Here is a 230686-nt window from a genome sequence, read left to right on the forward strand (position 1 = left end):
TTAAAAACGCCCTACCTAGGGATTTAGTCAAAGATGCTAAAATCTATTAAGACACGATAAGCACAAGCAGCAAAAATTGCGTAATCACAATTCCAAACTATACTTAACTGTAATAACGCAGCGTTGGTTGGCCTCTATAGCCTGCGTTTGTTAGCGCAAGGCTCAGCAATGAGCATTCCCCTGGGCTTCACTTATGGACTAGAGTGAAGCCTTTTTTTGTGCCTTCTTTAAACTATACTTGCTTCATTAAAATAGCGCTGAATAAATTCACGTGGCTCTATTAGTTCACGACTACGCTCTTCTTTGTCTAAACGCTGCCATCCCCGATGCAAACAGTGTGTCAAAAACAGTTTTCCAAGCAGTGAGTTTTAAATTAGGTGCTTTGCCCTTAGCAATACGATGAATCTGAGTTTCATACCACGTTAGACCCAGCATAACCATACGATCAATCTTAGGCTTTCCCGTTGTTGGCTCGGTTAGTTTTAATCGATAATTGGGGTCATTAAGTACTTTGTTGGCCATGTCTGTAACGACTGCTAAGGGCCGAGCTAGTCCAACCATATCTGTTGCGCCACTGCTAATAGCGTCTCGCATTGCTGCGCTACTACGAAAGCCTCCGGTAACCACCAATGGTGTGTTCACACGCTCGCGCAGGCTTTGCGCATAACTTAGAAAATACGCCTCTCGTTTAGCGGTTCTGTCTGCAACTTTATGCCCCATCATCGAAGGACTCTCATAAGTGCCGCCCGACACTTCGATTAAATCAATACCTAGATGCTCCAGCTCTTTAACCACCAAAGACGATTCATCTTCACTAAAACCATCCTTCATAAAGTCTGCTGAATTAAGCTTGATGCCAATCGGGTAATCGTCACCAACCACAATTCGGATTTGAGTATAAATTTCTCGCAGAAAGTTCATTCGACGATCACTGTTACCTCCCCAAAAGTCTTCACGCTGATTATGACGAGGCGACAAAAATTGGCTGACTAAATACCCATGTGCACCGTGGATCTGAACGCCATCAAAGCCGCACTGTTTGGCAAGTAAAGCTGCATTAGCAAACCGTCGTACAATGGCATGAATCTCGCCATCTTCAAGTGCACGTGGTCGATTGAATCCTTTAGCAAGCCCTGCGCCCAATGATATTGCCGAAGGTGCAACTGGCGTTTTTGCCAAAAAGCTTGGTATTTGTTTACCGGGATGATTAAGCTGTGCCCAAATCGCGCCGCCACCGGCCTTACCAGCACTACTCCATTGTTTAAAAGCGGCTAAATCACTTTTCTCATCAAGAACAACGTTTGCCGGCTCACCAAGCGCCGTTCGATCAATCATAATATTTCCAGTAACCGAAATACCTAATCCTCCTTCCCCCCATGTGCGATAAAGTGTTTCAAGGCTTGGTTTTGGATTGTGATTTTTATCACCTAATTGTTCGCTCATGGCTGACTTCATAAGTCGGTTGCGAATAAGGGCTCCGCAAGGTAAGCGCAGTGACTGCTCAATTTCAGAATGAGTTTTCATGGGTGAACCTTTTTGGTATGGAAGGCGATTATCGTTATTGCTAAGGCAAAGAACAAGCGTGCAATATTTTTGGATGGCAGTAGGCATCTTAATGGTAACCAGTAGCGCCGGTTCTGTAGTTTGCGAAATTGGCACCAAGAGCTCGTGCAATTTACTTCGACTATTTTGCGTATGTGTAGTATTCGGATAGCTCACTATTTTTAAGATTTTCATCAAAGAACACAAGGCTAGCCGAATTATTCTACAATACGAGGTCTGGATGCGTTAAAAGCCAAAGTTCTCTTGGTCGCCACAACAATCTTTAATTAGTGGTGTTATAGCAACGACGTTTGCTCGGCAATTTTACTTTTCAGGTCCCTTTTCAAACTGCTTATGTTCATCGTTTATGTCAAACCATGGTGCTTTTGACGCGACAAAAATGTGAAAATTAGGCTGATGCGAAGGCGTACTGTCTAAAATTCCTAGTCGGATATTATGTTTGCCACCTGCAAGTTTTCTAGAAAACAAGCTTGAGCCACAGCATTTGCAAAACGCTAGTTCTGTTTCAGGGCTTTTGGCATAGATAGACACATACTGCTCTCCTGACTTAAATCTAAATTTGTCACTACTTAAACCACCCACTGACGAGTAATCGGAACCGGTAAATTTTCGGCATTGCGAGCAATGACAGTTTCCCATGTAGTCGAAGTCATCTGGAACTTCAATCTCAATTTTTCCACACAAACAAGATCCAGTTAACATGTTCATATTGGTTCCAAATGCTAGTGATTTATTAATGCTGTAATCACGATTAGAGTAAGCCGAAAGCCTAAGAACGAAGAATTAAACAAAGCGATGTCATAACTCACCGCTCTACGTTAGCTATAGGCTTACCTTTAATTTGAACGGGTAACAATCACTTTTAAGCCCAATGCAATCATTGCTCCGCCTAAGACACGATCAATCATATAGCCCATTTTTTTAAACTTATTGTTTATCTTCGGATAGGACAACAGCGAAACAACTAACGAAAACCACGCAAATTGAATGAGCATCATCCATAGTCCGTAAAGTGCGATATGGTGCATCGGTATATCGGGAGACAGAACCAGGGTAAATAGTGATACAAAGTATATAGGAGCTTTAGGATTGAGCGCATTACATAAAAAACCGACACCAATACTCTTCTTGGCAGAATACTTTATAGCACTTTTAGTTTGAGAATCTTGGTCTAACGACGGTTTGGAACGAAGTCCTTTTACACCTAAATAGATAAGATAAGCGCCGCCTAACAATTTAATTGCCCAAAGCGTATTAGAGGAGTTCGCAATAATAGTCGCTAGGCCTAAGGCTGAATAGATAATATGTATAGAAAGACCAAGAGCAATTCCAATGCTACACATTAAACCTGACTTTTTGCCATTAGATATTGTTTGTTGTGATACCAGAACGAAATCAGGCCCCGGTGAAGCAGCTGCCAATATATGGATAGATGTAATTAGCAACAATCCTTGTAAAAATTCCATTTAAACTCCAGGTTTGTTTTTCATCAGCATTCCGCGCTGAATCAATAGCATATACGAATGGAACCAGAATGCTAGGCTTCAGCATTCCGATTACCTAGTTATTCTTCCAATAACATTTTGTATATAGGCGATAGAAACACTGAACTCTAAAAGCTACATAGGCCTAAGAACCTAGGTTAAACTCAGTGTTCTAAGCCTACACAGTTTCAAGAATTTGATTAAGGAAAGATAGCTCTGGGTTTATGTTTATAAACTAGAGATGCTATCTATAATTTATATCATTCGGGATTTGTATATACATCAACACTACTAATTAATTAATACCTGCCTGTTGCTTATCCAAGCTTAATACAACTATCCCTAGACGCTGTTCACTTTCAACGCGTTGATGGGCTTCAACAATTTGTTCCATGCCATAGATGTTGTCTAGCGCTGGCATTATCGTTCCAGCTTCAATCATGTCCTTAAGTTCCACTAGCTCTTGCTCACGTTCACCAGCGAAAGCAAATATGACCAATTTATCGCCAAACCAGGAGCTAAACACTGACCTGAACATGTCGCTTATCCTTGGATTTCCTAACAAATAGCGACCACAGGGCTTAAGCACGCCAATACAACTTGTATAAGAGCTTTGGGCAACCATATCCAAAATGACGTCATAGCGTTCTTTATCCTTAGTAAAGTCCTTGTCATTGTAATCGATGAAATGATCGGCACCGATGTTGCGAAGCATTGCTTCTTTAATACAACTATCAACGGCTGTCACATCAGCACCCATTGATTTGGCAATCTGCACCGCGAAGGTCCCAATACTGCCACCGGCTCCATTAATTAGCACCGTATCGCCAGTTTTAATCTTAGCTTTCCGCATAAAATGAAGAGCATTTAAACCACCTAAGGGAACAGCGGCAGATTGAATAAAATCAATATTGTGAGGTTTTTTTACAATTGTATAATCCGATGGCAAACAGATATATTCGCCATAGGCACCCATTTTCAATTGGGTAGACCCGAAAACTTGATCGCCTACTTTAAATCGAGTGACTTTGTCACCCATAGACTCAATTTCACCAGCAAAATAGCCGCCTAAAACTTGTCGCTTAGGCTTGAATAAACCTAGTCCTAATCTAAGTGGCACCCAAAACCACTTCACTGGGAATTTAAAACTACGCAACTCGCAATCAGCCTTAGTAACTTCAGCCGCAAATACTTTGATACAAACTTCGTCCGCTTTTGGCTGTGGTTTTTCTATGTTTTTAAGCTTCAACTCTGATGCAGAACCATAGTTGGTATATACAACCGCTCTCATGGGTATCCTCTCAAACAAACTTACTCATTATTCTATTTGTTTATCTTCTACTATCACTTATCCCAGCCTCAAAAAAAGTGTCATGAGCTTAGTGAGTAACTGGGATTTTCCCTGAACTAAGAAATTCTATAAACCGATAATGACGAGCAGCTAATCAATAGTCAGGTACTAGCAGCAAATTAAAACAATTAAGTTCATATCTGCTGATTAGCAAAGCTACTATTCGTCGGCTAAAACATGATTTGACACTTTTTTAATATTAGCAGACTAATGCCAATTACTTGGGCATTTAGAGCAATATCTTAGACCTGCTAACAAACAAAGCTTAGCGTTGCGCAAACTTGAACAGCTCGAAAAAGTTATCACTTGTTTGCTGACAAAGCTGGGTGTAACTCAGCCCTTTTAAACGCGCCATAAAGTCAGCAACATCCGCTGTATAAGCTGGCTGGTTCTCCTGTCCACGGTGCGGGATCGGAGCCAAATAAGGGGAATCAGTTTCTACTAAAATTCGTTCTACTGGAATGTGGGTAAACACTTCTTGCAATGCTTTAGCATTTTTGAAGGTAACAATGCCTGAAGCTGAAATATAAAAACCCATCTCCATAGCTTGCTCGGCTAATTCAAGATCACCAGTGAAACAATGTAGCACCCCACCAACGCGTTCAGCTCCTGCGTGTTTGAGTAAACGCAAGGTGTCTTCTTTAGCATCACGAGTATGAATAATCAGCGGTTTTTTTGTCGCAACGGCAACGTCGATATGCTGCTCAAACATTGCAAGTTGCTGGTCTTTGTTATCCGGGCTATAGAAGTAATCTAGACCAGTCTCACCAACAGCAACAACTTTAGGATTGCTGCAAAAGTGGTACAAGCTATCAAGGTCAGCCTCTGAATCTTTTAGATACAAAGGATGAACACCACAACTTGCAAAAATTTCTTTAAATGGCGCAATCAACTCAAGCATCGACTCAAAGCTTTCTAGATTTATACATACACTTAAAAAGTGTTCCACTTTGCGAAGCTTAGCTTTGTTTACAACGTCGGCTAAGTCAATATGAATGTCGTTGTAACTTAAACGGTCTAAATGGCAATGAGAGTCGACTAACACGTTAATTCCTGCATGTCTTGTAATAGGTTTAGAACTTGAATTTCGGTATTAAGACCTAGGCTAATTCGAAACTCACGTTTGAACTCAATAAGCCGTTGGTAGCGACGCATCAATATCTGTGATTTGTCTTGAGCTGCCTTATTATTGTTACCAAGGGTCGATTTAAGTGAGGATTGTTCATGCAAAATAAGCGCATCAATAGCCCAAGGCATAGACTTATCATTGAGCATTTTGATAATGTCATTAGTTGCGTTGGCTTGCCAAAACTCAATAAGCGATTGTAATTGTTTTTGTTGCCCACTACGCACGAACTCTAAAAGCTCGTACGGAGCGCCTCTACACAAACGATAGCAAAGATCAAAACCAGGCAATTGACTTGACCGCCCTTGCTTGTTGTCGCTCAGCCATTGCATACACTGCTGCTGGTTTGGCCCTTCAACAACCCAAAACTGAAAGCGACTTTGTATGGTTGCGATAAGCTGTTGAGTACGAGGATCATAGGCCAAAAAGTAACTATTGGTGTTAGGCTCTTCAATTGATTTTAGTAGTGCATTTGCAACCGCAATACTAAAGGTACTCAGGTCACCAAGGTAAACAACTTTGGCAACTGAAATACTTGGTTTGCTCGATAACCATTGTTGTAAGTCTCTAACATCATCAATACTCGCCGCCTTATCACTCTGCCCTAGCCTACGAAATTCAGGATGGCTACCCGCAATATATAGCTCACAGCTATGGCAGTGACCACAAGGCAAACCGTTTTTAGACGACAAACACAACAATGATTGTGCTAGTGATAGCAGTAGCTTTTGTTTACCCAAGCCCTTATCACCACGCAATGCCAACGCATTCGGCATTCGCCCTTGCTTAATGTTGCTATGTGCGATGCTTTGCAAATTTTCAAGCCAAGGTTCTATCATCAGTTTTGGTCGATAAAAGTTTGAACTTCAGTAATGATTTGCTCCTGAACCGCGCGCATGTCTAAACTTGCATCAACTTTAACAACTTTAGGGTTGCTAGCCACTGCGTCTAAGTAGACGACACGAGCACGTTCAAAAAAATCGAGTTGTTGCTGTTCAATGCGATCCAAACTACCGCGACTTCGGGCTCGGCTTAAGCCTAAACTGGGATCAATATCTAGATAAACAGTTAAGTCTGGCTCAAAGTTTCCAATAGCGAACTGGCGAATAGTATCGAGTTCTTGTAATGCGATTCCACGACCTCCACCTTGATAGGCCCTAGAACTTAGATCATGCCTATCACCAATAACCCAATCACCTTGTTTTAGACTAGGTCGAATAACTTGTTCTACGAGTTGGCAGCGTGCAGCGTACATCATTAAGACTTCACTCGCAGTGCTTGGCATTTCACCTTCAAAACCATGCTTGATCATGTCTCGCAGTTGTTCGGCCATAGCAGTTCCACCAGGCTCGCGGGTGTTTACAAATCCAATACCGTTACGGCGTAGGCATTCGCCAATGCTTTCAATTGCACTGCTTTTACCCGCTCCTTCCAGACCTTCAATTACTATAAACTTACCAGCTAATGTCATATTACTTCTTCAATATATATTTACGAACCGCACGATTATGTTCGGCAAGATTCTTAGAAAAATAGTGCTCACCAGCTCCCTTTGCAACAAAATAGTAGAACTTGCTTTCGTCAGGGTTAAGCGCCGCTTCGATTGCTTCACTGCTCGCCATTGCGATGGGTGTTGGTGGTAGGCCAGAAATCACGTAGGTATTATAGGGTGTTGCTTCACGCAGGTCTTTTTTGCGGATCCGACCATCATAACGATCACCCATGCCATATATAACTGTAGGGTCTGTTTGCAAGCGCATGTTGGCATGCATTCGATTGATAAATACTGAAGCAATTAAGGGACGTTCAGCTGCTTGACCACTTTCTTTCTCAATAATCGAGGCTAGTATCAAAGCATCGTAAGCGTTCTTAAGCGGTGTATCTGGACGTTCGCTATTGTCCCACTCCTGCGCTAGCTTTTGCTTTAAAGCAATATGTGCTCTTTGCACAATATCGAAGGCGTTAGTACCCGATGTAAAAAAATAGGTTTCTGGTAACAATAGTCCTTCCATAGAAGCATGCTCAACAGACAATTGCTCTATAATCTGGCTTTCATTGAATTCACTAGCGAGTAGACCTTCGCTTTGGTTAAGCTGTTGCCAAACGTTTTTGAAGGTTTCACCAGCAATAATGGTAACGCGATACTGATACTCAGCGGCGGTTTGCAAAGTTTCTGATATATCCGCAAAGCTCATCCCATCATTTAGTTCAAAATGACCTTTGCGCACACTGGCAGTGCTCGGATCAAGCTTAAACCATAGTCGTAAACGAAATCGATCAATTTCATCAAGTATAAACATGTCATTAAGCACGCGATTCAAGTTTGAACCACTTTGAACATTGTAAACCTGCGACTCAAAAGATTGGCTCTTGTGCCAGAGGTCGTTACTACTTTGAACAAACAAATAGCCACCCGCTACCAACGCAATAGATGCAACAACAAATAGCGAGACTAAAATTTTAATTAAACGAATCATTGGGTTTGTAACCACCGACAAAATCTAAATTGAGAATAAAAATGTGACCCAAGTTGGGCTACAGGCACGATACCAAATACACTATTCGTAAACCAAAGCTCATCCGCATCTTGAACTTCGTCTTGGCTAAACTCTCCGACAATTGTTTCAACTCCCGCTTGCGCTAATACTTTCAAGAGCCAAGCCCGTTTAACACCGTGTATTCCTGCCCACTTAAGACCTGGTGTATAAACTTTTTGGTTTTTCATCCAAAAAATATTTGCACTAACGCCTTCAACCACATTACCAAAAACGTCCTGACAAATAAGTTCATCTACACGCTTGGCTTCGGCCTGTTGCTTTAGTTGTACCTGCTCTATTCGGTTAAGTGTTTTAAGGTTGCTGCAACTCCCTCCACTAGCAAGCGCTACGGTAGCAAAATCAGCAACAACTCCTTTATCGCGCCAAAGGGGTTGGTGCGCTGGTACGCCATGACTAGAAATGACCCAATGCGCTCCAGCACAGTGAGTTGGGCTATAGCCCCGGCCACCACTCCCGCGACTAATCACTACTTTTAACACACTATGAACTAAGTTTTGGGCTTCAAATAAAATTTCATTCCACAGTTTAGGGGACAATGGCGGAAAACCTAACTGAGTTTGGCAATCAAGCAAGCGCTGTTGGTGAAGTTCTAAGTGTTCGATGCGACCCTGCTTAACTAACATTGTTGTGAAGAAACCGTCACCATAATTGAAAGCTCTATCGCTTGAATCAATCTGAGCCGGCTTATACATGGTTTAACATCCTTGAATAACACTGCTGATACTGGACAAAAAAAAGCCTGAATGAATCAGGCTTTTAACAACGCGATAGTTGGTATTTTAGTCGTCCATACGTTTAAAGATCAAGGTGCCATTCGTGCCGCCAAAACCAAATGAGTTACTTAACACATAGTCTAGCTTGGCATCGCGTGATTTTCCTACCACATAGTCCAAGTCGCAACCTTCACTTGGGTTTTCCAAATTGATGGTTGGCGGAACTTTTTGATTGACCAAAGCCAACACTGAAATAATAGCTTCAACTGAACCAGCAGCACCCAATAGATGACCGGTCATCGATTTTGTGGAGCTAACCATTATGTCTTTTGCTGAATCGCCCCATACGCGCTTAACTGCCATAGTTTCGGCAATATCTCCAGCTGGCGTCGATGTACCATGAGCATTCACATAGCCAATTTGGTTTGCGCTAATGCCTGCATCTTTTATAGCGTTTTCCATAGAACGAGCTGCACCTTCACCATCTGCTGGTGGTGAGGTCATATGATAGGCGTCTCCACTCATACCAAAGCCGACAAGCTCAGCATAAATTTTCGCACCGCGAGCTTTTGCAATTTCATACTCTTCAAGGACGATAACCCCTGCTCCATCACCAAGAACAAAGCCATCACGGTCTTTGTCCCATGGTCGACTTGCAGTTGTAGGATCATCATTACGGGTAGATAGAGCTCTCGCGGCTGCAAATCCTCCCATACCAAGCTCTGTCGATGCTTTTTCAGAGCCACCAGCAAGCATTTGGTCTGCATCACCATAGGCTATCATTCGTGCAGCCAGTCCAATAGCGTGAGCGCCTGTTGTACAGGCTGTAGTCACCGCTATATTAGGACCTTTAAGGCCTTTCATAATTGATAGATTACCAGCAACCATGTTGATGATAGTTGACGGTACAAAGAAAGGACTAATTTTACGCGGGCCAGATTTTTCTAGGTTAGCATGATTACTTTCAATCAATCCCAGACCACCAATACCTGAACCGATTGCAACACCAAATCGTTCTGCGTTTTGATCGGTAACTTCAATGCCCGAATCTTCGAGAGCCATAATACCAGCTACAACACCGTATTGAATGAAGTCATCCATTTTACGTTGTTCTTTTTTCGAAATATAAGGGCTTGCATCAAAGTCTTTAATGAGACCAGCAAAGCGGGTGCTATAAGCACTACAGTCAAAGTGTTCGATGGGTCCGACTCCACTTTCACCATTCAAAAGCGCTTGCCAAGACTGCTCTAAGGTATTGCCGACAGGTGTCAACATACCCATACCAGTTACGACTACTCTACGTTTAGCCACAGAAATGTCTCCAGGGGGATAATAAGGTACATACTAGTCATTATAAATAATGTTGCTCTATTTTAATTGAAGCTATTGAGTAGCACTAAGATTTGATGTGATTTGCTCGGGCTTGCGGCGACATTGTTTAACTTAGTTACGAACTCAGACTTAATTAATCAAAGCACTTATTTATGAGGGCTAGGTTAATATTTAGCATAAAAAAAGAGCGGACTAATGCCGCTCTTGTTCCAATACTGTCTTATTGGTTAGCTGTAACGTAATCAATAGCAGCTTGGACAGTAGTGATTTTTTCAGCTTCTTCATCAGGAATCTCAGTATCAAATTCCTCTTCCAAAGCCATAACCAACTCAACTGTATCAAGCGAATCAGCGCCTAAGTCGTCAACAAATGAAGCTTCAATTTTTACTTCGTCTTCACTAACACCAAGTTGTTCAACAATGATTTTTTTTACGCGTTCTTCAATTGTACTCATGACAATAATTTTCCTATGTAATTACGCTTTATGCGTTGTCCGATAGTCTATTCATTCGAGCTGGCTTTGCAAGCCCGATATTGGTGGTCTAACCACGTTTACTCAAAATTTAACCAGTAAAAACCGGAGCTTAGTCAAATTTTTAACAAAAATGTTAAAAATTACACCATATACATCCCGCCATTAACATGAATTGTCTCGCCGGTAATGTATGCCGCGTCGTCGCTGGCTAAGAATGCAACAGTTTTAGCAATCTCTTCAACTGAACCTAAGCGCCCCATTGGTACTTGGTCCATAATAGCTTGTTTTTGCTTATCATCTAGCTCTTCAGTCATATCTGTTGCGATAAAACCAGGTGCAATTGCATTAACGGTTATATTACGAGATGCAATCTCACGCGCTAAAGAACGTGTAAATCCTAGCACTCCAGCCTTCGCTGCTGAATAATTTGCTTGCCCCGCATTGCCCATTGTACCAACAACAGAACCAATACTTATAATTCGACCTGAGCGTTTTTTCATCATGGCGCGAAGTACAGCTTTACTTAAACGAAAAACTGAACTTAAGTTCGTTTGAATAATATCATCCCATTCGTCATCTTTCATGCGCATTAAGATGTTATCGCGTGTAATTCCGGCGTTATTAACCAAGATATCTACATCGCCATAGCGTAGCTTTATTTCAGCAAATAGAGCTGCGATAGAATCACTTGAAGTGACATCTAATACTAGACCACATCCATTGTCAGCAAAAGCATCGTCAATAGCTTTTGCTCCAGACTCACTAGTTGCAGTGCCAATTACTTTAGCACCACGAGCGATTAGTTCATTAGAAATAGCGCGACCAATGCCACGGCTTGCGCCAGTAACCAGCGCAACCTTACCTGTTAAAGACATTATAGATCCTTATAATTCAAGAGCCGTTTGCAATGACGCACTGTCATTGAGGGCGATAGATGTAAGTTGTTTATCAATGCGTTTACCTAGACCGGAAAGAACTTTACCTGGCCCACATTCAATGAGGGTTGAATTACCGGCACTCGCTATCTTGGTAATCGTTTCAGTCCAACGAACTGGGCTGTAAAGCTGAGCGATCAATGCAAGTTTAATTTGCTCAGCTGAAGTCGACACTTCTACATTCACATTATGTATGACTGGTAAATTGGCGTCATTAAAACGAATATTATCTAGGTAAGCTGATAGTTTTTCAGCCGCTGGTTTCATCAGAGCGCAGTGCGAAGGAACACTAACAGGCAAAGGAAGGGCCCGTTTGGCACCCGCTTCTTTACACATTATGTTTGCGCGCTCAACTGCATTTTTATTTCCGGCTATTACAACCTGTCCAGGCGAGTTATAATTTACTGGTGCAACAATTTCACCCTGGGCAGCTTCTAGGCAGCATTGCGCAATATCACTATCCCCAAGTCCGATAATTGCCGACATCGCGCCGACGCCTGCTGGGACAGCTTCTTGCATCACATGTCCGCGGTATTCCACTAGTTTTAAAGCCGTAGAAAAATCTAAGACACCTGCACAGGTCAAGGCTGAGTATTCCCCCAAACTATGACCAGCCAATACCTTTGGAAGTTCGCCGCCTAATTCAAGCCATAAACGCCATAGGGCGACTGATGTTGCAAGCAATGCTGGCTGAGTACGATGAGTTTCGTTGAGCTTTTCAACTGGCCCATTGAAAATAAGATCACTAAGGTCGTAACCTAATGTTTGAGATGCTTCTGTTAGCGTCTCAAGTACTGAACCATGCTTTTGAGCTAATTCGGACAACATTCCCACTGTTTGTGAGCCTTGTCCGGGAAAAAGAAATGCTAAATTACTCATCTAAAATCCTGATAATAAAAGTAAACTAAAAACGTACTAAAGCGCTACCCCAAGCAAAACCACCGCCAAACGCTTCCAATAGAACCAAGTGTCCAGACTGGATTCGGCCATCTCGAACGGCTTCATCAAGGGCAATTGGAACTGATGCTGCAGATGTATTGCCATGACGTTCTAATGTCAACACTACCTTATCTAACGGCATTTTCAATTTTTTTGCTGTTGCTTTTATGATTCTAAAATTTGCTTGGTGTGGAACCAACCAATCGAGCTGCGATGCATCGACGTTATTTGCCGCAAGCGTTGTCGTCACCAACTCACTTAAACGAGTAACAGCAACTTTAAACACTTCATTGCCACTCATCGACATATAAGTTTCCATTTCGTTGCCCGATAGACCACGTTTTGGCTGAGGTAGTTTAAGCAAATCACCGTAACGACCATCAGCGTGAATATGTGTCGACATAATACCACTGGTTTCACTTGCACTTAGGATTGCGGCTCCGGCACCATCACCAAATAGAATGATTGTTCCCCGATCAGCAGGATCACACATCTGAGAGAGTCTATCGACCCCAATCACTAATGCATGTTTGACCGCACCACTCTTGACATACTGATCGGCAATACTTAAGGCATAGCAAAACCCGGCACAAGCGGCTGCAACATCGAATGCTGGAACACCAGCAATACCTAACTTAGCTTGGACTTCACAGGCCGCTGCTGGAAAGGCATTCTCGGCGGAGGTAGTCGCCAACACAATAATTCCGATATCACCTGCAGAGATACCCGAAGCTTCAATGGCTTTGAGAGCTGCAATATATGCCATATCCGATATGGTTTCGTCAGCGTTCGCTATTCGACGCTCTTTTATTCCCGTACGCTCGGTTATCCATTGGTCACTTGTTTCAACCATCAGCTCTAGATCAGCGTTTGTGCGTACTTCACGAGGAAGATAACTACCGGTGCCACTTATTCTTGAATACATGAAATAAAGATATCTCTATTGATAATTCAACTATGTATGGTCAGGCTCACCAAAATAATCAGAAAACTGATGAGCAATTTTGACCGCTACTTGTTCTTGGCTTTGTGTAATACAAAGCTCTAATGCCTGTAAAAAGCTAACTTGATCCGCATGCCCATGGCTTTTTACAACAATGGCGCGCAATCCTAACAAACTTGCGCCGTTATACTGGTCGGGGTTCAGCTTTTTTAAATTGTGTTCAACTTTAGGACGAATCCAGGAGCTGAGCAAGCGTTGCACCGGATTAAGTGATTGAACACCCACCACTTGTGCACGCATATAACGCGCTAATCCTTCAGCTGTCTTCAATGCAACGTTGCCAACAAAGCCATCACAAACAACTACATCTGCGTCCCCATCGAATAAGCGGTTGCCTTCGATATAACCAATATAGTTGAGTTGGGGCGCAAGCCTTAATTTTTGCGCACATTGACGAACAACATCATTACCCTTGATGGATTCTTTTCCAATGTTGAGTAAGGCTACTCTAGGATTGTCGATACCGAGTACACTTTTTGAAAAAACTGAGCCCATATGCGCAAACTGAATTAGTAGTTCCGCATCGCAATTGGTGTTGGCACCTAAATCTAAAAGTACCGTCGGCGAAGGTTTACCATTTGGAATTTGACTGATGAGAGCCGGACGCTCGATCCCTGATATAAGTTTGAGTTTACGTCTTGCAATTGCCATTAGCGCCCCCGTGTTACCGGCACTAAGACAAGCATCTGCTTGTTTTACTTCAACAGCATTGATTGCTAGATGCATTGACGAACCATCGCGCTGTCTCAAAACTTCAAACGGACTATCATCGTTAGTAATTTGTATTGGACTATGAATAATCTCAAGACGAGAATTGTCAAAAGACTTTGGAAGAAAGGTTTTAATCTGAGAGTCGTCGCCAAATAACTTGATGTTTAGCGAGGGATGTAACGACAGTGCCTGCATAGAAGCAGGCACTGTAATGGAGGGCCCAAAATCGCCCCCCATAGCATCAACGGCAATTGTGAGTTTAGACAAACTCGTCAATTTATTTGTTGATTACTTTATTTCCGCGGTAATAACCGTCAGCTGATACATGGTGACGACGAGTCGTTTCACCAGAAGTTGCATCAACAGAAAGAGATACGTTGTTAGTTAGCGCATCGTGTGAACGACGTTGACCACGACGAGCACGACTTACTTTACTTTTTTGAACTGCCATTTGACCGGTCTCCTAGTCTTTTTTCTTTAGTGATTCTAAAACTGCAAACGGATTTGGTTTCGCCTGCTCCTCATAAGCCGGGATCTCTCCGAACGTTTGAATGTCTGATTTAACAGCACATTCTGCCATGGGATGTTTTGCAATTAACGGCATTGCTACTATTAATTCATCTTCAAGCAACTTATGAACATTGATTTCCCCGTTTTCATTGAGCTCAAGGGGTTCATACGATTCCGGTAACGCTTCCGCTTGCTCATCATTGAAGACAGGCGAATAAGTAAACTGCACTTGTAATGGTAATTCTAGATCACCGTTACAGCGCTGGCACTCAACTCGCACATCAGTTTGCGCTTCCCCACGAATGGTCGCCAATCCTTGCGGATCGATAGCACAGTGCAACTTGACGTCAACAACTGGATTCACACTTAAACAAGCACCTTGCAAACGCTTAAGATTCTTTGACTCAACGATACCGTCATAGTCTAGGTTTCTTTTCGCAGCTCGCACTGGGTCGAGTTCTATTGGTAGCTTAACCTTTATCATAAGCCGCGCATCATATAGTTAGCACTCTGAATAGTCAAAAGAAAAAAACGAAAATAGGCCTGTTTTTGACGTAAATAATCAGGTTCAATAAACCAAGTTAATTTGAAGCCGAGAAAAGTATGACTTTGCCCATAATATTAGCGTCTACTTCTGTTTTTCGTAAACAGATATTAGACAAGTTGTCGCTAGAGTTTAAGTGTGTGGATCCCGCTTGCGACGAAAGCCCTTTAGCAGGTGAGAGTGCCGATCACCTAGTCGAACGTTTAGCTATTGCAAAAGCCAAAGCTGTTGCACAACAATTTGATGAACACCTAATCATTGGCAGCGATCAAGTCTGTGAAATTGATGGCCAAATCTTAGGCAAACCACATACCCATGAGAATGCTGTTAAACAACTACAAATGGCAAGTGGCAAGACGGTTCGGTTTTCAACTGGTTTATGTTTATTCAATAGCAAAAGCCAAAGCATACACAGCAGCGTTGAATATTTTGATGTTTGCTTCCGGAACTTAAGCAAGCAGATTATCGAAGGCTACTTACATTTAGAAAAACCCTATAAATGCGCAGGCAGCTTTAAAAGTGAAGCAGCTGGTATTGCATTATTTGAACGACTAGTAGGCGATGATCCCAATACCCTGATGGGACTACCCTTGATCAGGCTGATCAGCTTTTTTGAAGCCGAGAATGTCCGTTTATTTTCCAACAAATAGTAAAGACTCGTTTAAGACTCTATAAATGCAGTAAGGGTTTGGCGAAGCTCTTCTACAGAATCAACAATAGGATAAGCAAAGCCTTCTAAGCTTTGTTTATCCTGTGCACCGTAAGATACACCAATAGCGTGCATACCTTTATTTCGAGCCATTTCTAAATCAAAGCTGGCATCACCAACCATTATCGCTTGCTCAACATCGCATTCAAGTTGATCAAGAATTTGCGTTAACATTAGTGGATCGGGTTTAGAACGTGCTTGATCGGCTCCGCGATGGGCGTTAAACAAATGCAGCGTTTGGCTTTGGCGCATAACTCTATCTAAACCGTTATGACCTTTACCGGTTGCAACGGCTAGTAAACAACCCCGCTCTACTAGCATTTCTAACAAGTCACGTATGCCAGGGTACAATTGACTCGGGTTTGAGGTCTCAATTGATAAGTAATGGCGTTTATAGCTTTCAATTAAAGCCTCATCTGCAGCTTTTGATAAAGCACCAAATAAAACTGTATTGGCTTTGCTTAAGCTTAAACCAATGATGGACTTTACTTGCTCGTCGCTAGGCTCACGTAGATTGAGCTCCCGTGCACACGCCTGCATCGCTTTGACGATGCTATGCAGCGAATCCATTAAGGTGCCGTCCCAATCAAACACCACTAATTTACGTTGCATCCCCTACCCTTATTAACAAAACTTATTTAGCCAAGGTATCAATAACTGATTTGAGTTCTGCATCCAATGGGGCTTCTAAGAACATCATTTCACCGGTTGCTGGATTTTCAAAGCGCAATTTCCATGCATGTAGAAACAAACGCTTTAATCCAAATTGCTTACTCAATTCTAAGTCTTCACGTTGACAATATTTGTCATCGCCTGCAATAACGTGTCCTTGGCAAAGAGTATGAACACGGATTTGATGGGTCCGTCCAGTCACAGGACTTGCCTTGACCAAGGTCATATCACCAAACTGACGTTCGATTTTGAAACGTGTTAACGACGGTTTACCTTCGGTATAGTCAACTTTTACCATACGCTCACCCGAAGCCAGCACGTTTTTAGCCAGCGGCTCTTCGACTTGTCTGGTAGTTTTGGGCCATATCCCGTGGACTAGCGCCAAGTAATCTTTTTGAACAGTTTTCTCACGTAATTGTGCATGTAATGCACGTAATACGCTGCGTTTTTTGGCCACCATAATTAGGCCAGATGTATCCCGATCCAAACGATGGACCAATTCAAAATAATGTTGTTCAGGTCGAAGACTTCTGAGCGCTTCAATCATGCCAAATTTTAGGCCGCTGCCTCCGTGAACAGCTAAGCCTGATGGTTTGTTTAAAACTAATACACCGTCATCTTCGTAGACGACACAATGCTCTAAGTTCTTTACTTGAGCCAAATTTGCGGAGGGGCCTTCAGTTGCCTCTGCGACGCGGACAGGTGGGACCCGAAGTATATCTCCGGGAGCGAGTTTGGTTTCGGGTTTAACCCGTTTTTTATTAATTCGTACTTCACCTTTTCGAATGATGCGATACACCTTACTTTTAGGTACTCCTTTAAGAGTACGAAAAAGGAAGTTATCTACCCGTTGACCGGATTCATCTTCACTAATAGTGAGGTTTTGAACTTTGCTTGTATCAATTTTCATACGCTTAGTTTAACACGAGGCTTAAATAATTTGCTGTAAAAATGCTGCTTTGCTATATTTACAGCGCTGTAACAGCCAAATTAAGCAATTTAGGCTTAGCTGTTCAGAATTAGACCGCAAGTGCGGAGGCTCCTAAACATGCCTTCCTCGGTCATTTAACTATAAAAATATAATGATACGGCAGCGAATATCTGCCTTGAAAGCGAAACGAATCCATTAAGCAACATAGCCCATAAGGTTATGTTTTTAGTACGACGTGCCACGAGCGCCTTAGACAGAGCGAACCAAACCGAGAGGTTTTATTCTTTTATATCTCTGCATAAAACACTAGGCCAGGCCTTTTGAGACAGTTAATAGCTGCTTTGTTTCATTAAAAACAAGGCAATAAAATGAAACGTATGTTAATCAATGCGATGCAACTCGAAGAGATGCGCGTCGCACTAGTCGATGGACAACGACTATATGACCTGGACATAGAAAGCCCAGGGCATGAACAAAAAAAGGCAAACATCTATAAAGGTAAAATTACTCGAGTAGAACCTAGCCTCGAAGCAGCATTTGTAGATTACGGCGCTGAACGTCACGGTTTCCTTCCAATGAAAGAAATCGCACGTGAGTACTTCCCCGACGGTTACGTTTATCAAGGCCGTCCAAATATCAAAGAAGTAATCCGTGAAGGCCAAGAAGTTATTGTTCAAATTGATAAAGAAGAGCGTGGCAACAAAGGTGCAGCGTTAACAACTTTTATCAGTCTTGCTGGCAGCTATCTTGTATTGATGCCTAACAACCCTCGTGCTGGCGGTATCTCTCGTCGAATCGAAGGTGACGAACGCACTGAATTAAAAACTGCAATGAATGGATTAGAAGTGCCTAAGGGCATGGGACTAATTGTTCGTACTGCTGGTGTTGGCAAATCCGCTGAAGAACTAGAATGGGACTTAAACGTTCTACTAAACCATTGGGGTGCAATTAAAGAAGCCTCTGAAACACGCCCTGCTCCCTTCTTGATCCACCAAGAAAGCAATGTAATTGTGCGCGCAATACGCGATTACTTACGTCGCGATGTTGGTGAAATTCTTATTGATAATGCTGATATTTTTGAGCAAGCGAAAACTCATATAAGCCTAGTTCGCCCTGATTTCGTCAATCGTGTAAAACGCTACGACGGCGAAGTTCCGATGTTCAATCATTATCAGATTGAGTCTCAAATTGAATCAGCTTTCCAACGTGAAGTCCGTCTTCCATCTGGTGGCTCGATCGTTATCGACCCAACTGAAGCCCTAACCTCTATTGATATTAACTCTGCACGAGCAACCCGCGGTGGTGATATCGAAGAAACTGCACTTCAAACCAACCTTGAGGCGGCAGACGAAATAGCTCGTCAATTAAGACTACGTGACCTTGGTGGCTTGATTGTTATCGATTATATCGATATGACCCCGGTTCGTAATCAACGAGAAGTTGAAAACCGCTTTAGAGATGCAGTCCGTCAAGATCGCGCACGCATTCAAATTGGCCGTATCTCACGTTTTGGTCTACTAGAGCTCAGCCGTCAGCGCTTGCGCCCGTCTTTAGGTGAATCAAGTACTCACATATGCCCGCGTTGTAGCGGCCAAGGCACCATTCGTGATAACGAATCCCTAGCTCTGTCTATATTACGCCTACTTGAAGAAGAAGCGTTAAAAGAAAACACCAGCGAAGTCCAAGCTCAAGTTCCGGTACCTGTCGCTGCATATTTGCTAAATGAAAAACGCGAAGTCATTACCGGCTTAGAGCGCCGTCAAGATGTTCGTTTAATTATCATTCCTAATCAACATATGGAAACCCCACACTACGACGTACAGCGAGTACGCAGTGGTGAAGAAAACGAACTTGCTAGCTTCCAGCTAACAAGTGGTTCACCAAGTCCGGTATACCAACCGAGCTCAACTGAGCCTACAACTCCTGCTGAGAAGCCTGTATTACAAGGCTTTAGTGCTCCAGCGGCACCTGTAGTTAAAGAAACTCCAGTTGCGCCGGCTAAACCTGCAGCTGCTGCTAAGCCTGCTCCAAGCGCTACTCAAACTCCCGTGGTGCATAGTGAGTCAGGATTAAGCAAACTGCTTAAGTTTGTTAGTGGGTTGTTCTCAAAACCTGAATCAGAAGAAAAGCAAGTCGAAGAAGAGAAGCGCGAAAAACAAGAAAAACCAGCTCCTCGTCAGAATCGTAATAACCGCAATAATCGCAAACGTAAGCCACGTAGTCGTGTTGAGCAAGACGATAAACGCGAGCAAAACGATGAACAAAGTGGTGAAGCAACTAACTCAACGCCAAAACCAACTCGTCAGCGTAATCCGCGTAATGCACGTAATAAAACCAACGCCAAATCTGAAACTAGTAAAGTTGAAGATACAGCGACTGAAGTAAAAGCTGCTCCAACAGAGAAGTCTGAACAGAAAAAGACTCAAGTACAGGCTAGACGTGCTCGACGTAATTTACGTAAGAAAGTTCGCGTAAATGAAAAACCTTTATCTGTAGCTGCTCAAAAAGAAATCGACGATAAAGTCGTTAGTGATCAAGCTGAAGTAGCTGAGGCAGCAAACAAAGCTGTTGAATCAGTTACTCCAAGCTCAAATGACGAGTCAGTACAACAAAGCCCGGTACCGGTTTCTGAAACTCAAACGAGTTCAACGGTAAATGATGCAAGCAGCGAAGATGGCGAAGCAAAACCGGCACGTAGTCGTCGTCGACGCACTCGTAGTGGAGCTCCAGGGTCTCGTAAGCGTTTTGCTGATATGCCTAAGTCAGAGCTTAATGAGGACCAAAGTTCCGTCGATGCAAACCAAGAAGTTGAAGCACGCTACCCAGATGAAGTTGCAAGTCCTAAGACAGATGTAGCTTCTCAGGAGCAAGTACAAGCTACTGAATCTGCCTCGACTCAAGCCATTGTTGAACCAGCTAAGCCGGTTGAAAAAGTAGCCACAACCGAAGCTAAACAAGTTTCTGTAGCTAGCTCATCTAAACCAGCTAAGGCAAAACAACGTATTAGTGCAGTTGCAACTAAGCCTGCAATGCCTAAGCGCGCCGAGACCAGTGATGCGCCGAAACAAGAAAGAGTTGAAGTGAAGTTGGAGTCGACGCCAGTGGTAAGTAAAGCGCGTACTGCTCACGCACCTTATTCTCCTTCTAAAGCGACAAAATCTGAACCAGTAGTTGAAACGCCTGTCGAAGCAGCTAAAGCAGCGCCAGTTGTTGAAGCCCCTGTCGAAGCAGCTCAACCAGCGCCAGTTGTTGAAGCCACTGTCGAATCAGCTAAACCAGCGCCAGTTGTTGAAACCCCTGTCGAAGCAGCTAAAGCAGCGCCAGTAGTTGAAGCCCCTGTCGAAGCAGCTAAAGCAGCCCCAGTAGTTGAAGCCCCTGTCGAAGCAGCTAAACCAGCGCCAGTAGTTGAAACCCCTGTCGAAGCAGCTATAGCAGAGCCCGTTGCTGAAGCCTCTGTCGAAGCAATTAAAGCTGAGCCAGTTGTTGAAGCCCCTGTCGAAGCAATTAAAGCTGAGCCAGTTGTTGAAGCCCCTGTCGAAGCAACTAAAGCTGAGCCAGTTGCAGAAGCGATAGTATCCGATAGCCAACAGCCTAAAGCTAAGGTCAAGACCAACGCTCCTAAAAAAGCTAAATCGCTCAAGTTTCAAGGTAGCTCGAGCGCTGAAATGACTAAGCCGGCAACCGTGGAAGTAAAAGAAAGACCTCCGGTTGAAGTAAAAGAGTATGTACGTAGTGTTGAAACTATGGATGCTCGCTCTGCCGGCAAACAAGGCGCAAAAGAAAACGCCTCTGTAGGTATGACTAAACCAAAGTTTTAGTACTTAGGCGCTACTAATAAAGAGCCCGCATTAGCGGGCTTTTTTGTAGTTATTCGTTGTGTCATAAGCCTATGCGAGCTGCTGGTATACTTTAGAAACGAATACTGAGCTTTGATATCTTCAGTTTTGGTGGATTCAAACTGGGTTATCAAATAGCCCTCTTTAATGCACTTCATCCAATAATACCAATCCCTTTATATTTTTGGTCTTTTACTTGTTGTACTAAAACGCTTAGCTTTAGGAAGAACTCACAGTTATTAGCGGTCTAATGACAAGAGTTATGACGACAAGATTGGTGTTTTAGTCAAACAATAGTGAGCAATAAATTACTGTGATTGGTATAAATATTTACTCCATTGGCTAAGTGCTAAACATAGCTTTATTCTTTCTTATCGTTGTAAGGCCAATTTTGATCTCAGATCAGTTCAGATGTATACCGATCTTGTATGCGCGACCAAAATTATTGCTGTTCCTGCCAAGCTTTGGCTTTATTAATCAACGGTACGATACTCGATCCTTGTACCAAAATAGAAAAGAACACAACGGCGTAGGTCATGACTAACAAAATTTCTCTAACATCAATTTGTTTCTCTGGAAAGACCATCACACCAGCAGGTATTGACATAGCCATGGCTAAGGCGAGTCCTCCCCTAAGGCCTCCCCAACTCAAAATAGAAATCGAATATGGATTGTAACGTCGGAAAGGTTTAAAGCTGAAATAACAAAGCTTAACACTGAGATAACGAGCAATTAAGACTAGTGGCACGGCTATCACCATGAGGATCCAATCTTCGGAATGAAAGGTAAATTGAAGCATACTTAAGCCAATCAACAAGAATAGTATTCCGTTTAAGAACTCATCTATTAGCTCCCAAAAATGGTCTAATAGTTGTTTGCTCTCCTCCGAGAAACCTTTGATTCGAGTCACATTACCTATAATGATGCCCGAAACCACCATGGCTAAAGGTCCAGAAACTTCAATAACGCTAGCAAAAACATAACCTGCGCTCGGGATCCCTATGGTTAAAAGTAGTTCCATAGAGTGGTCATTGGTTGAACTTATAAGATAATGAAAAACTAAACCTAAGAGTGCTCCATAAACAATGCCACCAATCGCTTCATGAACAAACAATTCGGTAATACTAGCCACAGTTGGCTCTGTTCCCAGAAAAGCTATGCTATACAGTGTTACGAAAATGACTAAGCCAAAGCCGTCGTTAAATAGCGATTCTCCCTCGATTTGCGTTGAAATACGCTTAGGAGCTTCTAAGTTTTTGACAATTGCTAATACGGCGATGGGATCTGTTGGAGATATTAGCGCACCAAAGAGTAAACAATAAATGAGCCCAAATTCGACATTCCAGAGTTGGCAAATGTAGTACAGACCAAAGCCAACAACGCAGGTTGAAATCAAAGTTGCTACGATAGCAAGTATGCAAATCTCCCACCTTTGGTCTTTAAGGTTGTCCAGCTTAATGCCTAAACCACCGGCAAAAAGTAGAAAACCAAGAACACCATCTAAAAGAAAACTCTTAAAGTCTACATTGTCTAGTAGGTGAGAAGCTGCTTGCTTTAATGGTGAAAAACCAAATTGGCCTAATATAATAATCAACAAGGATATAATTAATGCACCAGCTGTGATTGCAATCGTGCTTTGCATTTTTCCTATTTTACTATTGAGATAAGCGATAGAAATAGCCATCGCCCCTAAAAAGCATAGTGTTGTATATACGGTCATCGTTTGTTCTTAGCTATTACCTATGTATTAGTAGTAGCATACTTTAGCGGGCGTAATGTACAAAATACGGTTAAAACAAAAACTTAATTGATAGGCAAAAGGACAACAAAACGTCGCTTTGTTGTTTCTAACGAGAACTGTGGAGGGGAGCGAAGATGTGACTAATTCAAAAACGAATCCCGTAGGATTCGCTCTGCGGTAGATCATAATGTTTTAACGAAGCCTTCACAGGCGTCTTCTAGTAAGTCCAAAACAAGTTCAAAGCCTCGTTTACCACCATAGTATGGATCGGGAACTTCATCGAAACTAGATTCAGTAAAACTCATTATCCGCTTAATTTTTTGTTCAGCCGATGCTGGAGCCTGTTCAAGCAAATCGCGGAAGTTTCGTTCATCCGACGCCAAAATGACATCAAAGCGTTGAAAGTCCTTTGCTATGACTGGTCTTGATTTAAATCCTTTCATAGAATAACCACGCTGCTGCGCGCAACTGAGTCCTCTTGGATCAGGCTTTTGACCCTTTAAGGCATGAGTACCCGCCGAATCGACTTCAGCGAGGATACCATATTGGGCTAGCTTTGCCTCAAGCACGGCTTGTGCACTTGGAGAACGACAAATATTCCCCATGCACACAACCAGGATCTTTAGTTTTTGATTATCCGCCAAGTAAACCACCTAAACCTTTAAGCAGTTGCTTCTTAGGATCACTATCGTCTGCGGCGTCAAGACCGAGTTCTTTCTCCAGTCGATTTTGTATTTCTTTCTTAGCACTACCTTCAAGAAGTTTTTTCATATCAACTTCATAACTGGGTTGACTCCAACTACCCTTGATATGCAAGGGAATACTAATGCCTTCCAAATCGTTCTTACCACCTTGTCCCTCGAGACTGGCGACAACTTTAGTGGTCAAATTAAAATTAATAGATTCGTTAACTAAATGGGTATTCCCTTTGCCATCAATACGAAGTAAAGGAGAGCTCATCTGCATTTTACTGACATTAGCACGTTGCTTAGCAAAGTTTCCTTGCAATAACAGCTCACTAAAGTCTGTCTTTTGCTCTTGTTCCGCTGCAGTTGACTTAGATCCCGAGAAGGCCGCTTTAGCGTTGCGAATCATTTGAGCAACATTAACGCCATGATACGCGCCATCAGCAAATGTAAATGCGAATGGTCCACTTAGACTGCTACGCACATTAGGAGTACTTAAGCCTTTGACCTTAACATCCATTGCTATCGCTAGGTTTCCAGATAGTTTATCGAAGTCAGCAAAAGCTTTTAACATTGGTCGTGCAGCGACCTTTTTAACATCCAGAGTAAGCGCGGCAGTATGCGGCTTTGGATTTGAATCTAGGTTGGCTACGGCTGACAAACTGCCATTAAACATCTTAGCTTTTAGTGTATTAACCTTAAGCACACCCGATTCTACAACGACTTTTGCTAGAACAACGCTTAAAGTTGTTTGCTCTATCATAAGACTATCCACTTCAAGGCTGCCATTGAGATCAAAACTTTGCAAAACACTAAGGTCAGGTTCTTGATTAGTCGCTGCTGATTGGCTATCGCCTTCTTTTGGTTCTTTCTCGCTCTGATCAGTCGATGATGTCGAACTATCAGTGGGTGACTGACTATCGCTAGCGGCCATATACGGGCGCAAATCGAGCTTCTTGCTGGCAAGGGCAAACACAATACTTGGTTTTGCGGCGTAATTTATTTGAACATTACCATCAAGTTTATTGTTGGCGTCGACTCGTAAATTTAATCCCTCTAAATTTAGCAGGCTAGCATTTGTGTCCAGATAACCTTTGGCATCAACCGCAGTATCAAGTTTGCCACCGACAAACATATCGCCTTTACCTTTAAGACTTAATTCAAATTGGCTAAGGTCTATACGGCTTAGATCTTCAGCCGGAACAAGTTCTGTCATGAGGCTTAGGTCTATACTTGCACCTGGTACTTGTACAGGGCTTGTGAGGCTTAATCGATTAGATTTACCTAAGCCCTCGCCATTAATGGTAAGTTGTAGAGGTCCAAGACGAGTTTGTTCGCCTTGATTATCAATGAGCACCTGCCCATCATTGATAAGTAATTTGCTAAGAACTAACTCCCATGGTTCTGAAGGGGCATTGGATTCGCTTGGTGCTTCACTTGTCGCTGTTGCTTCTTCTGCATTTGGTTTAGCTTTCAAATCATCAAAGTTGGTAATGCCTTGTCCGTTTGTCACATAACGAATGCTCGGATTTTGTAGTGCTATTTGATCGATTAACAGCTGATTGGACAAAAGCGGCATCAGTTGAACAGCTACGATTAGGCTATCAACACTAAGCGTGTCTTCCTTACTGAAGTTCGGGTTATCTTTAAGTGCAACTTTCTCTATTTTAAGGCCTAAACTTGGATAAATACTTAAGGACAAATCACCTTCAATGATTAGTTCACGGCCGATATGTTGTTGTACTTGGTCGATAGCTAATTGTTTAATCTTTCCCGAGTTTAGATAAGCGTTAATGCCTACAACACACAATCCTAGTGCAACTACGATTGCAACTAGGACGTAAATAAGTTTTTTCATGTTAAATCCTTTTAAGCAAAAATGAGTAGGAATTAGTCTTGGTTAATTCGGCTAGCAACAGCACCTGACTGACCTTTGTATTTAGCATCACTCCGCTTGTTGTAAGGCCTAGTTGCTGGAGCTGAAAGCGTTTCAAAGTTTAAAGCTCCAATACACATGTTGGGCCGCAGCGCTAATGGAAGTTTTCCAGAATTATAAAACTCAAGCACAATACGTCCTGACCAGCCTGGATCGATACGATGTGCCGTGACATGTACCATTAAACCAAGACGAGCTAGTGATGAGCGCCCATCTAACCATCCAACTATATCTGCAGGCAAGGTGACATGCTCTAAGGTAACCGCTAAAGCGAGTTCACCTGGGTGTAAAAAGAAAGCACCGCCCTCTTCAATCACAATTTCGTCGCTCATTACTTTTTCGAGTTGTTCACTCACTTGTTCACGAGGCCCACTGAGATCGATAAACGGAGCGGTGTGGTCGTTGAAAACACGAAACTCTTTACCCAAACGTACGTCAACACTCACACCGGTTATGGAGGAGTCTTCTGGGCGAGGCTCAATAATGATTGCACCTTTATCTAAATAATCGATGATATGTTGATCTGATAAACGCATAGTTACTTCTCTGCTAATAGGTGGCGAATTCGTGTATTAATGATATCAATAGCAATACGGTTTTTACCCCCGCGAGGAATGATGACGTCGGCGTGTTGCTTTGACGGTTCGATAAAACGTAAGAACATTGGGCGTACAGTCATGTGGTACTGCGCGAGTACACCGTCTAATGAACGGCCCCGTTCTTTCATATCCCTTTGAATGCGTCGCGCTAAACAAATATCTAAGGGCGTATCCATAAAGATAGTAGTATCGAGTTTTTCGCGAATTGAACTTGAACTTAGTAGTAAAATCCCTTCAACAATGATGACTTGGGTTGGTTTTACAGTTTTGGTAGTTTTAAGACGAGTATGGGTTTGATAACAGTACTGTGGCAGTTCAATGCTTTCCCCATTTTTCAATTGCTCTACTTGTTTAACAAGTAATTCATGATCCAATGACGACGGATGGTCATAGTTGGTTTTAACGCGGTCTTCCATTGACAGATGATCTTGCGGCTTATAGTAATTGTCTTCATTAATGACACAGATCCCGCCTTTTCCGTACTCAGCCCGGATTTCATCTACAATGGTTCTAGCAAATAAACTCTTACCTGAGGCAGACGCCCCTGCAATGCCAATAGCGACACATCTACTTTGTGAAAGACTCATAACAACTCATTTTAGGAATTTGTGCTAAGTATAGGTGTAATCTCGATTCAGGTCACGGACTTAGTATCTATCTGGAGGCTTTAAAAGCCTAGGAAAGCACTAGAATATCCGCTATTATTTGTCGCTTGATTTTGTTCCCATTTCCTCGACATTTTGGCCTGTTTATGACTCTTGAAAATCGTCAAATCTTAGTAACTTCTGCTCTACCTTATGCCAACGGTTCAATTCACTTGGGCCATATGCTAGAGCATATCCAAACTGATATTTGGGTTCGTTTCCAAAAATTACGCGGCAACCAGTGCATTTATGTTTGTGCCGATGACGCACATGGCACGCCTATCATGCTTAAAGCACAAGAATTGGGTATAAGCCCAGAGCAAATGATTGACGATACTCGTATCGAACATATGGCCGATTTTTCAGACTTTTTGATTGAGTACGATAACTACCATTCAACACATAGCGACGAAAACCGTGAACTGTCAGAGTTAATCTACAATCGACTTAATGACGCCGGGCACATAAAGACCCGAACAATTTCTCAATTGTATGACCCAGAAAAGCAAATGTTTTTGCCTGACCGCTTTGTTAAAGGTAGCTGTCCAAAGTGTGGTAGCGAAGACCAAAATGGTGATAACTGTGACAATTGTGGTGAAACATATAGCCCTACGGATCTTGTTAACCCACGCTCTGTTGTTTCTGGCGCAACACCTATTTTGAAAGATTCAGAGCACTACTTTTTCGACTTACCAGCTTTCTCTGACATGCTAAGTGAATGGACAAAATCTGACTCACTACAATCCGAGATGTCAAACAAACTAGCTGAATGGTTTGAGCAAGGACTACAGCAATGGGATATTAGCCGCGATGCTCCCTACTTTGGATTCCAAATACCAGGCACTGAAAACAAGTTTTTCTATGTTTGGCTAGATGCACCAATCGGCTACATGGGGAGTTTAAAAAACCTATGTGATAAATCAGAAGGCCTTAATTTTGACGACTTTTGGGCCAAAGACTCAAAAGCCGAGGTTTACCACTTCATTGGCAAAGATATTATTTACTTTCATAGCCTATTCTGGCCTGCAATGCTTGAAGGTGCGGGTTTTAGAAAACCCACTAGCGTATACGCCCATGGGTATGTAACCGTCAATGGCGCAAAAATGTCTAAGTCTCGTGGTACCTTCATTAAAGCGCGTACTTACCTAGACCATTTGCAGCCAGAATATCTGCGTTATTATTATGCAGCTAAACTTAACAGTCGGATTGATGATCTCGACTTAAACCTCGAAGATTTCACCCAGCGGGTAAACTCTGACTTGGTTGGTAAGGTTGTAAATATAGCGTCACGTACAGCTGGCTTTATTACCAAGCGCTTTGATGGACAGCTTTCAAGTGAGCTTTCTAATCCACAACTTCTGGCTGAGTTTGTTAGCGCACAAGCCACGGTTGCCAAATACTATGAAGAGCGTGAGTTTAGCAAAGCTATACGCGAAATAATGGCGCTTGCTGACAAAGCTAACCAATACATAGCGGAGCTAGCTCCATGGCAATTAGTTAAAGATCCAGAACAGCAACAACTAGCGCACCAAGTATGTAGTCTTTCACTGAATCTATTTAAAGTACTCATGACTTACTTAAAACCGATTCTTCCTCAACTGGCAAAGCAAGTTGAAGAATTTATGTTAGTTGAACTTCGCTGGGATAACTTAGAGCAAACTCTGCTTTCGCACCAAATTAATCCATTCAAAGCCTTGATACAGCGCATCGATCCAAAGTTGGTTGCGGCTATGGTTGAAGACTCCAAACAAGAGGTTGAAGCCGGTCAAGCCAAAGCTGAGCCAAAGGCTGCTAAACCAAAGAAAGCAAGCGCTAACAAGGTGAGCGACGACACGATAGCTGCAGAAATTAATTTTGATGATTTCGCTAAAGTTGATATGCGCGTAGCCCGTATCGTTAAAGCAGAACATGTTGCCGAAGCTGACAAGCTATTGAAACTTCAGCTAGACATTGGCGGTGAAACTCGACAAGTGTTTGCCGGCATCAAATCAGCGTATTCTCCAGAACAGCTTGAAGGTAAGCTAACCGTTATGGTTGCCAATCTAGCGCCACGAAAAATGCGTTTTGGCATGTCTGAAGGCATGGTATTAGCCGCTGGCCCAGGTGGTGAAGAACTTTGGATACTGAGCCCCGATGAAGGCGCTCAGCCAGGAATGCGCATTATGTAGTTTTTAAAACCGCCATTAATGGCGGTTTTTTTTATTCACAAGAAAATCCCTTAACTGAGCCCTCATAGTCTTGATACGTCAAAGCTAAAGCCGTAACTCTAGCGGCTGGAGAGCCGGTTTTGAGCCATAACGCTAATTTGCCTAAAGCGTCTTGCTCGCCTACAGCTAACACTTCGACACTACCGTCGTTTAAGTTTTTAGCATAGCCGCATAAGCCCAAGCGAAGCGCTTGATCAGCTGTAAAGTAGCGAAACCCAACGCCTTGAACATGTCCTTTTACAATAGCTCTAAAACTGTGCATACGCTTCAAGCTCCGTCTAAACGTAGTTATCACCTACAGAATAGGCAATTGTTTGACTTATTTCTGTAAGCGAGCGTCCACTTTGAATTCTAAGTTGGTTAAAGTAAGCTTGCACAGCGCGCATATCTCGCTGGGAACTCGGCGTTTTTTCAACGACGCCTTGGGCAATTAGCTGGCTGGTAACATCGTTGGATAACACAAAAGCATCTTTCCCCATTCGGCGCATGCTATATGCTGCAGTATTGCCACCTAAACGTGCCCCTTGTTTCTTTAGCATTAAACATAAGCCTACAAAGTCGTCATCAGGCCATTGGGCAATAAATTTTGCGAAACTACCATGTTCGATTGCCAGGCGATGTATCAACTGGGCATTGTGACTCACGGTACTAATTTTTTGCAGGTTTCTGACAATGCTAGCATCGCTGGCTAAGCGCTCAATATGCTGCTCATTGAGTAGTAGCATTTTCTCAATTTCAAAGCCAAAAAATGCACGTTCAAAATTGGGCCATTTGTTGTCGATAACACGCCAAACAAAACCTGACTTAAATATGCTACTGGTGAATGTAGACAACCATCGGTCATCTGGGATCATCGAAAGTTGTTCTTTAGACAAAGGCTGTTGTAGCAAGGATTCTAAATTTGCTTGCGATCCTTTGCGTTGAACCGCTCGTTTCCATATAGAATCGAAGTTTTCAGACTGGACTGTTGTCACACTGCACTGCCTTGCATTTGTTAGTTTATCACTGTAGAAATAGTTTACTTTACCATATTTGTACCAGACTAATGACCGAGCTTCGCTATATTGAACACTACCCAGAACACCTTGTAGAATCTATTCGACAACTCGCTGAGCAACAACGCTTAGGCATGTACCTCGCTGATAAATATCCTAATAGTCATGAAGTAAATAGTGACAAAGCACTCAGGGAATTTACTATTAACTACAAGAATACCTTCTTAAGGCAATCCGCTCCCCTTAGTAAAGTAGTATTTGACCCTAAACTCCATGTAGTCAAACATGCTTTGGGTTTACATAGTGTGGTGAGTCGGGTTCAAGGTAGTAAACTAAAATCCAAAAATGAAATTCGTATTAGCAGTCTATTTAAGCAAGGGGCTATCGAGTTTTTAGAAATGATTGTCGTTCATGAACTTGCTCACCTTAAACAGCGCCAACATAACAAGGCATTTTACCAGCTTTGTGAGCATATGCTGCCCAACTATCATCAGTTAGAATTCGACTTCAGGGTTTACCTCTGCCACCAAGAAAGCACTCTAAAATGACGTTCTATAGGCTTAATCTAAAATAACGATGGCTCGCTTCACTGCTTTTGAAGTGTTCTACAGCGACAAAACCCAAACGATTTAAGGTGCTACAAAGGCTTTTGCCGCGACCATTACATACAAGATGTAGCAAGTTTGCACCGCTTCGTTGTGCTTTTAACATCGCGTAGTCGACCATTTGCTGGGAAATACCCGTAGAGGCATAGTCCGAATGTACCGAAAGCTTTTCAATATATAGTGCTTTGTCACCATCATCGAAGTTATAAGGAAGGCTTGGATTTTGCTCTTTAAGTATCATCGCTGCAACGGCTATTTTTCCCGAGAAGGCCAAAATAAGTTCGTCTAATCGATGTCGGGCTAACAAATGATGTGGGGTAATTTGATCACATTCCCACTGCACGTCATCCTTGCCTTCAAAACGATCTGCGGCATTCATTAAAACTTCACAAAATTGATACAATTCCAGGCTGTGTGTTGGTCGTATTTCGAGACTAATTTTGGCGCTCGTCTGCGTATCTGCAGCTATCATGTTAAATCCCTCATCCTTAAGGTAGCGAAGATGTTACAGAAATGATGCAAGAAATAAAAGTTAAAAGTGAGATATTGCTCTAAATAAAATTTTGCTAAACTAGGCACCTATTTATCAACAAGGATTTTTCATGGGATGTTGTGATCAACCAGGTTTATTGCCCTTAGCTCAGGCATTGGAGCAAATGCAACTGATATTGTCAGACGTACTGGAAATTGAAACAATTCCGCTAGCTATGGCTTATGATCGGGTCTTAGCACAAGACATTACATCTCCCATAAATGTTCCGAGTTTTAACAATTCAGCGATGGATGGTTACGCACTTCGTCATCAAGATTTAACTACCCCAGGGCAACAACTACCCTTGAGTGGTCGCATATATGCCGGTGATAGCGACATCGAAGCCTTAATACCGGGCACATGTATGCGGATTATGACCGGTGCTCCAATGCCTAATGGTGCGGACACTGTGGTTATGCAAGAAGAAACCAACGCAGACAATGATGCGATTACTTTTAACCAGCTCGCAAGGCTAGGTCAAAACGTGCGTTACAAAGGTAGTGAACTAAAGGTTTCTGATTTCGCCCTCGGAAAAGGAGTACGTCTAAAGCCAGCACAAATCGCTTTACTAGCAAACCTTGGTATTGCTGAAGTGCAAGTAAAACGCTTGCTAAAAGTTGCATTTTTCTCAACTGGTGACGAACTTCAAGCGCTGGGAAAACCCCTCGCTTCAGGTCAGATATACGACAGTAATCGCTATGCGGTTGCCGCGTTGCTAACTTCGTTGCCATGCGAGCTAATTGACATGGGCGTTATCCCCGATGATTTAGAGCTATTACGCAGTGCATTTCGTTTGGCGGACCAACAAGCTGACTTGGTGATCAGTAGCGGTGGCGTATCCGTTGGTGAGGCTGACTTCACGAAACAAGTACTTGATGAACAAGGCGAAATTAACTTTTGGAAACTAGCCATAAAGCCTGGTAAACCGCTCGCGTTTGGTCAATTAGACAATAGTGTTTTTCTTGGATTACCAGGTAATCCTGTCAGCGCTTTAGTCACCTTATATAAAGTTGGCGTCCCTTGTATCGCAGCCCTGTGTGGTTGGAATTATCAGTCAGCGCTCACCAGTCCAGCAATCTGCGACGATAGCTTAAGTAAACGTCCAGGACGACAGGATTTTCAACGAGGTGTCGCTTACCTCGATGACACCGGTCAACTACGAGTGCGAACAACTGGTGCGCAAGGTAGCGCTCTGCCAACGAGTTTAAGTTCAGGAAACTGTTTTGTTGTGTTAGAGAACGAGCGTGCTAGCGTAAGCCCTGGAGAGACGGTTCAGGTTGAGTTATTTAAAGGCATTTTAGAAGACTAGTTAAGCCAGTTAAAACTAAAACAGGCGCTGCAAGCGCCTATTTTTTTGCCCAACGCTCCACCGCTTGGCTATCGCTATCGCGATGAGATACCCAAGCGGTATTGTCACTACCCTGCTCTTTTTTCCAAAATGGTGCTCTGGTTTTTAGCGCATCCATCACAAACTCGCAGGCTTGAAATGCATCGCCACGATGCGCACTACTTACGCCAACAAATACAATCGCTTCGTTAACGTCAAGCACACCAACTCGGTGTACAACGTCCAGTCCATTGATATCAAATCGCTCGATGGCTTCAAGGTTAATTTGTTCGAGCACCTTTTCTGTCATACCTGGATAATGCTCAAGTTCTAAGCTTTGAATGGTTTGACCAAGGTTCATGTCCCGCACATGACCAACAAAAGTCACTACAGCACCAGCGCTTGAATTACTGGCAAGCGATGCATAACGCTCGGCAACATCAAACACTTGGGTTTGCACACTTACGCGACTAAAGGTCATTTATCCACCCGTTACTGGTGGGAAAATTGCAACTTCACAATTCTGAGAGATGAGGTCTGTAACTTGTGCCTGCTCTTGGTCAATAGCAAAACAAAGGTCAGGGCTGCTTAGAGCGTCACGCCAACTCGGGTTTTGATGCTGAAGGTAATCCAACACGGTCTGGATACTTGTAGGTGTCTCAAGCGCGTCCGAAGAGAGCTGAACCTTTGACTGTCCAAGTTGCTCACGTAAACGAGCAAAAAAAAGTATTTGAATCATAGGTGTGACTCCTGCGCAGAATTAGCGCGATACGTCCCAGATTTACCGCCGTCTTTCTCTAACAAATGCAAACCGTCAATGGTAATGTCTTTTTGAACAGCTTTACACATGTCATAAACCGTTAACGCAGCAACGCTAGCACCGGTTAGAGCTTCCATCTCAACACCCGTCTGTCCACTAAGTTTGCACAAGCAGCTGATAATCAGACTATTGTCCTGATGGTTAGCTTCGATATCAATGGCAACTTTACTTAGCATCAGTGGATGGCACAGCGGTATCAAGTCACTGGTTTTTTTAGCGGCTTGAATACCTGCAATTCGAGCGGTAGTTAGCACATCACCTTTTGGGTGCTGCCCATCAATGATCATGGCAAGTGTATCCTTGCGCATCAACACTGTGACTTGTGCTATAGCTTGGCGTTGTGTGATGTTCTTATCCGCAACATCAACCATATTGACACGACCAGCGGCATCAACATGGCTTAATTCATTTGAGTCAGTCAAGGCTTATTCCTAAGCTTTAAGATGGGGGGCAAAATTACAAGGTTTTTGACGGGAGTCTAATTGCTCTAGCAATATTTTTTGCCACGCCGTTTTACATGCATTGGTCGAACCAGGAACACAAAAAACACCAGTACGATTGATAAATCCTGCTAATGCACGACTCTGAACCGTCGAAGTACCGATTTCAGTGTATGAAATTTGTCTAAATAGCTCTCCAAAGCCTTCGATATCTTTATCAAACAAAATACTCACTGCTTCTGGAGTATTGTCACGAACCGTAAAACCAGTGCCGCCAGTGGTTAAAATTACCTGAATTTCTGGATTGATTACCCATTGACTAATTTGAGCGCGGATTTGATAGATGTCGTCGATAACGATATTTTTGTCGATTAAACGGTGTCCGGCTTCACCAAGTGCATCAGCTAAATATTGACCAGAAGTGTCGTTGCTTTCGATGCGGGTATCTGAAATGGTTAAAACTGCGATTCCTAGGCTTTTAAACTCAGCCTGCGCTAAATGCGCCATAGTGACTCCTAAGGGTAACTCACCCTAGTAAGGGGACTCACTAGGGCGATGAAACGGATTTTATTCCGCTTCAGTGTTTGCTGCTGACTCTTTGATTAAAGGCAACAATTCACCACTGCGGAACATTTCCATGATGATATCACATCCACCCACTAATTCACCGTCTACCCACAATTGTGGAAAGGTTGGCCACTGTGCATAAATAGGTAGCTCAGCACGAATGTCAGGGTTTTGAAGAATATCAACATAAGCAAAAGCTTCGCCACAGTTTTTAAGCGCGTCTACGGCTTGAGCAGAGAAGCCACAACTAGGAAATTGAGGCGAGCCTTTCATGTACAACAGAATAGAGTTATCTGCGATTTGTTGTTTAATTTTGTCGATCGTTTCCATCATTAAAACCTTATCTATAAAATCGCTGGCTAGGTAAAAACTTCAGTCTAAACCAGTCTTGGCCACGCAAAAAGAAACCGAACTTTATCAAATATTAGGCTTGGGTTCTATATTGATACAGATCAAATTTATTTTTCAATATAGCTTTGCGCCTCACTTGGCAAATGTTAGATTAAGCGTCTGTTTACGTTATTTAGTAGGTAGTAACAACCGTTGCTACCTGTCGTGTGATCGAACTTGGTGAGTTAGCAGTATAAGTTAACACTCAAGTTTATTAACAATGGAGAGTACACATGTCCTTTACCCTTCCAGCACTGCCATATGCTCAAGATGCTTTGGAACCTCATATTTCTGCTGAAACGCTTTCGTTTCACCACGGCAAACACCACAACACATACGTGGTTAAGCTAAACGGTTTAATCGACGGTACTGAGTTTGCTGGTAAAAGCTTAGAAGAGATTGTAAAAACTTCTGAAGCTGGCGTATTTAACAATGCAGCCCAAATCTGGAATCACACCTTCTATTGGAACTCTTTGTCTCCAAATGGCGGCGGTCAAGCCAGCGGTGCTTTAGCAGCGGCTATTGATGCAAGTTTCGGTTCGTTTGAAGCCTTCGTTGAGAAATTTAACGATAGTGCGGTAAACAACTTCGGGTCAAGCTGGACTTGGCTTGTAAAAAATGCAGATGGTAGTCTTGCGATCGTAAATACTAGTAATGCTGCTACCCCGCTCACAGACGAAGGCGTTACACCTCTTCTTACTTGTGACCTTTGGGAACATGCATATTACATTGATTACAGAAACGTGCGTCCAGATTACCTAAAAGGTTTCTGGGCACTAGCTAACTGGGAATTCGCAGCGGCAAACTTTGCTGGCTAATCCTCATTTTTAGCACGAAATTGGAGCCAGTCATTTTGACTGGCTTTTTTGTTTACGCTATTTCTTGTTACTATGGCGTTTCAGTAGAAGTAGGTGCTTCTTTTTCAGCAATTTGAACAACGGCTCTTCGCAAAAGGCTTTGCTTAAGCGCGTCATCTGGATCCTAAAATGCTAAAAAACTTTAAGAAACTGCTCGAGTCAGCTTTTGAACAGCCTACCGCAGTGGTCGACAACAGCAATAAACAACAACTTTCAGCAACCAGCCTACTGTTGCAAATTGCCCTTAGCGACAATCAGCTAGCTGATGATGAAAAACGTAAAACACTCGAACGTATAGTGCACTTGTTTGAGCTAAATGCTGAAGAATCACATGAACTTTTTGAGCAAGCCTTGCGTAAGGCAGAGGCGTCGACCTCAGTTTATGAATTTACTAAAGATCTCAAAGAGCTCGATTATCAGTTTCGCTACCAATTAGTCGAAGATTTATGGCTGGTTGCTAACGCAGATGCAGTTATCGATCCTCACGAAGAAGCGTTGATACGCCAAATCGCAGATCTACTATATGTGACTCAAAGTGACTATATTCGAGCCAAACAATGCGCACTACAACAATAACAAGTTCTATTCGTTTGACGCTTTAAACTGCTCGTAAGCGGCCATTATTTTGGCGTCATATTCCATGACTGTGCCGCTTACTTGCTCGACCTTTAACGATTTCCTACTACCATCACTATATTCGATACTCCATTCAGGAGTTCTGTCAAAATTGTAGCGCGCCGTAGCAACGTTTCTATACCCGATAGGAAGCGCTAATTTCATGTCCCTTTCATCTACTTCAATAACAAGTATGTTGGGTTTACTATGAAATGGCCTAGCGTTTTTCTTAAACGTATCCGCATTCCCATACTTCACAACAATTTGATAAGTTCCTGGCGATAATTCCGCTGACTTCCGAGAAGAGTTTGCAAGCTCATTGGCAGCGACACCATTGATAAAGCTTAGGTGTACGAACTGATCTAAACTTAGTTTTGCAGCCTGAACTTGCGTGGCTGAAAAAAGAATCAAGCCAAAGTAGATAGATTTCCTAATATTCATGTTCATTCTCCCGACTATAACTGTACAAAATACGTGTAGAACTAGGTTAACGATCAGAATGACCTAGGTCTTTAGTAGGCGCGATAACATCGCGCACCCGTTGCTTAAGCACTTTAGCCTCTGGAAATCCATCATCTTGGACCCGACACCAAATGAGGGTTTGATTCACGTAAATACGAAATTCACCTTTGTCACCAGGAACCAGTGCCACCTCTCCAAGTTCATCACTGAAACTTGAAAGTAACTCCTGGCTAAGCCATGACGCGCGTAGTAACCAACGACATAAACAACAATAGTGAATCGATACTCTTGGTTTGGTCTGCATAACTTAACCCACCAATGCCTTGTCCAGCTCAGAAATCTGTTTCGAAACACGCTTGGCTGAGACGGGGTATTGAGTGCCTAGTTGTTGGGCAAACAGCGAGACTCGTAATTCTTGTATGGCCCAAAATACCGCTTGAATTTGCTTAGCGTATTTGGGTTCTGGAAATTTGTTTTTCAAGGCCAAATAGTCGTTCTCGCAGCTTTGAATCTGTTGTTGCGCAAGTCGGTCACGTTGCGGATCGACAGGAAGCTTTTCAAGACGTTTTTCAATCGCTAGTAGATAGCGTTGGATATGCTTAAGCGATGACAAACCGCTTTGGGAAACAAACCCTGGATGCACCAAAGCTTCTAGCTGTGCACTAATATCTTTGTGTCCTAAAATCCATTCCAAGGGAACTTTGCCTTTAAGTTTCTTTTTAAGCGCATAGTGTTGACTAAGAAGTGGCTCAATCGCATTTACAACGTCCAAACTTTGCTGTGCGAGCTGTTGATTCACATCGTCTTTTATTTGTGTATATTGAGATTGAGATTGTACAACTTGCTCGCCGACAATTTCCAATATGGCGCAGCGAATACAGTCTTGGATCAGTTGCTCTACTTTTCCGAAAGGATTGTAATACAGTCCTAGTTTTGCTCGATTGGGCAATTTCTGTTGTAAATACTTCAGCGGCGCTGGACAATCAATTTCTAACAATCGTATCAAAGCTTGATGTTGACTCTGGGCAGCGGTTTCTTGGTCATCGAATAACTTGATTGATACGGACTTCTTGTCGTCACTAAGGGCTGGGTAAGCCTTTATGGTATATCCTTGACGCTTTTGTTCAATAAGCTGCGGCAAACTTTCAAAATCCCAAGTGGTAAGGCCTTGACGCTCCAAACCTTTATTCGGGGCTGCTTGTTGTATGCTTTCTTCGACTTTGCCACTGAGCTGTTGTTGCAAGTTTGCGTAATCACGCCCTTGGGTAATTGTTTTATATTTGGCATCAATAATATTAAAGTTAATGCGTAGATGCGCGGGAACTTGCTGCCAATCCCAAAGTTCGGCGTCTATTCTTACCCCTGTCATTCGAAGCAAGTGTTTGCTAAACGTCTCTACAAAGTCACCATCGGATGGCGACATATTGGCCAGCGCCGCTTGTGCAAAATTGGGAGCGGGCACAAAATTACGGCGTAAGTATTTAGGTAGAGATTTGATCAAGGCGATCGCAAGTTCTTCACGCAACGCTGGTATTTGCCACTTAAACTGACTCGCATCAATTTGATTGAGTAAGGGTAACGGAATACTCACGCTAACACCGTCGTCTATTTTACCCGGTTCAAACTGATAACTAAGCTTAAGCTCGATACCATCGCTACTCCAAGTGTTGGGGTACTCTTTATTGGTCACATGCTTTGCATCGTGACGCATTAACTCTTGTCGACTAAAGCTCAAAAAATCCTTGTCGTTTTGTCCTTGTTTTTTCCACCACTTGTCAAAGTGACGAGCAGAAACAATGGATTCAGGTAAACGCTTATCATAAAAATCATAAAGCTGTTGATCGTCAATTCGAATATCTCGGCGGCGACTTTTGTGCTCTAGTGCTTCTACATCGTCTAGTAAGGCTTGGTTTTCTTTGTAAAAACTATGCTTACAATTCCACTCGCCTTCAACCAAAGCACTACGAATAAATATTGTTCGAGCCATGGCTGGATCAATAGTTGCGTAGTTCACTAAACGTTTACTGATGATGGTTAGGCCATACAATGTCACGGTTTCATATGCCATGACTGATAGACGTTTTTTGGACCAATGTGGTTCATCAAATCGCGAGTGAGTCCTATGACTGGCAAGAGCTTCCAACCATTGAGGTTGGATTTTAGCAACTGTTCGAGCAAATAAGCGCGACGTTTCAGTTAACTCTGCAGCCACTAACCATTTAGGAGGCTTTTTTGCTAAACCCGAACCTGGAAACACAACAAAGCGACGGTTTCTAGCACCGAGAAACTCACGCTCTTTGTCTTTAAAACCAATGTGACTTAGCAAGCCCGTGGTTAAAGCCTGATGAATGGCATCAAAGTCAGGCTCGCGTTGGTGCAAGGGATAACCTAGTTCTCGGACTTGCTGTCTAATTTGAGTCGCTAAGTCCTGCCATTCACGTACCCGCATATAGGCTAAAAATTCTTTTTTACAGCGCTTGCGGAACGCGCTTTCACTAATTTCTTTTCTAAGTTTTTGCAGATATCGCCACAAATTCAAATACGCTGCAAAATCTGAATTTTCGTCAAAGAAACGACGATGCATTTCGTCGCTTGCTTGTTGTTTATCAAGTGGTCGCTCGCGCGGATCTTGAATGGTTAAACCTGCAACAATAACGATAACTTCGTCCACACAATCAAAATCCCTTGCAGCTACAACCATGCGCGCCAAGCGCGGGTCCAAGGGCAAACGACTAATAGCGCGTCCAATGTTGGTAAGCTTTTGTTGATCGTTTTCATCGATAGCAGCCAGTTCTTCAAGCAAATCATAGCCATCTTTAATATTGCGTTGATCCGGTGCTTGGACAAATGGAAAGTCTGCAACTTTACCTAAGCGAAGCGAGGTCATTTGCAAAATGACCGAGGCTAAGTTTGTACGTAGAATTTCAGGGTCGGTGAATTCAGGTCTGAGATCAAAATCTTCTTGTTCGTATAAACGAATACAGATGCCATCAGACAGACGCCCACAACGACCCATTCTTTGGTTAGCACTGGCTTGTGAAATCGCTTCTATGGGTAAACGCTGCACTTTAGAACGGTGGCTATAACGGCTTATTCGAGCTGTTCCTGGATCAATCACATAACGAATCCCCGGCACTGTGACTGAGGTTTCCGCAACATTGGTCGCTAAGACTATCCGTCGCTGACTATGAGAATTAAATATCCTATTTTGTTCAGCGTTCGACAGCCTTGAGAACAAGGGCAGGACTTCTGTGTTTCTAAAGTTTTGTTTATTCAGATAATCTGCGCAATCTCTAATTTCTCTCTCGCCATTCATGAAGACTAAGATGTCGCCTTCCAACTCGTTATCGAGTTCATCGACAGCGCTTTTGATACCTTCAAATAAATCGCGGTCTTGTTGGTCCTGTTTTAACGGACGATAGCGTGTTTCAACAGGGAAAGTACGGCCAGAAACTTCTAGGATTGGTGCATTTTCAAAATGCTGGGAAAATCGCTCCGGATCAATAGTCGCAGAGGTCACAATAACTTTTAAGTCTTTTCGGCGGACTAAAAGCTGTTTCAAGTATCCTAAAATAAAGTCAATATTAAGTGAGCGTTCATGAGCTTCGTCAATAATGATGACCGAATATTGATTTAGATAGCGGTCATTTTGTAATTCAGCCAGTAAAATACCATCGGTCATTAGTTTGACTTGACTGTCGGCCTGAATTTTATCATTAAATCTAACTTTATAGCCGACTAAACTGCCTAGATCTGTTTGCAATTCATCTGCAATTCGCTGAGCAACACTTCTTGCGGCAAGACGCCGCGGTTGCGTGTGGCCAATGGTTGCGTAGTTACCTAAGCCTAATTCTAGGCACATTTTTGGTATTTGAGTCGTTTTACCCGAGCCCGTCTCACCAGCAATAATTACAACTTGGTTATCTCGTATAGCCTGAGTTATTGCCAGTCGCTCCTGTGAAACCGGTAAGGCTTCTGGATACGAAATCTCAGGTAAATTTAACTGTCGATTTTTTACCGCTTCAATCGAGGACAATAAACTATTTTCTAAGCTTTGCAGTTGTTGTTGATCCTCACCTTTGAGCTGACGTAACTTACGCTGTAAAGGGTGGCGGTCTTTTATCATTGCTTGTGGGATAAGCTGCAATAGCTCACGACTTGTTAAACTCAAACTATTTCTCCGATTCGTAAGGCGCAAATGCTAGCAGTGCCAAGGTCTTGCGTCTAGGGCTGATGATCAATTCGAGCATTGTTTACGTATTCATAGACAGTTATTAGAAATTGTACGACTTCTGCTTTTAAATAGCGGATGTTTTAGCAGTTAAAGCCAATCAGCAACGATTCCTAAATCTATGATATAGAGTATTGGGATCTTGCAATGACCACTTACTGGAGAATATATGTTGCCACTTTTCCCTTTAGGGATATTAATATTACCTAATGGCAGAACTCGTCTGCGGATTTTCGAACCCCGCTACAAACGTCTAGTCGCAGTCGCTAGTCAGCGTGGAGGCTTTGTCATGTGTTTGCCCCTTGTCAATGGGCAACTGCCTTTAGTTGGAACTCAAGTTAACATTGAGGACTTCAACCAATTGGAAGACGGCTTACTTGAAATCACCATTATTGGACAACAACGGGTACTTTTGAGTGAAGCAACACAAGAAGATGATGGCTTATGGTTCGCTAAAATAGACGCTTTGGAAAACTTACCATCAATCGAAGTTCAAGATGAATATCAGCTACTTGCAGTTAGTTTGCTAGAAATATTAACTGAACTAAATTTGTACTCAGAAGTTGAATTACTAAATGTTAGCGATCAAACTTGGCTAGCCCAACGCTGGGCAGAATTAATCCCTTTTACGCGAGACATACAGTTGCAAATACTGCAGCAACAACAAGCAGCTAGTTTGAACAAATTGGTGCTAGACCTCGTGTTTACCCATATTGGAAAAGCACGAACCAACTATGATGCATGAAGTTAACCATCAAGATTAGCGATAATTTGTTCAACAATCACTTGTGCTTTCTCAAACTCATATTCATCTAAAAGAGTGACGACTTCGCGCATACGATTATTGTCGTTTGCGTCGTCAAAACAGCCGCTAAGTTCTAGAGCTAGCTCACTGGCGTTATAATCAAAATTGGAAACCAACGAGACAAGAGAAACAAGTTTTTGCAGCGCTAGTTGCGTTGGTATAATCGTTAAACTTTCTGGTTGGGATTCTTCTGTTTTGCTGTCTAGTCCGACAGCTTTGTTTATCTCAAGCACAGTGAGTTCAATTGTGTCTTCAAGGCTGGTATAAAAACTTGGTTCTTGCTTATAGATTTTAGCAATCCCTAATTCTTCTATTTCTTGTGCTAAAGCCGCCAAGGCATGGGCACCAATATTTAAAGCGTTTCCTTTAAGGGTGTGGATTAGTCGCTGCGCATCTTGCCATTGCGCTTGGTTTAGATGGTCTTCTAATTCAGTTGGGAAACTTTTCATTTCTTTAGAAAAACCGGTAAGCAGTTTTTTATAAAGCGTAATGTCATTATCACTTACCCGCATTCCTGCGCGTTCGTTGATTAGGTCAGCTTTAAAGTCAAAGTGATTATTCTGCGTTTGTACTGATAATAAAGCTTCGCTCAATGGCAAGACCTTACTCGGTTTTATCCAGTGACTGAGTACTTGAAACATTTGCTCAACGTCGATGGGTTTGGCAATGTAATCACACATACCGGCTGCGATGACACGTTCTTTATCTTCGGAAAATGCCGAGGCAGTGAGTGCAATAATGGCAATATTGCTGTCCATTTCCTTAATCGCTGCCGCAGCCTCAAAACCATCCATCACTGGCATTTGCAGATCCATAAGGATGCCGTCATATTTATTCTGTTTCACCATTTCAATAGCGACTAAGCCGTTAACCGCGATATCAACACGTATAGAACTTCGTTCAAGTAGTTCTCTACTAAGCTCCTGATTGATGTTGTTGTCTTCAACCACTAGTAGGTAAGCCCCAGCTAAGCCTTTACGCCTATCTAACAGTGTTTGTTGCCTTTCATGCAAACGTTGCTCAGCGTTATCATCACGCTTGTCTGTATTAAGCAACTGATTCAACAAAGCCAGATCGACACTGCCTTGGATGACATGGTCAAACCCAAGCGTATTACAATCAACATCTTGTTCAGAACACAGCCAAACACTCTGTACCTGCATGTGTTGAATACAGTGCGTAAGTGCCGATTGCGCTTGTTCAGGCAAACCTGCGCCGGCCACCATCAGTAGTGTAGGTTTGGTCTTATTTGCGGCTAGCAATTCAAGGTCTGAAACCTCAGTAATTTCTTGGTAATTGCAACAAAGGGCTTTGAGTTCGCTGCGTAATTCAAGATGCCTTTCAATGTTATCCAAAGCTAGCCAGAAACAATCGAGTTCTGATAGTTCATTTTTAAAGCTATTGATTAAGAGCTGCCGGTGCGCATCGTCTATGTCAATTGTTGCTGTAAACATAAAGTCACTGCCCTTATTGACTTCGCTTTCTATCCAGATGTCGCCCTGCATGGCATTAACCATGCTCTTACATATACTTAGTCCTAGTCCAGTTCCACCATATTTACGAGTGGTAGAGCTATCAGCTTGCGAGAAAGCCGAGAACAGTTTTTGTTGCTGCTCTTTGTCTAGCCCGATACCCGTGTCACTAACCACAAACCGCAACTTTTCAGTTGTGTCAGTCGCTAGAATAGAAATTGTGATGCCACCATGTTGCGTAAACTTAACTGCATTGCTAATTAGATTAGTTAAAATCTGCCCAAGACGAAGCGGATCTCCTAAGCGATTAAGGATAATCTGCGGTTCAACAGTTGCCTTGAGATACAAGCCTTTCTCTTGAGCACTGACCTGAGCCAGCATTAACGCATTATCAAGCACATCACGGAGGCTAAACGGGATGCACTCTAAGTCAATTTTTCCAGCCTCAATTTTGGAGAAGTCGAGTATATCGTTGATGATCCCAAGCAGATTATTCGCTGATTGATTAACTTTACCCACATAGTTTCTAGCATCTTTATCGAGCTCACCTTCTAAAGCAAGGTAAGAGAGTCCAATGATGGCATTCATCGGAGTTCGGATTTCATGACTCATGTTGGCTAAAAAATCTGACTTCGCTTGGCTAGCTTCTAGCGCTACATTTTTGGCTATGACCAACTCGTCAGTCAGTAATTTTAAAGGGGTGATGTCATAGCACCAAAACAACACGCCGGGTTTGCCTTTAAAATCTATTGAAGCATAGCTCGCTAAGCCCCTAAATTGTGATTGGTCTTGACGAACAAAGTCTATTTCACGGTCAGTTACGTAGCCTTGGTCAAGTAGAATGCGATAGCTCTCAGCACGCTCTTCTGGATCCGCATATATACGATCAGGTGCAAATTGCGACAAGTCGACGTTTTCTAATCTGAACATTTTCAAAATTGTGCTATTGGTAAACACCGCATAGCTATCTTGAATAATTGCCATGCCTACGGGCGCAGTATTTAGAATTTGAAACAAAGCCTGTTCGCGTTCTAGAACTTGGGCCTGAGCATGCTTGCGAGCCCCAACCTCTCGGCTTAACTTTCGATTCCACCAAATAACAACTAAGAACAATATACCCAGAACAGAAGCAATCTGTAACGCCAATGTATAATCAATGGAGCTTACCTTGTCGTTAGGAACCCAAGTTCGGATAATGGCATCTTTTTGCTGCTGACTGACTGAACCTAAAACTTTGCCAATGATGCTGTGTAACAATGGCTCACTTTTCAATGCAAATAGGGTTGAACGAACTTTATTGTCGGTGACACTATCAATGGAAAGGTTGGAATAGCCGCGCGTTTGAATTAAGTAGCGCAAAACAAGGTCGCTATCGACAACGTAATCAAGCTTACCGCTACTTAGTTTATCTAAACCTTCAGCGGTATTTGGTATGAGTTGCCACTCCACACCTGGATATAAATCGACTAAAGAGTCTGAATACGAGGCTCCGTTTACTACACCTACGCGTTTACCAAGTAAATCTTCTTGCTTGTTAATATTTGACTGCTTGTCAGAAAATGCAACCGATAGTTGTTGAGAAGCTAGCTCTTTGCTTGGACGATAATCTAACGACACTAAGGGGTTGTTGAACGCGGCTGATACAACCATGACTTTTCGATGCTGAATTAGGTCTAATGACTGTTCCCAATCATCGACGGGAACAGGAATAAATTGGCTTCCAGTTAGATCGCTCAGTAACTGCAGGTATTCAGAAATTATCCCAATAAACTTGCCATCCTTGTCAATGGCCTCAAAAGGCAAAGCGTCGGGGTCAATAGCAACCTTTATGTCTGGGTTTTGCAGCAACCATTGCTGCTCTTCGGTGGTAAGTTTAAAGCGCTCGCCTTCTACTGAATTACTCGTATAAATCTTTGATACATGTGCAAACACTGTAGGGTCAAGGTCCAAAAATTGTGTCGCAACCGGTAGATGTGGGAAGCTTTTTAAACGGTCCCAGTCTTGTTGTCCATAAAAGCTAACAATAGCGCTATCAGCACCAGTCCAGTTCGGGTCTGCTACTACATATTTATCAATGTGAACCAAACCTTTGGACTCAATAAACGGAACTTGAACAAAATCGCCGTCTTTAACCTGCATTTTAAGAAAACTGCGATTGGGGCCGAGTAGCATCACTTCAATTGCTTGAATACCTGATCCCTGTTGGAACAGTTTCAGAATTTCACGAAGCTTTTTTTGCTGACCTTGCACGGCAAAGGGCAAAATTGACTTGCTTATCACTTCTGCCCGAACTATTTGCTGAGTAAAATCATTTTCCGAAAATACTAATAAAATATCTTGGTATGCCTGATTAGCTTGATAAGCTTTCAGCTGTCGATCGAATAAATCCCGTAATTCACGAGAGCGAAACGCAACATGCGTGTTTAGCATTGAACTTAGAACCTGGCTGTGCTGCTTGCTCGCTGAAAATCCCGAAAAACGTGGGTCAAATTGCAGAAGCCAATTTAGCTGAAGTTTATCAACAAACAACAAATCACTATTACCTGAGACAAACGAATCTAATGCCTGCTGCCCATAAACATAGCTTTCAGCTTCATTAAGATTCGTCGCGATAAAACTAGCATACTTTGTTGGCGCGCCATTCAAACGCTCTACCAACAAGGCCTGTGTAGGCAGATCATCGTAATCTATTTCAAATTCGCCTTTGCTAAAGGCGACGACATCCCTATCCACCAATACTTCAGATACATAAACACCTGAATTCGGTTCAGGATCGATACCAACCCAAAAGTCTAGATCGGGAAATTTTGAGAAAGCCTCTTGAGCACTAAGTTCGGATATATCAATCCGTTCAAATATTTGATAGCCCATGTCAGCCAAGGTATTACCTAACAAAGTGAACTCAAGCCCCAAATTCGCGATATCTGGGAACGCGTACGGAGGACTATTTAAACTAAAACCGCCAAATAGCGGCTCCTGCGTTGACGTATTGTTACGCCACTTCCCTATTATATTATTTCTAATTTGTGGCGGTATTTGCGCAAGTTCAGCGTTGACCAACTCAACCAGATGGGAATTTTGTTTGCTTAAAGCCATGGTGACCGGAATATCGCGCCGTTCATTCACTCTGTAATTTGCTTTGAGCTTGTTTAACCTTAATCGTTGCAGCAATTGGTTGGCAGCACCAAACTCAGCCATGGTGGCAAAGGCTTCACCAGAAGCAACTGCCTGCAATGCAAAGGATAGTTCATCGACCAGTAGTAGTTTAATCTCCGGGTAGTTTTGCTCCAACCAAGGTATAGATTCAAAACCTTTCGCCAGAGCTATAGTTTTACCCTTTAATTCATTTAAGCTGTCAATATCAGGGCTGTTTTCATCTGTAAAAACAACATTGCTGTAGTTGAAGTAACTATCGCTAAATACTAGATAGTCTGATTTTTTTTGATCAAAGGTAAGATACGGCAGCAAATCAAGCTCATTATTTTGCATACCTGTTATCATCGCAGGCCAACCCATACCGATTTTATAGTCAAAGCTTATATTTCCCCGAGCTTCAATCTCATCTAAGAAGTCACGAACCATGCCATCAAACTGCCCTTCATCATTAGTGAATCCATAAGGATAGTAATTGACATCAGCACCGACGCGTAAGCTAGGAATAGCTTCTAATTGTTCACTACTGGCAGCAGGGGATGTGAATATCTGAAAAAGAAGGAACAAGGGCCATAGATACGGGATAAGTCTTCTCAACGAATGTTCCTTTTGTCGCTCTACTTAAAACAAAATTGTTTTGTCTCAAGGTCTTAAGTCGAAAACAGTTACATGTTGAAGTCTAGACGATAAAAACTGCCCCGTTAAGTAACAAGGTAAAATAAATTCCTTGTTACTTACCAGCACGGTGTACATCACATTGAAAGCGGTTGTTATTATAAGTAAAGATATATGTCTAGAGTTTAAACAAAGACGATTGTTGTTTCACCCGCTCAGCCAATACTTGTAGACGAGTAGCAGCTGCGCTTATTTCTTCTCCACCTTTAGCCGTCTCGCGTGCATGCTCATCAATCTCGACAATTTTTTCAGCTATATCACGGCTCACAACTGACTGCTCTTCGGTTGCACTAGCAACTTGATGGGAGCTTGAAACCACTTTGTCGATAGCATTTACGATAGAATCTAGACCAGATCTTACAACGCCAGAGCTTTCTACACTTTGACTAACTTTAGCCTGACTGCTATTCATCATTTCATAAGCTTTTCGCGAGTTAGATTGAAAATCTTCTACTATCTTTTCAATCTCAATGGTTGACTCTTGAGTACGCTGCGCCAAGGTTCTAACTTCATCAGCAACAACTGCAAAGCCACGACCTTGGTCGCCTGCTCTGGCAGCCTCAATCGCTGCATTAAGCGCTAAAAGATTAGTTTGGTCAGCAATATTTTTTATTACTTCAAGTACCGAGCTGATGCTTTGACTACTGTCATGAAGTTTATTAATTGATAAACTAATGTTATCGACATCTTGAGCCACTTCTTGTATCACGTCTTGCGCTTCATCGACGGCGCTTTCACTTGCTTTAGAAGACTGGTTAACTAAATCAACCGCTGCTACGGTTTGGGTTGTACTTTGGGATACTTCTGCGATAGAAATGCTAAGTTCTTCGACTGCTGTAGTTATCATTTCTGTCTGCTGGTGTAATTGATCCAAATAACTCGCATTTTGTGAACTAACCGCAGTGCTTTGAATTGCCGCAGCGCTTAATTCCTGGCTAACGTCACTTAAAGTGGTCATCGTTGCTCGTAGCCCTTCAATCATTGAGTTTAAGTAGCGTGCAATTTGAGAAAGTTCATCGTTCCCAATGATCTCAGCGCTTGATTGCAAATTGTGATCATCTGCAACTTTACGCATAACTTTAACAATGCTATTTACCTGACGATTGAGGTCTTTAAGAATTTTACTCGCCATAAAGATAGTACTAGTTAGAATGACAATAATTAAAATGGACCAAAACCAGAATCCAGTCGATGCTATTTTTGTTTGTGAACTCGAATATTGCGTCAAAGATTGGGCAAAACTATCTTCAAGTGTTTTGAGATCGTTTATACGTAAAGTTGCAGCTTTAAACCATTTGGGTGCATCGGCCTCCAAATTCTGTGCTAAGGCTTGATCTCGATACTCGTTGACAGCGCTAAAATTTTTACCGCGTTCTAGGTCCAAATATTGTTGCTCTATACTAGCTTCTGCAAACGCTTTAAACGTTGCAATATAGCTTTCTTGTTCAGTCATCAGTTTAATAAAGCGTACATAGACACCATCGCCAAATTTACCTGCGGCGAAGCTATTGCTTAGTACTGCTCGTTCGATACCAGCGCGTTCTTTTGACTGAAGTAAATTGTAGAAAGCAATAATCTGCTGAGTTAAATGCGAGTCGCTAGAATTATCACTGATGATCACCGGGGTTGTCAGTAGCAAGGTATTATTGCCTGTATAATAAGACAAAGCATCGCCTAGCTTCATATTAAGACTTTGAGCCTTGGCCCGAATCGCGCTTAATTGCGAAAGCGAACGAAATACTTGTTCCTGCATCCGAACAATGTCTTGGTCAACGATTTCGGCTTTGTTAAGTTGCCAAAAATTTTGAACATTCTCTAAGGCTTGGTCAGTGGCACGGTATTGCTGTGCCAGTTCGCTTGAAAATTGCTTTCCCTGTGCTCCAATGTATCCGGCAGTCGTGCCTCGTTCTTTTTGAATTTCATGAACTAATAGACTGTTTTCTAACATTAATGAAAGTTGAACACTAGCTTGACTCAAATCAATTCTTTTATTATTAAGCTCCAATAAACGAATCGCAGAAATAACAATAAGCATGACTAAAATGGGCAGGATTAAAAGTAACAATTTTTGGCGAAAACTTTTCACAGTAAAACCTTTGACTGGAGTTATTTATAAACATCTATGTTCGAGCAGATGTCGAGTAAAACGCAACTAAACCTCAGCTAAAAGACTTTCTGGTAGCAATGCTAAATACCAACCATAAAATTAACTACTAATAAAAATAGCAGTGATGCACCTAAATGCAACTCCGTTTCTATTTGTTACCTTCCTCCATGATATGGCTGTTTATATTCACATTAGCTAATTTAAATAACTTCTAGCTCAACTTAGAGCATCAACTCTATTTGAAGGCGACATAGTGCAAACAAGGGTATAAAATTGCAACATTACGGGGGTATAAAGTTATCAGAATGGGAATTTAGGCTAACAAATTACTGTAAATTAATATTTACTTGATGTTTAAGGGACGGCACTGTATCTGTCTCAAACCAAGGATTTTCTCTGAACCAGCGATTGTTTCGAGGACTGGGGTGCGGTAAACAAAAGTACTTATGCTTATTAACAAAACTATCTTTAACATTTTGGGTAACGTTAATGTACTTTTCCCTCAAATAATAGCGTTGTGCGTATTGTCCAATAAGTAAAACTAAGCCAGATTGAGCGACATAGGGCTCCAGTTCTGTCCGCCAAATTTGCGCGCATTCGGCTCGTGGTGGGAGATCTCCCGACTTCCCACGACCCGGATAACAAAACCCCATAGGCAATAACGCAAAGTTTGAAGACTCGTAAAACCTTACTTTATCAACGCCTAGCCAAAGTCGTAATTTATCACCACTAGCGTCATTAAATGCAATACCGCTATTATGGGCTTTTACTCCAGGTGCTTGACCGACAATCACAATTTTTGCTAATGAGCTTAACTGAATGATTGGATTTGGTTTAAAACCTAAAGCTGACTCACAATGCCGACAGTTATTGATTCGTGTCTCTAAATCACTTAGTTTTTTATCAACCATAACACTCACTTTTAATACTTTATTAAGCAATTAACCATTATGTAAGTTCGATCAATTTTGATTGTGTATATACCTATGTTAACGTTTTACAAAGACAACTACGGGACTAAGCTATTAATGACTGGAAATAAAAATACAAGAGCCGTTGCAAGCGTACCCTCGCCTTGCGTTCGGGATTGTTGTTTGGACCCAAGCGATATTTGCTTGGGCTGTCATCGTACTATGAACGAAATTCTGAATTGGGCGGCCTCAACTGATAGCCAACGATTGCAAATATTAGACAAGGTTAAAATCCGCAGCCAAAGCCCACCCTATAACACTAAATTCTGATCTCGTTTAAACTTAACTCCCGTATTTTTCACATAAGCGATCAATTAACAGGTCCGAAGCGCTACCTTGGCTTTTACCACATAGTCCACTGTCCAAATAGCTTTGGACTGGTTGCTCCAAGATACGACTAAGTTGCTGTACACAGTCATAGTCGCCAACTACGGATTTAACCTTACTATTATCAAACCTTGCGTTATAGACTTTATCGCCAAGCAGTGGTCCTTCAAACTCTGGGTTAGCTGCAATAAGTTTATCAACGTCAATGTGAACAATGTTTACTTTTGCCTCAAGTAGTTGGCCAATCACCGTGTAGATTTCATCCCAAGTAAAGGCCGTATCTGAAGTAATATGGAAGTCTTCACCATACGTTTTAGGATTTGCAAATAGTCCCACAAACGGAACGGCAAAATCTTCAGAGCGGGTAATGGTCCACACGGTTTTGCCCTGATTTGCCACTATAACTGGCGCTCCGCGTAGCATTCTATCTGCGACGATAAACCCTTCATCCATTTGAGTCGGTAAGCCAGTTCTTAAAGTATGGCTAGGTCTAACAATTGTAAACAGTAACTCCGATTGTTGAAGTAACACTTCAGCAGCAGCTTTATTACGGCTGTATTCCCAATGGGGATTATAAAGCTCTAACGACTCTGTAACAGCTAGCTCTGGAAGCGGTTTATGGTAAGCAGACGCACTAGAAATGAAAATATAGTGGCAATTTTTAGCTTGTTCAAAGACCTTTATGTCACGCTGCATTTGCTCTGGGGTAAACAACATAAACTGGCATACAACATCGAAGCCCATATTTGCGAGGGGTAAATAATCGTGGTCTTGGTTTAAATCTCCGACTATCTGCTCTACGGGCAAGTCACCCCAATCGTAAGAACCACGATTAAATACACTAACCTGGTGCCCGTTTTTTAACGCCTCGTGCACACAAGCAAGTGATATTTGCCCACTTCCACCGATAAACAATACCTTCATATTTCTGATATTCCAATATGCAAATCAGTAGCCTACGCCAATGTTATAGCTATTTGTGTGAGCCCTAACGCATTGCCAGAATCAGAATTTACTTCTTGGTAAAATTAACCTATCGTTTTAGGTCACAAGCTATTTTGTGAACAAAATTATAAAAAAAGGATTTAGGATGCAAAAACATAGCGTATTGCTTAGCTCGCTACTATTAAGCGCCAGTTTATTTAGCCAAGGAATTGCGGCCGAAACTATCAAGATAGGCATTGCTGGCCCTATGAGTGGCAGCGTCGCTCAATATGGTGACATGCAGTTCCAAGGTACCCACGCAGCAATTGCAGCAATTAACAAAGCCGGCGGTATCAACGGACAACTTATCGAAGCACTAGAATATGACGATGCTTGTGACCCTAAACAGGCTGTAGCTGTGGCAAATAAACTGGTCAATGATGGGGTTAAGTTCCTCGTTGGTCATTTATGCTCAAGTTCAACTCAGCCTGCTACCGATGTGTATGAAGATGAAGGTATCCTAGCTGTCACTTGCTCTACTAACCCGGCGATCACCGAACGTGGGTATCAGTATATATTCCGCACCATTGGATTAGATACCGACCAAGGCGCAACCGCGGCCAAATATATCCAAGAGAATATTAAGCCTAAGCGCGTAGCGGTACTGCATGACAAACAACAATATGGTGAAGGTATCGCACAACAGGTACTTGATTCACTTAAAGAATTGGGTATAGAAGTTGCAATTTTTGAAGGTGTAACTGCTGGTGACAAAGACTTTTCTAGTATTATCACTAAGCTGAAACAGCAAGATATCGATTTAGTTTATTATGGCGGTTATCATCCAGAATTAGGCTTAATCTTACGTCAAAGCAAACAGCTAGGTTTTGCACCCCAGTTTATGGGACCTGAAGCAGTTGGTAACAAAGAGCTATCTAGTATCGCTGGGGATGCCTCTGAAGGCCTACTCGTTACGCTGCCTGCTCGCTATGACCTCTTAGAACAAAACCAAGAGATAGTGGCTTATATGATGTCTCAGCAACAAGATCCAACTGGACCTTTTGTATGGACTAGTGTCGCAGCCGTTCAAACTATGGCTTACTTTATTGAGCAACACGGTGTTGATCCAACTAAAGTTGCCGATGCAATGCGTGGCGGTAGTGCTCAAACTGCGATGGGACAACTTGACTGGGATGAAAAAGGCGATTTGATCGGCTTTGAATTCGGTGTCTACAAGTGGCATGCCGACGGCACTGGCACTCAGATCTAAAACAAGCTAATCGCTCGGGCAACTATGGCCCGAGCAATTATTGATTACGCTGTCTATGCACTTTCACGATAACTAGCAACTCGTTTCCCAAGCGCACGTTTAAACGGCAAATACTTGATCAGTTCTTCAAACAAAACAATGCCAAACACAATGTAGATTGGCGCACCTAAATAGACACTTAAGGCACACAGTGGCAGGGCAATAGCCCACTGACTAAATGCATGAATCCGCAGTACTAAATAGCTATCTCCCATTGCTCTAAGTGTGTTTCCGCAAATGGTATTGTAGGTTCTGACGATCGGCAACACGATATAAATGGGTGCAATCAGTGCCAACATAGCCAATGTTTCAGGCTCTAGAAGCGGATAGACCCATTGCACCGATAGGCTAAATACAACAAATACCAGTGACAAGGCTATCGATAAACCAATGATTATTTTCACAGCGTCCGATATAAAGTCTGGGATTTTGTGTTGCTCTTTTTTCCCAATAAACTGACTGACATTAATAGCTGTTGCATGCGCCCATGAGCTTACAAATTGGCTGCCAATTCTGATCCACGGATAAACAAGGGTAATCGCTGCATAAGCATAAACGCTCATTTGGGCAAAAAGCATTTGATACAAGGTCATTCCGCTCATCAAGGTTATAAAGTTTGCAGCTATGGGCCAAACCTCTTTGACATGACTTTTGATGCGAGAGCGACCTAGATACTTAAAGCCATCAACTATATGTAGTTGAGACTGCCTAGATACTTGGACCATCAGATAAGTGACCCGAATTAAAGTCGCCGCTAGCGAGCCAAGTGCAGCCCCTTGCAAACCCAGTTCAGGAGCTCCCCATAGTCCGTGAATCAAAACTAGGCTGATGCTAAAGTTAAATGGAATTTCTAACATGAACCCATATAAAGGAATTCGGGTTTGGCGACTAGCATTAAAGTAAGCAATTAACACTTGAGTTAGCGATGAAAACAACAGACTGATCATACCAATACTGATATACAAACTGGCTTGCTGTGCCACCTCATTCTGCTGGGTAACCAAGGCTAACAATGAGTCTAAACTGAGCCACAGTGCCAGGCATACAATCAACGAGAAGCTAACATTCAATACCCACGCCGCCGCCATGTCTCGCGATATTTTAATAAAGTCATTGGCTCCCGTTGCCCGTGCAATGATCATTTGAGAACCATTAGCAAGAGCCGTTTGAATGCCGGCAAAAAAAGCAACAATTGCACCAGCGATACCTAACGCAGCAATTGACACTTCACCTAGCGGTGCAACTAGCAGTAAATCCACCAGCACCATTGACTGAAACAAGATTGCATTGAGCGCCATTGGCCAGGCAAGGCTAATGTTTTGTGAGAAATTGTGTTTAGAAATGAACATTAAAATACAACCTTAAATGCAAACAAGAAGGTAATGAACTGATAATTAGAAATGTTATTGAGCCATAAGCGATTTGGATTTCTATTGTAGTATTATAGGTTATTAATCATTGAAATAGAATACAGCGTTCACAACGATCTTCAGTCTGTTTACACCATCGTTGTGGTGCCTATAGGCATTTAAGATGCCAAGCCATGCTATAGCTTGGTGCATGGTTGGAGTCGATACAATAAGGCCAACTGGCTTTGGTTTATCCTTTGTTTGTTAAATACAAAATCGCATTGTAAATCAATATTTTTAGGGTCATATCTTAGAAAAAAGGCAACCTTACTCATAAATCTAACCCTAATGGAATTAAACTAACCCTCTAAATAATAAAGGTTTCTTTGTTTCAGTAAGTTACTTTGACTTCTATGCAAGAGATGTGTTGCTGTAATGTTAAATAAATTGGCTATTTAGAAATCTATGCTATGGTCGATAAATAAGGATAATCGGAATAACTCATTCGCTATTGTAACTGGAACTCTATGACTAAGACTGGGAAACAAAAAGTTATTGCTGTTTTGCTGATCATCTTATGCCTTAGCATCGTTCCGATTTTAAGCCTAGTTAACAATTTCTCGTTAGATAACAAAACCAGTTATGGAATCTATAGCAATAACTCTCAAGTAGTTCAGTTTGATTGGTTTGATTACACCTCTAAAGAACACCATTTTCCCGGTGATTCCGACTCGTTAACCTATATGTTTTTAGGATTTTTGTCGTGTTCCGAGGTTTGCTCCGTGCGCGTTCAACAAATGGCTCTTTTAGAAAAAAAAATCGCAAAAGACCCGCAGCTATCAACTCAAAAAATTAAGTTTATGTTTGTAAGCATTGATCCCGAAAACGATACACCGGATCTCAGACGACAGATAATCGATATGCGCTCCCCTCGTTTTACAAGCGCCGTTTTAAATAGCGAGCATCTGTCTCGTTTGAACCGACAATTGGGCGAGAAAATAAACAGGAACCTAGCTGACATAAACCATGTCGGTAAATTATTCCTACTCTCAAAAACTGGCAAGGTTGAACGAATCTATACAGCAAATCAGTTATCTACGCAGGCCATGTTTAATGAATTACAGCATTATCTATTTCCTAACACCTAAGGCAAAGTTATGAATGAAGACTATCAAATAGCATTACGTAAAAAGAATGATTCATACGTATATCGCATTTTAATGCTGCAAGCACCCATACTCGTATTGAGTGGTTTTTTTGGTGCCCAAATGATGACGTTTAGCATAACAGCAGCGATTATGATTTTAGTTGTTGTGCAAACTGCCTACAGTCTTCTAAAAGGCACCGACCTGTTTGCCATTGTTGCAGCAGTCATAATGATGACCGTTTCAGCTCTGCTTATTCAAAGCCAAATGGGCATGATTGAAATGCATTTTCACATCTTTGCGTCTATGGCAGTGTTATTAATTTATCAGCGTTGGCAGCCGTTACTTGCAAGTTTGCTCACCGTAGCTGTCCATCACTTACTGTTCACGTATATACAGTTACAAGGTGTGAACTTATTTGATACGCCGGTGATGATATTTGCCGGAGAATGTAACTGGAGCATAATGCTGGTGCATGCCGTATTTGCGCTTGCTGAAACAGTAATCTTAATCCGTATCGCTGGGTTTATGCGCCAAGATTCATCGGCAAACCAACGCATCGCAGCATCAATTGAACATATATCCAAAGAAAAAGATTTGTCAATTCGCCTAGAGGATGCCAACACTCAAGCCGAAATCGCGTTTAACGTCATGCTTGATGAACTAACACAACTATTTAATGATTACCGCTCCATCGCAACGGACATGGGGAGTACATCTGACAATTTAATGTACCTGAGCAGCGATAGCCAAACGGCAATGCAGATACAAAACGACAGTGCGCAAGGTATCGCTGACACTACACAAGAAGTCATTAGCTATTTCCAACATGTTACTGAAAATAGCCAACAATCTGCTGAGCAAGCAGACAACGCAGCCAGTTCAAGTATCAAAGATCGTCAAAGCGCACTTAACGTAATGACTGACATGCAATCTTTACAAACTAACACCGCTGAGGTTAGTGAGTCTCTCACCTTATTAACAGAGGATGTTGGTGCGATCACCAAACTACTGCAAGATATCAGAAGCATCTCAGAACAAACCAATCTGTTGGCATTGAACGCAGCGATTGAAGCGGCACGAGCTGGAGAGACTGGCCGTGGATTTGCTGTTGTAGCAGATGAGGTTAGAACTCTCGCGCAACGTACCAGTCAATCAACTGATGAAATAGCCAAAGTTTTAACCCGCTTGAATACTAGTATGGTAAAAACTGTGGAATCGATGGACTTAGGTAGTCAGCGTACTAGCGACAATGTCATACACACAAGTAGCATAGCTGAAGAACTCGAACAGCGTTCCTCGCAAATTGAACAAGTTGCAACACTAAGCAAAAATGTAGCCTCTGAGACTCAAGAACAACGAATAAAGCTGGAAAAAATTGGGGTTGATATTCTAGCTAATGCCGAAGCGGCCTCGACGCTCTCTAAACAGATCGAGAAACTGTCAGCAGGTGCAATTGCGATGAAAGCAATCACGGAAAACTACCAAGACAAAGCTGCGACCTACAAAGTTTAATACACGCTGGTTTTGGAAGAGTTGCAGGCATAAAAAAAGACGTCCTAGGACGTCTTTTTAAATATGGCGGGAGTGAGACAGCACGCTTAATATATTAACTAATTGATTTTAAATTAATTTATGACAACCAATGTCATTAGGTATTACTATAGGTATTACTTAATGACAATCATCAATTCTTGGCTGGCGTTCCTAAAGTGCAGTAACAGTATCACCACCGTGCTTAGTAACTCTAGGTCGGCATTGAATCTTCATCGCATCACTAACAAAAGCATTGTCACTCGCCTTGCTAGACCATATATAAGCTTCACCAGGTTTTAAAGCACCTAATTTTTCAGGTGTCAGTGATTTCAAACCAATGCAAGCCTTTTGAATATGCTTCAGCCAATCGGGTGCATTGAACTTATGTAATATAATCTGAGACGAAAGCTGAATAAGCTCTACAGGTACAGAAGGTGGATCTTGGCTAGCAATCATCACACTTGTACCCTTATGTCTCATTTCACGTACAGTTTCAACCAGGCCTTTGACTAAATCTGGACTATCGATGTACTTATGACATTCATCAAAAACTATCAGTTTATTAAAAGTCTGCCCTAGATACTTCGCTTCAGAGAAGATCTGAAGCAGAACAACAAATAGCCCTAAGGCCTCATCTTTCTCTATGAACTCATCTCTAACGTCAACAACGATCATTCTGCCAGGACGAATAAGTGACGCGACGCTAAGTTTGTCATCAACATATTGCTCGGCAAAATCTAGTCGCATATCTGCTAAATCTTTTAATGCATCAGATAAGCTAGAATTCTGGATTCCACTTCTTATCGCTTCAATAGTCAAGTTCTTGCGATTTTTGCGCATTATGTTGCCTAATTGGCGAATATAAGCAGCCTGATTACCAATAGCCCCCATCAAAAACTTCCAGTGCCCTGCTTGTAATTCGGAAGAACAAAACTTGAGCGGATATACATCTGTTCCAGGGTATTCTGCTCTTCGCTCTTCCAACTTATCTTCTGGAGCCAGCAACACAACATCATCTAAGGATGTTGCTTCAGCGCCATAAACAGACTTAAGCTTAGCTAATTGAGACTCATCATCATTCGGGCTAATCATCGATGTGAATTCAGGTTTATAATCCTGAGTTTGGCTGTAGTGGAAGATCACACTAGCTAGCTCTTTATGTAATGTATTAATTGCTGGTATTGATTTAGTTGCCATTTCAACAACTGAACCTAAGGTATAACTTTTACCACCACCTTGAACACCAAATAAACTCATAGTGTGCGTATGGTTTAAGTCTAATGCTACCTTACGACCATGAACTTCTCCTAGCAATCCAAACTGAGCAGAATCTCCATTTACACCTAACACAATATCATGTGGAACAACTTCAACAGCTCCATTTTTGATTGGCTCTTGAGGTTTGATATCTACTTCAGGCTCTGGCTCTGGCTCTGGCTCTGGCTCTGGCTCTGGCTCTGGCTCTGGCTCTGGGGCTCTGGCTCTGGCTCTGGCTCTGGCTCTGGCTCTGGCTCTGGCTCTGGCTCTGGAGTATTATCTTCTTCCTTCGTGTAATATTCAGAAGATTTATTTTCTTTTATTTCACGCTCATCTACTAGCTCAGGTCCTACATCTTCAGGATTGATGGGGCCACCTCCGGTAACTCGGCTACTATCTTCCGTTCCATTTGATTTTTCAGGTAACTGAATCGAGGCCTGGGATACAAGCTCATCCCAAGATACTGTTCTATCTCTCTCTTTATGTAGAAATTCTGCAGTAGTTAATTTAGGCAGAGACAAATCTAAGAATTCTAGTGTGGCTTCAGACAGTTCGTCATCGTTTTCAGGTATTGGTGTAGAAAGTAACTCATCAATATGATTCTTACCAACCCTATGAAATTCAATGCCTACTTCATTTTCGACACCAGAGTTATCCTGGCCAAAATCGAAAATTACAGCACTACGAGTAATAGCTAATTTGTATCCTTGTTCTAATGTTCTAAGTAGAAACTTAGCTTCCTCAACAACTTCAGGGCTCAATAAACCAAAGCGCTCAGAGCGTTTTAAATAGTGTTCTAGTAATACACAGAGCTTTTGCGTTTTAACCAAGCGGTCTGGTCTATCAGGAGAGGTTCTTGTTAAATCGAAATGGCGTTGTATAACACGCTCTGATTCTGAAATTTGACCCGCAATGCTCTTTTTAAGGCTTTCGTATTTAGTTAAGTCTCCAACCTCAGAATAACATTTCACTTCAATTAAATTACATCTGATTGTTCTAGATGAGGCATCTAAATCGAACAGTGCCATGTCTGTTCGCTTAAAGCTGATTTCAGCGCCTAATTCACCATCAGCTTTCTGTAGTTCAGAGTAGAGTTCAAGGTGGGCGTCTAAAGGCACAACAACTTGATCGTTAAACACTCCCTGGTATTCCAAGTACAATTTAGATAAAGCTAAACCTAAAGCTTCTGACTTAGAAGCGCTATTAGAAGCAAGCTTAAGCGCTAACCTGCCTGATAGTGCTCTCAACGAATCTAATACCCTAGTGGCTTTATCTACATCAGGTGCTATTTGGTGTTGCTCCAATGTACCTTTTAATAAGGCTTCTATCTCTGTTGTTGAACGAGATGTGATAACAAAGTTATGTGAGTTTGAAGATGCCATTTCAGGGCTATGATCAATAAGGTAATCAGGTCGTCCATCTTTACCACCGTGATCAAAAAATTCTATCCCTAAGTTTCGATCTACTGTAAAGACCCAGTCACTCACTTCATGCAACTGATTTAGTAAAGCTCTTTCCGTTGTATCAAGAGCCAATCGTACAACCGGAACCTGATCTAAAGAGAAATTCCCCGTCGCAAGAGATGCTGTTATCGCTGACATCATTTTAGGAAGTTTTGCTATAGCCTCTGAAACTTGGCCACCAAACAGTGCTTTCGCTACACCGTGGCGAGTATGCCTATCCCAAGCCACAACTCCATTTTCATCCAAGTAATCAACACAATAATCTTGATATAATCCATGTACTGGAGCTACCTGTTCATCAGCTTGTGGTTTTATAACTGATATTTCTTCCGCTGGGAAAACATCAAATAGCATACTTAAATGAGAGCTGAATTCTTCCGGTGACTTCTCAAATTCAGAGGTAGACCGTAAAGATATACTTAACCTCGGTACTAAGTGGTTGTCTGACGATTGAAAGAGTTCATTATCACTATTCGATTCATCATTATTATTTATCAGTTTAAATAGATCAGCTCCAACTTCTAGAGCATATGGATCTGTAACGAACAAACGAATATCAAAACAAACATGCTTTAATTCTTGTTTCTTTCTAAGCGCCAATAACATTCCGGCTACTGCACTTGCAGAACCAGCATTGAAAACATTAATTGATAAACAGCTTACATAAGGATGTTGAACTAAATACCGCTCCACCTTAGTTGCTAAATAAGTACTGCTTTGTTTACCTACTTGCTGATAATCATTCTTTATCCCAAGCGCAGTTTTTATTTTATCGATAAGAGCTTGCGGTTCCTTTTCCTGCGCTGAAGCTAATACGCTCCAAAAAGGGTGAATACTATCAAGTGCCACCATTAACTGACCTTGCGTATCAGGTAATACATATGGAAAGTTAGTTAATGAAAGTTCTTCCAAAAGGCTATTCTTACTACCTACAGCAATTTCCTTAGCTACTTTTTCACTTTGTCTGGCCCACGATTCAGCAAGCGATGACCAACCACCTAACCACAAACACCTTAAAGGATGAGTAGGGCCAAGAAGCATTGCTTGTTTGTAACTGCCATCATAATTCCATATCACTATTGAAATAGAGTCTAAGCGGAGTAATGCCGATAGCTCAGAAGAATAATCATGTCCATTTTCAGCTTCTTGAAAAACTGCCGCTAAATATTCTAAGTAGGCATTTGAATATGTATAAGCCTCATGTGAAGTTGAAACATGGTCATGGGCAACAGAAACTAAGTCTTTTTCACCTTGTGAAATTAATTCAAAGTAACTTTCTCGAGCCTCTTTAAATTTTTTGAACTGACTCTCTACACCTTTGACAGGCCAATCAACTATGTCACTTCCTGGCTCTTGTGCCTGTTCATTTCGAATTTCAATTCGCCATGTCATCGCCGACATAGGGTTTGCTAGTACTTTTTGTTCGAAATCTTTTAAGTAAGTTGTTACAGGGACTTGAATACTGCCACCCTTTTTAAACTTAATATTAACTATCGATTCAGATTTGCTCTTATTATCTTGCCAGTTCGTTTCAACAACTTCTGTATTTGCAAACTTAGCTGTATCAATCACATTGGCGAATTCAGCTTTAATTTTAGCGTGAGCTAATGAAGGCTCTCTTACCTTTCTTCCTGCAATAGGCTCTACTTCAGCATCAACAGCTGGTAATACATAAAACAGTTCACTCTCATTAATACGAGATCCAGCTTCATCTGCATTTGATGTGCCCCACGGTATCGGGTTTTGCTGTTCATCAACTAAAGGTAATAATTCATCATTTTCATCAAAAGCTTGAACTCTTATGTAGTGCCAACCTTCTTCCCACTCAATTCCAGTGAGTTTGTTAAAAGTAATAGTCACAGTAGATTTTGCAGTTGCTTTACCTACTTTAATCAAGCCAACAAAATCACCCTGCTGGGTAAATACCTGCGCTTTATATTTCGCAAGTCCATTAACTTCACTCGGTTTAGGCTCTACTGAAAAAGACACTGAGAACTTTTTCAATCCTCCTTGTCCTACAGTCAGCACTTGTTGACCTATCAGTTGTTGCAGGTTTGGATCTGCTTCATTGTCAGGGATTACTGGCAAAACAACATCAGTCACAGTTAAGCAAACTGCATCGCTAACTTCTTCTTCGTATTGAAATCGCCATTTATCAAATGTAAGTGACCAATTATTACTATCAACAATAAGCTGTTTACGCCAGTTGTTGTCTAATAAGCTTTCCTGTTCATTAAAAAACAAAGCCAACTTCTTATTAAATTCATCACCTTCGAGTTGTAAATCATAAACTGTGGCAATTGCAGATTTATCTGATCTTTTAATAATCTGAATCGACTCGTGGTTTTTAACTAATCGTCTCAACAGCATCGCATGATCTTGGTGTATCTCTAAATCGGGGATTAGACCCAACTCGTATAACGCCGCTCCTACAATACTAGGATCAAAACTGTTCACTTGAACTGTTAATAAATACCTCAACCACTGATAAGCACTTAAATTTAGGGAGGCTTTTTCATTAAGTATAAAGAAAGCCTCATCAATTAATTGAGCAATGGCATCTGGGCATTGAGTTTTAATTTGGTTGAATGCTAGTGCATAAACATCTGTGACATCAACATGCTCAAATGTCGCTACACCAAATGAATCTTCAGACGAAGTTTTTAATTCATTGGGGATAAATACTAACAGTGGAGCACGTAAGTTTCCGTGTTCATCTGGGTTTCTAAGCTCAACTAACTTTGTACTAGTTACTGAATAATTTGGCCCTGCCTGTTCAGCTAAAACTGCTACCTGACAGTTATCAACTGACTTTGCTAACTCTTCACATAACTTGTACATTAAACCAGTTTCTAAATCAGAAACTTTCATACAGTGACCTGCACCACGAGTTTCTAATAATGTTTTAAATTTAGGTAAAAGTACGCTGATTAAGCTCTTATCGATATCTGAACTTACAACCGTTTGAATTCCCTTAATCATGCTCTACTTCCTTGTGCTTTTTCATTCTGGTTTTTATCTATTTGGTACCTAGGAGTTACTGTTTGAGTAACGTATGCATCAGAAAGGTCGCGGTAAAAACCAATTTCTCTTAAACGACGTTTAAAACCAACTAAGTTATCCCTTAGGGCACTGTTTACATCAATTGATTGCTCACAAAAAGAGTCTGTATCAGGTAATGTGTCAATATGAATTCCATATCGTGTTTTTAGGAAGGTTAATAATTCATCTACCCTAAGTTCTCGAGTATGGAATCCTAAATCGCCGCCCTTAGACAATACTGCCAGTTGTAACATTACCTCTAGCAACCTTCCATCTAGGCAAAAACGTCTACCACCATGACTACCACTGTTTTGTTCTAACAAAGCACCAGGTTTGTTTTTCAGCATAAAGCTATCTAAATTTTTAACTAGCCCTGATCGAATAGCATTACCTTGTACAAACAATAAAATCTCGATATAGGTTTCATATTCAGGAAGACCAAGTTGGGTTATTGCATGTATCTCGGGTGGTATCTCTTCAGACTCATTAGCTGATGAAACAGAGGAGTCTAGTATTCCAGCATTTCGTTGGCCAAAGAACTGCTCTCTATCTTGCTCAAGCGGAGACTCAAGCAGTTTAAAAAGTTCAGTAACAGGCATTTGTTTAATTGACTTAGCTCCTGAAAGCTTTCCTTTCTTAGATAAATACTCTGCAAACTCATCCAACTTTTTAACACCAAAATAAGCTTTAATGAATGCAGGGATGCGCTTGTAATGTAAAGTCGCACTTTGTTCTGCCATTTGATTACTTAGGCTATTAGCCCCATTAGTCATATCAACATAAATTGCTGTTTGTAGTTTTTCGCTTTCTTCTGGATTTCTTCCCTTGCTCTTCGCTAAAGCGGGTAATAACTTGAATAATTTGAGTTGATATAAAGCTAAGTGAAACGCTAATAAATTCTTAATATATTCAACCATTACAGAGCGAGGAATATATTGACGATATGTCATTAATTTAGAAACATCTTCAGCTAATATGTCAGCTGAAGACTGAATAAGAGGTTCGTACCGTTCTTTTAACTCTAAATGGTCTGGAATATCGGATTTAGCCCCAACTTGATCGGATAACCGCAACAACGCTTGAGTTTCAACATCTACTTGAGAGGAGCAATCATATTTATTAGTAGTCGCATCAACTCCAGCAAAAAAGAATTGTTTTAATTTATCAATCGCATGTTTACTATTCTTAGCATAGTGTAGTAGTTCATAAACTTGCTTGGAGGCACCGTAATCTCGACAGTTTTTCGGATTTCTAAATAAGTAAGTATTGCCGTGTAGTGGCCTAGGAGCGGCAACAGCCTCATTCGCTTTACCTCGATTTATAAGATCAACCAAATGAGTCTCTATCCATTTTTCAACGGTAATTGGGGCTTGTGAAAAACCTTTGAAGTGCTTTTCGTTGCGAGAATCTAGAAATTCATCTTTAAATAAATCAACAGTCATGCCTTTAGCGCTTAGTTTACTAGATGCACCATTGTATTTAAGTCTTGCAAATAAGTGAGTTAATACACGATCCATTTCCACTATTTTGTAATCTAAATAGCTCACTTTATTCGTACGAAAAGCTTTATCTTTTTTCCCTAATTTCATAATTGAGCCTCCACTGCTAAATGCTCCATCTGTAAAACACCGCTTTCATCTCTAATTATTTTTTCATACCTTTGACCATTGGTCGTTAGTAACACTTCTTGGTAAGGAGCAGACGCAAGGACATTCTTAAACACAGTTAAACTTAAATAAAAGCTTTGCTCCGCTTGGGCCGATGGAACATAACCTTGATTCAACCGTTGTAACATTTCAAATAGATCTAAATCTAAATCCAGCTCAGCGTTCAAGCCTGTTTCATCTTGATATTTAAGTAATAGGGATTGAGGGCTATGTTCAATAAATAAAGAGTTCATAGCAGAGTCTTTAATTTCAATTGAAAAAACATCTGACGGGAATAAACGATAACTCTTAATTGTTCCCTGATTAACTCTGCGTACCTGCATAGCCAATTGACCGTTAAAATACATAGGGTTATGTAAGCCTTCACCACGGTTAATTGCATTTATCGCAAGTGTTTTAGCATCATCAAGTGGCGTTTTTCCTTCCAAAAATTCAACTAATAACTTGGCTGAACGGTATGGCAATAACCCTTGCCAGTTTTCACCTCTTCGCTCAAAGTAAGTCTTTCTTCTCAACATACCTACAACATTGCGATGAGATAGATACCTTTCTTTACTTTCACTTAAGGCGGTACCATTAGGTAAACCTTGATGTGCATTTTCAAGTAAGTTATTTTCATGATCACTTCGTTGTTCAAATTGAAGCCAATCAACTGCCTTAAGTCCTAAGAAATCTAATCCACGATCCAATCGCACGTCAGAACCCTGTGCAATATCAGTTTCTCGTAATAACTTAAGCAATCTATCTTGGCTACTTTCAGAGCCACACCAAGAATTAAAATAATAACCACTTAGAATTTTTTCAGATTCGCCGTTAGCATAAATATCTTTAATCTCAGCACAGGAATACTCACCTACTAGCAGGTAACTAAGCGCTGAACGTAAATCTCGCATAGTAATGTGTAATTGGTTTCTCAGGCTTGTAAGTTTGTACAAATAACCTAAGCGCTCGATAACTTTTGGACCAGTTTGCTCATCCTGAAAAGTAGCAATATTGTGTTTTACATAACACTTATCTTTTAATGCGCAATAATCACAACCTTGCCACACTTTGACTGAGGTCATTTTTCCAATAATACGTTCGAATATTGACTCAGGTTGTGTCTGTGTTGATGCTAATACATCACGCATATTAAGGTTTACTACAGCTACTTCATTTTGCACTGAACCATCTTTCAAACTTGCTTCGACTAAAGTTTTTAAAGCAGGGAACTCACTGGCATGTTGACTTAGAAAGTCGACTAATCGACCTTCATTAATTGCGATTAACCTCGTTTCATTGTGGGGCCAACTATTAATATCATCGCCTTGATAAGCATTAAAAAACTCATCAAGTACTACCTCATTGTCCTTATCACCTTCATCTTGGCTTCCATCGTAATTAGTTAAGTATTGGTGGCCATTAATTTCGAAAGAGCAGCCATTGCCTTGCGGATTTAAAGTAATCGATGTTCCTTGTGACTCAACAAGTGATTCTAGTTGCTGTAAAAATGCAGTTTTGCCATCACCAGCGTTTCCGGTAATTAAAACCAAGCGAAGTTGGCCTGCCAGTACTGCTGGGGCTAACTCTGTATCTAATGCAGTATCAACATATATCAACTTAGCGTAGTCATCTAAACCACGGGTACCACTGTTGGAATGTCTACTTTGGCTATAAAGCGTTAGCAAGTAATCATGAAATGCTGATTTACTCGGATTCGAGCCATCAGCTAATGGTGGTAAATGAAACTGAGAAGTACTTTCTTCAGCAAGAGCTTGCGCTTTTTTAAGCTGCTGTACTTTATTTAGTGCTTCAAGTAGTTGTTCGGCTGTTTCAAATCGGTCAATTCGTTTAGGTGCAATAAGCTTTAATAGAACCGACGACACGTCGTCAGTTAGATTAAAGCTGTGAGTAAACTCACTCGGGTGACGCGCCGGCTCAAGAAGTGGTGGACATTGGGTGTTAGCCCATGGATATTCCCCCGTCATAGCTCGATACAGAGTGATACCTAACGCATATAAGTCTCTATCCACTAGATCTGAAGCTTGTGGTGTTTCAGTGATATTTAAATCTGGTGGTAAGTATTTTCTAGAACCACCTCCAAGGCTTAAGTCTTCTGCATCAACAGAGACGTTAAAATCGATGATCCGAACTTTTCCATCTTTCCATATCAAGTTTTGCGGCTTGATATCACAATGATAAATACTGTGGTCATGTAGGTGTTTCAGGCCCTCGGCCACTTGCTTAGCCATGGTCCACACTTCATGAGTAGTGAGAGAGCGTTGTTGAATTAACTCGCTAACATCTAAACCTTCTAAGTATTCAAATACAATATAAGGAGGACCATCATTAGGTAGAACGTCGGCATCAAAAACCTTAACTACATGAGGGTGTTCTGGCAACTTGAGCAAAGTTCTATATTCTTGCTTTAAGCGTTCTAATACCGATTCTCGATCATTAAGAATTAGCTTAATTGCACGGGAAACATCACCAAAGGTATCAGCTACTTTATAAACAACACCAAAACCACCACTTCCTAATTGCTGCTGTACAACGTATTTATTGGATAACTGGTAACCGTTATTAAGGCGTTTGTAATTTACATTAGCCTCTGGCTTTTCAATCAAATTAACTTTCTTTTTGGGCTGTTCTTTTGTTTTAGCCTTAACTTCTTTTACAGCAGTTTTAGGTTGCCACAACTCATTAAAACGCTCAAATGCTTGCTCTGCAGTTAAGCGTTCTGATGATTCTTTATGGCAAAGCGCTTGTAACCACGTATCTAATTCATTTGGTAGTTGCTTGTTATTAGCACTCAACTTAGAAGCAAACTCACAAGATTTTTCAATCGCTTGAGTTACTGTATCAAATGCAACATCACCACTGTAAAGTTCATAAATCACTAGACCTAAACTATAGATATCAGAAGCACAGCTAGCAGCTTTATTATCTGCCCATAACTCCGGTGCTTTGTATCTATTAGAAATGCGCTCTTGAACTTCATCAGCAATAGTTGTGGTGTTTTCTGCACCAATACGAGCATAATCAAAATCGATTAATCTTGGCTGACCATCTAAGCCAATTAAAATATGTTCTGGTGTTATATTTCGGTGAACCACACCATTTTTGCACATATGGCTTAGAGCCAATAACATATCTTTTACAACACGTTTTTTCTGATCAAGTGTTAAAAGTGAGCTGCTATCTTTTAACTTAGCGCTAAGGGTATCACCAGGAATATCATCAGTCAGTAATATGTATTTGTCTTGTGCTTCCGTAACAAAAAAATCTTTAACACCAACTATTGCAGAGTGTGATGGCATTTTCGCGATGGCACGGTAAGCATTTTCTAATAAACGTTTTTGTTTGATACGCTCAACTTCAGGAAGGTAAGGATCAGCTTTGTACGCTTTTGCAATAACAGTCCCGCCTTTACGGCCAGCGGTAACATTGAAAGCACGGTACTCTGTGAAGTATTCATTATCAGTTAAAGTATCTGCAACTTCCCAATTGCCATACCGCTCACCATGACTGCGTTTCTTAGCTGATTTACCTAATGCTTCAGCAATAATTTGGATATATTTAGTGACATTGCGATCAAAGCGGTCTGGTATACGAGCGCTATCAGTAAAGAACCGAGTGCTATTTTTAAGAGAAACAACATGGCCACGCTCTCTATCATCAGGGTCTTTAAACATGCAGCCATCAATAGTAAGCACAACTGCTGTATCGACATAGATATTCTTTAACGCCTTATTTGCACGGTTTTGTTTACAAATAAGGCCTGATAAAGATTTCGCATTGCCGCGTAATTTTGGCAATGGAGAGCGGTAACTTGAATGTGAGGTATGCCAAGTAGTGCCATCAACCTCTACTTGGCCATGAACGCCTTTTGCATCCACTAAATAAATGGCATGAGGAGCAACTACACAGATATCTACTTCAAAAAGCTGATCAAATTGTTCTACTTCAAAACTATGAATAACAAAATAATCGTCTGGTAACTTATCCTTTAACCAAGCTATAGCTTTGCGTTCTTCGTCATTGACCGCATCACCTATTGCAAATACCTGTGCCATTTATTAATACTCCATTACTAACTTATCTAAATACTTGTATGCCATATCCTCATTCTCATGTCCTTTATCTATCAAATCGATAGCTTCTTTAACTTTACTTGCAATATCATCACGAATAGCTTTATTAGGCCAATAAACGTTAAGGTTCTTAACTCTCTTTTCTTCAATATGAGGTATACTAGAGCCAGCAGCTTCAGCAGCTATAAGTACTTCGAATTCAGGTAAAGAAAGTAGCGCAAATAAATAATAAGAATCTAAAGGTTCGTTACCTTTTACTCTTATCATGTTATTCGAACAGGAAAAGTTGGATAGATTTTCCCCTACAAACACAGATCGACCAATCAATCCTCCTAACTGTCCAGCTTCTTGAATTAATATCATTCCTTTTTCAAGTTGTAAGCGATTCTTTTCTACAACAGAGGTCATCAGGTATCGTTCAGAAGACGGAGATATTTTAAAAACATCAGCACCGGTTATATATGGAATGCCAAACTGTTTTTCTATCGCGTATTGGCGCTTAAAAATATTTGGAATAAAAACTTCAGCAACATCCTCTAGCTTGCAGAACTCATTAGTATTTGAAGTAATACATTTTCTTAACTTTAAATAACGATCTGAATAATAATGAGAGTCCAATCTATTAATCAAACTCTTAGAAGATGCTACTGTTGTTAATGACTGCGAATCACTGGCACTAATAACATCAAATCCGATAATACCTGAGAGTTTTCTACGGCTTTCTAGCAGTAATTGTTGTGCCTTAGCTCTACTGTCTGAAGCCTTATGCATATATCTGCTAATAGCATTCTCATCTTCTTTATCAAATATTGGAATGGATAGGTCAATTATTTGTTTAGGATCTAAATGCTGAACTATGGAACCATATGTACCTTGAGTGACTTGTGGAAGTCCATACTTAGATGATAAATATGTATACAGATAGCCAGGGGCAATTTTTTCACTGTTAGGAATAACTTTAAGTATATCTCCACACGCAAATATATTTTCCATATCTTTACGTACAAAAGTCATATTACCTATTGTTCCTGCAGCTGATATTAATGTCGTACCTTCCGATATAAAACATTCTTTATCAGTTTGTGCCGTTGATTTTACTAGATTTGGGATTGGCCTTAGATCAAATCTCAACATCCCTGATGTAGTTAAAAATGGCACTCCATCTTTAATTGAATCAACAAAAGTTCTTTTAATCATTTTCCCTTTGTATAAACCTTTATTCTCAATTACAAGTTTACCAAGAGGAATTTTTTTCACTTTTAAATCTTTAATTCTTTGTTTTGATTCTATTGCGCCAGCTACATAAGGTGGACAATCTAATCTATAGCTTTCATCTTTTATCCAATGGCTAAATATAGTTTTTATTTTCATGCCCAAACCCTCGGGTACCAAATTTGTATCTGTTGCATTAACCCGTTAAAGGAATCATCTTCACAGCCTCTAAAAGAAACATCCTTTGCGATGCGTTTGAAAATTTGTGAATGTGTTTTTTTACGCCCCCAGCTTTGACTTCGTACTTTGTCTATCGCAGCTTTTGGGTCGGCGGGTTTCACATGAGTTTCATTCCATAAATTGCGTTCTTGAAGCCAGCTCCTTAAGCCTCCTGTTTCGCCTGGAAAATCAAATATCGGTTCAATTCTTCGAGTGTCGCTTTGCCACATTAATACTTCCAATTCTGGGTTGATAGCCATGACAAAAAAGCGTTCATCAGACCAACCAACTGAACGCATATTAGTTTTTATGTCCTCACAAAAACGTTCGTAGTCCATTACATCCAAATTATCATTGAAATCAAAGTCAACCATAACTACGGCATATTTGTGCGAGCCTAAATAGCTTTTTAGATAGTTATGTCCATCTTGATAAACACCTGGGTCTTTCCTCGGGTGCTTAATTAAATCTTGCTTAGTATCAAATTCAAAACGATTACACTGGAGTCTTTGGTCAAATGCATTATTGCTAAAGAATCCCTCTACTGTTGCTTGCATTTCGCCATCAGCAACTAAAAAAATAATATCTCTCATACTTATTCCAAAACACCTGCCGCAAACAACGAGCCTAAATCAACTTCCCCTTTCCATTCTTTCAAACGAGGATGTTCATTACCTTTTAGAACTTCTGTCGCGCCGTCCTTGTTAAATCTCATGCTAATAATTTGCTCCAACACAGTATTTGCTAATACCACAGGAGAGTGAGTGGAGAGCCAAATTTGGGTATTTGAAGATAGCTTAAGTGCTTCTAATACCGCATCTATTGCTTTCGGATGAATACCATTTTCGGGTTCTTCCAATGTGATTATTTGGGGGGCACTTTGTAAATAAGGTATAATAGTCAGTGCTAAAATATGCAGAGTACCGTGGGATAGTCCACTAGAAGGCACTTTCATTCCGTTACTATAAGTAACCTCTAAATAGCAGTAACTGTCATCGCTGCGCTTTTTACCTTCAATTTTTGAAATTGAAGGTAAAGCCATCTGAACAATCTCTAGCCACTCTTCAAGGCCTTCAGGATCTTTTTCCTGCAAGTCATATACTTGCCATGGTAAGCTGCTACCATCAGATTTAAAGCACTCTTTATCTCTTGGAGAAGCGGCTAATCGCATGGCTGACCACTGTGGTTCGTAGCAATGGGCTCCTTGCAATAAAAACCCTTGTACCCATAATGCAGCTGGGTATAAGTCGTGATCGGCTGGTAGCGCAGCTAATGCTAACTGGTTATCACGAAGGCCAAACTCTAGTATTGTTGATTTTTTAGTTTGAAATTCTTGGCAATATTGAACTTTCTCTCCCCAGCTACGAGAAATCACTTTAAACCAAGGCCATTTACTAGGATATTCATTTACACCAATTAACCCTGAGCCATGATCAACTCGGTATGAATTGTCAGGGAATAAAGTTAAGTGCTCTTCACTAACTTCAAGTGAGCCACCCTTTATACGGATGGATAGCTCATATCTTGCTGTATCTGGACGAAGTTCTTTAATTTCAAATTTCTTTAACCAAGTTGGTGACGGATCCCGCATTAGTTCATCTACAATCGATTCGGGTAACTTAATTTCGACGGCTAACATAAAGTAATCACCACGTAATTGATGAACAATCTCTATTGCATTTTCTGCTCGGGCTCTTTTTCTACCATTTGTAGCCTTAAAAAAAGCATCATTTATATCTGTTACATTTAGTAAATCACTAAAAAGAGCAGGGATATCTAGCAAGGTCGTTTTGCCAGAGCCATTAGAGCCTGCAAAGACATGTTGCTGTTCAAGAGCTAAATCTAAAGTATTAAAACAACGATATTTATATGCTTCTATTCTCGTGATCATACAGAAGGCTCCGGATTTTTGACTCTAAACTCTTTAAACGCTTTAGCTATTTTAGGTAAGTCATCGTCAAGAATTTTACTTCTGCGTTTTAATTTACGGACTACATTTTGACCATTGATACGAATGCGCTCCTCGACCTCTTTTTCCTCTACGATCTCTTCTCCATCAGGGTGTCGCATATAAAGTGTATTACCACGTCTATCAAAACCTACCTTTTCAGCCACTGCCATAAATACTGGATATTCTGGTTCTTCATCTAGGGCAATTGCATCTTTTTCACTTTCGGTTTTCTTCTTAAGGAACAATAAGCTCGTTAAGATGTTAACGTTAGCTTCAACAATAAATGACTCTACAGGTAAATCTACACAGCCTAATACCCAACATTCTTGCATTAACCACCAGCGAATATATTCATCGCCAGGGTTACCTAAAATACCATCAGGTAAAACAATGCCCATTCGGCCACCTTGTTTTAACCATTGAACACAGCGTTCAATAAACAAGATTTCAGGAGAAACAGCATCTTTGCGGCGATCTGTTTTTCTAAAGCCGCCGTCTTCGGTTCGCTCCCAGATGTAAGCTAAATCATATTGCTCGAGAATTTGCTTATCAGTAACAGGAATATCTGAGCCAAATGGCGGGTTAGTTAAAATGACATCGACACTTCCGTCTTTACCGCTAGAGTCCCCTACAGGTATTTTTGATTTAGCAGCTTCAACACCGGTTAGGTGACCATGAGGATATTCTAGCGAATTCATATGGAAGATATTTGCCATGGCGTTACTCGCCATCACTGCATTCATTTGTGAAGCACGACAAAGAAAAGGATCAAAATCACAACCAAACAAATTGTTTTGTGCAAATTCTTTTATTTGCTGTTGGATTGAAACAAACTCTTCAGTAGTTTCTGCTCCTAGTTTTATCTTCTCTTCGGCATGTAATTGACGGTTTATAAAACTCAAAGTCTGCTCTAAGAAACCACCCGTACCACACGAAGGGTCCAATACTTTTTCATGTGGTTGAGGTGCCATCATTTCTACAATTAGTTTTATTGCCCCACGGGGCGTAAAGTATTGTCCTCTGTCGCCGCGTAAGTTATCACCTACAACTTCCTGATAAGCTGCACCTTTTGCATCCATTTCGGTACGAGAAAAATCATATTTAGCTAATTCTGAAACCATGAAAGATAAAGCACGATCCGAAAGCGTGATCTCTTCATTGCCTTTAAATATTTCAGGGTATTGCTTTTTAACCTTTTCAAACAATGGCTCTATACGTTTACGAATTTCTTTACGGCCTTCATCGTCAAACTGCTCAGTTGGTGACGCCCAAAACTCTCGCTGTTGATTCCCAATGCGCTCATCGTACATTTTTGAAAAAATAAGGTATAAGAACTGCCAGAATGCAGCATCCTTTGGCATGCCTTCGTTACCATGAATAAAGTTATGACAGCGGCGAAAGGCTGTTAGTAGCATTTCCCGATCTGCAGTTCTTAGCTGAGCATTTGAGGCTACATCTCGACTACCCATAGTTTCATCAGCTAACGGCCAATCACCTACCGCATTGAACTTAGTATCAAAACGTGACTCTTCTTTTTCAACAAAGAAAAATTCTATGCCATTGGTCCAAAGACCCCAATGACATTTAGCTAATACGTATTCATCGTTTACTTGCTCACGCATCATATCTTCCATAAGCTGAAGATCTTTCTGTGCTTGGTCATGATCTCGCATTTTTACAGCAGATTTTTTACCTTGCTTAGGTGCTTTATCACAAATAACTATACGACGAATGTTTTCAGGTAAGTGCTCTGCACCATGCTCGTAAATTGCAATATCAATTTTTTTACGCTTACCATCAACCTTCATTGGCACATCAAGTGCCATATCTTCAGCACTTAAACCATATTCGTGAAATAGTGCTCTTAAGGTTTTTTGGCGGACCAATTCTTTAGGCGTTTGCTTGATCGGATTATTGGTTAAATAATCGAGCAACATACCATCTTCAATTGCTAACACTTTTTGTTCTTTATCTTTGTTGTCTGTCATTTTATTACTCAATAATCTGTGTTTATAAATCAGCTTCTAGGGCTAACTCATCCAAGTCTTCAACGTTTACACTTTGATGTGCGTTCTTGTCTTGTTCGCGTAATACAAGACGTTTTCTAATTTCTTCTGATAGTTTTTCACAACGCTTGGTTAAGAAGGCGTTGTAGTCATCTTCCCAAATACCCCATTCCTGTAGTTCTATTAAATGGGTGCTCATGTGCGTTTCTAATTCTGGGTTCTGCTCAGCGAACTTACTCATATATACCGATGGAGCCTGAGCGCCGATTTTGCGCTTATTTAAGAAGTCATCAACAATAGTGATATTACCGATATGGTTACTGTGATCATCGCCTAAGCCTTGCTTGCGTAAAAACGCTCTAGGGAAATAATGATGGTAATTTCGACTATTCGCTTGTTTTAACCAATCATTACTAATGTGTACGACCGAACCATCAATAAACGACTTAGGCTCTTGATAAGCCATGATACAAAGTAATGCTTTGACGTAACTTCGACCTGCATTGAACGAACCGTTGTCTTGTATAAATTGTGCTGACGTATCTATAGCCCAATCATAGCTTGGTTGTTCATCACCTAAAATTTGGTCAATACGCTTAATATCTTGCGCTAATTTCCCCTCAACAGAGCTTGAGTATCGTCCGCCTAAGCTCACTCGCCACAAAAAATCCTCTAAGAACAGCTGTTTATTCTCTAATGGTTTATCGTTATGGTGATAAAAGAAATAAGCAAATGGGGCTAATAGTGAATTGTAGGGTAATAGCTTCGATACAGGGATACGGTAATAACCTCTGAAATAATCTACCGCTGATTCAATAGCACTAGCAACTTTTGGCCACTCTTCGATGAAGCGTTTTTTATCTAAAGACAAAATATTTTGACGCTTACATTCTTTACCAATAACAAGCGCTACTGTTTGAAGTACTGTGGCATCAGATATGGTGTCGTAACCAACTTCACGAAGCCTATCAACTAAGGTTTCAAACTTTTCAGACAGATCAAATTCTTCACTCGCATCAAATGTTTTGGCGACCATTATTTCAAACAGGGATAATGGTTTTCCTCCAACGTTAATTCGAGTGAATATCTCAGTGGCAACATCTAAAGCGGCTTCTTTAACTTCAATTAGAGAGAAGTTATAGCCTTGCAGAGTTTGTTTGTGTTCTTCTAATTTAGCGTGATATTTAGTGTCGAAACTAGCTAAAACAGTTAGACCTGCATTAATCAGGTTAGTTAATGAGATATAAGTCCCTTGCTCTAACTCTGTTGGGTCAATAACTACAATCTTGTCATGCTCTGAAGCATTTAAATCAACGAAGATATCTGCAAAATCATCAATTTTCTTACCTCTTTGAATTTGAACACCTTTTAGGGCACAAAACAGACTAGTCATTCGCTGTTGTCCGTCTAATACATATTCAGCGAAATCACCTTCAGGTACAGGAGGTAACTCAACTCCACCTAAGTCTTTGACCACACGTAGTGCTTCTTTAGTTTTCCATGTGATAAAGGTACCAATAGGATAGCCTTTTAAAATGCTATCAATTAGGCCAGCAGCACGCTCTTTACTCCACACGTAATCACGTTGAAATTGTGGGATCTTAATTAGTCCTTTCTCAATGTCAGCTAACAACGTTTTATAAGGTAAATTTTTAGGCTCGGGTAAGTGCATTATCCTTCCTTCTGGTCTTCAATCCATTTTTCAAGATCTTCACGCTTAAAGCGCCATGAACCGCCGACTTTAAAGCCTGGCAGCTTGCCTTCGCTTGCTAACCTATAGGCTGTTTTTTCAGCCAACTTAAGATAAGCGGCTACCTCTCTTAAGGTCAATATTTGGTCCGTCATTTGATTGCGTGAGCCTTATATGAGTTTAAAGGAAGTACATAAATGAGAGGATATGAGAAAATTGAGGAATCCACAATATTTTAGATAGGGTTATGAGATTGGGCGCTTAATATATGCTCAAACTGCCTACTTGTGTTTACCTTGTTCACAACTGTAATAATAGTCAACCAAATAACCTCTAGTTCCTGATCTAAAGTCTGCTTCTTCATTTCCGACGCGCCCCGTAAACTGCTCAATAAAACTTTGTCTGTTTCGTCCGCGACATTCAAACTCCCGCGACAGCTGCTTCTATCCATAACGGGTCAGTAGCTCCTGCTAGCAAAACATCATCCAAAACTCAGCTCTTACTTCAAGCTTCTCTTTCAGGCGACCATTGTTTATCAACCTAACAAAATCATAATCGACAAATATAAACTATTGGTACCCTTCCAGGCACCGATAGCTTATTAATCAAACTGTTTCTATAGCGACATTTAAGTGTTTGTTATTGCTCCTCTGGCCTACCGGTATACAAAACATCATTCGTTCCTCATCATTCCTTTAGAATGTAGATGTACTCGTCAACAATATCGGTAGCTTTCCGTTCTTGCTTAACTCATTCACTTCAACTCATCGCACCAGCAAGCACTCCTCCATCCACTCATCGATTTCAGACTCTACCCAGGCCACGGCCCTATCCCCAAGGCTAATAGACTTAGGGAACTGCTCTTCATTCATTTTGCGGTAAATCGCAGAGCGGCTTAAGGCTGTCTTTTCCATCACTTCTTTTAGTTTTAAAAATCTCATGGGTTGTTCTCCTTGTTATTCGTCATAACAGGAGTCCGCCACTAATTTTTTACTCAGAACGTTCCCTTGAAGCTCACAACGTCCCACCCGGTCTCTACTAACACATCAATCCCTTCATTCAAAAGCCTTTCAGATATATGTCATCAAAGTGAATCGGTACCAGTGTTCACTTTAGGAGGCATGTCATGCGAACTACTCACTACCCACCCCACCAGCCATCGAGCTTAAATGAGCTGCTAGAGACAGCAGCAGAGGTCCTGGCGCAAAAGTACAAACGTGAAGGGACGTTTACCAATCCAAACAACGTAAAGGAGTATTTGAAGCTCAAGCTAGGGTCATACGACCGAGAAGTGTTTGCTCTGATGCTGCTTGATAACCAACATCAGTTAATACGATTTGAGGAGCTGTTCTTTGGCACTATCGACGCTGCGAGTGTTTATCCAAGAGAGGTGGTTAAAGCCGCGCTTAATGCCAATGCTGGTGGAAAAAGTAACAACAAAGTAATGCCTGAATTTATGCTCTAAAGTAATATTAGCACTAGATAGGAATCCTGGGTATTACTTTAGGTATTACAAAAAACAAACGCTTTTATGGAACATAATGGAACGCTACGGGATCGTAACTGATTGATTTTGTTAATCTTCAGATAAGAAAAAAGACGCCCGAAGACGTCTTTTAAAATATGGCGGTGACGGAGAGATTCGAACTCTCGAAAGGTTGCCCTTTACACACTTTCCAGGCGTGCTCCTTCAGCCACTCGGACACGTCACCTTAATTGCTGCAAAGAGTACGGATCGCGGTGCATGGGGTCAACTGTTTTTTCAAACATCGCATGCGTTTGTCCAAAGCCTGTACAACTTAAACACTTTTAACTAGATTTTGTAGCCTTTACTTTGGCGTAAATAGGCACCAGCACCTTGTAAACCCGGTTGTTCTTCGGTGATTACGAATACCGGTATTTTCTTCATAAGTTCAGAAAAACGACCTTTATCTTCAAATCGAGTCCTAAAGTCACTTTCTAGGAAGAATTCCATAAAGCGGCTTACGATGCCTCCAGCAATATAAACACCACCATAGGTAAGTAGATTGAGGGCTAAGTTTCCTCCAAAGCTGCCTAACATCCGGCAAAATATTTCTAAGGTCTCACGACAAACAATACACTCACCCGATAAGCCTCGTTCGGTAATGTCCGCAGGTTGAAAATCTTCAGCTTCAAAATCTTGATATTGGCAAAGACCGCGATAGATATTAACTAAACCAGGCCCAGAGATAAGTCGCTCAGCAGAAACATGGCCTAACTCTTGTTGCAAAAATGCCAAAATATATGCTTCGGTATCATCACTTGCAGCGAATTCAACATGGCCCCCCTCGCCTGGCAAGCAGATGTATTCGCCACCATGATTCATAAGATGCGCCACGCCTAAGCCGGTGCCGGGGCCATAAACGGCAATCGGTTTATTCGACTGAGGCGCTTGAGTTCCGCCGACTTGAACGAGTTGTTCGGCTTTCAAGGTTGGCAGCGACATGGCAATACCGGTAAAGTCGTTAATAACATGGAATTCTTCAAATCCCATCGTTGCCGCAACTTCTTTTTGAGAGAAAGCCCAACTATTATTAGTCATATCTATCCAGTCATTGTCAGTTGGACAGGCGATTGCGATGCAAGCAAATTTAGATTCAACACCTACTTTACTCTGAAACTCCTGCATAACGTCGGTAATACTTGGATAGTCGCCACATAAAAATTTGTGAATGTTATTGATTGTTCCAGAAGCAAGATCAATCGTTGCTAAACGAATATTCGTACCTCCAACATCTGCGATAAGTCCAAAACTAGACATTGCTTTCCCTCTATATAATTTTATCCAAGGTCAAGGCATGCTACTACTGAGCCTAAGACCGTGATTTAAATTTGTAGTTAAACCAGCTAATACACTAAAGCGGGTTCAAGCTGTAAAAAAACAGATTGTAGACCTAAGACAGAATTATTTCGTTATAAAATTACGAGTTTCCACTAAAAATTAGAGCTAAGTCATACTAAAGTTGGTGTAAAAGCACTATTATCAACAAATAGTTGGGTGTTTTTTCATATTCAGTTTACTTAATACAACGACTTAGCAATTTTTTGAAAAAATACTACATTTTTGTTATTCGCTCGATTGAGCTTCTTTATTGATAGTTGGTTTATGAATACTCTGGAAAAAATTACCACCAACCTTGACTCGTTTAGTAAATCGGAACGCAAGGTAGCAGAAGTCATCATTGCCTCTCCGCAAACGGCAATTCATTCAAGCATTGCAGCGCTAGCCAAATTGGCCGATGTCAGCGAGCCAACTGTTAACCGTTTTTGTCGTCGTCTCGACACAAAAGGCTTTCCTGATTTTAAACTACATCTTGCTCAAAGTTTAGCCAATGGTACGCCCTATGTTAATCGCAATGTTGATGAAGACGATGGACCAGAAGCCTATACCAACAAAATTTTTGAAACGGCTATGGCATCTCTCGAAAGCGCCAAAAATAGCCTAGATACTGCAGCGGTCAATCGTGCGGTTGATTTACTCACTCAAGCCAATAAGATTTCCTTCTTCGGCCTAGGCGCTTCAGCGTCCGTTGCTCAAGATGCAATGAATAAGTTTTTCCGTTTTAATTTGCCTGTTAGTTACTTCGACGATGTCGTTATGATGCGAATGAGCTGTATCGTTGCTACCGAAGAAGATGTAATTGTTCTAATCTCGCATACCGGTCGTACTAAATCGATGATAGATATTGCGCACTTAGCCAAACAAAATGACTCAACAGTTATTGGCATAACCGCTAAGGACTCACCTTTAGCCAAAGAATGTAATTTAGTCTTGTCGATGGAAGTTCCTGAAGATACGGATGTGTTTATGCCTATGGCATCGCGAATCGCTCAAATGACATTAATTGATGTATTAGCGACCGGCTTTACCTTACGACGCGGGCTTAAATTCAGAGAAAACCTCAAGCGTGTTAAACAAAGTTTGATAGAATCACGCGTCGACCGTTAATTCACCGCTTGGCAAACAACGATTATGTTTAGTGCCCACACCAGTGGGCATTTTTATGCTACAAATTTATTCGTGAAGGGATCATGAAGCGCATTAGCAAAGGATTTAGCTTAATTGAGCTAGTGATTGTAATTATCATTCTAGGCGTGTTGGCAGTCACAGCTGCCCCGCGTTTCATTAATTTAAGTAGCGATGCAAAGATTGCCGTTCTAAAACAGTTTAAAGCTTCTGCTATCGAAGTGAATCAACAGATGCAGATGAAAGCGCAAATGACTAGCTACAGCGTGCAGCCGGTCGATGGACGCCCCGATCTAACCGATGTTGACCTCAACGGCGATGGAAATTTTGATATCCGTCTCAAATGCGGTTTTTTGGACAACACCGATGTCGCTAAGCGAATTAACTATTCCGATGATCAAATTGGGAATGAGTATGAAGGGGTTAACTATACATATTTTGGCTTTTCTCAAAGTGAAATAAAAACAAGCCAATGTTATTTTCGATACGAGCAATCCTATGGCAGCACTAATCCAAGTGTTTGCGATAGCAACGATGCCCGCTTCCAGCCAGGATATCAGCTAGAAACGAGCGGTTGTTAATTTAAAGAGGGATTGGAGCGGCGTCGTTGGCAATCAGCTGGCCGTCTACAAATTCAAGCTTTGTTTTTAGGTACGGTGCTTCTTCAACCAGATAGCCCATTCCAATCAACAAAGGGATTTGCTGAGCATATGGACCCGCAAAATGGTTCACCAAATTCTGGTCTACTTTTAGCTCTACCACAGCAGCTATACGTGGAATTAATTCCTCGTCACTCACCGTCGCAGGGCCTCCAGCTAGATCAAGTTTACCCGATGCTGAGACTAGACCTTGTGTCTCTTGTCCCTGCATTGTTGCCTTAACGTTGCTTTCAAGTTTGTCGATTCGCGCTTCAAAGCCATGCTCTACGATTAATTTGGTAATTTCGTCTGGGTTAGCAATGTCTTCCACATTTTGTTGTGCAAGTTTAAATGCCTGCCAGCTAAAGTCCTTAAAGGTTAGCATTAGCTGGGTATTTGAAAGCTCGAGTTGGTTGAACACATCGGAAGCGGTGAACGATTCACTCGATAATTGAAGGTCGCCACTAATTTGCTGGTCCAGCATTTTCCCGCGACTGGCCAAGATTAGATTTTTGCTACTGAAGCCCCCAGCCATTTCGCCCGCAAAGTTTTTTCCAGATATATCCAAATTTTCGATTTTCATTGAAAAATCATCGTTTAGATAAACACCATCAACCAAACTACTCACACTGCTCATACTCAAGGCTTTAAGATTGACATCGCCCTGGTCACTTTTAATCGTAAGACCGGGCCAAACAAGATTCCCGGTTATTTGATTGCCATTGAGATCGCCATTCATCACTAATCGCAATTCTTGAGTTTTGTATTCTGAAAAATTAGGGTTAGCACTTAGATCATGTTCGGTAACCACAAAATTTGCATCCCAAGTTTGAGACCAAACGCTGGCTTTCCAATCTAGGTTTAAAGGTAGTTTTTTTAAGCCAATTTCCGCTAGAAATCCGTACAGCTCTTGTGAATCGACAACTTTAAACTCACCAGAACTTAAACCTGGACCAATAATGACATTGTGCTCAAGCTGCGCGATCACGTTTTTGCTTTGGTCTTGGAGCTCGATTAAGTAGCTTCGTTTCCCAAAACTTGAATCACTCAGGGTATTAACAAGAAGAGCCTCTCCTTGCATCGCTTGATTGGCACTGGTTATCAGTTGCGCTGAGTAATTGTCAACTTCGGTACCGGTATAATGGACTGCACCTGCCCAAGTAATCGCCGTAATTGCTACGACTGAAACCCCAATGGCCGCCTTATTCATGCTTTATCCCTAATCCTAAAATGTGCGCATAGACTATCACCCTAGCTGCAAGAAATGAAGCGAGCATTGATAATTTTGGTGCTAATTTAAGTGCGTTAAATCAATAACTTAAGCTTTCAAGCCAACAAGTGCTAGGTATTCGACGGTCAACATTCAGAAAACAAAAATGCAATGCGTCACACAAAAGCTAACATTTATTTCAAAATTGACTATAATTCGCGCCACGAACACTCGAGGCACGCTATGCAAGTATTAACTCCAGACCAAGTCCACAAACAACTTACTCCTATCCACAAGTATCCTAAATATTGGGCACATAGCTTTGGTAGTGCTCCTTTTTTACCAACAAGCCGCAACGAAATGGATGCTTTAGGGTGGGACAGTTGTGATGTAGTCCTTGTCACTGGCGATGCCTATGTAGACCACCCAAGCTTCGGTATGGCCGTTATAGGGCGAATGTTAGAAGCGCAAGGTTTTCGAGTCGGAATCATTGCACAGCCCAACTGGCATACTAAAGACGATTTCATGAGACTTGGCCGCCCAAATCTATTTTTTGGTGTAACCGCGGGTAACATGGACTCAATGATCAATCGTTATACAGCCGATCGTAAGTTACGTCATGAAGATGCCTATACCCCAAACAATGAAGGCGGAAAACGCCCTGACCGCGCAGTTCTGGGCTATACACAACGCTGTAGAGAAGCGTTTAAAGGTGTGCCGGTAGTCTTAGGTGGTATCGAAGCCAGTCTACGCCGCTTAGCACACTATGATTATTGGTCTGATACGGTCAAACGCTCGGTAATTTTCGATGCCAAAGGCGATATACTTTTGTTTGGCAATGCCGAAAGAGCCCTCGTAGAAGTCGCCCACCGTTTAGCCGCGGGCGAAAACATCAAAGAGATGACCGATATTCGCGGTACTGCTGTGATACGCAAAGAAATTCCAACGGAGTATACCGTTGTCGATTCATCGATGATTGATAAGCCTGGCAAGGTTGTACCTATGCCAAACCCTTATCAAACCGAAGAGCAATGTGAAACCTCTAGCGAAGAAGCAAAGCCAGAAGCGCAAGCCATTGTCGTGCGCCCAGCTAAACGAGATTTAAAATTTACGGTAGTTAGGTTACCTAGTTTCGAGAAACTACGTAATGATAAAGTTCTGTATGCTCATTCAGCCCGGGTGATGCACCTTGAGACCAACCCTTATTCAGCAAGAGTACTGGTTCAACAACATGCAGATCGAGTCCTTTGGGTTAATACGCCACCGGTGCCACTATCAACAGAAGAAATGGATTTTGTATTCGGCCTACCCTTTGCAAGGCGTCCACACCCTGTTTATGGCAATGCGAAAATACCCGCGTATGAAATGATTAAAACCTCGGTAAATATTATGAGAGGCTGTTTTGGTGGTTGCTCTTTTTGCAGTATTACAGAGCATGAAGGCCGTATAATCCAAAATCGCTCTAAAGAGTCGATTTTAAATGAGCTCGAAGACATCCGTGACAAAGTTCCAGGATTCACAGGTACTATTTCAGATTTAGGTGGTCCAACGGCCAATATGTATCGCCTAGGCTGTAAAGACCCTAAAGCAGAAGCAAACTGTCGACGTCCCAGCTGCGTTTTTCCAAAAATTTGTGAAAAACTCAACACAGACCATAAACATACGATTGATTTGTACAAAGATGCTCGTAAGGTAAAAGGCATTAAAAAAGTACTGATTGCATCCGGCGTGCGCTATGACTTAGCCGTAGAGTCCCCTGAATATGTTAAAGAGTTGGTCACGCATCACGTCGGTGGGTATTTAAAGATAGCACCCGAACATACCGAAAAAGATACACTCGATTTAATGATGAAACCGGGTATGGGTACCTATGATCGCTTCAAAGAGCTCTTTGAAAAGTACTCAAAAGAAGCCGGTAAAAAACAGTATTTAATCCCCTACTTCATTGCGGCTCATCCCGGGTGTACTGACGATGACATGATTAACCTTGCGCTGTGGCTTAAAAGTAATAACTTTGAATGCGACCAAGTGCAAAACTTTTACCCTTCCCCGATGTGTAACGCCACGGCCATGTATCATTCGCAAACCAACCCGCTGCGTAAAGTTCGATATAAGGGCAAAGAGAAACTCTTCGTTGCTCGCGGCGATCGTCAACGACGTCTGCACAAAGCGTTGCTGCGCTATCACGACGAAGAAAATTGGCCGCTAATCCGTGAAACTTTACGATCTGTTGGCCGTTGCGATTTGATTGGTAGTAAAGACAGCTGTTTGGTTCCGGCAAAAGGCCAAGAGAATGGTGCGAAAGCGAATATGAATCGACGTAGCGGTCGGCATGGAAAAAACCGTTTTGCGACTAAAAATCCAAAACAACCAGATATTCGTAATCCAAATGACTCAAAAGCGAATACGAGTAAAACGAAACCTCACTCAACGAGTAAAGCTAAATATGGCGTCAAGCCAAAGCCTAAATCGTCGAGTCGTAGTAAAAACACTAATCGCTAAGGTTGTTGAGACTGCCGCTATTGCTAATTTGAGCAAGGCGGCTCATTTCTTTCGTCATACCCCGCAATAGTAGCTGGTGCCAAGGCGCAAAAAAGTACCAGTATACCAATCCAGAAAAACCGGCCGGATGCCAAAACAACGACACTTTAAGCTGTTGTTTATTACTACTCTTGGTCGGTTTAATTTCTAGTTGCATGCCACCTCCACCTGGTGCTTTCATTCCAAAGCGCATGACTAACAGTTGCTTTTCTTCAACGCTCAATATCGTCCACGAATCAACCCGCTGGCCGACGACAAGTTTGTTGCTATCATCACGACCATGATGACGTCCATTTCCGCCAACACACCAGTCCATCCATTCACGCATTGCCCAAAGCAAGTCTCCATAAAAATAGCGTTTGGGACCGCCTAGCATATTTATCACTTGCCAAATATCGTCGCGACTAGCGTCAATGGTAATGCTTTCACTCGCGCACTTGGCATAAAAACCATGCAAAGCAGAAAAATTACGAAACGTAGGCACCCCATCACGCCATTTCTGCGGATAGCTTTTAACTTGTTCTTGTATCGCCACATTCTTTAAGGCTTGATCCAAAGGTATTAGGTCTTGAGGTATTAGCGCTCTTAACTCGCTGGGTTCTGCTACTAATCGTTCATTTAAACCTGCCACTAAGGACTGAGCCAAGGCTGAAGGAACTGAAGTAATCACGCCTAAGGATTTTGAGAACAGTGCTGTTGGAAAGCCTTTTACCGCAATGATCTTGCGTTTCTTAGTTAATTGTTTGGCGATTGCTAACATCAGTTCACGATAACTGACCCAGCGCGGACCAACAGCATCAAAGACTTTGTGGCCCTCTATCGTCAAATTGCTAACGCCAATAAGGTAGACCACTAAATTGTCGATGGCTATCGGGCAATTACAGTTATCTAAGCTTTCCGGTCCTAAAATTAATGGCACGTGTCCAACAATGTCGCGCATGACTTCGAACGCTGCACTACCAGGGGCAATCACTATACCCGCCCGTACTTCGATCACGCTTAATTGACTAGCAGCCAGCACTTTTCCGGTAGCAACGCGCGCGCGCATGTGCTCGCTTTTCGCATTAAGCGATACTAAACTGCCAAGATAAATGACTCGTTTTACGCTTGATTTAGGTAAGGCCAAACTTAAGTTTTTAGCCGCGCGAACTTCCCGCTGGGTATGAGCTTCGCCATCGCTCATGCCATGCATAAGGTAGTAAACTAACTCATGCCCTTCTAGCGCATCGGGCAAGCTGTCGGCATCGAGTAAATCGAGAGTAAAACGGCGTAAAGATAGGTCGCGCCAAGGCAAGGATTTTTCAGGGTCACGGCTAGTTATACTGACTTCATGCCCAGCTTGAACCAGTGCCGGCACTAAGTTTCTTCCGACTGTACCTAAGGCACCGATAACCAATATCCGCATTGCTAACGTCCAGCATTGTGTATTAAATATCCACAATAACAGCCCCGAAGTTCATTGCAAACAGGCATTTAGTTCCTAACCCAATATTGGCTAAGACTTAGAACTGGTATATAGATTTTCTTTTAAGCAAGTTTTAAAGCCAAACAACTGTCACAGACGTATAGCAACGACTTAAGTTAATGTCTCACCGCTTGCTAATCACTCGCCACACTTGGGATAACCCCGTCAAGGTCCTAACAGAATTGCTCTAAAGGAGCGTCAATTAGGGCATATATAATGAGTCCGTTTTCAGTTGTAGGCAATAACAACCGCTTCTACAAGGTCACAGGGACTATTAATGGTGGTGATGAGGGCTTATAACTATGAGCTAAGCAAATACGGCTGTAGATAAAGAAATTACTTAACTATTCAGCGGCATACACTGAGGGATGGAGTAAATTAAAAAGCTCATCCAACTCAAGGACGAGCTTTCCTTGAGTTGGCATTTATCGAACAAGCATTGCAGCTGTAATTATCTTAGATAACCTTAAATTTTTGAATTTCTAGGTTTAAAGAACTAGCCGTTTGTTTAACACTACTAGCGATATCACGCGTTTCGTTTGCCATTTCTTGATTCATTCTAGTTTTGTCGTTTAGTTCTATCAAATTCTTGTCTATGTCCTGAGTCACTTGGCTCTGCTGCTCAGTTGAGGTCGCAATTGACATAGAGTCGTCGCTAACTTTTGCTGTAGAACTTAATATATCAGACAAAGAAACTTGTGTTTGCTCGGCCAAGTCGATGGTTCGTTGGGCCACGGTTGCACCGCTTTCAATTGACTCAACCGCATTTGACACGCCCAGTTTAAGCGCTTCAATCATCGCTTCAATGCTTTGCGTTGAGTCTTGGGTTTTACTGGCTAAGTTTCGAACCTCATCAGCCACCACCGCAAAGCCGCGCCCTTGCTCTCCTGCTCTAGCAGCTTCTATAGCTGCATTAAGTGCTAATAAGTTTGTCTGGTCTGCAATGCCACGAATAACACCTAGGACTTGCGCAATATTATCACTGTCTTTAACCACGGCCTGAACCGCTTGCGCTGCATTAGCTACTGATGAGGCTAGCGCATTAATTTGCTCAACTGAATCTTGAGTAATCGCCTGGCCTTGCTGCGTTTTACTATTTACATTTGATATTTCATCAGCTGTATTAGCGGCATTAGCAGCAACTTCTCGGTGAGTTACGGCCATCTGATTAACTGCAGTCACAATTTGTTCGACAGATGCATGTTGCTCGATGCTTATTTCAGTACTTTCATTGGCTTTTGACTCAAGACGAAAAATCTCACTACTCACCTTGTCTGAGTGATCACGCACATTGACAATAATAGACTGTAGATGCGAAATGAATTGGTTAAAAGCAGTTGCCAGCTCACCCAACTCATCCTTATTTTTTACGCTCACGCGCTGAGTAAGATCGCCATCCCCAGAAGAAATATCACGGATTCTTGCACTTATATCAGTAATTGCGTTAGCCAAACTGCGCGGCCAAAAATACGCGATAAGCACGGCAAATAACACAGCTGCAACGCTAATCACTAGCATTAAAGTATTTGATTGTTCTATTTCTTCAGCTGAACGCTGTTCAATTTGACTAACGAAGCGTTCGGCGTTGCCATGAGCAAGTACATAAACTTGTTTAAGTTCTGAAAATGCTTGATAGCCTGGTCCTAGTATTTGTACTAATGCCCCAGCTTGGTCATATTGCTCGAACATCTCAAAAGCAACTTGGGTTTCACTCACCCATAACTCGAAACTTGTATCAAATTGATCAAGTCCGGATAAAGCCTTAGGCTCGTCCTTAAGCAAAGATTTGTAATCCAACATGAGTTGTTTTGCGGCAGCTGCATTGCTATCAAAACGTTGTTTCTTTTGCTCAGCTTCGTCGCTGCCTGGAAAATCGTTGAGTAGTTCTAAACTAGCCATTTGTGCTTCGTACAAAACCTTATCTGCAGAAAGAGCGGCTGTAATAGCTGGGAGTAAAGTATTACTCACGTTTTGCAATTGTGCCTCGGTTCTAGTCGATGCCCCTTGTCCGACAAAAGCAACTACTAGCAACAACAACGCATTCAGAATGAATGCTGCTGAATACTTATGCCTAAGACTAATATTCACATGAATTCCTTTTACCTATAAATGATTAGAGTGATATATATCCCATATTCACGCTGTCGGCTCAAGGTAATTTCAACTTATGCAGCACTGGCAGTACTCTAAACCACATTTCCGCACAAATAATGTGCAAATCGACTATCCACTTAATAGTGCATAGCTCTGATGATGGTTTGGATGAGTTGAGATATAACTGAATTAAAGGTTGTAAGCTTAACCAAAGGCAACCAGATGGCTGCTTTTGATCAAGCAAAATTGAGCAGCTTTTAGTCCAATTCTTTAATAATATGCAGATCACGCTGTGGGAAAGGAATAGAGATCTGTTCCAGATCAAATCTGAGTTTCACCTGCTTGGTTAGATCCCAATAAACATCCCAATAATCTTCAGTACGAACCCAAGGACGTACAATAAAATCGACGGAAGATTCATTTAAGGTATTCACCTTGATCGTAGGTGCTGGGCTTTGCAAAACACACTTGTGACCATTTACAAGCTCTGCTAGCACCCGTTCAGCTTTTTCAATATCGTCGCCGTAACCAATTCCAAAAACCAGATCTACACGGCGTAGCTGCTGCGCAGTAACATTTTTGATGACATCACCCCAGATCTTACTATTAGGAATAACTAAGGTTTGATTATCGAAAGTTAGAATTGTAGTAGACACCAAGTTCATGCTCTTAACCTTGCCAAATACCCCTGCAACTTCAACCACATCACCGACATCATATGGACGATAAATCAAAATCATCATACCAGCAGCAAAGTTGCTAAGTGTATCTTGTAAGGCGAAGCCAACAATAAAACCGGCCACCCCTAAACCAGCAAGTATGGGAGCAAGTGAAATCCCTATCTGGGCTAAAGCAATGAACAAACCAATGACCATTATGAAACGACTTGCACTTGAGATGATCATCTCTTTCATGAGGCTAGACAAACGCAGATTAGAACGGTCTAGGCTCTTGGTAAGGAATCTACGAAATACCCGTGACAGGGTCCGGGAAATATAAAATATCGCTGTTATTATCAACAGCTTAAATACCCACTCCCCCCCATTTTCTGAAAAATAGTCAACTATAACGCTCCACGCACGCAGCGCCATATTTGACAGTACCGCAGGGTCAAGTATTTCCGTGGTGAGCTGGCCACCAAGCTTGAGGATGATGGACTGGTAAAAATCCGCATCAAAGCCAAGATTCGTCAATAGTTCTACGCTCAATTTGAAGCTTTCACCAGCGATTTTTAATTGCTCTGTAACGACAGCTAACTGATCTTTCAGTGATTGATCTGTAGGTGTGATTCTAAGCATGCGATTAAGTTCGTCTTGCTGATTGCCAACCAAGATTACCAGTCCAGCAAATCCTTCACTGCGTTGATACAGCTTATCGATCAAGCCTTCTTTTGCTGTCTCTGGCGCTACACCAAGAGTTTCCAAATCAAGGACTGCATTAGTGCTTGTTGAGTAGACCAAATCTTGCTGACTGAGAAAATGCATATAGGACAACAAAGCGGCGGTTGATTTAGGTTCAAGTTCAGCCTGTTCTTTGATAAAGCTTTGCTGTTGTTCTTTTATCTCTTTATCCAAGACATACATTCGTTTTTGGATTAACTCGACAATGCTTTGTTTAAACTCAGCGACATCGCTTCCTGCTTGCTCAGCCTTTACTATTTCATCGACAATAAGATTAACCGTTCCAAACGCATTCATTTCACGCTCAATCAAGCGTTTGTGAATAGCATTTTGTTCAATCTCCGACAAATCCGTACTTTCACCGATAATGGTATTAATACGCTGGTGTTGGCGCTCATAAGTTTGTAAAAGCCCTTGAGCTATTTCGAGATGATTGTCCGAATTAATCGTTTGCGTAGCGCTGGTGAAGAATGAGACCCAGAAGCATAAAAAAACCAGAATTTTCATTCTGGACCTTAGAATTCCCACCATACTTTCTCCTTGATAATCTGAGCACTAATACTGTATAGCACTGGTAGCGCTATAAGAATACTAATTGAGTCTGTTACTATAGAGTCTAACTTGCCATTGCGCAGCTTTCGATCGCTTATTGAGACTAAAATATAATGCCCTACCCACACATTATTTTCGATCTAGACCATACCCTTTGGGATTTCGAAGCTAACGCTGAGCAAGTACTAAACCAGCTATATAACGAATATTTAAAAGAGTTAAACATTGAACGTTCTGATTTCATGAACATTTATAGAGCTAACAATCATCATCTTTGGCAGCAATATCATGAGCATAAAATCACTAAGCACGAACTAAAAGCGCGGCGTTTTCCTGACACATTAACTCAACTAGGACTAAAACTTGCTGACTTAGACTTTGATATTCATAAACTTGAACATCACTTCATCGAACGTAGTGTTGAAATGGACGCCGTATTTCCGCATTGTCACCGTGTTCTTGATGCCTTAGCAAAAAGCTCTCGATTACACATTATGACAAACGGCTTTGTTGAGGCGCAACATCGCAAAATGAAATCTGCAAAAATTGACCACTATTTCGAACATATATTCATTTCCGAAGAGATCGGCGCTAACAAGCCAAGCTCAAAAATATTTGAGTTCGCCTTAGCAGCGCTCGACTGCACTGCAAACGACTGTTTGATGGTAGGCGACAACTTAGTAGCCGATGTCGGCGGTGCCAAGGATATTGGTATGGATCAAGTATGGTTTAATCCTGACTCTTTAGATAAGCCGGCCACCATTCAACCTAGCTTTGAAATAAAGTGCCTCAGTGAATTGCTAGATATTAATCACTAATAATTGCTTTTTCTTACTATCTCCATAACTATATAAAGATACCTATCAGCAAGGACTGCGTATTGTGATTAGAATACTGATATTTATGCTAAGTTTTCCCATATCCGTTTTCGCTAATTCTATTCACTTAGTGTCAATTGAAGGTTTAATCGAACAACAAATTGGAAGTTTGATTATTACAGAAGTATATCAACAGCTAGATATTGAACTAAGCATTGAAACAAGGCCAGGCAGGCGAGCTCAACAAGATGTCAGTAGTGGCTATAAAGATGGTGAGGTCCTGCGTATTTTTGAGTATGGAGAACAAATTTCAAACGTAATACGCGTACCAACGCCTTACTATCAACTAGAAACAAGGGCATTTTCACTTAGTAAGGCTAATTTAGATATCGTGTCAATTAAGGACATGGAAGAATATCGCGTAGTCAAGGTATTAGGAGTCAAACACACTGACATTGCCACAGCTGGCTTAACCAACGTTCACAGCGTACCGAACTCACAGACCATGATGCGTTTCTTAGCTGCGGGTCGCGCTGACATTGCGCTTACCAATACTGTTGATGGTTTAGCGACGATCAAGGCTTTAAAACTAAAAACAATAAGTGCACAGGCTGAGCCCTTAGCAACCTTAGACCTCTATCATTATTTACACCAGCGTCACGCAAATTTAGTTCCTATAATCGACGCCAAAATTCAAGAGCTCATTGCCAGCGGTGAAATGCTAAGCATAATAGCCAAAGCTGAAGCCGCTATCATACCGCAGGCATTAGATTAGGCTAATAGTCATGTTGAACATGGGCAAACCATTAGGCTCGCCCAAAGAGCTCTAAAGAATCATCGAAAGAAATTGCTGTAAACGCGGATTTTCAGGGTTATCAAAGAAGCGTTCTGGACTCTCATTGACAATCAGTTCGCCATCTTCCATAAATAGAACTCGGTCTGCGACTTCTCGTGCAAAGCCCATTTCGTGAGTAACTACAACCATAGTCATCCCCTCTGCTGCTAGTCCTTTCATAACATCGAGTACTTCACCGACCATTTCAGGATCTAATGCAGACGTTGGCTCGTCAAACAACATAATGTTTGGCCGCATTGCCAAAGCCCTTGCAATTGCAACCCGCTGTTGTTGACCCCCAGATAGATGACTTGGGAAATTGTTCATTTTGTCGCTTAAACCAACTTTAAGCATTAGCTCTTTTGCGTGTTCTTCAACTTCTTTGGCCGCACGTCGAGAAACCTTCAGTGGAGCTAACATCACATTATCTAGTGCACTTTTATGTGGAAACAAATTGAAGCTCTGAAATACCATTCCGACTTCTTGTCGCAGCTTATTAATATCCGTTTTGCTGTCATACATGTCGGTGCCATCAATTTCGATACTGCCACTATTAATGGTCTCAAGTTGATTTAAGGTACGCAAAAAGGTTGATTTACCGGAACCCGAAGGACCTACAATTACAACAACTTCTCCGCGTGAAACCACTGCTGAAACGTCTTTAAGCGCGTGACAAAGGTTCCCGTAAATCTTATTAATGTTTGTTGCAATGATCATTTCATTGCCTTGGTAGTCTCTAGTCACTTGCTGCCAACCTTTTTTCTAATCGTTGTATCGCCCAAGACAAACTACTTGTTAGCAGTAAATACATAAGCGCAACTGTAAACCAAACTTCGAAGGGTGCAAAACTGCCACTGACGACTTCTCGACCAGCCTTCGTTAGATCCGTGATAGAGATAACCGATACCAATGATGAGTCTTTAATTAGATTAATAAATTGCCCAGCTAATGGCGGTAGCACACGCTTAAAGGCTTGTGGCATAACCACATATACCATGGCCTGAAAGTAGTTCATGCCTAGTGAACGAGCTGCTTCCATTTGCCCTTTAGCAATGGACTGGATCCCAGCGCGGACAATTTCAGCTACGTATGCTCCGGTAAATACCGACAACGCCACAACGCCAGCAGTAAAGCGCTCTAAGTCTAATACAGTACCGATAAAGAAATAGACAATAAAAATCTGTACGAGCAAAGGGGTGCCACGGATTAATTCGATATAAGTGATTGCTAGGTTTTTAAGAGCGGGATTATGCGAAATACGCATTAAACCGAAGAGTACACCAAGAACAATTGCAAACAGCAGTGACATTAAGGAAATTTGAATCGTAACAATCAGTCCATGTGTCAACGGACCAATTCTCCACCCATCACTTGATGCGAGGCGATCGCCTTCAAACAACAAGTCGCCGACAAAAACCAATACTTGATCATACTCAGCAAGTTGAATCAGTTCGTCACCCGCATCGTTTACAAATACTAACTCACCTCTTGCGTTCTCAATGACGGTTCCGTCTTGAGGTGCAGACACCTGAGCAGGATCGGTATTTACAATATAAGGGAGCACTCGACTCCAATTCCAATTGTAATCAATCCGGTCAGAGCTGAAGTAAATGGAGCTGATGATAGCACCCATTATTGCAACAAAGACGAGATTCCAAAATAGTGTTCTAGGTTGAGATTGCATAGCCTCTACTTTTATTTGTGTCTAATCAAAAAAGCGGCCGAAGCCGCTTTAGGTTCTTTATTGAACTTGTTGTAACCAGCTATTACTTTCAAACCATTTGTTATAAATGCGTTCGTAAGTGCCGTCGCCTTTAATTTGACGAAGATAACTATTTAGAAAATTTAAGAAGTCAGTATCACCTTGACGAATAGCCCAACCTAGAGGTTCATAGGTAAATGCTTCGCCTAAATGTGTTACTAAGCCTTCGTTTTGAGCTGCGTAAACCGCGTTGTAAGGCATGTCATACACAAACGCATCAGCTTTGCCATTAGTCACTTCTAATACGGCGTCAGTTTGAGTCTCAAACAAATTAACCGTCGCTTTTGGCATAGAGCGTTTAATTGCACCTTCACCTGTAGTACCTAATTTGGTGACTACGGTATATTTGGCATCGTTCAAATCACGGTAGCTTTTAACTTCGCCAGCAACTTTAGGGTTAAGTAAGATTGATTGACCAATTTCAATGTATGGGTCAGCAAAAAGTACTTGCATGTTACGTTGAGCCGTAATTGTCATCCCGCCCATAATCACATGACATTTGCCAGTGAGAAGCGTTGGAATAATGCCGTCCCAAGCTGTATTAACAGGGACATACTTAACGCCCATAGCACGCGCCATTTGCTTGCCTAAATCGATGTCGAATCCGATAAACTCACCATTCTTGGCTTTCATTTCAAAAGGCATATACCCAGCGTCGAAACAAACTTTTAGCTCACCTGAGCTTTGAATGTCTTGGAGCGCTTTGTATTCATCTTGTGCGACAACAGCAGTAGAAGCCGTACTTAGTGCTAAAGCAGCGACTAAGCTTTTAAACATTGTTTTCATAAAAATCCTTGCGTTGTGTTTGAGTCCCTACAATAGGCGTCCCGAGTTCGTAGCTCGCATGTGATTTGGATCACTTATTGTTGCAGTGTTTTATATCAAATGATCCCCTATAGGTATAGCCCAAAACACCAATAATAACGCGATTGCTTAGCAAAACAGTCTAATTATACGTAGTTTTGCTGGCCATTTGCTCGATTGAGCTAATTTAGATAACAAAACACACGGGTATCAAAAAATTTAACCGCACCTTAATTTAGCAAGTCATCAACTTAAAACGAACATTAAGTCCCATTTACTACGATATATTCAACAAATTATCTGCGCTAGCATGTTCGATAATAATGCAGGTTAATCCAATCAAAAATCTCGCTAAATAGTTATGAGAACGATCTATCTTGTAAACGCTCTCGTATAACCTGCATGGTATACAAAACGATATTTTACACAGTCTGTAAACGCACTATTGCTAATCCGACTGGCGATGAAAAACTAAAATCTGGAGTACAACGTGGGTTTACTAATTCAGGGCAAGTGGCACGATCAGTGGTATAACACCGAAGAGAACAAAGGTCACTTTAAACGCAGCGAATCTCAATTTAGAAATTGGGTAACTGAAGATGGCAGTGCAGGCCCTAGTGGCATTGCAGGATTCAAAGCTGAAGTTGGTCGATATCATTTATACGTAAGTCATGCATGTCCATGGGCCAACCGTGCCATGATCTTCAGACAGCTCAAGGGGCTTGAACAAGTTATTGATTACTCAGTCGTTCACTGGCGAATGCAAGACCAAGGCTGGACTTTTGAAGACGGTGACGGCGTGATCCCAGACCCTATCAACAATGCTGAACTGCTTCACCAAGTTTATACCGCGGCGGACTCTCAATATACGGGTCGGGTAACGGTTCCTATTTTGTGGGACAAGCAGCAGCAAACCATTGTTAGTAACGAATCATCTGAAATTATTCGCATGTTTAATAGTGCCTTTAACAAAGCCGGTGCTAATGCATTGGACTTTTACCCACTTGGATTACGCGAGCAAATTGATGCCATAAATGAACGCGTTTATTCAGACATTAATAACGGCGTCTATAAATGTGGCTTTGCAACTAGTCAAGACGCCTATGAGGCGTCTTTAAGTGCGCTGTTTACAAGCCTCGATTGGTTAGAAGAAAAACTAAGTTCACAACGCTACTTGTGTGGCAACCAATTAACCGAGGCGGATTGGCGCTTATTTACGACCTTGGTACGTTTTGATTCGGTGTATGTGGGGCATTTCAAGTGTAATTTGAAACGGATAGCTGACTATCCAAATCTTCAAGCTTACTTGTGCGACTTATACCAACACGCAAACGTTAGCGAAACAGTTAATATGGACCATATTAAAAAGCACTACTACATTAGTCATACCATGATTAATCCAAGTCAAGTTGTACCTCAAGGACCTTTTCTAGACTTCAGTGTTAAACATGGCAGAGATACCATGTGACTATCAATTTAGCCCTGCGATTTCGCAAAAAAAAGCAGCTTTATGCTGCTTTGCTAATCGTCAAACTATTCCGCATCTCTTTATGGGTTACTTTTTAGAAACTTTTGACAAGCTTCAAAATCCGCTTCCACTTTAGCATCTCGGATCGGAAAGTATTTTGAGCCTAGGTAAACTGCCAAACACGCAAAAACTATACCCGGAACAATCTCATAAAGGTCAAACCAATTGCCACTCAGTTGTTTGAATATCACCACACTAGCCCCGCCAACAACAATTCCCGCTATAGCGCCAACTTTGCTCATTGACTTCCAATATAGGGATATCAATATCACCGGCCCAAAGGCGGCGCCAAAACCTGCCCACGCATAAGATACTAGACCCAGCACACTGCTTTCAGGATTCATGGCCAATACCAGCGCGCACAATGCAATAATGATAATGCCAAGCCGCCCTATCCACATCACCTCTTGGGATGTCGCATCGGGTCTAACCCACTGCTTATAGATGTCTTCGGCAAATGCACTAGAACTCACTAATAACTGACTGTCCGCAGTACTCATAATTGCAGCTAAAATTGCCGCTAATAGAATCCCTGAAATCGCTGGACTGAACAATGCGTCAACTAAAATCATAAAGATCCGTTCAGGATCTTCGAGCGCAATACCATGGCTACTAACATAGACTAAGCCCGCCAATCCTACTGCGAGAGCGCCAAGCATCGACAAAGCGGTCCAAATCACTGCAATTCTGCGTGCAATAGATAGATCTGCATTACTACGCGATGCTTTAAATCGAGCTAGTATATGCGGCTGACCAAAATAGCCCAATCCCCAAGCTAGCGATGAAATCAAGCCAATAATAGCAATAGATTCTCCATTAACTTGGGTAAACGGATTAAGAAGTTCAGGATTGATCTCGGTGATCGCATTTAAGCTTGAACCGTCGATCGCTTTTATTGCCATGACTGGCACCAGCAACAACGCTGCTGCCATTAATAAGCCTTGAATAAGATCTGTCCAACTCACCGCTAAAAATCCACCGAACAGAGTATACGAAACAACACACACCGTACCGACACTGACAGCCCAGCGATAATCAATCTGGAAGACCGTTTCGAAAAGTTTACCGCCCGCAACTAGCCCAGCGCTGGTATAGAAAAGGAAAAATACTAAAATGAACATCGCAGAGATCAATTGAATAATACGCTGATTATCATTAAAACGACGCGACAGATACTCGGGTATAGTTAAAGCATCATCCAGGACAATACTATAAGAACGCAGTCGCTTGGCTTGGAAGAACCAATTGGCCCAAGTGCCAAACAGCAAACCGATGGCTAACCAGATCGACTCTATTCCAGCCACATATGCGAAGCCCGGCAATCCCAATAACAACCAACCGCTCATGTCAGACGCACCTGCCGATAATGCCGTAGGCCATGGACCAAGGCTACGCCCACCTAAAAAGTAATCTGACGAGTTTTTAGTGCGTTGGTAAGCCAACCAACCAACACCCAGCATGAGCAATAAATATATACAGAAAGTAGCTATAAGGGTGTTCGAATTAGCGCTCATTAAAAATCCTACTTTAGACACAAAACTGCCTATTTTGACATATTTAGTAAGTAATTGCTCTAAACCACTACCATAACCGTTGATTATGCTGCTGAAAAATAAAATATTTGCGTCTTAGGAGATAATCGACTGTAGCATATTCCTAGTTTAGAAAAACTGTCGCGCAAACTTTACACGCTCTTAATCATAAATTGTCGCTCCGGCATTTTCTAATCCATAGTTGTAACGCAAGTAAAGGACTATTTAGTTTGGAACAACATTTAACCACTACCTGATTGAGGAACAAACATGGACGTGAAGCTCCTTAGTTGTGTTAGCTTAGTCGCGCTTTTTTGCGCGCAAGCTAATTCAAACTTACTATTTACCGAGTACGTCGAAGGCTCTGGAAACAACAAAGCTATCGAAGTCAGCAATTTAAGCGACGATGATATTGATCTAAGTGCTGGATCGTATTCAATACGCCTATATGCAAATGGAAGACCATTAGCAGACGGCCCTACAAATACGCAAAATTTAAGCGGTATTTTAGCGTCGGGGAGCTCCATAGTTTTTGTTAACAGCTCGTCTGTAGAAGAGCTACGTATGTTGGGCGACAGTTCTAACATCACTTTTTTTAACGGCGATGATGCATTAGGCCTATTTATGGGCGAAACCTTGGTCGACCGTATCGGACAAATTGGCTTAGACCCTGGCTCAAAATGGCAAACCGGAGATGTTACGACGCAAAATCAAAGTTTACGCCGCTTTGATACCTCAGTTGATTCAAATAACAACCTAAGCTTTGACCCAAGCCTAAAGTGGCAAGCCTTTGCCATAGATAGTTTCGCAGGGCTTGGCTGCAGTGGAATAGATATCTGTGAAGGCGGTATCGATCCTGATCCGGGCTTAGAAATCGGCGCTTGTTACGAGCCCGCGACCCTCATTCATGATATCCAAGGTTCCGGTAGTGAGAGTCCTTTTACTGGTCAGCAACACATTGTTGAGGCGGTGGTTACCGCAAGTTTACAAGGGGACTCTCAACTGTCTGGTTTCTTTATTCAAGAAGATGACGCGCAACAAGATTCAGACACGATGACCTCTGAAGGTCTGTTTGTTTACGATACACAATACAGCGTCGAGGTTGGCGATCATGTTCGAGTCGTAGGAACAGTAGCCGAATACTATGGCAACACACAGCTCAGTGATGTCAGCGCTTTAAGTATTTGTGGTGAAAACACTAGTTTTACTGCGCAAGCGATCACCTTGCCATTCTCAAGTACAGATCTCAGTTACTTGGACGGTATGTATGTGGTCCTTCCTCAAAGTTTACATCTGACCTTAGATTACAACTTCAATCGTTACGGAACTGCAAGTTTGTCTAATGGTAAGCGTTATACGCCTACTGAAGTGCATACACCCAATAGCGCTGAGGCGATAAATCTTGGTCTAGAGAATAGTCTTAATGTCATTGGTATCGATGATGGTAGTACCGCTCAAAACCCCGAGTTAATCGCGTTCTATCCTGAATTCGAAATGGCTATTCCACTACGCTCAGGTGCAATTATCGCAAATGTCGAAGGCCCGCTTCAACTAAGCTTTGGTGAGTATCGGATCCAAGTGACGCAAGCCTTAAACGTAATTGAAGGCAATCAGCGCCCAGATGCACCAAGTTCTGAATTAGATTCGGCACTGAGTGTCGCAAGTTTCAATGTCCTTAATTACTTTAGCGATATAGATACCGGCGGCACGTCCTTTAGAGGTGCAGACAGTGAGCTTGAGCTTGAACGTCAAAAAGCCAAACTCGTCAGTGCCCTGATTGAGTTAAATGCTGACATTGTGGGTTTAATGGAAATTCAGAATAATGGCTTTGGACCGAACTCAGCTATTTTACGCTTGTTGGATGCGCTAAATTCACAACTAGATGCTCAACAGCATTACACTTTTATAGGTCCAGATGATCTCGGCTTAATTGGTGATGATGCTATTGCAGTTGGAATGATCTACCGCCCTAGTCGGGTTAGCAAGGATGGCAGTGCTCAGTTACTCACAACACCACCATTTGATCCCGATACAGCAAAACACCGAGTCCCTCTCGGGCAGCGCTTTGTCAGTAGCAGTGGCGAAACTATAACAGTGGTTGTGAATCACTTTAAATCTAAAGGTAGCTCATGTGAAAGCATCGGCGACCCAAATAATAATGATGGTCAAGGCAATTGTAATGGGCAGCGCGTATTGGCCGCTCAAACCTTAAGCCAAGCCTATGCCGGACAAGAAAACGTCCTATTTATTGGTGATTTTAATGCGTATAGCAGTGAAGACCCAATTCAGAGTTTTGCTCAAGCAGGCTACCTTTCTTTAGCGAAACAATTGGATGCTCAGTCCTACAGCTACTACTTTGACGAATTGGCCGGTAGTTTGGATCATGCTTTGGCGTCTAGTGACTTACAAGCCCGCGTAGTCAATGCCCATGTATGGAATAGCAATAGCGATGAACCGCGTGCTTTCGACTATAATACCGAGTTCAAAAGTGAACTACAGCAACAAATTTATTACGATACTAGCGCCTATCGAGCCTCAGATCATGACGCCGTTGTGGTTTATCTAAATATGGAGTCTGCCGGCAGTATTGAGTTTTCACCAAGCTTTGACATTCAAGAAGGGGAAACCAATCATATCACGGTGAATCGTTCTCAAGGCAGTTATGGACGTGTTGAGCTCGCCTATAGTATCGAAGGCCAAAGTGCTGATGCACAAGATATACGCTTAGACGTTGGGACTCTAGTTTGGGAAAACGGAGATAACAGCTCACAACAGATAGCGATAAGTACCTTTGCCGATCACATTATAGAAGGTTTAGAGCAAGCCCAGATAGTTTTCCAAGTTGTTGAGGGTAGCCCAGAGCTAACTATCGATTCGATACAAATTAATATTCACGACGTTGTAATGGAGCCTAGCCTCAGCCTTGAGCAAGCGGAGTACCGCGTTGATGAAAGCCAAGGTTTAATCGCAATCCCTGTAAACCTTATTAACGGTAGCGCAAAGTCAGCATCAGTATTTGCTTTAGTATTACCACGCAGCGCAAGTTGGAGAGATTATAAGGCTCGATTCTTCCAACGACTAAAATGGACTGGTGGAGATACGCAAACTAAATACATCAATATTAAGATAAATGATGACCGACGAAGTGAGGGTGATGAGCATTTCAAAGTGATGCTGCTTTGGAGTAAAGGTGCGCAGATAGGCGAGATATCGCATTCTATTGTGCATATCATCGATAACGATTAAATCTATATCGACATATATTTACTAGCGCAAAGGCTGCCAAACGGCGGCCTTTTAATTGGTCCCTATGTACGAATTAGTGCATCAAAATAATCTCAAAAATCCTCTCGAAACTTATCCTGCGAAGTGATAGATTGCCCGCAACTACCGATTGACCTCTTTTGGCAAGGCGCCAGCCCATGAGCACTTTATACCCATTATTAGACAACAAGTTTTTACTGACTATTGCGTTAATTTTCGTGACCTTTTCGGTTCGCTATATAGCCCTAAAGTTAATCGACCGAAAACAACAAGCGCACGGTAAAGACCATCGCGATCTCATCAGTAATTTAAAAAACTTCCTGATATTTATTCTGGCGCTGATGATCTTCAATGTATGGGCTGGTGAACTACAAAAATTTGCGTTTTCAATGGCCGCATTTGCTGTGGCTATCGTTATTGCGACCAAAGAATTCATTCAATGCTTGATAGGATTTTTCTATTTGATGTCTACCCGGCCTTTCAAAGCTGGAGAATGGATACAAGTTGACCAATATGTTGGTGAAGTTTCACAGTTAGATTGGGTAAAAACGACAGTCCTAGAAATTGACATTCATAACTATCAATACACGGGAAAAACACTGTACATTCCGAATAACAAGCTGATTACAAGTACCATTAAAAACCTAAACTTTCTAAAACGCTATGCGGTGCATAATTTTGTGTTAGTTCGCGATACTTGTGTAAATCCATTTGATTTTTCGGAACAACTAAAAACTAATGCCAATGGGTATTGTGAAGAATTCGAAGATGTAGCTGCGCGATACAACCAATCAATTGAACGTAAAATCGGTGGTAGTATCGTTGGCCCCAAACCCCAGTTAGAAGTTGGGACGACAGATATTGGTCTAATTAAACTCGAATTTACAATTTTTTGCCCAACCGAAACAGCATTAGATATTGAACAAAAACTCACCTCCGACTTTATGCGATTATGCATCGAACATGAGCAACGAGAGAAAGCTTCTATTGCTAAATAAAGGGATATTTACGTCTTTGTTATCGTAACGACAAATATTTTTCGTTTTAACTTAAACTGTTTCACGATTATGTTTATCTCGAAACTAATTTTTGAGCTACGTTAATGAGTGAATTTAGAAGCGGAAGTAAACGATTTTATGATGACCGAAAGTTCCCTAAAGGTTTTTCAAAGTCTGGCTGTTTTACTTTGAATGAGGCTGAGCTTCTCAGCCTTTATGGGGATACCATGCTAAGCTTGGAAAATGGCAGCTTGAGCCCTGAAAATGCTGACGAAAAGCATTTTCTAAAGGTCTTAAAAAACCCCTCAAAAGCAAGCTCTGCTATTGAACATCTATGGCTTAAATATACTAAACTTGCTCGCGGACGGCGAAATTTTCATACCCTGAATAGCTATAAAAAGTCGCCTGCTAACGATGCGGTAAACGATGAAGATGACTATATAGTTGATGAAGCAATCTAGCCATCACCAGTCTAAGAGAATCAATCCTGTGCAATATAATACGGTGCAGGATTGCAGCAACAGTTCCAGTCATTGTTCTACTGCTCACTAGCTTGCTGAATTAAGTAACCCGGAGCCGCTTCGGTGCGATTAATTAAACGTTCAACACGTTGTATCTGTTCAACATTTGCCGCATCTTTTCTGTAATTGATGTAAACAGGTCGCGCCCAAGAGTCGCTGTCTGATACCACAAACAATTGCTGCGAAATGAGAAAAGGTTCGACCATGGTTTGCGGTAAATAGGCACATCCCCCTTTCTCTAGTATGAAGTCCAATGCAATTCGACCATTTGAAGTGCGCAAGATAGGAGGTGGGATCCGCTTATGCCGCTCAACATGTTCTGATGCAAAACGGGTACCCCAATCAACATAGACATAATTATCGGTTAAGGCGGTTTCACTAAGCTGAGCTTTAGATGAAACCAATACCAGTATCAAGTCCTCTACCCGATTGGAATACAATTCATCTGATTTTAGTGGGTCTAAGGTAACACCCAGATCAAGTGTACGTTCAATAAGGGCTCTAGTGATGTGCTCGCGCGCCGATGTTTCGGCCAGAAATGAATACCCCGGAAACGCATCAACGACGACGCTGAGCCAATATTGTAAAAATGCATCCCATATATTTGGTGTACCAGCTAGGGTTAGCTGAACGCTTTGCTCGTGCTCGATAGCTAGCTCTGTTTTTGCTTGGGTAAGCGTTCGTACCATTGTTTCTGCATAAGGTACTAAGCGTTCACCGGATGAAGTGAGCTTAATCGCATTGCGGTGGCGCACAAACAATGGACTATCAAAGAAATTCTCGAGTTGTTTTATTCGAGCGCTAACCGCCGCCTGAGTAATGTATAAATTCTCTGCTGCTTTACCAAAGTGCTTAACTTGAGCCACTTCAAGAAATGTCTTAAAAACCTTAACGTCCATTATTTTTCCCTTTAGCGAGCAATGGCAGCCTAACAAACTTTAATTGTTGAAACGATAAAAATTATTCGTTTTATTTATGCCCTTAAAGGAGCTAATTTCGCGCCATCAATAGTCGCTACAGCAAACCTGCGTAGCGCACATTAATCCATCACTAAAAATTAAAGGAATTGCAAATGCGCATCGCCATTTTATCGCGTAACGAAAATCTATACTCTACTCGACGCCTAAAAGAAGCGGGTATCGCGCGTGGACATCAAGTTGATATCATTGACACCTTGCATTGTTATATGGATATCACTAGTAGCAACCCAACCGTACGCTACAACGGTCAAGTATTACCACAATACGACGCTGTCATCCCACGTATTGGTTCATCAGTCACATTTTATGGGACTGCAGTGGTTCGTCAGTTCGAAATGATGGGAACTTTTTGTGTCAACGAATCAGTTGCAATAAGCCGCTCGCGCGACAAACTGCGTTCACTACAGTTACTCTCTCGTAAAGGTATAGGTCTACCGCGCACTGGCTTTGCAAGTAAACCTGACAAAATTCAGGATTTAATTAAGAACGTTGGCGGCGCTCCTTTGGTCATCAAATTGCTCGAGGGTACTCAAGGTATTGGTGTGGTGCTCGCAGAGACCAACAAAGCAGCAGAAAGTGTTATTGAGGCGTTTATGGGGCTCAAGGCAAATATCTTAGTGCAGGAGTTTATCAAAGAGGCTGGTGGCGCAGATATTCGCTGTTTTGTTGTTGGAGATAAAGTTGTAGCAGCAATGAAGCGCCAGGCAGCAGAAGGAGAGTTTCGATCCAATTTACATCGTGGGGGAAATGCACAACTAGTTCGCTTGTCTAAGGAAGAACGCGCAACCGCCGTTAATGCAGCGAAAGCAATGGGACTTAACCTTTGTGGCGTAGATATACTACAGTCAAATAATGGACCAGTTGTCATGGAGGTCAATTCCTCCCCTGGCCTCGAAGGTATTGAAAAGGCCACTAATAAAGATGTAGCGGGATTGGTCTATGAGTTTATCGAAAAAAATGCAAAACCAAATGCCAACCGTACTAAAGGAAAAGGATGAGCGATTTCGTTATTGCCGGGGTAGATATCTATCCCGGACAAGAAAAACAAATTGATTTACCGGTAGCAAAGCTATACACCGATACCCAAATGTCGATTCCGGTGCATGTCATTAGAGCAAAGAAAGTAGGGCCAACAGTATTTGTAAGCGCTGCAGTGCATGGCGATGAGCTCAATGGTGTCGAAATTATACGGCGATTAATGGCCTCAAAGCTGAAAGTTATTTGTGGAACTATTATCTTAGTACCTATGGTTAACGTTTACGGAGTGCTTAATCAAAGTCGTTACATGCCGGATCGCCGTGACTTAAATCGCTGCTTCCCTGGCAGCGCTAAAGGTTCTTTAGCGGGGCGTTTAGCGCATACTTTTATGAACGAAATAGTGAAGCTTTGCGATTATGGGATTGATTTGCACACTGGAGCAATCCATCGCTCAAACTTACCCCAAATTCGCGCTGACCTTGACGACAAACAAACCTTGGATTTAGCAAAATCGTTTAATGTACCAGTACTTCTAAATGCTAATTTAAGAGACGGCTCGCTCCGCGAGTCAGCGGTTAGAAATGGGACCCGGGTGCTACTTTATGAAGCAGGACAAGCGCTTCGATTTGATGAGTTGTCGATACAAACTGGTGTTAAAGGGGTATTAAATGTACTTTCTAGTTTGGGGATCACACGAAAAAGGCGTGCACCCAAACCGCTAAGTCAGTATATAGCTAACCGCAGCGATTGGGTCCGAGCTAATGCCAGCGGATTCGTTTGCGAGTACGCGAAACTAGGTGCTCTGGTTGAAAAAGGCGTTGTTCTTGCTGATATTAATAGCCCAATGGGCGAACTAATAATGCAAGTTAAATCCACTCGTTCTGGAATCATCATTGGCAAACAAAACATTCCATTAGTTCAAGAAGGTGAAGCGATGTATCACATTGCTTACTACGGTGATGATGAAGACCTAGTTGCAGAACAAATAGAACAGATGCAAGACGCACTGCAACGAATAGAACCTATATAGTCGATCCAATGGAGAAAAGTTGGTGGATAAAATAATAATTGGGAACTTGGAATTATGCTCCCTCCCCGAACTTGGCATAAACGAACTAGAAGTAAGGATTGATACAGGTGCAAAAACGTCGTCATTGCATGTTGATAATTTGGAGCGCTTTAAAAAAAATGGGCGGCCTTTTGTTAGCTTCGACCTGCATCCAGACGTCTATAACCTAAAAAACGTTGTTCGATGTACCTCACCATTACACGACTCCAGACGTATAAAGTCGTCCAATGGCGAAGTGGAACAACGGTGCGTCATTAAAACTACCTTCAAATTGGGGCGTCATGATTGGCCGATTGAAATAACCTTAAGTAATCGATTAGACATGAGCTATTCAATGCTATTGGGCCGAGAAGCTATGGCTAATCGAGTATTGGTTGACCCTTCAGCTTCTTTTCTATACTTAGATGAGTAATTACCAGTCAGTTAATTTGGATACGAACAGCACAGATAGCCACAACGAAAACTACTATTTGTGCGGTCCAAACTAGAAAACAATTTAATCACGTAACTACTGCTTTTTACTAATTTGACTCAACTCATAATTTTTAAATTAATCTTAATCGCCTTTTTATATCCATCGTTTTATTGACTAAACTTCGCAGGTATAACTTTCATTTGTACATCATTTCAAGCGCTTGCTTTTGATAAGGAACCTAGCATGAAGACACGATTAGCAGCACTAACCTTTATACTAATTCTTCCCCTACCCGGTCTAGCCAATCAATGTGGCGAAGTTACTATTGCTGATATGAATTGGAACTCAGCAAGCTTTATGGCTCATCTCGATCAATTCGTCCTTAGAAATGTTTTCGATTGCGACGCTCAACTTATCCCCGGCGACACCATGCCAACAGGTACTTCTATGGTCGAAAAGAACGAACCCGATATAGCTCCAGAGTTTTGGAGTAATTCAATGCGAGAAGCTTTGGACAACGGCGTAGCACAGCAACGACTTAGCTATGCTGGGGTTTCTCTGAGTGACGGCGGCGAAGAAGGTTTTTGGGTTCCGGACTACTTAGTTGAGCAATATCCTGAAATGGCAAACATTGAAGGTGTAATAAAACATGCAGCCTTGTTTAAACATCCCGAAGGGGAAGACAGTTTCGCATTCTACGGTTGCCCAGCAGGCTGGACTTGCCAGCTTACAGCAGGCCACTTGTTTGATGCTCTTAACTTAGAACAAGCTGGTTTTACTATAATAGATCCAGGCTCAGGTGCAGGGCTTGCGGGAACCATTGCCAAAGCCTACGAGCGCAAACAACCTTGGTTTGGCTACTATTGGGCTCCGACACCAGTGTTGGGCAAGTACCCTATGGTTAAGGTTGAGTTTGGACAAGGTAGCGACCAAGCTCATTACAATGACTGTATTAGTCAAGTTGAGTGTGATGAGCCGCGACCGATTATGTACCCACCTTCTTTGGTTCAAACCGTTACTACTTATAGCTTTGCCAGCAAAGCGCCCGAAGCTAATGCCTATCTTGGAAAACGCTCATTTACGAATCAACAAATGAACGCACTACTCGCTTGGATGGAAGATAATCAGGCTGATGGCGATTATGCCATGGAGTACTTTCTTAAAGAGTTCCCAGAACTGTGGAAAGTCTGGTTTAACCCCCAACAAATCGAAAAGCTAAATAAGGCTCTAGCTGCACTTTAGCAGGTAGAGAATTATCAAATGGATGATGCTAGCTTAGATTGAACCCAGTCTGGGTTAGCGTTATAAGATCTGAGATGAGTAACTGTTATTGCTTGTCTTCGTATGCGCTTTAGCAGCTTTAAACTTCTGCTAGTTATTCGGACTGTGCTACTTTTTAGCAGGACATGTAGCCGGTACTTTAGCCTACTTTTGAATAACCATTTTGGCTGCCCATCACTTGCGACAAGTCTTGTAAACGATCCGTCATAACTTTGATCATTTGAAACTGTTGCAACTGTTTACGATCATCTAACTTCAATACGGGATCGATCAACATACAACACGCCGTTTGATAACTGGTTTCAATAACGAGAAAACGCCCTACTTGGTCGTCCAAATTTCTCAAAACTACAATATCCCCACACTGAAAATCAGTATTCTGATTCCAACGAATACTGCTGGCAGCTATTTGAAAATGCCAACTTTGAGGCATGATTGGTTTGTGGAAAAACCCGTTAGCTAAGGCTTGTAAAACGATATGTAATTTGGTTTCGAACGGCCAATCAAGGTTGTCCATTTGATCAAGAAGACTGCTGTAATAGGCCAGATGCTCTGGTAAAAAACTTTGCTCACAATCTTGTGGATTAGCGCAGTTTTTGTCATTAATAACGGACACAAACTGAAAACTATCACCAATATTTAAAACTAGTGATTGTTGTTTGTCACAAAAGCTCCAACGCCAAGTGCTATCAGGACTAAAATTAGACAACGCTTATTTCCCTACTCAGTAAACAGGCCCGAACATTCCAATTGCTTACGGGTAAAACTATACATTTATAGCGCCACAATGATCTTATACACTTTGATCATATAAAGGATCATTTTAATAATAAATGATCCTTTATTTTAATTGGAAGTCGCTTTTTATTTATTTGTAATATGAACTAGTTATAGCTTACTAAACAATCAAATTCAAATGTTTTATTATCAAACTGAATAGTAGTTAAACAATTTAGAATACTCTAGCTACTTTTTTAATTAATCCAGGACCTTTGTAAATAAAGCCGCTATATAATTGAACTAGTTTTGCTCCTGCTTCAATTTTTTCTTTTGCTGCTATTGCTGAATCGATCCCACCAACACCAATAATCGGTACCGTATCGCCAAGATGTTTATAAAGCTTGCTGATCACTACCGTTGATTTGTTTTGAAGTGGCCTACCGCTTAGACCACCAGCTTCTTGTCCATGCTTCATGGCTTTGACTAGCTGACGATCTAAAGTCGTGTTGGTCGCTATAACACCATCGAGTTTATAGCGAATTAAGGCATCACTTATTTGTTCAATTTCATTATCTTCTAGATCTGGCGCAATTTTGATCAATAAAGGAACGTGTTTATTATATTGCTCACTTAATTGATCTTTCTTAAGCGTTAGATCTTTTAATAGATCTTCTAATGCCTCACCATACTGTAAATTACGTAAACCAGGTGTATTAGGACTTGAGATATTAACTGCAATATATGAAGCATGTTCAAAGGCTTTTTCCATGCCTATCAGGTAATCATCTTTACCATGCTCAACTGGAGTATCAAAATTCTTGCCGATGTTAATACCAAGAATGCCATTGAAAGAACTTTGCTTCACTTGCTCAATAAGGTAATCAATACCTTTATTGTTGAACCCCATGCGATTAATAAGCCCCTCAGCTTCAACAAGTCTAAAGATTCGAGGTTTGTCATTACCAGATTGAGCTCGAGGAGTAACCGTACCAACCTCGACAAAGCCAAATCCCATCGCTGCAAACGCATCAATACACTCACCATTTTTATCTAGGCCAGCTGCGAGACCAACCGGGTTGGGGAACTCTAGACCCATCAATGAAACAGGCTTTGCTGCTATATTTTGCTTATAGAGTAAATTGAGAGGTGTGTTTCCAGTTCGCTTAAAGCTATCAATGATTAAATCATGAGCTTTCTCTGGATCGAGCTGGAACATTAGGCTTTTTGCTAAGGGATAATACATATTCGGCTCCGATGTGCCCCGAGCGTAGAATGACAGGGGGCTTCGGGGCGTAGATTCTACCTATTTTGAACTACAATTTAAATTTAAAATGTTTAACTCACGCAATAAAACTGAGAATTTGGCAAATTCATGGCTGCCACTGGTCTTAAAGTCGTTAAGCATGTTGCTCCAACGTGTCAACGACTGCGCGTGTTCTTGTTTCCAAGCATCGACTAGCACTTGTTCTTTTAGGCTAGAATCCCAAGCGATCACCGTTTGCGTCAGCTGGCGTTGTTGCCAATCTAGATCTTCTCTGAAACTTGCACGGGCCAAGGCCTGCCAATGATTTTCTACTGACTGTTGGTTTATTTGATGTAGGAACCAATGCAAACCAATGTCAGCGCCAAGTTTAAAGTAAATAACAGCCACTTCACTTAAGGGCTGATTTTGCTCCGCACTAATTTCAGCCAAGTCTAGAACCGAATAAATAGAATTTAATTGCGCCATTTGGCACGCTAGTCCCTGCGGCACTCCCTGCCCTACAAAACAATCCGCTCGTTTATTAACAGCTTCATTATCTTTGTTCACCAATAGTTTTTTCAAGCCACCAGATAAAGCTGCAAAGCTGGGGTGATAACGTTCGATCTGCTGTTCAATGCTTAAGCTTCGATCTCGTAGCGTTAAGAAACGGCGCGTGGCTCGGCGCATTAAACGACGTAAAGAATCCATCATCTCTAATTGTAATTGGGCATCAATTACATTATCTAGAGCTTCAATTTTTTGTAGGGTTAATTCAACCTCAAATACCTCACTTGCCACAACAAAACACTCACAAATTTCAGCCGGCGTACTTCCCGTTTCTTCATTGAGGCGAGTGACAAAATTGAAGCCAACCGTATCCACGATCAAATTAGCTAATCGGGTAGCAATAATTTCACTGCGAAGCGGATGATGTTGCATTTTTTCTGCGTACTTGTCTTGAAGAAGACGTGGAAATGATTGTTCCAAAATCCGAGTATAGAAAGGATTATCACTAACCTGAGGCACATTAAGATGCTGTTTGAGGGACATTTTCGCATAAGCAACTAAAACAGCCATTTCTGGTCGCTCAAGTGATTGCCCCTTCACACTACGTTCACTTAACTCTTCATCGTTAGGCAAAAACTCCAAACTTCGATCCAATTCATCTTGCTGTTCTAGATGGTGCATAAAACGCGATATTTCTTTGGCGTTAGAAGGCTGGTGTAGCTGAGAAATACTAATAGACTGACTTTGACGATAAGCGTTACGCAGCACAATTTTAGCCACATCGTCTGTCATCTCAACCAATACTTGGTTACGATGCTTTTGAGTAAGTTCACCATCAGTAACCAAACTATTGAGTAGAATTTTTATATTTACTTCATTGTCGGAACAATCAACACCACCAACATTGTCGGTAAAATCTGTATTAATTTTGCCACCATGCTGAGCTATTTCGACCCGTCCAAGTTGCGTTATACCTAGATTTCCGCCCTCGCCTACAATTTTTGCACCTAGTTCAGAGCCATTGATGCGCAAGACATCATTCGCTCTATCACCAACCTCTGCATTGTTCTCAGAGCTTGCCTTGATGTAGGTTCCGATCCCGCCATTCCAAAATAAGTCGACCTTGGCCCGAAGTATAAGCCCTATTAGCTGGTTCGGTGTCAGGCTGCTGGCGTCGGTATCCAAAAGCGATTGCATAGCTTTGCTAAGCGGAATTGATTTAGCACTGCGTAAGAAAATACCACCGCCTTCAGATATTAATTCTTGATTGTAATCCGACCAAGATGAGCGAGGTAGTTCAAAAAGACGACGGCGTTCAGCATAAGAACTTGCTGAGTCGGGCTTAGGATCAATGATGATATGTTGGTGGTTAAACGCTGCAACTAAACAGGTATGTTTGGATAACAACATGCCGTTCCCAAATACATCGCCAGCCATATCCCCAATTGCAACACAGCTAAAGTCTGTGGTTTGGCAATCAATGCCAATTTCTCGGAAATGACGTTTTACCGACTCCCATCCTCCTCTCGCCGTAATTCCCATGCCTTTGTGATCGTAGCCATTGCTGCCTCCAGAGGCAAAAGCATCGCCCATCCAGAATTGATATTCATCGCTGAGTTGATTGGCAATATCACTAAATGTTGCAGTGCCTTTATCTGCTGCAACCACCAAGTACGGGTCGTCCTCATCGTGGCGGACTACATCCCGCGGCGGCACAATCTCACCGTGTAAATTATTATCAGTGATATCTAGCAAACCGCGAATAAAGGTACGATAACAAGCTTTGCCCTCTTCTAACCAAGCGTCTCGGTCGGAAATAGCTGGCAATTGTTTGCAAACAAAGCCACCTTTTGCTCCCACAGGAACGATTACCGTATTCTTAACTTGCTGGGCTTTAACTAAACCGAGCACTTCCGTACGGAAGTCTTCTCTTCGGTCCGACCAACGCAGTCCTCCCCGTGCAACTTTACCACCACGCAAATGCACCCCTTCGACCCGTGGCGAGTAAACAAATATTTCGAAGTGAGGCAGTGGCTTCGGCATTTCACTAATTACAGAGGGGTTAAATTTAAAGCTGATATAATCTTTTTCATTCTTTTTTGCGTCACGCTGATAGTAATTGGTTCGAAGCGTCGCTTTGATCATTTCTAAGAAACGCCGAATAATACGGTCGTCATCCAAGTTCTCTACGCTATCTAACCATTTGATAATTTTACTTTCTAAATTGGCTTCAGACTCAGCAGAACGCTTTAAACTCGGTTGGAATCTGCGCTTAAATAAAGCAATTAACAATTGCGATATTTGCGGATAGTTAACTAACGTTTCTTCAATATATGTTTGGCTAAAATTACTGCCGATCTGACGCATATACTTAGCATATGCGCGCAGCAGTGCCACTTCTCGTCCACTTGCAAGCGCTCCTAACACCAACTTGTTAAAGCCATCGTTTTCGAGCGCACCATTCCATACCTTGGCTATCGTAGATTGGAAGTTATCGCGGTTTTTCTCAATATCTAATTTTGAAGTACCCACGTACAACATTGAGAAGTCTAAGATCCAGTAAACGCTGCCGTCGCTCGTGATCATGCGATATGGCCGCTCTCCAATCACTCGAAGCCCAGTATTTTCCAAAATTGGTAGAATATCTGAAAGGTGTAGCGGCTCACTTAGGTGGAATAGTTTGAGGCGAACAACATTCGAATTGTCGTTTTCTTCTTGAGGTCGATAAAACAACATACCGAGCTGGTTTTGACTATTAAGTAGCTCTAGTTGGGTAATATCTGCAACAGCAGAGCCTGGCAATACATCCTCTTTGTAAGAACGCTGAAAAGCATCTTGGTACTTATTGAACAGCTCGTTACCCCGCTCTTCGCCAAAGTTAGACGATAGCGAGTCTGAGAGCTTGTCCTCCCATGAACGCGCAGCTTCAATAAGGTTGGCTTCAAGTTCAGTCAATTCATACTCCTGATGCGGATCACCTACTTTAACTATATAGTGGGTCCTGGCTAAATTCCCTTCAGTGAAAAAGGTGCTGAACTCGACGTCTTCATCGGATCCAAAATGCTGTTTAAGTACTTCCTGAGTCTTAATTCTAAGTGCTGTGTTGTAGCGATCTTTGGTCGTATAAACTACGCAAGAATAGAATCGTCCATAGACATCTTTTCGAACAAACAATCGAACTAAATCGCGCTCCTGAATGTTTTCTACACCTAAGCCGATCTCTAGTAATTCGTTCGCGCGAGCCTGGATGAGTTCATCGCGTGGGTATGTTTCCATGATATTAAGTAAGGCTTTAAACGCATGGCTGCCGGTTTTCAAACCCGAACTATCCATAATTTGCATGAGCTTTTGCTTAATCAGCGGTATCTCTAATGCCGAACGATTGTAGATGGAACTTGCATAGAGACCAATGAAGCGATGTTCACCGATAACTTGTCCTTTGGCGTTATAATCTTTAATGCCGACGTGGTCGATATAGGCGGGTCGATGCACCCGACTCAAGTAATTACTTTTATTTAAGATTAATGGATTGTCATCCAGCGCAAGCTCTCGACCACTTGGTGTGTAAGTCGACAACTTAACTGGCTGTCCAGCAGCTATATTCTTATATAGACCTAGACTAGACTCAGGCGCCCCACTAAGAATGTAGTCTCCCTTTACCGCCTTTAACGCGTAGTATCGATACCCCATCAAGGTGAAGTTGTGTTCCCCAACCCAATTGAGAAAGGCAATACTATGCTGATATTGGTCAGACTTTTGTTTGCCTAAATACTGGCTCAAGGTTTTGGTGTGGGTTCGCAATTCATCAAGCATCGGTTGCCAATCATTAACTACAAGATCAACTTCGCTTAGCATCAGCTCGATCTCGGCTCGAATCTTAAGTAAAGCTTCTTCGTCGCTTTGACGGTCAATCTCAACCATAAATACGGTTTGTAATTTTTCATCACTTTGAGAGGCCTTAGCAACCTTGGTAATATGGCGCTGAGCATTGCGCTCTACTTTAATTGGTTGATGTAGCATCAAATGGCAGTTTATTGCGTTGCGACTTAGCAGCATTCGCATTGAGTCGACTAAGAATGGGGAATCGTTAACTACTATTTCCAAAATTGTATGCGTGGATTGCCATCCGTGACGACTGAGTTCTGGATTGTAAACCCGAATATGGCTTTCAGACTCATGGCTTAAGTTGAGTGCGTTCCACAAACCAATCCCAACGCCATATAGATCACTGTCGTTACGATTTAACAAATCTGAATGGCTCATGTTCCCAAATAGAATTGACATGAATTGTTGAGCAGTTAGAGCTTGATCGGCGGGGAGTTTGTGGTGAACAATTTTATAAACTTTTTCGAGAAGAACTGAAGATGAAAACTGGCTACTGGTCATAAATGCCTCTTAACTCAAGTAAAACCTATAAGTACTGTCAGTGTCTCATTTTGATGATTTCACGGCTCTGCATTAACCAGCCAAGTAAAATGAACAACAACAGCGTTAAGTTATAAACGGAAGTAAAGCGCCACCGGTTGAATGTGATGAACAACATATAATAACGCTAAACTTCTAAATATTAACAAAATGTTATAGATACATTATAAAGCTGAAGTAAGGCTTAGCAATTCAGAAGCTCTTTCAAAATGAGGCTTGACGCGCATTTTTGCTATATTTTTATCAATTCGACAAATTTATTGTTGTCCAATGTTAAACGAAAGCGCCCTTCTATACCGGCAGCTGTAACAAAAGGCAAAAACCTCATGGCCGGAATTTGAACCCTTAAACCGCCTTCTTCGTACACAACAATCGAGCTCACTTGGCCACGATAAACCTTAAGAAACTCTCGATAACTTACAAAAATAGAAAAATAATATTGAGTCATATAATACGGCGCTCAAAAGAGCGCCGCCATCGGTCTATTTAATGAGTTGTTCTAAACCATTGCTCACCTTCTCAAACAAATCTTTGCTTAAATCAGGAAGAGCAGCTAAACGTTGCAGCTGGGATTTGATCAATGCTTTACGGTTATCATCAAAGTGTTTAACTTGAATCATAGGCGTGATCAAGCGGGCAGCAAGTTGTGGATTGCGACTGTTAAGGTCGATTAGCACCTGACAAAGGTAAGCATACCCACTACCATCCTTAGCATGGAAATTACGTTGATTCCCCATAATGAAGGCCCCTATCACTGAACGAACTCGATTTGGATTTTCTAAACTAAATATAGGATGCTCACGCAATTTATCAACCCGCGCAATTGCACCAGTTGTACTAACGCGCGCTTGCATACTTAGCCACTTGTCCATCACCAATGGCTCGTTACACCAGCTATTTTCAAAGTCACTTAGAATCTTCTCAACTCCAGGCGCTTGGGCTGCGACCAGAGATTCCATGGCTGCAATTTTGTCATTCATGCTGCTCGCGTCGTTATAGCATTGTATTACCCAACTTGGGTCAACATGCGCTAAATAAACTTGGCAGCGAGCAACTAAAGCGCGGCACGCGATGTCAGCGTGCGACAAGGTACCTTGGTCTTGGGACTGCATCTGTAGCGCTCGTTGTTTGAGTTGAGGCTGTAATTGCGTCGCTATCGTTGAAAGTAATTGATCGCGAACACTTGCAACGGCTTCAACGTCCACTAATTCGAATAACTCATAGAATTCTTGTTCCGAGGGTACACTTAACACTAAGGCCACAAATTCCGGATTAAGGTCATGGTTTTCTAGCACTTTAAGCAAGCCATTTAGCAAAGAGTCGGGCACCTGCGCCCGCTTGCCTTGTTGAATATCAGCAACCATCGATACGCAAGCCAAGTTGAACATTTGAGCGGCGGCGTCCCAACGCGAAAATTCATTGCTCGCGTTTTCTAGTATTAGTTGTAGAGCATCACTGCTTAGGTTTCGCTTAACCTTTACTGGTGCTGAAAACTCAGTAAACAACACCGCGCAAGGCTTTTCATTAAGACCGGTGAAAGTCCAGGCTTGTTGTGCCTGGGTAAAGTCGAGTACTGGTCTTGATAGTGCTTTACCATCTATTTTAGCCACAATGGTTTTGCCTGCAGAATCGAGTAATTCAAAACCAACCGGAATATACAAAGGCTGCTTTGTATCTTGGTCTGCAGTAACAGGCGTAAGCTGACTCAAGGTTAACTGGTATTGCCCAAGACTAGCGTCGTAGCTTTCTTGAACACTTACCTCCGGTGTCCCACTTTGGCTATACCAACGTTTAAACAAGACTAAATCGACACCGGATGCGTCTTGCATCGCTTGTACGAAGTCATCGCAAGTTACCGCTTGACCATCAAAGCGCTCTACATATAACTTCATCCCTGCCTGAAACGCTTGCTCACCCAGTAAGGTGTGTAGCATGCGTATCACTTCAGAACCTTTTTCATACACTGTTAGTGTATAAAAGTTATTCATCTCAATCACTTTCTCGGGACGAATTGGATGGGCCATTGGACCGGCATCTTCAGCAAATTGATGACCACGAAGCGTACGTACGTTTTTAATCCGATTAACGCTGCGCGAGCCCAAATCTGAACTAAATTCTTGATCTCTAAATACGGTTAAGCCTTCTTTAAGAGAGAGCTGAAACCAATCTCGACAAGTAATTCGATTTCCCGTCCAATTATGAAAATACTCATGCCCAATAACGGCTTCAATGCCTAAGAAATCTTCATCAACGGCAGTGTTTTTATTAGCCAACACATACTTCGAATTAAAGACATTAAGTCCTTTATTTTCCATTGCTCCCATATTGAAAAAATCGACTGCAACAATCATGTAAATATCTAGATCGTACTCAAGTCCGAAGCGTTCTTCATCCCAACGCATAGACTCAATTAAAGACGTCATTGCGTGTTCACTGCGGTCAAAATTACCTTTATCGACGAATATTTGGAGCGCTACTTCACGACCACTTCGCGTAGTGAAGCTGTCTTCTCGTACATCAAAATCACCTGCAACTAATGCAAACAGATAACTTGGCTTCGGGAAAGGGTCGTGCCATTTGGCCCAATGTTGTCCATCACCTAAGTCTCCAGAGGCAACTTTATTACCGTTACTGAGTAGATAAGGGAACTGGGATTTGTCCGCACGAACAGTTGTGGTAAATACAGCTAGTACGTCTGGACGGTCTAGATAGTAAGTAATCCGACGAAATCCTTCGGCCTCGCACTGGGTACAATAAGCGCCATCAGAGACGTATAGGCCTTCCAAAGTCTTGTTGTTAAGCGGATCAATTTGCGTTGAAACTTCGAGTTCAAAATCAGCGGGGATATTAGTTAGCGTTAAACTGGTTTCATCGCAAACATAATCGGTGTGAACTCGGCCATCAATCAAAACTGACAGCAATGTCATCTGCTCACCACTCAAAACTAAACTTTTGGAACTATCATCAAGACGGCTGATTTGAGTAGTTGCGACGACTTTGGTGGCCGTTTCGTTCAGACTGATATCTAACTCGATGGTTTTAATAGTGTGGCTCGGAGCTTGATAGTCCAAACGAAATTTTGCTAAAGCTGACATATAAATCCCTAATAAAGTAACGGCCGACTCGGATTTCAGTTCTACTGTAAAGAATCCGTTGATTAGAGTAGTCGGCTAATCCGGCGTCAACTATAAGCTATAATAACTGTAAAGTTAACGAATTCGCGTCTATCGAGCTATTGAACTTGCTGCAACTCAATTTGAGCTAGCAATTCAAGAAGCTGCTGCTGTTCCCATTGATAATGGGGATGCATTATTTTCCGACTGCGCACGGCTCGACTCTCTTGGGCGCTTAACACCGCCCCATTGCTAAGACTCACAAACGGCACCCACTGGCGTTGTACATGGAGATAACCAGCTAAGTTACGAACACCATTAATATAGCCTGTTTTTGCAACGACCAATCCCTTTAAAGGCTCACTCTTTACGCTGCTTCGGTTGCGTAGCGTGCCACTTTCACCCGATACTGGCATGGTTTGTATTAACCACTGCAAATTCTTGCGGTCGCGAATAGTCTGCAGCAATTGAAATACAAAATTAGCGCTCACGAGGTTCTCTCTAGACAGTCCGGAACCATCACGTAACTGCAGTCGACTCGCATTTAGACCTAAGTCTTCCATAATACCGTTCACTGCACGCGTGCCAGTACTGAAGCTAGCAACGCCTTTTTTGTGCAAGCCAACTTGCACAAACAATGAGTCCGCTATTCGATTATCGGAATTACGCAATACCAATGGCATTAGAGTTTTCAAGCTAGAACTTTGATGTTTAAATCGCCATTGTGCTTTGCCCATCTGGGTTTTGTTTGGCCAATTTAGAATATCAACCTTCTTTGGCCAGCTCATTTGCGAGTGCTTAAATCCGCGAACCAATTTTGACATAAACCAAGACTGAGGGTCATTAGTAGAAAAACTCAGGGGTATTTGTTCAACCGTGTTTTTGAGGCAACCGTCAAGACGAAAGTGGTTTGAACCGACCACGCTCAAATCCAAACTGCATAGCGCCGTACTTTTAACCGTCACTACATTACTATCAAGTTTAAGCAACTCGGGGTCTGACACTGAACTGATTGCCGGCTGCCCTATCGCCCCAGGTTTAATATTACCGCGAATGCAATGTTCGCTTAAATTGAAAGCAGAAATAGGCGAAGCAAAACATTTACCTAGATCGTTCCAAACTTGACCTCCTCCGCGCTGATGCCCATTAAAGCTACTCACATCTAACTCCAACACATCAAAGTCGCTTAAACCTTGATCGCGAGCGCTTTCAAACATCTGTAGTACATCTGACATTTTAAGCGTTGGGTCGCCGTTAAGTGCTAAGCGTGCGTTTAGACCGCCCTTGTCATTTTTGTATACATCTAAGCGAGTGACAAATCTAAAGTTTGGACCCAATACATGTGCAGCAGCAGTGGCGGTAATTAACTTTTGAACACTCGCAGGCATCATCATGATGTCATCATTTATTTGTACAAATGGACTGCGAAAAGCCAATTGCGAGTTGGGTACACCAGCGGCTAGAGAAGAAGAACTTGTAAAAAAGGAAAACAGAAAAATTACTAACAGCAAAGCGCGCATTGGGATCCCAGAAAAGATAATTATCGCACTAGCATAAACCGGAAAGGAAATTAACGATATGAAAAAGGGCCGCAATGCGACCCTTTAAAGTAATAAATATTGAGACAAGGTTTAGCTATCGAATTTAGTCATTCGCATTGGGCGCGAACAAATAAAGCTGCGGTTCAAATGCTTCTGTACACCTTCAGGCATACCCACTGGCAATTCAACAGTTGAATAGTCATCAAACAGTTTTACATGTCCAATATTCTGGCTGGAAATCTTTGCTTCATTAGCAATCGCACCAACAATATGTCGCGCTTGAATACCATGCTCGCGGCCAGCATCAATGCGGTAAACTTCCATTTCCATGTTTGGATCACGACGAGGAGCACGAGCTTCACCGCTATTTTCACGACGAGGACGACGCTCACCACCATCACGACCACCGCTTTCACGGCGCTGACGTCCACCTTCGAAACGACCACCGTCTCGACCACCATCACGGCCTCGACTTTGACGATCACGGCTTGGACGATCGCCTTGGCTAGATGAATTACCTGAACCTAAACGCTCTGGCGGATCATTTGGCATGATTAAAGGACGTTTGCTTTGGCCTTTCATCAACAACAAACTCGCAAGTTGAAACGCGTCCATTTCAAGATCGGCAGCTAGTTTCTCGCTAATAGTGCGGTAAACTGCTAAGTCATCACCTTGCGCCAATGTTTTAAGTTCTTCTTCAAAACGTTGAAGGCGCATGGCTTCAATTTGCTCAGTAGTTGGCAACTCAAGCTTTTCAATTTTTTGTTTAGTTGCTCGCTCAATGGTATACAGCAAGCGCTGCTCACGACCACCAACAAACAATACCGCCTTACCAGAACGACCAGCACGACCAGTACGTCCTATACGGTGAACATAGGCTTCACTATCGTAAGGAATATCAAAGTTTACAACGAGGCCTATACGCTCAACATCTAAGCCTCGAGCAGCTACGTCAGTGGCGATAACGACATCAACACTACCCGACTTCAAACGCTCAATAGTACGTTCACGCATGGTTTGGTTCATATCACCATTCAATGCTGCGACTTTAAATCCACGTGCTTCTAGGCGTTCTGCAACTTCAGTCGTCGCTGTTTTGGTACGCGCGAACACGATAGTAGCGCTACCTTCTTGCATTTCAAGCAAGCGAGCAAGAGCTTCCATTTTTCCAAGGCGTGTCACTTGCCAAAAATGTTGTGAAATATTGCTTACGGTTTGAGTCTTAGACTCAATTTTTACTTCTTTCGGCGAGTTCATGTAACGCTTGGTCAGTTTCTGAATTTGCGCTGGCATAGTTGCCGAGAACAAAGCAGTTTGACGACTCGCAGGCGTGTCTTTCATGATGCGTTCTACATCATCAATAAAGCCCATACGTAACATTTCATCGGCTTCATCTAATACTAAAGATTTTAAGTTCTCAATCTTAAGCGTTCCGCGATCTAGGTGGTCAATAACTCGACCAGGAGTACCAACGATCACGTGGGCGCCACGTTTTAAAGCACGCAGCTGTTGTCCGTAATCTTGTCCGCCATAAATTGGCAAAACTTTTAGTCCAGCAATATTGCGACTAAAAGACTGAAGGGCTTCGGCAACTTGGTTTGCTAACTCGCGTGTTGGCGCTAAAACCAACATCTGCGGATGATTGAGTTTTGGGTCAATACGTGCAATTAATGGCAGGCCGAATGCGGCAGTTTTGCCGGTACCTGTTTGCGCGATTCCAAGTACATCATCGCCGTCCAGTAGCAATGGGATCGTCTTCTCTTGGATTGGAGACGGAGTTTCAAATCCAATATCTTGAATTGCTTTAAGTATCTCCGAAGGGAGAGAGAAATCTTCGAACCGTAGGCTATCTGGTTTGCTCATTAATTGTTCGCTATTTAGTCAAAAAGGGTGCGCACTATACGACTTTTAATATCAAAAGTCTCTTAAAATTTTGTGATCTGGCGCATTTACTTTGAAATCAATTCTGTGACCTAGCTCACGTGTCCACTAAGCCACAAAATTGAACGGTTTTTAACCGGTTTTTTTATCTTTACCCATGCTCAAAATCCACAGTGAAACTACGGTAACACCTAAATATCCGAACACTAAGATTGCTGGCATGGCGGCATATCCAAGCACATGCCAAATTATTGATTCTAAACTGCTCATACATTGCCCTCTGCTATTGCCAGCCTTCGATGCCACTCATATCAGGAAGCTGGTGAGCAATCCCTTTATGACAATCAACACAAGTTTTTTCACCATCTGCCAACGCAGTTGAGTGCTGTGCCTGACTGCGGCTCCGTTGTACCGTGAAGTCCATATACTCAAACTCGTGACAATTTCGACACTCCTGAGAGTTATTGTTTTTGAGTCTGTCCCATTCCCGAGCAGCTAAATGACCACGCCTAGCTTCAAATTTAGCAGGCGTATCAATAGTACCGATTAGATGGGCAAAGACTTCTTTACTTGCTTGTACTTTACGAATTAGCTTATCTGTCCAATCATGGGGCACGTGGCAATCAGAACAGATTGCGCGAACACCAGAACGGTTGCTGTAGTGAATCGTAGACTGAATTTCTTCAACAATAGGGGCATGACAACCGGAACAGAACTCTTCTGTATTGGTCGCCTCCATACCCATGTTGAAAGCACCCCAGAACATAATCCCGCCGACAAAGCCAAGCGCCAAGACAAAACCTACACCGGCTTTACTGGGCGTACTTAGGCGTTGCCAAAAGCGTTTTAGAAAATTAAACATATACCTCTCCTAGCTCGGCGCGATTACTGCAAAGACTCAACTTTCTCGAAGTCATTCTCAACTAAGGGATCAGCATCTACTTGCGGAACATGGCACTGTAGGCAAAAATAACGACGCGGTGATACATCAGCTAAGGCTAAGCCTTCGCGTGATTCGAAGTGTGTCACACTGATTCGTGGCGCGCCGCTATCACGAGCATTTTTGAAGCTATGGCAAGACAAGCACTTATTAACCTTGCTATCGACTTCATAATTGCGCACCTGATGTGGAATCAATGGTGGCTGAAATACAAACTGAGGTTCATAAGGCTTTCGATCTGCTTGGTGATTTTTCATCATTGCAGGGTCGGAAACTTCATAGAGCTCGGTACTTCCGCGAAGGGACTCTACTCCCCCGTTGCTATAGCCAGTCATTTCGTCATCAGCGTAGGTTTGGCTTACCAAAGCAGTCGCCAAAATGAAAATGCAGGACTTTATTATATTTTTCATGGCAATGCTCCTATACCTTAACCATTTTGACAGCACACTTTTTATAATCCGTTTCTTTTGAAAGCGGATCCGTTGCATCAAGTGTTAGACGGTTAACCAGTTGTTTAGCATCAAAGAACGGCATAAAGACCAATCCCTTTGGTGGTCGATTTCGACCGCGAGTCTCAACCCGTGTTTTTATTTCACCACGGCGCGAGCTCAGAAGAACTTCGTCTCCGCGGCGCAGACCACGTGATTTCGCGTCATCGGGGTGAATAAACACAACCGCATCTGGAAATGCGCGATACAGTTCAGGTACACGTCTAGTCATGGTTCCAGTATGCCAATGCTCAAGCACGCGACCAGTGCTTAACCACAAGTCGTACTCTTCATCTGGCTCTTCTGCAGCTGGCTCATAAGGTGACGCAATAATAAAGGCTTTACCATCAGGTTTACCGTAGAAGTCAAAGTCACTGCCTGGTTTAGCATAGGGATCTGAGCCTTCTTTAAAACGCCATTTCGTTTCTTTGCCGTCAACTACCGGCCAACGTAAACCGCGAACTTCGTGATAAACGTCAAAGTCTGCCAAATCGTGCGCTTTGCCACGACCAAACTCGGCGTACTCTTCAAACAAACCTTTTTGAATGTAGAAGCCAAAGTCTTTCGCTTCATCATTGAGGTCATGTTTAATTTGGTCATTGCTGTAGCTGTCGACCTTGCCGTTTGCGAACAAGACATCAAATAACGTTTTTCCGCGATGCTCTGGCATTTTAGCGAGTAAGTCTTCAGGCCACACTTCTTCAATGGCAAAGCGTTTCGAAAACTCAACTAACTGCCAAAGGTCAGATTTTGCTTCGCCAGGGGCTTTAACTTGTTGATGCCAAAACTGTGTACGACGTTCTGCATTACCATAAGCACCCTCTTTCTCAACCCACATTGCTGTTGGCAATATCAAGTCAGCAGCTTGCGCTGTAACTGTTGGATAAGGGTCTGAAACCACGATGAAGTTTTTAGGGTTGCGGTAACCAGGTAAACCTTCTTCGTTCATGTTTGGCGCAGCTTGCATGTTGTTGTTACACATAACCCAATACGCGTTTAGCTCACCGTCTTTTAACTTACGGTTTTGCAATACAGCATGGAAGCCAGGTTTTGGTGGAATGGTCCCTTCAGGAATGTTCCATTTGTCTTCAGCAAAGGCACGGTGTTTTGGATTAGCAACAACCATGTCTGCAGGCAAACGGTGTGAGAACGTCCCCACTTCACGCGCAGTACCGCAAGCTGAAGGTTGTCCTGTAAGCGAGAAAGGACTATTGCCCGGCTCTGAAATTTTACCGGTAAGTAGGTGGATGTTATAAACCGAATTATTAGCCCAAACACCACGAGTATGTTGGTTAAAGCCCATGGTCCAAAACGAGGTTACTTTGATGTTTGGATCGGCATAGGTTTGTGCCAAAGCTTCAAGTTTTTCAGGTTCAACACCTGACAGCTCCGCAACTTTATCCAAAGAATAGTCCGCTAAAAACTCACGATACTCTTCGAAGGTCATATCGGTCATTTTACCGCTATTTGGATTTGCTGCTTTAGCTTGTGTTGGGTGTTCGTCACGCAGACCATAGCCAATATCGGTTGTAGCGCGTTTGAAGTGAGTATGCTTGCTGACAAAGTCTTCATTGACCATGTCGTTTTCGATAATGTAATGGGCAATATAATTAAGAATGGCTAAATCGGTTTGTGGGGTAAATACCATACCGTTATCAGCCAGCTCAAAACTACGATGTTTAAACGTAGAAAGCACATGCACTTTTACATTAGGAGCACTTAGGCGGCGATCAGTGAGGCGAGACCATAGCACAGGGTGCATCTCGGCCATGTTTGAGCCCCAAAGTACAAACGCATCAGCGGCTTCTAAGTCATCATAGCAGCCCATAGGCTCATCAATACCAAAGGTACGCATGAATCCACCAACAGCTGACGCCATACAGTGACGGGCATTTGGATCAAGGTTGTTGCTACGGAATCCAGCTTTTAACAGTTTTGCAGCAGCATAACCTTCCCAAACTGTCCATTGCCCCGAACCAAACATACCTACAGACGTTGGTCCTTTATCCTTTAATGCGTCTTTAAACTTTTCAGCCATGACATCAAAAGCTTGATCCCACGACACTTCGGCGAACTCACCATTTTTATCATATTGACCATCGGTCATACGAAGCAAAGGCATGGTTAGACGGTCTTTACCGTACATAATTTTAGATAGGAAATAACCTTTAATACAGTTTAGGCCTTTGTTAACCGGCGACTCGGGGTCACCTTGGGTGGCAACAACTTTACCTTTTTGAGTCCCTACTAAAATGCTACAACCGGTCCCGCAGAAGCGGCAAGCTGCTTTATCCCAATTTACTTTGTTCTGCTCACTACTTGTGATCAGGTTGGTTGCACTGGCTGGAAGGGTGATTCCTGCCACCGAAGCAGCCGCTGCAACAGCGTTGGCCTTCATAAACTTTCGGCGAGTCCAATTCATGGTCGATCCTCTATATGTGTTCCCGGTCGCATTGCTACCCAGGTTTAACTTTTAACTTAAGTCTCAGCGTTTTCTTGATTTTCTGTTTCGTTGTCGTACTGGTGATATACCAAATTACAGCTTATAACAGTGTCAATCTTGGCAATGTGCTCAAGGGTTTCTACGACCCCTCTTCGGCCATGACCTTCAATTGAAATCACAATTTTTCCTTCGGGGTTAAAGCCATGGACTTCCGCCCCTTCGTATTCTGAGATGGCTGAAATTGTTTGCTTTATTTTGTCCACAGCACAGTAAATTACGGCACTACTTACATGGTAATCTTCAGTCATTCTATAACCTTGATTGAAATGGCTTGAGCGGGGCAAACAGTGATGCATGCGCCACATGATGAGCAAAGTTCTGAATCTACTTCTAAGCTCGCAGTTCCTCCAATTTGAGCTGCAATACTTAAGGCTTCAGGTTCACAGCTATCAGCGCAAGAGCGACAATATACCCCTTGAGTATTTAAGCAACGTGAGCTATCAATGCTCGCCTCTTGTTGCCAAGGTTCATGTGAGTTTGGGTGGAACAGTGATTCGGGGCAAGTTTCTGAACAGGCATAACACAGTTCGCATTCGGCTTTGCGAAAATCCAAAACCGGATAGCCGCCATCACCGTTAACAATTACTTTAGTTGGGCAGGCTTCCACACATTTACCGCACCGGGTGCAATCGCTTTCGAATTTTTCTGTCTTTAGCCAAGGAAGCTGAGATTGAAATGGCGCGCGCTGTTTCAATTTGCGATTAAATAAGCGCCGTTTTGATTGATCCGCTTCCTGCATTAATTCACATACCAAATCTAGGTGTTATATAGAAGCGTATGCAATGTAACCGGATGTTAACATACCTCTGAAGAGATAAAGCGAATGCACTTTGACCTAAATCAATGATTTAAGTCAAAAAAGTGCTCGCAAGTTAACCACCAATTGACGCAAGATTTTGTGTTGCACCGGAATCGTGCTGATGTAGGAAATGACTAACCTTTTTACCTTGAATATGCATGATAAGTTGCTCACTCAATGCGAGCCCCCCATCGTCTAGTTGTAAGTACTGACGAAGGTCAATACCAGCATCACTAAATAAACAAAGGTGTAAGTGACCTCTTGCTGAAATTCTTAGTCGGTTACAGCTTGCGCAAAAGTCTTTGCTATAGGGCATAATTAAACCAATTTTGCCTTTATAGTCACGATGGCCAAAAACTTGGGCAGGGCCTGCATTTTTACTGACTATCTGCTGCTGCCAACCCATTGCTAGCAATTGGTCTTTCAAACTACTACCACTGCTGTGGTGCTTATCAAAGTAGTCTTTGTTTTCAGCCATTTCCATCAATTCGATAAAACGTACTTCAACCGGTCTATCTTTAATCCATTCCAAAAATCGCTTAAGGTTAGCTTGCTGACCTTGACGCATCAAAACACTATTGAGTTTAAGGTTGGTAAAACCTAGATCGACGGCTTTATCGATACCAGCCATCACTTTTTTGAAGGATTGTGTCCCAGTAATTTGATTGAATTGTTCAGAGAAAAGACTATCGACACTAACGTTAATCGCATTTAAGCCCGCATCTAACCAACGTTCAATGTCTTTTTCCATGCGAAAGCCATTGGTCGTCATGGCAACTTTTTTAATACCCGGAGTTTGGGCACAATGGGCAATAATGTCGGGTAGGTCTTTTCGTAGGCTCGGCTCACCACCTGTAATGCGAATTTTATTTGTCCCCAAACGCGCAAACGCACTCGTGACTGTTTTAATTTCGCTGAGGTTTAGAAATGACTCGTCATGTTGAGCATGATAGCCATCCGGTAAGCAATAGTTGCAACTAAAGTTGCATACATCTGTAATCGAAAGGCGCAAATAATAAAATTTGCGCGCATAAGCATCTTCTAGCATAAACCTTTCCAAGTATGGGAGATAAGTACATTTCTATACCTACCCTGTTTAGCCAAATTGACTAAAGGCCTGCGCAACATATTCGAAGATCGAACTTAGTTGGTTTTGAGAATCAAAGCGCAGGCTTCGGTTCTAATTGAAAATTAGAATAGGTGATATTAGATACGAAGTTAAGTCTTATGGGCGTAAAACGCGCCATAACACGCTAAATTCTTCGCTCTATGCCTATTAAGTGATAAGTTTAACTCGCTTATCGCACTTTATTTAGTCCATAGAGGAAAGGTTGTGCAAAGGAATTTGTTGTTTTCGCCATCGTTGGTGCAAACCACCCGACGTATTTTTGTTGCTAGTTTAGGCTTATTTGCTGTTATCGCTCTAAGTTCCATGATCAGTTTAGCAACTAGCTTAAAAGATGCCGAAGCCGTTAACGTTGCTGGCTCTCTGCGGATGCAAAGCTATCGTTTAGCGTATGGCATCTCAAGTGGGCAACCTAATCTTAACGATAAAATTGCGGCCTTTGAGCAATCATTACATGCGCCGAGTTTAAGCCGCTATAGCAACGATTGGATATACAAAGATCAGGCTGGCGATTACTTTGCGTTACAACAACATTGGGCTCGTTTAAAACCATTTCTATTAAGTGATAATCCGCAACTTTTTTTAGACGAAGTTGTCACCTTTGTGAGCGAAATCGATAAGTTTGTTGAAGGCCTGCAATATCTCTCCGAAAATAAAATCTTAACCTTGGTGGGAGTGCAATTATTTGCATTTGTTATCATGGCGTTGCTATTTGCAAGTTTACAAAACTACCTCAAACGTTATTTAGTTGAACCTTTACAAGGCCTGGCTTCTATGGCCAAACGAATAGAGGCGGGTCAATTCAATGTCGAGTCCCCAACAACCTCTTGTTTAGAAATCCATAAGCTTAGCGATACCATGTCAACGATGACGAAACAGCTCGAAAGCATGTATAGCACGTTAGAGCAACAAGTTAGCGACAAAACCAATCAGCTTCAAACTACGAATCGAGAACTTAGTTCTCTATATGCTGTACAAGGAATTTTGCAACAACTTGAGTTAAGTGACCTGCATTTATTGCATTCGTTGGATATCTTAATTGAGCAACTCGATATTAGTGGTGCTTGCTTACAGCTTAATGCCCGAAAACAAACATTGCTGCGGGGTCAAGATCAAACCTGGAACTGGGTTGGTCTTAGTTTTAACCAACTAGAATTTGGACAACTTGGTCTCCCCCAACATGTCGATGGTTATGCCCCTTTAATCCAAGCATATGGCTTGGCAATAAGCCGTGCACTTCATTTTGAAAGGCATATCGTTCAGCAACAAAAGCTACTCATTTTGGATGAGCGCGCAACCATTGCACGGGAGCTTCACGATTCTTTAGCCCAAAGTCTTTCTTATATGAAGATCCAGATATCTCTATTAAAACGAGAACTAGATAATAATCCGGTAAATGATAAAACCCAATCTTATATAGATGAGTTACAAATGGTGATATCTCAGTCTTACTTGCAACTACGGCAGTTGTTAACGACTTTCCGACTGAGTGTAAAAGAAGCCTTGTTAAGCGAGTCATTAAAAGCGATCGTCAAGCAACTCGATGAGCAATCCCAGCATCGGATTCAATTATACAGTCAGTTATCAAATGACAATCTCCCCGCCGACCTACAGATCCACGTAATTCAGTTAGTTAGGGAAGCAACAATCAATGCCATAAAGCATGCACAGTGTGATAATATTCAAATTAATTGTAGTCAAAATAAGCGCGAAATAACTATCCGTGTCGAAGATAACGGCGCCAGCGACGCCAATTTGATTGCAAAGGCAGATCACTTCGGTCTGCAGATAATGCGCGAACGAAGCGAACGCCTAAATGGGCAACTACTATTTACACAAAGTCATCTCGGCGGTTTATGCGTTGAGTTGAAGTTTTCGGTTTAGACCCAGGAAGGAGTCACCAATACCTTATGTCTGACATTATTCGTACTTTGGTCGTTGACGACCACCCATTAATGCGCAAAGGCGTCGTGCAATTTTTACAAGCAGAGGATGACTTTGAAGTCGTCGCTGAAGCTAGTGACGGCGCAGCTGCTATAGACCTAGCCCAAGAACACGATTTTGATCTGATTTTGCTAGACCTAAATATGAAGGGCTTGTCAGGTTTCGACACCCTTAAAATGCTGCGTGAGAAAGACGTTAATTGCCGCATCATCATTCTAACCGTATCGGACTCAAAGAATGATGTCATCCGCTTGATCAACGCAGGAGCTGACGGCTATCTACTAAAAGATATGGATCCAGATGCTTTAGTCAGCACACTTCGTCAAGCCATTGGTGGACAGCAAGCCATCAGTGAACAACTCATTCCGTATTTGGATTGCTTAGACGATATTGATGACTTCCACCATCGTCTCGAAGACTTAACCCGTCGCGAACTACAAACCCTGCAGCATATTGCGCGAGGTCTGAGTAATCGTGAAGTCGCAGATGCATTAAACATAACTGAAGGTACCGTCAAAGTTCATGTTAAATCCCTATTGCGCAAGCTAAAAGCCAAGTCTCGGGTAGAAATGACCGTGATGTATTTGGAACACTTAAACTAATTTGCTGTAGCTTGCTAATTACAGCCAATAGTTTATAGGGCCAAGGATGGGTCTTTAGATGAAAACCTTATTGGTAGATGATACGCGTACCGAACAACTCGTCACTAGCACCTTTCTTAAGGCGCTAGGCCATGAGGTTGTGATCGCCGGCAGCGGAGCTCAAGCCTTACAACTATTTCAGCAGCACCAGCCGGATTTGGTACTACTCGATATCGTGATGCCGGAAATGGACGGCTATGAAGTCGTTCGTCAATTACGCGAGCAATCACAAAATTGGGTACCGGTTATCTTCTTAAGCGGCAAAGCTGAACCTCAAGACATTTTGTATGGGATCGAATGTGGTGCGGACGACTATTTAGTTAAGCCAATTAATAAAATTATTCTAGATGCTAAAATGCAGGCCATGGAACGCATCTCTAGAATGCGGAAGCAACTCATACAAACTCAAGACCAATTATCGCAGGCTAACTTGATTTTGGAAAAACAAGTTAGCTTAGATGGACTCACGGGTATTGCAAATCGTAGAGAATTTGACCTTCACCTTTCACGTGAGCTCAAGCGTTCCCAACGCGATAAACAACCGCTAGTCTTATTGCTTTGCGATATAGATTGGTTTAAAAACTATAACGATTATTACGGCCATATTGCTGGCGATCACTGTTTAGGTAAGGTTGCCCAAGCTTTAGATCGTCTAAGTTTAAGGCCCGGTGATTTAGCCTGTCGTTACGGTGGTGAAGAGTTTGCAATGATTTTGCCCAATACCAACCTAGATGGCGGTATCTCGAAAGCAAAGGCGATTCTCAAATGTATTCAAGAATTGGCAATCGAACACAAAAAATCTAGCTATGACTTGATAACAATTAGTGTTGGTATCAGCTTTTGCGAACAATGCCAGAATATAAGCCCACAACAATTGACTCAGATTTCGGATGAAGCCTTGTATCAAGCAAAAGGCAAAGGGCGAAACACTTTCCATCATATTGAACAGAGCAGCCTATGAGATTTAGAGGTGTAATCGCGGCATTTATTGTCATTCTAATTGGTATCTTTTTTTACATATATTCAGTACATAAAAGCTTGGAAGTAGCCCAAGCCTTGTGTCCTAAACAACAGGCGGTATTGCAGGCAGAGTTTGCGCTAGTCGATATTATTGACCTTGGCCAAGAGCGTCAGTATTTGTATATTTCTAAGCTTGCCAAAAACAGTCCTTTGCGACACCTTGGCTTTGATCAAGGTGATATTTTTCGAGGCGTATCTGACCAAAGCATTTTGTGTGAGTTAAGTTTAGAAACGTCGAAAAATTTATTTTTACGAGTGGCTCCACTTGGCCTTGATGCTTATTCAGAATCAGACTGGAAAGTATTAAAAACACCGGCGCAATTCTTAAAAAAAATCGACAACTAGGAAACATACATGAACCTTGTATACATCAAAAGACTCGTTGTTTGTTATAGCCTAGTGTTGCTTGTAAGCGCTTGTAGTCAGCGCCCAAGCGAGACTAAAATTCAACAATATAAAACGCCCAGTTACTTGTTCGAGTCTGACCCCAACTCCTTAGTTGCTATGCGCGTTGACTCTTTAGCTTTGCAAACAAACAACAGTGCAATCATTCCGATTACTGACGGACTGGACGCCTACGCTGCGCGCATCGCCTTAATAGACCATGCTGAAAAAGGAATTGACGCTCAATACTATATTCTAAAGCGTGACCTCACTGGTGAACTATTCTTAAGCAAACTTTACATGGCTGCTCAGAATGGGAAACGAGTCCGCCTGTTGTTAGACGATCTTGGTAGCGATGACATGGATGATTTGTTAGCCGCACTATCGAGCCATCCTAATATGGAGGTCCGCTTGTTTAATGCTTTTTACAAACGTAGTTCCAAAATAAGTTCAATGCTATTCGACTTTAAACGTCTTAACGGCCGCATGCATAACAAATCGTTAACTGCAGATAATCAGGTCACCATTGTCGGGGGACGTAATATCAGTGATGTCTATTTTAAAGCCAAACGAGACCTGCAATTTTATGATGCAGATGTCGTAGGATTTGGCCCGATAGTCCACGAGGTATCCGCTTCATTTGACCATTATTGGAACTCTGAACGAAGCTACCCCATTGAGCTGTTTGTAGACAGTGAAATTGACGTAAAAGCGCAATTATTAGGCTTAGAGAACAGTCTGGCAAATAGAGACATCGCCCCTTACTTGCAACAGTTTTCTAAGTATCGAGTAGCACTAGCGAATGATCAATTCCTCGCGGCCAGCTATGAATGCGAGGCGAGCCTTTTAGTTGATACGCCGGGGAAATTCGTGAATCAAGAGCACGATGAAAGTCAACTCGCAGCTCAACTTGCGGGCGTGCTTGGTCAAGCTAAGCGACGAATAATTGTCAGTTCACCTTATTTTGTGCCTGGAAAAAGCGGAACTGAAGCGCTAGTAGCAGCGGCGCAATCCGGGATAAAAATTGATATAATAACCAACAGCCTAGCTGCAACTGATGTCGCTGTTGTACACGGTGGCTATGCTCGGTATCGCAAGCGATTGTTAGAAGCAGGCATAAAGATTTGGGAAATTAAACCATTTAGCGACAGCACAAATATCTCGTTTATTGGTAAAGGTGAATCCAAGTCTTCTTTGCATAGTAAATTCTTTGTCGTTGACGATAGCCATCTCTTTGTTGGTAGCTTCAACTGGGATCCCCGTTCAATTGAAATAAATACCGAAATGGGGATTGTGATGCAATGCCCTCAACTCAATCAAAATGCATCTCAGGGCCTAGAGACTAAAGTCCCATACCTAAGTTACTTAGTAAGCTTAGATGGTAAAGGGAATATTCAGTGGGAGGAGCGCGAAGAAAGTGGCGCGGTTAACATATATAGAACCGAGCCAGAAGCCGGTTTCTCGCGCAGATTTCAGGCGTTTGTGTCGCGGATCTTACCTATAGAAGGGCAGCTTTAACCCTACCCCTTTGCATTAACACTTAGTGTTGGTGACCACAACCACCTTCACTATGTACATGGCCGTGCTCAATCTCTTCTGCAGTGGCCTCTCGTACATCAATGATTTCAACATTGAACTTGAGGTCTAAGCCCGATAGCGGATGGTTACCGTCGATGATCACTTCTTCACCTTCGATGGCTAAAATCATTACTGATTGTTCGCCTTGATCGGTCGTAGCTCTAAATTGCATTCCGGGTTCGGGGGTATGTTCACCAAACATGCTCACAGGCACCGCTTGCAGTAAATCTTCTGAACGCTCGCCATAAGCATTTACAGCTTCAATCTCAACTTCAAACTTATCGCTTGTTTGTTTACCCATAAGCTCTGACTCAAGGCCAGGAATTAACTGACCGAGACCTATAATAACTACTAATGGCTCGTTTTCAGGGCTTTGGTCGATAAGCTCGCCAGCAGTCTGAACCTTATAGTTTAATGTAACGACTGAATGTTGTTTTATCAAAGTGTTTGCCTTTTATACATCTTGAGTGTGGCGTGGATTCTACCTTGTTCTTTAACTTGTCTCAAAAAATTGATCCGACTTTAATTGTTTAAATAGCTAAAACCTTATTTCTTCCACTATTTTTAGCCTGATACATTGCTTTATCAGCCGTATTTAGCAATATTTTCTTGTCAGTATCTTTGTCCACTTTAACAGCATGGCAGCCAATGCTAAGCGTTAAAAACTGCCCCGTCGAACTCTTATGTTTAAAGGCCAACATTGCAACGGCAGCTTTTATTCTTTCTCCGACAAGCTTTGCTTCGTCCAAGTTAGTCTCTGGTAGTAAAACAGCAAATTCTTCACCTCCAATGCGAGCAGCCATATCTGAGCTTCGTTTGACTTGATGCCTAAACATCATACCAAGTGAAACCAGAGCTTCATCACCCTTTAAATGACCCTGAGTGTCATTAAGTTGTTTAAAGTGATCAACATCTATCATCAAGAGCGCTAAGCTAGAACCGCTGCGCTGAGCGCGTCGCCATTCCTGATGATATCTTTCATCAAATGCTCTGCGATTACTAAGCCCTGTTAACGAGTCCGTTAACATTTGTTGCTCCAAGCGCGCGTTTAAAATTTGAAGCTGCTCTTCTTTGTGTTGCAATTTAATGTTTTGCTTTAATACTCTTTCGCGCATTTCAAAATATCGCTGATTTTCATTATCAAGCAATACTTCCAATACCAAGGCGAAACCGATAACAATAAAATACCTTAAGAAATCAATGCTCGCGTGTATATCCCCAATCGCAATAAAGTAAAAAGAGCTCAGGCAATAAAGTAGTGAACCAAACCCCAAAATAATACAAAGTCGTCTTAGTGGAACAAAGACCATGCCGCCTAACAAGCCATGGAGGATAACCACCGCCAAGTTAATCCGTCCATATACACTTATAGTAACAGCCGTACCAACAGCGCAAACGGCTGTAATAATTACATACGAAAGATCCACATAAGCAGAATGGGAAATACCAAGCCTATGACCTAAAGCAGCCGGATGTGCCGCTAGAAGCATAATAAACACTGCATTGATAAGCTTGAAACTAAAATGATGCAAAGTTAAATACATCAAACGAGCATCTTGCCCATTCGAAAGTTCTAATTCGCTAGTAATAACCAATAAGTTGAAAAAGAACAATGCGACAGCGACAACTTTAACCGTGCGCGACGCATTGCGTTGATTGATGTCATTTTGAATAAACAGTGACACATCTTGTTCATTTCGCGGCAAGTTTTCGATAATCGCTTCCTTTATGGTTCATCGTTAGCCGAATTAACAGTGTATGTTATTGTTGGTTTGTGACAAAAACAAATGATAGATGAAAGTCGCAAGCATACTCCAAAACAACACTTACCCAACAAAACAACGCACTTGTCATTACAGCTTATAGGGATGACATGGATCGAAATTGCTGTTAGCTTCATTTCTTTAGCTTGTTTAAGCATTTAACTACAATCGTCGAGCATTCATGGACAGTTCTATTCTTTTGATTTTTATCCCAACTTTCTTCTTTGTTTCTATCACACCAGGTATGTGTATGACCTTGGCTTTAAGCCTCGGTATGAGTATTGGTTACAAGCGTACTTTATGGATGATGGCAGGAGAATTAGTTGGTGTTGCTGTAGTTGCAGTGGCTGCCGTTCTGGGGGTTGCAAGTGTCATGTTGCAATACCCGTGGGCATTTACAGCCTTTAAGATTATCGGCGCTAGTTACCTTGGCTACTTGGGTATTCAAATGTGGCGTTCGCGTGGCAAATTAGCCATGAGTGCTGAACAGCAAACTGTAGCAGTCGATAAAGACTGGGATTTAGTTGCTCAAGGATTTGTGACTGCAATCGCGAATCCTAAAGGATGGGCGTTTATGATTTCACTACTACCGCCATTTATCAACGCAGAATTAGCTCTAGCCCCGCAACTTGCTGTATTAGTTGGAATTATTCTGGTATCTGAGTTTGTGTGCATGAGCTTATACGCCAGTGGCGGCAAAGGACTTAAAAAGCTACTAGGTCAGGCAGAAAACGTACGATTGATGAATAGGATAGCTGGCTCACTAATGATGGCTGTCGCCATCTGGTTACTTGTGGCTTAACAACTAACTTTGCGGTGTTTGGCAAGTACTATAAAAGAGATGCTAACTGAATAAACACCTCTACAAAAGAAGCTGGGTTCAGGCTAGCTCTTTGAATTTAAATTAAGCATCACGTATCAATACGCCATCATTCGTCTATTATCTAGACCGTATAATTTATGTAAAAGAGTTCCTCCATGAGACTCTTTTAGTGATAGCACCAAGGTTCTCAACTAACAACGAGTTGTCCATTACCCAGTCCAAAACGAAAAAACCACTGAATGAGCTCAGTGGTTTTGGTACGAGTTATGTCTTACGTGCGAATGAAACTATACCTCTAGCGCCTGCTTAGCTTTCAAACTGGCGTTATTACCTTCCAATACACCGGGTTCGAAGTGATCAACCTGAATGGCTTGGAAACGTAAACGGTCAGCTTCAACCAGCTGAGCGGCTTGGCCATCGTCAATGATTCCAGCATCAAGTGCTAACTGAGCAAGCTCATCCATTGGGATTTTACGCGGTAGTTTTTTCTCACGTTGCGCTTTGGTAATAATTTTTTCTAGCGGCTGAACTTTCGCCATTGCTAAAAATGCTTCTTCTATTACTCCAACAGCATCGCCTTTACCACCAGCAATTTGGCAAAGCGAAGTCAAACGTTCGCGGTCTTCACCTGGTGTCATCATAGTTACACAAATATCATGACAATGTTCATCGTTAGGCATTTCAAAACGATTTCCAAACGGGAATACTACGCGTTTAAGAATATTTGCGACCACGCGATTCGGGAAGTTCTTAAAATAGCCATCAAAAGCCTGACCAATTTCAAACAAGTTACGCTCAATAGCCCATTTTACAAACGGTAAATCTGCGCTACGACTGCCTTCATCTTGGAAATACTTCAGGGTAGCTGACGCTAGGTAGAGATGACTGAGTACATCGCCTAAACGTGCAGATATTCGCTCTTTACGTTTGAGGTCACCGCCCATGATTAACATAGAGAAATCAGCACACAAGGCAAGACCTCTACTCATACGGCTCAATTGACGATAGTAAACAGCTGTTTCGCCGTTGACAGGGCTGGAATTAAAACGGGCGCCACTTAGACCTTGCCATAAGCTGGCAAAGAAGTTTCCGGTACCAAAGGCTATATGTTTAAGCAGCACTTGGTCAAACTGATTCAAACCTGCTTCTTCGTCTGGATTTGACGCCGCTTGTAACTCTTTAAGTACATACGGGTGACAACGAGTCGCGCCTTGACCGAAGATCATCAAGTTACGCGTCAAGATATTTGCGCCTTCAACAGTAATCGCAACCGGAACACCATTATAAGCATGACCTAAATAGTTAAGTTCGCCGAGTTGTATTGCGCGGCCAGCGTGAATATCCATTGCGTCATTTAGTACAGTACGTGCCATTTCAGTCATGTGGTATTTAGAAATAGCTGTCACAATTGCTGGACTTTGGTCCAAATCAATAGCGCCAGCGGTCATACGACGCGTGGCCTCTAACTGATAAGTCATACCACCAATACGACCTAATGCTTCTTCAACACCTTCGAATTTACCAATCGACAAACCAAACTGTTTGCGTACATAAGCATATGCACTGGTAGCACGTGAGCTCATGTGTCCAACTGCGGTGCCCAGTGCAGGTAGCGAAATTCCGCGACCAGCAGACAGGCATTCAACTAGCATGCGCCAACCTTTACCGGCGAACTCAGGACCACCGATAATCCAATCAATTGGAATAAACACATCTTTACCAAAGGTCGGGCCGTTCATAAAGGCTAAACCAAGTGGAAAGTGCCTATCCCCTACCCTGACACCCGGATGGTCACAAGGAATTAGGGCGCAGGTAATACCTATGTCTTTGGTTTCCCCAAGTAAAGAATCTGGATCAAACAATTTAAAAGCAAGACCTAGCACTGTTGATGCTGGTGCTAAGGTGATGTAGCGCTTGTTCCAATTTAAACGAATACCAAGTACTTGTTCGCCTTGATAATCACCCATGCAGACTATGCCTTTGTCTGGAATTGCACCAGCGTCGCTTCCCGCTTCGGGGCCAGTTAAGGCAAAGCAAGGCACATCGGTACCATTGGCTAGATTAGGTAACCAACGTTGTTTTTGCTCATCGGTACCATAGTGCATCAATAGCTCACCAGGACCTAAAGAGTTAGGAACCATTACCGTTACCGCAACTGACAAACTGCGAGTTGCGATTGTAGTTACAATCGTTGAATTGGCAATGGCGGAGAATTCGCGTCCACCAAAGCTCTTTGGAATAATAAGTGCGAAGAAGCCTTGAGTTTTAAGATAATTCCATACCTCTTCAGGTAAATCGCGCTGGTTTTGCACAATGTCGAAGTCATCAATCATCTTAAGTAAGGTCGTAACTTGCTCATCTAAGAAGGCTTGTTCGTCTTCGCGCAAAGTTGGCTTTGGGTAGTTATGAAGGGTTTCCCAGTTAGGCTTGCCAGCGAAGAGTTCGCCGTCCCACCAAACTGAGCCAGCTTCCATCGCTTCTTGTTCGGTCTGTGACAAAGGCGGTAGTATCTTCTTAAAAATCCCAAAAATTGGTTTAGTGAAGAATCGTTTGCGCGTCTCCGGGATTGCCATAAGCACCCCGATTGCAATCAGTAGTAAGAGTAAAATTTCCATAATCTATCCTTGGGTATACATTGTTTTTTGTTATTTTAATCGAGGGTCAAAGGGCCTATCGGTGCGCCAACGCCGGCACATAAATAGGGTAAAACTTTATAAATAAGTGATTCAATATTTACCTTTTCACCATAGTCAGATGCAGCAATATCACGTAAAGCAGCACTTGAAGCCATGGTGAAAATTACGGTGCCTAAGGTAAAGTGTAGACGCCAAAACATGTCAACGGGACTCAGTTCAGGGTAGGCTCTACTAACCACTTGACGGAATTTATCAATGGTCTGCCCAAAATTCTGGGTAATGTAACGACGTAAGTGGCCTTGCTCATCAGTGTAGCCGCGTCCGAGCAACAGTAAAAACATCGCTGTGCCATGTTGTTGTATACGATTCATTTCCAATAAAGGTTTAGCAAAGGATGCAAATACCTGGTTTAGATTTGGCGCCTCGGCACTGTCTAGGTGAACTTGCATCGCCTCGTCAACCAATGGCATAAAAGCATCCAAATAGCGGCGTAACACCGCTTGGATTAGCTCTTTCTTGCTGCCAAAATGATAATTTACCGATGCCAAATTCACATCAGCATGCGAGGTAATCAAACGCAGCGATGTATCCGTAAAGCCTCTTTCGGCAAACAGCCTCTCTGCGGTATTTAGGATCTTGTCCTTCGTCGCTATTCTCAAGTTAGTTTCCTATAAGGTAAACTGAGCTAAGCATCTGCTTGCGCCACAGCATTTAAAACACATGTTTGAAATCTACGTTTAAAAATCTAAGCTGTCAAATATTTGTTAAAATTGCGTTTGTATTTTGTGAGCATAAGCCTGCATACCATTACGACCGCATCTTTGTTAAAATTGCTTTTTTATGCTTCTGGATAACCTGCATGCCTTCTACCGATACCTTGTTTTCTAAACCACTACCTCAGTTAGGTGAGTTTTGCTTTGATGAACAGGTGGCATCCGTGTTTCCAGATATGATTAAACGCTCTGTTCCTGGTTATCAAGATATCGTCAATACAATTGCTAGACTTGCTGCTCGCCATCACATCAAAGGCAGCAACATATATGACCTGGGCTGCTCACTTGGTGCGTGTACCCTAAGCATGCGCCGCGCCGTAACTCAGGAAGGTAAAATAATTGGAGTGGATAACTCGCAGGCCATGCTTGAACGATGCCAGAGCCATCTGGATGCATTTCGTTCGCAAATGCCTGTAGAGCTTCGATGTGAAGATATTTGTAGCACTGACATAAATCACGCTAGCGTCATTGTTCTAAATTTTACTTTGCAGTTTATCCCCTTGGCAGCACGCCAAGCCTTGTTAGACAAAATATACCAATCCTTACTACCTGGCGGTATTGTCATCATCAGTGAAAAGTTTCAATTTGAAGATGAACTGATGCAAGAAAACATCAATGCGCTTCATCTCGACTATAAGCGCGCAAATGGCTATAGCGAGCTTGAAATTAGCCAGAAGCGAAGTTCACTCGAAAACGTGCTCATAGCGGAAACTAAGGAAGCCCATTATTCGCGTCTGCGTAGCGCAGGTTTTTCGCATTATCAGACCTGGTATCAGTGTTTTAACTTTGGCTCGATACTAGCAATCAAGAGCGCCTGAACGAAAATACAAAGAGTTTATAATTCATAGTTTTGCCTGCCCCTGCGGCTTCAGGTACACTGCCTAACATAGACATAAATAGGGACTTGTTTTGGCCGATTCAGATTTGGATTTTTCTACCGTTTTAGTTAGTGCAATTCATGACATGAAAAATTCATTGTTCATGCTCACTCAGAGCACCGAAACCTTAGCTAGTCAGGCTAAACTTGAACAACGTGACGATAGTGAGCAAATTGGCCGTTTGCATTACGAAGTATCTCGACTAAATGGTAGTCTGATGCAGGTTTTGGCGATGTATAGAATGAAACACGCCAACATGCCTATAATGATTGAAGAGGTCTTTGTAGCAGAGTTTCTCGAAGATCTCATCGACAAAAATGTCACCTATACCCAGCAAACAGAAGTTGAACTCACTCTTGAAGCAGACCCTGATCTAGCTTGGTATTTTGATGAGTCTTTAGTGAGCTTCATGCTCAATGATATTATCGTGAACGCAATTCGTTATACCCATTCAAAAATTAAGATTTCTGCACACTTGGTCGATAACAAATTATGTCTACAGGTTGAAGATGATGGTCAAGGCTATCCGCAGAATATTTTAGACTTTAGCAATGGCGCACAACCTGCGACCGCCGATTTCGTAAAATTTAGAAGTGGGCTTGGTATGTATTTGGCTAGAGTCATCGCTAAAGCACATACGAACAAGCTTATTGAAGGTGATATTGAACTCAGCAACGATGGCGCATTAGGTGGCAGTGTATTTCGAGTATATTTGCCTTGATTAAAACAGTTTCGCGACCGAAGGAAAGCACAACACGATGATGATTACTATTGTTCTGGTTTCAGTAGGTGCGCTATTGTTTTTAGTGATCGCTTACAATGTAACTCAACAATATAAGCAACAACGCGAAGCTGAAATGCGACGTATTGTGGCTAAGCAGAAAGCTATCGTTACAGAAAACGAAGAGATATTACTAAATTCTTCACGCTTACCATGCTCCAAAGAATTTATGTTGATGATCCATAATCGCTCTTTAAACGCATTGAAAGCCATCAAAGACGCTAACCCAAATGTCAAAGGCCTGCATAATCGTATGCGAGCGAGTCAGGCGCAAATCAAACAAATTGAGCAGAATTTTACCCCGCCAGGCGATGATGCATTTCGTGCACCAGATAATGATAAAGATGCCTTACAAATGCTGCAAGTAGTTAAAAAGATGCGGCAAGTGCTGCGCGCGGAACACTCTCGCGGTCGACTAAACACTCAAGTGTTTGTCTTGGAAGACCGCCGACTGGAATTAATGCAGCTTAAAATCAACATTGAGAATGCATTCAAACGTGCCATTGAAGCTCAAATATTACGTCAATGGGGAACCGCACGGCAGTTGCTTAATAAGAGTATTGGTGTACTACAAAATTTGACCGACCGCGATGCATACCTAGAGCGTAAACTACAGGAGCTAATGGCTTTAAATAGTGAAATGGATGAAAACTTAAAACGCGAAGGCAGCAAAAAAACAGAGGAAGCGGCGGAGAAAGACGTCGATGAATTGGACGTATTATTCGCACCCAAGAAAAAGTGGTAACCCGGTGATAACAAAAACAAGTCTACAACAGCGCTTTACTCAAGTTGAGCAAGGCGTTTATTTTATTGGTACAACCCCACCTAAACATGATACCCCGCTGGCCCAAGTTCGAGACATTGCTCAACGCCTGTTAGAGCGCCTTAGCGACCTCGAGTTTGACGGAATCATAGTGTATGACATACAAGATGAAAGCTCTCGAACCGCGCAACAGCGCCCATTTCCGTTTAGCGCTACCCATGACGCTCGTTGGTATTCCCAATTATTGATGAATTTGTCTCAACATGCGGTGATCTGCTATCAAAGTGTCAGTCAAGCAAGTCCAGAATTGTTTATTCAAAGTTTAAGTGAAGCCAAACATCAGTATCAGTTAGAAAACTTAGTCTTAGTCGGCAGTCCTTCAAATTTGGACAAAAGCAATCTTCCACTGGCACAAGCATACGAACTATTAGGCGCTCATTCAGAGTCCTTCCATTTGGGAGGGGTAAGCATCGCAGAGCGGCATCGCAGCAAAGGCGATGAGCACCAACGCATATTGCATAAAACCGAGCAAGGCTGTGATTATTTTATTACCCAAGCGGTTTACGATGCCCAAGCTAGCATCGATATGCTAAGCCGCTACGCTCAAAGCTGTCGTCAGCAAAACCTTGCGCCCAAGCGTATCATTCTTACCTTTTCGCCTTGCGGCAGTGCCAAAACTTTGGAATTTATTCAATGGTTAGGCATTAACGTACCCGAAGCGAGTCAGATTGCGATTTTGGATGCCGAGCACCCACTGCAAGCCTCGTTAAAATTGTGCCAACGCAATTTACAGTTAATTCTGGATAGCTGTGGCGACTTAGGCATACCGCTGGGTTTAAATATTGAAAGTCTAACCAATCGCAAAGCCGAAATTGACGCCTCGATTTTGTTATATCGCTTGTTAAAATCGCAGCTTGAAATGAGCATAGCCCAACGCGCGCTACGAGATATGGATTAGACGCAATAGTTTCGTTAAAGCCGAGTTAACACTGCGGACTCGGCGCATCAAACCTTTACGCATCTAATCGAGATAACTGTTACCCCTTCCCTCAGACGAAAAACACAGCTGCTTTTAGCTTAACCAACCTGCTCAGGCACGGCGTTGATCGTTAGCCCTTCGGCATTGTCCGTTTTTTAGCTTATGACATCTAGTTAGACAGCTATACACATCAAGAAGGTCAAGCCATTATCCATACAGCGGGTACAAAAAAACCACTGACGGGATTATCAATCAGTGGTTTAAACTTGGTTTAAGCCCAACAATCGTGGACCTAAGATATAAGCCTTAGCTTAGAAGAAGTAACGAACTTTCAAGCCAACGTGGTTATCAGAGAAGTCACCACGACGTGTATCTTCTTTTGACTCAACGCGGCGGTATTCACCACCAACTTGTACTTTTTCATCAATGTGGTAAACCACACCAGCTAAGTAGGTAGAACGTTTACCATCAATGCCTTGTAGTTCATTCTTATCAAAATCTACAACAGAAAGATAAGCATATGGTTCGAAACCATTGTCAAACTTATAAGCACCGTATAAATCGAATGCTTTAGCATCGCCCATACGCGCGCTATTGTCTGAACCTGGGTTAGAAGTTGAGATACTATTAGCTTGGAAGCCTGTTGCGTGGTAGTTTTTACCATCAACATAAGTTGCAGCTATGTGTACACCGTTTTGCTTATAGATAGCAGATAAAGCTGTTGCTTTGATCTTGTCGCCATCTTTAAGACCGTTCCAAGTATCACCGCCGTTACCTTTCAAACGCGATTCAGTATAAGCCACACCTAGGTCAAGACCCATGTCTAAGCTATAAACTGCCGCGGCACCTGCGTTACGATCGCGGTCTAGAGAAGTTGTACTTGTAGATTCAAGCTCATTTTGCAAACCATATTGAGCACCGATATACACGTTGTTGAAGGTATGAGACCAAGCTAGAGTTTTGTCAGCACGACCCGCACCTGAAGTGCCACCGTCGTCGACTTGATAGATACCACCCGCATCGTGGTCAGAAACAAAAATCACATCAGTTGCGCCAAATACAGGGTATACAGCACCCCATTGTTTACCAGCGCGGAAAGCACCCGCAACATCTGAGTTAAAAGTCATATAACCTAAACGGTTAGTTACTACATCATCCTTGCCGTTAGCAAGGTAGTCTACTTTCCATTCTGCGAATGCATCAATAGATAGGTCATCGTTGATTTGACGCTCAAAACCAAAGTTGATGCGAGAAGAACCACTATGAGCATCTAGGTCACGGTTAGTACCGTCATTAAGAATCATTTCTGCACGACCGCCAATTGTTACTTTGTTTTGGCCATCGTCGTAAATTTCGATTGCTGATGCTTGTGCCATCATCAGGCTTGGAATTGCGAGTGCTAGAATAGTTTTTTTCATTGTTCTGCCTTTTAATTAGAGATCTATTAGTCTCATCCTTGACTGGTGCATCTTGCACCTAGGTGTTTCCAGCAGTGACATCCATTTAGCGAGTGACATACTTCACAATTTCGAACTGTGTATCAAGTGTTTTCGTAGAATAAAATACCGTTCGGTTAAAAGTTAACCAATTAGATATTAGAAAATGTAAATATTGCTTAATAAATGCAGTTGGGCTTGCAGAGTATTTGTACTAAACTGGTCTTATGAGTTTGTAGGTTGTAGAGAAAAGGAAGCAAAATGATAGACATTTCAGTAAGCGAAGGTATCGCTCGGGTGCACGTTACAAAAAACCTAAGTAAAGACGATTTTGCACGCTTACAACACGAAGTTGATAGCCGAGTGGGTAGTGAAGATGAAGTCAATGGGCTATTAATAGAAAGCCAGGAGTTACCGCACTGGGATTCATTGGCCGCGCTTAGCGCTCACCTTAAGTTTATCCACAATCATCACAAGAAATTGAAAGCTGTTGCTATCGTCAGTGACGCTGCAAGCAATAGCTTATTAAAGCTATTGCCGCAGCATTTTGTGAAAGCTCAAATCAAAGTGTTTCCAAGTAACCAACAACAAGCCGCCAGTTTATGGATTATGACTGAAGCCGGTACTGCGATGCTTTAAGCCGCATTGGAAGCCAGATTGGGTTCAATACGGCTTCCGGTTTTACCATCAAAGAAGTGCAAGTCAGACTTACAAACAACCAAGTTTAGCAGCTGTCCTTCGCTAAGCTTGGTTTGTCCAGTTAGCCGCACAACCAAGGGCTTAGTACTTCCGTCAAGATTACAATAAGCCAGAAGATCAGCCCCTAAGGCTTCAATCATTTCAACTTTCACCACAAAGCTTTGCTCTTGGGCTGCGTTTACAACTGTGATCTGCTCGGGCCGGATGCCCAAACGATAATCTTGGCAACTCATTTCATGACAGTTATTCGCTATGACTTGTTCTCCAACTCGCACCTGACCTGCATGGTCAATTGAGGCATCGCATAAGTTCATCGCGGGTGAACCAATAAAAGTGGCCACAAACTCACTCGCAGGTTTGTCGTAAACCTGTATTGGCGTACCTATCTGCTCTACTTTACCCGCGTTTAGCACAACGAGCCTGTCAGCTAGGGTCATCGCTTCCACCTGATCATGAGTTACATAGACCGACGTGGTATCTAAACGGCGTTGTAGTTTTTTTATTTCTAAGCGCATTTGTACCCGAAGCTTTGCATCGAGGTTGGACAAAGGTTCGTCAAACAGGAATACCTTGGGGTGTCTGACTATCGCTCGACCCATTGCGACGCGTTGCCGTTGCCCTCCTGAAAGCTGCCTTGGCGTGCGCTCAAGTAAATGGGTCAGCTCTAACATAGTTGCAGCCTCTCGGACTTTGAGATCAATTTCAGCCTTGGGATACTTTCTATTTTTTAGGCCATAAGCCATATTCTTGTAGACACTCATATGCGGGTATAGTGCGTAGTTTTGAAACACCATCGCAATGTCGCGATCACCAGGTTCCACTTTGTTAACACAGCGTCCGTTAATCTTCAATTTACCACTGCTCACTGTCTCTAAGCCGGCCATCATTCGTAGTAATGTCGATTTCCCGCAACCACTTGGGCCCACCAACACTAACATCTCGCCGTCATTTATATCTAAGCTTAGTGCTTCAATTGCGCAGTAACCATTAGGGTAGGTTTTGCCAACCTGATCAAGTTCTAAAGTCGCCATATTATTTTTCAGTCTCCACTAAACCTTTCACAAAAAACTTTTGCATTCCTACAACTACGACTACCGGTGGCAGCATCGCTAATACTGTTGTCGCCATAATACGATTCCATGCCACTTCCCCATCGGGTACGGACAACATATGCTTGATCCCCATCACAATGGTGTAGTAGTTAGAGTCGGTAGTAATCAACAAGGGCCAAAGATATTGATTCCAACCATAGATAAATGTGATCACAAATAGCGCAGCGATGTTAGTCCGCGACAGCGGTAACAAAATGTCGAAAAAAAACTTAATTGGCCCGGCGCCATCAATACGAGCAGCTTCTAAAAGTTCAGGAGGTACGGTCATGAAAAACTGTCTAAATAAGAAGGTTGCAGTTGCGCTAGCAATTAAGGGAATGGTTAACCCACTAAAACTATTAAGCATGTCTAGGCTAGCGATCACCTGAAACGTTGGCATAATTCTTACTTCAACTGGCAGCATTAAGGTCATAAACACTAACCAAAACGCCAGCATCCGACCCGGGAATCTAAAGAATACCACTGCATATGCCGACAAAATCGAAATGCTGAGTTTTCCTAAAGTGATACCAAAAGCCATGATGGTTGAGTTGAGCATCATACTCGCCACACTAACATCCGACTCTCGAGATGCGGTTTGACAAAGTACATCAGCAAACACAGTAAAACCTAGATCGCCAAACCAAAGCGGCACCCTACCCGATACGAATACATAATTTGGGTGCGTAGTTGCCACTAATGCTACCCAAACCGGCAATGCCACTGCTGCAATCCCAAGCACTAGCATAATGTGGGAAAAAGCAGTCAACCAAGGACGTTGTTCAACCATTAGTAAGCCACCCTTTTTTCTACGTACTTAAATTGAATAACAGTGAGCACACCAACTAAAGCCATCAAAACCACTGATTGAGCCGCTGAAGCACCAAGATTTAGACCGATAAACCCATCAGAATAGACCTTGTAGACCAAGATAGAAGTTGAAGTTCCAGGCCCACCTTGCGTCATGGCATGAATCACCCCGAACGTATCGAAGAATGCGTACACAAGGTTTACCACCAGCAGGAAAAAGCTTGTTGGAGATAGCAAAGGAAATACTATCGTCCAAAACCGTCGCCATGGGCCAGCACCATCAATAGCAGCAGCTTCTATCAGAGATTTGTTAACTGCTTGCATACCAGCGAGAAAGAACAAAAAGTTGTAGGAGATTTGTTTCCAGGTGGCTGCTAAAACAACCATCCACATCGCATCACTTGCATTAAGTAATGGATTCCAATTGATCCCCAACGCTGCAAGCAAATGCGCTAACACACCGATGCTAGGGTTTAGCAGAAATAACCACAATACTCCCGCAATTACTGGCGCAACCGCGTAAGGCCAAATTAAAAAAGTTTTGTAAATACCGCCACCGCGAATTACCCGCTGGGCCAGCACCGCTAAAAACAAAGCACTAGCCATCGCAATAATGGCAACAGAGAAACTAAACACTAGGGTGCTGAACATAGATTCAAAATACAAACGGTCCATAAATAGGCTTACAAAGTTTTCCATACCGACAAACTCTGTACTTAATCCAAAGGCATCTTCCATTTGTAGGGATTGAAAAAGGGCCTGCGCTGCAGGCCATATGAAAAAAACCAGCGTAATCACCAGTTGAGGTGCCAGTAGTCCTATCGGTAACCACTTATGACCAAAGGATGCATTATTCATGTTGATAACTCGTAAGGGGAGATGTCTCCCCTTGTTAGGAAAAGGCTTTAACTAAGATTTCGAATTCACACGCTCAAAGTTTTTAAGTAGTTCGTTACTGCGAGCAGTTACCGCGTCTAATGCTTGTTGTGCGCTTTGTTTACCGGACCAAACTTGCTCCAATTCTTCATCAACGACGTCTCTAATCTGAACAAAGTTACCCAAACGAAGTCCTTTAGAGTTTTTCGTCGGTGTCACTGCCGTCATTTGCTCAATTGCGATTCGAGTACCTGGGTTTTCTTGATAAAAATTTTGCGATTCGGTTAGCTCAAATGCATCCTGCGTGATTGGCAGATAGCCAGTAAATTGATGCCAATCAGCTTGAACTTTGGCGCTTGATAGGTAGCTAAAGAACTCTGCAACACCTTCATAGTCTTGCTTAGGGTGACCTTGAAGAACCCAAAGTGACGCTCCTCCGATAATGGAGTTTTGCGGTTGTTCAATCACTGAAGGCCAATAAGGAAGTTCACTTACCCCAAACTCAGTATTTGGCATATTTTCTTTAATGCCTGCGTAACTAGCAGAGGAATTCATATACATTGCGCATTCGCCGCTATAAAACAGAGACGCAGCATCAGACGCTCGTCCGCCATACTTGAAGGCGCCTGTTTTCGACCATTGTTCCAATTTGGAAATATGGTCAACAAATGCTTTGTTATTGACTAACAACTCGGTGTCTAAACCACCAAAACCATTATCATTGCTTGCAAACGCTACGTTATGGCGAGCAGCAAAGTTCTCCAATTGAACCCACGATTGATAACCGGTGGTAAAACCGCACTGAGCACCAGAGGCCAGCAATTTAGTCGCCACCAACTCCAAGTCATTCCAGGTTTTGGGTGCATCAGCATCACTTAGACCCGCTTTTTCAAACATAGACTTATTGTAGTAGAGCACGGGCGTAGAACTATTAAAGGGCATTGATAACATCTCACCACTATTAGCCGTGTAATACCCGGTAACCGACGGTAAGAATGCAGTGGGGTCAAACTTTTCTTTACTATCATTCATTAACTGATGGACAGGATAAATAGCTTTATCAGCTGACATCATGGTCGCCGTGCCAACTTCATAAACTTGAACGATATGAGGCTGTTGCTTGGCCCTAAATGCAGCGATTGCACCAGTCATTGTTTCTGGATAACTACCTTTAAATACTGGTTTTACTACGAATTGGTCTTGTGTAGCGTTATATCCCTCGGCAATTTCATTTACTTTGTCGCCGAGACTTCCACCCATGGCATGCCACCATTGAATTTCAGTTGCCGCATTTACGGTACAGCTCATCAACACAGCTACTGCGCTTGCAGCTAGCATCACTTGTTTAGACATTAGGTATTCCCTTGTTTAGTCAGATATCGGGCTTAGCGTTTTTAATCGCTGCTCACTCTAAACAAGATGTTTGACTTTCATATGACCGTAAGGTGACAGTTTAATGACTACAGCCATGCAGATTTTTTGTTTCAAATCCAATTAAATCAGTCTCTTGAAGGACTGCCTTCATATTGTGATCACAATATATCTGTAACAATTTCGTCATCAAGCGTGCCTAGCATATCCAAGATAAACGGAAATTTGACAGGATTGTTACCATGTTACTGACAGCGCATCGCGGACTGAGTAGTTTGGCACCAGAGAACACGCTTGCCTCAATCAGCAAAAGTAAACAACTGGGTATTGATTGGGTAGAGATCGATGTTCAACTCAGTTTTGACAACGTGCCTGTCGTTTTCCACGACGCTAACCTACTGCGCTGTTGCGGCGTAAATAAACAAGTTTCGCAGTTAAGTTGGGATCAACTCAAATATATGGATGTAGGTTCTTGGTTTAGGTCAGAATTTGTGCATGAGTCACTCCCAAGCTTAAGTCAATGCTTGGAGCTCTGCGCTTCTTTAGACCTAAGTTTGAATCTCGAGATAAAGCACTATCAAGGCCGCGACCTTATTCTTCTATGCGAGCGGATCGCCCAATGCATAGAGCAGCACGGTTTTCCAGCTTCACAATTATTGTTTTCTAGTTTTTCACAACAAGCCCTGCAAATTATGCTTGAGCGTTTACCTAATGTGCGCCGCGGGTTACTTTGCCGGCGACTGCCTCCTGACTACTTAGAACAACTAAAGCGTTGTCAGGCTTACAGTGTCCACTGTCACTTTCAAGAAATTTCACGATTGCAAGTCAAGCACCTGAAGCAAAACGGCTACATTGTTGCATGTTTTACCCCCAACAACCCGCAACAAGTTACTCATCTTCGTGACTGGCAAGTGGATGTATTAATCACTGATTGTCCACAAGACTTTGTTACCCAATGGCAATTGTAATCGGCATCTAAGCGATGTAAAGATTTTGCTTTAACAATCGAAAAAGCAACTCATCTTGAAGCTTCTAAAATACTGAAGAAGGACTAAACAGACGGTTATTTCTCTGCTAGTCTCTATTGCCTTTTTGCCGACGAGAAAAATGGATGTTACACGCACTAAGCTCTGGGTTTGCCCTTGGGTTTTCACTAATTTTGGCGATCGGGGCTCAAAATGCCTTTGTGTTGAAACAAGGCTTAAAACGCCAACATGTTTTCGCTGTATGTTTATGTTGCGCGTTAAGCGATGCAATACTAATAACAGCCGGAGTGGCCGGTTTTGGCACTATCGTACAACAGTTTCCTAGTTTAGAAATCATCGCTCGCTATTGCGGGGCTACATTTTTAATCATCTATGCGCTATTAAGTTTAAAGACTGCTTTTACCAAAAAACACAGCTTAGAGCTAAACCAAGACACTCAGTACAAACTGCTGCCGATAATTGCAACTTGTCTCGCCTTAACTTGGTTAAACCCACATGTGTACCTAGATACCGTGGTGTTACTAGGATCGATTTCGACTCAATACCCTGGGCTTGAATTTTATTTTGGTCTTGGCGCGGTTATATCATCATTCGTTTTCTTTTTTAGTCTAGGTTATGGTGCAAAGTTTTTGATTCCGGTGTTTAGTACGCCTAAAGCTTGGAAAGTTTTTGAAGTGATAGTCGCAGTATTGATGTTCGCTATTGCTCTGAGTTTGATAAAAGGCTAGATGGCTTGTGCAACAAGTCCTGCCCATAACCAATCAAAGCTATCGCTTAACTCTTGCTCTAGCGGCCGCCCGACAATCCAGCACTCTTGCGGTTCAAACACATCTAAAACATGTTGAGGGGCATTGCAATGTTGCCACTTCATCAATGATAACTGATAGAAACTGTTAATAAACTGCCGCCTTTGCGCCAAACTGTTACTACAAAATGGCGCAATTGATTGTGCCAATGCATCCATAATACTAGCTGCTTTTAGCTTAAAGTTTTTCACCACCGCTGCCGATATATTTTGTTCGAGCACTATTGGAGCAGCAAGTCCTAACAGCATGAATTGCGGGTTGTTGAGATAGAAATTAATCATCAATGTCTTTAACTGCTCAATATCGTCTAGATCTTGAGCGAACACTTGCTCTAAAGGCTCACTGAGCTGTAGCAGTAGACTTAAAAAAATCTCTTCTCGCGTCGAAAAGTAGCGATAGATCACTCCCTTAGTCACACCGGCTTGTTTGGCAATTTGGTTGGCGCTGGGTAATTCATGCGATGTATTGAGCAACGATGATAGCGCATCAATAATGGACTGTTTTCGTAGTGCTTTTTCATCAACACTACGGGCTCGTTTTTTGTTTTCGTTCATACCATCTCGTACATTTAGTCGATCAAGAGCTTTCCAATGCTTCAATTGTATCAACAATCGTTTGCTCTGTGCTTATGGTTTTCCAGTTAAGGTTTTCATAAAGCGCTCTATCGCTGTAACGTTGTTGCTTACCAATATATTCTTCTACAGTGCTGCGTGTCATTAGCCTTTTACTACCTGTAAGCTTAGCACTCAACCAATCAATAACGGGTAGGCATTGGCATAGCCAAATTGGCAGCTCCTTCTCACTAACCTTAATCTTGCGATGCTGTTTGATTTGAGCAATCAACGACTTTGCATCAAAATCAAAACTTGCGGCGACAAATCGCTGTTTGAGATCACTCTCCATAACCAAAATGTGTGCCGCGGCTACATCTCTAACATCCACGTAAGAAAAGTGCATCGGTAAGGCAAAGGGGATCTTGCCTTTTAACAGTTGATCAATCACTTCGATTGAGTCAGTTTTTTCACCATGATAGGGGCCAATAACAGACGCCGGTAATACGGTTGCTAGATTTACATCTAGCTCTTGTGCAAGCTTCCATGCTGCTTGTTCGGCTATCGCTTTAGACCGCGAATACAGTTGTGAACTGTGCGTGTTGTACACCTCATTACTTAAGGGGGCGCTGCCAATATCAGCGCCACCAATCGCAACTATAGAAGAGGTACACACAACCCGCTTAACCGACTTGCGCTTTGCCACTCGCATAACATTTTCAGTCATAGCTAAGTTAGGCTTCACGATGGCATCTATTTCGTTTATCGAGTTATCAAATATCGCTGCAAGATGAATGACATAATCGCAGCCTTGCATGCCTTGGGCCAAGCTTTCAAGGTTTAAACAGTCACCATCACGCAACTGCACGTTTAGCGCTTTAAGGTCCGAATAATCTCGATGTTCGAGATCACGAACTAAAGCTATAACTTGATAGCCTTTCTCTATTAGTTGCTTACAGACTTGATATCCTATGTGTCCATTTGCCCCGGTTACAAAAACTGTTTCTTTCATCACTCTTCCATAATTAACCACCAGTCATTTATATAAATTACCACCAGTCATTTATTTTGCAAGCTTTTTGGATAAAAAAACGAGCAGCTGACTTAGCAGTGCTCGTTCGCAGTTTTTGGGCAGGATTTTAACGGTTTAACTTTTATAGAACGAGTCGGTTTTAACCGCCATGATAAAATCGTTCTTGTGTAAACCGCGGATAGCATGCGTCCACCAACTAATTTTTACTTTCCCCCACTCGAGTAAAATAGCCGGGTGGTGCCCCTCTTCTTCGGCAAGGTGTGCAATCTCATTGGCAAAATCAAGGGCGAGTTTAAAATTCTTAAAACGATATTCGCGTTCAAGCATCATCACACCATCGATTACAGGCGCCGACCAACTTGGCAATTGCGTCATAAATTCTTTGAGCTCTACGTCTGTGACTTGCGGTGCGCCCGCTTGGCACGCTTCACATTTTAATTGGCTTAAGTTTTCCATGTTAGTTCTCTATTGTATTTTTTGTAGGGTATAAGGCGTCAAACAAAGGCTTTTGCATTGCGTCTCTAACTGCTTGCATAATATCCATATTCGCTATTTCGAATAACTGTGCAAAGCTTTCAATCTCAAAGTATAGCGGTTGCATGATATCAATTCGGTAGGGGGTACGAAGAACCCTGTCCAAATCGAAGCTTAAACGCTTCGCTTGCTCGCCCAAGCAGTATAATGTCTCACCCGGCGAACTGAGAATGCCGCCTCCATAAATCTGCGTCTTTTTTGCTGATTTTAGCAAACCAAACTCAACCGTAAACCAATACAAACGCGCGAGATAAACACGCTGTTTAGCACTAGCAGCCAAGCCTAGCTTTCCATATTGCTCAGTAAAATATGCAAAGTCTGGGTGAGTCAATAATGGACAATGGCCGACTATTTCATGAAAAATGTCTGGCTCTTGTAAGTAGTCAAAATCCTCTCGGCGACGAATAAACGTTGCCACTGGAAATTGCTTGCTCGCTAATAATTCGAAAAACCTTTGAAACGGAATCAACGCGGGTACCGCTGCTGTTTTCCATCCGGTTGCTTGGTTTAGTACTTGATCAATGTCGCTTAATTGCGGCACATGATCAGTGGGTAAGTCTAAGCTCGCAAGGCCATGCATGTATTCATCACATGCGCGACCGGCAAACAAATCTCGCTGGCGAGCCATAAGGTCGCGCCAAACTCGATTTTCGTCGTTACTATAGTCGATTCTTCCTTGGCTATTTGGCTGCATGGCCAAATAAGCGCTAGGTGTGCTAGCAGCCATGTTGTCACTCTGTTGTAGATAACAACATCATTACAACCATGACACAAACTAGTTACAAGTGAAACTTACCTAAAGTGCGATGGACTTCACAACTCAAACTTAAGCAGATTAATCAGCCAAGATTCCATTCAATAACAGATTTTTGCTCTAGAACTTGTGTTCTAACAATCAACTTACCAATCGACGACCGTCGATTCCAAACGCTGCATTAGACTTTTGAGTAAGACTTGTTCTTCAGGGGCAAAATCTTGCAATAAACGACTTTCGTAGTGCTTCGCAATCGGTATAATTTTTTGATATATCGCTTGCCCTTCTTGACTAAGGCTTAGACTAAAACGACGTTTGTCGTCGTTGTCAGCTTGACGCTGCAAGTACCCTTGCTGCTCTAGCTTGGCTGTCGCTCGGCTAATCGCAACTTTGTCCATGGCTGTTTTTGAGGTCAATTGAGCAGCTGAAGAATTTGGAAACCGCCCCACTACAGCCATCACACGCCAACTTGCAATGCTAAGTCCGAACTCCCTGCCATAACTTTCAGCAATAGCATTACTCACTGTATTGGAGAGTACCGACAGTCGATATGGCAGGAAATCTTCTAAGATTAAAATGTGATCTTCTTCAAGCATTTTGACGCTACCTTAGGAATTTAGTTTCAATTGCAACCATTTTAGTTTCATATGTAACAATAAATCTACAACTCGCTTACATACTGTAAGTCGATGTTAACGAACTACGATTGTGCGAGCAGTGTAAAAGCACGTCAACTTAAATAACTGGAGACTACAATGGCTAACCTTTTTGATAACCCAATGGGAACAGATGGCTTCGAGTTTGTCGAGTATGCTGCGCCAGAACCTGAACTTTTGCGCGCTTTATTCGAACAACTGGGATTTACCCATATTGCAAATCATCGCAGCAAGGATGTTAGCCTTCATCGTCAGGGCGACATTAACTTTATTATAAATGCTGAAGAAGATAGCTTTGCCCAAGGCTTTGCCCGCGAACATGGTCCTTGCGCATGCGCGATGGCGTTTCGAGTTAAAGACATCGCTAAAACAATAGCTAAGGCCAAGGCTTCCGGTTACACCGTTATCGAACAGCAGGTGGGGCCTATGGAACTTAACATTCCGTGCATAGAAGGCATTGGAGGCTCTCGCTTATATTTAGTTGACCGCTACGGCGACAACAACATTTATGATGTCGACTTTATACCCACCGGCAAGACTGCTAGTAACCATGCTGGCCTAACTTATATTGATCACCTCACTCACAATGTTGCCACAGGTAATATGGACAAGTGGGCAAACTTCTATACCGATTTATTCAACTTCAGAGAGATCCGCTACTTTGATATTGAAGGAAAGTTAACCGGGCTTAGAAGCCGAGCTATGACAAGTCCTTGTGGGAAAATTAGAATTCCGATTAACGAGTCCAGCGATGATAAGTCACAAATTGCCGAGTACATTGAAGAGTACAATGGTGAAGGCATACAACACATAGCTCTTGGTACTAAAGATATATTCGAGAGTGTTGATAAGTTAGCTTCTCGTCAAGTTCAATTCCAAGTCACGCCTGACACCTACTATGAACTGCTCGATACCCGAGTACCTGACCACGGTGAGTCTTTAAACGAACTGCAATCTCGGAATATCCTTTTAGACGGAGCACCAACTGAAGGGCAAGGTTTGCTACTTCAAATTTTCACTCAAACCGTTATTGGCCCGATTTTCTATGAAATTATTCAACGTAAGGGCAACGAAGGGTTTGGCGAAGGTAATTTCCAAGCCTTGTTCGAAAGTATCGAGCTAGACCAAATTAGACGCGGTGTAATTTAAGCATTCTTGCCAACGCAACTTGGAGTCAGCATGAACAACTGGATTAACATACCGCTCAAACAAGGTCAGTGCAGCAAACAAGCGCACGCTGATTTACCACAAGGCAGCTTTGAGCGAGAAATTGGCAGAGAAGGTTTTTTTGGTCCGGCTACGCATATTTACCATGCGCACCGCCCTACTTCTTGGCTAGAGTTTGATGGACCGATCCGACCACGGGCGTTTGATTTATCCAAACATGAGCAACAAACACCTTGCCCAAGCTCTGCCTGTCCAATTCTATGCAACGCCGATTGTAAAATTGGCTACTGGAACTTGGACACAGCTATGCCTGATCTTTATCGCAACGCCGACGGTGATCAGTTGATGTTTGTTCATCAAGGTTGTGGGGAGTTGTTTTGTGATTACGGGCATATGACCTATCGCGACGGAGATTACCTGCTAATACCACGCGGCACACTGTGGCGTATAGAGCCCAAACAAGCCAGTGCGTTTCTACTAATAGAAGCTACGGGTTCAGCTTTTAAACTCCCTGATCGTGGAATATTGGGGCAACACGCGCAGTTTGATCCGGCGATTCTTGAGTACCCTCAACTCAATCAGGCGTTTATCGACCAACAAGGGGAGCAAAGCTGGAAAGTACGGATTAAAGCACGCCAAGCCATAAGTACTATGCGCTTTGGCTTTAATCCCCTGGACGCAATCGGCTGGAAAGGTCAGCTTAGCGTGTTTAAGCTTAACTGGCGCGATATACGCGCGGTAATGAGCGACCGCTATCATTTGGCACCATCGGCGCATACCAGTTTCGTCGCCCCAGGATTTGTCGTTTGCACGTTTACACCTCGGCCGATTGAGAGCGATCCAGGCGCACTAAAAGTCCCCTTTTTCCACTCCAATGACGATTATGACGAGTTTTTATTCTATCACCGTGGTCAGTTTTTTAGTCGCGACAACATACATCCAGGGATGAGTACCTTACACCCTGCCGGTTTTGCGCATGGACCCCATCCGAAAGCCTTTGCGACAGGGCAAACGAACCAACGTAAAGCCACTGATGAAGTCGCAGTGATGGTCGATACTCGTCAAGCACTAAATGTAGAAGAAACGGCTGAATCCTTTGAATGGACTGGCTACGTAAACTCTTGGCAAGAAGCGTAAATTAGGACACAACATGAAATTAGCATCTTTAAAATCAGGCCGAGATGGCCGTTTAATAGTGGTTAGCCGAGATTTAAGCCGGGCGGTTGAAGTCAGCAATATTGCCCACACCATGCAGCAAGCTCTTGATAACTGGCAACAAACAGAACCTCGACTACAAAATATCTACCAGCAATTAAATGAGCAGCAAAGCCTTGGGTTTGAGTTCGACCAACAAGCCTGCCATTCTCCGCTCCCGCGCGCCTATCACTGGGCTGATGGCAGTGCTTACGTCAATCATGTCGAGTTGGTTCGCAAAGCACGCGGAGCGCAAATGCCAGATTCATTTTGGCATGATCCCTTAATCTACCAAGGTGGCTCGGACACCTTTTTAGCACCCACCCAAGATATACAAATACCAGAATTAGACTGGGGTGTTGATTTTGAGGCAGAAATTGCGATCATCGTTGACGACGTGATGCTTGGATGCAGTACTAAAGACGCCGGCCAACATATCAAGCTAATATGTTTGGTTAATGATGTATCGCTGAGAAACCTGATCCCAGGTGAATTAGCCAAAGGGTTTGGTTTTTATCAATCCAAGCCTTCGAGCGCATTTTCTCCTGTGGCTGTCACTCCTGATGAACTCCATACTCATTGGCAAGACAGTAAGGTTCATTTACCCTTGAGCGTGCATTTTAATAATGAGCTTTATGGCCAACCTAATGCTGGTGTCGATATGACCTTTGACTTTAGTCAGTTGCTAAGCCATGCCGCGAAGTCACGCCCGCTTGCAGCAGGTACAATTATTGGTTCAGGCACAGTTTCAAATAAAGATAGAAGCGTTGGTTCATGCTGCATCGCCGAGCAACGAATGTTAGAAACTATCGAACACGGCAAACCAATTAGTTCATTTATGCGCTATGGTGACAATATTCGTATCGAAATGTTCGATCATCAGCAAAACAGTATTTTCGGCCAAATTAATCAAAACTTACACCCGGTCGAGTAAGGATTCAACATGCTTACCCTGTTCAGTTATTTTAGAAGTGGCGCCTCGCATCGAGTTCGGATTGCTTTAAACCTTAAAGCAGTCGACTACCACATTGAAGCGGTGCACTTACTCAATAATAGCGGCGAACACCGTCAACAGAGCTATACCAAGCTCAACCCTCAACAGTTGCTTCCCAGCTTAGTCTTAGACGATGGCACCGTGATCAGTCAGTCACTTGTTATCATCGACTACCTTGAGCACGCTTACCCACAGCTACGCTTATTACCAGCTGACATAAAACTTCGAGCAAGGGCCTTACAAATTGCTCACTGCTTAGCCATGGAAGCACAACCTTTGCAAAATCTACGGGTATTGCAATATTTAGAGCATCATCAGCAATTTGATGCGGCTCAAAAACAAGATTGGATTCAGCATTGGATGCGCCCGGCTCTGCATAGTGTCGAGTCCTGGTTAGAGGAATGGTCTCCAGAGCAATCAAAATTTCGATTTTGTATTGCAGAGCAAGTCAGTATTGCAGATTGCGTGCTAATCCCTCAACTCTTCGCCGCTCAGCGTTTTGGAATTGACTTAAACGACTACCCTAGGCTTGCGCAAATTTTTACACACTGCAGTCGTTTACCCGCGTTCATCGATGCCGCTCCAGAGAACCAGATTGATGCCCCTGTAACAGCGGAGTTTAGTTAAGTATGAAAGGTATACTAGATAAGCAACAGGTGGCTGATTTATTCATTGACCAACATAGTGTCATGGTTGGTGGATTTATGGCCAATGGTGCTCCTGAGTTGTTAATTGATATTTTGCTGGATTCAAAACTGCGAGATTTACATCTTATTTCCACCGACACTGCGATGCCAGATAAAGGTAGCGGACGACTCATTACCGCCAAACGGATAAAACGTCTTACCGCTTCTCATATCGGCCTCAACCCCAATACCGGAAAACAAATGTTTGCCGAAGAGCTCGATGTTGAACTCGTACCTCAAGGATCCTTAGCCGAACGGATCCGCTGCGGTGGCGCAGGTCTTGGCGGGGTTCTTACCCCAACTGGACTAGGCACCTTAGCCGCCGAGAATAAACGCGTTATCGAAGTTGAAGGGCAGCAGTTTTTGCTAGAGCTGCCTCTGCGCGCGGACATTGCACTCATAAAGGCCAGCAAAGCCGATGAACGCGGCAATCTGTTCTATGCTAAAACGACACGAAACTTTAATCCATTAATGGCAACCGCAGCGACGCTAGTAATCGCACAAGTAGATGAAATTGTTGCTAAAGGTCAACTAGAAGCCGAGAGTATTGCTACACCGGGAATATTCGTTGACTACCTCTATTGCCCGGCGCATCAAAACCAAAAGGAATAAGCGTGGATAAACGTCATTGGATAGCCCAGCGAGTTGCTAAAGAACTAAAAAACGGCGACGTTGTGAACCTCGGCATCGGTTTACCCTCTTTAGTTGGAAACTATGTCGCTTCAAATGTTGAACTGATCATTCAGTCTGAAAACGGATTATTGGGTCTCGATGGTATGGCAAACGAAGACCAAGCTGACCCAGACTTAGTCAACGCTGGCGGGCAAGCAATTACAGCCGTTGAAGGCGCATGTTATTTCGATAGTGCTATGAGTTTTACCATCATTCGCGGTGGTCATGTCGACGTGAGTATTCTTGGTGCTTTAGAAGTTGACCAAGATGCAAACCTCGCTAATTGGTTAGTGCCGGGGAAATTGGCTCCAGGCATGGGTGGTGCCATGGATCTCGTTGTAGGTGCTCGCACGGTTATTATTGCAATGGAACACACCAATAAAGGCAAGCCTAAATTACTAAAACGCTGCAGTCTTCCCTTAACTGCAACGGGTCAGGTCAACCTAGTCGTCACTGAATTCGGCGTTTTTAAACCCAATACACGCGGCTTTGAAGTTCTAGAACTGGCACCTAATGTGAGCCTAGAAATGGCGCAAGCAGCCAGCCAAGCTACATTGTATGTTTCAGCTTAGCTGATACTAAACATGGACAAGCGAAATCTTGTTCAGCGCTATACAGCAAAACAAAGGTCGACTGAGCTTAACGCGTATTACAAAGCCTACCTTATAAGCTCGTATTTGCTGCAACAGGCGCTGGCAACGGGTCTTATGTTTTGCAGCGCGTATAACTTGGTGCATACTAACGCTATCAACATTCACGCCTTTAGTACTTTTACCTATGAGCTACACACGAGTGTGCTCCGCTGCTTAATAAATGGATTTTTATGATACTTTCTGACCATACATCTCAAACGACAACATGGATGACAAAAGCGAAACTCGTCGTCTTATCAAGCTTCATTAGTGTTGCTCTTACGGCTTGCGAGAACACAGCGAAAGGTGCAGGTCAAGGAGCTCTGGCAGGGGCTGCAGGCGGTTTGGTATCAAGTTTAATTTGGGGAGGAGATGCACTTGAAGGCGCCGCACGTGGCGCAGCGGTCGGTGCTGCTTCGGGCGCAGTCATTGGCGCTATGCAGGATTCAAATACAAGCTCAACACCAAGCAGTACCAGTGCTCCAGAGCAAGAACAATCATCGCAGATGCCTGAACGAACGCTAAGCGAAGAACAGCTCATCGCCAATATCGGTAAACCCGCTGTGGATGGGATCGTTGCCTTGGCACAGTGCGATTATAATGGCGCCTTAAACAATGCCCAATTAGCAAGAGACTCGGCGAACAGCGAGCATCAAGAAGCAGGAATTTGGGTGCAAGCCCTAACCTTTGCTGAAACTGGCGATGTGGATAAACTAAATGCAAGTTACGCTGACATTATCAAGTTAGATAAGCAGGTTAGTAACATTCTTGAAGTTCAATCTGAACTATCCAAAGGCTTAGACAAGCTTAAAGGTGTTCGCGCAGAACACGATTTACCGACAAGCTGCTCGTAATCAAAAAGCCTAAGAGCGCTTAGCAATTCGCTCTTAGGCATTTGTGAACTTTTAAGCTAAAGCCAATGTGAAACTATTGCAACCCTCATGCAACCACCCACTGTTTATCTAAGCCGAATATCCTATACTATTGAGTCTCTATTCAACTCTTCTTAATATCGAGCGCTCTGTGGAAGTAGAACTACTAGAAATTCGAAATTTCATCTTCCAATATCCCCCCTTTGATCAGTTACCTGAAGAAGCCTTGATCGAAGTTGCTAAAAACGTAGAAATTTCTTATTACCGTGCTGACAGCATGATTATTGAAGCCGGTGATAAAATCCATGACTTGTTTATGATACGAAGTGGCGTCGTTGAAATCTATCGCCGCACAGGGGAACTTTATAATCGTCTCGACCAAGGTGGCCTGTTTGGACAAATGGGCTTGCTGACCAATAACAAGGTTCGCTTCCCAGTTAAATCCGTAAACGATACCTTGCTCTATTGTATTCCTGAAACCGTCTTTGAGGCCTTTTGCGAGCGTTACGAAGCCTTTGCAGACTTCGTGGAAGTCGAAGGTAGTATTCGTCTGCAACAAGCGGTCGAAGACAACAGCGATGATGCTAACTCACTCACAACCTCCAAGGTAAAAACCTTACTCAGTGGCGACCCTGTCATGCTAGCGTGCACCACGAGTATTCAAAATGTCGCCAAGATCATGTCCGAAGAAAATGTCTCAGCGGCACTGATTAGCGACCCAAACCAAGTTGACGAGGGTGGAAACAGTTTCGTCGGCATCATTACCCAGCGAGATTTATGTGCCAAGGTCATTGCACAAGGTTTAGATGTTGAAACCCAAGTTGTCGAAGTCATGTCGACCGAGCTTATATCGCTTGATCACAATGCCTATATATTCGAAGCCATGTTGTTGATGCTTCGTTACAACGTTCACCATTTACCTATCCTTAAAAACAAACAACCGATAGGGCTGATCGAAGTCTCGGATATTATTCGTTACGAGTCGCAAAACAGCCTATTGTTTGTCAGCAGTATTTTCCAACAAAACAGCATCGACGATTTAATCCTACTCTCCAGCCAGCTAAAAGACTGCTTTGTACGCATGGTTAATGAAGACGCCAATTCGCATATGGTTGGCCGAGCAATGTCGGAAATTGGACGCAGTTTTAAGCAGCGACTTCTCGAATTAGCAGAAGAGAAGCTTGGCCCACCACCTATTCCATACTGCTTTTTAGCACTGGGCTCAATGGCACGCGATGAGCAGCTCATTGTCACCGATCAAGACAATGCAATTATTTTAGATAACGAGTATCAAGAGAATTTGCACGGCGACTATTTCAAACAATTGGCAAGCTTCGTTTGCGACGGTTTAGCTGCTTGTGGCTACAAGTATTGTACTGGCGATATCATGGCAACGAATCCAGAATATAGAAAAACCCAGTCACAATGGGAAGCATGTTTTTCAGATTGGATTGATAACCCCAACCCGCAAGCCTTACTAAATTGTTCCATTTTCTTTGACCTAAATGGTGTTTACGGCAGACCTAAGTGGGCCGAACAACTCAACGCGTTTATTCTTAGGAAAGCAAAAAAGAACAATCGATTTTTAGCCTGTCTTGCCAGAAACGCGTTAAACCGCACTCCTCCACTTGGCTTTTTCAAAGATTTTGTCATGGAAAAGGATGGCCAACATAAGAACTCAATTAATTTGAAGCGCCGAGGCACAGCGCCCTTAGCGGATTTAATTAGGGTGCACGCTTTAGCCATTGGTTCGCAGTCACAAAACTCGTTTGACCGTTTAGAAGACATCATTGAAGCCGGTATTTTGCCCAATTCCAAGGGTAAAGATCTACAACATGCGATGGAGCTTATTTCGTTGGTTCGCATTCGCCACCAAGCCCTAGATATCGATGCGCAACAAGAACCTGATAACAATATCGAACCTGAGAATATGTCAGATTTTGAAAGGCGTAATCTAAAAGATGCGTTTTTGGTACTCAGTAGCGCGCAAAACTTTCTGAAGTTTCGCTACACTGCCAATAGTATGCAGGCCAAGTGATGCATAACTTTACCAATAAAGAAATTTTAAACTGGAAAGAGTTTTTGCGGCTCAAAGCCTTACAAAGCAAAGATAAACGGCTTAATAGCTTTTATGAGGCAAGTACCTACCATGCGGAAACAAAATTAAAGGATATTGAGTTTGTGGCATTGGACTTTGAAACAACCGGTTTAGATGCCCAGCAAAATAGTATTATTAGCATCGGCTTAGTCCCTTTCACCCTAAAACGGATTGCATGTAGAAAGGCCAAACATTGGTTCGTCACTCCAGAAGATAAGCTACAAGAAGATTCTATTATCATTCATGGCATTACTCATTCTGATCTTAAAGGAGCCCCCGACTTACGCCGAATCCTGGAGCAACTATTAGATGAGTTGGCCGGCAAAATTGTTGTCGTCCATTATCGACGAATAGAACGCGATTTTTTTGATGCAGCGCTTCGAAGCCTAATCAACGAAGGCATTGTCTTCCCTGTTGTGGATACCATGCAAATTGAAGCCGATATACTGCAAGCCAAGCCTAAAAAACTCATTAGCTGGTTCAAGACTCAAAAACCGCCTTCAATTCGACTCGCTAATACTCGTACTCGCTACAATCTACCAACCTACCCGCCGCACGACGCACTGACCGACGCAATAGCCACCGCGGAGCTGTTGCAGGCGCAAATTAGTCACCATTTCACCGCGAATACGCCAATCAAACAACTGTGGTTGTAAATCAACAGCTATAAAAAAACCGAGTAAAATCACTCGGTTTTTTTCATAACGACAAAGCCTTATCAGCCAAGGCGTTTTTCAGTTCTAAGTCCCATCAGCAAGCTGACGCACATCACTAACAACACAAAGGTAAACGGCAATGCCGTTGAAATAGCCCCTGCCTGCAAAGCTTCAATCGCTTGAGTGCCACCAACCCAGACTAACGCAGCTGCAATTGCACCTTCAACAAATGCCCAGAAAATGCGTTGTGGTACCGGTGCGTCGACCTTACCGCCAGAGGTAATGCTATCAATAACTAGCGAACCCGAGTCTGACGAGGTTACAAAGAAAACCAGAACCAATACAATTGCGAGCAATGACAAAATGCTGCCCATAGGCAAGGCATCAAACATTTGGAACATTGCCAGCGGTACTTCGGTTAGTCCTTTTTCGCCTAAGGTGCCCACTTTATTCACGATCTGATCAATGGCAACGCCACCAAATACTGACATCCACAGTGTGGTGACCACGGTTGGAACAATCAATACCGCAGAGATAAACTCACGAATCGTACGACCACGAGAAATGCGCGCGATAAACATACCAACAAATGGGGACCACGAAATCCACCAAGCCCAATAGAAGACAGTCCAGCCATGCATCCAAGCTTCATCGTCGCGACCATGTGGATTACTTAGTGGAATAATGTTTTCAAGGTATCCCATGACCGTCGTTGGTATAGAACCCATAGAAACCGCAAAACTAACCAGAGCTACAAACACCACTAACGCAAGCGCTAAAAGCATATTGACATTACTGATGACTTTCACACCGCCATCTATGCCACGAACCACCGACACAATTGCTATCAAGGTCACAAAAAATATAATACCGATTTGCAGCAGTAAACCGCTATCCATTCCAAACACATGCGCAAAACCACTCGCCGCTTGTTGTGCTCCAAGTCCAAGCGAGGTTGCAAGACCAAATAAGGTCGCAAGTACTGCCAAGATATCAACAATATGTCCTGGCCATCCCCAAGTGCGGTCGCCTAATATTGGATAGAAGACTGAACGCATAGAAAGCGGTAAGCCTTTATTGAAGGCAAAAAAGGCTAAGGACAACGACACCACGCCGTAGATGGCCCACGGATGAAGTCCCCAGTGGAACATTGTCGCCCCAAGCGCCAACTTGGCAGCTTCTGGAGTATTCGCATCGACGTTGAGCGGAGTTTCATACCAACCAGTAAAATAAGCTACCGGTTCTGCTACGCCCCAAAACATCAAGCCTATACCCATACCAGCGGCAAACAACATGGCTATCCACGACAGAACTGAATAGTCTGCTTTCGCTTCATCGCCACCTAATCTAATTTTGCCATAAGGAGAGACGACGATCGCCAAACAAAAGATGACAAAAATATTGGCGGACCACATAAACAAACCATCAAACGCACCAATGATTTTCCATTTGACGCCGTCTAATGCTGCTTTTGATGTTTCCGGGTCGACCACGAGAATGGCCAGTAAGAAGAGTCCAATTAGGGATGCGCTAATTCCAAAGACAGGGTTGTGTACATCAAATCCCCATTTTTGAATATTATCTTGTCCGACAGTGTAATCGGTATTATCGATACTATATTTATCCGTATTTTTAGACATTTATCCTCGTTAAGAACGAATTCAATTCGAATTAGTATCGTTATTTTACGTTATAAGCTGCAAACTTGCAGTCTATTCCGTCAAAAAAACCTATTTTCAGCACCTTGACGGTTGTTTATGCTCCTATTCTTTCGCTGTTTAGTTACCCGTGTTAGATAATTAAACAGTTCATACATACTGACTGTCTGTAGATGATTGAGCTCAGTTAACAAGGCCAGTTCAAACCCAAATTGGATTAATTATAATGACTAACCTGTATTATCAAATGCTACATTTACGCTGTGCATTAGAATGAACTTAACCAAGCTTGCTAATAGCCATGCGAATTACGTGTTACGCATACACAGTTGTATAAATCTAGGTTTGAGCAGGAAAGATGCAGCCATTGACTTCGTATGGAGGGAAATGGTTTGCGTATAACAGCAAAGGCCGAGGAACAAACTCGGCCTTTGCCACTCCCTATCTAAAACTGTTTATAATCGCGATAACTGACCTTAAAGAAAATCACGTATAAAACCGGAACAATGATTAAGGTAAGTACAGTTGCGACACCTAAGCCGAACATGACTACAGCTGCCATGGATTCAAAGAACACATCTGAAATCAATGGCGCTACACCCAAAATCGTCGTCACTGCTGCCATACATACCGGGCGAACCCGACTAACCGCTGAATCAAACACCGCTTGATAGATCTCTTTTCCTGCTTCGATTTCAGTATTGATTTGATCAAGTAATACGATACCGTTTTTGAGTAGCATTCCTGACAAACTGAGCATTCCTAGTAAGGCCATAAAACCAAAAGGTTTTCCCAGAAACAACAATCCAGATGTTATGCCTATCATAGCCAGCGGAACGCAACACCAAATAACCAAAGGTTTTTTGACCGAGTTAAATAAAAATACGGTAATCAAGAACATAATTAAGTAGCCCATTGGCAACGATGCAAATAGCGCAGCTTGCGCATCACCCGATGATTCGTACTCCCCTCCCCACTGCAATTCATAACCCGATGGCATATCCAAGGCATCTATCTGCGGTTTAAGCACACTAAATAGTTCTGCTGGCAAGATGTCATGTTCAAAATCGGCATCTGCGAATATAGTGAGAGTGCGTTTTTTATCGCGGCGTTGAATAATTGGATCTTCAAATTTCACACTGAAGTCGTTAATTACTTGTTGAATCGGGATAAAGGTTTCAAGGCTCGGACTCCAAATTCGTAGACTTTCTAAGGAATCAATATCAATCCGTTCCGCTTGCGGTAAGCGACCAACAATAGGTAATAATGTGGTGCCCTCGCGGTAAAGACCAATATTAGTACCTGCAAATGCGAACTCTAAAGTTTGATCGACATCTGATTTATTAATACCTAAACGTCGGGCTTGGGTTTCATTAAAATTGGGTTCAATATATTTGACGCGGTCACGCCAATCATGACGCACGTTTACCGTTCCAGGGGTTTGGTTAAATATGTGGGTGACCTCAGCGGCGATTGAGCGCAATACATCTGGATCAGAGCCCGATATTCGCGCCTCTATTTTCGCATCTGTTGACGGTCCAATTTCCAGGTTCTTAAATTTGAACTGGGCCTGAGGAAACTCCATCTCTACTTGTTTACGAAGTGAAGACATCGCAGCGGCGGCAGTCTCTGGGTTCGTTGTTCTGACAGCCATTTGAGCGTAAGAGCCATAGCTTTTTTCTGGCGCATAGGTCAGCATAAAGCGCTGAAATCCTTTACCCACAGAAGACGATACAAACTCAACAGCATCAGTTGCTATCGCCATTTGTTCTATCTTCCCTACTGACTCATTGGTTTCACGAATATCAGTTCCTTCAGGCATCCATACATCAACTAAGAAAATTGGCGTTGATGATGGCGGAAAGAAAGACTGCTTAACAGAGCCAAATCCATAGACTGAAACGACAAACAAACTGACGACGATAATAAGAGTGGGCCATTTAAAGCGCAAACAAAAATCTAGTAGTGTTTTGTAAGCGTTGAAAAAGGCACCTTTATAGGGGTCGTTATCGTCTCCTTCAGTTTGAGCATCCCCTTCTTTGCCAAAAAACAATTGTGCAAAAAACGGAGTGATTGTAATTGCAGTCACCCATGATAAAAATAATGAGAACAAGAGAACCCAAAACAAAGACCCTGCAAACTCACCCGTTGAATCTGGCGAGAGGCCAATAGGAGCGAATGCGGTAATCGCAATTATAGTGGCTGCAAGTAATGGCCACATGGTTTGTCCAACAATTTCTTTGGCGGCCTCTAAGGTACTTAGGCCCTTTTTACGACCCATTAAAATGCCTTCAACAACCACAATCGCATTATCTACCAACATTCCAAGCGCAATAATTAAAGCGCCTAATGAAATGCGTTGTAATTCAATTTCAGCTTGTTTCATTAAAATGAATGTTCCTAAACAGGTTAAGAACAAAATCAAACCAATTAAAATACCGCTTTTTAGCCCCATAAATATCAGCAATACTACAATGACAATAGCTACGGCTAGCACCAAGTTCCAAACAAAAGAACTGACCGATTTATCAACTTCCTGTGGCTGGTTATACATAGACTCAATGGTCATTCCAGCCGGACGCGCATAGTCAATTTCGTTAAGTTTGGTTTCAATCAACTTGCCTACTTCGACAACGTTAACCCCACTGGTAAAGGAAACCCCGATGTTGATCGCTTGATTTTGGTTATAACTAACGAGATTAGTTGGTATTTCTTGGTAGCCTCGCGAAATTGTTGCAACATCTTTAAGATAAATAAGTTTATCTCCGCCAGTTCCAGGAATAATCAATTCACCTAATTGCTCAACTGACCTAAACGCTCCCGTAGGCCTTATGGTTAACTGGTCCCCTGCAATTTGGATATTACCTGCCGAAGTCACCATGTTTTGTGAATTAAGCAAACTGGTTATCAACGCTGGGTCTAAATTAAAGGTCGCTAATTTCTGAAGTGATATTTCTATAAAAACTTGTTCGCTTTGTTCTCCCGCTAAAGTAACTTTGCCGACTCCAGGCACCAGTTCTATTTCGCGTTTAACGTAATCAACATAGTCCTGTAAATTTTTGTACGCATAGTTCTCACCGGAGACCATGTACATAATCCCGTAAACATCGCCAAAGTCATCATTGACTAAAGGAGTTGACACGCCCGGAGGTAACTGCGACTTCATGTCCCCTACTTTACGACGCAATTCGTCCCATATCTGCGGTAGTTGATCGGGCCCGTAGATGTTCTTCATGGTGACAGTGATTTGTGACATCCCAGGGGTACTTAAGGAAGTGATGTAGTCTACATAAGGTAGCGCCTGAATTGCCTTTTCGATCGGATAGGTCACCTCTTCTTCGACTTCAGTAGATGTTGCCCCTTGATACATTGTTACTACGACAGCATCTTTAATCGTAAACGGTGGATCTTCAAGTTGGCCCAAGCCCATAAATGATATGGCTCCGCCAATTAGCAGAATTAGCGTAAACATCCAACTAATAATGGTATTTTTTACGAAATAGCCTGCAATATTCATTGGTTACCCTTCTTTATAGCTACAACTTGCCCGTCAATTAAACGATTTGCACCAAGGGAAACAATGACATCGCCGTCATTGAGGCCTTGTTTGATTTCCACCATATCGCCAGAAAGTGTGCCTAATACGACCTCTTGTTTTTCTACCGTTTGATCGTCTTTATAACGCCAAACCGTCGCAAGTTGCTGACTGATCGGTGAATCATCAGGCATAACGACTGAAGCAACAGGCACCAAAAACTCACGGTTATGAGTATGCGTCAAATCAGATAGGTCAATTGATACGGTAGCTGGCATCCCCTCTAATACCGCATACCGGCTCTCCACAGGGACCAAAAAGGTCGCTATATAGCTTCGACTACTTGGGCTTTTCTCTAAATTCAATTCGTAAGGTTTAGCTGTAAATGACTGACCAGGAAAGGCTTCGTAGTTAACTTCAACGTCTAGCTTTGAAATTCTATCGCGGCCTAATTTGGCGACCGACAAAATGATATCAGGTAACTGGACATCTATTTCTACGAAATCAATTTTGTGCAGGCTTAAGACTTCCAAACCTGGCTTGGTATTAACGAAGGGGTCGGTAAACACATCACCAATTACGCCATCAAACGGCGCTTTTAGTTCGGTATATTCAAGCATAAGTTGGGCTTTTTTAAATTCCGCGAGCGCGACCAAATATTCGGCTTGCATTTTGTCATACTCAGTTTGTGACAAAAGCTCTTTATCCAACAGGGTTTTCGCCCGCTTAACCTGCTGATCGGTGAGAGTTAAGCGCGCTTGTCTATCATCTACGACTATTTGATAGTCGCGCGTGTCTAACACCGCTAACAAATCACCCTTATTAACTTTCTGCCCTTTGTTTACCGCTATGGATTTAATTTCACCATCGACTCGAAACGAAAGATTAACAAGATCATGGGCTCTTACGATACCGTTAAAATCGCGTTCGACGTTATTGATCGTTTCAGGTAATTCATAAACTTCAACAGTTTGGATAGGTAGTTCAATGGTTTCTACGTCGCTACAAGCCGATAGCATGATCGTCAGTAAACTGGCAACTACAGTTTTGTTCAACATATTAAAGCCCCCTCTCTTTTACCCACTGCACTGCAGCTTGGCCATCAATTAGATCTTTAACACCAGCAACAACAATCCAATCACCATCATTAAGACCACTAGAGAATGCACCGTTTTCAATGCTCACTTCAGTTTTGCTTACCGCTTTACTCTCTGGGTTCCAAACGAAAACAAAGCTTTGTCCAGATTCTTCTAATATGCTTCCAACCGGTGCTCGATTATCTTTGCTCGCACTTTGAGTGCTGGTCTCAATTTGAACTAAACTTGTCATGCCTGGAAATACATTGAGTTCATCCGGAATAGGCAGTGTCAATACTAAGGTGTAACTGCCCGTGGATGGATCTGCTACCGTGCTCAATTCCTTCAACGATGCGCTATACCATTGTTCTCGACCTTGAAACTGAACAGCTAAGACTGGGTTTGAGTTACCATCACGTCGCGAAGTTTGAAAAGAACCAATAAGTTGTTCCGGTAACTGGAAATTTACATCAATCGTCGATTCTGTTTGTAAGCTCATTAACTGTTGTTTCTCATAGACGTACTCATACGTCTCGACGTATTGGCTGGCAATAACACCGTCATAAGGTGCAAGCAATTTGGTGTAACCAAGATTGACCTTAGCCTTATCCAACGCAGCTTGACTAATTGAATACTGGCTTTTTGAGCGGTCGAAATCACTTCTAGAAATAACGCCTTTCTCGACCAACAGTTTTGAGCGTTCAAACAAGACCTCTGCAAGATAGAAATTGGCTTGCGCCACCTCAAGCTCCTGGTTATACATAGCGGGGTCCAAAACAGCTAAGGTTTGGCCAGCTTTTACAAACTCTCCTGGTTTTACCAGTATTTCATTTAGTCGACCCGCAACTTGAAAAGATAAAACAGCCGTATCTGATGCAAAGGTTTCACCCGGTAAGGTTCGTACACGAGTACCACCACCGATCTCGATTTGCTGCACAACAACCGGTCGTGGAAATTCGGCCTGAGGTGTTTCAGGCTCTTTCCCACACCCCGTGAGTACAATTGCACTAAACAGCAGCACACAAAGACTACGGCAAACTCGAAATGTCATAAGTATTCCTAAATTAGTTATGTGTATATCACTTAGACTAGGTAGCAATTCGATAAACTGCTACCTCTAATGTGTTTCAAGGTTGTGTATTATAGCCACTCATGTTGCATAGTCAACAAAATAGACGCATTGACATGTGTCCACCCTGAGACACGTGAGGATCCTCAAATGAATTGCCGTGCTTTAAATCGATACCAACAAACGAAACTCGATTGTGTCCTTTATTTTTCATCAAGATAGTCGAAAACACAGGCTAGCCATGTCAGCGATATCCCGCTCAAGTAACGCATCGTTGATATGGTTTGGCACAAGGAATTTATTGGTGTGATTTCGCAAATTAGTTAATGTCGGTGGATGTCCGGTCAATCTTGGTAATATTTTCGCTAATAATCTAAGGCTAGACTCGTAACTTAAGTAAAGTTTGTTTTTCGATCAAACGCACCCAATGGACGCTTACAATCTAAACACGCGTCACATTAATCAATTAGCTATTTTGTCCGTTTCGACTAAACAAACTCCAGATCACTAGTAAGCACTTTGATACACAAGTCTGATGAATCCGATAAAGCGTTTCGCGCGCAATTTTTGATTGTAATTAGACAGATAAACCGACACGACTTGCTAACATGCCACTATTTATTAGATTAGTTATGCTATAGTGACTTGCTTATCGCGTCTCTCCTTTTCTTGATAAGTAGACAATCTTAACTATCGATTTTATGGTTTAAGTCCTCCCGATTTAAATTCATTTCATGATTCATTATTTGAGTCCAATCGATTAGGCATCTCATTCAAAGTTCAGTATCAACCTGCAAGTTGCTGGCATTACTTTTTGCCAGAATTTTCAAGCAAACCTCTGCATTGAACAGCTAGGTAGTCGTGCTTGCTATGCAAAAGCTTTGCTGCCTAGGTCAATTTCAAATTTATTTCTATAACTCATTGAGGCTCAAAACCTTGGCCCATTAGCGATCTCAATTGCGCGCTGTTGGCGTCCCTGTATTTGATGCACACAACAAGGACACAAAGCTATGCAAGTTCTAAAAGTTGGCGTAATTGGCACGTCTAGAAAGGAAGATGAGCGACGTTTTCCAATACACCCCAAACATTTGCACCGCATTCCAGAATCTGTGCGGCAACAACTTGTATTTGAACGTGGTTATGGCGAACCCTTTGGCATTAGTGACGATGAAATTGCCACCTTAAGCGGTGGTATTGCTAGCCGTCACCAGCTACTAGCAGAAATTGGCACTGTCATTATTGCCAAACCTGTTTTAGCTGACTTACAAGAGCTACGCGAAGGCGGCACCTTATGGGGTTATGTCCATTGCGTTCAGCAGCGAGATATTACCCAAGCTGCGATAGAACGAAAACAAACCCTGATTGCTTTCGAGGACATGTTTATCTGGTCTGAAAATGGCATGATGGGCCGACATACTTTTTACAAAAATAATGAAATGGCTGGATACTGCGCTGTATTGCACGCGTTGCAGCTTAAAGGTATTGACGGTCACTATGGTAATCGACGTAAAACCATCATTTTTGGATTTGGCGCGGTCAGTCGTGGCGCAATCTATGCGTTAAAAGCCCATGGTTTTAGAGATATTACCATCTGTATCCAACGGCCTGAAGATCATGTTCGCGAAGAAGTTCTCGACTGCCGCTACGTAAGGGTTAGAGCAGGGGAAGAAGGAGAAGCGCGGATGGTAATGGTTGAACATGACGGTAGTGCACGCCCATTGACGACACTTATTGCTGAAGCAGACATTATCGTTAATGGTACTTTTCAAAACACCGAATGCCCCACTGACTTCGTACTTGAATCGGAAGCTGAGTGTTTAAAACCTAACAGCTTGATTATTGATGTTAGCTGCGACGAAGGGATGGGGTTCTTTTTTGCGAAACCAACCAGCTTTAAACACCCCATGTTTAAGTATAAAAGTGTCGATTACTATGCCGTTGACCACACCCCTAGTTACCTCTGGGAGGCTGCTACTCGTTCTATCTCTGCTGCACTAATTGTCTATTTACCAAATGTTCTAGCAGGACGAGAAAGTTGGCAACAATGTGAAACGATTAGAAAAGCCATTAACATCGATGCTGGTACAATTAAAAGCCAAGCCATCTTGTCTTTTCAACATCGTCACGCGCACTACCCACACCTTGAAATGGAGCACGATAATATCAAGGTTGCGCAGCTGGAGTCTTAGAACTCGAGTCTTCAAGGCTACTAGTATTGCGAGTACTTATACCAATTCCATTATAATTTTGGTCTTTTACTTCTTGTACTAAAACGCTTAGCTTTAGGAAGAAGTCGCGGTTATTAGCGGTCTAATGACAAGAGTTATGACGACAAGATTGGTGTTTTAGTCAAAACAATAATGATCAATAAATTACTGTGATTGGTATTAACACCGCAACGCGATTGCTGCTGGCCAAGATGGTCCATTAGCAAGACAATAAAAAAGCGAGCCTAAGCTCGCTTTTTTTTAATCCAAACACCCTAGAAAGGCATTTTCATGCCCGGTGGTAATTGCATGCCACCTGTAACATCTGCCATACGGGCTTGAGATTGTTCTTCAACTCGGCGCACAGCATCGTTAATTGCAGCGGCTACCAAATCTTCAATCATGTCTTTATCATCTTCCATCAAGCTTTCATCGATATTGATGGCTCTAACATTGTGATTTCCAAGCATGGTAACTTTAACCAAGCCAGCACCTGATTCGCCAATAACTTCCATGGTTGCGATTTCTTCTTGGGCTTTTTGCATGCGCTCTTGCATTTGCTGCGCTTGCTTCATCATATTGCCCATTCCACCTTTAAACATATTTATTTCCTGTGTTTGTCGTTAAGCAGATTATACGGAACTTTAATCTGTACTCAATTAATCTAAGTAACGAAGGCTTTGCTCTTGCATCACCCCGCCTAAGTTGTGAACGATAAAGCTAACATTGGTGTCAACGCTTAAACGTTGAGCGGCTGCATCTAGATTATCGATATGACGCTGCTGCGTAATCAGAGCTGGATTTCTACGTCCATCGATATGCGCATACTGCAGATCTACATTGTGATTAAGACCCAATAAAGCTGTGAGTTCATTTTGAATCTCAATTAAAGAGTTTTGCTTGGCAAGCGCAGCAGCTTCAGGCGCTACCCACAAGTGCCATTGACCATCAAAACTCAGGACAGCAGCACGGCACATTTGGCGCGCGATAGGTCCCAAATTAAGCTGATCTGTTTGCAACTCCCACCACTCGTCCAATCGTTCTGGTGAGTAATCAATTAGCTTAGGATCTACATTGGGAGCTTTATGTGTATTTTCAACTAGCTCTGTATTTAAATCATGACTTGGACGACTAGGCTTAGTTGAAGCGGTTATCGGGGCAGGATCAACCTGCTCAGTCTTTTTTGGGCCCTGTCCTCGTTGCCGCATACGATCACGAAGCGCGACTAAGTCCTGGGTGCTGCTAGATACCGGGTGCTCTGATGCAGAAGCTCTTGCTTCAGGGATCGCTTGCGAAGCAGCGTCTTGCCGGTTTTGCGCTAGTTGCTCCGTCTGAACGGCACTCGCAATCTCAACTGCTGCTACTGGTGATTGTAAAACACTTTCATCATGCTTTGGGACGGGCTCAGAATCGACCGCCGCATGCGCTATATAACTCTGTTCTTGGCTCGAACGGTTGGGATCTGGAGTATGCACCTTGCTCGGCGATGGCTCTGCGCTGTAACCTTGCTGCTGCGCCTGCGCTAGTAATTCATCTTGCTCTTGAATTAAAGCTTGGCTTTGATCCAGTGAAGAAGGGTTATTCTGGCCAGCGATTGCTGGTGCCCGCTCTACTTCAACCTGCCCTTTACTTCTATCGCCATCATTAAGTGCGGAAGGTGCGAACACTGCATTGCTCTCGTTTTCTGGCACAAAAGCGATTAAACGCAGTAGTGTCATTTCGAAAGCAAGCTTAGGACTTGGTGCAAATTGCAGGTCTTGGCTCGCATTTACCACGATTTGGTAATACAGCTGTAATTGCTGAGGATCGAGTTGCGCAGCTAGGCTTAACATGGTTTCGTTTTTCTCACGACCAGGAAGCACTTGTGACATTGCTATTTGGTGTAACAGTTTTGCCAATTGATGATGTAATTGTTGATAGTCAGGTGCAAATTGCGATAACTCTTCAAGTTTTCTAAAAGCTTGGTCAGCATCGCCGCTAACGACATAACACAATAGTTGGGTCAACTGGTGAGGGTCGATATTACCAAGCATAGCCAAAACTTGAGCGTGAGTAATTTGACCGCCCCCTAAAGCTAAGGCTTGGTCACTTAAACTCAATGCATCTCGCATACTTCCATTTGCAGCTTCGCTAATTGCGTCTAACGCGGCTCTATCATAGCTTCGTTGCTCTTGGCTTAGTATTTTAACCAGTTGGTTGGCAATAGTGTTTTGACTAAAAGCTTTCAGCTGAAATTGTAAACAGCGGCTTATCACTGTGATTGGTAATTTTTGAGGATCAGTGGTAGCCAGTAAAAACTTGACGTGTTCAGGCGGCTCTTCAAGGGTCTTTAGTAAGGCATTAAAACTGTGACGAGACAGCATATGCACTTCATCGATTAGATAAATTTTATAGCGACCAATCGAAGGTCGGTATTGAACATTCTCGAGTAATTCCCGAGTATCCTCGACCTTGGTTCTCGATGCGGCGTCAATTTCTAATAAATCAACGTAGTTCCCTTGCTCAACCGCTTTACAACTAGAACATTCGCCACAGGGTGATGATGAAACACCTTGCTCACAGTTTAAGCTTTTTGCAAACAGACGCGCGATACTCGTTTTCCCCACGCCTCGAGTGCCGGTAAACAAGTAAGCGTGATGCACGCTATTTTGTTCAAGCGAGTTAACTAACGCAGTCAAGACATGTTCTTGCCCGACTACATCAGCAAAGGTTTGCGGACGCCAGGTTCGCGCTAAGGCTTTAAACGCCATATTGTTTATTCGCCTTCAAACTCAACCAAGGCATTGATCTCAACACCCATATCAACAATGCGTTGGTATCCCGGAAGGTCCACTAAATTGATGACAAATGCGGCATGATTAACTTCACCACCAAGTTTGCGGATCAATTTTATACTAGCCTCAGCCGTACCGCCAGTTGCGATCAAATCATCAATTAAAAGTACTTTATCGCCGGGTACAATGGCATCGGTATGGATTTCAATAGTATCAACACCATATTCAAGTTCGTAATCTTGACTGATGGTCTCGCGTGGCAACTTACCCGGTTTACGCACGGGTACAAAACCCAAACCTAATTCATAAGCTAAAGGCGTTCCAAAAATAAATCCTCTAGATTCGGTTCCCACGACTTTTGTAAATCCATGATCTTTGAAGGCTTCAATCCAAGTTTGGATCACAGCGTGAAAGGCTTTGGGGTCTTCTAGAAGACTGGTTACATCTCGAAATACAATTCCTGGTTTTGGGTAATCAGCAACTGATTTAATGCTTTGTTTAATATATTCGAGAGTTTTCGGGTCCATAATAAATCCAGTTAAATGGTGGTGTGTGCCAGACTTGTTTAAGTCGGCTGTCAGTGTCGAGAAGTATCGCAAGTTGCAAGGCAGCTTGCAAAGAACGTTTACTAAAACTGTGTGTCAGACAATAGCAAATTAAGCTATTTCTGTTGAGCGCTGCAGTAAATCTTTAATCGCTTGGGTTTGCTTAAGTAGACGTAATTCAGCAAACAGTTCTCTAGCTTGCGGATACTGAACTCTTAAGTATGCAAACCATTGTTTTATTCGGTTAGCAAAGTACTTGGCTTTGTCACCACTAGTTTCCATAGCGGTATATACCATGATCAACTCAATAACTTGAGACCAGGTATAGGGCTGCTGATGCCCTCGAATTACATTGGCTAAATTAGGCAGTTGCAATGCACCACGCCCCAACATTAGGCGTTGGGTTTGCGTCTGTTGCATACAGCGAGTAGCTGCATCTGCGCTAACAATCTCACCATTAGCAATCACCGGAATGCTTAACTGTTGTCTAACTTCGTCGATTTTAGGCCAAGTAATTGTGTTTGCACGATAACCATCTTCTTTGGTACGCGCATGAATCGCTAACTCGTCTGCGCCACCGGCTTCAACTGCTTGCGCTACTTCAAAGCACTGGTTTGGATCATCCCAACCTAAGCGGATTTTGACGCTTAAAGTTTGACCGATTGGAACCGCTTTGCGCATTTGCGAAACAATTTGATAAATCAGTTCTGGCTTTTTAAGCAAGACTGCGCCGCCCTCACTTTTATTAACCTGCTTAGCTGGACAGCCACAATTTAAGTCGACCCCCGGAGAACCTAGTTCTATTGCTCGGGCGGCATTTTCAGCTAACCATTGTGGATGCTGTCCAAGCAGTTGCACACGCACCGGGCATCCCGCTAGAGTCTTTCCGTCATTGTGTAATTCAGGAGCTAAACGGTAGAACGTACGCTGCGGCAATAGCGAGTCGACCACTCGCACAAATTCTGTCACGCACAGATCGTAGTCATTAATCTGGGTGAGTAAGTCGCGCATAAGAGGATCTAATACACCGTCCATCGGGGCTAGGCTAAGCTGCATTAATAAAGCTCAATACTTGAAAAGAGCGCTATTGTACACGCTTTAGTATCAAACCCAAGATATGAGTTAATGCTTTAAACCGAATGCTAATTATCAAGAAATTTCAATAAACACGGTAATTTTTGACACAAATCATGAAGTTGCTCACAGTTCGCTGGCTATACTAAACCATTGTCAAATCTAGTGAGGAAACAGTGTGAGTCACACTGAAGTAAGAAGTCGTTTACTAGGCTTACTCGCAAGCCAAAAAGCCGAGATCATTGTTGAGTTTTCGCATTCAAGCCGACCCAGCTTGCAGCTAAGTGCTGAGCGTTTGCATCAGATGTCGCATTCCGAACTTATTGAATTGGCTGAAAAAATAGATGACCAGCGTTTACATGCTAATCTTAAACAATTACAGCGAATAGATGCAGCACTTTGCCAACTAGATATAGGCATGTATGGTTTATGTAGCGACTGCGAAGAGCCAATCGAAAGCAAAGCGTTGGAGCTTGACCCCTGTGTTCAACGCTGTCGTAGCTGCCAAGACAAACACGCGAATATCCGCCGTAAACATATTCACGCACTCTAGCTGTGAATTCGACGTATTAAAAAGGCCTTCAAATTGAAGGCCTTTTTTGTACACAAAGCTATTTATTTTTTCTTAGATTTGTCTTCTACAACCCAAGCACTGTTTTGATAATACGCACGCCAACCTGTCGGTTTTTTCTCGACTTCTGTAGAGAGGTATTGTTCTTTGGTTTTTCGACTGTATCGTACTAATGCTTTGTTACCCACACTGTCTTTTTGAGGTCCATCGGCAAGGTAATGAAACTTTGGAGACAAACGCTCTCTAAAGCGATGTAGTTCTTCAACCAAAGGCGCGCGAGTTTCCCGAGATTTCGGGAAGTTACTTGCAGCCATGAACAATCCAGAAGCACCATCCCTTAAGACAAAATAGGCATCGCTATTGCTGCATTCCAATTCTGGTAAATGCACCGGATCTTCTCGCGGTGGAGCCACTTCACCATTGCGTAAAATCTTACGAGTATTGGTACATTCTTCGTTAGTACAAGCCATATACTTACCAAAACGACCGGTACGAAGCTGCATATCACTACTACATTTCTCGCACTCAACGATTGGGCCATCATAGCCCTTGATCTTAAACTCACCTTTCTCGATTTCGTATCCATGGCAATCAGGATTGTTACCACAAACATGCAACTTACGCTCACTATCAATCAAGTAGGAGTCCATCGCCGTTGCACAAATTGGGCATCGACGTTTAGCCATTAGAGCTTGGGTTTCTTGATCGTCTTCATTGCTAGCGACGGCTTCTTCACCAGGTGTTAAGTTAATCGTACACTTACAGCGCTCTTTTGGCGGTAAGGCATAACCAGAGCAGCCTAAAAACACACCTGTACTTGCAGTTCTAATTCCCATCGGACGACCGCAATCTGGGCATTGAATATCTGTTAGTACCGGCTCGTTAGCGCGCATACCATCATCAGCATCGGCTTTGCTTAACTGCTTAGTAAAGTTGGCATAGAACTTATCTAAGGTATCTTTCCAACCAAGTTTACCTTCAGCAACGTCATCAAGCTGTTCTTCCATGCCGGCAGTAAAGTCGTAACTCATCAAATCATCAAAGCTTTCGACTAATCGTTCAGCGACAATTTCGCCCATTTTCTCGGCGTAAAAACGACGGTTTTCGGTATGCACATAACCACGGTCTTGAATGGTCGAGATAATTGACGCATACGTTGAAGGACGGCCAATGCCTCGTTTTTCTAGCTCCCGAACCAACGATGCTTCATTGAATCGCGCTGGCGGTTTAGTGAAGTGTTGTTTTGGGTCCAAGGCCAGCAAGTCCATTGACTCACCAGTCGTAACATCGGGCAGAATTTTGTCTTCATCTTTTTTGCCGCGTATAGCGCTGATCACGCGCGTCCAACCATCAAAGCGCAGGGTTTTTCCGCGTGCTTTTAACTCGTAATCTCCGGCTTTAACGCTAATGGTGCTTGAGTCATACAAGGCATCGGTCATTTGACAAGCTAAAAATTGGCTCCAAATTAATTCATAGAGTTTTTTAGCATCAGCTTCGACACTCAGGTCAACCGCTACAACGTTAACATCAGAAGGTCGAATGGCTTCGTGAGCCTCTTGCGCCCCCTCTTTGCTTGAATAACGAAGTGGGTCTTTTGGAAGATATTTAGCCCCAAAATTGTCGCCAATATAATCGCGTGCACCAGCAACTGCATCTTGGCTTAAGTTGGTTGAATCAGTACGCATATAAGTAATGTAACCAGCTTCATATAAGCGCTGAGCCAGCATCATGGTGCGTTTAACACCATAGCCCAAACGGGTACTTGCGGCTTGTTGTAGTGTAGAGGTAATAAAAGGAGCTTTTGGCTTAGAGCGTGTTGGTTTATCTTCGCGAGAACTAACCAGATATTTGGCTTGATTTAAATCAGCTACTGCTTTGTCAGCTTGTTGCTGATTTACCGGTTTAAAACTCTGACCTTGGAATTTGGCAACTTCCATACGTAAATTGGCTTTTTTGGCCGTATTTAAATCCGCATGAATATCCCAAAATTCTTCAGGTACAAACGCTTTGATCTCACGTTCTTTTTCAACCACTAATCGTACTGCAACCGACTGTACTCGCCCAGCAGAGAGGCCCCGAGCAATTTTTTTCCATAGCAACGGAGAAACCATGTAACCAACAACACGGTCCAGAAAACGCCTTGCTTGCTGCGCATTAACACGGTCAATATTTAGTTCGCCAGGTTGGGAGAAAGCCTCTTGAATAGCACTCTTGGTAATTTCGTTAAACACCACGCGTTTGAAGCGGCTGTCATCACCACCAATCACTTCACGTAGATGCCACGCAATTGCCTCTCCTTCCCTATCCATATCCGTTGCGAGATAGATTATGTCAGCGTCTTCGGCAAGTTTTTGAAGTTCCGCAACAACTTTCTCCTTGCCGGGAACCACTTGATAACTAGCTTTCCAATCATGTTCAGGGTCGATACCCATACGCGAGACTAAGGCCTTTTTATCGCGCTTGGCTTTTAACTTGGCTTTTTCTTCAGCACTAAGACCTTTAGTAACCGCCGGAGTCGCCTTTTTACGGGTTGTTGAGCCACTTTTAGGTAAATCACGTATATGACCCACACTCGACTTCACCACGTACTGACGTCCGAGGTACTTATTAATTGTTTTTGCCTTTGCCGGTGATTCGACAATTACGAGAGATCTACCCATTTATATCTAGCTTCCAAAGAGAATTGCTAAGCTCATGCAGACAAAACTAGCACGGCTGAAAGGTTTGGCGAATTATTTTGCTTATATTTATATTGCTTACAAAGCTACTCAGGTCAACAAAAAACTTCTGTTCTGCTGCTATCCGGGTGAAAAAACAGCTGATTTGCTACTTTGATCGAAACTTTCTTACATCTTGTTTGCATTTCTTCACAACTAACTTCAAATAAGGCTATACTGCGCCGATTCCGATTCCAGTCTTTCGAATCATTGGTATATTTTTTCTTTTTCACGCAAGGGAGCGGCATGAAACACTATGAAGTAAATTTTGATGGTTTGGTCGGCCCAAGCCATAACTACGCAGGCCTATCATTCGGAAACGTTGCCTCACTGAATAACGCTCAAGGTGTTTCAAACCCTAAGCAAGCTGCGTTGCAGGGCTTAGCTAAAATGAAAGCTTTACACGATATGGGCTTTTCTCAAGGCGTACTTGCGCCCCAGCAACGTCCAGACTTAAATTTGTTACGCCAAGTAGGCTTTTCAGGCAATGACCAGCAAGTACTTGAAAAAGCGTCTAAGCAAGCACCGGCAATCTTATTAGCTGCCTACTCTGCTTCAAGTATGTGGACAGCAAATGCTGCCACGGTTTCGCCAAGTGCGGACACAACTGATGGTAAAGTTCACTTCACACCAGCCAATCTAACCAGTAAGTTGCACCGTGCAATAGAGCCCAAAACAACAGGTAATATTCTGCAAGCCGTATTCAAAGATGAAAAATTCTTTGCTCATCACCATGCGCTTCCCAGCAACGATTTTTTTGGTGATGAAGGGGCTGCTAACCACACCCGTCTTTGCGCAGATTATGGTAGTGCAGGCGTTGAGTTGTTTGTCTATGGCAAGCAAGCTAGTAATCTAAACACCCCTGCCCCTTTAAAGTTCCCTGCAAGGCAAACCTTAGAGGCGAGTCAAGCTGTAGCACGTTTGCATGGTTTGGACGATAGTACGACGGTATTTGCTCAACAAAATCCGGATGTGATTGACCAAGGGGTTTTTCACAATGATGTTATTGCCGTTGGTAATCGAAACGTGTTGTTTTATCACCAACAAGCATTTTTAGATAGTGACAAACTCAAACAAGATTTACATCAACGTTTAGAAGGGCTAGATCTGCATTTCCTTGAAGTTCCCACCAGCGAAGTATCCATTCAAGACGCTGTTGAGAGCTATCTATTTAATACTCAGATCCTAAGCCGTCCAAACGGCGAAATGATGATCGTTGCGCCTTTAGAATGCCAAAACAACCCACGTGTATATGCTTACTTAGATAGTATTGCCCAACGCGGTACACCGATTACTAAAGTTCAATATTTTGATGTAAAACAAAGCATGCAAAATGGCGGAGGTCCTGCGTGTCTTCGTCTTCGAGTCGCTTTAAGTGAACAAGAACTTCACGCGGTAAATCAGAATTGTTTAATGAGTGACAGTTTGTATGAAAAATTAGTGGCCTGGGTGAACAAAAACTACCGTGATCAACTCGCTTTCGACGACATGAGAGATATAGTGCTCATACAAGAAATTCAACAAGGACTCGATGAACTGAGTCAAATACTTCACATCGGCAGTGTTTACCCTTTCCAGCAAATCTAATCCTGATCCATCTTTTGATTTGGGTACTAAATCCGGGTATATATTGTCCAATGTATACCCTTTCTGATAGGGCTATCCCATGAAAACAGCAGTTTTTGTTGATGTACAAAATATTTATTACACAACGAGGGAAACCTACGGCCGCCCGTTCAACTATCGTCGTTTTTGGGAAAACCTCAGTCAAGAGCATGAAATCGTAGCCGCCTATGCCTATGCCATAGATCGCGGCGATCAAGGGCAGCAAAAATTTCAAAGCGCACTTAAACATATTGGCTTTGAGTTGAAGCTTAAACCCTTCATTCAACGTGCCGATGGCAGCGCAAAAGGCGATTGGGATGTAGGTATAACTATCGATGTTCTAAGCTGGGCAGCTTCGGTAGAACAAATCGTTTTACTCTCAGGCGACGGTGATTTTGAAATCTTAGTTGATCATGTCCAACAAAATTTTGGTAACTATTGCAAAGTTGTATCGGTCGCGCCCTTAAGTGCCCAAGTCCTCATTCGGCGCGCCAACGATCACCATAACATCGGCCCATCAGATCTGCTGTAGGCTAAAAGCTTAGCCTAGCTATACGATGAATATTTGTCGCCAATCATTGGCATTTTCAGCTTTGCTGCTACACTAGCGCCCATTAATTAAAGAGCCGCCGCATTTTTGCGCAGCAAACCCTTGAAGGTTAGTTATGGATTTAAAAGCTGAGTTACAAAAACTGAATGAACAAATAGAGCGCTTCAAACGTAAACGCAGCGCTGCTGTAACTCGTGAAGACCCTAAAGTTATCGCGCAGTTTGACCGCGAAATAGCTGTCGCAACAAAAAAAGTAGCATCGCTTAAACACCAGCTAAGTAAAGAAATTGGTGATAAGAATAAAGCGTTAAAAAGCTATGCCTTTAGTCGTGTCATTACTAAAGCAGAACAAGCTGATATGGGGAAGTTGAAAAAGTCAGTTAAGGGCTTAGTTGTCGTGCACCCCATGACTGCGGCTGGTCGAGAGATGGGGCTTAAAGAAGTCACAGGTTACGCAGCTAAAAAGTTTTAATATACTCAAATACAACTCGTATCAAGGCCTTGCTTGATACGAGTCTTCAAACTTTGTTACTTCGTCCAATCCCAAGAACGCGCCGCTAATACTTTCAGCGCCAGGCTTTCAATCGTCATCGAAGCCGCTTGTGCAATTCGTTCGCTAAGCTTTTTCTTACCATGATATTTGAGTAACACCACTTTGAATTTATCATGCGCTTGCATCACAAAATCGTCACTGGTTTGAATTTTATCGATCAACTGTAGGTCCAATGCTTGACTACCATACCAATGTTCACCGGTTGCTACTTTTACAATATCAAGTTGAGGACGACGCTCACTCACAAATTCTTTGAACAACACGTGTGTCTCTTCGAGCTCTTGTTTGAATTTTTCTCTTGCAGCATCAGTGTTTTCACCAAACATCGTTAATGTGCGTTTGTACTCACCAGCGGTTAGCTGTTCAAACTCAACATCATTCTTTTTCAATATCTTATTAAAGTTAGGGATCTGTGCGATTACACCAATCGACCCAATAATGGCAAACGGGGCAGCGATTAGATCGTTGCCTAAACAGGCCATCATATATCCACCACTGGCAGCAACTTTATCAACCGAAATAGTAATATGAATATTAGCAGCGCGCAGACGCTCAATTTGAGATGAAGCCAAACCATATGCGTGAACCATACCACCGCCACTTTCCAGACGAATAAGCACTTGGTCCTCTTCGTTAGCGGCGATAATCACGGCGCTAACCTCTTCACGCATCTCTTGGACTTCTTTAGCATCGATACTGCCTTTAAAATCCAAAACGAATAGGCGCGGTTTACTCGTTTCAGGTTCTTTTTTAGCTTTTTTCTTTTCTTGTTTATGCTGCTTCTTCAACTCTTTTTTATGCTTTTTGAGCTCTTCTTTACTTAATAAGCTGGCAGTAAGGGTTTCGCCCATTTCTTCATGAAGCTCTGACAAATCTGTGAGTTCCAACTCGCCATTACGGTGTTTCTGCTTCATCCCTAAGCCAATCAAAATTAAGGCAATCGCAGCGATTGAAATTACAATCGTTAGTGACTTCGCCACGAACATCCCGAGTTCAACTAAAAAATCCAATGCTTTCTCCTAGGTCGGTAATGTATATGCTTACCGAGTTGCGCCTCAAACAGAGGCATAATTTATGGGATTTATACCATATTTAGCGCTCGAGCGTGAACAAGTGCCTAAAACTAAACTTTATGCGCTGCACCGGATAAATGACCATGCTATAGTTTTATCAATAGACCGCATAAGCAACTTTTTATAACAAAGTGATGGTGCAGCAACGCAAGGTACCTTTGCTGATAAACCCCCGTTAACTGTGTGAAAAAGTGCTCTGCATTAGATTTTTTAGAAAGGATTTCACTTGACCACAGCTCAGAACTATCAAGCCACCGATAACTGCCTGCAAGGTAAAACGATATTAGTAACTGGAGCGGGTGACGGAATAGGCCGTCAAGCAGCTCTAAGCTACGCTCAGTACGGAGCAACCGTTATTTTATTGGGTCGCACTGTAGCTAAACTCGAATCAGTTTATGATGAAATTGTCGCTTTAGAATATAGCGAACCCGCCATCGTTCCACTAGATTTAAAAGGCGCCAGTGCCCAAAACTATCATGACATGGCAGCTACAATCGAAAATCAGTTTGGAGCACTAGATGGCGCCCTGTTAAATGCAGCAATGCTTGGCGTGTTGAGTCCTTTTGCTCAGATCGAAGAATCTTTATTCGACGAAATGATGCAAGTCAATGTGAAGTCGCAATTTTTACTAGCACAAGCACTATTACCTTTGATGAGTAAGTCTGAACATAGCTCCCTCATATTTACTAGCTCAAGTGTTGGTCGAACAGCTCGAGCCTATTGGGGTGCTTACAGCATTTCAAAATTTGCTGTTGAAGGTATAAGTCAGCTCATTTCAGACGAGTATGAGCAAAGTACATTGCGCTGTAATTGTATTAATCCAGGTGCAACGCGTACCAAAATGCGTGCCGGTGCCTATCCAGCGGAAGACCCCCAGTCATTGAGAACAGCACTAGACATTATGCCGAGTTACTTGTATCTAATGGCCGATGACAGTATCGGTGTAAACGGTCAAAGCTTAGATGCACAACCGCCAAAATCGTAAATACTAAGCAGGATGACTTTTTGAGTATGAATCGTTCTTATCGCGCAAAATCCACTCTAGAACAATGGCGTATTTTTCAAGCCGTTGTTGAGCAAGGCGGTTATGCCCAAGCGGCTTTTTACCTAAATAAAAGTCAATCCTCTTTAAATCACGCTGTAGGTAAGCTGCAAAATATGCTTGGCGTTCAGTTACTCCAAGTTACTGGTAGAAAAGCAGAATTAACCGAAATTGGTCAAGTCATGCTGCGCCGAAGTTTAAGTCTTACGCAAGGAATCGAGGAGCTAGAAGGGCTCGCACTTAATCTACAGCAAGGCTGGGAACCAGAAATCACCTTGGCTAGAGAAATTATTCACCCGACAGCTCCTGTTCATCAAGCTCTAAAAAGTTTTCTGCCCCTAAGTAAAGGAACCCGTGTCAAAATTATCGACACGGTGATGAGTGGCAGTGAAGAAATGCTAACCAATGGTAATTGCCAACTCGCCATCATGCCTGTACTGCCTAAAGGCTATCTTGGTGAACCGCTTATTAACATCGAAATGATTCTTGTCATTGGTGCATCGCACTCATTGGCGAAACGCAGAAACTCTCTAAATGTTAGCGACATTGCTCCACACTTACAGATTGTAATTCGCGATACAGCTAGTCAACCTAAAGAAAACCAAGGTTGGTTACGCGCAGAGCAGCGTTGGACGGTTGGAAGTTTTTATGAGGCTATCGATCTGGTTAAGGAAGGTCTAGCATTCGCTTGGTTACCACGGCATTTGATCAGTGCTGAACTGCGCAGCGAAGAACTAATTCAGTTAAAAGTATTAGGTGGCAGCATAAAACGCATGGAATCATATCTAGTACTACCTGATGCTGAACAGGCTGGTCCAGCCACACGTTTGTTGTTTGATCAGCTGCTAGAAAGCCATGCGACTAGCTCGTCTTGATCTTGATGAAGCAGGCTAGCCGCACTGTTGGTGATCACATCTAAAACGACAACCAATGACGTAAACTTCGAGTTAAGCGCTCACTCAAATCGAGGTCTTTGATACTTTGCTTCACGGCTAATCCTGTTATAGGTTCATCGGTAATAATCCCATCAACACCTAATAGCAATAGTCGTTCCATTTCGCTGGCATTATTTATCGTCCACACATGAACTTCTTGTTCGCGTTGTTGAACTTCTAGAAGTTTCCATGCACTTAACCATTGCTGGCTCACCATTAGTATATCAACATCACGTTCGATACTGGCACTTCCAACACTTGCCGCATAGATAAGCGCAAAGCGCAAATTTGTTGGCCTTTGCTCTTTAAATTCATCCATTACTGCTTGCAATAACACTGTATCTAGGCTGGATATAATAACCGCAGAATCTATGGTCTTCACGATTTCAGCGACAGCACCAGACAACGCAAGACTAGTATTATATCGTTTTAGCTCAATGTTAAATTCTATTGAGTCAGAGTAGAGTTCAAGCATGTCACTCAACAGTGGTGGCGAAGCTAGCCCCTGTTGTTGATACACCGCGGTTATTTCGGAATAAGTGCTCTCTTCCACGATGATGGGGTCAAGTGCAAGCCGACGTAAATCTCTATCATGAAATAGAATAACCTGTGCATCGCTGGTGATTTGCACATCAATTTCCGCGGCCCCTATGCCAAGTTCAATAGATTTTTTCAAACCAGCTTCGCTGTTCTCAACCGCTAAAAAACCACCGGCTCGATGCGCGGTGATTTGACCATGGCTACCTTGTTGTAAATGCTCGACTAAAGCGTTAACTGAATGAAAGGCATTATAGAAGCCAACAACTACAATGGCGCAGATGAAAGCCCATATCAAAGGTCGACGTCTAGTTTGTCTTTCTTGGACTGCGACTAATCGTTGCTCGGTGCTCACAAACCGGTGACGCTTGACCTGCAAACGCAGTAGATAGTATTGGCACGCCGCATAAATAAACCGATCAGCAAAGGTGAGCAGCACACCAATAACGCCGACGATCGATGCTGCTAACACTAACCACCAATACTGTAAATCTTCAGAGTTCAAACTCCATTCAAGCACAGGACGGAAAACAACAAACAAAGTCGCTGCCAGCAACGCAAAAATGGCTGTTCTACTCGTTAGCCAAACAATGTGTCCCCAAAATATATAGGAGTAGATATCGCGACTAATACGCCTAGCCTGCTGAAACAATTGCCATTGACTGCAGTCTTGGAGCAGGCTCATTGGTAGGGCCAACCACCAACTCGCCCAATACCGCAATACAAACACAGTAATGGGGAGTGTTACCAGGATCAGAAGAGCAAAGGCCATCCACACAGTATTGATGTCTTGACTGAGGTAGTAGTTTATATCCCAATCAGCCAGCATAAGGCCATAGACCCAACGCCCAGCCCACACCAAGGATACGAGTAGCACCCCTACGCCTATAGACTGGAATAATACAATTTTAGCCACTCTCCAGCTTCGCGCTAAGATCAACTGCAGTGTTTCAATAACCGATTTTTTGCCAACATCATGTTTGGCCAATAAAATGGTAATCACACTGTGCTCAACAAAAAAGCTAAAACTAATCTGTGTTAACAGCCAGACCGACAACAAAAAGCCTAATGGGGAGAGTATAAAGCCAAATATTTCTTGGTTGGCAAAGGCATCAACCCCTTGCCAGCGCATTAAAGTGGTTGTAAGCCATAAATCGAAAGGTACAAACACCGCAGCTAGACTGATGTTGATGATGAGGAAACAGGCAAACATTTGTAAACCCGAGCTGCGTAAGCGATGCAACATAAAACTAGCAATGTGTCGCGCTCGGCGCAAAAACTTAACAATCACTAATGCAAATATCCCAGTCAAAGAGCGTTGTTTTATCAACATGAACGGTTATCATAACATCGCTTTAGACAAATCACGCAATTACGAAATAAGGGAAGTTAATGTTGCGACTACTTGGCGGTATATTAAGCGCTTTGCTCATCACTCAGTCAGCTTATGCACAAAGTCAATTCTTGTTTATGGGTACTGGTAGCGTCACTGGTATTTACTATCCTACCGGCAATGCACTGTGCCGTATTTTGGAACAAAGCGACTACGGCCGCCAACTAACCTGTAGCGCAGAAAGCTCAGGGGGAAGTATTGACAACATTGATGCACTTGGTCGTAAAGAACTCGATTTAGCAATTGTTCAATCAGATATACAATGGCGGAGTTTCTTCGGTCAGGCTGAATTTACGAATCAAGGACCCAATGTAGAACTGCGCTCCTTATTTTCGCTGTATCCTGAGACATTTAGTCTTTTAGTTCGAAGCGACAGTGGTATTGAAAGCCTTGCCGATCTTTATGGTCGTTCACTGAATATCGGGCCAGAAGGCAGCGGACAACATGCGACCAGTTTACTAATGCTAGATGCACTCAACATTAGTAGCGAACGTTTCGCAAGCCTCAAACAATATAAGCCTGACGAACAAGCACGCGCCCTTTGTAATGAACGGGTGGATGGCATTGTATATGTCGTAGGCCACCCGAATACCTCGTTGCGTGAAGCGACCACAATGTGTGAAACACGCTTGATATCATTATATGACCAGCAAGTTAACACCATTATTGATCGCTTTCCTTTTTTTACTCGAGCCAGTATCCCAGAGCTAATTTATGCAAACAATGCAAATGCAGTAAACACCTTCGGTGTCGCAGCAACGATGGTAACAACCGCACAGTTGCCTGAAGAACAAGCTTATGCATTTGTAGCTGCGATATTCGAGCAATTGGAGTACTTAAAGTCACTGCACCCAGCATTGGGTCAGCTATCAGCAACAAAAATGTTAGAAGATGGATTAAGTGCACCTTTACATCCAGGTGCGCTTCGTTATTATCGCGAACGCGGCTGGATTGATTAAGCCCTCTATTAAACAACCAATTAGGAGTTTGTCCTTGGCCTATCAAATTATCCCGGTCACCCCGTTTGTACAAAATTGCAGTTTGTTTTGGTGCGAAAAAAGCAAAAAGGCAGCAATTATAGATCCCGGTGGTGATGCTGAAGTTATCTATGACGCAGTACAAAGCCGAAGGCTAATCGTTGAGAAAATATTACTGACCCATGGCCACCTTGACCACGTCGGTGCCACCGCCGACGTAGCAGCCCATTATCAAGTCTCCATTATTGGACCTGAACGCGAAGACCATTTTTGGATCGATCAGTTAGCCATGCAATGTCAAATGTTCGGTTTTCCTATGGTCAAAGAGTTTAGTCCAACCCACTGGCTTGAACACGGACAAACAATTAGCGTCGGAGAGCGCCAGCTAGAGGTACGTCATACTCCAGGTCACACTCCTGGGCACGTGGTATTTGTAGACTATGCGGATAAACTAGCCATAGTTGGAGACGTTTTATTCCATGGATCAATCGGGCGTACCGACTTTCCTAAAGGCGACCACGCCACACTTATCAATTCTATACACACTCAGTTGTATACCCTTGATGACGATTTCGAATTCATTCCTGGTCATGGTCCCATATCTACAATTGGGGTTGAAAAAACAAGTAATCCACATACTCGTTTGTAGCGAATAATTTCTTAGCACATAAGACAAGGTTGGTTCCTATGTGCTAATAATCCACGATGTAGAGCTGCTGCTCAGCTGTTGAACCCGCATGTAAATCCTAATTTCATCTAAAGTTGTAAGTTTGACAGTGATCTCATTTCCAATCGTAACGTTACGATTTTCATTTATCTTAGGCTTCAATTCGTCTATCTTTCGCAATTCACATCAATTTCCATGACCACTTCCAGTATTGAGAGACTCAAATATGTCGCAGAAATTCCACTTACCCTACTTTCCTCAGTGGCCAGAAATTCAATCTAGTATCCCCAAAGATCCCGAAATAGAAACCAAAATAACTAACATTTTGGATTGCATGACCCTTGAAGAAAAAGTGGGTCAAATGATTCAGCCCAATCTACGCGCGGTAACTCCAAAACTAGCCCATGAATACAAACTCGGTTCGATACTAAATGGCGGTGGTGCTTGGCCAAACGATGATAAATATGCCACTGCTCAAGATTGGGTTGATGCTGCAACCCAATATTGGAATGCCATAGAAGACGCATTTAGCGACCGCAGCTTTCGAATTCCATTTATGTGGGCGACCGACGCCGTTCATGGTCACAACAATGTCTTTGGGGCGACCGTCTTCCCGCACAATATTGGCCTGGGAGCTGCTAGGGATCCGCAGTTAATATTTGAAATTGGTGAAGCAACGGCGCGTGAAATCGTAGCGACCGGCCTCGACTGGACCTTTGCACCTACCGTTGCAATACCGCGAGACCTGCGTTGGGGCAGAGTTTACGAAGGGTATTCCGAGAACCCTGAGATTACATATGCTTATGCGGAACAAATGGTAAAGGGGTTGCAAGGTGATGCTTCGTCTTTGAAAACTGATCAGAAAGTCATTTCGAATGTTAAACATTGGCTTGGCGATGGCGGCACGCTGCAAGGTGTTGACCGTGGGATCAATAATTATTCAGAGGATATGTTGCGTAACATCCATGCCGCTGGTTATTTTTCTGGTTTAAGTGCTGGAGCACAAGTGGTGATGTCTAGCTTCAATAGTTGGAACAACAATACTAACTATGACCACAGCCCTCAATTAGACGGTGAATACAATTATAAAATTCATGGAAGCCGCTACTTATTAAACGATGTACTCAAACAACAAATGGGCTTTGACGGTCTGGTTGTTACCGACTGGAATGGTCACGCAGAGGTAACTCGCTGTAGCGACCAAGATGCCTGCTATGCGATTAACGCAGGCAATGACATCCTCATGATCCCGGGACAAGAGGATTGGCAAGCCGTTTATCATAAGACCATAGCGGACGTAAAAAATGGTCACATATTAATGAGCCGAATCGACGACGCTGTACTGCGTATTCTGCGCGTCAAAATGCGAGCTGGGCTATGGAAGAAATCAGCGCCCAATCAACGTAGTTGCGCTGCGAATCAATCGCTGCTCGGGGCTACAAAACATCGCGAATTGGCTCGACAGGCGGTGCGTAAGTCGCTAGTTCTGCTCAAAAACAACAATGACATCCTTCCCTTGGATCGCAATACCAATATTTTGCTCACCGGAAGCGCTGCTGACGACTTACAAAAGCAAGCTGGTGGTTGGAATCTAACTTGGCAAGGTGATGAAAACCAATTGTCAGATTTTCCAGGTGCTACAACCCTAAAAATGGCCTTAGAAGCCGAGTTAGGATGTGAGCGAGTCAGCTACGACCCGCTTTTGGAACATGACCATTCTGAAATTGACACAGCTGTGGTTGTATTCGGAGAAGACCCGTATGCAGAGATGATGGGCGATATAAAAGATTGGCAATCACTAGACTTTGGCGCTTTAAAGCGCAGCTACAGGCTTGATTTAGATAAGATCCACCGCTTAAAAGCGCTGGGTAAAAAAGTGATTTGTGTGTTTTTCTCAGGACGCCCACTGTACTTAAATGCAGAAATATCAGCAGCAGATGCTTTTGTTGCTGCTTGGTTACCTGGCAGCGAAGGTGCAGGAATGACAGATGTGTTTCTGCGGGACGGTAGTGGGAACATTCAATTCGACTTCCAAGCCAAACTATCGTTTAGTTGGCCAAATCGAAAAGACTCCACCCATGTTAGTCAGATCTTAAGCCATATCCCTAATTACGAAGTTCCAGAGCACGAGCAAGACCCGAGAGGGGAACACGCACCACTATTTGATTATGGTTATGGCCTCAGCTATAACGAGGGTTCAGGTAAACACCGATTTGATCTGAATAACTTGCCTTTAGATCTTACGAAAGATGAAAATCAGCATCAAATTGCTAGCCATAATCTTTGCATGTTCGGCCGCGAAGCCATTGTTGGTGATTATCATTTACGCATTGCCGATGTTGAAAACTGGGACGGAAGTGAGGTCTCGCGTAACAACCAAATCGCTCTCACACATATCAGTGCAACCCCAGTCAATTATCAGCATCAGCAAGACGGTGTATTGGTGACATTTGGCGATCAATTAGCGAGCCTGTATGTAGAGACACAAGCAGGTATACCCGAGGACTTTAGCCCTTACATAAAAGCCGAAGCAGATCTTGTATTTGATATTTTGGTTGAACAGCTTGCACCACAGTTTTTACAAGTGGGTTGCGTTAAATCGCCCCAGGCCGTTAAGTCTTTAGGTTTGGATATTAGCGCCACACTGCGTCAATTCGAACCCAATACCTGGCAAACGATGCGTTTTAATCTGGGACGCTTAGAGAGTCTAGGTGTAGATGTAGCCAATCTAAGCACGCCTTTAGTTTTCCAAAGCAATGGGCCATGGCAAATTCGAATCGGTAATATTAGATTTGAGATAAAAGCATAGCAGGCTTAGTTTCTTTTATTACAGATCCTAGCGATAGGAATAACGAGGACTACTGTTTTTAGTTTGACGGTAGTCCTCGCTCGCCTCCATGAGCCGCTAATCCCCGAGAAATTAGCATCTGTCGATTCGATTTTTTTGTCCGATATAACTCAGAAACAACTGTATTTCCCACAACATAACAAACGGCCCGCGCTTTGTTTTGGCTAATAAACAACGCTGGTTTCAACACTAATTCTACATCTACTCATTTAATGACCAAATCACAACCCACATCTGGGAACTTTCATGTCTGTGCTCCCCTGCCCCTACCAAATTTGTTGTACGCATCGATTGGCCATTATCCTGCGAGTAGTCACCGACCGCTTGCCCAAACTTGGATGCAGTGATTTGGTCGCCATTTCTAATATTGGTAACACTAAGATCCCAAGCTTGTGTTGTTCTAGGTACGCCGAACAAATCTTACTCACGTTCAAGGTTTTAGAGCAAACCTTGCCACCATCGTATAGTGCATAAAAATATAGCTAGACATTGATGATGCATCTTTCAGACATAATACTTAGGCCTACGCACAGTAACTGCGTTTCGTATCTATAACCGAGTGTCGAAATATATGTGGTTCTTCTAAGTTAAAAATGATTGATAGGAGAAGGAAGAAACGCATCCTTTTGTAGTAAAATTACATACATTTAACAAATTGTTTTTAGTTCCAATTTTAGCCATTTCAATGTCAGAACCCTCACAAGTCATTGTTTTACAACAAGGTATCAGCCATATTTAATTTATTGTAATACTAATACCTCCTTGGAGAAGTTTAACATTTTGTTTGATTTACATCATTTTCCGCGCGCGGATAGTGGCGCAAGATGTCGGCAATTATAGAATCCAAGGAAACACTGATGGAAAAACTGAAACTCGTTGTTGTTGGCAACGGCATGGTTGGACATCGCTATATCGAAGAACTTGTTGATAGCGGTTTGTCTAAAAACTACCAAATTATTGTTTTTTGCGAAGAGCCGCGTGTCGCTTACGACCGAGTTCATTTGTCCTCATATTTTTCTCATCACACTGCAAGCGAGTTGTCTTTAGTCAAAGATGGCTACTACGAAGCAAACGGCATCCAAGTTTATATTGGCGAGCGTATCACCCATATCAACCGTAAAGCCAAGCGACTCTACTCTGACGCTGGCCGTGAGCTAGACTACGAAAAATTAGTACTAGCAACAGGCTCCTACCCGTGGGTACCGCCTATCAAAGGCAACCAGAGCAAAGACAGTTTCGTATACCGAACTATCGAAGATCTTAAGGAAATAGAGAACTGCGCCAAACGCAGTAAAAGCGGCGCTGTAGTCGGTGGTGGTCTTCTCGGACTTGAAGCCGCTGGCGCACTCAAAGCTTTGGGTGTCGAAACCCACGTAATTGAATTTGCCCCAGTGCTTATGGCTGAACAACTTGACCAGCAAGGTGGCTTACAACTACGCCGTAAAATTGAAAAGATAGGCGTTAAGGTTCATACCAGTAAGAATACTCTTGAAGTTCTCACCGAGGGTGACACTGCGCGTAATACCATGGTATTTGCCGATGGAAGCAAGCTAGAAGTTGATTTTGTTGTTTATTCAACCGGAATTAGACCTCAGGACAAAATAGCCAAAGAAGCTGAATTGGACATTGCTTCTCGCGGTGGTATTGCGATCAATGACAATTGCCAAACCAATGACCCAGACATTTACGCAATAGGTGAGTGTGCGTCTTGGAACGAGCGTTTTTATGGTTTAGTTGCACCTGGCTACAAAATGGCGCAAGTGGCTTGCGCGCACCTCCTCGGTAAAAATCAGCGTTTTGAAGGTGCTGATATGAGCGCTAAGTTAAAACTGCTTGGGGTAAATGTCGGTAGTATTGGCGATGCCAATGGAAAAAGTGAAGACTGTAAAAGCTATGTCTATCAAAATGACGACGAGGAAGTTTACAAACGTCTTATCGTTTCAAAAGATGGACGCGAATTACTTGGCGCAGTCCTGGTTGGCGACACTTCGGATTATGGTAACTTGCTACAGCTTTACCTGAACAAAATAGCACTTCCAGAACACCCTGACAGTCTCATTTTACCAAGTCATGCTGGTGGTGAAAAACCACAAATGGGCGCTGATGCGCTACCAGATACAGCAGTTATATGTTCATGCTTTGATGTCACCAAAGGCGATATATCTCAAGCTGTTGCCGACGGATTTACCTCCGTAGCTCAGATCAAGTCTCATACCAAGGCGGGTACCGGATGCGGTGGTTGTTTACCGCTAATTGGGCAAGTGCTTAATGCCGAATTAGAAAAATCAGGAATAACTGTCAATAATCATATTTGCGAACACTTTGATTATTCACGCCAAGAATTGTTCCACCTAGTACGCGTCGGTGAAATCACTACCTTTGAGCAGATGATCAAACGTCATGGCCGAGGCTATGGCTGTGAAGTCTGTAAACCAGCGATCGGTTCTATTCTCGCGTCTTGTTGGGGCGAGCACGTATTGGCTCCACAACACGTAAGCTTGCAAGATACCAATGACAACTTCCTAGGTAATATGCAGAAGGACGGAACCTACTCGGTTATTCCTCGAATGGCCGGCGGAGAAGTCACAGCAAAAGCGCTTGGGGTTCTCGCTCAAGTCGCCGAGGATTATAAGCTTTACACCAAAATAACTGGCGCGCAACGAGTCGGTCTATTTGGCGCACAAAAAGACGATTTGCCTACGATTTGGGGCCGTCTAACCGACGCCGGTTTTGAAACCGGTCACGCCTATGCGAAAGCTTTGCGTATGGCGAAAACCTGTGTTGGTAGTACTTGGTGTCGTTTCGGAGTGCAAGATAGTGTTGGCTTAGGTTCTCGCCTAGAGAATCGCTACAAGGGGATCCGTACACCTCACAAAATGAAATTTGGTGTGTCTGGCTGCACTCGAGAATGTGCCGAAGCGCAAGGCAAAGATATCGGTATTATTGCAACCGACGCAGGCTGGAATTTATTTGTTGGTGGCAACGGTGGAATGAAACCACGCCACGGCGATCTTCTCGCTAGTGATCTTGATGAAGCCACGCTGATCCGCTATATCGATTGCTTCATGATGTTTTATATCCGCACCGCCGACAAATTACAACGCACCTCAGTTTGGTTAGAAAATCTAGATGGCGGCGTTGACTATCTGCGCAAAGTTATTGTTGATGACCAACTCGGCATTAATCAACAGTTGCTTAGCACGATTGAAGAGTTGATCGCGAACTACCACTGCGAATGGACAACCACGATCTCCACCCCTGCTTCATTAGACCGATTCGCACACTTTATCAACAGTGACCAACGCGATGACAATGTTCAATTTGTTAGTGAGCGAGAACAACATCGCCCCGCCCGCTTTGATGAAAAGTTTCCTAGCCCTAAAGGCGATATCCTGCACGTTGAATTGGAGTATGAGGCATGAGTTTCGTAAGTGTTTGTCACATTGATAAAATTTTTCCTGGCACTGGCGTATGCGCTTTGATTAAGGGAAAGCAAGTTGCTTTATTTAGACCCTCAGACAATGCCGAAGTGTTTGCCTTAGACAATATGGACCCTTTTGCAAAATCAAACGTGCTCTCACGCGGATTAATCTGTGAGCATAATAAACAGCTGTGGATCGCAAGCCCACTAAAAAAACAACGTTTTAACTTGGAAACCGGTGACTGTCTTGAAGACCAAAGTGTCAGCATTAAGAGTTACCCAGTTAAGATCACTGACGGCACGGTTGCGGTCAGTTTATAACGCATTATTAATTAGAAACTAAGGATTACCATGTCTTATATTAAACCTGCTGAATTTGTTCAGACCATGATCGATGCCGGCCACAGTAAAGTGTTAATGTCGACACGCGATACCATTATTCGCGGAATAATGGCTGGAGCTATATTGGCGATTGCAGTTGCAGTAGCGATTACAGCTGCGGTACAAACTGGCGTGCCTATCGTAGGTGCACTAGTGTTCCCTGTGGGATTTTGCATTTTGAACCTCATGGGTTTTGATTTGCTTACCGGTGTATTTGCGCTATCACCACTACCACTTCTTGAAAAACGCCCAGGCGTTACCAAGGCGAGTGTACTTCGTAATTGGGGTTTAGTTGGTCTTGGTAACTTAATTGGATCTGTCGCTGTTGCATTTTTGGTAGCAGTTACCTTTACAATGAATTTTACTGTCGAGCCGGGTGCAGTAGGTCAAGCGTTCATCAAAGCTTCAACCGCTAGAACCCTAGGCTTTGCAGAGCACGGTCTAAATGGTTGGATTACCGTTTTTGTAAAAGGTATTTTGTGTAACTGGATGGTTTGCTTAGGCGTCGTTGGTGCCATGACCTCTAAGACTGTTGGCGGAAAAGTGTTGGCAATGTGGTTTCCAATCTTTATTTTCTTCGGGCTTGTGTTTGAGCACGCGGTGGTCAATATGTACCTTTTCCCACTAGGAATGATGCTTGGTGCTGAATTCACTATTGGTGACTGGTTATCTTGGAACCTTATCCCAGTGATACTTGGTAACTTAGTTGGTGGCCTGCTGGTAACGGGCATGAGCCTTTACGTGACCCACGGTAAAACTCAGCCGCAACGCGAACTAGCCTAGCTCCAATTTTTAGTTATAAAAAAGCCCCAAAGCAATTTGCTGGGGCTTTCTAGTTTAGAACCTCGGTAATAGCTAGGGTTCTAACGCTCTATAATCTGAACAACTTGATCTTTGGCAATACTCATTTTCTTGCCTTTTTCATCTTTGTACTGGTACATGCCAGTATCATCATCAAGTTTTGGTTTACCATATGAAGTAATCATCTGACCTTCATTAGTAGACATAATATATTGGCTCGCACTACATGCAGCCAATACCATCGATAAAGCTAAAACCGCTAACAAACGCATAAACACTCCATTTTTCTAGTTAAGGGGACAAGGCATTCTTGCCCGTTCATATTTAATATAACTGAAGTCGCATAAAACAGTTAAATGCTTTTCAAATCTTATAGATATTTGATTCAATAGTATAAAAATAAGCTCTGTTGATATGCGTTGGTATATCAACAACAAAATTCCAAACAATATAAGGTTTTTACTATTATGGATGATATATATTGTGCTTACTTTGATGAAGAAATAGATCAAGATGTTCCTTCGCAACCCACATTAGATGAAGCTTTAAACTTGCTGCATAGTTTTAATTGGAGCAAGGCCAATTCTGAGTCCGCAATGAAAGCGCTGATGTTTCAATTTGGAAGTACCGACAACGTGCTTTTGTCAATATCGAAGCCGCAAACCGAACTCTGGATATGTTCAATGACGGTGGTAAAACGTAGAGCTTTTTGTGGTCCATTTTTTAGACGAAAACACTATAGCGTGCTCATAGATATCACCAGCGCTGAAGTCGAAGAAATAGTCAGGCTAATCTACACCACAAATTTGCAAACGATTACCGAGTTTGTTAATCAAGCTGAACTCGAAATGGCTATTTGAGCTCATTAATCGATAGTTGACTGCGCGGTTTTGCCAAATTGAGGAAAACTAAGCTGCCTAATTCGCAACAAAAAGTCTTGGGTAACAGGGTTGACGTATTTTAAATTTGGGTAATAGGCATAAACACGGCGTCGTTCCGACTCCAAATGCGGAAATACCAACTGCAACTGCTTACGTTGTAGTGCATCGATCACCATGTCTTGCGATACCACTACAATCCCAAAACCTAAAATAGCAGCTTGGATTGATGACTCTGGTGTATCACACACCAAACGAGATGCTTTATTTAGTACGCGCCCGCTATTTAGCTTTATGCCTCCCATTTGCAGCTGTGTCTCAGTTAACAACAGCTCTAAGTTGTCGAGGTTTTGTTTATTGTCACCGAGCCCATGTTTCGCAATATAACTGGGGCTAGCATACAACTTGGTTGCATAATCAAACAATGGTAATGCTTTATAGCTATTGCTATCAAAGCCAATCAGCTCACGACTAATGAACACATCTAAGCTTGGATCGGGTAGTTGGATGCCAACAGTATTGATTAGTCGTACATTTAGCTTAGGGTAAGCATTGAGCATCTCTACCAATAACGGAGTCATCAAATTGCCACCAGCAGGGGCTGGGACGCCGACTCGATAAGTACCTCGAAAACTTAAGGCTGTTTCTGTGGTTTGAGCGCGCATCATTTCAAATTGTTCTAACCAATGCTTACTTTGCTCATAGAATCGTAATCCAACTTCACTCAAATTAAGCTGCCTCGTTGAGCGTATCAATAATTGCGTTCCTAATTGCTCTTCGAGCCAAGTAATACGCTTGCTAACCGCAGAATTACTAATATGTAATGCAATCGCAGCCTTAGCAAAACTGTGCTGTTCAACCACAGTTACAAAGGTTTGAATAGCGCTGTACCATTCCATAAGCTAGTTTCCTATCACCCCTATATTTTCCCAACAGGAAAATATGTTTGTCCAAATGACCACATTATCAATCAAAAGGAATCAATATATCATGGAATAAGATTAAGGAGATCTGGCTTTATGAACAATCGTCTACCCTTGCTATTTTCTATACTTTTAATTTCAAGCTCACAGCTAACCAATGGCTTGTTGTCTCCTGCGCTGCCTCAAATTGCAGAGCAGTTTGCTGTCAGCCAAAGCCTTCCTCAGCAGATAATTGTACAGTTTCTGCTCGGCTTAGGTTTGTCACAATTAATCTACGGGCCACTAGCCGATAGCTTAGGGCGTCGCTATGCTTTTTGGTTAGGCCAGTTCGTATTTTTGCTTGGTACTTCTATAATGATCAGCGGTAGTGGATCAATTCAGATGTTGATTATTGGCGCCTTCGTCCAGGGCTTAGGTGCGGGTAGCAATCAAATTTTGGCGCGCTGTCTTCTTAGCGACAATTATCGGGGTCCGGCCTTAGATAATAGTCTGGCTTGGCTAGGAATGGCAGCATCTTGTATTCCAATAATGGCGCCGCTATTAGGGGGATTTGTAACCGAGCACGGTCATTGGTCATGGTTAATGTTTGCAATGGCGGCTGCCAGCTTAAGCCTCTGTTTGTTTTCAAATCGTTACTGGCGTCAGCTTAGTGAGACCCGTAAACCTCGTAGTCTAAAAGATGTGTTCGTTGACTACCTTGATCTAATTAGAAATCGAGAATTTTTACTCCATTCTTCGATATTCTGGATTGCCGGAGTTGGCATTATTTACATGATGACTAGTGCGCCATTTATACTCCAGCATCACTATCATCTCAGCGCTAGTGATTATGGGCTCACAATGATGCTGCCAGCATTTGGACTTGCTTTTGGCAGCAACTTCAACCGCATAGGTACTCGACTCAGTGACCGTCAACGTAGTTACATTGCCGGTTCTGCGCCTGCCATTGCTGCAATTATGCTGAAAACGAATGATAGTCTCGCAATACTATTACTCGCTCTAAGCTTAACCAGCTTTGCAATTGGAGTCTTGTTCCCGTTAGGTCTAAAAGGTTTGCTAAACCGCTTCAGGCACCAAGCAGGCACAGCTTCGGCGCTTGCAGGGGCAAGCCAAATGTTACTAACAGCAATTATCACCTCTAGTTTGAATCAATGGGTAGATCCTTCGGTAAGCGCCCTTGCTTTAAGCTTCCTATGCATGAGCGCCCTACTTGCTATAGTGATTAGTTTGCAACTAAGACCCTTAAAAATGGCGAGTCAGATAGAAGCTTCGTAAGCTATATTAATGGGCTTAAACTCAAGATTAGAACAATAATCGAGCTTATAGCGAAAACGATTAGACGCCGCTGGGAACTCAAGTAAACACTCGGTTTAGTTTCCCAATCAGGAACTAAAACCTTATATGGGCTGCGCTGAGCAAGTACTATTTTATGCGACCAAACATAATCATTATCCGCTAACTAATAAATTAGCGGATAATGCATTGTTTATCTAAGGGTGTGGGTTGAGTTAATCATTAGTGCGAATGATGGAACTTAGAACTAATCTCCCGTTGAACTCGCCCAAATAATGATTTAAACCAAGGGATCTGACTTAGTATCAATAAAACAATAATACTAAACAAGGCCAAGGAAACAGGTCGTTCGAATATCGGAGCTATACTACCTTGCGATACCATTAAGGCTCGGCGCAGGCTAGTATCAGCCATAGGTCCAAGAATGACACCAATTACTAAAGGTGCTATCGGATATTTCATTTGAATCAAAAAGTAGCTTAATAAACCTATTGGTAACATCAAAAATAGGTTAAATATTTTGAGACCCAATGCATATGAGCCAATTACACAAAGCAAGCCAATAACTGGCATAAATAAAGTTTGAGGTACTTCTAAAATTCGAGTGACGTAGCGCGCTAAAGTTATACCGCAGATCCACATTGAAACGGAAGCCAACAGTAAAATAGCGGCAACCTCAATAATGAAGTTCGGGTTCTCAATTAACAACATAGGGCCTGGCGTAATATTATGTAGCATCAGGGCGCCGAGCAACATCATTGCCGGAGGCGAACCAGGAATACCTAAAGTTAACAGTGGAATCATCGCGCCACCGATACACGCATTGTTGCTAGTTTCAGTTGAAATTACTGCTTCTGGCAGACCCGTTCCAAACTCATCAGGCGTTTTCGAGAACTTTTTAGCAGTTCCATAAGACACCCAACCAGCGATGTCCTCGCCGATCCCAGGTACAGCTCCAATTCCTACCCCAATAAGTGAGGAGCGAATAATTGTAGGCAAATTTCGAAGCATCGTACCAAATTCTGGGAGTACTCGTTTGATACGAACCGGTTTAGCCAATTTAACACGTGCTCGGAGTGCGGTAATAATTTGTGGTATACCGAAAGCTCCGATCAATACTGCAACCACTTCCAAGCCACTATCCAGGTTTGGATTGCCAAAGGTAAATCGTGGGTACATTAGTAACTGATCACGGCCGATAGTAGACATCCATAGGCCTATTAGGCCCGCGATCCAGCCTTTAATAACCAAGTCGGAACTGGTTAAGGTGCCACTAATGATGATTCCAAAAAGAGCGAGTAAAAAATACTCAAATGAAGTGAATTGTAGCGCCATTTTGGTAATCAATGGCGATAACAAAACTACAAACAACATACCTATAATAGTGCCAATAGCTGAGGCGGTGGTCGTTAAGCCAAGTACCCGGCCTGCCCCGTCGCGCTGTGCCATTGGATAGCCATCCATTGCCGTCGCGGCTGAGGCCGCAGTGCCAGGAATATTAAGCAAAATAGCCGTGTAACTGCCTCCGTAGACCGCACCCACATACATCGCTAACAAAGAGACTAAAGCAATTGATTCATTGAAGCTATAGGTTAATGTCGTTAACAGAGCAACACCAAGGGTCGCGGTTAAACCCGGCATTGCGCCAAAAATAATGCCCATAAAGGTTGAACAAAACAAAACTAAAATAATCACAGGTTGTGATAAAAGCTGAGCTATGCTGATGAAGAAGTGAGCTAAGTCTTGCATAATCAGTCCTTAAAATGCATCGTTCAAAGCGGCGGCGTCTTCTTCAGAAACCCCGTCCATAATATTTCCGTGCTTCGAGCTAAACAGGGTATAAAACACTGTATCACTCACCTTATGGACCCAAAGCCCTTCTATTGGCAATGGTACCAACAGCATATACTTGAAAATTGTTCCAACTAATACCGGTACCAAAAACACCACCCAAAGCCCACGTTTTTTTCGTCTACTTTGTGCTGGATCTTCTGCTTTCGGTAGATTTATAAGCCCGGCAATTATAATAACTAGTACTAGAATATCGCTGTAATCATTATGCGGGCTTTGACTTAGCAGGCTTGGGAATATAAGCGCTAATATAGTCAAAGCGACGGCTAAAATAAGGGTACGTTTAAACCAACTCCAATGTTGAACATCGGTGCAATAGTAAAATCCACCGATCAGATACAACAAAAACAACACCGACACTAAAATAAAATCAAAGTTCGGGATGAGTAAAAATACATAACATATAAGTGCAAATACACAGCTCATAAAGCCAAGTTGTTCGCCTATATGCATTCGTTGATACTTAATAAAAGGGTAAATACTTTTCATTGCGCCAAGATCACGCATAGCCCTCGTAATAAGCATGATTGCCAATGGAATCAATAAAACCCCAATGGCTAAAGGGAGCAATGCAGGCGAAACATACCAAACATTCGCAACGCCGGCGTAGCTTTCAGTCATCGGCATTTGGGTAGCGCTATAAATTTCCCAGACACAAAAAGCCAATAACAACACGCCACTGATAGCGTCCATCCAACGCAACTGATAAAGCTCACGATGTCGCGCAACTACTTTTGCTTGCTCGCCCATATCACCTCCAAGATGGCGCATCAATGATGCGCCAATATACAAAATGTCTTAGTTAGGTTTAGCTATGCCTAAACTATCAGGCGACACTTTTGCAGCACCTAAGTCAGCCAATGTCCACGCGAACAACGCTTCAAGTTTACTGAACGTTGCATTCGCTTCTTTACCAAACTGACCACTAGCCACATAGTAGTTTTGGTCCAAGAAGGTTTTCACCTTTTCGGTTTCCATAGCTTCAGTAAAGGCTTTAGCAATAGCAACTTTGGCGTCTTTTGGTGCATCTTTACGAATTGCAAAACCAATTGACTGGCTGATTGGCAGGTACTGATTAAGATCGTCATACTTAGCTAAGGCGGAAGGGATTTCATTGCCCTTAACCGTTACTGGATCTTTAACCAACATCGCTAAAGGTCTAAAGTCGCCAGACTGAATCAATTGTGATTGCTCAGCTAAAGAAGTAATGACCAACTCAACTTCTCCAGTAAGAACCGCATTTTGAGACGGCGCTGAACCATCGTAAGGAATAAAGTTAAATTCAGTTTGTGTGCCCTTCATAAAGGCTAACAAGTTTAGATGGTGAATAGAGCCTGCACCTGCAGCACCTGCTTTTATCGACCCTGGATTTGCTTTAGCTGCGGTTACGAGATCTTCAATGCTCTTATAGTCCGTTTTAGTTGAAACAGAAATAAGATCTGGCGATCCGGCTACAATAAAGTAGTCGAAAACATCCATGCGATTGCTCCAGCCGCCCATAACCCCTGCGGCTACATTGGACTCAGAAAGACCAACCAACGAATAGCCATCAGCTGCTCGACCATAGCCATCAACCAAACCAGCAGATCCGCTAACGCCGCCAGTTACGTTGACAACATTGATATTAACGCCCAGTTTTGGTGCCATCTCTCCCATAATTAAACGGTTCATGGTGTCTGTTCCGCCACCGGCTCCCCACGTAACAACAGTTGTAATGTTACGCTCAGGGAAATCTCCAGCCTGTGCGGCCATACTTATTAACGCTGCGCTAGCGAGTGTAATGAGTTTTTTCATGTGTAGGTCACTCCGTGTAGTGTGTGTCGCCAGTCCAACTGGCTTATGTACAGCTGCTCTTTGTTTAGAGTCTTAATATTTGTTCTTCTATAAATTGCCAAGTATCTAGGTATTCTTCGTTACTTAGTTTGACGCTTAGATTATCCATTCCAATTTCATCGAATCGGTTAGAAATTTTTTCGCTGATCCGAGCATTGGTTTCGAACATTTTCTTAATATCCCAACGCGTAGGCGAGGTATCTGAGGTGAGAAAATCATCGTAGCCATATTTTTTAAGGTAATAGATAAACTCTATGTAATTAACTAAGCTTTGACTGCCGCAAAAATAGTCCCAGTCCCAGCGTCCATCATTGTCATTAATATGAATGTAATACTTAACTTTGGAGTTGTGGATCAGAGCCAACTCTTCAGCAGGATTATTACCACCGTAAAGTGAATGCCCATAGTCCAATGTGACTCCTATGTCTGGATTACCAATTTCTTTAATCATGAGTAGTGTTTTTGAAGCATCTTCCAGAACACAACGACCACGAACTTCATTGGGTTTGTATTCGATGAACAAAGGAATTTCAGGCTTATAGGCTCCCGCCTCGGCAAAGCCTTCTTTCATCCATTCCCAAACTTGAACGTAGTCATGTTGAAAGCAGAATTCATATCCATCACTTAATGGACAGCAGGTTACTTTGTCCGCACCGATTGCCTGTGCAAAATCTTTGGCTTGTTTTATATAGCGCACGGCTTTTGCCCGCACCTCAGGATCAGGGTTAGAGATACCTCCGCTCTTAAATTCTGGTTCACCTTTAATATTGACGTTAATTGCGGCAACTTCTACGTTATGTCGTGACAGTAAAGCCTTCGTATCTTCGACATCGCTTACTTCGTAGGGATAAACCAGCTCAACCCCACTGACGCCTCGCATCGATTCGATCATTTCCATTTTCTCATCTAGCGTCTTTGGCTCGTTATAAGTCGAAAAGCGGTCCTTAGTTGGGCCCAAAAACATTGAGATCAGTGCGTATTTCATGCTGGCGTCCTTTGATTTAGAAAATTACGCTGTACCATCTCCAGCGCATGGGAAAGTTGAAGTTCAATTTGTTCAAGTGGAATTTTTTGTGAAGCCCGAATCGCTTGACCGTTCAAAGCGCGCGACAAACGTAGCGGCAACTCGATACTCATATTCATATTTGGGCGTTGTATTGCCATGGCTTGTAAAAGCGCAGCATAGTCAATACAACCAAGACCCAAGCTGCGAAACTGATAACCTTGCTCGGTTTTGAGTACATCTTTAAGATGAAAATGATCAGCGCAGTTAAAGGAACTAAGTGCATCGGTTAAAGGCTTGTCTTGGGGGCAATGCGAGACAAAATTACCAGGATCATAATTGGTCCCTAAACCATCCTTGCTATACAACTCCTTGAAGGCTTGCATATCTGAACTGTTATCAATGATGTGTTCTTTGCCATCACCTGGATTCTCAATTAAAACTCGCACATTAAGCTGCTTTGCCAATATCAGCGCTTGTTGCAACTGTTGATATAACGCAGGCCAGTGAGCACTTGGGCATGCGTAGGTCACCACATGTGGCGCACCTAACGCAGCTGCAAAACGTATCCTACGGATTAGCTTTTGTGCAGCATCATCACCAACTAACGCTACATGTGCAGCAAAAGAGCTGCACCGAATACCAAAGCTTTCAAAACACGCTCGGATTTCCTTGGCCCACGCTTCTTTAAGTTGCAACTCGGTAAAAGGTTCAACACAACCGTCTATGAGTGCTACTTCTACCGCTTTAACATTTAGCTTCTGTAAGGAGCGAGCTATTTGTTCATAGTCGTATCCATCATAGGCAACTGTGCTTACAGCAATATCAACCACGTACAGCATCTCCCTTAATTAACCGCGGCATAAGTGCCTCTAAACATTAAATCGATCAAGCTTAAGTGACGAAAGCTCAACAAATCATCCAATGAACATATGATAAACATAGATACAAATGTTTTTCCGGAGGTTGATCACGATTTTGTAACAAATTTTAATCGATTTACTATGCGAAAGATCTACAAGAACAAGGCTTCGCTTATAGTAAAGCACCGTTTAATAGAGGTTGTATATTTCGCAAATATAGAATAAATCCTTTATTATCAATACCGTTTCAACAACCATCAGTTTAAGGCAGCGTTTATCCACAAGGGTTTATTATGAAATGTTATTAGTCTCGTTTATGCTATTTAACAACATTTAAACGTTCTAATTGCTTGCTAGACCAATCGCTCATACGCTCAGTGAATGCTCATAAGATCATTGTTTTTTGATATGAAAGTGATCCACGCTCTCATTTATCGAACTAATGCTCAGTTGTTACTTGACCAATGTGAGCGCTGTCGTGACAATTAACGCTAGAAATGGCGGAATTATATTGGCGGACATACTTTGTCAACCAAAGCCCAGCGACAATAAGACGGATTTGATATGGAAACAGAGCAACTCACAGAGATCTCGATCGCCTACTATCAAGATGGTGAAACCCAAGAAGATATAGCTAAGAAATTCGGGATATCAAGGGCAAAAGTTGGCAGATTGCTACGCAAAGCTCGTGATGAAGGTATTGTCGAAATCACGGTAAAGTATCATCCCGTGTTCAGTGCCAAACTAGAGCAACAATTAACTGAGCGCTTCGGCCTAAAAAGAGCTCTGATCGCATTAGATCAAACTGACGAGAATGAACAGCGACGTCTTGTGGCTATGCAAGTTAGCAACTATTTAAATACCAATCTGCGCGATGAAATGGTAGTTGCTGTAGGCCAAGGGCGCAACATTGCGGCGGTCGCTGACCATGTTGGCGTTGAGATGCAACGTAATTGCCGGTTTGTCTGCGCTATTGGCGGTACCCATCGCTCCGGGGATGCAATGAATGCAGACCATATCTGTAGGCAACTCGCCAAAAGGTACAATGGTCGTAATGAGACTCTTTATGCACCGGCCTATGTCGAAAACGAAGAAATTAACCGTCTTTTATGTCAAAACTCAACCGTTAAAGACACCTTGGATCTAGCCCGTAAATCTGAGTTTGCGCTGGTAGGTGTGGGCGACATGAATGAGAACAGTAATATGGTTAAACTAGGTTGGTTCTCCCCAAAAGAAATCGTAGAAGCCCGTCTCCAGCAAGGAATTATTGGCGATATCATGGGCTACGACTTTTTTGATATACATGGCAATAATTCTGAAACGGTTATGAGTGGGCGCGTTATTGGGCTTAATTTGAACGACTTAAAGCGTATTCCAAATGTAATTGCTGTTGCATCCGAGAGTAGTAAAGCACTTGCGGTACTTGGTGCACTAAGAACCGGAGCCATTGACGTACTTGCAACTAGCGTGAGCAACGCACTCACGATTCTAAACCTAGCCGAACAAGATGGTCCACTAAAGCGCTAACCAAAAACACAGCAGCTTGGATGATAGTCTAGGCTGCTGGTTTTCCCCGTGTTTGCAAGGCAATACGTTGCTCCCACTTGCCGGCATGTTCTTCATCACACGCTTGTTGCGAATCGAAGAACACATGAGTTTTTATGTTCTTAAGCTCAATACCAGCAGCTTCTAGCTTAGATTGGATCAATTCAGACAAGCTGATATCTTGACCTTTTGCGATTGCGCTTTCCAGCTCTAGTGAGGTATCGAACACGCAGGTTACCCTCAAAGACTTTGGGAAATGACTATAATTCACACGGTGGGTTAACCAACTAAAACCTTCGAGCTGGCCGAGTGTCATGTCGCATACTTGAGTCAGCGTTTCCCTGAGCGTGTTTTCAATTTTCTTATCAGATTTTTTCATAAGTGTCTTTTTATTAGCGATGACGTGACATTGGTATGTGTTGCCATCAGTCTAGATTTGTCATTACAAGCTTTGACATACGCGGATATCAATACTGATTTTGGTGTTTCTTTCTCTACTCTAAAGTAACCCCCAAGCTTTGATAGTTGCCGCACGTTTAGCTCATTGGCATCAAGCTTATCGAACCAATACGGTGCTAAGGAACATTGCGCAGAACCGGTAGCGATATCCTCCGCTATGCCTATTTTTGGCGCAAAATATCGCAGTACATATTCGTTGTCACCACTTTGAGCGGTAACAATAAGGGCATGATAGTCTTCAATCTGCCCTATAAGCTCAAAATCTGGCTCATAGGCTCTAAGCTTTTCTTCGCTAGGCAATACCAGTATTAGGTCTCTCGTCGTAAAAGCCGCTATAGCAGAACGAGACAACTGCGGGTCTAGTGAATCGACTGGGTATGGTCTTGCTTGCCAGCTAGGTAAGCTCATTTGATAAAAACCATCTTGCTTTAAAACAGCGATGTCTCCATAGTTACTTTTAAGCGCAACTTCATCGACATTGAGACTGTCGATGATTGCAGCTCCCGCAGCTAAGCTCCCATGACCACACAGGTTAATTTCTCCAAGTGATGAAAACCATCGAATAAAATACGTCTTATCGGTCAACACTATAAAGCAGCAAACAGGCTGAGCAAGTTCAAGGCAAATACCTTGTAACGCCGTGTTGCTTAGCCACGTCTCAAGCAACACCACAGCGCAAGGGTTACCTTGAGCTTTTTCGTCACAAAATACATCGTATACTTGCACCCTTAGCATCTACTGTTCACCTCGTTTACGCGTTCGATGAGCTATACTCCTGCGCTGTCGCAAGCACTTTGACTAGGGAATGATACTTCCAACACCAAACACTCTAGCTCGCATATAAAAGGCCCATGGACTTCGCCTGGTGGCCGGCTCGCATAATGCCCTGCTTCCAGCCATTGATCAAAAGCCATATCATAAAGCCGCCCTGAAATAATATAGATCTCTTCCGGATAATCGTGGGACTTTGCACCAAATGCTTTGGTATCAGCTCCAGCTTTGAATCGCGTTAAACGCGTATAATCGCCACTAATGGGATCAATGGCTAGCGTCAGCTGCTCCAACATCCCTTCGCTGCCTTCGATGTTCTCCCATTGCCCATTGCCCATTGTGTTCTGCTGATAATACGTTCCTATAGTTTGTAGTATTTTTAGACATTTGAGCTCCGTCATTCTTGTTTGTAGATAATCAGCAGCTAACTAAATGGCTTCATCCTTACCTGCGAGTATCGTTCGAGCCACACTATTTTCGATTCGGCTCGAATTCACTATAGCTTGGCAAATCTGCCGTTGGTAGCTCCCAGTTGGCTTTTGAAGCCACAAATATGTGAGCGCTTGGCCGTTCAGTAATTTGTGAATCAAGAATGCCTAAGCGTAAACGTAGTCGTTTGGGGTCATTATCATTTGAACTATAAACTGGGCAGGCACACTTGCGGCAAAAGTGTCGGTACCTTCCGGCTTTAAACGAAAATACCCCGAGCTTACTTTTACCGGAAGTAATCTTTAGATCAGACGTATTTATAAATCCATTTGTAGCAAAAGCCGTCCCACTGTTTTTTCTACATAGTGAGCAATGACAATGTATGATCTCAGTGATTTCACCACTCACTTCTATTGTCACATCGCCACACAAACATTTACCGTAGTACATAGTTAGTCCTTGTTATCCTCTACAAATATTTATTGGTAAACACAGCGTTGCTAGACATAGAATTAATTCCTGATATGTCTAGCGCTAAAAACGCAATCAAATGATATAAAAACATATTATTCAATAGCCAACTTTATTTCTATTGCTTGTATTTCTATTTGCCACTGCTTTTGTAAACTTGGCTTTTGGTGCTTAACTTTTCGAGATAGATCATCTTCAAGCAAGCTTTCTAATTCAATGAGGCGTTCTAACATCGGCTCTTGATTCGACGTATCCAAGGTTGGCAAATCCAGTTCATTTTGCCGATTTGATTTTGACTCGCTATCCCTAATTGAGTCTTGCGCTGCTGTGACTTGCGACATCTGCTCAAAGACACTCTCTAAGGTATACATTTCCTGAAGGCCCACGTCATCGATATACCAAAATCGGTTACAAACACTTTGAATTAAATCGCGATCATGACTCACCAAAAGCAACGCACCGTTAAAAGCGTGCAATGCTTGGGCTAACTCGTCTTTTCCATCCATATCCAAATGATTGGTTGGTTCATCAAGCATTAATACATGAAAGTTTGCTAATGACAGCCCTACAAATAACAGTCGTGCACGTTCACCACCACTTAAGTCCGAAACCAATTGATGATGACGTTGGTAAGCAAAGCCAGCACTGATAAGCGCCATTTTACGGTGTTCTTGAGAGTTAGGACAAAACCCATAGATTGCGTCCACCAGCGTATCAGTGCTACGCAGTTGGTGCAGGCTCTGGTCGTAATAGCCAACCCGAGCCAAAGGGTGAAACTTACAGTTCGGATCGACATCTTGACCATTTTGTACACTCAGATAATTTTCCCAAAGCAAACGGATCAATGACGATTTCCCGCTGCCATTTTTACCCAGGATTGCGACTCTATCACCGCTCTTGATTTGTTGAGCCAAAACTTGGAACAAGGCTTTAGCGTTTTGTTCTGGGTATACATCTAGGGTTTCAAGACACAACAGCCTATCTGCTGACATGGTTTCGCCATTGAGACGCAGTTTCCAAGGCTCTATATCGCTAAGTTGAGTCTGAGCATCCTTCAAATGCCCAACCCGTTTCTCCATGCTTTTTGCCTTGCGAGAAAAGCTTTCGTTGTCATAGTTTTTACCCCATAGTGCAAGACGCTCTGCGCTTTTTTCGATACGTTGGATCTCTTTTTCTTGAGCACTGTGACGAAGCGCATTTGAGGCATCCATTTCTACCAATGCCTTACGAGCGTCGCCACATGGGAGTTGGAAGTAGTACAATTTTTTATCGCGTAAAATCCAAGTGCTACTGCATAGTTGGTCGAGTAAACGTTGATCGTGAGACACTAATACAAAGCTTCCTTTCCACTGTTTTAAAAAGCGTTCCAGCCAAAGTAAACTGGGCAAGTCGAGATGATTACTTGGTTCATCCAGTAACAGCGTGTCGGGATCTAATATAAGGGCGCGCGCAATCAATAAGCGCGCATGCTGCCCTCCGCTTAGCGTGCTTAGGGCTATATCCCACGTTGCCTGTTGAAAACCGAGCTCAGCTAGCAGCACTTCAGCCCGCCACTGCTCTGATTTTCTAAATTCGATGGGGATTTGAGCTAAAACGGCCTCAAGCAATGTTAAACCAATGGTTTCGAATGGTAGCTGCTGCTCTACCCTACCTAATTGGCATTGTTGGGCTACGGATAGCTCCCCACTGAAATTGGGAATTTCACCATTCAATAGTTTTAGTAAGGTGCTTTTCCCACAGCCATTCGGACCGACCAACGCTATTCGGTCACCCTTAGTTAAGGTAAATGAAAGTTCTTCAAATAAAGAGCCTGAAGTGATGCCATAAGAAATGGATTGTGCAGATAATAATGTGTTCATGTCTTACTCAAGTTTTTTGGGCGCAAAAAAACGCCGTCGTCAATTGCTGACAACAACCAAGCAAGTATTCAAAAGGTTATTCTAAATAGGTGACAATACCTGTCTCAAGCCTTGGTTATCGCAGCGCGATATCAATAGAACTTGAGAGATGCTTAAACCAAAAAATGGATGCAAAGTTATATTTGCAAATGTTCATGAATATCCTCCTTGAATAACCAATAAACGATGAGCAAAGAATAATTGAAAACGATAGTACAATCAAAACTAATAAATAAGATTACATTTCGCAGGAGTGTGGGTATTGCTATATATTTGTCGCAGGCCATAAGATCGTCTAAAGAAAGCGCTCACGTGTTCGAATCGAAACATCACATCGAACACGTAAAATGCTGACTAAGGCTTTAGCCTAGTAACCTAGCTTTTTTTAAGCGAACGACTTAACTATAAAAGGCTTCGACAGTGCCTTTTAGGGTAATCAAAAGCGGTTGCCCTCGACGGTCTAAAGCTTTAGGCGAAGGAACTTTAACCCAGCCTTCACTAATGCAGTATTCTTCAACATTGGTGCGTTCTTTTCCATTTAACAATATACCAATGTCATGCTCAAAAACTTCTGCAACATGATGCGGGCTACGCGGGTTACTCGAAAGGCGATCTGGTAAAGCGGGTAGCGGGTTAGACTCGGTCATAAAGGTGGCCTGAAATTTTAAAGTGCTCTATTGTAGACAAAATAGATCTGAGCCTCAACAGCTACACTGGTGTTTTAAGCGATGGATTAGTGCAGTTTTGGTCGACTTGAAACTGTGACCATTCACTTTGGCGTAATGCCAAAACAATCGTGTCCCACCACTGGCCTTTAAAGTATCGATGTTCTCGAAAATGAGCTTCTTGTTGCAGTCCCAAAGATTTGCAAAGTCGAAGTGCAGCTTTGTTTTCGCTAATGGTTTCAGCGTAAACACGGTGAACACCAAGCTTATCGAAGCCGAAGCAAATGAGCGCCTTTGCAGCTTCGTGAATTAAGCCATTGCCTTGGTACGCTCGTGCTAAACCACAACCAATCGAGGCTTGTCGGTCTGGCTCGAGCCGTAAGCAAACAGTACCGATAAAATCGCCACTAAATTTATGCTCAATCGCAAGTTGATACGACTGGCGCGGCTGCTCTTTGGATTGTTCGACAAAGAGCTTACATAACTGCCGATATTTATCAGCTTCGCAGTCTGGCTCACTATAAAAACGTTGATACTTTTGGTCTTGCGAAAGATCAACAAAGGCCGTTTCATCGTCTAGAGTCATGTCCCTAATAATCAATTGTTCCGTTTGCAGTTCAAACATATTGCGCGATCAGTCCTTTGCAGTAATACACCATAAAAGCATCGAATATCAATACCTTAGATTGCTACACCTTGCTAATCAAGTCAAAAGTCCAAAAGCGAGCGAGCTGCTTTAGTAAATTGGCGAAAACCACTCTCGAAAGTAAGTCATAACTAGATACTATCGCTGACAATCGAACTAGGTATTAGGCTCACAATACCCTGAAAACCTTACACCTGAGAGTAGCGCCATTTCTCTATGCCAAGTAGCTAAGTCATTTTGACAGAATAAGCCCAAGTCATCATGGCCACAAGCCCGTGCCATCACCTGCATTAACTCGACACTGGCCTCAAAAAAGTTTTTCAATTGCAGCGCCGACTTTTCAACATTTAGTTTCTGGCGTAAGTCGGCACGCTGAGTAGCAATACCGGCAGGACAATTATTGGTATTACACATTCTTGCCGCTACGCAGCCAATTGCTTGCATTGCGCTATTTGAAATAGCCACACCATCAGCGCCTAGAGCCATTGCTTTTACAAAATCGATCGGCGTGCGTAGGCCACCAGTAATAATCAGGCTGACTTGGCCACGTTGACCTTGATCGTCTAAGTAACGCCGTGCTCTGGCAAGCGCAGGAATAGTCGGAACACTAATATGATCGCGAAACATTTCAGGTGCAGCACCTGTTCCTCCGCCACGGCCATCCAAAATAATGTAATCAGCACTAGCGTCCAAAGCAAACTGAATATCTTGTTCAATGTGGTTCGCACTAAGTTTGAACCCTATTGGAATACCGCCGGTTACTTCGCGGACTCTGTCGGCAAATCGTTTAAAATCCTGCGCTGTATGTAAATGTTCAAATGTTGGTGGAGAGATGGCCGCTTCTCCTTCTGGAATGCCTCGAACCTCTGATATCTTTCCTATATTTTTGTTTCCTGGAAGGTGACCTCCCGTGCCGGTTTTAGCACCTTGACCACCTTTAAAGTGAAAGGCCTGCACATTTTCCAATTTTGATTCATCATAACCAAATTGAGCACTTGCCAATTCGTAGAAGTAACGCGAATTGGCTTGTTGTTCTTCCAATAGCATCCCTCCTTCACCCGAACAGATACCTGTACCTGCCATTTGGGCGCCTTTTGACAAGGCCAGTTTAGCTTCTTGCGATAGCGCACCAAAACTCATATCGGAAACGAATAATGGGATCTTCAGTTTTAGTGGTTTTTTGGCCCTCGGTCCGATGACTAACTCGGTCTTTACTTCAATGGACTCCATCAGTGGCTGTGTTGCCATTTGTGCAGTCATCACTTGAAGGTCGTCCCAGTGCGGTAACAAATGACGGGGGACGCCCATTGAAGTCATGGGGCCATGGTGGCCCATCTTTGATAAGCCCTCTCTTGCCAACTGATGAATAAACGCTACCGTTGGCTCTTCTTTGGTTGCGCTAGCTATTGAGTGCGAATTTGATTTAATAATCAGACCATCGGCTTCTTTTCCAATGTTCTCGTCATCTATTTGCTTGTGTGTACCATCGCAAAATGGCGCGTTAGAAGATTGCTTGCATTGACACAAGTAAGCATCACCATCTTGATCGGCCGTGAACGACTTTGGTTTGAAACCTGTCCCAGCATGTGACCCATCACAAAACGGTTGATTTTGAGAGCGACCACAGGTGCAAAAATAGTATTCTTCCGATTTAGTTAAGCTGACTTTCGCAGGTTTATTATTTGCAACTATGGGTTTCATTGTCGACTCCATTTTTAAAATGATTACATTTATCCATCTATCTCTAACACTAGCTCACACCCTGAGTTTAAGCACGACTTCGCGCGTAAACAGGTAGGGTCAGGAGAAATAAAACGTAATAACACAAGGTGATAGATTAATGAACGCTGGATAACATGCTGTTTATTAATCGCTTAGATCTAGGAAAAAACCGCAGTTACTAGTTGACCTAATGACGCCTTTTTTGACGCTGAGACAAGTGCTTGTAGTCGACTAAGGTGATTAAATGATTGGTAGGATTGGTAGGAGTAGAACACAGCCCGAAGAGCTATGGACAATGCTCTACACATAGGCTCAGTGCGCTGCGCTTAAACTCTTAATACTTTGTTCAATTCGAACTTTTAGCATGTTCTCAAGCTTAATTTGGTCAAGCGCAAACATGCGAATCCCTTCTGCAAGCTTCTCAACAGCCATGGCATCTTCATTGTGTTGCCATTGAAACTGCGCTTGAGATAGTGCCGGAGGTTTTGGATAGACCACTGACTCAGCTTTTAAGCTCTGCTCTAGCATCTGATTTTGCTGCGAAAGTTCGTCTAGCAGATTGGGAGCAATAGTTAATCGGTCACAGCCAGCAAGCGCTTGGATTTCTGTGATATTTCTAAAGCTCGCAGCCATAACCACGGTTTGATAATCATGCTTTTTAAAATAATGGTATATGGTTTTTACCGACTTAACTCCTGGATCCTTATCGCCGAGTAAGTCAGTCTCGCCTTTAGCTTTATGCCAATCCAGTATCCGGCCCACAAAAGGTGAAATCAAAAACACACCTGCTTCGGCGCAAGCTCTCGCCTGTGCAAAACTAAATATAAGAGTAAGATTGCAGTTGATCCCCTCGCGTTCCAATCGTTCTGCTGCGCAAATTCCCGGCCACGTCGCCGCTAACTTAATCAGTACTCGATCTTTCTCGATACCAAGTTGCGCATATTGGGCTATAAGGTCACGAGCTTTGAGTACGCAAGCATCTTCGTCATAGGATAATCGCGCGTCGACTTCTGTAGATATACGCCCAGGAACAATCTGTAGAATTTCAAATCCCATTCGTACTGCGAGCAATTGTGCACAAGCCGTTGCCTGTTGTTTTATGCCATGCACTTGCTCAAGGGTCTGCGTTATGCATTGGTCTATTAGGTCTTGATAAAGCGGAAGTTGCGCCGCTTTATATACAAGTGAAGGATTTGTTGTCGCGTCGATAGGTTGATACTTAGCAACTGCGTTCATATCACCTGAATCAGCAACGACTACACTCATTGCCTTTAATTGTTCAAGTTGAGATTGCATAGCGGCTCCTTTGCCTTAAGTTTGTTCAGAAATATCATAACAATTGCCATTACAAAAACTCAGACATTGATCATATGTTCACAATTTGGTGGCCAATAAAATTATTAACCAACGCTTCTAGCACTTGCGCGCCAAAGATATGAACTATCTGAGACAACTTACAAAAACCCACTAGAAAGGACTTTTACTGCATTTTGGTATTGATTTATTAAATTAAGTATTTCACAAAATACGGGTGATCTTGCTCGCATTTTGGCCATTACATATGTTTTTAGTGTTGTCTTTTGATAAGGCTGGCATCAAAATCAATTTAAGCTTTCGCATATAAGGCATTCGTAGATGCGTATTCCAAAAAAACTGATTAATGATCCAAGTAAAGTTGCCAAAGAACAATTAGAGGGACTCATAGCAGCCAATCATGGCCGTATCCAAGCTATAGGCGACAAAGGCGCTGTTTGCGTCAATCCCTTGCCTAGCCCACAAGTCGCAATTGTAACCGGAGGTGGTAGTGGTCACGAACCCATGTTTGCTGGCTACTTGGGACCAGGTTTAGCTACGGCGGCTGCTTGTGGTGATATTTTTGCTGCACCCCCTCCGGGAGTAATTCTTGACGCAGCCCAAGCTGCAGATCAAGGCAAGGGAGTTCTTTTTGTTTATGGTAATTACGCCGGCGACAATATGAACTTTGATATTGCTGCTGAGCTTGCAGACGATGAAGATATCGAAACTCAAACCATTCGAATTTGGGATGACGTTGCTTCCGCTCCCTTAAGTAAAATTAAAGAGCGTCGAGGGGTTGCCGGCGATCTATTTGTTCTGAAAATTGCCGGCGCTGCAGCCGCACAAGGCAAGAGTTTGGGCCAGGTCACAGAGATAACAGCTCATGCACGCGATTGTACGCGAAGCGTTGGCGTGGCGTTAAGTGCTGGCTCTATTCCTCAAACAGGCAAGTACAATTTTGAACTACCCGATGATGAACTTGAGTATGGAATGGGTCTTCACGGAGAGCCCGGTGTTTCACGAGAAAAAATGGCAAGTGCAGATACCGTTGTAGAACAGCTGCTTGATAGAATAATAGAAGACCTACCGTTTGTTGCAGGCGACAAGGTTTGCTTACTCATAAATAATTTGGGTAGCTCAACCGTGATGGAGCTTTTAATCGCTAACCGCAAAGTACATAGCTATTTAGAATCAAAAAATATTGAAGTTCACGACACCTTAATCGGTAGTTATTGCACTTCTCAGGAAATGGCCGGGTATTCAATAAGTTTGCTCAAACTTGACGACACGCTTACTCCTTTATACGACGCACCGTGTCATTCATTCGCTTTAAGGAAATAAAATTATGATTAACACAGCTCAAACTCAAGCCTTAATGCTGTATGTCGCCAAACAAGTCGTAGCTAGTGAGCCTTTGCTGACTGAAGCCGATTTAGTTATCGGAGATGGTGATCACGGCATAGGCATGGAACGCGGCTTTTTGGCTGTAATTGAAATGCTCGAAAAAGAGCAACTTGCCAGCGTCGATAAGGTGTTTATTAAGGTTGGTAGTACGATGATGGCGTCTATGGGTGGTGCATCGGGGGCTATATTCGGCAGTTTCTTCCGAGCTGGAGGTAAAGCACTGAAAGGGACTAGCGACTTTGATGCGAAGTCTTTACCAGTTTTAATTGAAGCCGGTTTACAGAGTGTTATGGATCGCGGCGGTGCAAGCCCCGGTGACAAAACCATGATTGACGCTGCAGATATGGCTTTACAAATGTCAAAAACAACAAGCAATGAGTCACTCGAGTCAGCTTTGAGTAAAGTCGCCGAAGCAGCAAAACAAGGTGTTGAAGCAACAAAATCAATGATAGCGACAACTGGCAAAGCAAAAACTTTGGGTGAGCGCTCTTTAGGGCACCCGGATCCAGGTGCAATAACTACTGCTATCATTTTTAAATCAATGGCCGATTTTGTAAAGCAAGGTGTAGCCGTATGAATCGAAAGTGGATTGGTACAAGCTGGAAAATGAATAAAACCAAAGCTCAAGCACAATTGTTTTGTGATGGCTTAAAGTCTTGGCTGTCTGACAATCAAGTTAACGACATCCAATGTTTTGTTATTCCACCTTTTACTTATCTTGATTTCGTTGCTAGCCAACTGGAAAGCAGCGACGTAAAAGTTGGCGCGCAAAATATGGCTTGGGCCGAAAACGGGGCATTTACTGGCGAGATCTCAGCTGAGATGTTAACTGATTGCGGTGCAACTATTGTTGAACTTGGTCATAGTGAACGTCGAGAATACTTCGCCGAAACAGATGAGCGTGTTAATGCAAAAGTAAAGACTGCACTTAAGCATAAGCTTAAGCCCTTGATTTGTGTCGGCGATACTTTAGAGCAAAAACATAGTGGCTGCTCTGTCGAAGCCGTATTGTGTCAAGTTAAACAAAGCCTAGTAGGGCTTAGTCTAATAGAAGTCTCTAACGTCATACTTGCATACGAACCTGTATGGGCCATTGGGGAGCACGGACAAGCAGCAAGCATAAAAGATGTAGAACTGGTTCATTGCGCAATCAAAGCTTACTTAAAATCACTAGACCATGGTTTAGTAGACGATGTTCCATTGCTTTATGGCGGTAGTGTAAATCCTAGTAATGCGCGAGACCTTATTGACTGCGAGTTTGTTGATGGCTTATTCATTGGCCGAAGCGCATGGCAAGTTGAAGGCTACACTCAAATCATAAGGCTTTGCCAATAGTTTTATCGTCGGTAATTGTAATCTAGACCTCAATATTACCGACGGTTTGTTTCGATTTAGTAAAGCGGCAGTTGGTTCCAAACTCACTGCAGCTTAGTTGCAACAACCTCTCCTTGCGCTCACAAGCATTACAAATACTCACGCCCGTACCATCCATCAGTAATCATTCTCTTTGGCAACAACACCTACAAAACCCGTAACCTGACAATTCATAGCTAGATTTTATAAATGATTGTGTAATCTTGCGCCAGATCACACTGAACAAAAGAAACCAAGTTGAACATTTTCTCACTCAGCGATACACTAAACAAGACTTAGATTATTGCTTAAAGGATTTCTACATGACCATTGCAATTGGTTGCGATGATGCAGCACTAGCGCTTAAGGACATCCTAATTGATCACCTACGACAAAAGGGCGTGGCCTTTATTGATGTTGGTGTAAATGCCGGTGAAAGTACGTTCTACCCTGATATTGCCGCGCGAGTAGCTCAAGCGGTCACGGATAAAACAGCTACCCGCGGGATTTTGGTATGTGGCACAGGAATAGGTATGTCTATTACCGCCAACAAATTCCCAGGTATTCGGGCAGCTCAGTGCCACGATTGCTTCTCTGCTGAGCGCGCTATTTTAAGTAACAATGCTCAAATCCTATGCATGGGAGAGCGCGTTATTGGTAGTGAATTGGCTAAAAAGATTGTGGATAGCTGGCTCGCTGTTGAGTATGTTGTTGGACGCTCTGAGCCAAAAGTGCAGCGCATGCGTGATATAGATTCGCAATTTAGGGCAAGCACTGCCCAGGTTGAATAAAGTCGATTATAGAAATACTTAATCGATGCTAGGCTATGAGCTTGGGGAAAAGTGAAGAACAATGCTGATCTAATCGAAACGCGCTGATGCCTAGTCTTTGAACTTGTTTGACTAAAGTCCTATAATTTGAACACTGCGATGCAATTCTTAAGTACATTTGTAAACGGCTTAAGTAGCTGCATTTGCCATTGCGTTTCGATAAAGGGACACTAACCATGCGCTTGATACACGCCTCTCTAGAGCATTTACCTGAGCTTAAACCCTTAGTTCAGGCCTTCCACCATTTTGAGTCAATTGTTATCTCTGACGATATATTAGAGAAGGTGTTACAGCAGCTGTTAGATAACACGCAAGAGCACGGTGACGTATGGTTAGTTGAATACGAACAGCAGTTTGTTGGCTATATGGCTGTTTGCTATAGTTATTCAATAGAATTTGGCGGAAAGTGCGGATTTATAGACGAGTTTTATATTAACGAAAAAGCCAGAGGTAAGGGCTTAGGCAGTAGTGTACTTACCATGATACGTCAACAGGTTAAGCTTGCACCACTTAAGCGCTTGATGTTAGAAGTTGATAAAAACAATATGCGCGCCAAAAACACTTACATTAAAGCAGGTTTTCGTTCGCGCAATAAATACCAACTGATGCATACAGCCCTAATTAAGGACGTTTAGACAGCCCATTTAAAAAGTTGCGCAGTAATTGGTCCCCGCACTCAACATAGTTACGATGTGTTGATTTTCGGAACAAAGCGCTAAGCTCTGAACGCCCTACATTAAAATCAGCCAACTTTAGAGTTGCGATTAGATCGTCTTCTCGCATGTTCAAAGCAATGCGGAGTTTGCGCAATATGTCATTATTACTAAGGCGTTCACCAGGCTTCAAACCTTGACGTTCTTTACCTTCTTGTTTGCCTCGCATCTTGATAATTAAACCATCAAGGAAAAGCTCCAGTACGGCGTCACGACAAGGAAGAAAGCCCTCTTCTCCCTCTTTAAGCATGATCGACAACATATAGCTTTTCTCAATCTCATAATCCGACAATGCGAATATCTCGATCATCTGAGCATCATTAAGATTTAAGGCATAGCGTAGTCGGCGAAGTATATCGTTGTGGATCATTAAATTACCTATTAACGGTTTAAAGATGGGGGCATACAAATACCCGTTCCCCCAAGACCACAGTAGCCTTCAGGGTTTTTGTGTAAATACTGTTGATGCTCTAACTCAGCAAAATTGAAACCGGTAAAGGCCTCAATTTCAGTCGTCATTGCACCTTTGTCAGCCTCACTAAGTGCACTTTGGAAAGCGCCAGCAAGTGCCTGAGCTTGTTGTTGTTGCTGTGCATCGACAAACAATATCATCGAGCGGTATTGCGTCCCCACATCGCCACCTTGGCGCATGCCTTGGGTTGGATCGTGATTTTCAAAAAACAACTCAACTAGTTTTTCATAGCTGATGACAAGGGGATCAAAAATAACTTTTACAACTTCCGCGTGCCCGGTTTGCGCACTACAAACTTCGGTATAACTTGGGTTTGGAGTAAAACCACCGGCATAGCCTACCGCAGTGTGAACCACGCCAGCCTGTTGCCAGAACAAACGTTCCGCTCCCCAAAAGCAGCCCATGCCAAAGTACGCAATGCTCTGCCCGGTTTGGGCTTGGACATTAACGGCTAAGCCTGAGATAGGGTTAGCTTGGGTTAACTTAAGAGGCTGCTCTCGACCTACTAATGCTTGTTCGCTAGCGACCATATTTTGTTTATCCGACATTTTCTATCCTTAAAAACAGCAGCAAAATTCAATCATCACAAGCTACCGATATCCAATACTAATTTACTCGACGACTTTCGCCCAACTGTCTCTCAATCCAACAGTACGGTTAAACACTAAAGCGTCGGATGTTGAATCTTTATTGTCCGCACAAAAATAACCTTGGCGCTCAAATTGGTAAGCAAGACCTGCTGGTGCCTCTAGCAGTGCAGGTTCAACAAAACCTTGAAGACTAGTTAACGAGTCCGGATTTATGGTTGAGAGGAAGTCGTCCTGGGCAAGTGGATTGGCAACGCTAAATAAACGGTCATAAAGTCTAAACGTTGCGGGTAAAGCTTGAGCAACACTAACCCAATGAATAACGCCTTTTGGCTTCGCCACAAGCTCTGAGTTTTGCCCTAAACTATCGTGCGCATAATTACAATATACACAGCTGATATTGCCCTGCTCGTCTTTATCAACACGAGTCGCCTCGATTATGTAAGCATTACGTAATCGAACCGTTTTACCGATCACTAAACGTTTGTATTTTTTATTAGCTTCTTCTCGGAAATCTTCACGTTCGATGTAAATTTCACGCGAGAATGGCAATTGACGCGTCCCCATGTCTTCACTTGGATGCAAAGGTGCGTCAATCATTTGAAGCTGTTCTTCTGGGTAGTTCTCAATCACAATTTTTAGTGGATCAAGAACCGCCATTGCACGCGGTGCATTGGTATTTAGATCTTCTCGAATACACGCTTCAAGCATCGGGAATTCAACCATGTTGTTCATTTTGGTCACGCCAATGCGTTTACAAAACTCAACTATGGACCCCGGGGTATAACCACGACGGCGCAAACCTGCGATCGTAGGCATACGCGGGTCATCCCAACCCTCAACGTGATTTTCGACCACTAGTTGATTTAATTTTCGTTTTGACATCACTGTATATTCTAAGTTCAGTCGCGAAAACTCATACTGATAAGGGCGCGATTCTATCGAAATATTATCTAAAACCCAGTCGTACAAGCGTCGGTTATCTTGGAATTCTAAGGTACAAAGTGAGTGAGTTATTCCTTCGATCGCATCAGAAATACAGTGGGTAAAGTCGTACATTGGATAAATGCACCATTTGTCACCCGTTTGATGGTGGTGTGCAAACTTGACCCGATAAATAATGGGATCGCGCATACACATAAACGAAGAACTCATGTCTATTTTGGCGCGCAGCGAGCACTCCCCCTCTTTAAACTCTCCCGCTCGCATTTTTTCAAATAATGCTCGGTTTTCTTCTGGGCTGGTGTCACGATAAGGGCTGTTTTTACCCGGCTCATTTAAGCTGCCACGATATTCACGCGCTTCGTCTGGACTTAAGAAACAAACGAAAGCCAAGCCTTTATCGATAAGCTCCATAGCATATTGAAATAGTTGATCAAAATAGTTAGACGAGTAACAAACATCGCCAGCCCATTCAAAACCAAGCCATTTCACATCATTCTGAATTGAATGGACGTAATCAATGTCTTCTTTCTCGGGGTTGGTATCATCAAAACGAAGATTACACTGCCCTTGGTAATCGTTGGCGATACCAAAGTTTAAGCAAATAGACTTCGCGTGACCAATATGTAGATAGCCATTAGGCTCCGGTGGAAAGCGAGTGTGAACTTCTGTATTTTTTGCTGATGCAAGATCGCCATCTATGATGTTGCGAATAAAATTGCTGGGACGATTGTCCGCCTGAGTCATGCGATTTACCTTTGCCATTACTACGTCACTAGACCGGCTATAATCTCGCATCGACTGGGTAGTTACAAGCAAACAAAACGATAAAATAGGCTGAGTTCTCACTCAGCCTATAATTTGATTACTTTCTGTTTGTTTTGGCTACTTATTCAGCGCCTTAAGTTCACTTGCTACAAACTCAACATGTGGACCAATCACAACTTGTACCGCCGTTTTACTTGGGATAATCACCCCCGGTACATGTTTCTTCAGATTAGCACTATCAACTTTATCACTATCTACAACTTCTAGACGAAGACGCGTTGCACAGTTGTCGACGTAGCTTAGGTTGTCTTTACCACCAATTAGCTCTAAAACTAATGCAGCTGTTTCGGCATGGGTAGCGTTTGACTTAAACTCAGCTTCATCCTCGTCAGCATCTTCACGCCCTGGAGTTTTAAGGTTAAGCGTTAGAATAAGCGTGCGGAATACAAAGTAGTAAACAGCGAACATTACCAAACCTAGCGGTATCAACATATACCACTGTGTTGCTACTGGGTTGCTAGAAGACAACACCATATCAACTAAACCAGCAGAGAATCCAAAACCAGCCATCCACTGCATAGACGCTGCAATGAACACTGAAATACCGGTCAATAGCGCGTGAACTACATAAAGCAGCGGTGCTACGAACATAAAGGCAAACTCAAGAGGCTCAGTTACACCGGTAAAGAATGACGCAACGGCAGCGGCGCCCATAATCGAAGCAACTTTAGCTTTGTTTTCTGGACGAGCCGTGTGATAAAACGCTAGTGCAGCACCAGGTAGTCCAAACATCATAATTGGGAAGAAGCCAGCCATATAACGACCCGTCTCACCTACAACTGCTGCACCCGAATCAATACCACCTTGACCTAACCAGAAGTTACCAAGGTCATTGATACCAACCATATCGAACCAAAATACTGAGTTTAGTGCATGATGTAGCCCTACAGGAATTAGTAGTCGGTTAAAGAAGCCGTAGATACCTGCGCCAACGGAGCCCATTTCAGTGATGCTTTCACCAAAGTGGATCAGACCGGCGAAGATTGTTGGCCAAACCATCATTAATACAAATGAAACAACGATAGCAGCCGCTGAAGTCACAATAGGGACTAGGCGCTTACCACTAAAGAATGCAAGCGCTTTATGCAGCTCTACTTGATAGAAGCGATTATAAAGCTCTGCTGCTAATATACCGCTTAGAATACCAACAAACTGGTTACCGATTTTAGCAAATGCAAGCGTACTGATTTCATCAAGCGTGACTAAACCTATTTGTTCAACCGCGCCAGGAGATAGTAAAGTGGTGATAACTGTGTAAGCAAGAAAACCAGCTAAAGCAGCTGCGCCGTCTTTATCGCGAGACATACCATATGCAACACCAATGGCGAACAGAACCGACATATTGTCGATAATTGCAGCACCGGATTTAATCATAAACGCTGCTAGTGCATTGTTACCGCCCCAGCCGGTTGGATCAATCCAATAACCAATACCCATTAAAATGGCCGCAGCGGGTAATACTGCGACTGGAACCATTAGCGCCCTGCCGATCTTCTGTAAATAACCAATCATAATAACCTCTATCTTCCTATGTGAAGGTTCTGTCTATCTCGGTGGCACAGATGTCTATGACGAACCAAGATACTAAAACGTTACTAAACTTATAGTTGTACAAAATCGAGATATGAGTTGTATGGCTAAGTCCATATCCCTCAATTCTTATTTTTCAGTCTACTTAACTTTTTTCACTTCGCAAACTTAGATAGCCAAAAACGTGCTAAACATCACAACAATCCCCATATATAGACACTATTCAATACTAAATGTCGCTACTTATTTTACAAAGAAAATAAACTTGTTATAGTCAAAGCAACTGAAGTGAATTGTTGTTAGCAACTTGGGTTACTTACCCGCCAGGTAGGGCTCCCAGCTTATTGCTCTCTACGCAAATCATAATTCAGGTCGCAAATGAAGCACTTATGGACAGTGAAAACATGCTAGTATCAATTTTTGTAGTCAGATTCAACGCAAGGACGATGAGCTGAAAACAAGCAAGTGAGCGCAACACAGGTTGCTAGCTCAAACAGGAGAGACTGATGAGACCCTATGCCTTAGTAAATGGACTTGTATTTGACGAAAAGGCCTTTCATACCGATCTAGCTGTCGTTGTTCGAGGACAACACATCGAGAGAGTCGATAAACGACAAAAGATTGATCCGGGTATGGAGCGCATCGACGTTCAACGTAAATACATCGTGCCAGGTTTCATTGATTTACAGCTCAACGGCTGTGGCGGCGTCATGCTCAACGGTGATTTCAGTCATCAAACACTTGATCATATGCATGCAACGAATCTTAAAAGCGGTACCACCAGCTTTCTTCCAACTTTAATCACCACCAGCGACCAAGAAATGGAACAAGCTGTGGCTGTCATTAAAGATTACCAGTCCAGCGATCATACCCGCACACTTGGACTGCACCTCGAAGGTCCCTATTTAAGCCTTGAGAAAAAAGGAATTCATAGTGACAAATACATTCGCGAGCTTAAACAACAACGACTAGAATTTTTGCTGGAAAATCATACTCATATCTGTAAAGTAACGCTCGCACCCGAGAACGTTAATCCAACAATGATAAAGCAACTTTCGGAAGCAGGAATTTTGGTGTCTCTTGGACATACGAATGCTGGTTTTGATGTGGCAAGCACCGCAATCAAAGCAGGTGCCGGTTTTGCCACGCACCTATTTAATGCCATGAGCATGATGTCTGGCCGTGAACCTGGTGTACTTGGAGCGATTTTTGACAGCGAAACTATCCATGCTGGTATTATCGCCGATGGACACCATGTTAATGCGGCCAACATGCGTATCAGCAAAAAGATGCTCGGTGAACGATTGTGCCTGGTAACCGACGCGACTGCAGCAGCCGGTTCTGATATTAGTAGCTTTGATTTTGTTGGCAAAACGATACAAGTTAAAGATGGAATCTGCTTCGGTGCCGATGGAACGCTTGGCGGATCGGCTATAACCATGATGGGAAGCATTAAGCATTGTGTGCAAAAAGTAGGGTTTACGCTTGAAGAGAGCTTACGCATGGCTAGTTTGTACCCAGCGCGCGCCATTAAACAAAAACAACTAGGTGAAGTTAAAGCCGGCTATAGAGCCAATTTGAACATTATTGATGCGCAACACCGCGTACTTCAATCTATTTCTGACGGGAAGTTAGTAGACCACGATGTATCATAAGCAGATAGTTAACGTTGATCGAGTTAAGCAAGTCAATACAGCCGCAATTTATCGGCTGATTGACCTACAGGGACCAATATCACGTATTCAGTTATCCGAGCAAAGCCAGCTTGCACCTGCCTCGGTGACAAAAATTACGCGCCAGCTCTTGGCTTCTGGATTAATCCAAGAGGTTGCACAACAAGCTTCAACTGGTGGACGACGCGCAATTTCCTTAATGACTCTGCAACGGCCTTATCAGTTTATTTCAGCGCGCTTAGGGCGCGGTGTTCTGGATATCTCTTTATACGATTTAAGCGGCTCTCAACAAGCACATCAACAATTATCGGTTCAATCAAAAGACCCCAATGAAGTCACAGAACAGATCATTGAAGATATAGATGCCTTTATTGAACAATACCACGATAATCAGCCCTTAATTGCAGTGACCTTAACCTTGTCGGGTTTAGTTGCAACAGCCAGTGGTACGGTCGTCTACACCCCGCACTATGAGTTTAGAGATTTTGCTTTGGGCTCTAAACTTGAAGAGCACTACAAATTGCCTATATTTTTAGGTAACGATACGCGAGCTATGGCGCTCAGTGAGCACTATTTTGGTGCTAGTCAAGACTGCCTTGATTCAGCCCTGATTTCGGTTCGAAACGGGACTTCCGCTGGGATTATAATTGGTGGCGAAGTCTTTATGCGTCAACATCGTGATGTTGGGGAAATCGGCCATATTCAAATTGACCCCTTGGGTGAGCTTTGTCAATGCGGCAATTTAGGATGCTTAGAAACCGTCGTCAGCAATAAGGCGATTGAAAACCGAGTTCGCAAAATTATTGAACAAGGTAGCCCATGTAGCCTTAGCGCTGCACAAGTAAATATTAATGCGATATGCCACGCAGCCAACATGGGCGATCAAGTTTGCAAACAAGTTTTGCAGCATTGTGGACAAACTCTCGGACGCGCGATCGCGATCGTCATTAACTTGTTTAACCCAGAGAAAGTTTTAATTTCTGGGGAAATTATGCAAGCCAACGATATCGTCATAAGCGGCGTACAACAATCGGTGTCCCACCAAGCTCTGGCAGCTTTTGAGCGCGATACCACCATACAAGCAGCTCAATTTCAGCAAAACCCAACCATGGGCGGCCTAGCGCTAGTCAAGCGTGCCTTGCATGATGGCTCTTTGCTACTTCAACTGTTAGACAGCTAACCAGCTATCGACTAAGGTTTGGACCTGCTGTAACGCAAGCTCTAGCTCTACCGCTTTTAGATGCTGCTCTATAGTTGGAGCCGGAGAAAACTTAGCTTCGGTGTCTGTGAAGTACAACTCACCCAGGTCAAATTTACGATACTGCTGGGCTTCCCCATCTTGCATTGCAATAAAACTTAAGGGCGTGATTGCCTGAGCAATCGTGTCAATGCGTAACCACTGAAATCGTTGCGACTTATCCGAGGCTTCAGGTAAGCCAAGGTGTTCAAGTTCAACAATCATCAATTCTGAGTTTTTAAACGCGTACAATAATTTCCATGCAGACATAGAGTTTGACTCCTTCCAACAAAACAATAGCCACCTTATACAAGGTAACTCAACGCGTTACCATGTTTTGATTCTTTTGAGCTTTCTCAGCATCATTTTTAAAACCAGACTCAGGCTTCAACAATCCTTGAATAAAAGCTGGCCGCTTAGCTAACTCTTCGATCCAGCGCTGTAAATGGTCAAGTCCTTCAAGTGAGATACCACTCCATTCGTACTTACTTACCCAGGGCCAGGTTGCAATATCAGCTATCGAAAAATCACCAGCGATGTATGGGTGTTTACCAAGTTGGGTGTTTAGTACTTCATACAAACGACGCCCCTCGCTTTGATAGCGTTGGATAGCAGCTGGAATTTTTTCTGGGAAATAGCGATAGAAAACATGTGCCTGTCCAACCATTGGCCCAACCCCGCCCATTTGAAACATAAGCCACTGCAACACTTGCGAGCGCTGCTTTGGCTCTGTTGGCAAAAACAAGCCGGACTTTTCAGCAAGATAAATAAGTATTGCGCCGGACTCAAATACGCAAAAATCATCGTTGCTGCGATCGATAATCGCTGGTATTCGGCCATTTGGATTGATGGTTAAAAACCATTCTTGCTTTTGCTCATTGCTGGTCAAATCGATAGCTTTGAGTTGATAATTGAGGCCCATTTCTTCAAGAGCAATAGACACCTTGTAGCCATTTGGAGTCGCTGCGCTAAACAAATCTATCATGCTAAACACCTATAGAAATTAGTTAAGTATTCTGTTCTCTTCGATTTTGCTCGCAAAAAACTCTTTAACAAACCCAGTAAACACTTTAATTTTTGCCGACGGGTATATTAACTGCGGCTGCAACATATAAACGCTTGGGCCAGGCAACACTTCATGATTAAGAACTTCTTGTAAGCGGCCTTGTTGGAGTTCGTTGCCTACAAAGTAACGCGCAATACGCAACACCCCTTGTCCGTCTAAGGTTAGCATTTTCAATTGTGCGTTATCATTGACCATCATCCAAGGCTTGAACTCAACATGACCACTTAACATCGGCCAGCTGCTTTGCTGCAAATTGCTAATGCATTGATGTTGTTTGAGGTCCGCTGCAGATTTCGGTACGCCACAGCGTTCTAGATATTCAGGGCTAGCCACGAAACAATGGTCGTAATCAAACAAACGTGTAGCGATTAATGTTTCGGGTGGATTAATCGTTGCCCTAAACGCCAAATCCAATTCGTTTTGATTTAGATTGTAACTCGTTTCACTGCTATCAATACTAAACGAAATCAGCGGATATTGAGTTCTAAATTCGCAGCACAATGGCATTAAATAGTGCTGACAAAACATCCGCGGCGCAGTGATGCGTATAGGACCACTAATAGTGTCTTGCTGATCGCCTAAGTTACGCTCTAAGCTTAGTAAAGAAGCCCTGATTTCAAGACCTTGGCTGAGCGCTTTTCGGCCTTGCTCGGTTAAACGCACACTTCTAGTACTGCGGATCAAAAGTGGACAATTAAACTCTAGTTCTAAGCGACGTACTTGTTCGGACAAATATGCTTTACTCACCCCTAACTCTGCAGCAGCTTTGGTGAAACTTAAGTGCTCAGCGACTGCAATAAAGAGCAGTAAACTTTCCATTTTTTTATGCGATAACATTGTTCACTACATGCCGAATATAGTTTTCATTGTTCAGTATAGTAAACAATGTTTTCATCAAACCCCAATATTATTGACTAGGGAAACTGATAGAATTCATTATCAGTATTATTTAGGAATACGCATGCCAACATCAACAACAGTTTTACCCATTCACAGTAGCCTTCCAAAAGCATCTCAAATTGCTTTTGGTTGCATGGGTTTGGGAGGCTCGTGGGATAATAGCCCGATAGATAATGGCCTCATTAATCACGCGGAAGCGGCAGTGCATAGCGCGGTAGAAAATGGTATTAACTTTTTTGACCACGCCGATATTTATACCATGGGTAAAGCTGAGTTGTGCTTTGGTGAAGTACTAAAGCGGCAGCCGCAATTACGCTCAAATATCTACATTCAGTCAAAGTGTGGGATCCGTTTCGAAGATGCGACCGCGCCTGGCCGCTATGATTTTTCTGCGCAATGGCTGGAAACAAGTGTAGATGGCATATTGCAGCGTCTTGGGATTGAGTATTTGGACGTGCTGGCACTGCACCGCCCTGATCCATTGATGGAACTCGATGAGCTTGCCACGACTCTTAGGGCGCTCAAAGCTGCTGGTAAGTACAATCATTTAGGTGTGTCAAATATGAACGCGCATCAAATACAGTATTTGCAATCAGCACTAGACATGCCTCTGATTGTCAATCAAGTAGAGCTCAGTTTGGTGCGGCGGGAGCACTTCGAATTTGGGGTTGCACCATGTATTGACCCGCAAATTGATGCAAGCTTTGCGGGTACGCTGCAACACTGTCAAACTAAGGGCATACAACTACAAAGCTGGGGGAGCTTAGCCCAGGGATTGTATTGTGGGCGCGGAGACAATAGCGAACACGCCAATATACGCGAAACTTCGCAACTCGTGGCAACACTCGCTGGTGAATATCAAGTGACTAAAGAAGCCATCGTCCTTGCTTGGCTTCTGCGTCACAGTGCAAATATCCAAGCAATTATCGGTACCGCCAACCCGGATCGTATTAAAGCGTGCGCTCAAGCAACTCAGGTAAAACTAAGTCGCGAACACTGGTATCAACTCTTGGTCAGTGCCCGTGGCCAAGCACTTCCATAAACCCAAGACTTACATTGCACTAAATCACCAGTCGATAGGGTTGTTCTGTCGACGCGGTGTTAGCAACCATCGGATTTAGGGTAACAATACCATCGCAGTCGTCACGACAGACTTGATTGCGACCTTGGTGTTTAGCCTGATACAACAAGCTATCAACACGTTGGAAAGCATCGGCATTAGTCGTTGGCGAATAGAAGGTCGATAAGCCAGCGCTAAAACTATAACTTAGTGGTAAATGGTTGGTTTTCGATATATCACGATACAAGCGTTGAATAAGTATTTCCGCTTGCTCAGCAGTTGTTTGCGGTAGAATGAGCACAAACTCCTCTCCTCCGTAGCGAGCGACAAAATCACTATCGCGTTTATTGTCTTGCAGACAAGCGGAGAAATGACGCAACACCTCATCTCCGACATCGTGACCATATTTATCGTTAACTTGTTTAAAGAAATCAAGGTCAATGAGTAATAGGCTAAAGTACATGTTGGGGTGGCGCTGAGCTTTAGCCATCGCTCGACTCAGTTCATCTTGATAGGCGCGATAGTTTGATAGTCCCGTTAACTCGTCACGGTAACTCATTTGCGTTAGTTTAGTTTCGAGTAGCTTGCGCTGACTAATATCTTCCATCGAAAACACTAATCCCATCACTGACCCGTTGTTTTTACTGACCCGATTAATTTTAAGTTGAACCCAATGTGCCGTATCTCCTTCGCTTGTTAACTCAATATCTTTTACTACATTTTGCCAATCTCTGCATGCACCCGCATAATTATTCGCTAGTTGCGGGTGACCAATTGCTTTCGATAGCTCTTGTAGGGTCTTGGGTTGAGGACTCAAAGCATCTAGTTCGACTAGAAGTTGGGTTAAGGCTGCGTTTTTGAAAATCAGCTTGCCATTCACATCTAAAATTGCGGTTGACGAAAGATTAGCTAATGATGCCTTAAAAAAACTTTGGTCTCGCGCAGCGTTATATCGAATCAAATATATAGACCAAATTAATAAACTAACCAGCATTATCAGTAAGAAATGAGGTGCACTTACGCTATCAATACTACTGAACACAGTTGGGGTCGCTAATTCAGTCGGAATAGCAAAGCTAGTTTTTAGCCAAATCTCGCTTGGATTGGACTGGTCAAAATTCAGTTGTATGTGTCGATAGCTTTCTAGCAAGTTATCGCTCTGCCGAGAGAACGCCTCGTTGTTTTGAATATGCTGCCACAACGCCGGAGATTGCTCGCGAACATTATCAGCAGACATTTGGCCCTTAGCACTGCTAAACAAGCGATGATTCAATTCGCTATAAACATAATCACCCTGTGGATTTATCACTTCAACTTGGGTCATCGCCCCATCAATGACAATGCTTTTTATCGTCGCGTACAAAGCGTCAGTGTCTAAGCTGACAACAAGATACCCTCGTTTACTACCATCAATGAAAACGGGTGAGATTAGTCGCATCGCTTGTTGTGAAAGCGGTAAGTCGTGAGCCTTAGCTTGCTCATCGGTAAAACTATAAAAACCAACTTGACCTTCAGTCAGCTTATGGGCAAGTTCCAAGTATTCAGCTCGGATTGGATTTTGATTTTGCCCTGCTGCAATGGCAGTGGTTGATTGATTCTGCACATCGTAATTTATTTGGAGATGACTACCTCCAGTCAAACTATAGTAGCGAATTTTGGTTAATGATTGCTTTAGTTGCATCGTACGTGCAATACCTGCTTCGGCTTTTTTTCGTGATTCTGCGCTCGGTTGCAAGATAAAACCCTCTAACATATCACTGACACTTAGCAGTCGCGTGATGATGCGTAAGGAGCGCATTTTTTCATGTAAGGAGGATTCAAAATCGCCGAGATCAAGCTCCATCATCGATTGCTGACTGGTGAGACTTTCTAATGATTTTTGTTGCTGTAACCAGTGTGCACCTGCAATGTAGCTGACGCAAACGACGACAAATATAATCAACAGTTTAGATAGTTTGTTTGATTCCAACACCAGCCCCAAAACTTAATTGCGATGGTGTGTAGTATACGAAATGAGCAGTTTTGGTTAAGATCCCTGAGGTTAATTCATCTTTAACCTTAGGTTAAGCTTCGCTAATGTTAAAGGCCTGCCTAGATGCATTTCGAAGTTGCTCGAGTAACCACATCTGAGATCCATTTCGCTCACCTTGAGCGTGCCATTGCATGTAAAGATGAACTTGAGGTAGGTTAAAATCCAAGTCCAACACTTTTAGTGGGCTTGTGGTTTTGTAGTTTCGGATTGACCATTCAGGTAGCAAACCTACCAACTCCGAATGACTTAAAGTTTGCACTAAACTAAATAGTGAACCGGTGCGATAGCTAATATTTCGTTCAATACCAAAACCTCTAAACAGCATTCGCGCGTAGGGCTCAAATCCTTTGTTATTAAACGCTACATGACGCTCCGCATTGAACTGTTCCAGCGAAACCGGCCGCTTCATTCGAGGATGGCTTTGAGCACAGACCAATTTGTATTCAGAAAGGCAGACGAGTTCGCTGCGTATCGATGGATCGCTACTGGCCTCAATATCAAACATTACATTCGCTTTATGCTGGCGAAGATGCTGTGAAAGCTCTTGATTCATCAATTTACTTTCTTGCCACTCGAAACTAACTTTTGGGGCTTCTCGCTGACTTTGAA

General features: G+C 42.7%; 199 protein-coding genes, 1 tRNA gene and 1 riboswitch (2 of these 201 cut by a window edge). Of the genes, 74 read left to right on the forward strand and 126 right to left on the reverse strand.

What is annotated here, in order from left to right:
• A protein-coding gene (gene rsmF / locus DBZ36_RS06645) for a 16S rRNA (cytosine(1407)-C(5))-methyltransferase RsmF (RefSeq protein ID WP_233558099.1) crosses the window boundary here: on the forward strand, nt 1-50 show its 3' portion. 1387 nt of this gene lie to the left of the window's left edge; 50 of the gene's 1437 nt are visible here — the last part of the coding sequence; its start codon lies beyond the left edge, outside the window; it ends in the stop codon at nt 48-50.
• A gap of 241 nt (nt 51-291) precedes the next feature.
• Here rsmF and DBZ36_RS06650 read toward each other — a convergent pair whose 3' ends face one another.
• The 17 genes from DBZ36_RS06650 to yceD form a co-directional block, all read right to left on the reverse strand.
• Nucleotides 292-1524: an NADH:flavin oxidoreductase/NADH oxidase family protein gene (locus DBZ36_RS06650; protein WP_120354125.1), complete on the reverse strand. Its 1233-nt coding sequence runs from the start codon at nt 1522-1524 to the stop codon at nt 292-294.
• A 342-nt stretch (nt 1525-1866) separates the two neighbouring features.
• Nucleotides 1867-2271, reverse strand: a complete 405-nt coding sequence (locus DBZ36_RS06655) for a GFA family protein (RefSeq protein ID WP_120354126.1) — start codon at nt 2269-2271, stop codon at nt 1867-1869.
• Nucleotides 2272-2399: 128 nt separating this feature from the next.
• Entirely contained in the window at nt 2400-3029 is a 630-nt protein-coding gene (locus DBZ36_RS06660; protein WP_120354127.1) for a LysE family translocator, read from the reverse strand.
• A gap of 313 nt (nt 3030-3342) precedes the next feature.
• The gene (locus DBZ36_RS06665) at nt 3343-4338 is read right to left on the reverse strand and encodes an NAD(P)-dependent alcohol dehydrogenase (protein ID WP_120354128.1); all 996 of its coding nucleotides are present in this window, start codon (nt 4336-4338) and stop codon (nt 3343-3345) included.
• A gap of 325 nt (nt 4339-4663) precedes the next feature.
• Nucleotides 4664-5443 (reverse strand): TatD family hydrolase, encoded by a 780-nt coding sequence (locus tag DBZ36_RS06670; protein ID WP_120354129.1) that lies wholly within the window; start codon nt 5441-5443, stop codon nt 4664-4666.
• Complete coding sequence (locus DBZ36_RS06675) at nt 5437-6363, reverse strand: hypothetical protein (RefSeq protein ID WP_120354130.1); 927 nt, start codon at nt 6361-6363, stop codon at nt 5437-5439. Before DBZ36_RS06675 ends, DBZ36_RS06670 begins: the two co-directional genes overlap by 7 nt.
• Entirely contained in the window at nt 6363-6995 is a 633-nt protein-coding gene (tmk, locus tag DBZ36_RS06680) for a dTMP kinase (RefSeq protein WP_120354131.1), read from the reverse strand. The genes DBZ36_RS06675 and tmk overlap by 1 nt, the downstream gene beginning before the upstream one ends.
• 1 nt (nt 6996) lies before the next feature.
• Nucleotides 6997-8001, reverse strand: a complete 1005-nt coding sequence (gene mltG, locus DBZ36_RS06685) for an endolytic transglycosylase MltG (protein ID WP_120354132.1) — start codon at nt 7999-8001, stop codon at nt 6997-6999.
• Complete coding sequence (pabC, locus tag DBZ36_RS06690; protein WP_120354133.1) at nt 7998-8774, reverse strand: aminodeoxychorismate lyase; 777 nt, start codon at nt 8772-8774, stop codon at nt 7998-8000. The genes mltG and pabC overlap by 4 nt, the downstream gene beginning before the upstream one ends.
• An 87-nt stretch (nt 8775-8861) precedes the next feature.
• On the reverse strand, nt 8862-10106 hold the full coding sequence (fabF, locus tag DBZ36_RS06695; protein WP_120354134.1) for a beta-ketoacyl-ACP synthase II: 1245 nt from the start codon (nt 10104-10106) through the stop codon (nt 8862-8864).
• Between the two features lie 241 nt (nt 10107-10347).
• Nucleotides 10348-10581, reverse strand: a complete 234-nt coding sequence (acpP, locus tag DBZ36_RS06700) for an acyl carrier protein (RefSeq protein WP_120354135.1) — start codon at nt 10579-10581, stop codon at nt 10348-10350.
• Nucleotides 10582-10742: 161 nt separating this feature from the next.
• A complete protein-coding gene (gene fabG / locus DBZ36_RS06705) occupies nt 10743-11477 on the reverse strand; it encodes a 3-oxoacyl-ACP reductase FabG (RefSeq protein WP_120354136.1) in 735 nt (244 codons plus the stop codon).
• A 9-nt stretch (nt 11478-11486) separates the two neighbouring features.
• The gene (gene fabD / locus DBZ36_RS06710; RefSeq protein ID WP_120354137.1) at nt 11487-12416 is read right to left on the reverse strand and encodes an ACP S-malonyltransferase; all 930 of its coding nucleotides are present in this window, start codon (nt 12414-12416) and stop codon (nt 11487-11489) included.
• 25 nt (nt 12417-12441) lie between these two features.
• Nucleotides 12442-13401 carry a beta-ketoacyl-ACP synthase III gene (locus DBZ36_RS06715; RefSeq protein ID WP_120354138.1) on the reverse strand — a complete coding sequence of 320 codons (960 nt, stop codon included), beginning with the start codon at nt 13399-13401 and terminating at the stop codon, nt 12442-12444.
• 30 nt (nt 13402-13431) lie between these two features.
• Nucleotides 13432-14457, reverse strand: coding sequence for a phosphate acyltransferase PlsX (gene plsX, locus DBZ36_RS06720; protein ID WP_120354484.1), 1026 nt, complete (start codon nt 14455-14457; stop codon nt 13432-13434).
• 10 nt (nt 14458-14467) lie between these two features.
• Complete coding sequence (gene rpmF / locus DBZ36_RS06725; protein ID WP_120354139.1) at nt 14468-14641, reverse strand: 50S ribosomal protein L32; 174 nt, start codon at nt 14639-14641, stop codon at nt 14468-14470.
• 12 nt (nt 14642-14653) lie between these two features.
• The gene (gene yceD, locus DBZ36_RS06730; RefSeq protein WP_120354140.1) at nt 14654-15184 is read right to left on the reverse strand and encodes a 23S rRNA accumulation protein YceD; all 531 of its coding nucleotides are present in this window, start codon (nt 15182-15184) and stop codon (nt 14654-14656) included.
• Nucleotides 15185-15303: 119 nt separating this feature from the next.
• On the opposite strand from yceD, the gene DBZ36_RS06735 reads away from it, so the two are divergent.
• Nucleotides 15304-15894: a Maf family protein gene (locus DBZ36_RS06735; protein ID WP_120354141.1), complete on the forward strand. Its 591-nt coding sequence runs from the start codon at nt 15304-15306 to the stop codon at nt 15892-15894.
• 11 nt (nt 15895-15905) lie between these two features.
• On the opposite strand, the gene DBZ36_RS06740 is transcribed toward DBZ36_RS06735, so the two are convergent.
• Both DBZ36_RS06740 and rluC read right to left on the reverse strand, forming a co-directional pair.
• A complete protein-coding gene (locus DBZ36_RS06740) occupies nt 15906-16565 on the reverse strand; it encodes an HAD-IIIA family hydrolase (protein WP_120354142.1) in 660 nt (219 codons plus the stop codon).
• A gap of 22 nt (nt 16566-16587) precedes the next feature.
• The gene (gene rluC / locus DBZ36_RS06745) at nt 16588-17535 is read right to left on the reverse strand and encodes a 23S rRNA pseudouridine(955/2504/2580) synthase RluC (RefSeq protein ID WP_120354143.1); all 948 of its coding nucleotides are present in this window, start codon (nt 17533-17535) and stop codon (nt 16588-16590) included.
• Nucleotides 17536-17924: 389 nt separating this feature from the next.
• On the opposite strand from rluC, the gene rne reads away from it, so the two are divergent.
• The gene (gene rne / locus DBZ36_RS06750) at nt 17925-21374 is read left to right on the forward strand and encodes a ribonuclease E (RefSeq protein WP_120354144.1); all 3450 of its coding nucleotides are present in this window, start codon (nt 17925-17927) and stop codon (nt 21372-21374) included.
• Nucleotides 21375-21834: 460 nt separating this feature from the next.
• Here rne and DBZ36_RS06760 read toward each other — a convergent pair whose 3' ends face one another.
• The 5 genes from DBZ36_RS06760 to udk all read right to left on the reverse strand — a co-directional run bounded on the left by DBZ36_RS06760 (nt 21835) and on the right by udk (nt 26941).
• Complete coding sequence (locus DBZ36_RS06760; RefSeq protein WP_120354146.1) at nt 21835-23112, reverse strand: cation:proton antiporter; 1278 nt, start codon at nt 23110-23112, stop codon at nt 21835-21837.
• A gap of 203 nt (nt 23113-23315) precedes the next feature.
• Nucleotides 23316-23786, reverse strand: coding sequence for a low molecular weight protein-tyrosine-phosphatase (locus tag DBZ36_RS06765; RefSeq protein WP_325049075.1), 471 nt, complete (start codon nt 23784-23786; stop codon nt 23316-23318).
• Entirely contained in the window at nt 23767-25677 is a 1911-nt protein-coding gene (locus DBZ36_RS06770) for an AsmA family protein (protein WP_120354147.1), read from the reverse strand. The genes DBZ36_RS06765 and DBZ36_RS06770 overlap by 20 nt, the downstream gene beginning before the upstream one ends.
• Before the next feature lie 32 nt (nt 25678-25709).
• A complete protein-coding gene (gene dcd, locus DBZ36_RS06775) occupies nt 25710-26291 on the reverse strand; it encodes a dCTP deaminase (protein ID WP_120354148.1) in 582 nt (193 codons plus the stop codon).
• Between the two features lie 2 nt (nt 26292-26293).
• The gene (gene udk / locus DBZ36_RS06780) at nt 26294-26941 is read right to left on the reverse strand and encodes a uridine kinase (RefSeq protein WP_120354149.1); all 648 of its coding nucleotides are present in this window, start codon (nt 26939-26941) and stop codon (nt 26294-26296) included.
• Between the two features lie 164 nt (nt 26942-27105).
• Here udk and metG point away from each other — a divergent pair, with 164 nt between their 5' ends.
• Nucleotides 27106-29166, forward strand: coding sequence for a methionine--tRNA ligase (metG, locus tag DBZ36_RS06785; protein WP_120354150.1), 2061 nt, complete (start codon nt 27106-27108; stop codon nt 29164-29166).
• A gap of 31 nt (nt 29167-29197) precedes the next feature.
• Here the strand turns inward: metG and yccX are convergent, their stop codons facing one another.
• Nucleotides 29198-29467: an acylphosphatase gene (gene yccX / locus DBZ36_RS06790; RefSeq protein WP_120354151.1), complete on the reverse strand. Its 270-nt coding sequence runs from the start codon at nt 29465-29467 to the stop codon at nt 29198-29200.
• A 16-nt stretch (nt 29468-29483) separates the two neighbouring features.
• The gene (locus tag DBZ36_RS06795; protein ID WP_120354152.1) at nt 29484-30179 is read right to left on the reverse strand and encodes a DNA-3-methyladenine glycosylase I; all 696 of its coding nucleotides are present in this window, start codon (nt 30177-30179) and stop codon (nt 29484-29486) included.
• A 71-nt stretch (nt 30180-30250) separates the two neighbouring features.
• On the opposite strand from DBZ36_RS06795, the gene DBZ36_RS06800 reads away from it, so the two are divergent.
• Nucleotides 30251-30748: a YgjP-like metallopeptidase domain-containing protein gene (locus DBZ36_RS06800; protein ID WP_120354153.1), complete on the forward strand. Its 498-nt coding sequence runs from the start codon at nt 30251-30253 to the stop codon at nt 30746-30748.
• A gap of 4 nt (nt 30749-30752) precedes the next feature.
• On the opposite strand, the gene DBZ36_RS06805 is transcribed toward DBZ36_RS06800, so the two are convergent.
• Nucleotides 30753-31277: a GNAT family N-acetyltransferase gene (locus tag DBZ36_RS06805; protein ID WP_120354154.1), complete on the reverse strand. Its 525-nt coding sequence runs from the start codon at nt 31275-31277 to the stop codon at nt 30753-30755.
• Between the two features lie 130 nt (nt 31278-31407).
• Between DBZ36_RS06805 and moeA the strand changes: the two genes are divergently transcribed.
• On the forward strand, nt 31408-32646 hold the full coding sequence (gene moeA, locus DBZ36_RS06810; RefSeq protein ID WP_120354155.1) for a molybdopterin molybdotransferase MoeA: 1239 nt from the start codon (nt 31408-31410) through the stop codon (nt 32644-32646).
• A 37-nt stretch (nt 32647-32683) separates the two neighbouring features.
• On the opposite strand, the gene moaE is transcribed toward moeA, so the two are convergent.
• Genes moaE through grxD form a run of 5 tightly spaced genes read right to left on the reverse strand, consistent with a single transcriptional unit; the run spans nt 32684 to nt 34821 of the window.
• Nucleotides 32684-33145: a molybdopterin synthase catalytic subunit MoaE gene (gene moaE / locus DBZ36_RS06815; RefSeq protein ID WP_120354156.1), complete on the reverse strand. Its 462-nt coding sequence runs from the start codon at nt 33143-33145 to the stop codon at nt 32684-32686.
• A complete protein-coding gene (locus tag DBZ36_RS06820) occupies nt 33146-33403 on the reverse strand; it encodes a MoaD/ThiS family protein (protein ID WP_120354157.1) in 258 nt (85 codons plus the stop codon). It lies immediately after the preceding gene.
• Complete coding sequence (moaC, locus tag DBZ36_RS06825) at nt 33400-33906, reverse strand: cyclic pyranopterin monophosphate synthase MoaC (protein WP_267900173.1); 507 nt, start codon at nt 33904-33906, stop codon at nt 33400-33402. Before moaC ends, DBZ36_RS06820 begins: the two co-directional genes overlap by 4 nt.
• Before the next feature lie 9 nt (nt 33907-33915).
• Complete coding sequence (gene moaB / locus DBZ36_RS06830; protein ID WP_120354158.1) at nt 33916-34431, reverse strand: molybdenum cofactor biosynthesis protein B; 516 nt, start codon at nt 34429-34431, stop codon at nt 33916-33918.
• A 60-nt stretch (nt 34432-34491) separates the two neighbouring features.
• Nucleotides 34492-34821, reverse strand: a complete 330-nt coding sequence (gene grxD, locus DBZ36_RS06835; RefSeq protein WP_120354159.1) for a Grx4 family monothiol glutaredoxin — start codon at nt 34819-34821, stop codon at nt 34492-34494.
• Nucleotides 34822-35114: 293 nt separating this feature from the next.
• On the opposite strand from grxD, the gene DBZ36_RS06840 reads away from it, so the two are divergent.
• Both DBZ36_RS06840 and DBZ36_RS06845 read left to right on the forward strand, forming a co-directional pair.
• The gene (locus DBZ36_RS06840) at nt 35115-35699 is read left to right on the forward strand and encodes a superoxide dismutase (protein WP_120354160.1); all 585 of its coding nucleotides are present in this window, start codon (nt 35115-35117) and stop codon (nt 35697-35699) included.
• Nucleotides 35700-35867: 168 nt separating this feature from the next.
• Nucleotides 35868-36314, forward strand: a complete 447-nt coding sequence (locus tag DBZ36_RS06845; protein WP_120354161.1) for a tellurite resistance TerB family protein — start codon at nt 35868-35870, stop codon at nt 36312-36314.
• A 6-nt stretch (nt 36315-36320) separates the two neighbouring features.
• Here the strand turns inward: DBZ36_RS06845 and DBZ36_RS06850 are convergent, their stop codons facing one another.
• Genes DBZ36_RS06850 through hrpA form a run of 3 tightly spaced genes read right to left on the reverse strand, consistent with a single transcriptional unit; the run spans nt 36321 to nt 40986 of the window.
• Nucleotides 36321-36794: a DUF2057 family protein gene (locus tag DBZ36_RS06850; RefSeq protein WP_158589042.1), complete on the reverse strand. Its 474-nt coding sequence runs from the start codon at nt 36792-36794 to the stop codon at nt 36321-36323.
• 46 nt (nt 36795-36840) lie between these two features.
• Entirely contained in the window at nt 36841-37119 is a 279-nt protein-coding gene (locus DBZ36_RS06855) for a SelT/SelW/SelH family protein (RefSeq protein WP_120354163.1), read from the reverse strand.
• A 3-nt stretch (nt 37120-37122) separates the two neighbouring features.
• Nucleotides 37123-40986, reverse strand: a complete 3864-nt coding sequence (gene hrpA / locus DBZ36_RS06860; protein WP_120354164.1) for an ATP-dependent RNA helicase HrpA — start codon at nt 40984-40986, stop codon at nt 37123-37125.
• Between the two features lie 229 nt (nt 40987-41215).
• Here hrpA and DBZ36_RS06865 point away from each other — a divergent pair, with 229 nt between their 5' ends.
• The gene (locus DBZ36_RS06865) at nt 41216-41791 is read left to right on the forward strand and encodes an LON peptidase substrate-binding domain-containing protein (protein ID WP_120354165.1); all 576 of its coding nucleotides are present in this window, start codon (nt 41216-41218) and stop codon (nt 41789-41791) included.
• 2 nt (nt 41792-41793) lie between these two features.
• Here the strand turns inward: DBZ36_RS06865 and DBZ36_RS06870 are convergent, their stop codons facing one another.
• From DBZ36_RS06870 to DBZ36_RS06880, 3 genes are all read right to left on the reverse strand, one after another.
• The gene (locus DBZ36_RS06870; protein ID WP_120354166.1) at nt 41794-47073 is read right to left on the reverse strand and encodes an ATP-binding protein; all 5280 of its coding nucleotides are present in this window, start codon (nt 47071-47073) and stop codon (nt 41794-41796) included.
• 196 nt (nt 47074-47269) lie between these two features.
• Nucleotides 47270-49237, reverse strand: coding sequence for a methyl-accepting chemotaxis protein (locus tag DBZ36_RS06875; RefSeq protein ID WP_120354167.1), 1968 nt, complete (start codon nt 49235-49237; stop codon nt 47270-47272).
• Between the two features lie 347 nt (nt 49238-49584).
• Nucleotides 49585-50169 (reverse strand): uracil-DNA glycosylase family protein, encoded by a 585-nt coding sequence (locus tag DBZ36_RS06880; RefSeq protein ID WP_120354168.1) that lies wholly within the window; start codon nt 50167-50169, stop codon nt 49585-49587.
• A 117-nt stretch (nt 50170-50286) separates the two neighbouring features.
• Here DBZ36_RS06880 and DBZ36_RS06885 point away from each other — a divergent pair, with 117 nt between their 5' ends.
• A complete protein-coding gene (locus DBZ36_RS06885; RefSeq protein WP_120354169.1) occupies nt 50287-50499 on the forward strand; it encodes a DUF1289 domain-containing protein in 213 nt (70 codons plus the stop codon).
• A gap of 12 nt (nt 50500-50511) precedes the next feature.
• Here DBZ36_RS06885 and DBZ36_RS06890 read toward each other — a convergent pair whose 3' ends face one another.
• Complete coding sequence (locus DBZ36_RS06890) at nt 50512-51480, reverse strand: NAD(P)H-binding protein (RefSeq protein WP_120354170.1); 969 nt, start codon at nt 51478-51480, stop codon at nt 50512-50514.
• A gap of 166 nt (nt 51481-51646) precedes the next feature.
• On the opposite strand from DBZ36_RS06890, the gene DBZ36_RS06895 reads away from it, so the two are divergent.
• Nucleotides 51647-52750 carry a high-affinity branched-chain amino acid ABC transporter substrate-binding protein gene (locus DBZ36_RS06895; RefSeq protein ID WP_120354171.1) on the forward strand — a complete coding sequence of 368 codons (1104 nt, stop codon included), beginning with the start codon at nt 51647-51649 and terminating at the stop codon, nt 52748-52750.
• Nucleotides 52751-52803: 53 nt separating this feature from the next.
• On the opposite strand, the gene DBZ36_RS06900 is transcribed toward DBZ36_RS06895, so the two are convergent.
• Complete coding sequence (locus tag DBZ36_RS06900; protein ID WP_120354172.1) at nt 52804-54138, reverse strand: MATE family efflux transporter; 1335 nt, start codon at nt 54136-54138, stop codon at nt 52804-52806.
• A 527-nt stretch (nt 54139-54665) separates the two neighbouring features.
• Here DBZ36_RS06900 and DBZ36_RS06905 point away from each other — a divergent pair.
• Both DBZ36_RS06905 and DBZ36_RS06910 read left to right on the forward strand, forming a co-directional pair.
• Nucleotides 54666-55286 carry an SCO family protein gene (locus tag DBZ36_RS06905; protein WP_120354173.1) on the forward strand — a complete coding sequence of 207 codons (621 nt, stop codon included), beginning with the start codon at nt 54666-54668 and terminating at the stop codon, nt 55284-55286.
• A 9-nt stretch (nt 55287-55295) separates the two neighbouring features.
• Nucleotides 55296-56798 (forward strand): methyl-accepting chemotaxis protein, encoded by a 1503-nt coding sequence (locus tag DBZ36_RS06910; protein ID WP_199711789.1) that lies wholly within the window; start codon nt 55296-55298, stop codon nt 56796-56798.
• A 192-nt stretch (nt 56799-56990) separates the two neighbouring features.
• Here DBZ36_RS06910 and DBZ36_RS20590 read toward each other — a convergent pair whose 3' ends face one another.
• From DBZ36_RS20590 to DBZ36_RS06965, 11 genes are all read right to left on the reverse strand, one after another.
• A complete protein-coding gene (locus tag DBZ36_RS20590; RefSeq protein ID WP_199711790.1) occupies nt 56991-58169 on the reverse strand; it encodes an ATP-binding protein in 1179 nt (392 codons plus the stop codon).
• Between the two features lie 59 nt (nt 58170-58228).
• A complete protein-coding gene (mads8, locus tag DBZ36_RS20595; RefSeq protein ID WP_199711791.1) occupies nt 58229-62521 on the reverse strand; it encodes a methylation-associated defense system ATP-binding protein MAD8 in 4293 nt (1430 codons plus the stop codon).
• A complete protein-coding gene (gene mads7 / locus DBZ36_RS06920) occupies nt 62518-64170 on the reverse strand; it encodes a methylation-associated defense system protein MAD7 (protein WP_120354174.1) in 1653 nt (550 codons plus the stop codon). Before mads7 ends, mads8 begins: the two co-directional genes overlap by 4 nt.
• Nucleotides 64167-68303, reverse strand: coding sequence for a methylation-associated defense system protein kinase MAD6 (gene mads6 / locus DBZ36_RS06925; protein ID WP_120354175.1), 4137 nt, complete (start codon nt 68301-68303; stop codon nt 64167-64169). The genes mads7 and mads6 overlap by 4 nt, the downstream gene beginning before the upstream one ends.
• A 3-nt stretch (nt 68304-68306) precedes the next feature.
• On the reverse strand, nt 68307-69692 hold the full coding sequence (gene mads5, locus DBZ36_RS06930) for a methylation-associated defense system restriction endonuclease subunit S MAD5 (protein ID WP_120354176.1): 1386 nt from the start codon (nt 69690-69692) through the stop codon (nt 68307-68309).
• Nucleotides 69689-70345: a methylation-associated defense system protein MAD4 gene (mads4, locus tag DBZ36_RS06935; protein ID WP_120354177.1), complete on the reverse strand. Its 657-nt coding sequence runs from the start codon at nt 70343-70345 to the stop codon at nt 69689-69691. Before mads4 ends, mads5 begins: the two co-directional genes overlap by 4 nt.
• A 2-nt stretch (nt 70346-70347) precedes the next feature.
• Entirely contained in the window at nt 70348-71643 is a 1296-nt protein-coding gene (gene mads3 / locus DBZ36_RS06940) for a methylation-associated defense system AAA family ATPase MAD3 (protein WP_120354178.1), read from the reverse strand.
• On the reverse strand, nt 71640-73691 hold the full coding sequence (mads2, locus tag DBZ36_RS06945; protein WP_120354179.1) for a methylation-associated defense system DNA methyltransferase MAD2: 2052 nt from the start codon (nt 73689-73691) through the stop codon (nt 71640-71642). The genes mads3 and mads2 overlap by 4 nt, the downstream gene beginning before the upstream one ends.
• Nucleotides 73692-73713: 22 nt before the next feature.
• The gene (locus tag DBZ36_RS06950) at nt 73714-75381 is read right to left on the reverse strand and encodes a DUF262 domain-containing protein (RefSeq protein ID WP_120354180.1); all 1668 of its coding nucleotides are present in this window, start codon (nt 75379-75381) and stop codon (nt 73714-73716) included.
• Nucleotides 75381-75554 (reverse strand): methylation-associated defense system helix-turn-helix domain-containing protein MAD1, encoded by a 174-nt coding sequence (mads1, locus tag DBZ36_RS06955; RefSeq protein WP_120354181.1) that lies wholly within the window; start codon nt 75552-75554, stop codon nt 75381-75383. Before mads1 ends, DBZ36_RS06950 begins: the two co-directional genes overlap by 1 nt.
• Nucleotides 75555-76163: 609 nt before the next feature.
• Nucleotides 76164-76340, reverse strand: coding sequence for an AlpA family transcriptional regulator (locus DBZ36_RS06965; RefSeq protein WP_120354183.1), 177 nt, complete (start codon nt 76338-76340; stop codon nt 76164-76166).
• A 185-nt stretch (nt 76341-76525) separates the two neighbouring features.
• Here DBZ36_RS06965 and DBZ36_RS06970 point away from each other — a divergent pair, with 185 nt between their 5' ends.
• Nucleotides 76526-76864, forward strand: a complete 339-nt coding sequence (locus DBZ36_RS06970) for a JAB domain-containing protein (protein WP_199711792.1) — start codon at nt 76526-76528, stop codon at nt 76862-76864.
• Between the two features lie 159 nt (nt 76865-77023).
• Here the strand turns inward: DBZ36_RS06970 and DBZ36_RS06975 are convergent.
• Both DBZ36_RS06975 and DBZ36_RS06980 read right to left on the reverse strand, forming a co-directional pair.
• Nucleotides 77024-77111, reverse strand: a tRNA-Ser gene (locus DBZ36_RS06975).
• A 101-nt stretch (nt 77112-77212) separates the two neighbouring features.
• Nucleotides 77213-78181, reverse strand: a complete 969-nt coding sequence (locus tag DBZ36_RS06980; protein WP_120354184.1) for a glucokinase — start codon at nt 78179-78181, stop codon at nt 77213-77215.
• Nucleotides 78182-78526: 345 nt separating this feature from the next.
• Here DBZ36_RS06980 and DBZ36_RS06985 point away from each other — a divergent pair, with 345 nt between their 5' ends.
• The gene (locus DBZ36_RS06985) at nt 78527-79369 is read left to right on the forward strand and encodes a MurR/RpiR family transcriptional regulator (protein WP_120354185.1); all 843 of its coding nucleotides are present in this window, start codon (nt 78527-78529) and stop codon (nt 79367-79369) included.
• 83 nt (nt 79370-79452) lie between these two features.
• Nucleotides 79453-79968 (forward strand): prepilin-type N-terminal cleavage/methylation domain-containing protein, encoded by a 516-nt coding sequence (locus tag DBZ36_RS06990; protein ID WP_199711793.1) that lies wholly within the window; start codon nt 79453-79455, stop codon nt 79966-79968.
• Nucleotide 79969: 1 nt separating this feature from the next.
• Here the strand turns inward: DBZ36_RS06990 and DBZ36_RS06995 are convergent, their stop codons facing one another.
• Entirely contained in the window at nt 79970-81235 is a 1266-nt protein-coding gene (locus DBZ36_RS06995) for a YdgA family protein (RefSeq protein WP_120354187.1), read from the reverse strand.
• A gap of 243 nt (nt 81236-81478) precedes the next feature.
• Here DBZ36_RS06995 and DBZ36_RS07000 point away from each other — a divergent pair, with 243 nt between their 5' ends.
• Entirely contained in the window at nt 81479-83737 is a 2259-nt protein-coding gene (locus DBZ36_RS07000) for a YgiQ family radical SAM protein (protein ID WP_120354188.1), read from the forward strand.
• On the opposite strand, the gene DBZ36_RS07005 is transcribed toward DBZ36_RS07000, so the two are convergent.
• The 3 genes from DBZ36_RS07005 to DBZ36_RS07015 form a co-directional block, all read right to left on the reverse strand.
• Nucleotides 83727-85181 carry a DUF2867 domain-containing protein gene (locus tag DBZ36_RS07005; protein ID WP_120354189.1) on the reverse strand — a complete coding sequence of 485 codons (1455 nt, stop codon included), beginning with the start codon at nt 85179-85181 and terminating at the stop codon, nt 83727-83729. The two genes, DBZ36_RS07000 and DBZ36_RS07005, sit on opposite strands and share 11 nt — an antisense overlap.
• Nucleotides 85182-85697: 516 nt before the next feature.
• Nucleotides 85698-87329, reverse strand: a complete 1632-nt coding sequence (locus DBZ36_RS07010) for a methyl-accepting chemotaxis protein (protein ID WP_120354190.1) — start codon at nt 87327-87329, stop codon at nt 85698-85700.
• A gap of 263 nt (nt 87330-87592) precedes the next feature.
• Complete coding sequence (locus DBZ36_RS07015) at nt 87593-89242, reverse strand: mechanosensitive ion channel family protein (RefSeq protein ID WP_199711794.1); 1650 nt, start codon at nt 89240-89242, stop codon at nt 87593-87595.
• A gap of 158 nt (nt 89243-89400) precedes the next feature.
• Between DBZ36_RS07015 and DBZ36_RS07020 the strand changes: the two genes are divergently transcribed.
• A complete protein-coding gene (locus DBZ36_RS07020; protein ID WP_120354191.1) occupies nt 89401-90105 on the forward strand; it encodes a YjjG family noncanonical pyrimidine nucleotidase in 705 nt (234 codons plus the stop codon).
• A 64-nt stretch (nt 90106-90169) separates the two neighbouring features.
• The gene (locus tag DBZ36_RS07025) at nt 90170-90880 is read left to right on the forward strand and encodes a substrate-binding periplasmic protein (RefSeq protein ID WP_147395005.1); all 711 of its coding nucleotides are present in this window, start codon (nt 90170-90172) and stop codon (nt 90878-90880) included.
• A 51-nt stretch (nt 90881-90931) separates the two neighbouring features.
• Here DBZ36_RS07025 and DBZ36_RS07030 read toward each other — a convergent pair whose 3' ends face one another.
• From DBZ36_RS07030 to DBZ36_RS07040, 3 genes are read right to left on the reverse strand one after another with little or no spacing between them, the layout of a single operon-like run.
• Entirely contained in the window at nt 90932-91657 is a 726-nt protein-coding gene (locus tag DBZ36_RS07030) for an amino acid ABC transporter ATP-binding protein (RefSeq protein ID WP_147395006.1), read from the reverse strand.
• Nucleotides 91658-91676: 19 nt separating this feature from the next.
• A complete protein-coding gene (locus DBZ36_RS07035; RefSeq protein WP_120354194.1) occupies nt 91677-92624 on the reverse strand; it encodes an amino acid ABC transporter permease in 948 nt (315 codons plus the stop codon).
• Between the two features lie 57 nt (nt 92625-92681).
• Nucleotides 92682-93488, reverse strand: a complete 807-nt coding sequence (locus DBZ36_RS07040) for a transporter substrate-binding domain-containing protein (RefSeq protein ID WP_120354195.1) — start codon at nt 93486-93488, stop codon at nt 92682-92684.
• A 508-nt stretch (nt 93489-93996) separates the two neighbouring features.
• Between DBZ36_RS07040 and DBZ36_RS07045 the strand changes: the two genes are divergently transcribed.
• Nucleotides 93997-94974 carry a glutathione S-transferase family protein gene (locus tag DBZ36_RS07045; protein WP_120354196.1) on the forward strand — a complete coding sequence of 326 codons (978 nt, stop codon included), beginning with the start codon at nt 93997-93999 and terminating at the stop codon, nt 94972-94974.
• Nucleotides 94975-95054: 80 nt separating this feature from the next.
• On the opposite strand, the gene putP is transcribed toward DBZ36_RS07045, so the two are convergent.
• Nucleotides 95055-96548: a sodium/proline symporter PutP gene (putP, locus tag DBZ36_RS07050; protein WP_120354197.1), complete on the reverse strand. Its 1494-nt coding sequence runs from the start codon at nt 96546-96548 to the stop codon at nt 95055-95057.
• A 288-nt stretch (nt 96549-96836) separates the two neighbouring features.
• Here putP and DBZ36_RS07055 point away from each other — a divergent pair, with 288 nt between their 5' ends.
• The 3 genes from DBZ36_RS07055 (at nt 96837) to DBZ36_RS07065 (ending at nt 101289) form a co-directional block, all read left to right on the forward strand.
• A complete protein-coding gene (locus tag DBZ36_RS07055; RefSeq protein ID WP_120354198.1) occupies nt 96837-99812 on the forward strand; it encodes an ExeM/NucH family extracellular endonuclease in 2976 nt (991 codons plus the stop codon).
• A 176-nt stretch (nt 99813-99988) separates the two neighbouring features.
• Nucleotides 99989-100828: a mechanosensitive ion channel family protein gene (locus tag DBZ36_RS07060; protein ID WP_120354199.1), complete on the forward strand. Its 840-nt coding sequence runs from the start codon at nt 99989-99991 to the stop codon at nt 100826-100828.
• Between the two features lie 104 nt (nt 100829-100932).
• Complete coding sequence (locus DBZ36_RS07065; RefSeq protein ID WP_120354200.1) at nt 100933-101289, forward strand: DUF413 domain-containing protein; 357 nt, start codon at nt 100933-100935, stop codon at nt 101287-101289.
• A gap of 77 nt (nt 101290-101366) precedes the next feature.
• Here DBZ36_RS07065 and DBZ36_RS07070 read toward each other — a convergent pair whose 3' ends face one another.
• A complete protein-coding gene (locus tag DBZ36_RS07070) occupies nt 101367-102248 on the reverse strand; it encodes a LysR family transcriptional regulator (protein ID WP_120354201.1) in 882 nt (293 codons plus the stop codon).
• Nucleotides 102249-102421: 173 nt separating this feature from the next.
• Between DBZ36_RS07070 and rimK the strand changes: the two genes are divergently transcribed.
• The 4 genes from rimK (at nt 102422) to DBZ36_RS07090 (ending at nt 106033) form a co-directional block, all read left to right on the forward strand.
• Entirely contained in the window at nt 102422-103327 is a 906-nt protein-coding gene (gene rimK, locus DBZ36_RS07075) for a 30S ribosomal protein S6--L-glutamate ligase (RefSeq protein ID WP_120354202.1), read from the forward strand.
• Nucleotides 103324-104337, forward strand: coding sequence for a succinylglutamate desuccinylase/aspartoacylase family protein (locus DBZ36_RS07080; protein ID WP_120354203.1), 1014 nt, complete (start codon nt 103324-103326; stop codon nt 104335-104337). Before rimK ends, DBZ36_RS07080 begins: the two co-directional genes overlap by 4 nt.
• Nucleotides 104338-104359: 22 nt before the next feature.
• Nucleotides 104360-104788 (forward strand): ATP-dependent zinc protease family protein, encoded by a 429-nt coding sequence (locus tag DBZ36_RS07085; protein WP_120354204.1) that lies wholly within the window; start codon nt 104360-104362, stop codon nt 104786-104788.
• A gap of 246 nt (nt 104789-105034) precedes the next feature.
• Complete coding sequence (locus DBZ36_RS07090) at nt 105035-106033, forward strand: ABC transporter substrate-binding protein (RefSeq protein ID WP_120354205.1); 999 nt, start codon at nt 105035-105037, stop codon at nt 106031-106033.
• 178 nt (nt 106034-106211) lie between these two features.
• Here the strand turns inward: DBZ36_RS07090 and DBZ36_RS07095 are convergent, their stop codons facing one another.
• The 14 genes from DBZ36_RS07095 to moaA form a co-directional block, all read right to left on the reverse strand.
• Complete coding sequence (locus tag DBZ36_RS07095; RefSeq protein ID WP_120354206.1) at nt 106212-106781, reverse strand: cell division protein ZapC domain-containing protein; 570 nt, start codon at nt 106779-106781, stop codon at nt 106212-106214.
• A gap of 243 nt (nt 106782-107024) precedes the next feature.
• Entirely contained in the window at nt 107025-108035 is a 1011-nt protein-coding gene (gene pyrD / locus DBZ36_RS07100; RefSeq protein WP_120354207.1) for a quinone-dependent dihydroorotate dehydrogenase, read from the reverse strand.
• Nucleotides 108036-108095: 60 nt separating this feature from the next.
• Nucleotides 108096-112928, reverse strand: coding sequence for an NAD-glutamate dehydrogenase (locus DBZ36_RS07105; RefSeq protein WP_120354208.1), 4833 nt, complete (start codon nt 112926-112928; stop codon nt 108096-108098).
• A 271-nt stretch (nt 112929-113199) separates the two neighbouring features.
• A complete protein-coding gene (locus DBZ36_RS07110) occupies nt 113200-113415 on the reverse strand; it encodes a DUF2835 family protein (RefSeq protein WP_120354209.1) in 216 nt (71 codons plus the stop codon).
• A 34-nt stretch (nt 113416-113449) separates the two neighbouring features.
• Nucleotides 113450-116062, reverse strand: a complete 2613-nt coding sequence (gene pepN, locus DBZ36_RS07115; RefSeq protein ID WP_120354210.1) for an aminopeptidase N — start codon at nt 116060-116062, stop codon at nt 113450-113452.
• A 137-nt stretch (nt 116063-116199) separates the two neighbouring features.
• Nucleotides 116200-117600, reverse strand: a complete 1401-nt coding sequence (gene dacB, locus DBZ36_RS07120; RefSeq protein WP_120354211.1) for a D-alanyl-D-alanine carboxypeptidase/D-alanyl-D-alanine endopeptidase — start codon at nt 117598-117600, stop codon at nt 116200-116202.
• Nucleotides 117601-117711: 111 nt separating this feature from the next.
• Nucleotides 117712-119484, reverse strand: a complete 1773-nt coding sequence (locus tag DBZ36_RS07125) for a DEAD/DEAH box helicase (protein ID WP_120354212.1) — start codon at nt 119482-119484, stop codon at nt 117712-117714.
• A gap of 150 nt (nt 119485-119634) precedes the next feature.
• Complete coding sequence (locus tag DBZ36_RS07130) at nt 119635-119772, reverse strand: TIGR02808 family protein (protein ID WP_120354213.1); 138 nt, start codon at nt 119770-119772, stop codon at nt 119635-119637.
• Nucleotides 119773-119785: 13 nt separating this feature from the next.
• Nucleotides 119786-120364 carry a NapC/NirT family cytochrome c gene (locus DBZ36_RS07135; protein WP_120354214.1) on the reverse strand — a complete coding sequence of 193 codons (579 nt, stop codon included), beginning with the start codon at nt 120362-120364 and terminating at the stop codon, nt 119786-119788.
• A 23-nt stretch (nt 120365-120387) separates the two neighbouring features.
• Nucleotides 120388-120852: a nitrate reductase cytochrome c-type subunit gene (locus DBZ36_RS07140; RefSeq protein ID WP_120354215.1), complete on the reverse strand. Its 465-nt coding sequence runs from the start codon at nt 120850-120852 to the stop codon at nt 120388-120390.
• 10 nt (nt 120853-120862) lie between these two features.
• The gene (napA, locus tag DBZ36_RS07145) at nt 120863-123352 is read right to left on the reverse strand and encodes a nitrate reductase catalytic subunit NapA (protein WP_120354216.1); all 2490 of its coding nucleotides are present in this window, start codon (nt 123350-123352) and stop codon (nt 120863-120865) included.
• A gap of 56 nt (nt 123353-123408) precedes the next feature.
• Nucleotides 123409-123681, reverse strand: a complete 273-nt coding sequence (locus tag DBZ36_RS07150; RefSeq protein ID WP_158589043.1) for a chaperone NapD — start codon at nt 123679-123681, stop codon at nt 123409-123411.
• A complete protein-coding gene (gene napF, locus DBZ36_RS07155) occupies nt 123678-124172 on the reverse strand; it encodes a ferredoxin-type protein NapF (protein ID WP_120354218.1) in 495 nt (164 codons plus the stop codon). Before napF ends, DBZ36_RS07150 begins: the two co-directional genes overlap by 4 nt.
• Nucleotides 124173-124305: 133 nt before the next feature.
• On the reverse strand, nt 124306-125280 hold the full coding sequence (gene moaA / locus DBZ36_RS07160; RefSeq protein ID WP_120354219.1) for a GTP 3',8-cyclase MoaA: 975 nt from the start codon (nt 125278-125280) through the stop codon (nt 124306-124308).
• A riboswitch (molybdenum cofactor riboswitch) is annotated at nt 125266-125424 on the reverse strand. (Overlaps the previous gene by 15 nt.)
• Before the next feature lie 141 nt (nt 125425-125565).
• On the opposite strand from moaA, the gene DBZ36_RS07165 reads away from it, so the two are divergent.
• From DBZ36_RS07165 to DBZ36_RS07185, 5 genes are read left to right on the forward strand one after another with little or no spacing between them, the layout of a single operon-like run.
• The gene (locus DBZ36_RS07165) at nt 125566-127242 is read left to right on the forward strand and encodes a type IV pili methyl-accepting chemotaxis transducer N-terminal domain-containing protein (protein ID WP_147395007.1); all 1677 of its coding nucleotides are present in this window, start codon (nt 125566-125568) and stop codon (nt 127240-127242) included.
• Between the two features lie 26 nt (nt 127243-127268).
• Nucleotides 127269-127904 carry a response regulator gene (locus DBZ36_RS07170; RefSeq protein ID WP_120354221.1) on the forward strand — a complete coding sequence of 212 codons (636 nt, stop codon included), beginning with the start codon at nt 127269-127271 and terminating at the stop codon, nt 127902-127904.
• A gap of 58 nt (nt 127905-127962) precedes the next feature.
• Complete coding sequence (locus DBZ36_RS07175) at nt 127963-128904, forward strand: GGDEF domain-containing response regulator (protein WP_120354222.1); 942 nt, start codon at nt 127963-127965, stop codon at nt 128902-128904.
• Nucleotides 128901-129308, forward strand: coding sequence for a hypothetical protein (locus DBZ36_RS07180; protein ID WP_120354223.1), 408 nt, complete (start codon nt 128901-128903; stop codon nt 129306-129308). Before DBZ36_RS07175 ends, DBZ36_RS07180 begins: the two co-directional genes overlap by 4 nt.
• A 9-nt stretch (nt 129309-129317) precedes the next feature.
• Nucleotides 129318-130865, forward strand: a complete 1548-nt coding sequence (locus tag DBZ36_RS07185) for a phospholipase D family protein (protein ID WP_120354224.1) — start codon at nt 129318-129320, stop codon at nt 130863-130865.
• Nucleotides 130866-130887: 22 nt separating this feature from the next.
• On the opposite strand, the gene DBZ36_RS07190 is transcribed toward DBZ36_RS07185, so the two are convergent.
• Both DBZ36_RS07190 and DBZ36_RS07195 read right to left on the reverse strand, forming a co-directional pair.
• A complete protein-coding gene (locus tag DBZ36_RS07190) occupies nt 130888-131367 on the reverse strand; it encodes an FKBP-type peptidyl-prolyl cis-trans isomerase (RefSeq protein WP_120354225.1) in 480 nt (159 codons plus the stop codon).
• A gap of 88 nt (nt 131368-131455) precedes the next feature.
• Nucleotides 131456-132610 carry a GGDEF domain-containing protein gene (locus DBZ36_RS07195; protein WP_147395008.1) on the reverse strand — a complete coding sequence of 385 codons (1155 nt, stop codon included), beginning with the start codon at nt 132608-132610 and terminating at the stop codon, nt 131456-131458.
• Nucleotides 132611-132869: 259 nt separating this feature from the next.
• Here DBZ36_RS07195 and DBZ36_RS07200 point away from each other — a divergent pair, with 259 nt between their 5' ends.
• Nucleotides 132870-133490, forward strand: coding sequence for a LysE family translocator (locus DBZ36_RS07200; protein ID WP_120354227.1), 621 nt, complete (start codon nt 132870-132872; stop codon nt 133488-133490).
• A 308-nt stretch (nt 133491-133798) separates the two neighbouring features.
• Here DBZ36_RS07200 and DBZ36_RS07205 read toward each other — a convergent pair whose 3' ends face one another.
• Together DBZ36_RS07205 and DBZ36_RS07210 are read right to left on the reverse strand one after the other, a co-directional pair.
• Nucleotides 133799-136126 (reverse strand): acyl-CoA dehydrogenase, encoded by a 2328-nt coding sequence (locus DBZ36_RS07205; protein ID WP_199711795.1) that lies wholly within the window; start codon nt 136124-136126, stop codon nt 133799-133801.
• Nucleotides 136127-136161: 35 nt separating this feature from the next.
• The gene (locus DBZ36_RS07210; protein ID WP_120354229.1) at nt 136162-136806 is read right to left on the reverse strand and encodes a TetR/AcrR family transcriptional regulator; all 645 of its coding nucleotides are present in this window, start codon (nt 136804-136806) and stop codon (nt 136162-136164) included.
• 200 nt (nt 136807-137006) lie between these two features.
• On the opposite strand from DBZ36_RS07210, the gene cmoA reads away from it, so the two are divergent.
• The 4 genes from cmoA to DBZ36_RS07230 all read left to right on the forward strand — a co-directional run bounded on the left by cmoA (nt 137007) and on the right by DBZ36_RS07230 (nt 140300).
• Entirely contained in the window at nt 137007-137738 is a 732-nt protein-coding gene (gene cmoA / locus DBZ36_RS07215; RefSeq protein ID WP_120354230.1) for a carboxy-S-adenosyl-L-methionine synthase CmoA, read from the forward strand.
• A gap of 91 nt (nt 137739-137829) precedes the next feature.
• Nucleotides 137830-138519 carry a sensor histidine kinase gene (locus tag DBZ36_RS07220; protein WP_120354231.1) on the forward strand — a complete coding sequence of 230 codons (690 nt, stop codon included), beginning with the start codon at nt 137830-137832 and terminating at the stop codon, nt 138517-138519.
• 37 nt (nt 138520-138556) lie between these two features.
• The gene (locus DBZ36_RS07225; protein ID WP_120354232.1) at nt 138557-139324 is read left to right on the forward strand and encodes a DNA repair protein; all 768 of its coding nucleotides are present in this window, start codon (nt 138557-138559) and stop codon (nt 139322-139324) included.
• A 4-nt stretch (nt 139325-139328) separates the two neighbouring features.
• A complete protein-coding gene (locus DBZ36_RS07230; protein ID WP_233558100.1) occupies nt 139329-140300 on the forward strand; it encodes a methylenetetrahydrofolate reductase in 972 nt (323 codons plus the stop codon).
• Nucleotides 140301-140632: 332 nt separating this feature from the next.
• Here the strand turns inward: DBZ36_RS07230 and DBZ36_RS07235 are convergent, their stop codons facing one another.
• Nucleotides 140633-141739 (reverse strand): porin, encoded by a 1107-nt coding sequence (locus DBZ36_RS07235; protein WP_120354233.1) that lies wholly within the window; start codon nt 141737-141739, stop codon nt 140633-140635.
• Nucleotides 141740-142018: 279 nt separating this feature from the next.
• Between DBZ36_RS07235 and DBZ36_RS07240 the strand changes: the two genes are divergently transcribed.
• A complete protein-coding gene (locus DBZ36_RS07240) occupies nt 142019-142396 on the forward strand; it encodes a SpoIIAA family protein (protein ID WP_120354234.1) in 378 nt (125 codons plus the stop codon).
• Here the strand turns inward: DBZ36_RS07240 and DBZ36_RS07245 are convergent.
• Genes DBZ36_RS07245 through ugpB form a run of 4 tightly spaced genes read right to left on the reverse strand, consistent with a single transcriptional unit; the run spans nt 142393 to nt 146586 of the window.
• Entirely contained in the window at nt 142393-143487 is a 1095-nt protein-coding gene (locus DBZ36_RS07245; protein ID WP_120354235.1) for a sn-glycerol-3-phosphate import ATP-binding protein UgpC, read from the reverse strand. The two genes, DBZ36_RS07240 and DBZ36_RS07245, sit on opposite strands and share 4 nt — an antisense overlap.
• Nucleotide 143488: 1 nt before the next feature.
• Nucleotides 143489-144337 (reverse strand): sn-glycerol-3-phosphate ABC transporter permease UgpE, encoded by an 849-nt coding sequence (ugpE, locus tag DBZ36_RS07250; RefSeq protein ID WP_120354236.1) that lies wholly within the window; start codon nt 144335-144337, stop codon nt 143489-143491.
• Nucleotides 144337-145215, reverse strand: a complete 879-nt coding sequence (gene ugpA / locus DBZ36_RS07255; protein ID WP_120354237.1) for a sn-glycerol-3-phosphate ABC transporter permease UgpA — start codon at nt 145213-145215, stop codon at nt 144337-144339. Before ugpA ends, ugpE begins: the two co-directional genes overlap by 1 nt.
• A 51-nt stretch (nt 145216-145266) precedes the next feature.
• A complete protein-coding gene (gene ugpB, locus DBZ36_RS07260; RefSeq protein WP_120354238.1) occupies nt 145267-146586 on the reverse strand; it encodes a sn-glycerol-3-phosphate ABC transporter substrate-binding protein UgpB in 1320 nt (439 codons plus the stop codon).
• Between the two features lie 260 nt (nt 146587-146846).
• Between ugpB and DBZ36_RS07265 the strand changes: the two genes are divergently transcribed.
• Both DBZ36_RS07265 and DBZ36_RS07270 read left to right on the forward strand, forming a co-directional pair.
• A complete protein-coding gene (locus DBZ36_RS07265; RefSeq protein WP_120354239.1) occupies nt 146847-147572 on the forward strand; it encodes a glycerophosphodiester phosphodiesterase family protein in 726 nt (241 codons plus the stop codon).
• 143 nt (nt 147573-147715) lie between these two features.
• Entirely contained in the window at nt 147716-148318 is a 603-nt protein-coding gene (locus DBZ36_RS07270) for a LysE/ArgO family amino acid transporter (protein ID WP_120354240.1), read from the forward strand.
• Here the strand turns inward: DBZ36_RS07270 and DBZ36_RS07275 are convergent.
• From DBZ36_RS07275 to DBZ36_RS07295, 5 genes are all read right to left on the reverse strand, one after another.
• Nucleotides 148315-148950 carry a TetR family transcriptional regulator gene (locus DBZ36_RS07275; RefSeq protein ID WP_120354241.1) on the reverse strand — a complete coding sequence of 212 codons (636 nt, stop codon included), beginning with the start codon at nt 148948-148950 and terminating at the stop codon, nt 148315-148317. The two genes, DBZ36_RS07270 and DBZ36_RS07275, sit on opposite strands and share 4 nt — an antisense overlap.
• A gap of 22 nt (nt 148951-148972) precedes the next feature.
• Nucleotides 148973-149959 (reverse strand): NAD-dependent epimerase/dehydratase family protein, encoded by a 987-nt coding sequence (locus tag DBZ36_RS07280; protein WP_120354242.1) that lies wholly within the window; start codon nt 149957-149959, stop codon nt 148973-148975.
• Between the two features lie 135 nt (nt 149960-150094).
• Nucleotides 150095-150436, reverse strand: a complete 342-nt coding sequence (locus tag DBZ36_RS07285; protein ID WP_120354243.1) for a 4a-hydroxytetrahydrobiopterin dehydratase — start codon at nt 150434-150436, stop codon at nt 150095-150097.
• A 1-nt stretch (nt 150437) separates the two neighbouring features.
• A complete protein-coding gene (gene phhA, locus DBZ36_RS07290) occupies nt 150438-151241 on the reverse strand; it encodes a phenylalanine 4-monooxygenase (RefSeq protein WP_120354244.1) in 804 nt (267 codons plus the stop codon).
• Between the two features lie 173 nt (nt 151242-151414).
• Nucleotides 151415-151864 (reverse strand): MarR family winged helix-turn-helix transcriptional regulator, encoded by a 450-nt coding sequence (locus DBZ36_RS07295; protein ID WP_120354245.1) that lies wholly within the window; start codon nt 151862-151864, stop codon nt 151415-151417.
• 159 nt (nt 151865-152023) lie between these two features.
• Between DBZ36_RS07295 and hppD the strand changes: the two genes are divergently transcribed.
• The 9 genes from hppD to DBZ36_RS07340 all read left to right on the forward strand — a co-directional run bounded on the left by hppD (nt 152024) and on the right by DBZ36_RS07340 (nt 160895).
• Nucleotides 152024-153073 carry a 4-hydroxyphenylpyruvate dioxygenase gene (gene hppD / locus DBZ36_RS07300; protein WP_120354246.1) on the forward strand — a complete coding sequence of 350 codons (1050 nt, stop codon included), beginning with the start codon at nt 152024-152026 and terminating at the stop codon, nt 153071-153073.
• 30 nt (nt 153074-153103) lie between these two features.
• Nucleotides 153104-154228 (forward strand): homogentisate 1,2-dioxygenase, encoded by a 1125-nt coding sequence (locus tag DBZ36_RS07305; RefSeq protein WP_120354247.1) that lies wholly within the window; start codon nt 153104-153106, stop codon nt 154226-154228.
• Nucleotides 154229-154241: 13 nt separating this feature from the next.
• On the forward strand, nt 154242-155219 hold the full coding sequence (locus DBZ36_RS07310) for a fumarylacetoacetate hydrolase family protein (protein WP_120354248.1): 978 nt from the start codon (nt 154242-154244) through the stop codon (nt 155217-155219).
• A 9-nt stretch (nt 155220-155228) separates the two neighbouring features.
• The gene (gene maiA, locus DBZ36_RS07315; RefSeq protein ID WP_120354249.1) at nt 155229-155906 is read left to right on the forward strand and encodes a maleylacetoacetate isomerase; all 678 of its coding nucleotides are present in this window, start codon (nt 155229-155231) and stop codon (nt 155904-155906) included.
• Nucleotides 155907-155908: 2 nt separating this feature from the next.
• A complete protein-coding gene (locus DBZ36_RS07320; RefSeq protein WP_120354250.1) occupies nt 155909-156577 on the forward strand; it encodes a 3-oxoacid CoA-transferase subunit A in 669 nt (222 codons plus the stop codon).
• Between the two features lie 2 nt (nt 156578-156579).
• Nucleotides 156580-157209, forward strand: coding sequence for a 3-oxoacid CoA-transferase subunit B (locus DBZ36_RS07325; RefSeq protein ID WP_199711797.1), 630 nt, complete (start codon nt 156580-156582; stop codon nt 157207-157209).
• 251 nt (nt 157210-157460) lie between these two features.
• Nucleotides 157461-158123, forward strand: coding sequence for a glycine zipper family protein (locus DBZ36_RS07330; protein ID WP_199711798.1), 663 nt, complete (start codon nt 157461-157463; stop codon nt 158121-158123).
• Between the two features lie 169 nt (nt 158124-158292).
• Nucleotides 158293-160179 carry a DUF294 nucleotidyltransferase-like domain-containing protein gene (locus DBZ36_RS07335; protein WP_120354251.1) on the forward strand — a complete coding sequence of 629 codons (1887 nt, stop codon included), beginning with the start codon at nt 158293-158295 and terminating at the stop codon, nt 160177-160179.
• Nucleotides 160179-160895: a 3'-5' exonuclease gene (locus tag DBZ36_RS07340; protein WP_120354252.1), complete on the forward strand. Its 717-nt coding sequence runs from the start codon at nt 160179-160181 to the stop codon at nt 160893-160895. Before DBZ36_RS07335 ends, DBZ36_RS07340 begins: the two co-directional genes overlap by 1 nt.
• A gap of 62 nt (nt 160896-160957) precedes the next feature.
• Here the strand turns inward: DBZ36_RS07340 and DBZ36_RS07345 are convergent, their stop codons facing one another.
• The 4 genes from DBZ36_RS07345 to DBZ36_RS07360 form a co-directional block, all read right to left on the reverse strand.
• A complete protein-coding gene (locus DBZ36_RS07345) occupies nt 160958-162535 on the reverse strand; it encodes a BCCT family transporter (protein ID WP_120354253.1) in 1578 nt (525 codons plus the stop codon).
• A gap of 463 nt (nt 162536-162998) precedes the next feature.
• Nucleotides 162999-166070, reverse strand: a complete 3072-nt coding sequence (locus tag DBZ36_RS07350; RefSeq protein WP_120354254.1) for an efflux RND transporter permease subunit — start codon at nt 166068-166070, stop codon at nt 162999-163001.
• Nucleotides 166067-167146: an efflux RND transporter periplasmic adaptor subunit gene (locus DBZ36_RS07355; protein ID WP_120354255.1), complete on the reverse strand. Its 1080-nt coding sequence runs from the start codon at nt 167144-167146 to the stop codon at nt 166067-166069. Before DBZ36_RS07355 ends, DBZ36_RS07350 begins: the two co-directional genes overlap by 4 nt.
• Before the next feature lies 1 nt (nt 167147).
• Complete coding sequence (locus DBZ36_RS07360) at nt 167148-168215, reverse strand: efflux RND transporter periplasmic adaptor subunit (RefSeq protein ID WP_120354256.1); 1068 nt, start codon at nt 168213-168215, stop codon at nt 167148-167150.
• 1028 nt (nt 168216-169243) lie between these two features.
• Here DBZ36_RS07360 and DBZ36_RS07365 point away from each other — a divergent pair.
• A complete protein-coding gene (locus DBZ36_RS07365) occupies nt 169244-170422 on the forward strand; it encodes a N(5)-(carboxyethyl)ornithine synthase (RefSeq protein ID WP_120354257.1) in 1179 nt (392 codons plus the stop codon).
• A 293-nt stretch (nt 170423-170715) separates the two neighbouring features.
• Here DBZ36_RS07365 and DBZ36_RS07370 read toward each other — a convergent pair whose 3' ends face one another.
• The 4 genes from DBZ36_RS07370 to dusC all read right to left on the reverse strand — a co-directional run bounded on the left by DBZ36_RS07370 (nt 170716) and on the right by dusC (nt 174815).
• Nucleotides 170716-171042, reverse strand: coding sequence for a YbaB/EbfC family nucleoid-associated protein (locus DBZ36_RS07370; RefSeq protein WP_120354258.1), 327 nt, complete (start codon nt 171040-171042; stop codon nt 170716-170718).
• Between the two features lie 57 nt (nt 171043-171099).
• Nucleotides 171100-173190: a DNA polymerase III subunit gamma/tau gene (gene dnaX, locus DBZ36_RS07375; RefSeq protein WP_120354259.1), complete on the reverse strand. Its 2091-nt coding sequence runs from the start codon at nt 173188-173190 to the stop codon at nt 171100-171102.
• 5 nt (nt 173191-173195) lie between these two features.
• Nucleotides 173196-173741, reverse strand: a complete 546-nt coding sequence (gene apt / locus DBZ36_RS07380) for an adenine phosphoribosyltransferase (protein WP_120354260.1) — start codon at nt 173739-173741, stop codon at nt 173196-173198.
• A 129-nt stretch (nt 173742-173870) separates the two neighbouring features.
• Complete coding sequence (gene dusC / locus DBZ36_RS07385; RefSeq protein ID WP_120354261.1) at nt 173871-174815, reverse strand: tRNA dihydrouridine(16) synthase DusC; 945 nt, start codon at nt 174813-174815, stop codon at nt 173871-173873.
• Nucleotides 174816-175011: 196 nt separating this feature from the next.
• Between dusC and DBZ36_RS07390 the strand changes: the two genes are divergently transcribed.
• A complete protein-coding gene (locus DBZ36_RS07390) occupies nt 175012-175386 on the forward strand; it encodes a TraR/DksA family transcriptional regulator (protein WP_120354262.1) in 375 nt (124 codons plus the stop codon).
• Between the two features lie 62 nt (nt 175387-175448).
• Here the strand turns inward: DBZ36_RS07390 and topA are convergent, their stop codons facing one another.
• A complete protein-coding gene (gene topA / locus DBZ36_RS07395) occupies nt 175449-178064 on the reverse strand; it encodes a type I DNA topoisomerase (RefSeq protein WP_120354263.1) in 2616 nt (871 codons plus the stop codon).
• A gap of 303 nt (nt 178065-178367) precedes the next feature.
• Between topA and astB the strand changes: the two genes are divergently transcribed.
• The 3 genes from astB (at nt 178368) to DBZ36_RS07410 (ending at nt 180748) form a co-directional block, all read left to right on the forward strand.
• Nucleotides 178368-179708, forward strand: a complete 1341-nt coding sequence (gene astB, locus DBZ36_RS07400) for an N-succinylarginine dihydrolase (RefSeq protein WP_120354264.1) — start codon at nt 178368-178370, stop codon at nt 179706-179708.
• A gap of 79 nt (nt 179709-179787) precedes the next feature.
• Nucleotides 179788-180258 (forward strand): LabA-like NYN domain-containing protein, encoded by a 471-nt coding sequence (locus tag DBZ36_RS07405; protein WP_120354265.1) that lies wholly within the window; start codon nt 179788-179790, stop codon nt 180256-180258.
• Between the two features lie 133 nt (nt 180259-180391).
• Nucleotides 180392-180748, forward strand: coding sequence for a YibL family ribosome-associated protein (locus tag DBZ36_RS07410; RefSeq protein WP_120354266.1), 357 nt, complete (start codon nt 180392-180394; stop codon nt 180746-180748).
• Between the two features lie 56 nt (nt 180749-180804).
• Here DBZ36_RS07410 and sohB read toward each other — a convergent pair whose 3' ends face one another.
• Nucleotides 180805-181839, reverse strand: a complete 1035-nt coding sequence (sohB, locus tag DBZ36_RS07415; protein ID WP_120354267.1) for a protease SohB — start codon at nt 181837-181839, stop codon at nt 180805-180807.
• A gap of 289 nt (nt 181840-182128) precedes the next feature.
• Here sohB and DBZ36_RS07420 point away from each other — a divergent pair, with 289 nt between their 5' ends.
• Both DBZ36_RS07420 and DBZ36_RS07425 read left to right on the forward strand, forming a co-directional pair.
• Nucleotides 182129-182887, forward strand: coding sequence for a YciK family oxidoreductase (locus DBZ36_RS07420; protein WP_120354268.1), 759 nt, complete (start codon nt 182129-182131; stop codon nt 182885-182887).
• Nucleotides 182888-182913: 26 nt separating this feature from the next.
• On the forward strand, nt 182914-183819 hold the full coding sequence (locus DBZ36_RS07425; protein ID WP_120354269.1) for a LysR family transcriptional regulator: 906 nt from the start codon (nt 182914-182916) through the stop codon (nt 183817-183819).
• 40 nt (nt 183820-183859) lie between these two features.
• Here DBZ36_RS07425 and DBZ36_RS07430 read toward each other — a convergent pair whose 3' ends face one another.
• Complete coding sequence (locus DBZ36_RS07430) at nt 183860-185749, reverse strand: glycerophosphodiester phosphodiesterase (protein WP_199711799.1); 1890 nt, start codon at nt 185747-185749, stop codon at nt 183860-183862.
• Between the two features lie 59 nt (nt 185750-185808).
• On the opposite strand from DBZ36_RS07430, the gene DBZ36_RS07435 reads away from it, so the two are divergent.
• From DBZ36_RS07435 to DBZ36_RS07460, 7 genes are all read left to right on the forward strand, one after another.
• Nucleotides 185809-186768 (forward strand): TAXI family TRAP transporter solute-binding subunit, encoded by a 960-nt coding sequence (locus tag DBZ36_RS07435; protein WP_120354270.1) that lies wholly within the window; start codon nt 185809-185811, stop codon nt 186766-186768.
• Between the two features lie 34 nt (nt 186769-186802).
• A complete protein-coding gene (locus DBZ36_RS07440; RefSeq protein WP_199711800.1) occupies nt 186803-187435 on the forward strand; it encodes an MBL fold metallo-hydrolase in 633 nt (210 codons plus the stop codon).
• 244 nt (nt 187436-187679) lie between these two features.
• Nucleotides 187680-190262 (forward strand): glycoside hydrolase family 3 protein, encoded by a 2583-nt coding sequence (locus tag DBZ36_RS07445; RefSeq protein WP_120354271.1) that lies wholly within the window; start codon nt 187680-187682, stop codon nt 190260-190262.
• 285 nt (nt 190263-190547) lie between these two features.
• Nucleotides 190548-190775: a hypothetical protein gene (locus DBZ36_RS20460; protein ID WP_147395009.1), complete on the forward strand. Its 228-nt coding sequence runs from the start codon at nt 190548-190550 to the stop codon at nt 190773-190775.
• 383 nt (nt 190776-191158) lie between these two features.
• Nucleotides 191159-193723 carry a nitrite reductase large subunit NirB gene (nirB, locus tag DBZ36_RS07450; RefSeq protein ID WP_120354272.1) on the forward strand — a complete coding sequence of 855 codons (2565 nt, stop codon included), beginning with the start codon at nt 191159-191161 and terminating at the stop codon, nt 193721-193723.
• Nucleotides 193720-194043 (forward strand): nitrite reductase small subunit NirD, encoded by a 324-nt coding sequence (gene nirD, locus DBZ36_RS07455; protein ID WP_120354273.1) that lies wholly within the window; start codon nt 193720-193722, stop codon nt 194041-194043. The genes nirB and nirD overlap by 4 nt, the downstream gene beginning before the upstream one ends.
• Before the next feature lie 30 nt (nt 194044-194073).
• Nucleotides 194074-194886 carry a formate/nitrite transporter family protein gene (locus DBZ36_RS07460; protein WP_120354274.1) on the forward strand — a complete coding sequence of 271 codons (813 nt, stop codon included), beginning with the start codon at nt 194074-194076 and terminating at the stop codon, nt 194884-194886.
• An 80-nt stretch (nt 194887-194966) separates the two neighbouring features.
• Here the strand turns inward: DBZ36_RS07460 and DBZ36_RS07465 are convergent, their stop codons facing one another.
• A complete protein-coding gene (locus DBZ36_RS07465; protein ID WP_120354275.1) occupies nt 194967-195176 on the reverse strand; it encodes a YgdI/YgdR family lipoprotein in 210 nt (69 codons plus the stop codon).
• Nucleotides 195177-195371: 195 nt separating this feature from the next.
• Between DBZ36_RS07465 and DBZ36_RS07470 the strand changes: the two genes are divergently transcribed.
• Nucleotides 195372-195764 (forward strand): hypothetical protein, encoded by a 393-nt coding sequence (locus DBZ36_RS07470; protein ID WP_120354276.1) that lies wholly within the window; start codon nt 195372-195374, stop codon nt 195762-195764.
• 5 nt (nt 195765-195769) lie between these two features.
• Here the strand turns inward: DBZ36_RS07470 and DBZ36_RS07475 are convergent, their stop codons facing one another.
• Nucleotides 195770-196681: a LysR family transcriptional regulator gene (locus tag DBZ36_RS07475; protein WP_120354277.1), complete on the reverse strand. Its 912-nt coding sequence runs from the start codon at nt 196679-196681 to the stop codon at nt 195770-195772.
• Nucleotides 196682-196801: 120 nt separating this feature from the next.
• On the opposite strand from DBZ36_RS07475, the gene DBZ36_RS07480 reads away from it, so the two are divergent.
• Nucleotides 196802-197980, forward strand: coding sequence for an MFS transporter (locus DBZ36_RS07480; RefSeq protein ID WP_120354278.1), 1179 nt, complete (start codon nt 196802-196804; stop codon nt 197978-197980).
• 240 nt (nt 197981-198220) lie between these two features.
• Here DBZ36_RS07480 and DBZ36_RS07485 read toward each other — a convergent pair whose 3' ends face one another.
• The 5 genes from DBZ36_RS07485 to DBZ36_RS07505 all read right to left on the reverse strand — a co-directional run bounded on the left by DBZ36_RS07485 (nt 198221) and on the right by DBZ36_RS07505 (nt 203518).
• Complete coding sequence (locus tag DBZ36_RS07485; RefSeq protein ID WP_120354279.1) at nt 198221-199747, reverse strand: tripartite tricarboxylate transporter permease; 1527 nt, start codon at nt 199745-199747, stop codon at nt 198221-198223.
• Nucleotides 199748-199756: 9 nt separating this feature from the next.
• The gene (locus tag DBZ36_RS07490; protein ID WP_120354280.1) at nt 199757-200620 is read right to left on the reverse strand and encodes a tripartite tricarboxylate transporter TctB family protein; all 864 of its coding nucleotides are present in this window, start codon (nt 200618-200620) and stop codon (nt 199757-199759) included.
• A gap of 27 nt (nt 200621-200647) precedes the next feature.
• The gene (locus tag DBZ36_RS07495) at nt 200648-201643 is read right to left on the reverse strand and encodes a Bug family tripartite tricarboxylate transporter substrate binding protein (protein ID WP_120354281.1); all 996 of its coding nucleotides are present in this window, start codon (nt 201641-201643) and stop codon (nt 200648-200650) included.
• Nucleotides 201644-201707: 64 nt separating this feature from the next.
• A complete protein-coding gene (locus DBZ36_RS07500) occupies nt 201708-202667 on the reverse strand; it encodes a sugar phosphate isomerase/epimerase family protein (RefSeq protein WP_120354282.1) in 960 nt (319 codons plus the stop codon).
• Nucleotides 202664-203518, reverse strand: a complete 855-nt coding sequence (locus tag DBZ36_RS07505) for a sugar phosphate isomerase/epimerase family protein (protein WP_158589044.1) — start codon at nt 203516-203518, stop codon at nt 202664-202666. The genes DBZ36_RS07500 and DBZ36_RS07505 overlap by 4 nt, the downstream gene beginning before the upstream one ends.
• Before the next feature lie 594 nt (nt 203519-204112).
• Between DBZ36_RS07505 and DBZ36_RS07510 the strand changes: the two genes are divergently transcribed.
• On the forward strand, nt 204113-205075 hold the full coding sequence (locus DBZ36_RS07510) for a sugar-binding transcriptional regulator (protein ID WP_120354284.1): 963 nt from the start codon (nt 204113-204115) through the stop codon (nt 205073-205075).
• A gap of 28 nt (nt 205076-205103) precedes the next feature.
• On the opposite strand, the gene DBZ36_RS07515 is transcribed toward DBZ36_RS07510, so the two are convergent.
• The 9 genes from DBZ36_RS07515 to tal form a co-directional block, all read right to left on the reverse strand.
• Nucleotides 205104-205472, reverse strand: a complete 369-nt coding sequence (locus DBZ36_RS07515) for a Fis family transcriptional regulator (protein ID WP_120354285.1) — start codon at nt 205470-205472, stop codon at nt 205104-205106.
• Nucleotides 205469-206287: a PhzF family phenazine biosynthesis protein gene (locus DBZ36_RS07520; protein WP_120354286.1), complete on the reverse strand. Its 819-nt coding sequence runs from the start codon at nt 206285-206287 to the stop codon at nt 205469-205471. Before DBZ36_RS07520 ends, DBZ36_RS07515 begins: the two co-directional genes overlap by 4 nt.
• Before the next feature lie 32 nt (nt 206288-206319).
• Nucleotides 206320-206724, reverse strand: coding sequence for a cupin domain-containing protein (locus DBZ36_RS07525; RefSeq protein ID WP_233558101.1), 405 nt, complete (start codon nt 206722-206724; stop codon nt 206320-206322).
• A 70-nt stretch (nt 206725-206794) separates the two neighbouring features.
• Nucleotides 206795-207202, reverse strand: a complete 408-nt coding sequence (locus DBZ36_RS07530; protein ID WP_120354288.1) for a GFA family protein — start codon at nt 207200-207202, stop codon at nt 206795-206797.
• A 116-nt stretch (nt 207203-207318) separates the two neighbouring features.
• The gene (locus DBZ36_RS07535) at nt 207319-209082 is read right to left on the reverse strand and encodes an ABC-F family ATP-binding cassette domain-containing protein (RefSeq protein ID WP_120354289.1); all 1764 of its coding nucleotides are present in this window, start codon (nt 209080-209082) and stop codon (nt 207319-207321) included.
• A 437-nt stretch (nt 209083-209519) separates the two neighbouring features.
• Nucleotides 209520-209768 (reverse strand): DUF3297 family protein, encoded by a 249-nt coding sequence (locus DBZ36_RS07540; protein ID WP_120354290.1) that lies wholly within the window; start codon nt 209766-209768, stop codon nt 209520-209522.
• Between the two features lie 61 nt (nt 209769-209829).
• A complete protein-coding gene (locus tag DBZ36_RS07545; RefSeq protein ID WP_120354291.1) occupies nt 209830-210411 on the reverse strand; it encodes a GNAT family N-acetyltransferase in 582 nt (193 codons plus the stop codon).
• Nucleotides 210412-210588: 177 nt separating this feature from the next.
• On the reverse strand, nt 210589-212133 hold the full coding sequence (locus tag DBZ36_RS07550) for a glutamate synthase-related protein (protein WP_120354292.1): 1545 nt from the start codon (nt 212131-212133) through the stop codon (nt 210589-210591).
• Nucleotides 212134-212466: 333 nt separating this feature from the next.
• Nucleotides 212467-213450: a transaldolase gene (gene tal, locus DBZ36_RS07555; protein ID WP_120354293.1), complete on the reverse strand. Its 984-nt coding sequence runs from the start codon at nt 213448-213450 to the stop codon at nt 212467-212469.
• A gap of 339 nt (nt 213451-213789) precedes the next feature.
• Between tal and DBZ36_RS07560 the strand changes: the two genes are divergently transcribed.
• From DBZ36_RS07560 to DBZ36_RS07580, 5 genes are all read left to right on the forward strand, one after another.
• Nucleotides 213790-214791, forward strand: a complete 1002-nt coding sequence (locus DBZ36_RS07560) for a dihydroxyacetone kinase subunit DhaK (protein WP_120354294.1) — start codon at nt 213790-213792, stop codon at nt 214789-214791.
• Between the two features lie 4 nt (nt 214792-214795).
• A complete protein-coding gene (gene dhaL, locus DBZ36_RS07565) occupies nt 214796-215431 on the forward strand; it encodes a dihydroxyacetone kinase subunit DhaL (protein ID WP_199711801.1) in 636 nt (211 codons plus the stop codon).
• Nucleotides 215428-216189, forward strand: coding sequence for a triose-phosphate isomerase (locus DBZ36_RS07570; protein ID WP_120354295.1), 762 nt, complete (start codon nt 215428-215430; stop codon nt 216187-216189). Before dhaL ends, DBZ36_RS07570 begins: the two co-directional genes overlap by 4 nt.
• 341 nt (nt 216190-216530) lie before the next feature.
• Nucleotides 216531-216998 (forward strand): ribose 5-phosphate isomerase B, encoded by a 468-nt coding sequence (gene rpiB, locus DBZ36_RS07575; protein ID WP_120354296.1) that lies wholly within the window; start codon nt 216531-216533, stop codon nt 216996-216998.
• Between the two features lie 215 nt (nt 216999-217213).
• Nucleotides 217214-217672, forward strand: coding sequence for a GNAT family N-acetyltransferase (locus DBZ36_RS07580; RefSeq protein ID WP_120354297.1), 459 nt, complete (start codon nt 217214-217216; stop codon nt 217670-217672).
• On the opposite strand, the gene DBZ36_RS07585 is transcribed toward DBZ36_RS07580, so the two are convergent.
• From DBZ36_RS07585 to nagE, 4 genes are all read right to left on the reverse strand, one after another.
• Nucleotides 217659-218120 carry a YehS family protein gene (locus DBZ36_RS07585; RefSeq protein WP_120354298.1) on the reverse strand — a complete coding sequence of 154 codons (462 nt, stop codon included), beginning with the start codon at nt 218118-218120 and terminating at the stop codon, nt 217659-217661. The two genes, DBZ36_RS07580 and DBZ36_RS07585, sit on opposite strands and share 14 nt — an antisense overlap.
• An 11-nt stretch (nt 218121-218131) precedes the next feature.
• Nucleotides 218132-218770, reverse strand: a complete 639-nt coding sequence (gene msrA / locus DBZ36_RS07590; RefSeq protein WP_120354299.1) for a peptide-methionine (S)-S-oxide reductase MsrA — start codon at nt 218768-218770, stop codon at nt 218132-218134.
• A gap of 63 nt (nt 218771-218833) precedes the next feature.
• Nucleotides 218834-220498, reverse strand: coding sequence for a glutamine--tRNA ligase (glnS, locus tag DBZ36_RS07595; RefSeq protein ID WP_120354300.1), 1665 nt, complete (start codon nt 220496-220498; stop codon nt 218834-218836).
• Between the two features lie 138 nt (nt 220499-220636).
• Entirely contained in the window at nt 220637-222091 is a 1455-nt protein-coding gene (gene nagE, locus DBZ36_RS07600; RefSeq protein WP_120354301.1) for an N-acetylglucosamine-specific PTS transporter subunit IIBC, read from the reverse strand.
• 524 nt (nt 222092-222615) lie between these two features.
• Here nagE and nagA point away from each other — a divergent pair.
• Both nagA and DBZ36_RS07610 read left to right on the forward strand, forming a co-directional pair.
• Complete coding sequence (gene nagA / locus DBZ36_RS07605) at nt 222616-223764, forward strand: N-acetylglucosamine-6-phosphate deacetylase (RefSeq protein ID WP_120354302.1); 1149 nt, start codon at nt 222616-222618, stop codon at nt 223762-223764.
• Nucleotides 223754-224962, forward strand: coding sequence for an ROK family protein (locus DBZ36_RS07610; RefSeq protein WP_120354303.1), 1209 nt, complete (start codon nt 223754-223756; stop codon nt 224960-224962). Before nagA ends, DBZ36_RS07610 begins: the two co-directional genes overlap by 11 nt.
• Here DBZ36_RS07610 and DBZ36_RS07615 read toward each other — a convergent pair.
• From DBZ36_RS07615 to DBZ36_RS07625, 3 genes are read right to left on the reverse strand one after another with little or no spacing between them, the layout of a single operon-like run.
• The gene (locus DBZ36_RS07615) at nt 224951-225289 is read right to left on the reverse strand and encodes a hypothetical protein (RefSeq protein ID WP_120354304.1); all 339 of its coding nucleotides are present in this window, start codon (nt 225287-225289) and stop codon (nt 224951-224953) included. The genes DBZ36_RS07610 and DBZ36_RS07615 overlap by 12 nt on opposite strands.
• Before the next feature lie 49 nt (nt 225290-225338).
• The gene (locus tag DBZ36_RS07620) at nt 225339-226004 is read right to left on the reverse strand and encodes a glutathione S-transferase family protein (protein ID WP_120354305.1); all 666 of its coding nucleotides are present in this window, start codon (nt 226002-226004) and stop codon (nt 225339-225341) included.
• 18 nt (nt 226005-226022) lie between these two features.
• The gene (locus DBZ36_RS07625; protein WP_120354306.1) at nt 226023-226922 is read right to left on the reverse strand and encodes a LysR family transcriptional regulator; all 900 of its coding nucleotides are present in this window, start codon (nt 226920-226922) and stop codon (nt 226023-226025) included.
• Between the two features lie 124 nt (nt 226923-227046).
• On the opposite strand from DBZ36_RS07625, the gene DBZ36_RS07630 reads away from it, so the two are divergent.
• The gene (locus DBZ36_RS07630; RefSeq protein WP_120354307.1) at nt 227047-228027 is read left to right on the forward strand and encodes an aldo/keto reductase; all 981 of its coding nucleotides are present in this window, start codon (nt 227047-227049) and stop codon (nt 228025-228027) included.
• 19 nt (nt 228028-228046) lie between these two features.
• Here the strand turns inward: DBZ36_RS07630 and DBZ36_RS07635 are convergent, their stop codons facing one another.
• Nucleotides 228047-230014: a GGDEF domain-containing protein gene (locus DBZ36_RS07635; RefSeq protein ID WP_120354308.1), complete on the reverse strand. Its 1968-nt coding sequence runs from the start codon at nt 230012-230014 to the stop codon at nt 228047-228049.
• A gap of 94 nt (nt 230015-230108) precedes the next feature.
• Nucleotides 230109-230686 carry the 3' portion of a LysR substrate-binding domain-containing protein gene (locus DBZ36_RS07640; RefSeq protein WP_120354309.1) on the reverse strand. It continues 364 nt past the right edge of the window, so the window shows 578 of its 942 coding nt (coding positions 365-942); the start codon falls outside the window, past its right edge; it ends in the stop codon at nt 230109-230111.

This window comes from Alginatibacterium sediminis (genome assembly GCF_003610775.1).
In the GTDB taxonomy this organism is placed as follows: domain Bacteria; phylum Pseudomonadota; class Gammaproteobacteria; order Enterobacterales; family Celerinatantimonadaceae; genus Alginatibacterium; species Alginatibacterium sediminis.

Bases quoted from the DNA above. Each gene is read 5' to 3' on its own strand.
- DBZ36_RS07330 (WP_199711798.1), top strand. From the start codon at position 157,461: ATGATACTTTCTGACCATACATCTCAAACGACAACATGGATGACAAAA.
- metG (WP_120354150.1), top strand. From the start codon at position 27,106: ATGACTCTTGAAAATCGTCAAATCTTAGTAACTTCTGCTCTACCTTAT.
- DBZ36_RS06805 (WP_120354154.1), bottom strand. From the start codon at position 31,277: ATGATAGCTGCAGATACGCAGACGAGCGCCAAAATTAGTCTCGAAATA.
- maiA (WP_120354249.1), top strand. From the start codon at position 155,229: ATGCTTACCCTGTTCAGTTATTTTAGAAGTGGCGCCTCGCATCGAGTT.
- mltG (WP_120354132.1), bottom strand. From the start codon at position 8,001: ATGATTCGTTTAATTAAAATTTTAGTCTCGCTATTTGTTGTTGCATCT.
- moaA (WP_120354219.1), bottom strand. From the start codon at position 125,280: ATGCTAGAAGATGCTTATGCGCGCAAATTTTATTATTTGCGCCTTTCG.
- DBZ36_RS06910 (WP_199711789.1), top strand. From the start codon at position 55,296: ATGAATGAAGACTATCAAATAGCATTACGTAAAAAGAATGATTCATAC.
- mads3 (WP_120354178.1), bottom strand. From the start codon at position 71,643: ATGATCACGAGAATAGAAGCATATAAATATCGTTGTTTTAATACTTTA.
- DBZ36_RS07030 (WP_147395006.1), bottom strand. From the start codon at position 91,657: ATGATCATTGCAACAAACATTAATAAGATTTACGGGAACCTTTGTCAC.
- DBZ36_RS07405 (WP_120354265.1), top strand. From the start codon at position 179,788: ATGAAAACAGCAGTTTTTGTTGATGTACAAAATATTTATTACACAACG.
- DBZ36_RS06735 (WP_120354141.1), top strand. From the start codon at position 15,304: ATGACTTTGCCCATAATATTAGCGTCTACTTCTGTTTTTCGTAAACAG.
- DBZ36_RS07345 (WP_120354253.1), bottom strand. From the start codon at position 162,535: ATGTCTAAAAATACGGATAAATATAGTATCGATAATACCGATTACACT.
- DBZ36_RS07495 (WP_120354281.1), bottom strand. From the start codon at position 201,643: ATGAAAAAACTCATTACACTCGCTAGCGCAGCGTTAATAAGTATGGCC.
- DBZ36_RS07485 (WP_120354279.1), bottom strand. From the start codon at position 199,747: ATGCAAGACTTAGCTCACTTCTTCATCAGCATAGCTCAGCTTTTATCA.
- DBZ36_RS07140 (WP_120354215.1), bottom strand. From the start codon at position 120,852: ATGAAAAATATAATAAAGTCCTGCATTTTCATTTTGGCGACTGCTTTG.
- DBZ36_RS06965 (WP_120354183.1), bottom strand. From the start codon at position 76,340: ATGAGATTTTTAAAACTAAAAGAAGTGATGGAAAAGACAGCCTTAAGC.
- DBZ36_RS07530 (WP_120354288.1), bottom strand. From the start codon at position 207,202: ATGTACTACGGTAAATGTTTGTGTGGCGATGTGACAATAGAAGTGAGT.
- DBZ36_RS07070 (WP_120354201.1), bottom strand. From the start codon at position 102,248: ATGGACGTTAAGGTTTTTAAGACATTTCTTGAAGTGGCTCAAGTTAAG.
- astB (WP_120354264.1), top strand. From the start codon at position 178,368: ATGAAACACTATGAAGTAAATTTTGATGGTTTGGTCGGCCCAAGCCAT.
- DBZ36_RS07340 (WP_120354252.1), top strand. From the start codon at position 160,179: ATGCATAACTTTACCAATAAAGAAATTTTAAACTGGAAAGAGTTTTTG.
- DBZ36_RS07610 (WP_120354303.1), top strand. From the start codon at position 223,754: ATGTATCATAAGCAGATAGTTAACGTTGATCGAGTTAAGCAAGTCAAT.
- mads1 (WP_120354181.1), bottom strand. From the start codon at position 75,554: ATGACGGACCAAATATTGACCTTAAGAGAGGTAGCCGCTTATCTTAAG.
- DBZ36_RS07305 (WP_120354247.1), top strand. From the start codon at position 153,104: ATGAACAACTGGATTAACATACCGCTCAAACAAGGTCAGTGCAGCAAA.
- DBZ36_RS07480 (WP_120354278.1), top strand. From the start codon at position 196,802: ATGAACAATCGTCTACCCTTGCTATTTTCTATACTTTTAATTTCAAGC.
- DBZ36_RS07510 (WP_120354284.1), top strand. From the start codon at position 204,113: ATGGAAACAGAGCAACTCACAGAGATCTCGATCGCCTACTATCAAGAT.
- ugpB (WP_120354238.1), bottom strand. From the start codon at position 146,586: ATGTCTAAACAAGTGATGCTAGCTGCAAGCGCAGTAGCTGTGTTGATG.
- DBZ36_RS07535 (WP_120354289.1), bottom strand. From the start codon at position 209,082: ATGAACACATTATTATCTGCACAATCCATTTCTTATGGCATCACTTCA.
- mads7 (WP_120354174.1), bottom strand. From the start codon at position 64,170: ATGAAATTAGGGAAAAAAGATAAAGCTTTTCGTACGAATAAAGTGAGC.
- DBZ36_RS07425 (WP_120354269.1), top strand. From the start codon at position 182,914: ATGAATCGTTCTTATCGCGCAAAATCCACTCTAGAACAATGGCGTATT.
- DBZ36_RS07175 (WP_120354222.1), top strand. From the start codon at position 127,963: ATGAAAACCTTATTGGTAGATGATACGCGTACCGAACAACTCGTCACT.
- DBZ36_RS06820 (WP_120354157.1), bottom strand. From the start codon at position 33,403: ATGATTCAAATACTTTTTTTTGCTCGTTTACGTGAGCAACTTGGACAG.
- acpP (WP_120354135.1), bottom strand. From the start codon at position 10,581: ATGAGTACAATTGAAGAACGCGTAAAAAAAATCATTGTTGAACAACTT.
- apt (WP_120354260.1), bottom strand. From the start codon at position 173,741: ATGGACCCGAAAACTCTCGAATATATTAAACAAAGCATTAAATCAGTT.
- DBZ36_RS06980 (WP_120354184.1), bottom strand. From the start codon at position 78,181: ATGTCTAGTTTTGGACTTATCGCAGATGTTGGAGGTACGAATATTCGT.
- DBZ36_RS06660 (WP_120354127.1), bottom strand. From the start codon at position 3,029: ATGGAATTTTTACAAGGATTGTTGCTAATTACATCTATCCATATATTG.
- DBZ36_RS06890 (WP_120354170.1), bottom strand. From the start codon at position 51,480: ATGAAGGTATTGTTTATCGGTGGAAGTGGGCAAATATCACTTGCTTGT.
- napF (WP_120354218.1), bottom strand. From the start codon at position 124,172: ATGCAGGAAGCGGATCAATCAAAACGGCGCTTATTTAATCGCAAATTG.
- DBZ36_RS07235 (WP_120354233.1), bottom strand. From the start codon at position 141,739: ATGAAAAAAACTATTCTAGCACTCGCAATTCCAAGCCTGATGATGGCA.
- DBZ36_RS07580 (WP_120354297.1), top strand. From the start codon at position 217,214: ATGCGCTTGATACACGCCTCTCTAGAGCATTTACCTGAGCTTAAACCC.
- putP (WP_120354197.1), bottom strand. From the start codon at position 96,548: ATGAGCGCTAATTCGAACACCCTTATAGCTACTTTCTGTATATATTTA.
- DBZ36_RS07135 (WP_120354214.1), bottom strand. From the start codon at position 120,364: ATGTTTAATTTTCTAAAACGCTTTTGGCAACGCCTAAGTACGCCCAGT.
- udk (WP_120354149.1), bottom strand. From the start codon at position 26,941: ATGAGTCTTTCACAAAGTAGATGTGTCGCTATTGGCATTGCAGGGGCG.
- DBZ36_RS06675 (WP_120354130.1), bottom strand. From the start codon at position 6,363: ATGATAGAACCTTGGCTTGAAAATTTGCAAAGCATCGCACATAGCAAC.
- DBZ36_RS06885 (WP_120354169.1), top strand. From the start codon at position 50,287: ATGACTGGAAATAAAAATACAAGAGCCGTTGCAAGCGTACCCTCGCCT.
- DBZ36_RS07270 (WP_120354240.1), top strand. From the start codon at position 147,716: ATGTTACACGCACTAAGCTCTGGGTTTGCCCTTGGGTTTTCACTAATT.
- DBZ36_RS07550 (WP_120354292.1), bottom strand. From the start codon at position 212,133: ATGAAACCCATAGTTGCAAATAATAAACCTGCGAAAGTCAGCTTAACT.
- DBZ36_RS07040 (WP_120354195.1), bottom strand. From the start codon at position 93,488: ATGAAAACAATGTTTAAAAGCTTAGTCGCTGCTTTAGCACTAAGTACG.
- DBZ36_RS07465 (WP_120354275.1), bottom strand. From the start codon at position 195,176: ATGCGTTTGTTAGCGGTTTTAGCTTTATCGATGGTATTGGCTGCATGT.
- DBZ36_RS06995 (WP_120354187.1), bottom strand. From the start codon at position 81,235: ATGAATAAGGCGGCCATTGGGGTTTCAGTCGTAGCAATTACGGCGATT.
- DBZ36_RS07365 (WP_120354257.1), top strand. From the start codon at position 169,244: ATGCAAGTTCTAAAAGTTGGCGTAATTGGCACGTCTAGAAAGGAAGAT.
- DBZ36_RS07090 (WP_120354205.1), top strand. From the start codon at position 105,035: ATGAAGACACGATTAGCAGCACTAACCTTTATACTAATTCTTCCCCTA.
- DBZ36_RS07410 (WP_120354266.1), top strand. From the start codon at position 180,392: ATGGATTTAAAAGCTGAGTTACAAAAACTGAATGAACAAATAGAGCGC.
- DBZ36_RS07320 (WP_120354250.1), top strand. From the start codon at position 155,909: ATGAAAGGTATACTAGATAAGCAACAGGTGGCTGATTTATTCATTGAC.
- DBZ36_RS07515 (WP_120354285.1), bottom strand. From the start codon at position 205,472: ATGAAAAAATCTGATAAGAAAATTGAAAACACGCTCAGGGAAACGCTG.
- rpmF (WP_120354139.1), bottom strand. From the start codon at position 14,641: ATGGCAGTTCAAAAAAGTAAAGTAAGTCGTGCTCGTCGTGGTCAACGT.
- DBZ36_RS07150 (WP_158589043.1), bottom strand. From the start codon at position 123,681: ATGACTGAAGATTACCATGTAAGTAGTGCCGTAATTTACTGTGCTGTG.
- DBZ36_RS06895 (WP_120354171.1), top strand. From the start codon at position 51,647: ATGCAAAAACATAGCGTATTGCTTAGCTCGCTACTATTAAGCGCCAGT.
- DBZ36_RS07625 (WP_120354306.1), bottom strand. From the start codon at position 226,922: ATGTTATCGCATAAAAAAATGGAAAGTTTACTGCTCTTTATTGCAGTC.
- mads2 (WP_120354179.1), bottom strand. From the start codon at position 73,691: ATGACAGACAACAAAGATAAAGAACAAAAAGTGTTAGCAATTGAAGAT.
- dacB (WP_120354211.1), bottom strand. From the start codon at position 117,600: ATGCGCGCTTTGCTGTTAGTAATTTTTCTGTTTTCCTTTTTTACAAGT.
- DBZ36_RS07460 (WP_120354274.1), top strand. From the start codon at position 194,074: ATGTCTTATATTAAACCTGCTGAATTTGTTCAGACCATGATCGATGCC.
- fabG (WP_120354136.1), bottom strand. From the start codon at position 11,477: ATGTCTTTAACAGGTAAGGTTGCGCTGGTTACTGGCGCAAGCCGTGGC.
- DBZ36_RS07265 (WP_120354239.1), top strand. From the start codon at position 146,847: ATGTTACTGACAGCGCATCGCGGACTGAGTAGTTTGGCACCAGAGAAC.
- DBZ36_RS07015 (WP_199711794.1), bottom strand. From the start codon at position 89,242: ATGAAAATTCTGGTTTTTTTATGCTTCTGGGTCTCATTCTTCACCAGC.
- DBZ36_RS07275 (WP_120354241.1), bottom strand. From the start codon at position 148,950: ATGAACGAAAACAAAAAACGAGCCCGTAGTGTTGATGAAAAAGCACTA.
- DBZ36_RS06990 (WP_199711793.1), top strand. From the start codon at position 79,453: ATGAAGCGCATTAGCAAAGGATTTAGCTTAATTGAGCTAGTGATTGTA.
- mads4 (WP_120354177.1), bottom strand. From the start codon at position 70,345: ATGAGAGATATTATTTTTTTAGTTGCTGATGGCGAAATGCAAGCAACA.
- moaB (WP_120354158.1), bottom strand. From the start codon at position 34,431: ATGGCGCATTTAGCGCAGGCTGAGTTTAAAAGCCTAGGAATCGCAGTT.
- DBZ36_RS06650 (WP_120354125.1), bottom strand. From the start codon at position 1,524: ATGAAAACTCATTCTGAAATTGAGCAGTCACTGCGCTTACCTTGCGGA.
- ugpA (WP_120354237.1), bottom strand. From the start codon at position 145,215: ATGAATAATGCATCCTTTGGTCATAAGTGGTTACCGATAGGACTACTG.
- nirD (WP_120354273.1), top strand. From the start codon at position 193,720: ATGAGTTTCGTAAGTGTTTGTCACATTGATAAAATTTTTCCTGGCACT.
- moeA (WP_120354155.1), top strand. From the start codon at position 31,408: ATGGGATGTTGTGATCAACCAGGTTTATTGCCCTTAGCTCAGGCATTG.
- DBZ36_RS07355 (WP_120354255.1), bottom strand. From the start codon at position 167,146: ATGTTGAACAAAACTGTAGTTGCCAGTTTACTGACGATCATGCTATCG.
- DBZ36_RS07310 (WP_120354248.1), top strand. From the start codon at position 154,242: ATGAAATTAGCATCTTTAAAATCAGGCCGAGATGGCCGTTTAATAGTG.
- DBZ36_RS06840 (WP_120354160.1), top strand. From the start codon at position 35,115: ATGTCCTTTACCCTTCCAGCACTGCCATATGCTCAAGATGCTTTGGAA.
- DBZ36_RS07060 (WP_120354199.1), top strand. From the start codon at position 99,989: ATGAGCACTTTATACCCATTATTAGACAACAAGTTTTTACTGACTATT.
- DBZ36_RS07630 (WP_120354307.1), top strand. From the start codon at position 227,047: ATGCCAACATCAACAACAGTTTTACCCATTCACAGTAGCCTTCCAAAA.
- pabC (WP_120354133.1), bottom strand. From the start codon at position 8,774: ATGTATAAGCCGGCTCAGATTGATTCAAGCGATAGAGCTTTCAATTAT.
- DBZ36_RS07615 (WP_120354304.1), bottom strand. From the start codon at position 225,289: ATGTCTGCATGGAAATTATTGTACGCGTTTAAAAACTCAGAATTGATG.
- tal (WP_120354293.1), bottom strand. From the start codon at position 213,450: ATGCAATCTCAACTTGAACAATTAAAGGCAATGAGTGTAGTCGTTGCT.
- DBZ36_RS06880 (WP_120354168.1), bottom strand. From the start codon at position 50,169: ATGGTTGATAAAAAACTAAGTGATTTAGAGACACGAATCAATAACTGT.
- DBZ36_RS07285 (WP_120354243.1), bottom strand. From the start codon at position 150,436: ATGGAAAACTTAAGCCAATTAAAATGTGAAGCGTGCCAAGCGGGCGCA.
- nagA (WP_120354302.1), top strand. From the start codon at position 222,616: ATGAGACCCTATGCCTTAGTAAATGGACTTGTATTTGACGAAAAGGCC.
- DBZ36_RS07130 (WP_120354213.1), bottom strand. From the start codon at position 119,772: ATGAGCAGTTTAGAATCAATAATTTGGCATGTGCTTGGATATGCCGCC.
- grxD (WP_120354159.1), bottom strand. From the start codon at position 34,821: ATGGAAACGATCGACAAAATTAAACAACAAATCGCAGATAACTCTATT.
- DBZ36_RS07520 (WP_120354286.1), bottom strand. From the start codon at position 206,287: ATGCTAAGGGTGCAAGTATACGATGTATTTTGTGACGAAAAAGCTCAA.
- nagE (WP_120354301.1), bottom strand. From the start codon at position 222,091: ATGATTGGTTATTTACAGAAGATCGGCAGGGCGCTAATGGTTCCAGTC.
- DBZ36_RS07360 (WP_120354256.1), bottom strand. From the start codon at position 168,215: ATGACATTTCGAGTTTGCCGTAGTCTTTGTGTGCTGCTGTTTAGTGCA.
- DBZ36_RS07430 (WP_199711799.1), bottom strand. From the start codon at position 185,749: ATGTTGATAAAACAACGCTCTTTGACTGGGATATTTGCATTAGTGATT.
- glnS (WP_120354300.1), bottom strand. From the start codon at position 220,498: ATGACTCAGGCGGACAATCGTCCCAGCAATTTTATTCGCAACATCATA.
- yccX (WP_120354151.1), bottom strand. From the start codon at position 29,467: ATGCACAGTTTTAGAGCTATTGTAAAAGGACATGTTCAAGGCGTTGGG.
- DBZ36_RS07525 (WP_233558101.1), bottom strand. From the start codon at position 206,724: ATGACGGAGCTCAAATGTCTAAAAATACTACAAACTATAGGAACGTAT.
- DBZ36_RS07110 (WP_120354209.1), bottom strand. From the start codon at position 113,415: ATGACTCAATATTATTTTTCTATTTTTGTAAGTTATCGAGAGTTTCTT.
- dusC (WP_120354261.1), bottom strand. From the start codon at position 174,815: ATGCAGCTTAGCCTAGCCCCGATGGACGGTGTATTAGATCCTCTTATG.
- cmoA (WP_120354230.1), top strand. From the start codon at position 137,007: ATGCCTTCTACCGATACCTTGTTTTCTAAACCACTACCTCAGTTAGGT.
- DBZ36_RS07055 (WP_120354198.1), top strand. From the start codon at position 96,837: ATGGACGTGAAGCTCCTTAGTTGTGTTAGCTTAGTCGCGCTTTTTTGC.
- DBZ36_RS06850 (WP_158589042.1), bottom strand. From the start codon at position 36,794: ATGAATATTAGGAAATCTATCTACTTTGGCTTGATTCTTTTTTCAGCC.
- DBZ36_RS07500 (WP_120354282.1), bottom strand. From the start codon at position 202,667: ATGAAATACGCACTGATCTCAATGTTTTTGGGCCCAACTAAGGACCGC.
- DBZ36_RS07295 (WP_120354245.1), bottom strand. From the start codon at position 151,864: ATGCTTGAAGAAGATCACATTTTAATCTTAGAAGATTTCCTGCCATAT.
- DBZ36_RS07125 (WP_120354212.1), bottom strand. From the start codon at position 119,484: ATGAGCAAACCAGATAGCCTACGGTTCGAAGATTTCTCTCTCCCTTCG.
- dcd (WP_120354148.1), bottom strand. From the start codon at position 26,291: ATGCGTTTATCAGATCAACATATCATCGATTATTTAGATAAAGGTGCA.
- DBZ36_RS07240 (WP_120354234.1), top strand. From the start codon at position 142,019: ATGATAGACATTTCAGTAAGCGAAGGTATCGCTCGGGTGCACGTTACA.
- DBZ36_RS07350 (WP_120354254.1), bottom strand. From the start codon at position 166,070: ATGAATATTGCAGGCTATTTCGTAAAAAATACCATTATTAGTTGGATG.
- DBZ36_RS06905 (WP_120354173.1), top strand. From the start codon at position 54,666: ATGACTAAGACTGGGAAACAAAAAGTTATTGCTGTTTTGCTGATCATC.
- DBZ36_RS07475 (WP_120354277.1), bottom strand. From the start codon at position 196,681: ATGGAATGGTACAGCGCTATTCAAACCTTTGTAACTGTGGTTGAACAG.
- DBZ36_RS07370 (WP_120354258.1), bottom strand. From the start codon at position 171,042: ATGTTTAAAGGTGGAATGGGCAATATGATGAAGCAAGCGCAGCAAATG.
- rluC (WP_120354143.1), bottom strand. From the start codon at position 17,535: ATGAAAATTGATACAAGCAAAGTTCAAAACCTCACTATTAGTGAAGAT.
- DBZ36_RS06900 (WP_120354172.1), bottom strand. From the start codon at position 54,138: ATGTTCATTTCTAAACACAATTTCTCACAAAACATTAGCCTTGCCTGG.
- DBZ36_RS07035 (WP_120354194.1), bottom strand. From the start codon at position 92,624: ATGCAATCTCAACCTAGAACACTATTTTGGAATCTCGTCTTTGTTGCA.
- yceD (WP_120354140.1), bottom strand. From the start codon at position 15,184: ATGATAAAGGTTAAGCTACCAATAGAACTCGACCCAGTGCGAGCTGCG.
- DBZ36_RS07490 (WP_120354280.1), bottom strand. From the start codon at position 200,620: ATGCGCCATCTTGGAGGTGATATGGGCGAGCAAGCAAAAGTAGTTGCG.
- napA (WP_120354216.1), bottom strand. From the start codon at position 123,352: ATGAATTGGACTCGCCGAAAGTTTATGAAGGCCAACGCTGTTGCAGCG.
- dhaL (WP_199711801.1), top strand. From the start codon at position 214,796: ATGATTAACACAGCTCAAACTCAAGCCTTAATGCTGTATGTCGCCAAA.
- msrA (WP_120354299.1), bottom strand. From the start codon at position 218,770: ATGTCGGATAAACAAAATATGGTCGCTAGCGAACAAGCATTAGTAGGT.
- rpiB (WP_120354296.1), top strand. From the start codon at position 216,531: ATGACCATTGCAATTGGTTGCGATGATGCAGCACTAGCGCTTAAGGAC.
- DBZ36_RS06655 (WP_120354126.1), bottom strand. From the start codon at position 2,271: ATGAACATGTTAACTGGATCTTGTTTGTGTGGAAAAATTGAGATTGAA.
- DBZ36_RS06800 (WP_120354153.1), top strand. From the start codon at position 30,251: ATGACCGAGCTTCGCTATATTGAACACTACCCAGAACACCTTGTAGAA.
- DBZ36_RS07470 (WP_120354276.1), top strand. From the start codon at position 195,372: ATGGATGATATATATTGTGCTTACTTTGATGAAGAAATAGATCAAGAT.
- DBZ36_RS20460 (WP_147395009.1), top strand. From the start codon at position 190,548: ATGTCTGTGCTCCCCTGCCCCTACCAAATTTGTTGTACGCATCGATTG.
- hppD (WP_120354246.1), top strand. From the start codon at position 152,024: ATGGCTAACCTTTTTGATAACCCAATGGGAACAGATGGCTTCGAGTTT.
- DBZ36_RS06970 (WP_199711792.1), top strand. From the start codon at position 76,526: ATGCGAACTACTCACTACCCACCCCACCAGCCATCGAGCTTAAATGAG.
- DBZ36_RS07005 (WP_120354189.1), bottom strand. From the start codon at position 85,181: ATGCGGATATTGGTTATCGGTGCCTTAGGTACAGTCGGAAGAAACTTA.
- DBZ36_RS06985 (WP_120354185.1), top strand. From the start codon at position 78,527: ATGAATACTCTGGAAAAAATTACCACCAACCTTGACTCGTTTAGTAAA.
- rne (WP_120354144.1), top strand. From the start codon at position 17,925: ATGAAACGTATGTTAATCAATGCGATGCAACTCGAAGAGATGCGCGTC.
- mads8 (WP_199711791.1), bottom strand. From the start codon at position 62,521: ATGATTAAGGGAATTCAAACGGTTGTAAGTTCAGATATCGATAAGAGC.
- DBZ36_RS07545 (WP_120354291.1), bottom strand. From the start codon at position 210,411: ATGTTTGAACTGCAAACGGAACAATTGATTATTAGGGACATGACTCTA.
- DBZ36_RS07065 (WP_120354200.1), top strand. From the start codon at position 100,933: ATGAGTGAATTTAGAAGCGGAAGTAAACGATTTTATGATGACCGAAAG.
- DBZ36_RS07435 (WP_120354270.1), top strand. From the start codon at position 185,809: ATGTTGCGACTACTTGGCGGTATATTAAGCGCTTTGCTCATCACTCAG.
- phhA (WP_120354244.1), bottom strand. From the start codon at position 151,241: ATGGCTGCTAGCACACCTAGCGCTTATTTGGCCATGCAGCCAAATAGC.
- DBZ36_RS06715 (WP_120354138.1), bottom strand. From the start codon at position 13,401: ATGTATTCAAGAATAAGTGGCACCGGTAGTTATCTTCCTCGTGAAGTA.
- mads5 (WP_120354176.1), bottom strand. From the start codon at position 69,692: ATGAAAATAAAAACTATATTTAGCCATTGGATAAAAGATGAAAGCTAT.
- DBZ36_RS06740 (WP_120354142.1), bottom strand. From the start codon at position 16,565: ATGCAACGTAAATTAGTGGTGTTTGATTGGGACGGCACCTTAATGGAT.
- DBZ36_RS06950 (WP_120354180.1), bottom strand. From the start codon at position 75,381: ATGCACTTACCCGAGCCTAAAAATTTACCTTATAAAACGTTGTTAGCT.
- DBZ36_RS07180 (WP_120354223.1), top strand. From the start codon at position 128,901: ATGAGATTTAGAGGTGTAATCGCGGCATTTATTGTCATTCTAATTGGT.
- DBZ36_RS07170 (WP_120354221.1), top strand. From the start codon at position 127,269: ATGTCTGACATTATTCGTACTTTGGTCGTTGACGACCACCCATTAATG.
- DBZ36_RS06845 (WP_120354161.1), top strand. From the start codon at position 35,868: ATGCTAAAAAACTTTAAGAAACTGCTCGAGTCAGCTTTTGAACAGCCT.
- dnaX (WP_120354259.1), bottom strand. From the start codon at position 173,190: ATGGCGTTTAAAGCCTTAGCGCGAACCTGGCGTCCGCAAACCTTTGCT.
- fabD (WP_120354137.1), bottom strand. From the start codon at position 12,416: ATGAGTAATTTAGCATTTCTTTTTCCCGGACAAGGCTCACAAACAGTG.
- DBZ36_RS07280 (WP_120354242.1), bottom strand. From the start codon at position 149,959: ATGAAAGAAACAGTTTTTGTAACCGGGGCAAATGGACACATAGGATAT.
- DBZ36_RS07080 (WP_120354203.1), top strand. From the start codon at position 103,324: ATGAGCGATTTCGTTATTGCCGGGGTAGATATCTATCCCGGACAAGAA.
- DBZ36_RS07445 (WP_120354271.1), top strand. From the start codon at position 187,680: ATGTCGCAGAAATTCCACTTACCCTACTTTCCTCAGTGGCCAGAAATT.
- DBZ36_RS06760 (WP_120354146.1), bottom strand. From the start codon at position 23,112: ATGACCGTATATACAACACTATGCTTTTTAGGGGCGATGGCTATTTCT.
- DBZ36_RS07620 (WP_120354305.1), bottom strand. From the start codon at position 226,004: ATGATAGATTTGTTTAGCGCAGCGACTCCAAATGGCTACAAGGTGTCT.
- DBZ36_RS07000 (WP_120354188.1), top strand. From the start codon at position 81,479: ATGCAAGTATTAACTCCAGACCAAGTCCACAAACAACTTACTCCTATC.
- DBZ36_RS07020 (WP_120354191.1), top strand. From the start codon at position 89,401: ATGCCCTACCCACACATTATTTTCGATCTAGACCATACCCTTTGGGAT.
- mads6 (WP_120354175.1), bottom strand. From the start codon at position 68,303: ATGGCACAGGTATTTGCAATAGGTGATGCGGTCAATGACGAAGAACGC.
- DBZ36_RS07245 (WP_120354235.1), bottom strand. From the start codon at position 143,487: ATGGCGACTTTAGAACTTGATCAGGTTGGCAAAACCTACCCTAATGGT.
- rimK (WP_120354202.1), top strand. From the start codon at position 102,422: ATGCGCATCGCCATTTTATCGCGTAACGAAAATCTATACTCTACTCGA.
- DBZ36_RS07105 (WP_120354208.1), bottom strand. From the start codon at position 112,928: ATGACCAGTAGCCAGTTTTCATCTTCAGTTCTTCTCGAAAAAGTTTAT.
- pyrD (WP_120354207.1), bottom strand. From the start codon at position 108,035: ATGTATTATCCCTTAGCAAAAAGCCTAATGTTCCAGCTCGATCCAGAG.
- DBZ36_RS06770 (WP_120354147.1), bottom strand. From the start codon at position 25,677: ATGAAAAAACTTATTTACGTCCTAGTTGCAATCGTAGTTGCACTAGGA.
- DBZ36_RS07570 (WP_120354295.1), top strand. From the start codon at position 215,428: ATGAATCGAAAGTGGATTGGTACAAGCTGGAAAATGAATAAAACCAAA.
- moaE (WP_120354156.1), bottom strand. From the start codon at position 33,145: ATGACCTTTAGTCGCGTAAGTGTGCAAACCCAAGTGTTTGATGTTGCC.
- pepN (WP_120354210.1), bottom strand. From the start codon at position 116,062: ATGTCAGCTTTAGCAAAATTTCGTTTGGACTATCAAGCTCCGAGCCAC.
- ugpE (WP_120354236.1), bottom strand. From the start codon at position 144,337: ATGGTTGAACAACGTCCTTGGTTGACTGCTTTTTCCCACATTATGCTA.
- DBZ36_RS07185 (WP_120354224.1), top strand. From the start codon at position 129,318: ATGAACCTTGTATACATCAAAAGACTCGTTGTTTGTTATAGCCTAGTG.
- topA (WP_120354263.1), bottom strand. From the start codon at position 178,064: ATGGGTAGATCTCTCGTAATTGTCGAATCACCGGCAAAGGCAAAAACA.
- DBZ36_RS06665 (WP_120354128.1), bottom strand. From the start codon at position 4,338: ATGAGAGCGGTTGTATATACCAACTATGGTTCTGCATCAGAGTTGAAG.
- tmk (WP_120354131.1), bottom strand. From the start codon at position 6,995: ATGACATTAGCTGGTAAGTTTATAGTAATTGAAGGTCTGGAAGGAGCG.
- DBZ36_RS07585 (WP_120354298.1), bottom strand. From the start codon at position 218,120: ATGATCCACAACGATATACTTCGCCGACTACGCTATGCCTTAAATCTT.
- DBZ36_RS06855 (WP_120354163.1), bottom strand. From the start codon at position 37,119: ATGCAGACCAAACCAAGAGTATCGATTCACTATTGTTGTTTATGTCGT.
- DBZ36_RS07540 (WP_120354290.1), bottom strand. From the start codon at position 209,768: ATGACCGAGTCTAACCCGCTACCCGCTTTACCAGATCGCCTTTCGAGT.
- DBZ36_RS07205 (WP_199711795.1), bottom strand. From the start codon at position 136,126: ATGGAAATTTTACTCTTACTACTGATTGCAATCGGGGTGCTTATGGCA.
- DBZ36_RS07200 (WP_120354227.1), top strand. From the start codon at position 132,870: ATGGACAGTTCTATTCTTTTGATTTTTATCCCAACTTTCTTCTTTGTT.
- nirB (WP_120354272.1), top strand. From the start codon at position 191,159: ATGGAAAAACTGAAACTCGTTGTTGTTGGCAACGGCATGGTTGGACAT.
- DBZ36_RS06865 (WP_120354165.1), top strand. From the start codon at position 41,216: ATGTTGCCACTTTTCCCTTTAGGGATATTAATATTACCTAATGGCAGA.
- DBZ36_RS07560 (WP_120354294.1), top strand. From the start codon at position 213,790: ATGCGTATTCCAAAAAAACTGATTAATGATCCAAGTAAAGTTGCCAAA.
- DBZ36_RS07225 (WP_120354232.1), top strand. From the start codon at position 138,557: ATGATGATTACTATTGTTCTGGTTTCAGTAGGTGCGCTATTGTTTTTA.